This window comes from Sphingomonas sp. LY54 (assembly GCF_035594035.1).
Lineage (GTDB): Bacteria > Pseudomonadota > Alphaproteobacteria > Sphingomonadales > Sphingomonadaceae > Allosphingosinicella.
In genome coordinates, this window is record NZ_CP141588.1 from 1,447,501 (window position 1) to 1,669,054 (window position 221,554).

The 221,554-nt window shown below is 67.0% G+C and carries 222 protein-coding genes and 4 tRNA genes (2 of these 226 running past the window's edge); 101 read left to right on the forward strand and 125 right to left on the reverse strand.

The annotated features are described in order from the left end of the window. From coxB (SH591_RS07320) to SH591_RS07345, 6 genes are all read left to right on the forward strand, one after another. On the forward strand, positions 1 to 226 hold the final stretch of the coding sequence (coxB, locus tag SH591_RS07320; protein WP_324751155.1) for a cytochrome c oxidase subunit II. The gene continues 737 nt to the left of window position 1, outside the view; the window shows 226 of its 963 coding nt (coding positions 738-963); the start codon falls outside the window, past its left edge; it ends in the stop codon at positions 224 to 226. Beyond that, positions 226 to 2,775: a cbb3-type cytochrome c oxidase subunit I gene (locus SH591_RS07325; protein WP_416385216.1), complete on the forward strand. Its 2,550-nt coding sequence runs from the start codon at positions 226 to 228 to the stop codon at positions 2,773 to 2,775. Before coxB (SH591_RS07320) ends, SH591_RS07325 begins: the two co-directional genes overlap by 1 nt. After that, entirely contained in the window at positions 2,772 to 3,161 is a 390-nt protein-coding gene (locus SH591_RS07330) for a hypothetical protein (RefSeq protein ID WP_324751156.1), read from the forward strand. Before SH591_RS07325 ends, SH591_RS07330 begins: the two co-directional genes overlap by 4 nt. Continuing rightward, the gene (locus SH591_RS07335; protein ID WP_322830903.1) at positions 3,158 to 3,787 is read left to right on the forward strand and encodes a cytochrome c oxidase assembly protein; all 630 of its coding nucleotides are present in this window, start codon (positions 3,158 to 3,160) and stop codon (positions 3,785 to 3,787) included. Before SH591_RS07330 ends, SH591_RS07335 begins: the two co-directional genes overlap by 4 nt. Beyond that, positions 3,784 to 4,875 (forward strand): c-type cytochrome, encoded by a 1,092-nt coding sequence (locus tag SH591_RS07340; protein ID WP_324751157.1) that lies wholly within the window; start codon positions 3,784 to 3,786, stop codon positions 4,873 to 4,875. The genes SH591_RS07335 and SH591_RS07340 overlap by 4 nt, the downstream gene beginning before the upstream one ends. Before the next feature lie 112 nt (positions 4,876 to 4,987). Continuing rightward, positions 4,988 to 5,905 carry a hypothetical protein gene (locus SH591_RS07345; RefSeq protein ID WP_324751158.1) on the forward strand — a complete coding sequence of 306 codons (918 nt, stop codon included), beginning with the start codon at positions 4,988 to 4,990 and terminating at the stop codon, positions 5,903 to 5,905. Here the strand turns inward: SH591_RS07345 and SH591_RS07350 are convergent. Then, a complete protein-coding gene (locus SH591_RS07350) occupies positions 5,878 to 6,282 on the reverse strand; it encodes a response regulator (RefSeq protein WP_324751159.1) in 405 nt (134 codons plus the stop codon). The two genes, SH591_RS07345 and SH591_RS07350, sit on opposite strands and share 28 nt — an antisense overlap. A 166-nt stretch (positions 6,283 to 6,448) precedes the next feature. Between SH591_RS07350 and SH591_RS07355 the strand changes: the two genes are divergently transcribed. The 3 genes from SH591_RS07355 (at position 6,449) to SH591_RS07365 (ending at position 8,601) form a co-directional block, all read left to right on the forward strand. Beyond that, complete coding sequence (locus SH591_RS07355) at positions 6,449 to 6,916, forward strand: MgtC/SapB family protein (protein ID WP_324751160.1); 468 nt, start codon at positions 6,449 to 6,451, stop codon at positions 6,914 to 6,916. A gap of 270 nt (positions 6,917 to 7,186) precedes the next feature. Beyond that, positions 7,187 to 8,170: an acyl-CoA desaturase gene (locus SH591_RS07360; RefSeq protein WP_324751161.1), complete on the forward strand. Its 984-nt coding sequence runs from the start codon at positions 7,187 to 7,189 to the stop codon at positions 8,168 to 8,170. A gap of 23 nt (positions 8,171 to 8,193) precedes the next feature. Then, entirely contained in the window at positions 8,194 to 8,601 is a 408-nt protein-coding gene (locus SH591_RS07365) for a hypothetical protein (protein ID WP_324751162.1), read from the forward strand. 4 nt (positions 8,602 to 8,605) lie between these two features. Here the strand turns inward: SH591_RS07365 and SH591_RS07370 are convergent. Then, a tRNA-Ala gene (locus tag SH591_RS07370) sits at positions 8,606 to 8,681 on the reverse strand. A 230-nt stretch (positions 8,682 to 8,911) separates the two neighbouring features. On the opposite strand from SH591_RS07370, the gene SH591_RS07375 reads away from it, so the two are divergent. The 3 genes from SH591_RS07375 (at position 8,912) to SH591_RS07385 (ending at position 11,423) form a co-directional block, all read left to right on the forward strand. After that, positions 8,912 to 9,901, forward strand: a complete 990-nt coding sequence (locus SH591_RS07375; protein WP_324751163.1) for a DUF2171 domain-containing protein — start codon at positions 8,912 to 8,914, stop codon at positions 9,899 to 9,901. Positions 9,902 to 10,001: 100 nt separating this feature from the next. Continuing rightward, a complete protein-coding gene (locus SH591_RS07380; protein WP_324751164.1) occupies positions 10,002 to 10,994 on the forward strand; it encodes an NADP-dependent oxidoreductase in 993 nt (330 codons plus the stop codon). A gap of 15 nt (positions 10,995 to 11,009) precedes the next feature. Continuing rightward, on the forward strand, positions 11,010 to 11,423 hold the full coding sequence (locus tag SH591_RS07385; RefSeq protein ID WP_324751165.1) for a VOC family protein: 414 nt from the start codon (positions 11,010 to 11,012) through the stop codon (positions 11,421 to 11,423). Here the strand turns inward: SH591_RS07385 and SH591_RS07390 are convergent. From SH591_RS07390 to SH591_RS07435, 10 genes are all read right to left on the reverse strand, one after another. After that, the gene (locus tag SH591_RS07390; RefSeq protein ID WP_324751166.1) at positions 11,420 to 12,865 is read right to left on the reverse strand and encodes a UdgX family uracil-DNA binding protein; all 1,446 of its coding nucleotides are present in this window, start codon (positions 12,863 to 12,865) and stop codon (positions 11,420 to 11,422) included. The two genes, SH591_RS07385 and SH591_RS07390, sit on opposite strands and share 4 nt — an antisense overlap. A gap of 6 nt (positions 12,866 to 12,871) precedes the next feature. Continuing rightward, the gene (locus tag SH591_RS07395; RefSeq protein ID WP_324751167.1) at positions 12,872 to 14,116 is read right to left on the reverse strand and encodes a putative DNA modification/repair radical SAM protein; all 1,245 of its coding nucleotides are present in this window, start codon (positions 14,114 to 14,116) and stop codon (positions 12,872 to 12,874) included. An 88-nt stretch (positions 14,117 to 14,204) separates the two neighbouring features. Next, complete coding sequence (locus SH591_RS07400; RefSeq protein ID WP_324751168.1) at positions 14,205 to 14,675, reverse strand: outer membrane beta-barrel protein; 471 nt, start codon at positions 14,673 to 14,675, stop codon at positions 14,205 to 14,207. A 269-nt stretch (positions 14,676 to 14,944) separates the two neighbouring features. Next, positions 14,945 to 15,073 (reverse strand): hypothetical protein, encoded by a 129-nt coding sequence (locus tag SH591_RS07405; RefSeq protein WP_322830916.1) that lies wholly within the window; start codon positions 15,071 to 15,073, stop codon positions 14,945 to 14,947. A gap of 13 nt (positions 15,074 to 15,086) precedes the next feature. Further along, positions 15,087 to 15,257, reverse strand: coding sequence for a hypothetical protein (locus SH591_RS07410; protein ID WP_324751169.1), 171 nt, complete (start codon positions 15,255 to 15,257; stop codon positions 15,087 to 15,089). Between the two features lie 72 nt (positions 15,258 to 15,329). Next, the gene (locus SH591_RS07415; protein WP_324751170.1) at positions 15,330 to 15,539 is read right to left on the reverse strand and encodes a dodecin; all 210 of its coding nucleotides are present in this window, start codon (positions 15,537 to 15,539) and stop codon (positions 15,330 to 15,332) included. A gap of 67 nt (positions 15,540 to 15,606) precedes the next feature. Next, positions 15,607 to 16,071, reverse strand: coding sequence for a hypothetical protein (locus tag SH591_RS07420; protein ID WP_322830918.1), 465 nt, complete (start codon positions 16,069 to 16,071; stop codon positions 15,607 to 15,609). A 2-nt stretch (positions 16,072 to 16,073) separates the two neighbouring features. Beyond that, positions 16,074 to 16,661 (reverse strand): demethoxyubiquinone hydroxylase family protein, encoded by a 588-nt coding sequence (locus SH591_RS07425; RefSeq protein WP_416385217.1) that lies wholly within the window; start codon positions 16,659 to 16,661, stop codon positions 16,074 to 16,076. Then, on the reverse strand, positions 16,619 to 17,113 hold the full coding sequence (locus SH591_RS07430; protein WP_322830919.1) for a disulfide bond formation protein B: 495 nt from the start codon (positions 17,111 to 17,113) through the stop codon (positions 16,619 to 16,621). Before SH591_RS07430 ends, SH591_RS07425 begins: the two co-directional genes overlap by 43 nt. Positions 17,114 to 17,249: 136 nt before the next feature. Next, complete coding sequence (locus SH591_RS07435; RefSeq protein ID WP_324751171.1) at positions 17,250 to 17,684, reverse strand: hypothetical protein; 435 nt, start codon at positions 17,682 to 17,684, stop codon at positions 17,250 to 17,252. A gap of 317 nt (positions 17,685 to 18,001) precedes the next feature. Here SH591_RS07435 and SH591_RS07440 point away from each other — a divergent pair, with 317 nt between their 5' ends. From SH591_RS07440 to SH591_RS07470, 7 genes are all read left to right on the forward strand, one after another. Then, positions 18,002 to 18,622: a phosphatase PAP2 family protein gene (locus SH591_RS07440; protein ID WP_324751172.1), complete on the forward strand. Its 621-nt coding sequence runs from the start codon at positions 18,002 to 18,004 to the stop codon at positions 18,620 to 18,622. A 6-nt stretch (positions 18,623 to 18,628) separates the two neighbouring features. Further along, on the forward strand, positions 18,629 to 19,552 hold the full coding sequence (locus tag SH591_RS07445) for a DUF481 domain-containing protein (protein ID WP_324751173.1): 924 nt from the start codon (positions 18,629 to 18,631) through the stop codon (positions 19,550 to 19,552). A gap of 108 nt (positions 19,553 to 19,660) precedes the next feature. Then, positions 19,661 to 20,035: a hypothetical protein gene (locus SH591_RS07450; protein ID WP_324751174.1), complete on the forward strand. Its 375-nt coding sequence runs from the start codon at positions 19,661 to 19,663 to the stop codon at positions 20,033 to 20,035. A gap of 2 nt (positions 20,036 to 20,037) precedes the next feature. Beyond that, on the forward strand, positions 20,038 to 20,658 hold the full coding sequence (locus tag SH591_RS07455; RefSeq protein WP_324751175.1) for a YceI family protein: 621 nt from the start codon (positions 20,038 to 20,040) through the stop codon (positions 20,656 to 20,658). 216 nt (positions 20,659 to 20,874) lie between these two features. Further along, on the forward strand, positions 20,875 to 22,677 hold the full coding sequence (locus SH591_RS07460) for a M1 family metallopeptidase (protein ID WP_416385232.1): 1,803 nt from the start codon (positions 20,875 to 20,877) through the stop codon (positions 22,675 to 22,677). Between the two features lie 27 nt (positions 22,678 to 22,704). Then, positions 22,705 to 23,589: a hypothetical protein gene (locus tag SH591_RS07465; RefSeq protein ID WP_324751177.1), complete on the forward strand. Its 885-nt coding sequence runs from the start codon at positions 22,705 to 22,707 to the stop codon at positions 23,587 to 23,589. Positions 23,590 to 23,841: 252 nt separating this feature from the next. After that, positions 23,842 to 26,187 carry a putative bifunctional diguanylate cyclase/phosphodiesterase gene (locus SH591_RS07470; RefSeq protein ID WP_324751178.1) on the forward strand — a complete coding sequence of 782 codons (2,346 nt, stop codon included), beginning with the start codon at positions 23,842 to 23,844 and terminating at the stop codon, positions 26,185 to 26,187. Between the two features lie 68 nt (positions 26,188 to 26,255). On the opposite strand, the gene SH591_RS07475 is transcribed toward SH591_RS07470, so the two are convergent. Both SH591_RS07475 and SH591_RS07480 read right to left on the reverse strand, forming a co-directional pair. Then, positions 26,256 to 26,474: a hypothetical protein gene (locus SH591_RS07475; RefSeq protein WP_324751179.1), complete on the reverse strand. Its 219-nt coding sequence runs from the start codon at positions 26,472 to 26,474 to the stop codon at positions 26,256 to 26,258. Positions 26,475 to 26,565: 91 nt separating this feature from the next. Then, positions 26,566 to 26,826: a hypothetical protein gene (locus tag SH591_RS07480; protein ID WP_324751180.1), complete on the reverse strand. Its 261-nt coding sequence runs from the start codon at positions 26,824 to 26,826 to the stop codon at positions 26,566 to 26,568. Between the two features lie 226 nt (positions 26,827 to 27,052). On the opposite strand from SH591_RS07480, the gene SH591_RS07485 reads away from it, so the two are divergent. From SH591_RS07485 to SH591_RS07510, 6 genes are all read left to right on the forward strand, one after another. Next, positions 27,053 to 28,051, forward strand: coding sequence for a hypothetical protein (locus tag SH591_RS07485; RefSeq protein WP_324751181.1), 999 nt, complete (start codon positions 27,053 to 27,055; stop codon positions 28,049 to 28,051). 146 nt (positions 28,052 to 28,197) lie between these two features. After that, on the forward strand, positions 28,198 to 28,515 hold the full coding sequence (locus tag SH591_RS07490; protein WP_324751182.1) for a hypothetical protein: 318 nt from the start codon (positions 28,198 to 28,200) through the stop codon (positions 28,513 to 28,515). A gap of 412 nt (positions 28,516 to 28,927) precedes the next feature. Beyond that, a complete protein-coding gene (locus tag SH591_RS07495; protein ID WP_324751183.1) occupies positions 28,928 to 29,791 on the forward strand; it encodes a hypothetical protein in 864 nt (287 codons plus the stop codon). 34 nt (positions 29,792 to 29,825) lie between these two features. Then, positions 29,826 to 30,866 (forward strand): hypothetical protein, encoded by a 1,041-nt coding sequence (locus SH591_RS07500; RefSeq protein ID WP_324751184.1) that lies wholly within the window; start codon positions 29,826 to 29,828, stop codon positions 30,864 to 30,866. Between the two features lie 209 nt (positions 30,867 to 31,075). Then, positions 31,076 to 31,513 carry a DUF2442 domain-containing protein gene (locus tag SH591_RS07505; protein WP_324751185.1) on the forward strand — a complete coding sequence of 146 codons (438 nt, stop codon included), beginning with the start codon at positions 31,076 to 31,078 and terminating at the stop codon, positions 31,511 to 31,513. A gap of 96 nt (positions 31,514 to 31,609) precedes the next feature. Next, positions 31,610 to 32,047, forward strand: a complete 438-nt coding sequence (locus tag SH591_RS07510; protein WP_324751186.1) for a hypothetical protein — start codon at positions 31,610 to 31,612, stop codon at positions 32,045 to 32,047. 160 nt (positions 32,048 to 32,207) lie between these two features. On the opposite strand, the gene lepA is transcribed toward SH591_RS07510, so the two are convergent. The 5 genes from lepA to SH591_RS07535 form a co-directional block, all read right to left on the reverse strand. Beyond that, complete coding sequence (gene lepA / locus SH591_RS07515) at positions 32,208 to 34,025, reverse strand: translation elongation factor 4 (RefSeq protein WP_324751187.1); 1,818 nt, start codon at positions 34,023 to 34,025, stop codon at positions 32,208 to 32,210. Between the two features lie 103 nt (positions 34,026 to 34,128). Next, positions 34,129 to 34,743 (reverse strand): D-Ala-D-Ala carboxypeptidase family metallohydrolase, encoded by a 615-nt coding sequence (locus SH591_RS07520; RefSeq protein ID WP_324751188.1) that lies wholly within the window; start codon positions 34,741 to 34,743, stop codon positions 34,129 to 34,131. A 69-nt stretch (positions 34,744 to 34,812) separates the two neighbouring features. Next, positions 34,813 to 35,493, reverse strand: coding sequence for a TadE/TadG family type IV pilus assembly protein (locus SH591_RS07525; RefSeq protein WP_324751189.1), 681 nt, complete (start codon positions 35,491 to 35,493; stop codon positions 34,813 to 34,815). Next, positions 35,490 to 36,080 (reverse strand): TadE/TadG family type IV pilus assembly protein, encoded by a 591-nt coding sequence (locus SH591_RS07530; RefSeq protein ID WP_324751190.1) that lies wholly within the window; start codon positions 36,078 to 36,080, stop codon positions 35,490 to 35,492. Before SH591_RS07530 ends, SH591_RS07525 begins: the two co-directional genes overlap by 4 nt. Continuing rightward, the gene (locus SH591_RS07535) at positions 36,077 to 38,068 is read right to left on the reverse strand and encodes a pilus assembly protein (protein ID WP_324751191.1); all 1,992 of its coding nucleotides are present in this window, start codon (positions 38,066 to 38,068) and stop codon (positions 36,077 to 36,079) included. The genes SH591_RS07530 and SH591_RS07535 overlap by 4 nt, the downstream gene beginning before the upstream one ends. Positions 38,069 to 38,247: 179 nt before the next feature. Between SH591_RS07535 and SH591_RS07540 the strand changes: the two genes are divergently transcribed. From SH591_RS07540 to SH591_RS07575, 8 genes are all read left to right on the forward strand, one after another. After that, the gene (locus SH591_RS07540) at positions 38,248 to 38,571 is read left to right on the forward strand and encodes a polyhydroxyalkanoic acid system family protein (RefSeq protein WP_324751192.1); all 324 of its coding nucleotides are present in this window, start codon (positions 38,248 to 38,250) and stop codon (positions 38,569 to 38,571) included. Positions 38,572 to 38,638: 67 nt separating this feature from the next. Beyond that, positions 38,639 to 39,943, forward strand: coding sequence for an FAD-dependent oxidoreductase (locus SH591_RS07545; RefSeq protein WP_324751193.1), 1,305 nt, complete (start codon positions 38,639 to 38,641; stop codon positions 39,941 to 39,943). A 131-nt stretch (positions 39,944 to 40,074) separates the two neighbouring features. Then, positions 40,075 to 40,151: transfer RNA gene (locus SH591_RS07550), tRNA-Pro, on the forward strand. 107 nt (positions 40,152 to 40,258) lie between these two features. Beyond that, positions 40,259 to 42,298 carry a hypothetical protein gene (locus tag SH591_RS07555; RefSeq protein ID WP_324751194.1) on the forward strand — a complete coding sequence of 680 codons (2,040 nt, stop codon included), beginning with the start codon at positions 40,259 to 40,261 and terminating at the stop codon, positions 42,296 to 42,298. Positions 42,299 to 42,490: 192 nt separating this feature from the next. Continuing rightward, on the forward strand, positions 42,491 to 42,793 hold the full coding sequence (locus SH591_RS07560; RefSeq protein ID WP_324751195.1) for an antitoxin Xre/MbcA/ParS toxin-binding domain-containing protein: 303 nt from the start codon (positions 42,491 to 42,493) through the stop codon (positions 42,791 to 42,793). 1,127 nt (positions 42,794 to 43,920) lie between these two features. After that, on the forward strand, positions 43,921 to 44,673 hold the full coding sequence (locus tag SH591_RS07565) for a ribonuclease H-like domain-containing protein (protein ID WP_324751196.1): 753 nt from the start codon (positions 43,921 to 43,923) through the stop codon (positions 44,671 to 44,673). After that, on the forward strand, positions 44,670 to 45,257 hold the full coding sequence (locus SH591_RS07570) for a MobA/MobL family protein (RefSeq protein WP_324751197.1): 588 nt from the start codon (positions 44,670 to 44,672) through the stop codon (positions 45,255 to 45,257). Before SH591_RS07565 ends, SH591_RS07570 begins: the two co-directional genes overlap by 4 nt. After that, positions 45,254 to 45,568 carry a hypothetical protein gene (locus SH591_RS07575; RefSeq protein ID WP_324751198.1) on the forward strand — a complete coding sequence of 105 codons (315 nt, stop codon included), beginning with the start codon at positions 45,254 to 45,256 and terminating at the stop codon, positions 45,566 to 45,568. Before SH591_RS07570 ends, SH591_RS07575 begins: the two co-directional genes overlap by 4 nt. A 71-nt stretch (positions 45,569 to 45,639) precedes the next feature. On the opposite strand, the gene SH591_RS07580 is transcribed toward SH591_RS07575, so the two are convergent. From SH591_RS07580 to SH591_RS07600, 5 genes are all read right to left on the reverse strand, one after another. Beyond that, a complete protein-coding gene (locus SH591_RS07580) occupies positions 45,640 to 46,275 on the reverse strand; it encodes a M48 family metallopeptidase (RefSeq protein ID WP_324751199.1) in 636 nt (211 codons plus the stop codon). Between the two features lie 59 nt (positions 46,276 to 46,334). Next, positions 46,335 to 49,664 carry a type I restriction endonuclease subunit R gene (locus tag SH591_RS07585; protein WP_324751200.1) on the reverse strand — a complete coding sequence of 1,110 codons (3,330 nt, stop codon included), beginning with the start codon at positions 49,662 to 49,664 and terminating at the stop codon, positions 46,335 to 46,337. After that, a complete protein-coding gene (locus SH591_RS07590; RefSeq protein WP_324751201.1) occupies positions 49,664 to 50,782 on the reverse strand; it encodes a restriction endonuclease subunit S in 1,119 nt (372 codons plus the stop codon). Before SH591_RS07590 ends, SH591_RS07585 begins: the two co-directional genes overlap by 1 nt. A 172-nt stretch (positions 50,783 to 50,954) precedes the next feature. After that, positions 50,955 to 53,372, reverse strand: a complete 2,418-nt coding sequence (locus SH591_RS07595; protein ID WP_324751202.1) for a type I restriction-modification system subunit M — start codon at positions 53,370 to 53,372, stop codon at positions 50,955 to 50,957. A gap of 118 nt (positions 53,373 to 53,490) precedes the next feature. Beyond that, positions 53,491 to 54,426, reverse strand: coding sequence for a helix-turn-helix domain-containing protein (locus tag SH591_RS07600; RefSeq protein ID WP_324751203.1), 936 nt, complete (start codon positions 54,424 to 54,426; stop codon positions 53,491 to 53,493). A gap of 169 nt (positions 54,427 to 54,595) precedes the next feature. On the opposite strand from SH591_RS07600, the gene SH591_RS07605 reads away from it, so the two are divergent. From SH591_RS07605 to SH591_RS07645, 9 genes are all read left to right on the forward strand, one after another. Further along, positions 54,596 to 55,075, forward strand: a complete 480-nt coding sequence (locus SH591_RS07605; protein ID WP_324751204.1) for a hypothetical protein — start codon at positions 54,596 to 54,598, stop codon at positions 55,073 to 55,075. Between the two features lie 3 nt (positions 55,076 to 55,078). Next, positions 55,079 to 55,684: an Nmad2 family putative nucleotide modification protein gene (locus tag SH591_RS07610; RefSeq protein ID WP_324751205.1), complete on the forward strand. Its 606-nt coding sequence runs from the start codon at positions 55,079 to 55,081 to the stop codon at positions 55,682 to 55,684. A 71-nt stretch (positions 55,685 to 55,755) separates the two neighbouring features. Further along, complete coding sequence (locus SH591_RS07615; RefSeq protein ID WP_324751206.1) at positions 55,756 to 56,766, forward strand: nucleotide kinase domain-containing protein; 1,011 nt, start codon at positions 55,756 to 55,758, stop codon at positions 56,764 to 56,766. A gap of 12 nt (positions 56,767 to 56,778) precedes the next feature. After that, a complete protein-coding gene (locus SH591_RS07620) occupies positions 56,779 to 57,660 on the forward strand; it encodes a dCTP deaminase domain-containing protein (RefSeq protein WP_324751207.1) in 882 nt (293 codons plus the stop codon). Positions 57,661 to 58,119: 459 nt separating this feature from the next. Beyond that, entirely contained in the window at positions 58,120 to 59,346 is a 1,227-nt protein-coding gene (locus SH591_RS07625) for a nucleoside triphosphate pyrophosphohydrolase family protein (protein WP_324751208.1), read from the forward strand. Next, complete coding sequence (locus SH591_RS07630; RefSeq protein ID WP_324751209.1) at positions 59,343 to 59,981, forward strand: uracil-DNA glycosylase; 639 nt, start codon at positions 59,343 to 59,345, stop codon at positions 59,979 to 59,981. Before SH591_RS07625 ends, SH591_RS07630 begins: the two co-directional genes overlap by 4 nt. 377 nt (positions 59,982 to 60,358) lie before the next feature. Then, complete coding sequence (locus SH591_RS07635) at positions 60,359 to 60,838, forward strand: ATP-dependent zinc protease family protein (RefSeq protein ID WP_324751210.1); 480 nt, start codon at positions 60,359 to 60,361, stop codon at positions 60,836 to 60,838. Further along, entirely contained in the window at positions 60,835 to 61,740 is a 906-nt protein-coding gene (rimK, locus tag SH591_RS07640) for a 30S ribosomal protein S6--L-glutamate ligase (protein ID WP_322830944.1), read from the forward strand. Before SH591_RS07635 ends, rimK begins: the two co-directional genes overlap by 4 nt. A 1-nt stretch (position 61,741) precedes the next feature. After that, positions 61,742 to 62,776, forward strand: coding sequence for a succinylglutamate desuccinylase/aspartoacylase family protein (locus tag SH591_RS07645; protein ID WP_324751212.1), 1,035 nt, complete (start codon positions 61,742 to 61,744; stop codon positions 62,774 to 62,776). A gap of 31 nt (positions 62,777 to 62,807) precedes the next feature. On the opposite strand, the gene SH591_RS07650 is transcribed toward SH591_RS07645, so the two are convergent. Next, the gene (locus SH591_RS07650; RefSeq protein WP_324751347.1) at positions 62,808 to 63,593 is read right to left on the reverse strand and encodes a class II aldolase/adducin family protein; all 786 of its coding nucleotides are present in this window, start codon (positions 63,591 to 63,593) and stop codon (positions 62,808 to 62,810) included. Between the two features lie 55 nt (positions 63,594 to 63,648). Then, positions 63,649 to 64,299, reverse strand: a complete 651-nt coding sequence (maiA, locus tag SH591_RS07655; RefSeq protein ID WP_324751213.1) for a maleylacetoacetate isomerase — start codon at positions 64,297 to 64,299, stop codon at positions 63,649 to 63,651. Between the two features lie 101 nt (positions 64,300 to 64,400). Between maiA and SH591_RS07660 the strand changes: the two genes are divergently transcribed. After that, complete coding sequence (locus SH591_RS07660) at positions 64,401 to 64,988, forward strand: urate hydroxylase PuuD (protein ID WP_324751214.1); 588 nt, start codon at positions 64,401 to 64,403, stop codon at positions 64,986 to 64,988. A gap of 69 nt (positions 64,989 to 65,057) precedes the next feature. On the opposite strand, the gene SH591_RS07665 is transcribed toward SH591_RS07660, so the two are convergent. The 9 genes from SH591_RS07665 to SH591_RS07705 form a co-directional block, all read right to left on the reverse strand. Further along, positions 65,058 to 65,312, reverse strand: a complete 255-nt coding sequence (locus tag SH591_RS07665) for a hypothetical protein (RefSeq protein ID WP_322830948.1) — start codon at positions 65,310 to 65,312, stop codon at positions 65,058 to 65,060. 171 nt (positions 65,313 to 65,483) lie between these two features. After that, the gene (locus tag SH591_RS07670) at positions 65,484 to 67,181 is read right to left on the reverse strand and encodes a cation acetate symporter (protein ID WP_324751215.1); all 1,698 of its coding nucleotides are present in this window, start codon (positions 67,179 to 67,181) and stop codon (positions 65,484 to 65,486) included. Continuing rightward, a complete protein-coding gene (locus SH591_RS07675) occupies positions 67,178 to 67,483 on the reverse strand; it encodes a DUF485 domain-containing protein (RefSeq protein WP_322830950.1) in 306 nt (101 codons plus the stop codon). The genes SH591_RS07670 and SH591_RS07675 overlap by 4 nt, the downstream gene beginning before the upstream one ends. Positions 67,484 to 67,540: 57 nt before the next feature. Beyond that, complete coding sequence (locus SH591_RS07680) at positions 67,541 to 68,611, reverse strand: copper resistance protein B (protein WP_324751216.1); 1,071 nt, start codon at positions 68,609 to 68,611, stop codon at positions 67,541 to 67,543. After that, positions 68,608 to 70,362, reverse strand: a complete 1,755-nt coding sequence (locus SH591_RS07685) for a copper resistance system multicopper oxidase (RefSeq protein ID WP_324751217.1) — start codon at positions 70,360 to 70,362, stop codon at positions 68,608 to 68,610. Before SH591_RS07685 ends, SH591_RS07680 begins: the two co-directional genes overlap by 4 nt. Before the next feature lie 77 nt (positions 70,363 to 70,439). Continuing rightward, complete coding sequence (locus SH591_RS07690) at positions 70,440 to 70,691, reverse strand: hypothetical protein (protein WP_324751218.1); 252 nt, start codon at positions 70,689 to 70,691, stop codon at positions 70,440 to 70,442. A 30-nt stretch (positions 70,692 to 70,721) separates the two neighbouring features. Beyond that, the gene (locus tag SH591_RS07695; RefSeq protein ID WP_324751219.1) at positions 70,722 to 71,054 is read right to left on the reverse strand and encodes a hypothetical protein; all 333 of its coding nucleotides are present in this window, start codon (positions 71,052 to 71,054) and stop codon (positions 70,722 to 70,724) included. A 49-nt stretch (positions 71,055 to 71,103) separates the two neighbouring features. Then, complete coding sequence (gene cueR, locus SH591_RS07700) at positions 71,104 to 71,508, reverse strand: Cu(I)-responsive transcriptional regulator (protein ID WP_324751220.1); 405 nt, start codon at positions 71,506 to 71,508, stop codon at positions 71,104 to 71,106. Then, the gene (locus SH591_RS07705) at positions 71,505 to 73,961 is read right to left on the reverse strand and encodes a heavy metal translocating P-type ATPase (RefSeq protein ID WP_324751221.1); all 2,457 of its coding nucleotides are present in this window, start codon (positions 73,959 to 73,961) and stop codon (positions 71,505 to 71,507) included. The genes cueR and SH591_RS07705 overlap by 4 nt, the downstream gene beginning before the upstream one ends. A gap of 160 nt (positions 73,962 to 74,121) precedes the next feature. Here SH591_RS07705 and SH591_RS07710 point away from each other — a divergent pair, with 160 nt between their 5' ends. Next, on the forward strand, positions 74,122 to 74,508 hold the full coding sequence (locus SH591_RS07710; protein WP_324751222.1) for a hypothetical protein: 387 nt from the start codon (positions 74,122 to 74,124) through the stop codon (positions 74,506 to 74,508). Continuing rightward, the gene (locus tag SH591_RS07715) at positions 74,505 to 74,714 is read left to right on the forward strand and encodes a helix-turn-helix transcriptional regulator (RefSeq protein ID WP_324751223.1); all 210 of its coding nucleotides are present in this window, start codon (positions 74,505 to 74,507) and stop codon (positions 74,712 to 74,714) included. The genes SH591_RS07710 and SH591_RS07715 overlap by 4 nt, the downstream gene beginning before the upstream one ends. 4 nt (positions 74,715 to 74,718) lie before the next feature. Here SH591_RS07715 and SH591_RS07720 read toward each other — a convergent pair whose 3' ends face one another. The 4 genes from SH591_RS07720 to SH591_RS07735 all read right to left on the reverse strand — a co-directional run bounded on the left by SH591_RS07720 (position 74,719) and on the right by SH591_RS07735 (position 77,199). Beyond that, complete coding sequence (locus SH591_RS07720) at positions 74,719 to 74,865, reverse strand: YtxH domain-containing protein (protein ID WP_324751224.1); 147 nt, start codon at positions 74,863 to 74,865, stop codon at positions 74,719 to 74,721. Between the two features lie 72 nt (positions 74,866 to 74,937). Then, positions 74,938 to 76,545, reverse strand: a complete 1,608-nt coding sequence (locus SH591_RS07725) for a GNAT family N-acetyltransferase (protein WP_324751225.1) — start codon at positions 76,543 to 76,545, stop codon at positions 74,938 to 74,940. 28 nt (positions 76,546 to 76,573) lie between these two features. Beyond that, a complete protein-coding gene (locus SH591_RS07730) occupies positions 76,574 to 77,011 on the reverse strand; it encodes a DUF6481 family protein (RefSeq protein WP_324751226.1) in 438 nt (145 codons plus the stop codon). A gap of 112 nt (positions 77,012 to 77,123) precedes the next feature. Next, positions 77,124 to 77,199: transfer RNA gene (locus SH591_RS07735), tRNA-Thr, on the reverse strand. Positions 77,200 to 77,345: 146 nt separating this feature from the next. On the opposite strand from SH591_RS07735, the gene SH591_RS07740 reads away from it, so the two are divergent. Further along, entirely contained in the window at positions 77,346 to 78,620 is a 1,275-nt protein-coding gene (locus SH591_RS07740; protein WP_324751227.1) for a PAS domain-containing protein, read from the forward strand. A 120-nt stretch (positions 78,621 to 78,740) separates the two neighbouring features. Beyond that, positions 78,741 to 83,399, forward strand: coding sequence for an NAD-glutamate dehydrogenase (locus SH591_RS07745; RefSeq protein ID WP_324751228.1), 4,659 nt, complete (start codon positions 78,741 to 78,743; stop codon positions 83,397 to 83,399). A gap of 62 nt (positions 83,400 to 83,461) precedes the next feature. Here the strand turns inward: SH591_RS07745 and SH591_RS07750 are convergent, their stop codons facing one another. From SH591_RS07750 to SH591_RS07775, 6 genes are read right to left on the reverse strand one after another with little or no spacing between them, the layout of a single operon-like run. Beyond that, complete coding sequence (locus SH591_RS07750; RefSeq protein ID WP_324751229.1) at positions 83,462 to 84,586, reverse strand: PepSY-associated TM helix domain-containing protein; 1,125 nt, start codon at positions 84,584 to 84,586, stop codon at positions 83,462 to 83,464. A gap of 46 nt (positions 84,587 to 84,632) precedes the next feature. Then, positions 84,633 to 84,878, reverse strand: coding sequence for a ribbon-helix-helix domain-containing protein (locus tag SH591_RS07755; RefSeq protein ID WP_324751230.1), 246 nt, complete (start codon positions 84,876 to 84,878; stop codon positions 84,633 to 84,635). Further along, positions 84,878 to 85,600 (reverse strand): acetoacetyl-CoA reductase, encoded by a 723-nt coding sequence (phbB, locus tag SH591_RS07760; protein ID WP_324751348.1) that lies wholly within the window; start codon positions 85,598 to 85,600, stop codon positions 84,878 to 84,880. The genes SH591_RS07755 and phbB overlap by 1 nt, the downstream gene beginning before the upstream one ends. A gap of 35 nt (positions 85,601 to 85,635) precedes the next feature. Continuing rightward, positions 85,636 to 86,643, reverse strand: coding sequence for a ferrochelatase (hemH, locus tag SH591_RS07765; RefSeq protein WP_324751231.1), 1,008 nt, complete (start codon positions 86,641 to 86,643; stop codon positions 85,636 to 85,638). Beyond that, positions 86,640 to 88,880, reverse strand: coding sequence for a xanthine dehydrogenase family protein molybdopterin-binding subunit (locus tag SH591_RS07770; RefSeq protein ID WP_324751232.1), 2,241 nt, complete (start codon positions 88,878 to 88,880; stop codon positions 86,640 to 86,642). Before SH591_RS07770 ends, hemH begins: the two co-directional genes overlap by 4 nt. 58 nt (positions 88,881 to 88,938) lie before the next feature. Continuing rightward, positions 88,939 to 90,618, reverse strand: a complete 1,680-nt coding sequence (locus tag SH591_RS07775) for a class I adenylate-forming enzyme family protein (protein WP_324751233.1) — start codon at positions 90,616 to 90,618, stop codon at positions 88,939 to 88,941. A gap of 67 nt (positions 90,619 to 90,685) precedes the next feature. Between SH591_RS07775 and lgt the strand changes: the two genes are divergently transcribed. The 3 genes from lgt to pgeF are packed head-to-tail and all read left to right on the forward strand — an operon-like array spanning position 90,686 to position 93,367. Next, entirely contained in the window at positions 90,686 to 91,561 is an 876-nt protein-coding gene (gene lgt, locus SH591_RS07780; RefSeq protein WP_324751234.1) for a prolipoprotein diacylglyceryl transferase, read from the forward strand. Further along, positions 91,551 to 92,603 carry a class I SAM-dependent methyltransferase gene (locus SH591_RS07785; protein WP_324751235.1) on the forward strand — a complete coding sequence of 351 codons (1,053 nt, stop codon included), beginning with the start codon at positions 91,551 to 91,553 and terminating at the stop codon, positions 92,601 to 92,603. Before lgt ends, SH591_RS07785 begins: the two co-directional genes overlap by 11 nt. Continuing rightward, complete coding sequence (gene pgeF / locus SH591_RS07790; protein ID WP_324751236.1) at positions 92,603 to 93,367, forward strand: peptidoglycan editing factor PgeF; 765 nt, start codon at positions 92,603 to 92,605, stop codon at positions 93,365 to 93,367. The genes SH591_RS07785 and pgeF overlap by 1 nt, the downstream gene beginning before the upstream one ends. Here pgeF and SH591_RS07795 read toward each other — a convergent pair. Further along, a complete protein-coding gene (locus tag SH591_RS07795) occupies positions 93,364 to 94,200 on the reverse strand; it encodes a class I SAM-dependent methyltransferase (RefSeq protein WP_324751237.1) in 837 nt (278 codons plus the stop codon). The genes pgeF and SH591_RS07795 overlap by 4 nt on opposite strands. Before the next feature lie 74 nt (positions 94,201 to 94,274). Between SH591_RS07795 and SH591_RS07800 the strand changes: the two genes are divergently transcribed. The 3 genes from SH591_RS07800 to SH591_RS07810 all read left to right on the forward strand — a co-directional run bounded on the left by SH591_RS07800 (position 94,275) and on the right by SH591_RS07810 (position 98,456). Next, entirely contained in the window at positions 94,275 to 94,721 is a 447-nt protein-coding gene (locus SH591_RS07800; protein ID WP_324751238.1) for a helix-turn-helix domain-containing protein, read from the forward strand. Positions 94,722 to 94,865: 144 nt separating this feature from the next. Then, positions 94,866 to 96,179 (forward strand): cystathionine gamma-synthase family protein, encoded by a 1,314-nt coding sequence (locus SH591_RS07805; protein ID WP_322830984.1) that lies wholly within the window; start codon positions 94,866 to 94,868, stop codon positions 96,177 to 96,179. Positions 96,180 to 96,560: 381 nt separating this feature from the next. Further along, the gene (locus tag SH591_RS07810; RefSeq protein ID WP_416222330.1) at positions 96,561 to 98,456 is read left to right on the forward strand and encodes a ribonucleoside-diphosphate reductase subunit alpha; all 1,896 of its coding nucleotides are present in this window, start codon (positions 96,561 to 96,563) and stop codon (positions 98,454 to 98,456) included. Between the two features lie 102 nt (positions 98,457 to 98,558). Here the strand turns inward: SH591_RS07810 and SH591_RS07815 are convergent, their stop codons facing one another. The 8 genes from SH591_RS07815 to SH591_RS07850 form a co-directional block, all read right to left on the reverse strand. Continuing rightward, complete coding sequence (locus SH591_RS07815; RefSeq protein ID WP_324751239.1) at positions 98,559 to 99,686, reverse strand: helix-turn-helix domain-containing protein; 1,128 nt, start codon at positions 99,684 to 99,686, stop codon at positions 98,559 to 98,561. 114 nt (positions 99,687 to 99,800) lie between these two features. Further along, on the reverse strand, positions 99,801 to 100,247 hold the full coding sequence (locus SH591_RS07820) for a hypothetical protein (RefSeq protein ID WP_324751240.1): 447 nt from the start codon (positions 100,245 to 100,247) through the stop codon (positions 99,801 to 99,803). 164 nt (positions 100,248 to 100,411) lie between these two features. Next, complete coding sequence (locus tag SH591_RS07825; protein ID WP_324751241.1) at positions 100,412 to 101,503, reverse strand: sigma factor-like helix-turn-helix DNA-binding protein; 1,092 nt, start codon at positions 101,501 to 101,503, stop codon at positions 100,412 to 100,414. Positions 101,504 to 101,798: 295 nt separating this feature from the next. Continuing rightward, positions 101,799 to 101,945: a hypothetical protein gene (locus SH591_RS07830; RefSeq protein WP_324751242.1), complete on the reverse strand. Its 147-nt coding sequence runs from the start codon at positions 101,943 to 101,945 to the stop codon at positions 101,799 to 101,801. A 122-nt stretch (positions 101,946 to 102,067) separates the two neighbouring features. Further along, complete coding sequence (locus SH591_RS07835; protein WP_324751349.1) at positions 102,068 to 103,021, reverse strand: peptidoglycan-binding protein; 954 nt, start codon at positions 103,019 to 103,021, stop codon at positions 102,068 to 102,070. 2 nt (positions 103,022 to 103,023) lie between these two features. After that, on the reverse strand, positions 103,024 to 103,470 hold the full coding sequence (locus tag SH591_RS07840) for a hypothetical protein (RefSeq protein ID WP_322830991.1): 447 nt from the start codon (positions 103,468 to 103,470) through the stop codon (positions 103,024 to 103,026). Beyond that, the gene (gene fliI, locus SH591_RS07845; RefSeq protein ID WP_324751243.1) at positions 103,467 to 104,813 is read right to left on the reverse strand and encodes a flagellar protein export ATPase FliI; all 1,347 of its coding nucleotides are present in this window, start codon (positions 104,811 to 104,813) and stop codon (positions 103,467 to 103,469) included. Before fliI ends, SH591_RS07840 begins: the two co-directional genes overlap by 4 nt. 7 nt (positions 104,814 to 104,820) lie before the next feature. Further along, positions 104,821 to 105,258, reverse strand: a complete 438-nt coding sequence (locus SH591_RS07850; protein ID WP_322830993.1) for a flagellar biosynthesis repressor FlbT — start codon at positions 105,256 to 105,258, stop codon at positions 104,821 to 104,823. A gap of 171 nt (positions 105,259 to 105,429) precedes the next feature. Between SH591_RS07850 and flgE the strand changes: the two genes are divergently transcribed. From flgE to SH591_RS07865, 3 genes are all read left to right on the forward strand, one after another. Further along, positions 105,430 to 106,734 (forward strand): flagellar hook protein FlgE, encoded by a 1,305-nt coding sequence (gene flgE / locus SH591_RS07855; protein WP_322830994.1) that lies wholly within the window; start codon positions 105,430 to 105,432, stop codon positions 106,732 to 106,734. Positions 106,735 to 106,801: 67 nt separating this feature from the next. Beyond that, complete coding sequence (locus tag SH591_RS07860) at positions 106,802 to 108,901, forward strand: flagellar hook-associated protein FlgK (RefSeq protein ID WP_324751244.1); 2,100 nt, start codon at positions 106,802 to 106,804, stop codon at positions 108,899 to 108,901. Between the two features lie 11 nt (positions 108,902 to 108,912). Next, positions 108,913 to 109,821, forward strand: a complete 909-nt coding sequence (locus tag SH591_RS07865) for a flagellin (protein ID WP_324751245.1) — start codon at positions 108,913 to 108,915, stop codon at positions 109,819 to 109,821. Positions 109,822 to 109,896: 75 nt separating this feature from the next. Here SH591_RS07865 and SH591_RS07870 read toward each other — a convergent pair whose 3' ends face one another. After that, positions 109,897 to 111,714, reverse strand: a complete 1,818-nt coding sequence (locus SH591_RS07870) for a hypothetical protein (RefSeq protein WP_324751246.1) — start codon at positions 111,712 to 111,714, stop codon at positions 109,897 to 109,899. A gap of 10 nt (positions 111,715 to 111,724) precedes the next feature. Continuing rightward, positions 111,725 to 111,964: a hypothetical protein gene (locus tag SH591_RS07875; RefSeq protein WP_324751247.1), complete on the reverse strand. Its 240-nt coding sequence runs from the start codon at positions 111,962 to 111,964 to the stop codon at positions 111,725 to 111,727. Positions 111,965 to 112,062: 98 nt separating this feature from the next. Between SH591_RS07875 and SH591_RS07880 the strand changes: the two genes are divergently transcribed. Continuing rightward, on the forward strand, positions 112,063 to 112,476 hold the full coding sequence (locus SH591_RS07880; RefSeq protein WP_324751248.1) for a flagellar basal body-associated FliL family protein: 414 nt from the start codon (positions 112,063 to 112,065) through the stop codon (positions 112,474 to 112,476). 54 nt (positions 112,477 to 112,530) lie between these two features. On the opposite strand, the gene SH591_RS07885 is transcribed toward SH591_RS07880, so the two are convergent. The 4 genes from SH591_RS07885 to SH591_RS07900 all read right to left on the reverse strand — a co-directional run bounded on the left by SH591_RS07885 (position 112,531) and on the right by SH591_RS07900 (position 115,290). Further along, positions 112,531 to 113,061 (reverse strand): MotE family protein, encoded by a 531-nt coding sequence (locus tag SH591_RS07885; RefSeq protein ID WP_322831000.1) that lies wholly within the window; start codon positions 113,059 to 113,061, stop codon positions 112,531 to 112,533. Then, on the reverse strand, positions 113,058 to 113,576 hold the full coding sequence (locus tag SH591_RS07890; RefSeq protein ID WP_324751249.1) for a DUF6468 domain-containing protein: 519 nt from the start codon (positions 113,574 to 113,576) through the stop codon (positions 113,058 to 113,060). Before SH591_RS07890 ends, SH591_RS07885 begins: the two co-directional genes overlap by 4 nt. Beyond that, positions 113,573 to 114,616: a flagellar motor switch protein FliM gene (gene fliM, locus SH591_RS07895; protein WP_416222331.1), complete on the reverse strand. Its 1,044-nt coding sequence runs from the start codon at positions 114,614 to 114,616 to the stop codon at positions 113,573 to 113,575. The genes SH591_RS07890 and fliM overlap by 4 nt, the downstream gene beginning before the upstream one ends. A 173-nt stretch (positions 114,617 to 114,789) precedes the next feature. Next, the gene (locus SH591_RS07900; protein ID WP_416385218.1) at positions 114,790 to 115,290 is read right to left on the reverse strand and encodes a flagellar basal body-associated FliL family protein; all 501 of its coding nucleotides are present in this window, start codon (positions 115,288 to 115,290) and stop codon (positions 114,790 to 114,792) included. A 149-nt stretch (positions 115,291 to 115,439) separates the two neighbouring features. On the opposite strand from SH591_RS07900, the gene SH591_RS07905 reads away from it, so the two are divergent. From SH591_RS07905 to SH591_RS07935, 7 genes are all read left to right on the forward strand, one after another. Further along, complete coding sequence (locus tag SH591_RS07905; RefSeq protein WP_324751250.1) at positions 115,440 to 116,183, forward strand: flagellar hook-basal body complex protein; 744 nt, start codon at positions 115,440 to 115,442, stop codon at positions 116,181 to 116,183. 35 nt (positions 116,184 to 116,218) lie between these two features. Then, positions 116,219 to 117,004, forward strand: coding sequence for a flagellar basal-body rod protein FlgG (gene flgG, locus SH591_RS07910; protein ID WP_322831003.1), 786 nt, complete (start codon positions 116,219 to 116,221; stop codon positions 117,002 to 117,004). 4 nt (positions 117,005 to 117,008) lie between these two features. Continuing rightward, on the forward strand, positions 117,009 to 117,467 hold the full coding sequence (gene flgA / locus SH591_RS07915) for a flagellar basal body P-ring formation chaperone FlgA (protein WP_324751251.1): 459 nt from the start codon (positions 117,009 to 117,011) through the stop codon (positions 117,465 to 117,467). 16 nt (positions 117,468 to 117,483) lie between these two features. Then, positions 117,484 to 118,245: a flagellar basal body L-ring protein FlgH gene (gene flgH, locus SH591_RS07920; protein WP_324751252.1), complete on the forward strand. Its 762-nt coding sequence runs from the start codon at positions 117,484 to 117,486 to the stop codon at positions 118,243 to 118,245. 254 nt (positions 118,246 to 118,499) lie between these two features. Further along, positions 118,500 to 119,324 carry a flagellin gene (locus SH591_RS07925; RefSeq protein ID WP_324751253.1) on the forward strand — a complete coding sequence of 275 codons (825 nt, stop codon included), beginning with the start codon at positions 118,500 to 118,502 and terminating at the stop codon, positions 119,322 to 119,324. Positions 119,325 to 119,493: 169 nt separating this feature from the next. Then, positions 119,494 to 119,895 carry a hypothetical protein gene (locus SH591_RS07930; RefSeq protein WP_322831007.1) on the forward strand — a complete coding sequence of 134 codons (402 nt, stop codon included), beginning with the start codon at positions 119,494 to 119,496 and terminating at the stop codon, positions 119,893 to 119,895. A gap of 92 nt (positions 119,896 to 119,987) precedes the next feature. Beyond that, positions 119,988 to 120,320 carry a hypothetical protein gene (locus SH591_RS07935; RefSeq protein ID WP_324751254.1) on the forward strand — a complete coding sequence of 111 codons (333 nt, stop codon included), beginning with the start codon at positions 119,988 to 119,990 and terminating at the stop codon, positions 120,318 to 120,320. Between the two features lie 69 nt (positions 120,321 to 120,389). Here the strand turns inward: SH591_RS07935 and SH591_RS07940 are convergent, their stop codons facing one another. From SH591_RS07940 to SH591_RS07975, 8 genes are all read right to left on the reverse strand, one after another. Then, entirely contained in the window at positions 120,390 to 121,070 is a 681-nt protein-coding gene (locus SH591_RS07940; protein ID WP_324751255.1) for a flagellar hook assembly protein FlgD, read from the reverse strand. A 10-nt stretch (positions 121,071 to 121,080) separates the two neighbouring features. After that, positions 121,081 to 122,421 carry a flagellar hook-length control protein FliK gene (locus tag SH591_RS07945; protein ID WP_324751256.1) on the reverse strand — a complete coding sequence of 447 codons (1,341 nt, stop codon included), beginning with the start codon at positions 122,419 to 122,421 and terminating at the stop codon, positions 121,081 to 121,083. A gap of 70 nt (positions 122,422 to 122,491) precedes the next feature. Beyond that, positions 122,492 to 124,573 (reverse strand): flagellar biosynthesis protein FlhA, encoded by a 2,082-nt coding sequence (gene flhA, locus SH591_RS07950; RefSeq protein ID WP_324751257.1) that lies wholly within the window; start codon positions 124,571 to 124,573, stop codon positions 122,492 to 122,494. A gap of 20 nt (positions 124,574 to 124,593) precedes the next feature. After that, positions 124,594 to 125,160 carry a helix-turn-helix domain-containing protein gene (locus tag SH591_RS07955; RefSeq protein WP_324751258.1) on the reverse strand — a complete coding sequence of 189 codons (567 nt, stop codon included), beginning with the start codon at positions 125,158 to 125,160 and terminating at the stop codon, positions 124,594 to 124,596. Then, on the reverse strand, positions 125,160 to 125,531 hold the full coding sequence (fliN, locus tag SH591_RS07960; RefSeq protein ID WP_324751259.1) for a flagellar motor switch protein FliN: 372 nt from the start codon (positions 125,529 to 125,531) through the stop codon (positions 125,160 to 125,162). Before fliN ends, SH591_RS07955 begins: the two co-directional genes overlap by 1 nt. 11 nt (positions 125,532 to 125,542) lie before the next feature. Beyond that, the gene (fliF, locus tag SH591_RS07965; protein ID WP_324751352.1) at positions 125,543 to 127,102 is read right to left on the reverse strand and encodes a flagellar basal-body MS-ring/collar protein FliF; all 1,560 of its coding nucleotides are present in this window, start codon (positions 127,100 to 127,102) and stop codon (positions 125,543 to 125,545) included. A gap of 179 nt (positions 127,103 to 127,281) precedes the next feature. After that, positions 127,282 to 127,935: a FliH/SctL family protein gene (locus tag SH591_RS07970; protein WP_324751260.1), complete on the reverse strand. Its 654-nt coding sequence runs from the start codon at positions 127,933 to 127,935 to the stop codon at positions 127,282 to 127,284. 34 nt (positions 127,936 to 127,969) lie between these two features. Then, entirely contained in the window at positions 127,970 to 129,004 is a 1,035-nt protein-coding gene (locus SH591_RS07975) for a flagellar motor switch protein FliG (protein WP_324751261.1), read from the reverse strand. Between the two features lie 98 nt (positions 129,005 to 129,102). On the opposite strand from SH591_RS07975, the gene SH591_RS07980 reads away from it, so the two are divergent. Both SH591_RS07980 and SH591_RS07985 read left to right on the forward strand, forming a co-directional pair. After that, complete coding sequence (locus SH591_RS07980) at positions 129,103 to 131,829, forward strand: autotransporter outer membrane beta-barrel domain-containing protein (protein ID WP_324751262.1); 2,727 nt, start codon at positions 129,103 to 129,105, stop codon at positions 131,827 to 131,829. 10 nt (positions 131,830 to 131,839) lie between these two features. Further along, positions 131,840 to 132,262: a flagellar basal body protein gene (locus SH591_RS07985; protein ID WP_324751263.1), complete on the forward strand. Its 423-nt coding sequence runs from the start codon at positions 131,840 to 131,842 to the stop codon at positions 132,260 to 132,262. A gap of 67 nt (positions 132,263 to 132,329) precedes the next feature. Here SH591_RS07985 and SH591_RS07990 read toward each other — a convergent pair whose 3' ends face one another. Together SH591_RS07990 and mnmA are read right to left on the reverse strand one after the other, a co-directional pair. After that, positions 132,330 to 133,391, reverse strand: a complete 1,062-nt coding sequence (locus SH591_RS07990; RefSeq protein ID WP_324751264.1) for a hypothetical protein — start codon at positions 133,389 to 133,391, stop codon at positions 132,330 to 132,332. A 154-nt stretch (positions 133,392 to 133,545) separates the two neighbouring features. Next, positions 133,546 to 134,658 (reverse strand): tRNA 2-thiouridine(34) synthase MnmA, encoded by a 1,113-nt coding sequence (gene mnmA / locus SH591_RS07995; protein ID WP_324751265.1) that lies wholly within the window; start codon positions 134,656 to 134,658, stop codon positions 133,546 to 133,548. Positions 134,659 to 134,749: 91 nt separating this feature from the next. Here mnmA and SH591_RS08000 point away from each other — a divergent pair, with 91 nt between their 5' ends. Continuing rightward, entirely contained in the window at positions 134,750 to 135,034 is a 285-nt protein-coding gene (locus SH591_RS08000; protein WP_322831021.1) for a hypothetical protein, read from the forward strand. 107 nt (positions 135,035 to 135,141) lie between these two features. Further along, on the forward strand, positions 135,142 to 135,441 hold the full coding sequence (gene sciP / locus SH591_RS08005) for a CtrA inhibitor SciP (RefSeq protein WP_322831022.1): 300 nt from the start codon (positions 135,142 to 135,144) through the stop codon (positions 135,439 to 135,441). An 83-nt stretch (positions 135,442 to 135,524) separates the two neighbouring features. Here sciP and SH591_RS08010 read toward each other — a convergent pair whose 3' ends face one another. Both SH591_RS08010 and SH591_RS08015 read right to left on the reverse strand, forming a co-directional pair. Beyond that, on the reverse strand, positions 135,525 to 135,704 hold the full coding sequence (locus SH591_RS08010) for a hypothetical protein (protein WP_322831023.1): 180 nt from the start codon (positions 135,702 to 135,704) through the stop codon (positions 135,525 to 135,527). 96 nt (positions 135,705 to 135,800) lie between these two features. After that, positions 135,801 to 136,193, reverse strand: coding sequence for a response regulator (locus SH591_RS08015; RefSeq protein WP_324751266.1), 393 nt, complete (start codon positions 136,191 to 136,193; stop codon positions 135,801 to 135,803). A 194-nt stretch (positions 136,194 to 136,387) separates the two neighbouring features. On the opposite strand from SH591_RS08015, the gene SH591_RS08020 reads away from it, so the two are divergent. After that, positions 136,388 to 137,053, forward strand: a complete 666-nt coding sequence (locus SH591_RS08020; protein ID WP_324751267.1) for a Crp/Fnr family transcriptional regulator — start codon at positions 136,388 to 136,390, stop codon at positions 137,051 to 137,053. Continuing rightward, on the forward strand, positions 137,046 to 138,926 hold the full coding sequence (locus tag SH591_RS08025; protein WP_324751268.1) for a sensor histidine kinase: 1,881 nt from the start codon (positions 137,046 to 137,048) through the stop codon (positions 138,924 to 138,926). Before SH591_RS08020 ends, SH591_RS08025 begins: the two co-directional genes overlap by 8 nt. A 12-nt stretch (positions 138,927 to 138,938) precedes the next feature. Here SH591_RS08025 and SH591_RS08030 read toward each other — a convergent pair whose 3' ends face one another. Then, positions 138,939 to 139,118 (reverse strand): hypothetical protein, encoded by a 180-nt coding sequence (locus SH591_RS08030; protein ID WP_324751269.1) that lies wholly within the window; start codon positions 139,116 to 139,118, stop codon positions 138,939 to 138,941. Between the two features lie 142 nt (positions 139,119 to 139,260). On the opposite strand from SH591_RS08030, the gene SH591_RS08035 reads away from it, so the two are divergent. Together SH591_RS08035 and SH591_RS08040 are read left to right on the forward strand one after the other, a co-directional pair. After that, positions 139,261 to 139,527, forward strand: coding sequence for a hypothetical protein (locus SH591_RS08035; protein ID WP_324751270.1), 267 nt, complete (start codon positions 139,261 to 139,263; stop codon positions 139,525 to 139,527). Positions 139,528 to 139,739: 212 nt separating this feature from the next. Continuing rightward, the gene (locus SH591_RS08040) at positions 139,740 to 139,982 is read left to right on the forward strand and encodes a type II toxin-antitoxin system HicB family antitoxin (RefSeq protein WP_322831029.1); all 243 of its coding nucleotides are present in this window, start codon (positions 139,740 to 139,742) and stop codon (positions 139,980 to 139,982) included. Positions 139,983 to 140,046: 64 nt separating this feature from the next. On the opposite strand, the gene SH591_RS08045 is transcribed toward SH591_RS08040, so the two are convergent. From SH591_RS08045 to SH591_RS08060, 4 genes are all read right to left on the reverse strand, one after another. Next, on the reverse strand, positions 140,047 to 141,555 hold the full coding sequence (locus SH591_RS08045) for an aldehyde dehydrogenase family protein (RefSeq protein WP_324751271.1): 1,509 nt from the start codon (positions 141,553 to 141,555) through the stop codon (positions 140,047 to 140,049). A 69-nt stretch (positions 141,556 to 141,624) separates the two neighbouring features. Further along, positions 141,625 to 142,284 (reverse strand): glutathione S-transferase family protein, encoded by a 660-nt coding sequence (locus tag SH591_RS08050; protein WP_324751272.1) that lies wholly within the window; start codon positions 142,282 to 142,284, stop codon positions 141,625 to 141,627. A 13-nt stretch (positions 142,285 to 142,297) separates the two neighbouring features. Further along, positions 142,298 to 144,787, reverse strand: coding sequence for an ABC transporter permease (locus tag SH591_RS08055; protein ID WP_324751273.1), 2,490 nt, complete (start codon positions 144,785 to 144,787; stop codon positions 142,298 to 142,300). A gap of 133 nt (positions 144,788 to 144,920) precedes the next feature. Continuing rightward, positions 144,921 to 145,610, reverse strand: coding sequence for an ABC transporter ATP-binding protein (locus SH591_RS08060; RefSeq protein WP_322831033.1), 690 nt, complete (start codon positions 145,608 to 145,610; stop codon positions 144,921 to 144,923). Positions 145,611 to 145,628: 18 nt separating this feature from the next. On the opposite strand from SH591_RS08060, the gene SH591_RS08065 reads away from it, so the two are divergent. Then, positions 145,629 to 146,279, forward strand: coding sequence for an arylesterase (locus SH591_RS08065; protein WP_324751274.1), 651 nt, complete (start codon positions 145,629 to 145,631; stop codon positions 146,277 to 146,279). 110 nt (positions 146,280 to 146,389) lie between these two features. Here the strand turns inward: SH591_RS08065 and SH591_RS08070 are convergent, their stop codons facing one another. The 3 genes from SH591_RS08070 to SH591_RS08080 all read right to left on the reverse strand — a co-directional run bounded on the left by SH591_RS08070 (position 146,390) and on the right by SH591_RS08080 (position 150,358). Then, positions 146,390 to 146,716, reverse strand: a complete 327-nt coding sequence (locus SH591_RS08070) for a hypothetical protein (RefSeq protein ID WP_322831035.1) — start codon at positions 146,714 to 146,716, stop codon at positions 146,390 to 146,392. A gap of 21 nt (positions 146,717 to 146,737) precedes the next feature. Further along, positions 146,738 to 147,055: a PilZ domain-containing protein gene (locus tag SH591_RS08075; RefSeq protein ID WP_322831036.1), complete on the reverse strand. Its 318-nt coding sequence runs from the start codon at positions 147,053 to 147,055 to the stop codon at positions 146,738 to 146,740. Positions 147,056 to 147,160: 105 nt separating this feature from the next. Continuing rightward, positions 147,161 to 150,358, reverse strand: a complete 3,198-nt coding sequence (locus SH591_RS08080; RefSeq protein ID WP_324751275.1) for an amidohydrolase family protein — start codon at positions 150,356 to 150,358, stop codon at positions 147,161 to 147,163. Positions 150,359 to 150,700: 342 nt separating this feature from the next. Here SH591_RS08080 and SH591_RS08085 point away from each other — a divergent pair, with 342 nt between their 5' ends. Continuing rightward, positions 150,701 to 152,866, forward strand: a complete 2,166-nt coding sequence (locus tag SH591_RS08085; protein ID WP_324751276.1) for a family 1 glycosylhydrolase — start codon at positions 150,701 to 150,703, stop codon at positions 152,864 to 152,866. 21 nt (positions 152,867 to 152,887) lie between these two features. Here SH591_RS08085 and glf read toward each other — a convergent pair whose 3' ends face one another. The 3 genes from glf to SH591_RS08100 form a co-directional block, all read right to left on the reverse strand. Further along, positions 152,888 to 155,113, reverse strand: coding sequence for a UDP-galactopyranose mutase (glf, locus tag SH591_RS08090; RefSeq protein WP_324751277.1), 2,226 nt, complete (start codon positions 155,111 to 155,113; stop codon positions 152,888 to 152,890). Positions 155,114 to 155,384: 271 nt separating this feature from the next. After that, positions 155,385 to 157,445: an NAD(+) synthase gene (locus SH591_RS08095; protein WP_324751278.1), complete on the reverse strand. Its 2,061-nt coding sequence runs from the start codon at positions 157,443 to 157,445 to the stop codon at positions 155,385 to 155,387. Then, positions 157,445 to 157,945, reverse strand: a complete 501-nt coding sequence (locus SH591_RS08100; protein ID WP_324751280.1) for a CinA family protein — start codon at positions 157,943 to 157,945, stop codon at positions 157,445 to 157,447. Before SH591_RS08100 ends, SH591_RS08095 begins: the two co-directional genes overlap by 1 nt. Positions 157,946 to 158,022: 77 nt before the next feature. On the opposite strand from SH591_RS08100, the gene SH591_RS08105 reads away from it, so the two are divergent. Together SH591_RS08105 and SH591_RS08110 are read left to right on the forward strand one after the other, a co-directional pair. Then, the gene (locus tag SH591_RS08105; RefSeq protein ID WP_324751281.1) at positions 158,023 to 158,529 is read left to right on the forward strand and encodes a hemerythrin domain-containing protein; all 507 of its coding nucleotides are present in this window, start codon (positions 158,023 to 158,025) and stop codon (positions 158,527 to 158,529) included. A gap of 2 nt (positions 158,530 to 158,531) precedes the next feature. Further along, positions 158,532 to 158,837, forward strand: coding sequence for a hypothetical protein (locus SH591_RS08110; protein ID WP_324751282.1), 306 nt, complete (start codon positions 158,532 to 158,534; stop codon positions 158,835 to 158,837). Position 158,838: 1 nt separating this feature from the next. Here SH591_RS08110 and SH591_RS08115 read toward each other — a convergent pair whose 3' ends face one another. The 9 genes from SH591_RS08115 to SH591_RS08155 form a co-directional block, all read right to left on the reverse strand. Next, entirely contained in the window at positions 158,839 to 159,030 is a 192-nt protein-coding gene (locus SH591_RS08115) for a hypothetical protein (RefSeq protein WP_324751283.1), read from the reverse strand. Positions 159,031 to 159,101: 71 nt separating this feature from the next. Further along, complete coding sequence (locus SH591_RS08120) at positions 159,102 to 159,593, reverse strand: hypothetical protein (protein ID WP_324751284.1); 492 nt, start codon at positions 159,591 to 159,593, stop codon at positions 159,102 to 159,104. Positions 159,594 to 159,739: 146 nt separating this feature from the next. Then, complete coding sequence (locus SH591_RS08125) at positions 159,740 to 159,970, reverse strand: hypothetical protein (protein ID WP_322831047.1); 231 nt, start codon at positions 159,968 to 159,970, stop codon at positions 159,740 to 159,742. An 8-nt stretch (positions 159,971 to 159,978) separates the two neighbouring features. Then, complete coding sequence (locus SH591_RS08130; RefSeq protein WP_324751285.1) at positions 159,979 to 162,462, reverse strand: ABC transporter permease; 2,484 nt, start codon at positions 162,460 to 162,462, stop codon at positions 159,979 to 159,981. A 10-nt stretch (positions 162,463 to 162,472) separates the two neighbouring features. Beyond that, positions 162,473 to 164,971, reverse strand: coding sequence for an ABC transporter permease (locus SH591_RS08135; protein WP_324751286.1), 2,499 nt, complete (start codon positions 164,969 to 164,971; stop codon positions 162,473 to 162,475). Positions 164,972 to 165,018: 47 nt separating this feature from the next. Further along, positions 165,019 to 167,523, reverse strand: coding sequence for an ABC transporter permease (locus tag SH591_RS08140; RefSeq protein ID WP_324751287.1), 2,505 nt, complete (start codon positions 167,521 to 167,523; stop codon positions 165,019 to 165,021). A gap of 16 nt (positions 167,524 to 167,539) precedes the next feature. Then, on the reverse strand, positions 167,540 to 168,067 hold the full coding sequence (locus SH591_RS08145) for a Rid family hydrolase (protein ID WP_324751288.1): 528 nt from the start codon (positions 168,065 to 168,067) through the stop codon (positions 167,540 to 167,542). Between the two features lie 47 nt (positions 168,068 to 168,114). After that, entirely contained in the window at positions 168,115 to 168,795 is a 681-nt protein-coding gene (locus SH591_RS08150) for an ABC transporter ATP-binding protein (protein ID WP_322831052.1), read from the reverse strand. Positions 168,796 to 168,807: 12 nt separating this feature from the next. Then, positions 168,808 to 170,121, reverse strand: coding sequence for an efflux RND transporter periplasmic adaptor subunit (locus tag SH591_RS08155; protein WP_324751289.1), 1,314 nt, complete (start codon positions 170,119 to 170,121; stop codon positions 168,808 to 168,810). A 443-nt stretch (positions 170,122 to 170,564) separates the two neighbouring features. Between SH591_RS08155 and SH591_RS08160 the strand changes: the two genes are divergently transcribed. Beyond that, positions 170,565 to 171,956, forward strand: coding sequence for a sigma-54-dependent transcriptional regulator (locus SH591_RS08160; protein ID WP_324751290.1), 1,392 nt, complete (start codon positions 170,565 to 170,567; stop codon positions 171,954 to 171,956). Further along, positions 171,946 to 173,286 carry a sensor histidine kinase gene (locus tag SH591_RS08165; RefSeq protein WP_324751291.1) on the forward strand — a complete coding sequence of 447 codons (1,341 nt, stop codon included), beginning with the start codon at positions 171,946 to 171,948 and terminating at the stop codon, positions 173,284 to 173,286. Before SH591_RS08160 ends, SH591_RS08165 begins: the two co-directional genes overlap by 11 nt. On the opposite strand, the gene SH591_RS08170 is transcribed toward SH591_RS08165, so the two are convergent. From SH591_RS08170 to SH591_RS08185, 4 genes are all read right to left on the reverse strand, one after another. Next, the gene (locus SH591_RS08170; RefSeq protein ID WP_322831056.1) at positions 173,283 to 173,780 is read right to left on the reverse strand and encodes an RrF2 family transcriptional regulator; all 498 of its coding nucleotides are present in this window, start codon (positions 173,778 to 173,780) and stop codon (positions 173,283 to 173,285) included. The two genes, SH591_RS08165 and SH591_RS08170, sit on opposite strands and share 4 nt — an antisense overlap. A gap of 52 nt (positions 173,781 to 173,832) precedes the next feature. Further along, positions 173,833 to 175,164: a chromate efflux transporter gene (gene chrA, locus SH591_RS08175; RefSeq protein WP_324751353.1), complete on the reverse strand. Its 1,332-nt coding sequence runs from the start codon at positions 175,162 to 175,164 to the stop codon at positions 173,833 to 173,835. Next, entirely contained in the window at positions 175,161 to 176,228 is a 1,068-nt protein-coding gene (locus tag SH591_RS08180; RefSeq protein WP_324751354.1) for an NAD(P)-dependent alcohol dehydrogenase, read from the reverse strand. Before SH591_RS08180 ends, chrA begins: the two co-directional genes overlap by 4 nt. Before the next feature lie 71 nt (positions 176,229 to 176,299). Then, positions 176,300 to 176,566 (reverse strand): DUF6356 family protein, encoded by a 267-nt coding sequence (locus tag SH591_RS08185; protein ID WP_322831058.1) that lies wholly within the window; start codon positions 176,564 to 176,566, stop codon positions 176,300 to 176,302. 119 nt (positions 176,567 to 176,685) lie between these two features. Between SH591_RS08185 and SH591_RS08190 the strand changes: the two genes are divergently transcribed. Then, positions 176,686 to 178,062 (forward strand): FAD/NAD(P)-binding protein, encoded by a 1,377-nt coding sequence (locus tag SH591_RS08190; RefSeq protein ID WP_324751292.1) that lies wholly within the window; start codon positions 176,686 to 176,688, stop codon positions 178,060 to 178,062. On the opposite strand, the gene SH591_RS08195 is transcribed toward SH591_RS08190, so the two are convergent. The 3 genes from SH591_RS08195 to SH591_RS08205 all read right to left on the reverse strand — a co-directional run bounded on the left by SH591_RS08195 (position 178,059) and on the right by SH591_RS08205 (position 179,723). Further along, entirely contained in the window at positions 178,059 to 178,487 is a 429-nt protein-coding gene (locus tag SH591_RS08195) for a hypothetical protein (protein ID WP_324751293.1), read from the reverse strand. The two genes, SH591_RS08190 and SH591_RS08195, sit on opposite strands and share 4 nt — an antisense overlap. A 9-nt stretch (positions 178,488 to 178,496) precedes the next feature. Further along, the gene (locus tag SH591_RS08200) at positions 178,497 to 178,889 is read right to left on the reverse strand and encodes a division/cell wall cluster transcriptional repressor MraZ (protein ID WP_324751294.1); all 393 of its coding nucleotides are present in this window, start codon (positions 178,887 to 178,889) and stop codon (positions 178,497 to 178,499) included. A 210-nt stretch (positions 178,890 to 179,099) separates the two neighbouring features. Further along, positions 179,100 to 179,723 (reverse strand): response regulator transcription factor, encoded by a 624-nt coding sequence (locus SH591_RS08205; RefSeq protein ID WP_324751295.1) that lies wholly within the window; start codon positions 179,721 to 179,723, stop codon positions 179,100 to 179,102. A gap of 226 nt (positions 179,724 to 179,949) precedes the next feature. On the opposite strand from SH591_RS08205, the gene ftsZ reads away from it, so the two are divergent. Continuing rightward, the gene (gene ftsZ, locus SH591_RS08210) at positions 179,950 to 181,281 is read left to right on the forward strand and encodes a cell division protein FtsZ (RefSeq protein ID WP_324751355.1); all 1,332 of its coding nucleotides are present in this window, start codon (positions 179,950 to 179,952) and stop codon (positions 181,279 to 181,281) included. Positions 181,282 to 181,360: 79 nt separating this feature from the next. On the opposite strand, the gene SH591_RS08215 is transcribed toward ftsZ, so the two are convergent. Further along, a tRNA-Ser gene (locus SH591_RS08215) sits at positions 181,361 to 181,451 on the reverse strand. Between the two features lie 50 nt (positions 181,452 to 181,501). Then, positions 181,502 to 181,792 carry a 4a-hydroxytetrahydrobiopterin dehydratase gene (locus SH591_RS08220; protein ID WP_324751296.1) on the reverse strand — a complete coding sequence of 97 codons (291 nt, stop codon included), beginning with the start codon at positions 181,790 to 181,792 and terminating at the stop codon, positions 181,502 to 181,504. Between the two features lie 125 nt (positions 181,793 to 181,917). Between SH591_RS08220 and SH591_RS08225 the strand changes: the two genes are divergently transcribed. The 3 genes from SH591_RS08225 to SH591_RS08235 are packed head-to-tail and all read left to right on the forward strand — an operon-like array spanning position 181,918 to position 183,463. Next, entirely contained in the window at positions 181,918 to 182,259 is a 342-nt protein-coding gene (locus SH591_RS08225; protein ID WP_324751356.1) for a metallopeptidase family protein, read from the forward strand. Beyond that, positions 182,256 to 182,825 carry a heme ABC exporter ATP-binding protein CcmA gene (gene ccmA, locus SH591_RS08230; RefSeq protein WP_324751297.1) on the forward strand — a complete coding sequence of 190 codons (570 nt, stop codon included), beginning with the start codon at positions 182,256 to 182,258 and terminating at the stop codon, positions 182,823 to 182,825. Before SH591_RS08225 ends, ccmA begins: the two co-directional genes overlap by 4 nt. Next, on the forward strand, positions 182,822 to 183,463 hold the full coding sequence (locus SH591_RS08235; RefSeq protein ID WP_324751298.1) for a heme exporter protein CcmB: 642 nt from the start codon (positions 182,822 to 182,824) through the stop codon (positions 183,461 to 183,463). Before ccmA ends, SH591_RS08235 begins: the two co-directional genes overlap by 4 nt. A gap of 156 nt (positions 183,464 to 183,619) precedes the next feature. Here SH591_RS08235 and SH591_RS08240 read toward each other — a convergent pair whose 3' ends face one another. The 9 genes from SH591_RS08240 to coxB (SH591_RS08280) all read right to left on the reverse strand — a co-directional run bounded on the left by SH591_RS08240 (position 183,620) and on the right by coxB (SH591_RS08280) (position 191,910). Continuing rightward, positions 183,620 to 184,483 carry a class I SAM-dependent methyltransferase gene (locus SH591_RS08240; protein ID WP_324751299.1) on the reverse strand — a complete coding sequence of 288 codons (864 nt, stop codon included), beginning with the start codon at positions 184,481 to 184,483 and terminating at the stop codon, positions 183,620 to 183,622. Continuing rightward, complete coding sequence (locus SH591_RS08245) at positions 184,480 to 185,706, reverse strand: M16 family metallopeptidase (protein ID WP_324751300.1); 1,227 nt, start codon at positions 185,704 to 185,706, stop codon at positions 184,480 to 184,482. Before SH591_RS08245 ends, SH591_RS08240 begins: the two co-directional genes overlap by 4 nt. A 47-nt stretch (positions 185,707 to 185,753) precedes the next feature. Next, positions 185,754 to 186,350: an SURF1 family protein gene (locus SH591_RS08250; RefSeq protein ID WP_324751301.1), complete on the reverse strand. Its 597-nt coding sequence runs from the start codon at positions 186,348 to 186,350 to the stop codon at positions 185,754 to 185,756. A gap of 91 nt (positions 186,351 to 186,441) precedes the next feature. Beyond that, a complete protein-coding gene (locus SH591_RS08255; RefSeq protein ID WP_322831068.1) occupies positions 186,442 to 187,257 on the reverse strand; it encodes a cytochrome c oxidase subunit 3 in 816 nt (271 codons plus the stop codon). A gap of 95 nt (positions 187,258 to 187,352) precedes the next feature. Next, positions 187,353 to 187,913 (reverse strand): cytochrome c oxidase assembly protein, encoded by a 561-nt coding sequence (locus tag SH591_RS08260; protein WP_322831069.1) that lies wholly within the window; start codon positions 187,911 to 187,913, stop codon positions 187,353 to 187,355. Further along, entirely contained in the window at positions 187,910 to 188,059 is a 150-nt protein-coding gene (locus tag SH591_RS08265) for a hypothetical protein (protein WP_322831070.1), read from the reverse strand. Before SH591_RS08265 ends, SH591_RS08260 begins: the two co-directional genes overlap by 4 nt. Then, positions 188,056 to 188,967: a heme o synthase gene (locus tag SH591_RS08270; RefSeq protein ID WP_324751302.1), complete on the reverse strand. Its 912-nt coding sequence runs from the start codon at positions 188,965 to 188,967 to the stop codon at positions 188,056 to 188,058. The genes SH591_RS08265 and SH591_RS08270 overlap by 4 nt, the downstream gene beginning before the upstream one ends. Before the next feature lie 142 nt (positions 188,968 to 189,109). Next, positions 189,110 to 190,771 carry a cytochrome c oxidase subunit I gene (gene ctaD, locus SH591_RS08275; RefSeq protein ID WP_322831072.1) on the reverse strand — a complete coding sequence of 554 codons (1,662 nt, stop codon included), beginning with the start codon at positions 190,769 to 190,771 and terminating at the stop codon, positions 189,110 to 189,112. A gap of 20 nt (positions 190,772 to 190,791) precedes the next feature. Next, positions 190,792 to 191,910, reverse strand: a complete 1,119-nt coding sequence (gene coxB, locus SH591_RS08280) for a cytochrome c oxidase subunit II (protein WP_324751303.1) — start codon at positions 191,908 to 191,910, stop codon at positions 190,792 to 190,794. Positions 191,911 to 192,090: 180 nt separating this feature from the next. Between coxB (SH591_RS08280) and pyrE the strand changes: the two genes are divergently transcribed. From pyrE to SH591_RS08305, 5 genes are read left to right on the forward strand one after another with little or no spacing between them, the layout of a single operon-like run. Beyond that, entirely contained in the window at positions 192,091 to 192,675 is a 585-nt protein-coding gene (pyrE, locus tag SH591_RS08285; protein ID WP_322831622.1) for an orotate phosphoribosyltransferase, read from the forward strand. Further along, positions 192,672 to 193,403: a pyridoxine 5'-phosphate synthase gene (locus SH591_RS08290; protein WP_324751304.1), complete on the forward strand. Its 732-nt coding sequence runs from the start codon at positions 192,672 to 192,674 to the stop codon at positions 193,401 to 193,403. The genes pyrE and SH591_RS08290 overlap by 4 nt, the downstream gene beginning before the upstream one ends. Then, on the forward strand, positions 193,400 to 193,813 hold the full coding sequence (acpS, locus tag SH591_RS08295) for a holo-ACP synthase (protein WP_324751305.1): 414 nt from the start codon (positions 193,400 to 193,402) through the stop codon (positions 193,811 to 193,813). Before SH591_RS08290 ends, acpS begins: the two co-directional genes overlap by 4 nt. 41 nt (positions 193,814 to 193,854) lie before the next feature. After that, positions 193,855 to 194,682 (forward strand): signal peptidase I, encoded by an 828-nt coding sequence (gene lepB / locus SH591_RS08300; RefSeq protein ID WP_324751357.1) that lies wholly within the window; start codon positions 193,855 to 193,857, stop codon positions 194,680 to 194,682. Beyond that, entirely contained in the window at positions 194,679 to 195,749 is a 1,071-nt protein-coding gene (locus SH591_RS08305) for an AI-2E family transporter (protein ID WP_324748720.1), read from the forward strand. The genes lepB and SH591_RS08305 overlap by 4 nt, the downstream gene beginning before the upstream one ends. 55 nt (positions 195,750 to 195,804) lie before the next feature. Here SH591_RS08305 and SH591_RS08310 read toward each other — a convergent pair whose 3' ends face one another. Together SH591_RS08310 and rpsU are read right to left on the reverse strand one after the other, a co-directional pair. Continuing rightward, positions 195,805 to 196,365 carry an FKBP-type peptidyl-prolyl cis-trans isomerase gene (locus SH591_RS08310; protein WP_324748721.1) on the reverse strand — a complete coding sequence of 187 codons (561 nt, stop codon included), beginning with the start codon at positions 196,363 to 196,365 and terminating at the stop codon, positions 195,805 to 195,807. 72 nt (positions 196,366 to 196,437) lie between these two features. Next, positions 196,438 to 196,644: a 30S ribosomal protein S21 gene (gene rpsU / locus SH591_RS08315; protein WP_106640311.1), complete on the reverse strand. Its 207-nt coding sequence runs from the start codon at positions 196,642 to 196,644 to the stop codon at positions 196,438 to 196,440. Positions 196,645 to 196,854: 210 nt separating this feature from the next. On the opposite strand from rpsU, the gene SH591_RS08320 reads away from it, so the two are divergent. From SH591_RS08320 to SH591_RS08350, 7 genes are all read left to right on the forward strand, one after another. Next, positions 196,855 to 197,412, forward strand: a complete 558-nt coding sequence (locus SH591_RS08320; protein WP_324748722.1) for a (2Fe-2S)-binding protein — start codon at positions 196,855 to 196,857, stop codon at positions 197,410 to 197,412. A 143-nt stretch (positions 197,413 to 197,555) separates the two neighbouring features. Next, a complete protein-coding gene (locus SH591_RS08325; protein ID WP_324748723.1) occupies positions 197,556 to 198,407 on the forward strand; it encodes an RcnB family protein in 852 nt (283 codons plus the stop codon). A gap of 119 nt (positions 198,408 to 198,526) precedes the next feature. Beyond that, positions 198,527 to 199,798 carry a metal-dependent hydrolase family protein gene (locus SH591_RS08330; protein ID WP_324748724.1) on the forward strand — a complete coding sequence of 424 codons (1,272 nt, stop codon included), beginning with the start codon at positions 198,527 to 198,529 and terminating at the stop codon, positions 199,796 to 199,798. Between the two features lie 10 nt (positions 199,799 to 199,808). Next, complete coding sequence (locus SH591_RS08335; protein WP_324748725.1) at positions 199,809 to 200,447, forward strand: prolyl hydroxylase family protein; 639 nt, start codon at positions 199,809 to 199,811, stop codon at positions 200,445 to 200,447. Positions 200,448 to 200,574: 127 nt separating this feature from the next. After that, a complete protein-coding gene (locus SH591_RS08340; RefSeq protein WP_322831082.1) occupies positions 200,575 to 201,069 on the forward strand; it encodes a DUF1090 family protein in 495 nt (164 codons plus the stop codon). A gap of 128 nt (positions 201,070 to 201,197) precedes the next feature. After that, positions 201,198 to 203,042 (forward strand): DUF885 domain-containing protein, encoded by a 1,845-nt coding sequence (locus SH591_RS08345; RefSeq protein ID WP_324748726.1) that lies wholly within the window; start codon positions 201,198 to 201,200, stop codon positions 203,040 to 203,042. 59 nt (positions 203,043 to 203,101) lie between these two features. After that, positions 203,102 to 204,916, forward strand: coding sequence for a DUF885 domain-containing protein (locus SH591_RS08350; protein ID WP_324748727.1), 1,815 nt, complete (start codon positions 203,102 to 203,104; stop codon positions 204,914 to 204,916). 180 nt (positions 204,917 to 205,096) lie between these two features. Here SH591_RS08350 and SH591_RS08355 read toward each other — a convergent pair whose 3' ends face one another. Next, the gene (locus SH591_RS08355; protein WP_324748728.1) at positions 205,097 to 206,689 is read right to left on the reverse strand and encodes a lysine--tRNA ligase; all 1,593 of its coding nucleotides are present in this window, start codon (positions 206,687 to 206,689) and stop codon (positions 205,097 to 205,099) included. A 52-nt stretch (positions 206,690 to 206,741) separates the two neighbouring features. On the opposite strand from SH591_RS08355, the gene SH591_RS08360 reads away from it, so the two are divergent. The 3 genes from SH591_RS08360 to SH591_RS08370 are packed head-to-tail and all read left to right on the forward strand — an operon-like array spanning position 206,742 to position 210,629. Then, complete coding sequence (locus SH591_RS08360) at positions 206,742 to 207,314, forward strand: Uma2 family endonuclease (protein ID WP_324748729.1); 573 nt, start codon at positions 206,742 to 206,744, stop codon at positions 207,312 to 207,314. A 43-nt stretch (positions 207,315 to 207,357) separates the two neighbouring features. Beyond that, positions 207,358 to 210,087, forward strand: coding sequence for an ATP-dependent DNA helicase (locus tag SH591_RS08365; protein ID WP_324748730.1), 2,730 nt, complete (start codon positions 207,358 to 207,360; stop codon positions 210,085 to 210,087). After that, positions 210,084 to 210,629 carry a SixA phosphatase family protein gene (locus SH591_RS08370; RefSeq protein WP_324748731.1) on the forward strand — a complete coding sequence of 182 codons (546 nt, stop codon included), beginning with the start codon at positions 210,084 to 210,086 and terminating at the stop codon, positions 210,627 to 210,629. The genes SH591_RS08365 and SH591_RS08370 overlap by 4 nt, the downstream gene beginning before the upstream one ends. A gap of 12 nt (positions 210,630 to 210,641) precedes the next feature. Here SH591_RS08370 and SH591_RS08375 read toward each other — a convergent pair whose 3' ends face one another. From SH591_RS08375 to rpmF, 5 genes are all read right to left on the reverse strand, one after another. Beyond that, complete coding sequence (locus tag SH591_RS08375) at positions 210,642 to 211,007, reverse strand: MerR family transcriptional regulator (RefSeq protein ID WP_324748732.1); 366 nt, start codon at positions 211,005 to 211,007, stop codon at positions 210,642 to 210,644. Positions 211,008 to 211,011: 4 nt separating this feature from the next. Next, positions 211,012 to 211,335 carry an integration host factor subunit alpha gene (locus tag SH591_RS08380; protein WP_322831090.1) on the reverse strand — a complete coding sequence of 108 codons (324 nt, stop codon included), beginning with the start codon at positions 211,333 to 211,335 and terminating at the stop codon, positions 211,012 to 211,014. Positions 211,336 to 211,505: 170 nt separating this feature from the next. Next, complete coding sequence (locus SH591_RS08385) at positions 211,506 to 212,468, reverse strand: beta-ketoacyl-ACP synthase III (RefSeq protein WP_324748733.1); 963 nt, start codon at positions 212,466 to 212,468, stop codon at positions 211,506 to 211,508. Beyond that, a complete protein-coding gene (gene plsX, locus SH591_RS08390) occupies positions 212,465 to 213,514 on the reverse strand; it encodes a phosphate acyltransferase PlsX (RefSeq protein WP_324748734.1) in 1,050 nt (349 codons plus the stop codon). The genes SH591_RS08385 and plsX overlap by 4 nt, the downstream gene beginning before the upstream one ends. 20 nt (positions 213,515 to 213,534) lie before the next feature. After that, positions 213,535 to 213,714 (reverse strand): 50S ribosomal protein L32, encoded by a 180-nt coding sequence (rpmF, locus tag SH591_RS08395; RefSeq protein ID WP_322831093.1) that lies wholly within the window; start codon positions 213,712 to 213,714, stop codon positions 213,535 to 213,537. 190 nt (positions 213,715 to 213,904) lie between these two features. Between rpmF and SH591_RS08400 the strand changes: the two genes are divergently transcribed. After that, the gene (locus SH591_RS08400) at positions 213,905 to 214,366 is read left to right on the forward strand and encodes an MAPEG family protein (protein ID WP_324748735.1); all 462 of its coding nucleotides are present in this window, start codon (positions 213,905 to 213,907) and stop codon (positions 214,364 to 214,366) included. Here SH591_RS08400 and SH591_RS08405 read toward each other — a convergent pair. From SH591_RS08405 to SH591_RS08435, 7 genes are all read right to left on the reverse strand, one after another. Then, positions 214,285 to 215,247 (reverse strand): cation efflux transmembrane domain-containing protein, encoded by a 963-nt coding sequence (locus tag SH591_RS08405; protein ID WP_324748737.1) that lies wholly within the window; start codon positions 215,245 to 215,247, stop codon positions 214,285 to 214,287. The genes SH591_RS08400 and SH591_RS08405 overlap by 82 nt on opposite strands. Further along, positions 215,244 to 215,690, reverse strand: coding sequence for a hypothetical protein (locus tag SH591_RS08410; protein ID WP_324748738.1), 447 nt, complete (start codon positions 215,688 to 215,690; stop codon positions 215,244 to 215,246). The genes SH591_RS08405 and SH591_RS08410 overlap by 4 nt, the downstream gene beginning before the upstream one ends. A gap of 39 nt (positions 215,691 to 215,729) precedes the next feature. Then, positions 215,730 to 216,392 carry an MBL fold metallo-hydrolase gene (locus tag SH591_RS08415; protein WP_322831096.1) on the reverse strand — a complete coding sequence of 221 codons (663 nt, stop codon included), beginning with the start codon at positions 216,390 to 216,392 and terminating at the stop codon, positions 215,730 to 215,732. 101 nt (positions 216,393 to 216,493) lie between these two features. After that, positions 216,494 to 216,622, reverse strand: coding sequence for a hypothetical protein (locus SH591_RS08420; RefSeq protein ID WP_322831097.1), 129 nt, complete (start codon positions 216,620 to 216,622; stop codon positions 216,494 to 216,496). A 281-nt stretch (positions 216,623 to 216,903) separates the two neighbouring features. Continuing rightward, positions 216,904 to 217,281 carry a UrcA family protein gene (locus SH591_RS08425; protein WP_324748739.1) on the reverse strand — a complete coding sequence of 126 codons (378 nt, stop codon included), beginning with the start codon at positions 217,279 to 217,281 and terminating at the stop codon, positions 216,904 to 216,906. Positions 217,282 to 217,482: 201 nt separating this feature from the next. Continuing rightward, entirely contained in the window at positions 217,483 to 217,944 is a 462-nt protein-coding gene (gene trxC / locus SH591_RS08430; RefSeq protein WP_324748740.1) for a thioredoxin TrxC, read from the reverse strand. Positions 217,945 to 217,992: 48 nt separating this feature from the next. After that, positions 217,993 to 219,372, reverse strand: coding sequence for an L-serine ammonia-lyase (locus tag SH591_RS08435; RefSeq protein WP_324748741.1), 1,380 nt, complete (start codon positions 219,370 to 219,372; stop codon positions 217,993 to 217,995). A gap of 46 nt (positions 219,373 to 219,418) precedes the next feature. Between SH591_RS08435 and pabB the strand changes: the two genes are divergently transcribed. Together pabB and msrB are read left to right on the forward strand one after the other, a co-directional pair. Further along, entirely contained in the window at positions 219,419 to 221,251 is a 1,833-nt protein-coding gene (gene pabB, locus SH591_RS08440) for an aminodeoxychorismate synthase component I (RefSeq protein WP_324751358.1), read from the forward strand. Next, a protein-coding gene (msrB, locus tag SH591_RS08445) for a peptide-methionine (R)-S-oxide reductase MsrB (protein ID WP_324748742.1) crosses the window boundary here: on the forward strand, positions 221,248 to 221,554 show its 5' portion. 185 nt of this gene lie beyond the right edge of the window; the window shows 307 of its 492 coding nt (coding positions 1-307); its start codon is at positions 221,248 to 221,250; its stop codon lies beyond the right edge, outside the window. Before pabB ends, msrB begins: the two co-directional genes overlap by 4 nt.

Below are 221,554 nucleotides of genomic sequence, written 5' to 3' on the forward strand. Positions count from 1 at the left end.
CGTGATCCGCGGCCACGGGCCCGGCAGCCCGATCGGCCCGGACCTCACCCATTTCGGCGCGCGGCGTTCGCTCGGCGCCGGCACCCTGCCGATGCGGCGCGACGCGATCGCCGCCTTCATCCGCAATCCCGCCGCCGCCAAGCCGGGGGCCTTGATGCCGGCCTTCCCCGGAATGCCGCCGGCCGACGCGGCGGCGATCGCGGCCTATCTGGAGGCGCTGCGCTGATGGCCGATCCGGCAATCGCCATCCCCGACCAGGGCGATCCCGCCGTCCGCGCCGCCCAGGAGGATCGGCTGCGCGCGGTCTGGGCGGCGCCGCGCGGCCTGTTCTTCCGCTGGACCGACACCAACAACAATGCGGTCGGCATCTGGTACGTGCTCACCGCCTTCGGGATGATGCTGTTCGCCGGCGTGCTGGCGCTGATCATGCGCGCCCAGCTCGCGGTCCCCGACAACGACCTCGTCTCGGCGGGGACCTTCAACCAGCTGTTCACGCTGCACGGCTCGATGATGATGTTCCTGTTCGCGGTGCCGATGTTCGAGGCGGTGTCGGTGCTGATCCTGCCGCAATTGCTCGGCGCGCGCGACCTGCCGTTCCCGCGCCTCTCCGCCTTCGGCTATTGGAGCTTCCTGATCGGCGGCGTCTTCGTCGGCGGCTCGATCTTCTTCAACGCCGCGCCCGACGGCGGCTGGTTCATGTATCCGCCGCTGTCGACCGATCCGACGCTGAGCGGGATCGGCGCCGATATCTGGATGCTGGGCCTGTCGTTCATCGAGGTGTCGTCGATCGCCGCCGCGGTCGAATTGATCGTCGGGGTGCTCAAATGCCGGCCGCCCGGCATGGGCCTCAACCTGATGCCGCTCTACGCCTGGTACATATTGGTGGTGGCGGTGATGATCCTGTTCGCCTTCCCGCCGCTCATCGCCGGCGACATATTGTTCGAGATGCAGCGGCTGCTCGACTGGCCGTTCTTCGATCCCGCGCGCGGCGGCGATCCGATACTGTGGCAGCACCTGTTCTGGATCTTCGGCCACCCCGAAGTCTATATCGTCTTCCTGCCCTCGATCGCGATCTTCGCGATGGTGGTGCCGACCTTCGCGCAGCGCCATTTGCTCGGCTATCCGTGGATCGTGCTCGCCGCGGTCGGGACCGGCTTCCTGAGCTTCGGCCTGTGGGCGCACCACATGTTCACGATCGGGCTGCCCAATATCAGCATCGGCTTCTTCGCGGCCGCCTCGGAGGCGGTGGCGATCCCCACCGGCGTGCAGATCTTCGTGTTCATCGCCACGATCTGGGCGGGGCGGGTGATCTGGTCGACGCCGATGCTCTATGCCGCGGGCGCGCTCGCCATCTTCGTTGTCGGCGGCCTCACCGGGGTGATGGTCGCCAACGCCCCGTTCGACTGGCAGGCGCACGACACCTATTTCATCGTCGCCCACCTCCATTACGTCCTCGTCGGCGGCGTGCTCTTCCCGCTCTTCGCCGGCCTCTATTATTATTGGCCGCTGGTCACGGCCAAGAAGCTGTCGGACCGGCTCGGCCGAATCGCCTTCTGGTTCCTGTTCGTCGGCTTCAACATCGGCTTCTTCCCGATGCACTTCACCGGCCTGATGGGCATGCCGCGCCGGGTCTACACCTATCCGGCCGAGCTCGGCCTCGGCACGCTAAACCTCGTCTCGACGATCGGCGCCTTCCTGTTCGCCGCCGGGGTCGCGATCATCCTCGTCGACCTGTTCCTGTCGCCGCGGCGGCCGCGGGTGGCGCGCAACATCTGGAACGCCGGCACGCTCGAATGGCTCGCCGTCCCCAAGACGCCGGACGAGGATTGGGGGGTGCGCTCGATCCCGGTGATCGAGAGCCGCTATCCGCTCTGGGACCAGCCCGATTTCGTCCGCAAGGTCGACGAAGGCCGCTATTTCCTGCCCGACGCCGAGGAGGGCGAGCGCGAGCTCATCGTCACCACCGTGCTCGACGCCAAGCCCTTGCAGGTCGCGCGGATCGGCGGCCCGACCGTGGTGCCGATGCTGGCCGCGGCGACGCTCGGCGGCTTCTTCATCCTCACCACCTTCCACCTCTACTGGGCGGCCTTGGTCTCCGCGGCGGCGGCGCTCGGCGTGATCCTGTGGTGGCTGTGGACCGGGACCGGCATCATCCCCGAAAAGGCCGAGAAACATGCCGGGCTCGGCGTGGTGCTGCCGCTCTACGCGTCGGGGCCGGCCTCGCCGGGCTGGTGGGCGATGTTCATCACGATGGTCGGCGATGCGACCGCGTTCGGCAGCCTGATCTTCGGCTATTTCTTCTACTGGACGATCCACAGCGATTTCCCGCCCGCGCCCGCGCCGGGCCTCGACGGCCCCGGCCTGTTCTGGCCGATGGTTGCACTCGCGCTGATCCTGGCCGGCTGGGCGCTCACCATCGCGGCGCGCGAGAGCAACGCCCGTGGCCGGGTCGGCATCGCCCGTCTCGCGCTCCTGCTCGCCGCCGCCGCGACCGGCGCCGGCGCGCTCGCCAGCCTCGCCGGCCCGTGGACGACCGGGCTCGATCCCAGGCTGCACGTCTATCCGGCGATCGTCTGGATCCTCGTCCTGTGGATCGCCGCCCACGCCGCGGTCGGCGTGATCATGCAGCTCTACGCGCTCGGCCGCAGCCTCGCCGGGCGGATGACGCCCACTTATGACGGGGATGTGCGCAACATCGCCGTCTTCCACCATTTCCTGGCGCTGAGCGCGCTCATCACCTTCCTGACGATCGCCTTCTTCCCGAGGCTCGTATGAGGCGCAAACTGTTCGATCGCGCCCAGCAGCGCGCCGCCACCCTGTGGGCGCTGGTCGCCCCGCCGACCGTCTGGGCGCTGCATTTCCTGCTCTGCTATGTATATGCGGCGGTGCGCTGCGCCAAGGCAGGGCCGCTGCAGCCGCTCGACGATGTCCGGATCGTCGTCGCCGTCGCCACCCTGGTCGCGCTCGGGCTGGTCGCGGCCACCGGCTATATCGCCTGGGCGCAGGAGCGGCTGGAAGGCGGCACCGCGCCCCACGACGAGAGCACGCGCGAGGATCGCCATCGTTTCCTCGCCGCGGCGAAATTGCTGCTGGCGGCGCTGAGCTTCGTCGCGATCGTCTACACCGCGATTCCCGCCTTCATGTTCCCGGATTGCCGATGAAACGGGTCTCGCTCCTCTCCGGCATCCTCGTGCTGGTCGCGGCCTGGGCCGTGGCCGCGGCGCACCTCGGCATGACCGGCCACATGGCCGCCCATATGGCCGCGGTCGCGGTCGCCGCGCCGCTCGTCGCCTGGGGCATTGCCGGCACGCGGCTCGATCCGGCCGCGCGCTGGCCGGCCTTGGTCGGCCCGCTGCAGATGTCGGTGGTCGAACTGCTCGTCGTCTGGGGCTGGCACCTTCCCGCCCTGCGCCAGTTCGCGGCGACCAGCGCGCTTGGCCTTATCCTCGAGCAGGCGATGTTCTTCGCCGCCGGCCTTCTGCTGTGGAGCGCCTGCCTCGGCACCCGCGATTCCGCCAGCGGCGTGCGCCGCGCCGCCGGGGTCGGGGCCTTGCTGCTGACGACGATCCACATGACCTTGCTCGGCGTCCTCGTCGCGCTCGCGCCCCGCCTCCTGTTCGGCACCCACGGCTCGGATCTGTTCGGCATGGGCCTTTCGCCGATGCACGACCAGCAGATCGGCGGCGTGATCATGCTGCTGGTGGGCGCGGGCAGCTACCTGCTCGGCGGGCTCCTGCTGCTCGGCCGGCTGCTGCGCGACCAGAATATTCGCACGGTGCAGCCATGATTGTGAGGATCACCTGGCTGCGCGTCGTGCTGACGATCGTGGTGCTGGCGACGCTCGGCACGACGGTCGCCTGGCTCGGCATCATCAATATCGGTGCGTCGACCGGCCATTGGGCGATCACCGACAAGTTCCTGCACTGGTCGATGCGCAATGCCGTGCGCACGCAATCGGCGCTGACCATCGCCGAGCCGGCGCTCGACCCGAGCGGCATCACCTCGGCCGCCGGCCATTATGCGGCGACCTGCGCCTTTTGCCACGGCGCTCCGGGCGAGCCGCTGGCGCCGTCGATGCAGTCGGCGACGCCGCCCGCGCCGGACCTCCGCGACACCGCCGGCGAATGGAACGACCGCCAGCTCCACTGGATCGTCAAGCATGGCGTGAAGTTCACCGCGATGCCGGCTTGGCCCGCGCAGCAGCGCAGAGACGAGGTCCGCCGCATGGCCGCCTTCGTCCGCCTGCTGCCGGACATGAGTCCGGTCCGCTACCGCGAACTCGCTTATGGCGGGCCGGGCGGTCGCGTCGTCGGCGGACGGGCGCTGACGCTCGAGGGTGCCCTGCCCGATTGCGCGCGCTGCCACGGCGCCGACGGCCGCGGCCGCGGCCAGCCCGACATCCCGATCCTGGGCGGCCAGCACCCAGCTTATTTGTTCGCGTCGCTGGAGGGCTATGCCGACGGCCGTCGCCACAGCGCGGTGATGCAGACGGCCGCGGTCCGCGTCGGCCGCGAAGCGCGGGCCGCGCTGGCGCGCCATTATGCGGCGCTGCCCGGCCTCGCCGCGCCGCAATCCCCGCCGCCCCCGGCCCGGACGGAGGCCGAGCGCCTGGCCGAGCGCGTCGTCGCCTCGGGGCTGCGCGAAGCCAATCTCCCGGCCTGCGCAAGCTGCCATTCCGGCCGCGGCCGCCGTCTCTATCCCGTGCTGGCCGGCCAGAGAGCGCCCTATCTCGCCCAGCGCCTGCGCCTGTGGCGCGGCGAGCCGGGCATGGTCGAGGCGAAGCGCCCCAACGAGCCGATGGCGGTCATCGCCCGCCGCATCCCCGAAGAACTGATCGAGCCGCTCGCGCTATATTATTCCCGCCAGGCGCCCTGAGGTCCTCCTGCCTGGTTGCGTCCCGATCCGAGCCGTTGCGGAGGTGAGAGCGGGATGACAGGATGGCATTTCGCAGATTTTCACCTTCGCATTCTCGCGACCACCAGGGGGCATGACCGCTATGCAGAAGCTGCTCGACCGTCCGCGCCTGCTGGGGCTGGTTTGTGCGAGCGGCGCGGTAGGCCTCGGGCTCGCCTACATGGCCGCGGCCGGCGCGCCGGCGCGCTACATGATTGTCAATCTGGCGGCCTTGCTGCTGGGCGCGATGATGTGGCTCGGCCTCGGTCCTCGCGCGGGCGCATGGCTGGCGCGCAGCGGCTGGCCCGTCGTGGCGCTGGCCCTGTCCCTGCTCGCCACGGCGCTGTTCGGCGCCGCAGTCGATGGCGCTGCGCGCTGGGTGCGCATCGGGCCGATCAACGTGCAGATCAGCCTGGTGGTCCTGCCGGCGCTCATCATCCTGTACGCGCGGCGCCCGAACGCAATCGGAACCGTCGGGGTCGGGCTGGCGGCGCTTGCCCTGGCGGTCCAGCCCGATCGGGCAATGGCCGGCGTGTTGGCCGCGGGAATGGCCTCCGTCCTGTTCGCCGCGCGGGATCGGCGTTCCGCGCTCGTTCTCATCATGGCCGCGGCGGCGTTCGTCGCGACCTTGCTCCGGCCGGACGCGCTCCCCGCCGTCCCCTACGTCGATCGCATCCTCTACACGGCCTTCGACGTCGATGCGGCGGCCGGGGTGGCGGTGGTGGCGGGCTGCCTGATGCTCGTCCTGCCGGGCTTCAGTCGCGGCTTCGAAGGCGAAAATCAGCGCGCGGCCATCTTTGCCTTCGGCGCCTGTTGGGCGGCCGTGGCGATCGCCGCGGCGCTCGGCAATTATCCGACCCCGCTCGTGGGCTACGGCGGGAGCGCCGTGCTCGGCTATCTGCTCAGCGCGGCGCTGCTTCCGGCTGGACGGAGGCACGAAACGGCATCGACGTCGCGGTCATCGCCCGGCCGCACTGCAGCCGATCAGGATATGCGCGAGCCCGTCAGCTGAAAGAACAGGCCGTCGAGGCGGCGCCGCAGGTCGGCGATCGAAAACGGCTTGCGGATGAAGCTGTTGACGCCGAGCTCCGAGGCTCTCCGCACCACCTCCTCGTCGGCGACGCCGCTCAGCAGGATGAAGCCGACCTTGCGCAGCAGCGGGTCGGCGCGCAGCGCGGTGACGAGCGCGAGGCCGTCCATGCCGGGCATGTCGTAATCCGAAATGACGATATGGGGCCGCCGCGCCCGCGCCAGGGTCAGCGCCTCCGCGCCGTCGCGCGCCTCGGAAATCTGGGAGAAGCCCATATGCTTGAGCGAGCGCTGCATCAGCGAGCGCATCATCGCCTCGTCGTCGCAAACAAGCAGCCTGACGTCGGATGCCTGGATCATGAGCTTCCCTTTCCGGCCGCGCGTGCAGGCGGGTCGCCATTGCGGTGATCGTCACTGGAGATGACCGCCAGACTATTGCCGGAGCCTTACCGAAGGGCCAGTGGTTTCTGCAGGTCGGGCCGGCGCGCCCGGACCGTCGGTACGATCAGCGGCAAGAGGGATCAGGGTGAACGAGATATTCCAGGCCAACACTTTCAATATCCTGCCGCACGCCGTGGCCATGCTGTGCGCCTATCTGTTGGCTTTCCCGCTGGGCTGGAACCGCGAGCGCGAGGAGCGCAGCGCGGGTCTCCGCACCTTTCCCCTGGTCGCAATCGCGAGCTGCGGCTTCATCCAGGCGGCCGAGACGATCACCACCGGCAGTCCCGAAGCGATGGCGCGGATCGTCGAGGGGCTGATCACCGGCATGGGCTTCATCGGCGGCGGCGCGATCCTGCGTCTGAAGGACAGCGTGAAGGGCACCGCGACCGCGGCCAGCCTGTGGGTGACCGGCGCGATCGGCGTCGCCGTCGGCCTCGGCAGCTACGACGTCGCGATCATGCTCTCGCTCGCCGCCTTCGTGACTCTGTGGTTCCTCTCGCCCCTGAAACGCATCGCCGCCCCCGAAGAAGCCGGCACGGGCGACATCAGCTAAACAGATGTGTCGAAACCGGCCCTCCCGATCATAGCCGGCGCCACGAATTTCTGCGCGAGCAGCCGGATGAGTTCAGCCTGAGGTTGTGCAGACCCTCTTTTGCCGGATTGGCAATACACGGTCTTCCATTAGGAACGCTGCGCTGTTTGTAAGAATTCGACAAAGGATCTAATTAACTTTGCACGACTAAGTCGCGAAGGGACAGGCAGTCGCGCCGGCATTTCAGCGGGACGGGGACTGTAGAGCAGAGCGACTATTGAGGGGGACATCATGAGCGAAGCTGGCGGCGCCGCAACAGGTGCGTTCAAGGTCAATTCGCTGACGGGTCTCGACCGGGCGAGTCCGGTCGAGGGCAAGGTCGTTTGGGACCCGCCCCGCTCGCTCTGGAATGCCTTCATGCTGGCCGGCGCGCTGGTCCTCGCGCCGCTCACCTTCACCTGGAGCGCCTTCGGCATCTTCCTCGCCTGTTCGGCCGTCACATTGTGCGCGGGCCACTCGGTCGGGTTTCACCGGCGGCTCATCCATCGCAGCTTCGAATGCCCGAAATGGGTGGACTATGCGATGATGTGGCTCGGTACCGCTGTCGGCATCGGCGGTCCGATCTGGACGATCCGGCTCCACGACAGCCGCGACTGGGCGCAACGCCAGCCGGACTGCCACTGGTTCCTGCGCCATGCCAGGTCGCCGCTCGTCGACGGCTTCTTCTATCTCAACTTCAAGCTTGTGCTCGACCGGCCGCCGGGCTTCGACGCGGGCCCGGGAATCGCGGACGATCGCTTCTACCGGTTTCTCGACCGCACCTGGATGCTGCAGCAAGCGCCGATCGCGGGGCTGCTCTGGCTCGGCGGCGGCTGGGCGTGGGTCGTATGGGGCGTGTGCGTACGGGTGTCGGCCTGCACGATCATGCACTGGGGCATTTCCTATTTTGCCCATACGCGCGGGCCGAGCGACTGGACGGTCGACGGCGCGGTGATCCAGGCGCACAACGTGCCGATCATGGCCATTCCCACCATGGGCGAGAGCTGGCACGGCAACCACCACGCCTTTCCAAGCTCGGCCCGGCACGGCCTTTACCCGGGACAAATCGATATCGGCTATCGGTTCGTCCAGATGCTGGAGCTTCTGGGCCTCGCATGGAACGTCAAGCTGCCGTCGCGACTGCCTCCCCGTCCCGGGATCACGCCGACGACCGCGCGCGCCCTCGATATCGCCGCGCCCGGCCAGGCGGAACTCTGCGCACCTCCGTGCGACTAAGCCGCGAGGAGGCGCTAGCCCGATTGGAAGCGGCCGCGGGCGAAGAGGACAGGGCCGCCCACTGGAATTGCCCGGTCGGCCCGATCACCTTCACCTTTCCCAATTTCGCCTGGCGCCGCCGCGCGCTGCGCGCTCATGATCTGCATCACGAGATGACCGGATATCCGATGACGATGCGCGGCGAGTTTCAGATGGCTGCCTGGGAATTCGGCGCCGGCCGCTACCCGCACTGGGGCGCTACTCTTTTCTGCGGGCCGCTGATTCTGCTCGGCTTGTGCTCGTCTCCGACCGCTATTTGGCGGGCATGGCGGGCCGGGTGCAGCAGCCGCAGCCTCTACCCGAAACCTGGCGACACTGCGACACATCCGCTCCCGGATGCAGCACCTGACGGCGACTTGCTTATCAGCGATGATCCGGTTGGTTCACCCTAGGGGGTGGTGGAGCCGAGGGGAATCGAACCCCTGACCTCTGCAGTGCGATTGCAGCGCTCTCCCATCTGAGCTACGGCCCCGCGCCTTCGGCGAAGGCGCCCCCAATAACCGTGCAGCGCACGCGACGCAACGGGCCAATTGGCCTTGCCCGCACCCGGCGGCGATCGCGCCGGTCGTTCCGCCGCCGTGACGCCACGGGCCGCCTCCCCCGCCGGAACGCGCCGCGCCCATCCTTCGTTTTTGCTGAACGGATCTGGGGCGCAGGAAAATTGCGCCGCATCACCCTTTGGACCAGCAAGAGGAGGACAGGATGGCCCATCGCGACAGGACTTACGGCAGCAGCACCCACGGGGATCGCGGCCGCGACGACCGCTGGGGCGGCGGCAGCGGCCATCGCGCGCGCCGCGACGACGATCACCGCAGCCTGCTCGAACGGATCGAGGCCAAACTCAACCGCCTGTTCGGCGACGACGACGACCAACACCGCAGCCGCTATCAGGGCGGCGGCTACGAAGGCACCCGCTCCTATGGCGATCGCGGCGGCCGCTTCGAGAGCCGGCCCGGCTGGGGCGACGAGCGCACTGGCTACGCGATGAGCGAGGGCGAGCGCGACGAGGACCCGTTCACCCCCGCCCATCGCGTCGATGCGCCCGGCTATGATGCAAGCTTCGCCGGGCCGCGTTTCGACCGGGTCGACGTCGGCAGCACCGGCACCCACGGCGCCCATCCGGTGTCGTCCGTCTATGGCGCGGGCTATGGCATCGCCGCGATGGGCGGCGCCGGCGGCGGTGATTATGCGCGCGAACGGATGATGCGCCAGCGCAGCCGCGGCGACCGCGGCGGCGGCATCAGCGACCATTCCTATTCGGAGTGGCGCCGCCGCCAGATCGAGGCGCTCGACAGCGACTATGACGAATATCGCCGCGAGCATCAGTCGAAATTCGAGCAGGAATTCCATGGCTGGCGCGAGAAGAGGCAGGGCCAGCGCTCGTCGATGGGCCGCGTCACCGAGCATATGGAGGTGCTCGGATCGGACGGCAGCCATGTCGGCACGGTCGACGCGGTGAAGGGCGATCGCATCATCCTCACCAAGAGCGACGAGGCCGCCGGCGGCCGCCACCACTCGATCCCTTGTTCGTGGATCGAAAGCGTCGACGACAAGGTGACGATCAACAAGAGCGCCGACGAAGCGCACCGGGCCTGGCGCGACGAGGAGAATAACCGCGCTCTGTTCGAACGCGAGGACCAGGGCAGCGAGGGCCCGCACGTGCTCGACCGCAGCTTCCGCGGCACCTACTGATCGCTTCTCTCGCGAGGCGCGACGGGGCCCGGCCGGCAACGGCCGGGCCTTTTGTTGTCAGCCGCCGGGGACTAGCAAGGGGACAACAAAGGAGACGAAAATGACCGGCACGCGCGCATGGCATTTGAAGGCGAGGCCCACAGGCCTGCCGACGATGGACAATTTCGAGCTGAAGGAGCTGCCGGCCGAGCCGCTCGGCGACAATATGGTCCGCGTCGCCAATGGGTGGCTGTCGGTCGACCCCTATATGCGCGGCCGCATGAACGACGTGAAGAGCTACGTGCCCCCGTTCGAGGTCGGCGCTCCGCTCCAGGGCGGCGCGGTCGGGACCGTGGTCGAATCGCGCTCGCCCGATTTCCGGGAAGGCGACAAGGTCTTCCACATGCTCGGCTGGCGCGAGCAGGCGACCGGCCCCGCCGAGGCCTTCCACAAGGTGCCCGCAATGGGCGTCGCGGATTCGCAATGGCTCGGCAATCTCGGCCTGACCGGCGCGACCGCTTATTTCGGCCTCCTCCGCGTCGCCGAGGCGAAGGAAGGCGACATCGTCTTCGTCTCCGCCGCGGCCGGCGCGGTCGGATCGGCCGTGGTCCAGATCGCCAAGGCCAAGGGCATGACCGTCATCGGCTCGGCCGGCGGCGCCGACAAATGCGAATGGGTGAAGGCGCTCGGCGCCGACGCGGTGGTCGACTACAAGGCGCAGCCGATCGTGAAGGGCCTGATGGAAGCCGCGCCCAAGGGAATCGACGTCTATTTCGACAATGTCGGCGGCGATCATCTCGACGCCGCCTTCGCCGCCGCGCGCAACAATGCCCGCTTCGCCATCTGCGGCATGATCGAGGGCTACAATGCCGGGCCGCCGCCCGCCTTCCGCTACATCATGCGGGTGATCGCCGCGCGCATCCGCATGCAGGGCTTCATCTACACCGATTATCTGGCCGAAATGCCCGATTTCTATCGCGACATGGGCAGCTGGACCGCAGCGGGCAAGATGCAGTCGCGCGAGACGATCCGCGACGGCATCGATGCGACGCCCCAGGCTTTCCTCGATCTGTTCAGCGGCGGCAATACCGGCAAGATGCTGGTCCGGCTCTAGGCGCGGGAGGAGGCGATGCCGAGGATCGAAGGGCTGCTCGAGACCGCGCTCTACGTCGCCGACCTCGACCGCTCGGCCGCCTTCTTCCGCGACGTGATCGGCCTCGCGCCGATGTTCGAGAATGAGCGGCTGGTCGCCTTCGACGCCGGCCGGCAGGGCGTGCTGCTGCTGTTCCACGAGGGCGCGTCGCGCGACGACATGGAGAGCCGAAGCGGGGTCGTGCCCGGCCATGACGGGCGCGGCCCGCTCCACATGGCGTTCGCGATTGCCGAGGATTCCTATGACGAATGGCACCGCCACCTCGTCGCGCGCGACATCCCGATCCGCGGCGAGATGCGCTGGCCGCGCGGCGGCCGCAGCCTCTATTTCGAGGATCCCGACGGCCACGTCCTCGAAGTCGCCACCCCGGGCCTCTGGCCGAATTACTAATCCGTGCGGGCGAGCGCCCTGGCGCGCTCGCCGATGCCGCGCAGGTCGGCGACGAAGCGCGCATATTCCTCCTCGCGATTGTCGCGGACGCGCAGCAGGAAGCTCGGGTGGACGGTGATCCAAGCCTCGTCGCCGTTGGGCGCCTGGTGCGCGCGGCCGCGCATGGCGCCGATCGTCACCGTCTTGCCGAAGATCGATCGAGCGGCGGTGGCGCCGAGCGCGACCGTCAGTGGCGGCCGGATCAAGGCCCGCTCCTGCTCGATCCACCAGCGGCAGGCGTCGATCTCCCCGCCATTGGGCTTGGCGTGGATGCGGCGCTTGCCGCGCTGCTCGAACTTGAAATGCTTGACCGCATTGGTGACGTAGGCGGCGGATCGGTCCACGCCGGCCTCCGCCAGCGCGCGGTCGAACAATTGCCCGGCCGGGCCGACGAACGGACGGCCGGCCAGATCCTCCTGGTCGCCCGGCTGCTCGCCGACGAACAGGATCCTGGCGTCGAGCGGCCCTTCGCCGAACACGGTCTGGGTGCCGCACCGGTAGAGGTCGCAGCGGGTGCAGCCCCGCGCCTCGACCAGCAAAGCCTCCCAGGCGGCGCGGACGTTGCCGCCCGGCTCGATCCTCTTCTCGGCGGCCGCCGCGCGGGCGAGCCCGCCTTCCGCCGCCTTGCTGCGTGACCGCTCCACCATCTCCGCCTCGCGCGCCTGCGCTCCTGCCAGCAACTGCCCGACCAACGCGGTCTCGGGCATGTTTTTCCAATATTTGCGCGGCATCTCCTTGGTCATCGCCTTCACCTTCACCCGCGCCGGATTGAAGATCGAAGCGTAATAGGTCTTCCACGTCTCCTCGACAGGATCGCCGTCCGGCGCGTCGGCGCGCGTGGCGCCGGGCGAGAAGCTCAGCCCCGCCCCGTCCCAATGCGCACACAATTCCGGCGTCAGGATCGACCAGGCCATGTTGGCGAAGCGGCGGACGAAGAAGCCCGCGTTGGCGCGGACGATATGGTGGTCCGGCTCGAACCAGGCGACGTAGCGCGTGCCGCCCTCGCTCTCGACCTCGCGGAAGCGGACGAAGGCGTGCATCTTGTGCATGTCGCGGCGCACGTCCTTGGCCATCAGCTCGAGATTGCGCAGCAGCGGGTCGGCCTGGTCCTCCATCGCGTGCGGGTGGGCACGAACGCGCAGCAGCAAGGCATAGAGCAAGGCGAAGCGCACGGGATCCGAATGGCAGATCGCGGCGCGGGCGAGTTCGACGAACGGTCGCGGCACCGCGAAGGCCGGCGCGCCCGCCGCCGGCACGATGGCCTCATCGCCGAACAGGTCGCCCCCATCCGCACCAACCTGCCAGCTCACCTCGGCAGCCGGCACGCCCGCCAGCGCGAGCGCCCGCGCCGCGTCGCGCCAGCCGTCGAAATCTTCCTCATGGGCGAGCCGAACCGAGCGCATGGCCGATCAAGCCCTGAACAGCTCCAGCTGTTCCGTCTTCGGCCGCAGGCGCTGGCGCAGGTCGGCGCGGTCGGTGAGTGCCACCGGTTGCCAGCCCTCGGCGCAGATGAACGGCCGGATCTTCGCCACCGACACGGTCAGCCGGCCGACATCGTCGAGGGTGAGCCGCCGCCAGCGCCGCGACGCGACGATCTTGTCGACTGCCTTCACCCCCAGGCCGGGCACGCGCAGCAGCATCTCGCGCGGCGCGCGATTGACGTCGACCGGGAATTGCCCGCGATATTTCAGGGCCCAGGCGAGCTTGGGATCGATATCGAGCGGCAGCATGCCGTCCGCATCGGTCGCCGCCACCACTTCGGCCGGCTTGAAGCCGTAGAAGCGCATCAGCCAGTCCGACTGGTAGAGCCGGTGCTCGCGCATCAAAGGCGGCCGCTTCAGCGGCAGGATCGCGCTCGCGTCGGGGATCGGGCTGAACGCGGAATAATAGACGCGCCGCAGCGCGAAGCGGTCGTAGAGGCCGCTCGCGCGCTGCACGATCTCGCCGTCATTGGCGCTGTCCGCTCCCACGATCATCTGCGTCGATTGCCCCGCCGGAGCAAAGGCGGGCGCGGCCTTGAAGCGCTTCTTCTCGTCATGGCCGGCCTCGATCGACGCCTTCATTCCGTCCATCGCGCTTTCGATCCTCACCCCGTCCTTCTCGGGCGCCAGCCGCTTCAGGCCGCTTTCTGTCGGGAGCTCGACGTTGATCGACACGCGATCGGCATGGAGCCCGGCCTTGTGCACCAGCTCCGGATCGGCGTCCGGGATCGTCTTCAGATGGATGTAGCCGCGGAAATCATGGTCCTCGCGCAGGCTGCGCGCGACCTCGACGATTTGCTCCATCGTGTAGTTGGACGAGCGGATGATACCCGATGAGAGGAAGAGCCCCTCGATATAATTGCGCCGGTAGAAAGCGAGCGTGAGCTGGACCACTTCCGCGGCGGTGAAGCGCGCTCGCCGCACGTTCGAGCTCTTGCGGTTGATGCAATAATGGCAGTCGAAGATGCAGCTGTTGGTCAGCAATATCTTCAGCAGCGAGATGCAGCGGCCGTCGGGCGCATAAGCGTGGCAGATGCCCATCCCTTCGGTCGACCCGATCCCCTTGCCGCCGACGCTGTTGCGTTTCACCGACCCCGACGAGGCGCAGGACGCATCATATTTGGCCGCGTCGGCCAGGATGGCGAGTTTCTCGCGTGTATCGAGCCGGGACATGCGTTCTCTTTATGTTCCAGCAACTTGCAAGTCCAACAAAAAAGGGCGGCCCCGCAGGACCGCCCTTCCTTTTCGCTCGGCGCGCCGCTTAGAAGCGGAAGCCGACGCCGACCAGGTTCTGGTGGTACTTCACACCGGAATCGTAGTTCGCGTAGCGATGCTCGAACTTGACGAACGCCTGCTCGGTGACGGCAACTTCGACGCCGGCGCCGATCTTGAAGCCTTCGAAGTTGAAGCCGGCGGCGTTGAGGTTGGTGTAGCCGCCCAGGATGTAGACGAGGGCCGTGTTGTTAACGAGGCCGCCGACGCGGGCGGTCAGGGCCAGCTCGCGGCCGGTGTCGTCCGTGTCCTGGATCTCGGCGGTGATGCCGACGATCGCATTTTCGGCGAGCGCGTGGTCGTAACCGACCTCGGCGCCGTAGGTGAAAGCGCCGTCACCGACGAGCTTCTCGTCGGCCAGGCCGACATTGCCGCCGACGCGCGGGCCGGTGAAATCGGCCGCGAAAGACGGCGTAGCGAAAGCGAGCGCCGCAACGGACGCGAGAACAATCTTCTTCATGGATCCCCCTCAGGAACTCTGGAATGTACAAAACGGGCCGAGGACCGGCCAGTCGGGCGCCCCTCTAGCCACAATTCGTGTGTTCACAAGCCTTTGGAGGCCTGTACCATGCAAATGACACACCATTGTCACCAAACGGCAACAGTCTGCCTTACGGCGCTACCGCCACCGCGATGCCGAGGCACAGGGCCGCGATCAGGGCCGCCGCCCGAGATGTGGGCGGGATCGCCCCCCGCCGGGCGGCGCGTATGATCAGCATGGCGCTTCCGTTACGCCGGCAGCGGCGCCGGCTCCGCCTGGATCAGGTGCTTGGCGAGGAACAGTTTGAACAGCAGGAACACCGCGCCGGCGGTCGCGGCGAAGCCGGCATGCATCAGCCAGAAGCTGGTCGTCGGCATCTGCTCGAACCAGCTACCGACCCAGCCGACCAGCGCATTGGCCGCGAAGCATGCCGTAATAGGAGAAACGCTCCCAGGTCTCGCTGGAGGCGAGATAGCCGAGGCCCTTGGGATGGCCGAGGAAGGCGCGGTCATTGCGCCCGGCGACGGCGTCGAGCTCCGGAGTGGCTTCGGCAACGGTCATCTGCAGGCTCCCTCCCAGGTCGCCCGCACCCTATCGGCAAACAGGTGCCGTGCCAGACCCTTTTTGAGCCGCTTAATCGGCGAGCGTGAAGCCGATCCGCAGCGTCACCTGGTAATGCGCGACCTTGCCGCCCTCGACATGGCCGCGCGTCTCCTTGACCTCGAACCAGCGTATGTCGCGGATCGTGGTGGCCGCGCGGCTCACCGCGCCCGAGATCGCGTCCTCGATGCTCGTCGCCGAGCTGCCGACGATCTCGATGATCTTGTAAACATTGTCGCTCATGGTCCCGCTCTCCTCCGCGCTTGGCGAAGGGGTAACAAGCGGGGCGGGCGTTCGTTTCCGCGCAGCCTTACTGGTTGCGCTCGACCGCCTCGGCCTCGGCGTCGATCCGGCTCAGCCGCTCCTGGCGCGCTTCCTCGATCAGCCGGTTCCAGTTGACCGAGTCGCTGCTGGCGCGCTCGGCGCGGGCGGCGCGGACGACGTCCTCGAAGCAGCCGATCATGCCGCCCGGGCCGACCGGCGAGCAGCTGCCGATGCCGGAGCGGCCGACATATTGCAGTTCGGTCGCCTTCTCGGTCCAGGTCTGGTTGCGCGGATCGTTGGGATCGCTGCGCAGCGGCTCGGGGATGCGGTAGCGCTCGCTCTCGGGCTTGCGCGCGCAGACCGTGATCGTGTCCTCGGTCGAGGCGGGGCACGGATCGTCGCCATAGACGACCAGCGCCTGGACCTTGCTGTCGTCGGGGGTCGATTGGGCCGCGGCGGGGGCGGCGAGGGCTGCAGCGGTCGCGGTCGCGGCGAGGAGAAGAAGCTTCATGGTCAGATCCTCTTGGAAAGTGCGATGGCGGCGCGGCAGCCGGCGCGGATGAAGGCGGAAAGAACGGGATAGCCCAGCGCCTGCTCGGCGCCGGCGGCGATCGCGGTCTCGCGATGTTCCAGTTCCTCGGCCTGGAATTCGGCGATCGTCGCCGACAGGTCGGGATCGTCGTTGCCAAGCGCCTCGAGCTGGTCGGCATAATGTTTGTCGATCTCGGTCTCGACCGCGGCGGTGCAGGCCATGGCCGCGTTCGGGCTCAGAAAGGCGGTCACCGCGCCGAGCGCGTGGCCGGCGACGTTCCAGACCGGCTGGAGCAATGTCGGTCGGACGCCGCGATCGTGGATCATCGCGTCGAAATGGCGCAGGTGGCGTTCCTCCTGCGCCGCCATGCGGGCGATCGAGCGCGCCGCCGGGTGGCGGTTGCCGAGCACGGCGAGATGGCCGGCATAGATGCGGGTCGCGCCATATTCGCCGGCCTGGTCGACGCGGATCATAGAGCCGATGTCGGCGCGCGCGTCGCCGGGGCGCCAGCCGGGCGGGCGCGGGTTCATATTGTTGCCGCCGGGCGCGGCCGCCTGAGGCTCAGCCATAGGATCACCATTGCCGCACCGATCGACAGGATGGCGTTCCACCCTGCCATCGAGATGCCGAGAAACGAAAACTGCACCTGATCGCAACGAACGAGCGGCGTCGCCATAATATCCGCGAGGATGTCCTGCGCCGATCCAGCCGCGCCGATCGAACTGCACTGGGTCAGGCCTTCGAAGATGCCCGCCTCGACGCCGGCATGATAGACGCCGACCAGACCGCTGACGAGGATCGCCAGGCCGGCCAGCCAGACGAAGCTGCGGCCCTTGTCGGCGCTGCCGCGCAGCGCGAACGACGCCAGCGCCAGCGCGACCGCGGCATAATGGGGCCAGCGCTGCCAGTGGCACATCTCGCACGGGTGGAGGCCGCCAATATATTGCGAGCCGAGCGCGCCGGCGAGCAAGGCCGCCGGCACGAACAAGGCGAGCGCCCTGGCTTTGTCGAGACTGGTCACGGGCTGCTCGTACTCCTCGCGCTGCGTCGCATCGCCCTAGACCATCGCGCCCCGAAGCTGCAAATGGCCTGAACGAGCGCGTGCCGTGCGGGAGCGTAAGCGGAGACCGGGCGCCGTGCCCGGTCCCCGCCGTCCCTCATTTCAGCTTGAGCTCGCGCAGCAGCATCGCGCCCATGATCTTGCGCATCGTCCCGCGCTGCCCGGTCTCGACGTCGAGTTGACGGGCATTCTTCTTCGCCCACGCTTCATATTCGCGTTGGCGCTTGAGGTCCTCGGCCGCGTCGGGAAGCTTGTCGAACACGGTGATCAGGTAGAGATCGGGCTCGCCGTGACGCGGATAGGCATTGGCCAGCACGAAATAGTCGCGGATCCACTTTTGCGACTTGGCATATTCCTGGTTCCGTTTCCACTCGGAGGCGACAAAGTCGATGTAGGATTCCGCCTTGCCGTCCTCGACGTCGATCATGCCGACGTCCCAATAGGTGCCGGGCGTATAGCTGCTTTCCTGGGCGGCGGCGGGCGCGGCCCAGATGGCAGCGGCGCAGGCGGCTGCGATCAATATGTTCTTCATGCTCATTCCCCTGTTGGAGCGGCCGGCACAGGCGCCGCCGCACGCGAAGCAAAGCTACGGGGACAGGGAGCCCGCCGAACGCGCGGCGGCTCCGGAACGCAGATGAACATAGATCAAGTTTCGGGGCAAGCGGCTCCGCCCCGATGAACCGCGGCTAACGGCTTCATACGGTCCCCATTCACCGCGAGTGCTCGAAAGGAGCGGCGCTGCCCGCCCCCGAGGGTGGTTTGCCCCCGCCGCCGGTTGCTTGTGTCGCGGCGGGGGCCAGTTGCGTCGCGACCGCGGCACCAAAGCCGCCGTCGCGCTTTATCCCCGCCATGACCGCAAAGAAGAAGTCCGCCCGCGCCGGCCAGGCGCTGCTCGATGCCGATGCCGCCGCCGTCGACGCGGTCGAGCCCTATCGCCACGCGCCCCCGGTGAAGGCGCTCGCCTGGTATAGCGAGCTTGGCGACCAGCCCCAGATGCTCAGCCTTTCCGGAGCCGTGCTCGCCGCCGGCCTCGTCCGCCGCGACGCCCGCATGGCACGCGCCGGCGGGCGGATGATCGCCGCCCACCTGCTCGCCACCGCGGCCAAGAATTTCGTCAAGCACAGGATCGACCGGACGCGGCCACGCGGCGCCGTCGTCGCGCGCGGCGACCACAAGCCCAAGACCGGGCGCAACCGCGCCAAGGAGGAAACCAGTTTCCCCTCCGGCCACAGCGCCGGCGCGATCGCGGTCGCCCGCGCCTTTTCCCGCGAATATCCCGAGTACCAGGGCGCGGCGCTTGCGGCCGCCGGCCTGATCGCGCTCGCCCAGATCCCGCGCTGCGCCCATTATCCCACCGACGTCGCGGCCGGCCTTGCCCTCGGCGCCGCCGCGGAAAGCGCCGTCGACCGCCTGTGGCCGGCCGACCCCGGGTCCGCCGCATCTTCCAAAGCCGCGCCCGTCCCCGCATAAGGGGACATGGTTCTCGCGTCTTTGTCCGCGCTCTCGCTCGTCGCCGCCGCGCCGGCGCCCGCCGCGTCCCCGGAAGCACTGCCGCCGCCGGTGCGCGCGATGATCGACGCCGCCATCGCCGCCGGCGACGCCCCGAGCGTGGCGGCCGTGATCCGCTTCGCCCGCGAAACCAATCCGGCGGCCGTCGCCGAGATCGACGCGATCGACGCCGCCTGGCAGGCCGACGTCGCCGCGCGCGAAGCCGAAGCCGCCGAGGCGCGCAAGCAGAGCCTCGCTGCGGCCGGCCCGCTCGAACATTGGAAGGGGCAACTGGAACTGGGCGCCTCGCGCTCGACCGGTAACAGCAACAGCCTCGGCCTCTACGGCGCGCTCTCGGCCGAGCGATCCGGCCTCGAATGGCGCCACAAGCTCACCGGCCGGGCCGACGTGCAGGAGACCAACGGCAACACCACCACGCAGCGCGTCCTCGCCTCGTGGCAGCCCAATTACCGCTTCGACGACCGGTTCTACGCGTTCGGCCTCGCCCAGTACGAGCATGACAAGTTCCTGGGCTATTCGGACCGCTACACCGCCTCTGGCGGCGTCGGCGTCGGCCTGGTCGCCTCGCCGCGGCTCAAGCTCGACTTCGAGGGCGGTCCCGCCTTCCGCCGCACCGCCTTCACCGACGGCAGCGCGGCCTCGACGCTGGCCGGCCGCGCCTCGCTCGATTTCAACTGGAAGATCGCGCCGACCCTCCAGCTCACCCAGAACAGCGCGCTCTACGTCGAATCGGGCGACACCAGCGCCAGCGCTTTGACCGCACTCGACACCACCCTGCTCGGCGCGCTCAAGGCGCGCTTCTCCTACAATATTCAATATGAGCGCAACGCCCCGCCGGGCGTGAAGCCGGTCGACACTCTGAGCCGCGCGACCCTGATCTACAGCTTCTGACGGCGCGGCGAGCGTTGCTGAAACAGCAACGCTGCAATGACGGCGACGCGACTTCCGGCCCCTCCCTTTTTGCTCCAGATAGCCATCAAGGGCGATCGAGACAGGGGAATGAAGGTGAACGCACCGGCGCATAAACAATGGCAGGACGCCGACGGCATCTTCACGCCGCTCGAACTCCGGGTGATCGCATTGGCTGCCGCCACCCCCGGCGACTGCACCATCGCCGGCCCGCCGGAAAGCTGGGTCGGCCGCGTCGCCCGCCGGATCGGCCGCGCCTTCGCGCTGCATGAGCCCGGTCCGCTCGCCAACCCGCGGCTCGAGGCGCTGCGCCGCGTCGCCTGCAGCAGTTTCGCCCGCAACGGCCGCCTCGAAGAAGGCGAGACCGAAGCGGCCCTTGCCGCCGGCCTCAGCCGGCTGCAGATTGACAATCTTGCGTTGATGGCGGCCACCTGGCGGCCCGCGCACAACAGAAGGAAATTTTGAACGTGCGCAAATCCATGATCATCGCCGCGGCCGCTTTGGCCGCCGTCACCGGCCATGCCGTGGCCCAGCAGGCGCCCGCGCCGGCCAGCCAGGCGGTCGCCGCCGCCTCGGTCCAGTCGGGCGACTATGCGCTCGACAAGGGCCACGCCAAGATCCTGTGGTCGGTCTCGCATTTCGGCTTCTCGACTTACTATGGCGAGTTCACCGATTTCGACGCGAAGCTGACGCTCGACGGCGCCAATCCGGCGGCGAGCAAGCTCTCGGTCACCGTCCAGACGGCTTCGGCCAACGGCCACAATCCGGCGCTCGAAAAGCATCTGCAGAGCCCCGATTTCTTCAACACGGCCAAGTATCCGACCGCGACCTTCGTCTCGACCGCGGTCAAGCCGACCAGCGCGACCACCGCGGACGTGACCGGCGACTTCACCCTGCTCGGCGTCACCAAGCCGCTGACGCTGAAGGTCACCTTCAACAAGGCCGCCGAGAATATGGCGAAGAAGTACACGACCGGCTTCTCGGCCGAAGGCGTCGTCAAGCGCAGCGAGTTCGGCATGGGCTATGCCGCGCCGGCCCTCGGCGACGACGTCAAGCTCGTCATCAGCGGCGAGTTCAACAAGATCTGATCGGCCGGCCGGGCGGCTCCTCCCCGCCCGGCTTCGCTTGCGGCACGCCGAGCCTCCCATTAGCGTGCGCGGCTCCCCGCCCGCATCCGATGGAATTGCCCCGTGTCCTTTGCTCCCGTCCGTACGTCCGTCCTGGCGCTCGCCGCCGCCTTTCTCGCCGCCGGTTGCACCACGATTGGCACCAACGCCGCGCCCGCCGCCGACTCCGCCGCGCGCATGGTCGCTCCGGTCCTCACCACCGCCGACGCGCGCGACGCCAAGAGCTATGCCCGCCCCGAAGTCGCCCGCGTCACCCATGTCGCGCTCGATCTCGTCGCCGATTTCGCGGCCAAGCGCATGATCGGCACGGCGACGCTCGACGTCCAGGCCCGGGCCGGCGCCCCCGAAATCATTCTCGACAGCAAGGGGCTCGAGATCGAGTCGGTGACCGACCAGTCCGGCCGCGCGCTTCCCTTCACGCTCGGCGCGAATAACGCCGCCATGGGCCAGCCGCTCGCCATCCAGCTCAACGGCGCCCGCCAGATCCGCATCGCCTATCGCAGCGCGCCCGGCGCAGAGGCCCTGCAATGGCTCGCGCCTGAGCAGACCGCGGGCAAGCAGCATCCGTTCCTGTTCAGCCAGGGCCAGGCGATCCTCAACCGCACCTGGATCCCGACCCAGGACAGCCCCGGCATCCGCCAGACCTGGGAAGCGCGCATCGTCGCGCCCGAGCCGCTCACCGTGGTGATGAGCGGCGAGCGCCTGACGCCCGAGGGCGAGGCCGCCGGCGAGCGCCGCCGCGCCTTCCGCTTCCGCATGGACAAGCCGGTCGCACCCTATCTGATCGCGATCGCCGCCGGCGACCTCGCCTTCCAGCCGCTCGGCCCCCGCACCGGCGTCTATGCCGAGCCGGCGACGCTCCCCGCGGCCGCGGCCGAACTGGCCGACACCGAGAAGATGGTCGCCGCCGCCGAGGCGCTCTACGGCCCCTATCGCTGGGGCCGCTACGACATGATCGTCCTCCCGCCGGCCTTCCCTTATGGCGGCATGGAGAATCCGACCCTCACCTTCCTCACCCCCACCTTCATCGCCGGCGACCGCAGCCTCAACGGCCTCGTCGCGCACGAGCTGGCGCACAGCTGGTCGGGCAATCTCGTCACCAACGCGGTCTGGCCGGACGGCTGGCTCAACGAGGGTTTCACCTCCTATTTCGAGAACAGGATCATGGAGGCGCTCTACGGCAAGACGCGCGCCAGTCAGGAAGAGGCCCTGTCCTTCGCCGAGATCGAGACCGCGCTGAAGGAACTCGGCGCCGCCGCGCCCGGCACCCGCCTCCACGACGACAGCGAGGCCGATTCCAGCGGCATCGTCTACGACAAGGGCTCGGCCTTCCTGCGCACGATCGAGCGCACCGTCGGCCGCGAGCGCTTCGACGCCTATCTCCGCTCCTATTTCGACCGCCACGCCTTCCAGCCGATGACCTCGGCCCTCTTCCTCGCCGATCTGCGCGCCAATCTGATCCGCGGCGACCAGGCGCTCGAGCAAGAATTGCGGCTCGACGAATGGGTCTATCAGCCCGGCCTTCCCGCCAATGTCGCGCGTCCCGATCCGAAGGCCCTCGCCCCGATCGACGCCGCGCTGGCCGCGTTCAATGCCGGCGGCGCGGCGGCCGCCGTGCCCTATGGCGGCTGGACCACGGCCGAGCGGCTGCGCTTCCTCAACGGCCTCCAGCGCGATCTCAGCCAGGCCCGCCTCGCCGAGCTCGACCGCGCCTTCGGCCTGTCGAAGAGCGGCAATTCGGAAACCCTGTTCGCCTGGCTGCAGCTCGCGCTCGCCAACCGCTACGAGCCGGCCGTGCCCGCCGCCGAGCGCTTCCTGCTCGGCATGGGCCGCCGCAAGTTCGTCTCGCCTCTGTTCGAGACCTTGATGAAGCAGGGCGAATGGGGCCGCCCCATCGCGCAGCGCATCTACGCCAAGGCGCGCCCCACCTACCACGCCGTCACCACCAGCGCCGTCGACAAGGTGATGAAGGGGAGCTGAGATGGTACGGCCTAAGCGGAGGGGACCATGGCTGTCAGCGGTTTAAGTAAGGATCGCATCGAGATCCATTTCGATGTTCACGAACCCGTCGAATTGACGGAGATGACACTCGCCTTCCAAGGATTGAGCCGGGACTATAAGCGTTTTCTTAAAGAAAAGGTTCAGAACGAAGGCGGCAAAATTGGCGACGAGGACATTAAGCTCTACATCACCAAGATAGAGTCGAACTGCATTCTCGCCGAATTTGCCGGAGCCTCTAGCATCGTTGGGGCATATTTCAGTCTTCTTGATTACCAGAACATTTTTATCGAGTATGTGAAGCATTTCGACGTCGTCACGAGCTATTTTAAAACCTTAGCCGGACGGAAAGATCTTCGTTCAGCCGACATCGAGTGCACAAAGGCTGGTGCGCAGGCGATTGAAAGCGTCATGGCATTGGTTGCTAAGACTAAAAAGGGCAGGTTTGCCCTGAGGGCCCGGGCGGGCTCGGAAACGGGAAGCGGCCACAAGGTCTACGCCGAGGTAGAGCTGAGTAGCAACGACGCGGCCGAAGTTCAGCGAGGGGCATTAATCGCCCAAAAGGTCTTAGATTATCGCGGCGATGCCGATCACAAGAACGTCCTGATGTATTTTCAACGGACCAGCACCGACGACGCAAAAGCTCAAGGCAGGACAGACGACAAGGCGATTATACGCTCGATTTCGGAGAAACCGCTGCCCGTGCACTTTGCCTCCCAACTAGACCAAGAGCGGATCAATGATCTCAAAAGTGATCCGAAGGCCAACCCGTTCAAAGCGGCATATCGTGTGGACGTCAATGTGGAGACTGATCGTAAGGGGATTGCGCGATTTTACCGTGTCGTACACCTTCATGAAATCTTGCCAGAAGAAGAGGACGATGACGCGGCGTAATCGGGGCTGACGGCCATCTGGGTACGGAGCGCTCGACCACATCCACAGGATCATCGCCTTGCCGAGCGCGACGTGGCAGCGGCGGAACTCGCGATCGAGACAGGGGTGGGCGCCTCGTCCCTCCCCCATTTCCGCCGCGTGTTCAAGCGCTTCGCCTGTTACGGGCACGCACCAACGCCCGCCGGTCTTAACACTCCATCAAACAGTCTGCGGCTAGTACGGAGGGAACCGAGCTGCCGGCATTGGATGTCCATGTATCACACCCCCGTTCCCGCAGATTCCGATCCAGAAGAGAACGGGCCGGCGGACTATCCGGACGCCGTCGAGCTGCCGTCGGATGCCGGCAACCACCGCCTGCGCGAGGCGCATCTCCACAATGCCCAGGCCCGCACCACGGCCCTGTTCGCCTCCTATTTCGCGGGCGCCGGCGCCGGCGCGGCCGCGCTCGTCGCCTGGACGATGTTCGGCCATGTCGCCTTCAGCCTGCTCGGTCCCTGGGCCGGGATGGTCGCCATCGCTTTCTGGCTGACGTGGCGGCGCGCGATCGAGCAGGGCAATGTCGCCGGCAGCCGCAGCGCGCGCATCCAGCCGCACTGGCGGCCGGTAGTCGAGGCGGTCGGCCTCGCCGCGCTCTGGGCCTCGCTGCCCACTTACGCTTTCCCCGGCCTGCCGCTCGCCGATCAGGTCGTGATCGCCGGCGCGATGGGCGCCCTGATCATCGCCGCGATCGGCCTCGCCGCCGTGCCCGCCGCCGCGACCGCCTGGATCAGCACGATGACGCTAGGCCTGTGCGTCGCTTATTGGCACGGCAGCCCGGAGATCGATCCCAAGCTCGCCGTCACCATCATCGGCGTCGCCGCGATCGCGATCCTCGGCGTCGGCCGCCTGACGCGCTGGACCTTCGACCAGTTGCAGGAAATGGCGCGCGTCCGCACCCAGGCGGAATCCGTGCGGCTCTTGCTGCGCGAATATGAGCATCGCGGCGTCGGCTGGCTGTGGCAGGTCGATAGCGAGAATCGCGTCGTCTACATCTCGTCGCGGATGACCGGCCTGCTCGGCCGCTCGACCAGCCAGTTGGTCGGCCATTCGCTGCCCGCCTCGCTGGGCGGCAACAGCGCGCTCGGCCGCACCCTGCTCGCCCGCCAGCCTTTCTCGAACCTCGAGATGGAGCTTCGCACCCGCCGCGGCGCGCGCTGGATCAGCCTTGCCGGCGATCCGATCATCGACATGGGCGGCCAGTTCCAGGGCTTCCGCGGCGTCGGCTCGGACATCACCGAGGTGAGGAAGACGCAGGAGCGCCTGACCAACCTCGCCAATATGGACGTGCTCTCCGGCCTGCCCAATCGCGGCCGCGTCCGCCAGCTGCTGGGCGAAGCCTTGTCGAACGCGCAGGCGACCAATGTGCCCTGCGCGATCATGTTCCTCGATCTCGACGGCTTCAAGCCGGTCAACGACACGTTCGGCCACCCCAAGGGCGATGCGGTGCTGAAGAGCGTCGCCCAGCGCCTCGTCAAGGAGGTCGGCGCGGCCGGCCATGTCGGCCGCATGGGCGGCGACGAGTTCGCGATCGTGATCAAGGACGCGCAGGGCCGCAAGAGCGTCGAGAATATCGCCCAGCGCCTGATCGATTCGGTCGCCGAGCCCTATGTCATCGACCAGGTCGAGATCCGCATCGGCGTCTCGATCGGCTGCGCCTACGGCCCGATCGACGGCCAGAGCGTCGACGACCTCATCCAGAAGGCGGACCTCGCGCTCTATCAGGCCAAGAATGAGGGCCGCGGCACCTGCTGCTATTTCAACTCCGACATGCAGAGCGTCGCCGAGCACAAGATGCGGCTCGAGCAGGACCTCGCCGCCGCGATCGGATCGGGCCAGCTGCGCCTGCTCTACCAGCCGCTCATCTCGGCCGCGGACCAGTCGCTGGTCGGCTTCGAGGCCCTGATCCGCTGGCACCACCCGACCCGCGGCATCGTCTCGCCCAACGATTTCATCCCGCTCGCCGAGGAGACGGGGCTGATCATGCAGCTCGGCGACTGGGTGATCCAGGAGGCGTGCCGCGCCGCCGCCACCTGGCCCGAGAACATTACCGTCGCCGTCAACCTCTCGGCCCGCCAGCTCGTGATGCGCGCGCTCCCCGCGACCGTGAGCGCAGCGCTCGGCAAATACCGCCTGCCCGCCAACCGGCTCGAGCTCGAGGTCACCGAGACCGTCTTCCTCGAGGATTCGGAAGGCTCGCTGGACGTGCTGAAGCGGCTGCGGGCGCTCGGCGTCGGCATCGCGCTCGACGATTTCGGCACCGGCTACTCCTCGCTCGGCTATCTCAACAAGGCGGTCTTCCACAAACTGAAGATCGACGGCTCGTTCGTGCGCGAGGCGGCCAACAACAAGGAGACGGTCGCGATCATCCAGTCGATCGTCCAGCTCGCCAAGAGCTTCCGCATGACGGTCACCGCCGAAGGGGTCGAGACCGCCGACGACTTCACGCGCATGCGCGATCTCGGCTGCCACCAGATCCAGGGCTATCTGTTCGGCCGGCCGATGGATTACGAGCGCGCCAGCGAGCTCGTCCACGGCGCCCAGAGCCGCCTCACCGCGTAACGCGGGAGTCACCCCTCCCCTCGCGGGAGGTTAAGGGGGAGGGGCAATCCGCCCACTCCCCGCACCCGCTATTTCTTGAACATGCCCGTGGCGTATTTGCGCTCGGTGCGGATCTTGGCCGGGGCGCGCGCGCCCTCGCGTTCGGCGCGTTCGCCGACATTGGCGGCGAGCCGGCGGTAGACGCCCGAGGCGCGGCGCAGCCGCATGCGCTCGGCTTCGGTGGTGGCTTCGGCGAGCTGCGCGGTGGCGGCGTCTGCCTGGGCCATGAAATCTTCGGCCGTGCTCATCGGCAATGTCCTTATCGGAGGGTCGCCGGCGCGCAGGCCGACATGGTTCGGGCCTGCGCGCTTATCCGCCGCCGCGCAAGCGCATTCGCCCCTAGGCGTCGCTCCCGTCCCCCGAGCCGTGCACCCAGGCCGCCGGGTCGTCGCCCGCGTCGGGGATGACGTCGCCCTCCTCGTCGGGTCCCATCGCCGGCTCGGGCGGTGGGCCTTCCGCCGGCGCGAGCCCGACCAGCCGCAGCCGCTCGGCCACCTCGTCCTCGCCCTTGCCGAGCGCGCAGGCGATGTCCCTGACGCTCACGCCCTCTCCGTGCAGCCCCTTCATCCGCTGCAGGTCTTCGGCATTCCATGCGTCCATCAAAGCCTCTCCTAGCCGAGCCCAAGGCCGCCGACGCGCAGCGGCGCCGAGCCTTGGGCGAAGAGCCGGGGAGAGGCCGGCCAGCCGGCGGCAAAGCCGTCCGGTCTGACGTCACGGGATTCACTCCCGTGACGGCCTCCACTCCGCACCATTCTCCCCCAACGCTTCACCCGCCCCGCATTTTCCATTTTCCTACACATAACCATATCGGTTATACACTCTCCCCATGCAGTACCAAATCCCCGTCGTCTGCGACCGCTGCCGCGCCTCCGGCCGGCCCGGCGCCGATCCGTTCGCCGGCTTCGGCGCCCTGCTCGATTTTACCCCCGTCCCGCGCCGCAACGCCCGCGCCGACGGCTGGGACGCGCAATGCCAGCGCGCCTTCATCGCCGCTCTGTCGCTGACCGGCTCGCCCCGCGCCGCCGCCCGCGCGGTCGGCAAGGCCCAATATGGCGTCACCCAATTGCTGGCCGCGCCCGGCAATGAGGGCTTTTGCGCGGCCTATCGGGAGGCGATGGCGATCGCCGCCGACGAGCGCAGCCGCCGCCTCGTCGAGGGTCTCGGCGCGGTCGCCGCCGAGCAGGCCGGCTGGCGCCCGCCCGACGCCCCCTGGTCCAACGCCAGGACCAGAAATCCTCCCCTTCCTTTCCAGGGGAGGGGGACCGCGCGCAGCGTGGTGGAAAGTCCCGCGGTGGAGGGGCCATCCGACCCCCGCACCCCCGACGACGAGCGCTGGCTCTGGCTCGATCGCCTCGTCCGCACATATCGGATCAAGCTCGAGCAGGAGCGCACCGCGCGCCTCGCCGGCCAGATCGTCGCCGCCGATTTCTATTTGCGCCAGCTCACCTATGTCGAGGTGCTGATCGACCTGGCGGGCACGGACGGATTCCGCATCCTCACCGAGCATCGCGAGCGCGGCACCCCGCTCATCGCCATGGCCGAGACGCCGATGTCGCGCCTGCTCGACGAGGCGCGGCGCGCCAAATGGGCCGAGCTCGGCGAGCCGCCCCGCCCCGCCCCGATCCCGCGCGACCTCCTCGCCGACCACGGCCGCTTCAGCATCGAGCCGCCGGAAGCCACAAGGGGCGGCCTGGATCGCAGCCACGTGGAGCAGCGGGCCGCCTTTGAGAAGCGGCACCGGCAGGCCGCTGCCGACCAGGTCGCCTGGGAGGAGGCGGCGCGCCAAGAGCATGACCGCCGGCGCGACAGCGCCGCCGGATCATGATCGAGAGTCGCGGCACCTGCCCGGACGGCCTGCGCCGCAGGCGACAGGTCCGACGTCACGAGGCCGCCCTCGTGACGCAGCACCAGCCCCACCGAACCTGCGCCACCTTCTGCCGAACCCTATTAGGACACTGAAAGGCCCCGCCAATGCCCCCCGACCAGACCATAAGCGCCCTGCTCGCCGCCGCCGGCCGCTCCGCCGAGGAGGACATCCAGGCGCTCGCCCGCCGCGCCGCCCGCGCCGCCTGGGTCGAGCGCCGCATCGAGGATCTGCGCCGCGCCCAGCGCGAAGCCGACGCCGCCTGGTTCCGCCTGCTCGACGGCCTCCCCGAAGACCTCGACGAGGACGAACTCGACGCCCTCCCCGAGCCCCCCAAACAAGCCGCCCTCGCCGCCATCCACGCCGAGCTGGATGCGGTCAGGTATCATGATCGGTGGCCCGAGGAGCTGTATTGGAGCCTTTAGCGCCGCGCCTAAGGCCGCCGACGCGCAGCGACGCCGGACTTAGGCAAGAGCCGCGACAGGCCGGACGGCCTGCGCCGCAGGCGACAGGACCGACGGCGCAGGCCGCCCTGCGCCCTTACTTCACCTGTAGCGCCCGCGCCGAGCGACGCCCACGCGGCACGCGACGCCGAAGCTCGGCAAGAGAGCGCAAAAGCCAGCCAGCCTGCGCCGCAGGGACTGCGCCGACGGCGATGGACGCCACGCGGCTGCGGACTAGGCTTGCCGCGATTGAAGCGGAGTCTCCAGCGCCGCGCAAAAAACACGACATGGTCCGACTCCGTACTCCACCGATGACCATTTCGACTGTCAAATCTCTTGGATAGAATCATCGAAGGTGGTTTATGATGGGATATTGATGGCGTGAGGCTAGTCGATGAATTCTGCCACCTACACACAAAATCGGCTCCGACAGCTTAAAGGCCTAGTCACCATCGACCCGTGGCACGAGGGCAAACCTCTTCAAGGAAGCGTGGCTCTTCACGCCTACGTTCATTTCGACGAAGCGCGTCTTGGAGGAGAAGCTGGTGACGAAATTTCATTTCGACTGTTCCTACGCAGAGCCGAAATCAAGCTTCTTCAAACGGAGCCGAAATCATTTGAAATTGACCCTCGAGAAATCTGGCGGGGCGATGATGACATCACAGGTAAGATTGTGCACTCGGCGGAAGAAAGGTCCGGCTCCCAAACATTAAAGGCGGCATCGACTGGAATCGGAGCAAGGACACTTCTAAGCGGCGCTGTATCAAAGGCTGCCGATAGCGCGCAGGTTCGTAAAACCGAAATTTCTGCCGAGGGCCCGGTCAAACGCATCGCCATCTCTTTTCAAAGAACGAGCCCAGATCAACCCACGTGGATATTAAGGCCGACCACCAACGCTCCCCACGTCGAAGGTTATCAGATTCTCTCTGGGCGAGCGTGGGATGAGGGCCTCCAACGCCTCCTTACAATGAGAGTTAACCGGCGTCATGCCGCCACGGAGATGCTGGCAGCCATCAAGCTACTCATTCAGTGTCGGCGGGAAGATATAATTTTTAGCGACATTAAAGTCAGGCATTCCGATGGTAGTTACAACGCTCTGTCCGACTCGTCTACTAAACGCCTCGTAGTTCAAGAGTATTTGAAGGACCAGCTTATACGTGAGGGCTTACACGCTGGAGATATGAACGCGCCCTTTTCTGTAGTAGTTCTCGGGGAAGCTACGTCTGAATTTAGGCAAGAACACGATGTGGCAGAATGAACGATTCTGGGACACGAGAATAATCTGTGACATAGTGCACTGCGATAGCGACCAGATAGCTGACCTTATTGCTGCGGCCGAAATTGAACCGACCCATTTTTTCCGGCATGTCGACTTCACGGGAGTTGATCTGAGGGGTCAGGATTTGTCGCCCTTTGACGTTTCTCGTGTATCTTTTGATGGGGCCATTTGCGACAGTACTACCTTAATTGGTGGCAACAAGCGCCCCATAACAGATAGATTGGCGTTCGAGCTGGGCGCGTTACGCGCGATCGACGAAGCTGGCCCAATGTTTGATTTGACTCGGCTACAAAGAGACATATTGGCTTTGTTTTCGAGTTCAGTCCCATTCGGACTGTTCATTGCCAGCTTCGAAGACATGAGATCATTCGTGGCCGATATCTTCCAGAGCAGTGATGATGTCGGGACTTTAGCTGTAAATAGAGGATATATTCGTCGTCAGGTACTTTTCTGGGCGTTGCCAGAAAATACGCGAAATCTACGTGTAGCTCTTAAGCATATGTTGGCCAAGGAATTTCCTGGCATCTTTCCGTCTTCTGCTAGACCGCTCGCCCAGCTCGAGCTGAAGCTTGACAGGACGTCAGATAAGTTGGCGCGTCCTAAGGTTGACACGTTACGAGAATATTTGCAGCTCACCAGGCGGATTGCTGGCGTCACCGACATATGGATACTCGTAAGAGGAAACGACATCGCAAAGCATTTGGGTGATATTAGGAGCATTATATCGGAGCATAGCCGGGTTCATTTTTTTGTTGCGGTAGATAAGGATGAAAGAATTCCGTCACTTGGTATACTCGATGTGTCTCCGCGTTTGTCCTTCAAAAGAATAAGCCTATCAGAATACTCAAGGAGGGGAGTCCGAGGCCACCTTGATGACGTGGAGGATAAAACTGGGCGCTGCGTCCGCTTTACGCCCGCCTTTCGGAAAGGCGCGGAAAGATTTGAGAATTGGGATAGTGTAAAAGGACGAATTCGCTCCATTGTTGCAGAGGAGCTAGAGTCACTGACTGTTAGCCCCTTAGTTGTGGGAAAGCGGCTCTTGGGACGTCTATAAAATGCGCGCATCCGACCCTCGGCGCAACTGAACTCCAGCATGGCAAGGGTTCGACCGACGTGGCCAATTGCGCGCAGCCGGGGCACTCGGCAAACAGGCGTCGAAAGCACGATGCTGCTCAACCACCTTCTTAGTAGTCCTCACCTTCGCCCGTGCAACTATTGCACTATCTGCACTTCATGGTCGATGGAACTGAGCGGAGACGGCCAATGAGCATCGGCAGGATCGAAACCGCGGCGCCGTGCGGGCCCGCCCGGCTCGCCCTCGCCTGGGACGACGACCGCCGCGCCGAACTGGATCTCGCGCCGCTGATCGCGGCCCGGCCGGTGCTGGCCCCGCTCGCCGATCCCGAGACGTTCCGGAACCTCCGTCTCACCGAGGACGGCTGGTCAATCGAATGGCCGGGCTGCGGCATCGATCTCGGCGCCGGCCAGCTTCGCCGCTGGGCCGACGAGCAAGCCGGGGAGGCGATGCCGGCTCCGGCCTTTCGTGCCTGGATGGAGCGCCACGGCCTCACCCTCGACCGCGCCGCCGAAGCGCTCGGCCTCTCGCGCCGCACGGTGGCTTATTATCTGAGCGGCGAGCAGCCGGTGCCCAAGACGGTGATGCTGGCGACCGAAGGCTATGACCGGCGTCAGGCGGCCTAGCGGGGAAAGTCCAGCGGGAGTCGAGCCCGGCCGCTGCCGCCTTTAAACATTTCATCATCCAACCGTTGTCAGACTCGGGCTGACAAAGGGCAAGCCATGATGACCAAGACCCGGCTGGCGATACTCGCCGTGCTTTCCATCGCAACCACGGCCTGCGCCACGCGCTGGGAACCCGAAGATTCGGACCCGCGAACCCTGCCCAGCGCTTGCGCGTCGCACCGCGCGCCCGAAGTAGATACGTTTCCCGCGGGCGGCCTCCGTGCGGCCTACCAGTTCGTGACGCAGGACGCCCCCGAGCGGGAACGGACGGCCTTCATACGCGCTACGGGCATCAACGGCTTCGGTCTTGTCCCGCTGACCATCAACCTCAACGGCAAGGACACGCTGATCGCGTACGGCCCCGCCGTGCTGCAGAATCAAGCAGAGGTCGATGCCGAATTCGCGAAGGCGTGTTCCATGGACCAGGGCCGCGTCTACCTGACGCATGTGAGGCACAATCCAGTGGACGAGGAAGGCCCCGTCCGGGTGCGCTAGGGCCAGTCAGATACGCATGAACTCAAAGCCTAGCCGCGAACTGAATTCGCGGCGTCGAACGGGCTCGGCTGGCCAGGCCAGCCGCCACGCCGGCCGGGCGTTCGGCTGATCCGCGGCCAAGTCGGCGATTGCTGCGCAATCCCCTCCTTAGCCTGGGGCCTTACTCCTCCCCCATCCGCAAGGCAGCAATAAACGCCTCCTGCGGAATGCTCACCGACCCATATTCGCGCATCCGCGCCTTGCCGGCCTTCTGCTTCTCGAGCAGCTTCTTCTTGCGGCTGATGTCGCCGCCATAGCATTTGGCGGTGACGTCCTTGCGCAGCGCCGCGATCGTCTCGCGGGCGATGACCTTGCCGCCGATCGCGGCCTGGATCGGGATCTTGAACAGGTGGCGCGGGATCAGATCCTTCAGCCGCTCGCACATGCCGCGGCCGCGGGTCTCGGCGACTGCGCGGTGGACGATCATCGACAGAGCGTCGACCGGCTCATTGTTGACGAGGATGCTCATCTTGACCAGATCCCCCTCGCGGTGGCCGATCTGGTGATAGTCGAAGCTCGCATAGCCGCGCGAAATCGACTTCAGGCGGTCGTAGAAGTCGAACACCACTTCATTGAGCGGCAGCTCGTAGGTGAGCTGGGCGCGGCCGGCGACATAGGTCAGGTTCTTCTGGATGCCGCGGCGGTCCTGGCAGAGCTTGAGGATCGAGCCGAGATGCTCGTCGGGCACGTAGATGGTCGCCTCGATCCACGGCTCCTCGATGCTCTCGATCCGGTTGGGATCGGGCATGTCGGCCGGGTTGTGGAGCTCGATCGTCTTGGCCGGCTCCTCCTTCGAGTGCGACAAAGCGATATGGTAGACCACGCTCGGCGCGGTCGTGATGAGGTCGAGATCGTACTCGCGGGTGAGCCGCTCCTGGATGATCTCGAGGTGGAGGAGCCCGAGGAAGCCGCAGCGGAAGCCGAAGCCGAGCGCGGCGCTGGTCTCCATCTCGAAGCTGAATGACGCGTCGTTGAGGCGCAGCTTGGAAATGCTCTCGCGCAGTTTCTCGAAGTCGTTGGCGTCGACCGGAAAGAGCCCGCAGAAGACGACCGGCTGGACTTCCTTGAAGCCCGGAAGCGGCGCGGCGGCGGGCTTCTTGGCGTCGGTGATCGTGTCGCCGACGCGGGTCTCGCTGATGTCCTTGATCTGTGCGGTGATGAAGCCGATCTCGCCCGGGCCCAAATCGGGCAATTGCTCGATCTTGGGGCGGAAGGCGCCGACGCGGTCGACCAGGTGGACGGTGCCGGCCTGCATGAACTTGATCTGCTGGCCCTTCTTGATCGCGCCGTCGATGACGCGGATCAGGATGACGACGCCGAGATAGGGGTCGTACCAGGAGTCGACCAGCATCGCTTTCAGCGGCGCGTCCCTATCCCCCTTCGGAGGGGGTATCCTCGTGACGATCGCTTCCAGTATCTCGTCGATGCCGATGCCGCTCTTGGCCGACGCGAGCACGGCGTCGTCGGCGGGGAGGCCGATAATGTCCTCGATCTCCTTCTTGACCTGCTCGGGCTCGGCGGCGGGGAGGTCGATCTTGTTGATCACCGGCACGATCTCGTGATTGTGCTCGATCGACTGGTAGACGTTGGCGAGCGTCTGCGCCTCCACCCCCTGCGCGGCGTCGACCACCAGCAGCGCGCCTTCGCAGGCGGCGAGCGAGCGGCTGACTTCATAGGCGAAATCGACGTGGCCGGGCGTGTCCATGAGGTTCAGGACATAGTCCTTGCCGTCCTTGGCCTTGTAGTCGAGGCGCACGGTCTGCGCCTTGATGGTGATGCCGCGCTCCTTCTCGATGTCCATATTGTCGAGCACCTGCGCCGACATTTCGCGCTCGGTGAGCCCGCCGGTGCGCTGGATCAGCCGGTCGGCGAGCGTCGACTTGCCGTGGTCGATATGGGCGATGATCGAGAAATTGCGTATCCGCTCAAGTTCAGTCACAAAATCAGCCAATTTTCAGGAAGCCGCGAAGGCGTTGCGGCCCGATAGCAAAGAAGCTGGCAAATCCAAAGCGTCGTGGCGCGGCTGGCCGCTAAGGGCGGTCTCAGGCGTTGCAGGGCGAGGTCGCGCCCTTGCCATCCGGGCCCCATTTGCGGAAGCCCTTCGAATCGACGTGGAAGCGGCGGCCGCTGTAGAAGCCGAGGCCGACATCGTAGCCGGCGCCGCGGAAGCCGTGGATTGCGCACAGGCTGCGGATCATGCCGTCGCGGCTCACGGCCCGGAGCGGGGCGAGATCGAGCGCGTAGAAATGGCGGTGGGCGCTTTCGGGCGCGCCGCGGGCGCAGCGGTTCAGTTCGGCATTGCGGTAGCCCGACAGCGCCTCGACCTCGCCCAACACCGGCTGAACGTGGTTCTTCACGAAGCGCAACGTCTTCGCGACATGCTGCCATTCGCCGAAGGGCGCGACCTCGAACCGGGGTCCGTCGCATTCGCGCCACATGCTGGCGGTGCGGACCAGCTGCCAGGTCGGCAGCACGTCCTCGACCTTCTCCATGCCGAGAAACTGCTTGAACGCGATCACCTGCGCCCGCGCCGCCGGGCTCTTGGCGAGCCAGGCATGGTAATCGGCCTCGGCCTGGCCCTCGGCCACCTCCTGCGCGCGCGCAGGCGCGGCGAGCGCCGTCAGGCCGGCGAGAAACAGAAGAAAAGGGCGCAGCATCAAGACGATATAGGCGCAAGGCGCGGTCATTCCAGACCACGCTCGCCGTCATTGCCGCCGAACCGCCGGTCAGGCGGTGAAGAGATTGCAGGTGGAAGGAGTCACTGCCGGCGAGGGATTGGACGGGTTGTTGGCCGGCCTGAGATCGCGCCGGTTGCGCACCAGGAAGGCGTATTTCACGCGAATGGTGGGATCGCCGAACTGGGTCGTGATGAGGTGCCGGTAATTGTAGGTGATCTCGACGAACATCACCGCCGAATTGGCGGGCGCCCTGATCTGTTTGCCAACAGGGCCCATGCCGGTGATGACCGGCCGCCCGAGCGCACCGTCGCCCGCGACCCCATAGGTGGAAGGGTAGTTGGCGAGCCCGACGCAACGCTGCCAGTGGATCCACTGGTTGCCCGCCGAATTCTGCTCGAGGCTCGACAGGATCACGCGTCCTCGCTGGGTAATATCGTAATTGCCGGACTGGAGCCGCACGGCTTCGAACGCATCGTTGATATCGGATTCCCGAATAATGGTCATGCCGAGCGGGCTGGCTTCACCCAGCCGCGACACGGTGTCGGCCAGGTTGGCCGCGACCTGGCTGACCCGCATGTGCGCCAACATCAGATTCGCGGCTTCGAGCCCGAGGACGCCCATCGTCAGCACCAATGGTGCCGCCATCGCGAATTCGGTGAGCGCGAACCCGCCGCGGTCCGCCCAGAGAGCACGCCGGCGCAACGCGCCAAAGATACGGGAAGCAATCATGGGCACACCGCAAAAACAGGACGGGTTTGGTTGCCGTAAGGCTGGTTGCGAAGGACCGTGGACGCCTTCACCTCCTGCGTGGGGGGCAAGCCCACCATCTGCGCCATCGGGAACATCCGCGGATAGGAGATCGTAACGCGGTAGAGCACGGCGTCATGCGCCCCGCCCTGGCCGGTGCGGCCGAGATCGGCATCCCACTGACCGTTGCCATTGACGTCCTCGAAGCATTCGCCCGCATTCCACTGGCCGTTGCCGTTGGTGTCGTTAAACCGCTCCGGATCCCCGACCGAACTGAAGTCGCTGTAGCTCCGTCGCACCGGGACAAAGGTGGCGCCCGACCCCACAATCGTCCGCATCTGGGTCTCGACGTACGTGTCGATCTGGGCGCTGGCGGTCGTTCCCGTTTCGAGCGTGGCCTGACGCGCAACGGTCTGCATCACGCCCTGGAGGACGCTACTCGCATACATCGAATGCGCGACGTCAAAGAAGAACATCAGCATCAGGAAAAAGGTCGGGGCGACCAGCCCGAACTCCATCAGCGCCGCGCCGCGCGCGTCCCTGCGCAAAGTGAGTTTGCGGCGGCTCATCGCGTCAGCCTCAGTTCGGCGATCTGGGAGGCGATCGCGTTGAACTGCTCCATGAGTTGGGCGTCGCTCGATGCGTAGAAGGCCCTTCCGGGGCTAGCGCAATTTTGCAGCCTCGTGGTCATCGTCTGCGCATAGGCCACGACCCACAGAGTGATGTTCTTGCCCTTGATCGTCTCGCACACGGCGCTGAACCGTTCGTTGTGGCGACCCGTCAGGTTTGCGTTGTTGATCGACCCGCCGCTGACTCGCCGGTCAAGTTTCTCGTAGCCGTAAAGCCCATAGACACCGGTGCTTGCGCTCATGTCGCCGTCGGTCATGAAGATGATGTGGCGATTGATCGGACGAGCGTTCGGGGCCGTGGCGTTGCGCGCGGCAAAGATGCCGGTCGGCGAGATGAGACGCCCGCCCCAGATCAAGCCGAAATCGTGATAGGTGCTGCCGTCGGCCCGGAAGTCCGCCGCATTGACGTAGTTCGAAACCTCGGTCTGGGTCATGACGTCAAGATTGAGCGCGGCTTTCGGACATACGGCGGCCAGAGAGTTGCGATTGCTGGTAGACGTTTCATCAGCGAGGCCCGCACGATCATAGGCGACGGTTGGCCATGAAGGCCGCCAGCGCGTAGCGATCGAGTTGGGCGTGCGGTCGATATCGAGGTCGATCGCCCCGCTGGGGATCGAGCTGAACGTGGCTTGGGCAACCGTGTCACGCTCTTCGAGGCAGCCGTTCCAGGTCGAACTGACGTTGGTATAGTTGTTGCCGGTTAGGGTCGTGACCGCATTGCCCAGCTTGAACTGGCTGGTCGGATATTCGACTGCTTTATACCGCCATCTATAATTCGGGGTCCTCGTCACCGTGGTGGTGCGCTGCTCCTGCCGCGTGACAGTCCGGCGCTGGATCGTGCAGCGGGTCGCCGAAGTGTCTCGCCGATATTCCGTGTCGGTCGCCGTCCGCTGGTCGACGGTAACTTCCGTGATCACCCCCGACGAGTTGGTCGTCGTCGTCGTGTTGCTTGTGATCGTGCCGTTGCTGGTGGTCCTGGACGGCACCGAATTGTTACAGCCTGTGTTGGTCAGCCCACTGGTGAACGAATGGAAGACCCAGCTGCCGTTGTTCGTGGACGTCGTCGACCAGCCCGTCGGACCGCTGGTCGACGAACTGTAGCCGGCGATTTCACGCTCGCGTGACTGATAGGTCCAGTTGTCGACGATATAGTCGCTGGGCAGAAGCCTCCCGACATTCACGTTCGAGGAGTAAGGCACGAAGCCGATCCGGAGGCGCGAGCCGACTGCGGTCGCCGTGTTGATCGTGTCATAGAAGTTGACGACCGCCGTGCGGAGCGCCTTGATACGGGCGTTGCTCTTCTCGACGCCGCCATTGTTGCTGCAAGTGGCGGTCGTATCGGCAGCGGCACAGTTCATGGAGCCGGTCACGTCGAGCACGAACATGATGTCGTTGTTCGAGATCTGCAGCTGCGCCTCACAGGTGGCGTTGAGGGTGAATTCATCCCAGTTGAATATGCGGAGCAACGTCGTCGGGACGTGAGTCTGGGCCGTGCCCACGACCGTGCCGTTGGGCGCCCCGTCCACGATCACGTCCTCGATGGCGAAGGTGGTGAGGGTCGAACCGTAATCGCCGGTTTCGCGCGCGCTCGTCGTCGGATCGTCGAGGCCGCGCAGGTTGATATCGAAGAAGTTGCGCGCTTCGGTCCGCGGGTTCGGGCTCCCGGTCGGGTTGCCGTCGAGCGAATTGTTGACCATGACGCGGCGGGCCGCCAGCACGCCGGCATCGCAGGCCTGCTGGAGGCGCGTCTTCACGAGGTAGGCGCGGCCGAAATCCACCGCCCCGCCGACCATGCCCGCCATGGGCACCATCGCCGCGGCGGCGATCACCAAAGTGTTGCCGCGCGTGTCGCGCAACAGGCTCTGGAGGAAGCCGCGCTCGTACCGCTTCGGCGTTTTCCGCCTCTTGCGCATCTTGAGAACGGGCATCGCAACAGTCCCTTTCGATCGGCTAGGTCGGACGTCCAGCCGCCTAGGCCTACGCACGCCGCATTGATGGCGGGTAAGAGACATTGGCTAATGGGCTATTACCCACGTTTTGCGCATATTACGGATATTGGGCCCGGCCACCGTTGCCGTAGCCGGCCCACCGAGGCTAAACCCGGCCCATGGCCAGCAAACCGATGATCGTCGATCTTCCCCACCGCCTCGGCGCCGAAGAGGCGAAAAGGCGCATGCAGGGGGGCATCGGCAAGCTCAAGGACCATGTTCCCGGCGGCGCGGCCGAGGTCGATTCGCGCTGGGACGGCGACCGCATGTATCTGAACGTCCGCGCCATGGGCCAGGAGGTGAGCGGCCATATCGACGTGTTCGAGACAAAGGTTACGCTCGAACTGATGCTGCCGCCGCTCCTCGCCATGCTTGCCGGCAAGATCGAGGGCGTGCTGCGCCGCCGCGGCGCCGACCTGCTCGAGGACAAGTCCAAGGCCTGAGCCGCCGCCACTTGCCTCTCCCTGCCGCCACGCTAGCATCCGCCCCCAAGATGTAAGGGAGGCGGGGATGCGGCATGTCGCGATTATCGGCTCGGGCCCCGCCGGCTATTACAGCGCCGAAGCCTTGCAGAAGGACTATGGCGAGGCCGTCCGGATCGACGTGATCGACCGCCTGCCCGTCCCCTACGGCCTGATCCGCTTCGGCGTCGCCCCCGACCACCAGTCGATCAAGGCGGTCGCCAAGCGCTACGAGAAGGTGGCGCTGACCGACAATGTCCGCTTCGTCGGCAACGTCGCGGTCGGCCACGACATCGGCGTCGACGAGCTCGCCGCGCTCTACGACGCCGTCATCCTTGCCACCGGCGCGCCGACCGACCGGCCGCTCGCCATTCCCGGCGCGGAGCTGCCGGGCGTGATCGGCTCGGCCGCCTTCGTCGGCTGGTATAATGGCCACCCCGATTTCGTCGGCCTCGCGCCCCCGCTCGAGGCCGACACCGCTTTGGTGATCGGCAACGGCAATGTCGCGCTGGACGTCGCCCGCATCCTCGCCAAGACGCCCGCGGAATTCGCCGGATCCGACATTGTCGGCCACGCGCTGGACGCGCTCGCCGCGAGCCGCATCCGCACCATCCGCATCCTCGGCCGGCGCGGCCCTCACCAGATCGCGATGACGCCCAAGGAACTGGGCGAGCTCGGCCATCTCGAGGCCGCCGCGCCGGTGGTCGACGCGGCCGACTTCCCGCCCGAGGCGGAGGATCAGGCGCTAGAGCCGGGCATGCGCAAGTCGGTCGGGCACCTGCGCGCCTTCGCGGCGACGCCCCCGGACAAGGCCAAGACGATCGTCTTCGACTTCTTCGCCCGGCCGGTCGCGATCGAGGGGGACGGACGCGTCGAGCGCGTCGTCGTCGAGCGGACGCGCCTCACCGCCGACGGCCGCGCCGAAGGCACCGGCGAGACGAGCGCCATATCCTGCGGGCTGGTGGTGAGCTGCATCGGCTATCACACGCCGGCGATGGACGGCGTGCCCTTCGATGCCGCGCTCGGCCGCTTCGCCAATCATGACGGCCGCATCGCCCCCGGACTCTATTGCGTCGGCTGGGCCCGGCGCGGCCCGACCGGAACGATCGGCACCAACCGTCCCGACGGCTTCGCGGTCGCCGAGCAGATCCTTGCCAACTTCCCCCCGGGGGAGAGCGACAAGCCCGGCCGGGTGGGTCTCGACGCCCTGCTCGCGGGCCGCGGGGTCGACGTCGTCACCTTCCGCGACTGGCAGAAGATCGAGGCCGCCGAGGCCGCCCGCGCCCGCTCCGGCAGCCCTCGCGAGAAGTTCACCAGCATCGAGGACATGCTGCGCTCGGCCCATCCCGACTGAGCCGGCGCGCCGCTCCGTCAGCGGCGGAACAGAATCGTGCGCGCCCCTGCAAAGCCGGCTTGCGCTCCCCCGATCCGCTGCCTATAGGCCCCTCCACTGTCTCCCGGTTGGCTTCGGCCAGACACACCGGTCGGGGAGTAGCTCAGCCTGGTAGAGCACTGTCTTCGGGAGGCAGGGGCCGGAGGTTCGAATCCTCTCTCCCCGACCATTTTATCGCAGTAGCGACGGATTTCCGCCTTTTAGCATGGTCGCCCTGGCGTGCCGGTCACATGACCGGCCCACATAGGAGCGACACATGCGGGAAGGTGAGACTTCATGTGCCGCATCCCCTATGTCCGCCGTCGCGAGGGCCGCTATGTCTTCCGCCGACGCGTTCATTTCCGAAATCTTATCTCCAAGCCGGTAGCGGTCGCGTTGCAGACGGCCGACCCGGGGCTCGCGCGGCAGCGTGCGGCGCTCCTGTCGGCCCGCTTTGCGATTGTGAAATCGAGCGTGGACAAGATGGTGGAACGTGGACGCGCCCTGACCGGGGCGGAGATCGAGGCCTTATTCCGGGGGGAGCTGGAACGCGAACTCAGGGTCCAGGTCCAGAGCGCTTATGAGAATGGCCAGTGGTCGTCCTCGGCTCTTGAGATCGCGGCGCTCGACGGCGAAGCCTATCGCATCCTCCGCAAGCCCGATCAACTAAACGGCATGCAGGAGGCTGACAGGGCCTCCCTCCGCGCCAAGGGACTCGATGCCGGGATGTGGATGATCGAAGACCTAATCGATCAAATTCACGAGGTTTTCTCCGATGGTTCCGTCGAACAGAAGCTGAAAGACATCGGCGCTCCCGCACATTCCCAGAATGTTGCCGCGGCAAGAACGCACCTCATTCGTGCCCGCGCTGCCGCATGCGCGCGTGTCCAGCGCCTATTCGACGAGAACATCCTAGACGCGGCCGACCCGATCCGCGCGCTCATGGCGGACCTTGGAGAGCCATCTGAGGAGGTTGTCAGGCTTCTTCGCGGAGATGGCGAGAACTCGCCCTCGCCCCGGGCCCCAGCGGCCGCACTTGAAAGCCAATTCCTCATCTACGACGATAGGCGCTTTGGGGACGTCATTGAGCGCGTGATTACGGCGCTAAAAGCTGAGGACGTATGGAAAGAAGGGTACGACCAGAAGCGGCGCATCATGCAGACCTTCGCCTGGATCACCGGCAACCGGGAGCTGGGCTCATACGATCACCGTGACGTCGCGGCCTTCAAAACCGGGCTTATGCAGCTGCCGACGACCTTTCGATTTGGAACGCTCACGAAGGGGGCGATGGCGCGGCCGTTCCATGAAGTCGTGTTGGAGCTTCCCCCGCTCTCACCGGATCAGCGGCGAAACAATAAAACGATCAACCGCGACCTCAGCACCATGAGCACGGTCGCGAAGCATCTGGAGCAGACGGCCTGGAAGCCAAAGGTGTCCGGCGCGAAGGTGATGGATTTCAGCGGCGCGACCATCGCCATCAAGGAAAGCGACAGCACCGACCTGCGGCCGCCGTGGACCACCGCGCACCTGACGTGCCTGTTCAGCTCGCCGCTCTATACCGGCGGCGGCGCCGGGAAGCGGCGGCTCAAGGAGGGGCAGCTCCAGCCACAGGTCTGGCATGACGCCGCCTATTTCGCGCCTCTCATCTGGTACTATACCCACGCTTGCCGGGAGGAAATCTGCGGATTGGAAGTTGCAGACGTCACGAGCGACCATCTGGTCCCGCATATCGACATCCGCGATAACCTGACCCGTGGGCGCGATGGCGAAAAGGCAGGCGAGAAGCGTGCCGCCCGCCGGCGGAAGCTTCCGATCCATCCAGAGCTCATTCGACTCGGATTCCTCGACTATGTGAAGGCGATCGCCGCGGAAGGTCATGTAGCCCTGTTCCCTGAACTCTATCTGTTCGAGGCGAAGCGCGGTGGCGCGCAGTTCTATGACCGCGCTTGGCGCTTCATGGTCGAATGGATCGCTGACCGGCTGACGCTCCCGGTGAACGATCAGGGCAAAATCCCGGATATCCACTCGATCCGGTCGCTCGGCTCCTCATTTTACGAGGTCGACGGCGTCAACGAGATCATGCGCGCCGACATCATGGGACACGCCCGCCAGGGTACGAACGCCAAGCACTACTCCAAGCGTGCCAAGACGGAGGGCCTAGACGTGGTGCTCGTCGAGCGATTCGAGTTTCTGAAGCGCTACGTGCCTGTGATCACGAGCGAACTCCGCGCCGCGCCGATTCAGCTCTTGCATATCGACCAGCGATCGCGGGTCGGCAGTGGCCGCCATCGGCGCATCCGAAACGACGCTGGAACAGGGAGGCATGCTGACAAATGAGGACACCGCGCCGAAACTGCGCGCGCTCCACATGCTGCAAGGGCGACGCTGCGAAAGCCAAGGTAGACGACTAACGGCGGCGGGAGGAAACAAGTGAAAAAAGCTGGAGCTGTCATGTGGGGTAGGGTGGAACGGGCGCGGCTTTCCGGCCCCGCACTGAGGGCGTTCTTTAAGATTGCCGCGGTCTGGCAATTGACGACGATCGAGCAGGCTTCGCTGCTTGGCCTCTCCAGCCCCGCTACGCTCAAGCGGTGGCGGCGGGTTGAGGCGGTTGTGCTTACCCGGAATGCATTGGAACGGATAAGTTACGTGCTTGGGATCTTCAGGGCGATCAACATCCTTATCCCCCGTGCGATGCAGGCGGATAGCTGGATCCGGCGCGCTAATGCCGCTCCCCTCTTCGGCGGCCGCAGCGCTCTCGATCGGATGCTGGGCGGAAACGTTGGCGACTTGTACGCGGTCCGCCACTATCTCGACGCACAGCTCGCAAGCTGAATCCGCCTGCGCCTCCTCCAGGTTTTCTTCAAGCCGCCCGATCTTTGCCGCGGCATTGGCCACGGCTTGCCCTGCCGCGTCATGAAGTCTGAGGGAGCTTGCTGCCTCTTGTCGTGGACCATTCCATAATAGTTGCCCCTTCGGGCGGGTTCCGCACCTTCGGGTCGCCGTTCGCGGCCGTTTCCCACGGGACCGGCGATCCGCGTCTGGCGGTCGTTTCGCGTGGTGCCGAAGGGCAGGCCTCCCACCGGACAAAAACCACACAAATCGCACCGGAGAAACGCGTTTTAGCCAAGGTGCGCCACACAGTTCGGGAATTCTGTTGGGCGTTAGGTGGCAGGCGCAATACCGCTAAGCTGCCGCAGGCACCTTAGCATGCACATTATGTCGCTGGGCAGCGATGATCGCCGTTCGCTGCCGTTTCCCACGGGACCGGCGATCCGCATCTGGCGGTCGTTTCGTGTGGTGCCGGGGTTCATACCCCGACCGGCAAAAACCACACAAATCGCACCCGAGAATCGCGATTTAGCCAAGGCGGGCCACACAAAACGGGGATTCTGTTAGGCGTTAGGTGGCAGGCGCAATACCGCTAAAGTGTGGGACCCCACTTTAACATGCGCATTTCCCGCTAGTCGGCGATGATCCGTCCTCAGCGTGTCCTCGGAAGCTGCCGCTCACTCGCTTCTGGCGGTCGTTTTGTGTGGTGCCGAAGGGCCGTTCTCCACCGGGCAAGAACCACACAAATCCTAACCGGAAATCGCGATTTCCGCCAGGACACGCCACACAAAGCCGGAATTCTGTTGGGTGCCTGGTCTCAGGCGCAATACCGTAAATCTGGGGAACCCAGATTTACACGGGGTCATCTCTACCTGCAGCGAGATAGATCCCTTCTTGCGCTCTCCGAGGATTACCCGCCCCACACCTCGTCGGGGCGAATTGTGACGGGTACGCCGCTCTCGCGTCGGGGCCTCCAGCGCTGCTTCGACAGCGCCACCGGCAGGCGATGCCCCGCCGCTACGCGGCGGCGGCTGGGACCAGAAGTGAAAGGATCGGGAAGGGGCCAGGTGGCCCGCTGGGCCAGATGAAAGGAGGCCGGCTGCCGGCCTCCAGAAACTGGAGAACCCGAAGTGAAACATGTTGTCCTCGATATCGAGACCATCCCCAACGCCGAGGCGATGACGCGCGCCGGCATGGACCCCGACGGCGGCCTTCCGCCGTGGCCGCTCCACCAGATCGCGTGCGCGTCGGTGCTGACGGTCGACCGCGATCATCTGGGCAAGCTGTCCTTCGACGTCCGGACCTTCAGCCGCCGCGCGCTGGGCGAACGCGGCATCGTCGCATCGATCGAGCGCGCAATTGAGGACGCCTTCGAGGTCCAGACCTTCAACGGTGCTGGCTTCGACATCCCGGTCCTGCTCAACCGCGCCGCCGTCACCGGCGAGCCGGCGCCGATCGTTGCCAAGCTTCACGCGCAGCCGCGCTTCAAGCGCAGCGTCCATGTCGATTTTCTGCAAGAAGTCACCGCCTCCGGCGCGGCGCCGCGTGTCCGCCTCGCTGACCTCTGCGCGGCCTACAACATCCCGGTAAAGTTGGATGCTGCGGGCAATCAGGTCGGCGATCTTGTCGCGCAGGGCGCATGGGATCGCGTCGCCAACTATTGCGAGACGGACGTGGTCGCGACCTGGCTGATGGGCCTCTTCTGGCGCTCGGCCGAGCGGTCGTCGCCAGAGCTCATCGTCGAAGGATGGACCGCGCTTGCGCAGTGGATCTGGTCCGACCAGCGTAGGTTGGCCCACCTTATGCCCTACGCCACGGTGCCGCCGCTTTACGAAGGCGACGGGACATTAGCCGACATCGACTTCGCAGAGTACGGCCTGTGATCCACCCCGTCATTAGGCTCCCGTTCGTCTGCGAGCCAGTCGCCCTCCACCAGTTCGGCCGTCCAGATTGCCCCGACGAGCGCCGCACCGCGCTCAGGGAGGCAACCTATATTCGCCGCACGCAATTCACCAAGGAAGGGCGCACGCTCCATGATTTCACGATGCGGGGCGAAGACCTTTTCACGCTCATCCCGATCCTGCCAGACGACGCGCCGGATTGGGTGAACAGGCCGTATCTACGCTGGCAGCTCGCAGACGAAGCGGCAGAGTTGACCGACCGCCCGAACGAGGTCCGCGCTTGGCATGTCTGCGGCGACCTGAAGCCCAGCCTCACGCGGGGCGAGTGGGTCGACCAGGTTGAGGCAATGACGCGGGCGGCGCTGCCGAAAGGCACCGTCGCAGAGATCGCGATCCACGTTCCTCGAGACAAGCCGCCGCATGCTCACGTCCTTGTCGCGGCGCGCTACCCTGCGCGACGCTGTTATGGTCGGCTCTGTCCTGTGCTCGGCACGCAGCTCGGCGATCGTCTTGGAGGTGCCTGGCTGAAGTGGTTGGAGGCGGCTGAGGCCAGGGTCGCACAATGAACAGGAAAATGGAAATGCAGGACGGAGAAGACCGGTTCGGGATTTCGGAAAAGCTGATTAGGAGTGTGATTGCCAAACACGCGGGCCTGATCAGGTTCGGTTGCTATGTTCCAACTCGCAAAGAGGTCGCGACGCAGCCGCCCGAGTGGCTTCACTCGATCGTCAACGATTGGTTCTGGGAAAGTCCAGAGGAACTGGCGCCCGATAGGCAGCAGGTACAGGACGCTATAGCCATTTTGAGGGCTCGCACCGATGCGGATCATGAGCTGATCAGGGCCATCATAGCGGATGCTCCTGATCCTGGCGTCTAAAAGGCTTCATCCGTTCATAACATATACTCGGGGCAGCCTCGCACGGAGCTAATCAATTTGATCGCCCGAACTTACTGTAGCCCCTCGACGGCCATGCCATTCTCCGCGAGCCATGCCTTTCTGCGGGCGAAATCCGGCATGGCTCGCTCCACTCTCAGCCAAAAGTCCGGGGTGTGAAGTCGCTCATGAAGGTGAGCCACTTCATGCACCACGACGTACTCTGCGATCTGGGGCGGAAGGAGGATCGTTTTCCAGTGAAAGGAGATGCGATTCCCCCTGCCGCATGAGCCCCATCGATAGCCGAGATCCTGCACCCGCACTTCGGCGACCTCGGCCTCCATCCGCGACTGATAATCGAGGACCTTGGCGCTGAGCCATTGTCGAGCCCGCCCCGAATACCAGCGGACAAAATGGCGTCGCGCCGATCCCACCGCGTCTCTGCGCAAGTGGAAGCGACCGCCGCTCAGCTTCAGGCAGCGGGGTTGGTCATCCACCAGTCTGAGGCGGTAGCTGCGGCCGAGGTAGAGAAAGCCTTCGCCGTCGACGAATTCCTTCACCGGCAGCGTGTGGCGCAGACGCTCCTTCTCGGCCAGCTGTGTGTAAATCCAGAAACGTTTCTCGGACACGAACGAACTGAGCTGGGCGCGGCTTGCCTTAGGAGGCACCGTCAGCACAAGCGCGCCATCCCGCTCCACTGTGATCTGCATTGTCCGGCGCCGCGGACTCGTCCGCACTGTAAACTCGAGATCGTCAAGAAGTAGCGCGCTCATAGCTGGACCAGGCGATCGTGGTTCGCCCGTGCCTGCTCGATGAGCTTGTCGGTCAAAATTCCGGCCTGATCGGCGCTGCACAGTGCCGGACGCAGGCGCATGACATGATCGAACAGGCGGGCGTTCAGACCTTCCTGGGCCGCGCGCTTCTGAACACTCCAGATGTTCCGATTGCTCTGCAGTTCATCCACGATGAGGTCGACCAGGTCGACGGTGACATCTTGGTAGCGGGCCATCTCCAACGCATTCGGAGTGCCGTCACGCGCCACAGTGCTCACGACCGTCCGCAGGAACGGTCCCACATGCGCGGGCACAGCGGCGGACGCCTCGTCATTCGCGCTTGCGCCGCTTCGGATCTCATTCGCCAGCCTGCCGAGTTCAGCGAGCAGGGCGTCCCACTGGTGCCCCAGGTCCTGAAGGATCTTGTTCAGGCGTTCCGACAGCTTCTTGTAAAGCACCGGATCCTCGTCGAGGTGCTTCCGGATGTGCGAGCGAATTGCATGCTCCATCTCCGAAGCCTTGGCGCGGTCGCCTCCGGTGCTGCCGACATGACCGTCGAAGTTGGCGTCCGTTAGCTGGGTCGGCGCGATCTTCGGGTCGATCCCTAGCGAGATGACGTGCTCATCGATCAGCCGCCGCACCTTGCCGCCGACATCCCGGCCGAGCTGGGGCATGTCCTTGTAGCGGTTGCGCGCCCGCGCATGGATGTAGGCCAGCGTCTTCGCGTCCCTGGAATAGGGCAGCCCCTCCGGCCGCGGCAGGATGGCGTCGAGTGACGTCAGAAACGCCTTCAGCTTCACCGCAAACTCGGCGCGCAGCCGCTCGCTGCAAAGCGCGTTCACCGCCGCTTCGACATCGTCGATCCCGTCGAGGCCGCCCCGGCGGAACAGGTCGATTACGCGCAGATGGCGGTCCCGCAGCACCGGAACCTGATCCTTGATGCTGGTGAGAGCGCCCTCGACGTCCTCATCGGAATAGGCGGCGAGTGCCTCCTTTAGGTGCTTCGCGACTCCGTAATAGTCGACGACGATGCCGAACTGCTTGCCGTGGCCCGTGCGGTTGACGCGGGCGACCGCCTGCAGGAGCTCCGCCTCCCGGATCGGCCGGTCGAGGTAGAGCACGCCTTCGATCGGGGCATCGAAGCCGGTGAGGAGCATCGATTTCACGACCAGAAAGGCCAGGGGGTCCGCCTTGCCAGGCTCGTCGTGCACCAGCGGCTTCTTGAAGCACTTGATGAGCTGCTCCTGGGCGGATCCGTCGGTCCATAGCGTCCAGGCCGGATCGTCGTTGTTGCTGCCCGAGATGATCGGCGCGAACTCGATTCGGCCAAGCAACTCACGACAGCGCCAGGCCCGGATCACCGCCTGCACCGCGATGGCCCGGCGGCAGACGCCCTCCTCGTCAAGAACCTTGTCTTCCGGGCTCAGCCGCTCGGACTCAGCCAGCAGATCGTCGCGAGCGGCGCGGAGGGCCTCGCAGTAGCGGATGGCGGCTAGGCGGCTGCTGGCGACCAACTGCGCCTTCAACCCTTGGGGCAGGATGTTGATAACGTAGTGGCGCAGGATGTCCCGCGCCTTCTCCGCGATCAGCGCCGGGGCTTCGAAGATGTGACTCTTGGTCGCGTACTTATGCTTGATCGCCTCGATCTCGTCCGGCGTTCGCTCGCGGAAGAGGTCCTCGAACAGCTCGTCCATGCTAGCGCCGTCCCTCACGGCTCCTCGCGCGGTGCGGCCTTCATAGAGGATCGGCACCGTGGCCCCGTCCGCTTCCGCGTCAGCGATCGTGTAGCGATCGATGAATTCCCCGAAAATCTCGTGGGTGCGCTTCTTCTGTCCCATGATGATCGGAGTTCCGGTGAACCCGATCCGGGCGCAATTCGGGAGCAATGCGAGCAGAGAAGCGTGGAGATCGCCGGCCTGAGTGCGATGGGCCTCGTCGACGAGGACGAGCACGGCTTCGTCCTCGTTGATCGCGGCCACCCCTTCCGCTGTCTCGTACGGAGCAGCCGCCTCGGCCACACGTGATGGCGTAGGCGGCAGATCCTTCTTCTCCAGCGGCGCTTCGCCGGCAACGTCCGGATTCCGGTACTTCTGAATCGTCGCGAAGATCAGGCCCGGGCCGCGCCGGCCGGCGAGCGCGGCCGCACCGCTGGCGGTGGCGGCCACCTCCACCGCCTCGCCGGTCAGGCTGGCCGTGGCCGAGAGCTGGTATTGCAGGTCCTTGCGGTCCGTGATGACGATGATCTTGAAGCGCCTAAGCTGCGGGTCAGCGCGCATCTTGCGGACGAGGAACACCATTGTCAGGCTCTTGCCCGATCCCTGAGTGTGCCAGATGATGCCGCCGCGCTCGTCATGCTCCCCGTGCTGGCGGCGGGTCTTCCCGGTCTTCAGGCGGACGACCGCCCGGTTTACTGCGCGATATTGCTGGTACCGGCATACCGCCTTCACCATCTGTCCGCCCGCGTCCATGAACAGCATGAAGCTCTTGATGATGTCGAGCAGGTTCGCCTTCTCGAGCATGCCGAGGATCAGCCGCTCCTGTTCCGAGAGGCGCGGCTTGCCGAGGAAGGCTTCCGCGTCGGCCTGGCTGCCGCGGCCGTCAGGGCCAACGACCGTCTTCCAGGGCGCGTAATGGTCCAGCGAGGCGCCGATCGTGCCGACCCGCGCCTCGTCGAAGCTGGTCGCGATCAGCAGCTGGGCGGTCGCAAACAGCGCTTCACTGCCTTCGTTCTCGTCGATCTCGCCCGCCGCGCGTCGCTGGTTAGAGTAGCGGCGCAGCTGGTCGACGGCTTCCGCCAGCGGCTCGGGGCATGACGGGCTCTTGCACTCGACGACCGCGATGGGGATGCCGTTCACCAGCAGCACGAGGTCCGGCACGACGAATACCTTGGCGCTGTTGAAGCCGGGGAGGCAGTCGACGCGATATTGGCTCGCGACTGTGAAGAGATTCTTCTCGGGCCGTTCCCAGTCGATTAAGCGGATCGTTTGTCCGCGCCCGCCGTCCCAGCCAGGCAGCCCTTCGACCACAATGCCGCTGAGGAGAAGCTCAGTGACGCGCTGGTTTCGCTCGATCAGCCCACCGCTGCCGAGCCGACCGAGCGCGGCGACCCCTTGAGAGAGGCGGCCGTCGTCGAGCCATTCGCCGCCGTCCGGGCCTGGGTTGATCTCCCGCAGCTTGCGCCGGAGCGTCTCCTCCTGGAGCACCTCGCCAAAGCCAGCGCGGCCAGTCGCCGAAGGATCGTCAAGATCACCGGCCTCATGGTTCCAGCCGAGGCGCTGGAGCAGTGCTACGAAGGGCGCCTCAACGTCCTCGGCCTCCCACCCCATCAGCCGGCGCCTTGCAGTTCGGGCTCGGGCTCGTCGGCGAGCAGCTGCGTAACTCGGACACGGCCGGTGAGGAGGTCATCGGCGAGAGCTGCCTTGAGGAGTTTCAGCTTCCGCAGCTGATCCTGTTCCGCCGCGATGAGCTGCCGGACCGCCGCCATGCGTTCCAGAATCCGTTGCTGCTCGGGCAGCGGAATGCGCGGTATCTGCAGCGCCCGAACAGTCGCTCCGCTGATCTTCACCATGCTTCCGGAAGTGCCGGAGGCGGCCGCTTGGATCTGACGACGTGCGCTAGAGGCTTGTAGCACAAGCTCCAGAAATTCTGGCGTAGTCTCGTTTGAGACGCGAAGCTTCATCATCAAGTCTGGATAGATGCAGGGATGCCCCACGGAACGGTAGACGCCAGCGAGCCCAACCAGCTGACGCGTGTTAGCCCGACTGATAAGCAAATCTCCGTCGTCGAGCAGGGCAGTCGAAACCCGCGCATCCCCGGTCGGAGCAAACTTAAGCTGGCAGGGGTGGAAGCCGTCAAGGCGCAGACATCCGAGCCCCAACATGTAGGTACCCGCAAACGCCGGTGCCTCCACAGGGGAATAGCCGTTTCGCGGCTTGTCAATCAACCAGCGGTCAAGCGGGCCTACTTTCCAGCTCGTGGGAACGGTGCCCAACGGAGATCGCTGATAGAGATGAGCTGCCACCGACGCTGGTGAGCGCAACTCTCCGTTTGCATCCAAGCCCCTCGTGAGCAGATCGTCCACAAGGCCCTCACGCGCGACGCTCAGCTTGCGAACGTTCGTGGCTGTCGCTGCTATAGCCCGCTGAAGCGAGATCAGCCGGTGAGCGATAGCCGTCTGCTCATCTTCCGATGGGCAGAAGACCTCGGTGTTTCTGAGTTCCTTCCAAGACGTACGCGGCATTTTTGTCCCAGCCGCAGTGCGCTCCGCTACGGCACCGACAGCTTCGCTGCTCAGCATCGCAGCCGCAAACTCCCGATCAACTCCATCGTAAGAGCGTAGCACGATAATGTCAGTTGAGCAGTAGCCGTCGAACGGCGCGAGAACGCATTTCCGCAGGTTCGGCCGAAGCTTACCGAGCAGCACATCACCCTTGCGGAACCGCAAGTTTGTACTAACCGACTTCTCGGCTTGGTCCCAGTCAAGAAGCTCTGTGCCGCGGGATGGAATATGCTCCAAACCGATATAAGGCAGTTCTGGGTCTTTGCCGCTGTCAATTGGTTCGACGACGGGCGTGACCAGGTCAGATAGTTTTCGAAAAGGAATCTTGTCCGTTGATTTAGGAATAACCTAGCTCCTTCAGACATCTAGCGAGCGTGTTCGTAGCGCCGTCCTGCTGGTCCTTGATCTCCCGCAGCGTCACCTTGTACTTGTCCCACCAATTCTCAAACGCAGCGATCACTTGCTTGCGCTGGGCGGCGACGTAGCGGTCGAGGATGGCGCTCATGTCGTGGTGGAGTATGGTCAACATCAGCTCCGCCGCAGTCGGCTCGTCGAGCGCGTCGACGTCGGCGCCAAGGCGGGCGGCGAAGCTCTCGCGCTTCGCCTTGAGCCGCTTCTTCGCGCCGGTCAGCTCCTTCTTCCAAGCCCTGATCTGCGCCTCGTCGACCGGCTCCTCTTCGTCTATTTCTTCGTCGGTCTCCTCGTCCGCGTCCTTCTGCGGCACCGCGGCCTTGACCTTCGCCTCCAGCTCGGCTTTTTTCGCCTCCAGCTCGGCGAACTCATCGACGAAGCCGCTCATCAGGAAGCGGATCAGCTTGTGCTCAAGCGGACTTTGCTTGCTCGCCTTGTCCTCGAGCGCGGTGACAATGCCGGTGCGCCAGGCGTCGACCACGCCTCGGCTGCCACGCGCCATTAGCGTTAGGAAATCGTAGCGGGCGCCGTACCAGAAGCCGGCGACGATTCCTCGCACTTCGAACGGGTCAAGCAGGCCGACCGCTTCGAGCGAGCGACTGAAGCTATCGAGCAGGTCGGCACGCAGCGCGACCAGCGAGCCCGGTTGCCCGAGCTTGCCGGCGAGCTGGGTTACTCGGTCCCGGTGCTGCGCCCACCAGATTTCGAACGCGGCCTTGATCTTGGCTTCCCTGGCGAGCAGCCCCCCATTGCCCTCCACCGCCGTGCGCACATGCGCCCGATTTTCCAGTTCGGGGCGAAAATCGAGATATTCCTCGTCCCGCTCCACGAACAGGGCGCCCGGATCGAGACCGTGCGCGGCGAACAGCTTCGCCTTCGCCTCGACCTCCGTCTTCGGAACACCGCCGACCAGATGGGCGCGCACGTCCTGCGGCTCGGGCGTCGGCGCATTGTCGGCATAGCGGCGGATGTTGAGGTTCCAGCCATTCTGTTTCAGCGTCTCATTATCGACGATCGCCGAGAAGCCAGGCACGGCGCGATAATCGTCGAAGGTCGCGAGGATCTTCTCGATATGCTCGGGCAACAGGTGATTCTGCGCGCGGCCCTCGAAGCATTCGCGGTCCGCATTGATGAAGAGGACCTTCCCGCGCCGCGCCTCCGGCTTGCCGCTGACGCGTTTCGCTCCCTCCTGCATCCGCTGACGCAGCACTAGAATGCAGGCTGGAATCTGCGTGCCATAGAAGAGGTTAGGCGCGAGGCCGATGACGGCCTCGAGCAGATCCTCCTCAATGACCCTGCCGCGGATCGCCTTCTCCTCGCCGGCGCGAAACAGCACGCCATGCGGCATCACGGTGGCGACCATGCCGCCGTCCCGGGTCACCGCCAGCATGTGCTGGAGAAACATGAGGTCCGCTTTCTTGGCGCCGAGCGACACCTCGCCGTAGCGGAACCGTTCGGCCCGGAACTTTGGCGCCCAGACCGGATCGCCGTCGGCGTTCTTTTCCGTGTTGCCCCAGTTGATCGAGAAGGGCGGATTCGTGAGGATCCGGTCGAACCGCATCAGCTCGCCGTCCGCAACGTGCTGCGGTTCGGCGAGGGTGTCCTCGTTGCGGAGGTCGGCCGTGCTGATGCCGTGCAGCAGCATGTTCATCTTAGCGATTGACCAAACGGTGCCGTTATATTCCTGGCCGTAGAGGTTCGCCTTGGTGCCGTCCTCGCCATGCTCGTCCATATATTCCTTGGCGAGGATGAGCATGCCGCCCGAGCCGGCGCAGGGGTCGTAGACATCGTGCCCGACCTCCGGCTTCAACAGCCGCACCATCATCCGAACGACGGGGCGCGGCGTGTAGAACTCGCCGCCTTTCTTGCCCGCGGAATCGGCGAATTCGCCGATCAGATATTCGTAGGCGGCCCCAAGCAGGTCCGGGAATTCGAAGTCCTCATCGCGGAGACGATACTGGCCGAAATGCGTGATCAGCTGGCGGAGCTTGACATTCGGGATCTGGCTCTGGCCCACACGGCGGGTGAAATCTATGTGCGTCAGCACGTCCTCAAGCTTGGTGTTGCCAGACTCGATGCCGCCCAGGGCCTTGTTGAGCTTGTTGGCGATGCCCTCATGGGCCTCGTTGAGCAGCCAGTCGTAGCGGGAGTGCGGCGGAACCCAGAAGGAGCCTTCGACTCGGTACCACCGCTCCATCTCCCCCGATGCTTCGGCCTCGGCTTGGCTCTTCCCGTTATCGCGCTCGAGCCGGATCACCTCCTCACGACGCTGCTCGAATACGTCGGAGCAACGCTTCAGGAAGAGCATCCCGAAAATGTATTCCTTGAACTCAGACGCATCCATCTTCCCGCGCAGGATATCGGCGGCTTTGAAGAGGTGCCTCTCGAGCTGAGAGAGGGTCAGGGGCAACGTACAACTCCGATCATCGTTTAAGCGGCTTGAGGCTTGCGCCAGTGCAATATCAATTCTGGACCAGAGCCACTCTCTTGCCGACGTGGTCGCGCCAGAGGCCCAACCTCTTTATCCGGTAGTCCACCAACTCAGGCGACGTCCCGTATTGGTGAGCGATGTCTATCGAGCTACGGCGCTCTGAAACGGCCTCTATCACTGCCTTCCGTGGTAGCAGCGCTGCTGAAGCGAGGTAGTATGCATCGTGCTCTTCAACGCTGTCATAGGTGCGTCCGTAGGCTTCCGCGACCTTAGAGATCTTCGTAAGTTTATGGCCAAGAAGGATGTGCCAAACCTCTTCAAGAAGAGTGACGCGCTGCCGCTCTATGCTATGGCAATCGTTCAATAAGACTGACCATTGCTCATGAGACTGATCAAGCGGAACGCTCATCGCAGACCACTCGTCACATGCATCTTTGCTAAGTTTAACGCGGGTAGCATGATCTATACATCCACTGTCACGCAAAGGTATTATTTCAACACCCTCGATCTCTAGCAGAAGCGAGTCTAAAGGCTGATTGTCGTGGAGACCCAGGTCTTCCCGAAACTTTTCAGCGGTTCGCTCAAGCTCCTCCTTCGATAGAGAAACAGCTCCGTTTTCGCCGGCGCCAGCAGGCGCCTGCTCTGAGTGCGAAGGAGCAGCGTTTCGCTTCAGGCATTCGGCCGCTCGTAGAAGCGCCTGGACGGTACCTGATCGAACATTCTTGCCCGCTCGGAAGTGTACTAAAGCCACGTTTTCAAAGCTGAGGCCCTCCTCATCGGCGGCAGGGCCGAGCCATTCGAGCAGGCGTATTTTCGAGTTGTTGTCCGGGAGACCCTCGCCGCGTTCGATCCTAGCAAGGGTGGAAAAGCTTATGCCGACGACGGTCGACAAGGCGCGGAGGCTGAGGCCCTCTGCCTCCCGCTTGCGCTTAACGGCTTCGACAAGCCGGGCTTCAAATTGCTTCATGCTGTTCCGTGCTAATCACACATGTTGACACGTATCGTGCTTGCCCGATACTGTGCAGGTCACACAGAGTCGCACAGTACTTGGAGGAAAGCAATCTTGCTGAGCGGGCGCTGTGTCGCAGACGGCAGACACGCGCCAGAGGGGCGCCTACATTTAGGAGGCTGTAATCGTGAAAGTGTATATTCATCCCAGCGTGACCGGGCAATCCCGGGACGAACTTGAAGATCTGCTTGACGAGGCCGAATGCGAGATCGTCGAGGCGCTCGAAGATCTGGAAACCGAAGATGACGCCGGTGAAGAGGCTCCTGTCCACGCCGAGGCCGAGGAGGAAGACGTCGCCGACGACGATGAGGGTGCCGAGGCGCCGCAGGTTGCACCGGCCTGCGTTGTGGTGCTGACGCCGGGGCTCGCCGAGGGTGATCTCGAGCCAGAGCTAACCGAGGCGGTGAAGCGCGGCTGCCGGGTCATCGGCATCTGGGGTTCGGGCGCTGACGGCGAGGGCGACGCTTCGCCCCTCGCTGATTATGGCGCCGACACCGTGCCTTGGGACAGGGCTCGAGTGCGGGATGCCATTTGCGGCGTCCCGCAGCACCAAGGTCCATCCGGTACAAGGATGCCGAAGCCGAAGGGCACGCACGGTGGGTGCTAAGGCATGACCGTCTACAGCTATGTCATAGAGCATGATTACGGGTTTGCTCCGAACCCGTTTCATGGCCCGTGCACGTTGGCCGGATGCAAGCCAGATATCCGCAAAGCGGCAAAGCTGGGTGATCTTATAATCGGCACCGGCGCCGTCTCGACTGGGCTCGAGCGGCACATGGTTTATTGGATGCGAGTCGACGAGATTATCGATTTCGCCCGATATTGGAGGGATCGGCGGTTCCGCGCCAAGCGCCCGGACATGGAGGCGCCAGGGAAAATCGATCGCTTTGGAGACAATATCTACCGGCATGACCCCGAAACGGGCCTTTTCGTCCAAGCTTACTCGTTCCACAGCCACGGGGACGGCAGCTGCAATGAGAAGAATTTGAAGCGGGATACCGGCAAGACGGATCGCGTGCTGATTGGGCGGGACTTCGCCTATTTCGGGGTGAAGGCGCCGGAAATTCCCGAGGAACTGCGCGACCTTATCAAGAAGGGTCCCAGCCACAAGTGCCGGTTCAGTCCGGCGCGCGCCAAAGCCTTCGAGGCTTGGGCGACGGGCCACCCGGAGCGCGGCTATGTCGCTAAGCCAACGCACTGGGCCTCACTGAAGTAGACAGGCCGGTATCAATCCTGCGATAGCGGCGACCCGATTTCCCGCTGTTGAGCCGTCAATCCCAGGACACAATGACCCCCACCGCCGTCTACGACAGCTACTGGCGCTTTGCGGCCGAGCGCCACGCGATCTACGAGCGCCGCCTCACCAATCCGCAAGGGCCTTGGACGGACGATCCGATCCTCGCCGCCCACCGCTTCACCAACACCTATCGCGCCGCCGACCGGGTCAGCCAGTATCTCATCGGCGACGTCCAGTACCGTCCGGACCGGTCACAGGCGCCGGCGGAGCTCTTCTTCCGAACCCTGCTGTTCAAGATCTTCAACAAGATCGAGACGTGGGAGCTGATCGAAAGGCAGCTGGGGCCTGTCTCCTGGCAGAGCATCGATCTCGCCGCCGTCGATGCGCTGCTCGGCGAAGCGATGGGCCGCCGCGCGCGCATTTACTCGGCCGCCTACATCATGCCATCGCCGCAACTCGGCCACGCGCGCAAGCATGCCAACCACCTGGCGCTGCTCGCACGGATGATGGACGATGGGTTGCCGGCGCGCGTGGAACGCGCGCGTAGCCTCGCGGAGGTGTACGAGCTGCTCAGTCCCTATCCTGGGCTCGGGCCGTTCCTCACCTACCAATATGCGATCGACCTCAATTACTCGAACCTGCTCGATTTCTCGGAGGCGGATTTCGTCGTGGCCGGCCCGGGCGCGCTCGACGGCATCGCCAAATGCTTCGAGGACACCGGTGGCCGCTCCGCGCGAGAAGTGATCGAATACATGGCCGACGTGCAGGACCGAGAGTTCGCCGCACGCGGGATTGACTTCAAGGGGCTGTTCGGACGCAAGCTGCAGCTGATCGACTGCCAGAACATCTTCTGTGAAATTTCGAAATATGCGCGGGTCGCGCATCCCGAGGTTCGCGGCGTCAGTGGCCGCACCCGTATCAAGCAGTCGTATCGGCCGTCACCCCGAGCGGAGCCCGCTCCGTTCTTCCCGCCGCGTTGGAAATTAAATGTTCCGCTGAGAGACGCCAGGCTCTTGATGGCAGCGGAGCCGGCCCAAGGGCAGTTGTTCGCGCGCTTCTGATCACTTGACCAAATGAGGGGTCAAAGGCCAGCAAGGGTCATAGGGGAGATGAATTTGGCCTTGTGGGAAATGCTTCGAGGGGAAAAGGGTGATCGGGGACCGAAAGGCGACCCGGGGCCGGCAGGCGGCTTTTGGTCGGCTGAGCGGATCAAGGAACGTCACGAGGCAGACAAGATCTTCTTCATACCAGACCCGGCGAACCTGAACGAAAAGCCGAAGTACGATCTAGACGGGGATTGGTTGCGCGGGGCTTCATACAACCTAAAGATGGGCGGTCAGGCATACGTCACGCCTGTTGAAGAACATGATCCAAAGAGCATTCGGACGCTAGGCTCGGAGGAGGCGTTCGTTATACCAGCAGGACAATTTGCGTTCCTTCTCACACATGAGGCTGTGCACGTTCCTGACAATGCCTTCGCCCTCCTCGCCTTGCGAGCTCGCGAACTACAGTTCAAAGGATTGATTAACGTCTCGGGGTTCCACATCGACCCGGGCTACTGTGGGCGCTTGGTGCTGGCGGTTTACAATGCGGGTCCCGGCGAGGTGCACCTCCGCGAGGGCCAGGTTCTGTTCGAAGTCTTTTTTGCGGATCTCGATCGTACCACCGAGAAGGCCTACGCTAAAAGCAGTAAGAAGAAGCCGCTCTTTAGGATTGAGCCGGAAATCATCTCTTCGATCGCTGGGAGGTTCGAAACGCTACCCGGCTTGAAGAAAAAGATCGAAGAGGTTGAAGCCGACCTTGAGGAACGCATCCACTCCTTGGAGCGTGAGCAGAGCGTCACACGCTGGGCCGCCGCTATTATCCTCGCCTTCCTTATAGCCTTTGGAGTTCGACAGTGCGCTACGAGCGTAGCGTCCGCGCAAACGAGCATCGAGGACGCTGCCTATGGGTGAGAAAGGATCAGGTAAGGGCCTAAAGCCCACGGACAGAGCACGCTGGTTTTTTCGATCGTGGTGGCTGCTCACCGCAACAGCTCCGGTGATAGTGATCATCCTCGTAGCTCACGCCGAGCCGCACCGACTGGCGGAGTTCGCGAAACAGGGGCTGGTGCAGCCCACTATCGCCGCTCTCGTTGCGACGAGCGTCGTTTTGAGTATGCGGATGACGTGGGGTCGATACTCGAATGATAGGCGGAAAGGCAGCATCTCGGCCTCTAGCGCGACAATCGCGGTGAGGCTCTGGGCGATCTGCTTCGCTTTGCTAATGGGGTCGATGCTCCTGACGGCCGTTGTCGCCCGCCTGCCAGACGATCTGTTTGCCCGAACCGACGCGCACGCCAAATCTGTCGAGACCCAGCTGGAAGTGAGCGCCAACCAATCTGCTCCCGCCGTAGCCAGGGCTAAGGTCACCCAGTGACTGCGTTTCTAGCCCTTGAGCAGGTGCGGCGGCAGTTGGCGCCGCGCCGGAACTTCACCGGCGACCTGATGCTCGACGAATATCAGCGATACGCCGGGGCGCTCAACCGGACGGGCCTGAGGGAGGACGCTGCGCGTGATTTCCTCATGATGGGGCTGTTCGGCGAAACCGGAAGCTTGCTCAGCGAGGTGAAGAAGAAGCAGCGGGACAAGCGCGCCTATCTCTCCTACCGCGCCTCCTCCGTGGAGGAGCTGGGCGATGTGCTCTGGTATTTCGCTAATGTGGCGCGGCTGGTTCCGGTCCAGCTGTCGGAACTCGCTGCGCGTGCCGTCCAGAGCCGCGGCTGGGGGTTTAAAGGAACGCAGCATCGCCCCCGCACTTTCGCCGCGCTCCAGCAGGCCGGACGCAATTTCGGCGAGCCGGCAAGCGGGCGGCAGGTCGAGCGTCGCCTGCTCATACTGGCTAGTCGCGTCGGCGCCCTCGTCGAGATCGGCCGCAGCTCGAACGCTGAGCGGGAGACTATCATCCAGTCGATGGTCGAAATTTTACGTGGGCTCATCGCCGCGGCGGATATCGCTCACCTCAGCCTCGACGAAGCCGCTCAGTTCAGCCTTGCCAAGTCTCTCGACCGGTTCCCGGTGGTTCGCGATTGGGGCACATCGTTCGATGACGAATTCGATGCCGACGAGCAGCTCCCGAGGCGGATGGAGATCACTTTTCGGGAGAAGCTGACCTCAAAGGGTGCACCTTATGTCATCCAGCAATGGCACGGCATCAACGTGGGTGACCGGCTGACCGACAATGCGCAGATTCCGGACGATTACCGCTACCACGACGTCTTTCACCTCTCCTACATCGCCTTCCTTGGCTGGTCGCCAGTCATGCGTTCGCTCCTCCGCCTCAAGCGAAAGAGTCGGCCCGAAATCGACGAGCAACAGGATGGGGCGCGCGCGATCATCACCGAGGAAGGCATTTCGAACTGGATATTCGCGCACGGGCTGCGTCATCATGCCTTCGAGGGAGTGACCCGACTGGATTACGGGCTGCTGAAGATGATCCGGCAGATGGTGAAGGGCTACGAAGTCGAGTGCCGGCCGCTGTGGATGTGGGAGGAAGCGGTAATCCGCGGGTTCGAGGTGTTTCGCGAGCTTCGAAAGAACAAGGGCGGCGTCGTCGTCGCCGACATGATCCGCCATCGCCTCATCTACCGGCCGCTGAAGTGAGTGTCGCACCGGCGCTGGAGGAATTCATCCGAGGTGTCGCCGCGCTCCGGATGGACGGCTGCTTCAATCCCTATGCGGACCGTTACGATCCTTTCGACGTCGAAGACGCGCCGATGCTTCGCCGGTCCAATCTGCGGCACGTCCTGGGCGTCGCGGCCAAGACGGGTGTCGCCGATCTTTGGGTCGGCCTTGAACTTGGCCACAACGGAGGACGCCGCACCGGGCTTGCCATGACCGATGACATGCACCTTCACGCGCATGGTGACCGTTTCGGAGTGGCAAACCGGTTGCGTTCTCCGACGAAGGCGGGCCCGGCGAAAGAGATGACCGCCGGCATTGTTTGGGAAGCGCTGAGTAGGATAGAGCGGCCAGTGTTTCTCTGGAACGTTGTTCCAGTTCACCCGCATCGCCCCTCGGAGCCCCTGTCTAACCGCCGGCACACCGCAACCGAGCGGGAAGTCTGCTTGCCTCACCTGCATTTTCTCGTGGAATTGCTGCAGCCGATGCGGATCGTCACAGTGGGCAACGACGCGTCCGCGGCATTGAAGCGGTGCGGCTATCCTCACGTGCCGGTGCGGCATCCCGCCTTCGGGGGAAAGCGCCAGTTTCTCGAGCAAGTTGCCGCTCTCGACTAGTTGCCCGCGGCTTCGAACGAGGGGCTGACTCATCGCTAGACAGGCACACACAACTGCTCCACAAGGGTTCGGCAATTTTGCGAAAACCGCGGAAATCCGTGGCTTTGGGCGAGAGCTATTCTGGTCTGGAATCCTCTCTCCCCGACCATTTTCTTATCCAGCGGCATCATACCGTAACAGCCACAGGCCCGGGTTGAACCGGATGGTAAATGGCCGTGCGCTATCGACGGTCTGCAGCCGGGCTGGTCTGGTCCTATCCGGCGGCGGCGGACCCGAACCCCACTTTGCGGTCCGCCGCCAGCCGCTGCCCTCCCCACCGAAACGCTTCCCAAGCGCGCCGCGGCGCTGATAGAAGCGGCCCACCAGGAAACGGGGAAGTGCACCGCGTGAAGCGCGAACGGCCGGTCATCGGATGGCGCGAATGGGTGCAGCTCCCGGAGCTGCTCGACGTGCCGATCAAAGCCAAGATCGACACTGGCGCGCGCACCTCCTCGATCCACAGTTTCGGCACGCGCCGCTTCACCGAGCGGGGCGCGCCTTGGGTCGAATTCCTGCTCCACCCGTTCCAGCGCCAGGCACGCCCGGAATTCGCGGTTCGGGCCGCGATCAAGGACGAACGGCTGGTGCGCAGCTCCAACGGCGCCGCCGAGGCCCGCATCGTCGTCGAGACGGTCGCTCGGCTCGGCGCAACCGACTGGCCGATCGAGTTGACCCTCGCCGACCGCGACGTCATGGGCTTCCGCATGCTGCTCGGCCGCGAGGCGATCCGACGGCGATTCCTCATCGATCCAGGGCGCAGTTACCGGCAATCCGACCGGCATCTCGCCCCGCACTGTCCGGACCAGCCCATTTCATGAAGATCGCCCTGCTCTGCCGCAGCCCGCAGCTCTATTCCCACCAGAGGATCATGGAGGCGGCGCGGCAGCGCGGTCACGAGATCGATCCAATCAACCATCTGCGCTGCACGATCGACATCGCCTCGCACCGGCCCAAGGTCCATTATCAGGGCCGCACCCTCACCGATTACGATGCGGTGATCCCGCGCATCGGGGCCTCGGTCACGTTCTTCGGAACGGCGGTGGTCCGCCAGTTCGAGATGATGCGCGTTTATTCGGTCAATGAATCGGTCGCGATCTCACGCTCGCGCGACAAGTTGCGCAGTCTGCAATTGCTGTCGCGCAAGGGCATCGGCCTGCCGGTTACCGTCTTCGCCCACAAGACGTCCAACGCCGAGGACATCATCAAGCTCGCGGGCGGCGCGCCGGTGGTGATCAAATTGCTCGAAGGCACGCAGGGGATCGGGGTGGTGCTGGGCGAGACGCCCAAAGCGGCGGAGAGCATCATCCAGGCGTTCGGCGGCGTGAACACGAACATCCTCGTCCAGGAATATATCGAGGAAGCAAAGGGCGAGGACATACGCTGCCTGGTGATCGGAGACCGCGTCGTCGCGTCGATGAAGCGCAGCGGCCGCGAGGGCGAATTCCGCTCCAACCTCCATCGCGGCGGATCGGCCAAGCCGATCAAGATCACCGCGCAGGAACGCACCACCGCGATCGGCGCGGCCAAGGCGATGGGCCTCAACGTGTGCGGCGTCGACATGCTGCGCTCCAACCACGGACCGGTGGTGATGGAGGTCAATAGCTCGCCGGGCCTCGAAGGGGTCGAACAGGCGACCGGCGTCGATGTCGCCGGCAAGATCATCGAATTCATCGAGAAGAATGCCATGCCCGGAAAGACCCGCACGCGCGGGAAGGGCTGAGATGGCGCGGGGGGCGTTCACGATCGGCGAGGAGCAGGTCGCGGCGGGCGAGCAGAGGCTGGTCAGCCTGAAGCTGAGCGCGCTCTCCAACCGCACGCCGATGAACCTGCCGGTTTCGGTGATCCACGGCACCCGCGAGGGCCCGACCCTGTTCGTCAGCGCCGCCGTCCATGGCGACGAGCTTACCGGGGTGGCGATCTGCCGGCGCCTGCTGGCGTCGAAGGCGCTGGCGGTGACCCGCGGCACCCTCCTGATCGTGCCGATCGTCAACGCCTTCGGCTTCATCGGCCACAGCCGCTATCTGCCCGACCGGCGCGATCTCAACCGCAGCTTCCCCGGCAGCCCGCGCGGCTCGCTCGCCGCCCAGCTCGCCCACCTTTTCCTCAACGAGGTGGTGGCGCGGTGCGACTATGGCATCGACCTCCACAGCGCGGCGATCCACCGCGCCAACCTGCCGCAGATCAGGGTCGACAGCCACGACGCGGCCTCGCTCGCCTTCGCTGAAGCCTTCGCCGCGCCGATCATCGTTCACAGCGCATTGCGCGAGGGCTCGCTGCGCCAGGCGGCGCGGGCGCGCGGCGTGCCGGTGATCGTCTATGAAGCCGGCGAAGGGCTGCGCGTGGACGCGCTCTCGGTCAGCGTCGGCCTGCAGGGCGTGCTGCGCGCCATGGCCTTTCTCGGCATGATCCCGAAGCGGAAGGGTCGGCAGAGACCGGCGGTGCTCTCGACCAGCAGCCGCTGGGTCCGCGCCGAGGAAAGCGGCCTCTTCCGCCCGTTCAAGACGACTGGCGCGCATGTCCGCGAGGGTGAGCGCATCGGCGTGGTCGCCGATCCCTATGGCGGCAAGGAAAGCGACCTGTTCGCAAGCCTCACCGGCATCCTCATCGGCCGCGCCAACAACCCCGCGGTCAACCAGGGCGACGCCCTGTTCCACATCGCGATGGTCGAGAATGCCTCGCGGCTCGGCGCGCATTACGAGCGGCTCGAGAAAGAGCTCGATACCGAGCGGCTGCTCGACGAAGACGAGATCCTTTAGGAGGCTACGCCCGGCTTGCGCTGGAGAGCGATCAGGTCGCGAAGTCGGGATCGAGGCGGTAGGCCTTGCGCAGCAGAGCCGGCCAGGCGAGCGCGCCGGCGGCAAGCTTCAGGCCCATCTTGCCCTGCTGGGCGGTAACCTCGGGCGATCCCTGCGGCGGATTATTGATATTCCCCTCGCCGGCCGAGAGCGCCATGATCTGCGCCTGACAGGCGCGTTCGAGGAAATAGAGTTTCAGGAAGGCCTCGCCGACGGTGTCGCCGACTGCGAGCGTGCCGTGGTTGCGCAGCAGCATCGCGCCCTTGTCGCCCAGGTCCGCGACCAGCCGCTCGCGCTCGTCGAGATCGACCGCCACGCCCTCATAATCGTGGAAGGCGACGTCGTCGCGGATCAGCATCGCGGTCTGGGTGAGCGGTAGCAGCCCCTCGGCATGGGCCGACACGGCCTGGCCCTGCGGCGTGTGGAGATGCATCACCGCCTGCGCGTCCTCGCGCGCCATGTGGATCGCCGAATGGATCGTGAAGCCGGCCGGATTGGTGATGAAGGGCGACGGCTCGACCGGCAGCCCGTTCATCTCGACCTTGACCAGGCTGGACGCGGTCACCTCCTCGAACATCAAATTGTACGGGTTGAGCAGGAAATGGTGCTCGGGGCCCGGGATGCGCGCCGATAGGTGGGTGAAGATGAGGTCGTCCCAGCCATAATGAGCGACCAGACGGTAGGCGGCAGCGAGATCGACGCGGATCTTCCACTCCTCGGCGCCGACCTTGCCCTCAAGGCTCGGAATCTCGACCGAGCTGAGCGGCGTCGCCGTCATTCTGGTCATCGCGTCGACGCGGCCCATGCGTTCTCTCCTGTCCTTTTGCCTCGTTCTAGGCCGACGGCGCGGCCGTTGCCACCCGGTCCGGATGGGCGGCGGCGAAGGCTTCGAGCCGGCTCGCCGCGGCATCGGCGGCGACGAGGGTCGGATAATCGTCCAAAGGCACATCGAAACGGCGGGCATTGTAGAGCTGCGGCACCAGGCAGATGTCGGCCAGGCTGGGCTGATCGCCGAACAGGAAGCGGCCGGCGCGCGGCGCGGCCAGCCGCTCGAGCGGGGCGAGCCCTTCGCGCAACCAATGGCGATACCATTCGTCGCGCTCGGCCTGGTCGTGGCCGAGGGGGTTCTTCAAATAGTGGAGGATGCGCAGGTTGTTGACCGGGTGGATGTCGGCGGCGACCGCGAGCGCCAGCGCGAGCACGTGCGCACGGTCGGCCGAAGCGTGGGGGGTCAGCCGGGGCTCGGGCACCGCCGCGTCGAGATAGTCGATGATCGCAAGGCTCTGCGTCAGGCGCAGGCCGTCCATCTCCAGCATCGGCACGAAGCCCTGCGGGTTGCGCCCGACATAGGCCGGATCCTTTTGCGCGCCTTCGAGCAGGTTGACCGGCACGGTCTCGTAATCGACGCCCTTGAGGTTGAGCGCGATACGCACCCGGTAACTGGCCGAGGAGCGCCAATAATCGAACAGAACGGGCTTGGTCATGGGCCTGGAATAGCGCTTCCCATTGGGCCGCGCCATCGGGGCTTATCAGTCCGGCCCAAGCGGGCTAGTGTTACGCCACCAAAACGAAATGGGGGATGGAAATGGGCAAGTTACTCGGCAATCTGAACATGGCGCTGGCGCTCGGCATCATCCTGCTGCTCGCTATGATGTTCGGCTTCCACGCCGACGCGATGGGCGAGGCCGGTTACGCCAATTTCTGGCTGCGCTTCTTCCACGTCATCTCGGGCGTGCTGTGGATCGGGCTGCTTTATTATTTCAACTTCGTCCAGATCCCGACCATGCCCAAGGTCCCGGCCGAACTGAAGGGCGGCGTCAGCAAATATATCGCGCCCGAGGCCCTGTTCTGGTTCCGCTGGTCGGCGCTGGCGACGGTGGTGACCGGCCTGCTGGTCGCCGAGACCACGACCGGCGGCTACATCCCGCGCGCGCTCGGCTTCGCCGAAGGGTTCCGCGTGATCGGCCTCGGCATGTGGCTCGCGCTGATCATGGCCGCCAATGTGTGGTTTGTGATCTGGCCGAACCAGCAGAAGGCGCTGGGCCTGAAGCCGGCCGACGACGAGACCAAGGCCAAGGCCGCGCGCACGGCGATGCTCGCCTCGCGCACCAATTTCGTCCTGTCGATCCCGATGCTCTACGCGATGGTGACGCAGACCTACCTAGCGCGCTGAGCCCACAAAGAAAAAGGGGCGCCCGGCCACGGCCGGTGCGCCCTTTTTTGCGACTTAAGAGGAGCGAGGTCAGGCCGCGTCGGCCCAGTTCGACTTCCTGGCGCGCAGACGGATGCCGGCGCCGCGCATCGTCGCCTCGGCGAGCGGCAGCGCGGTTTCACAGAAGCTACATTCGGCGAGCACGCGGCCGACATACCACTGCGTCCGCCCGCAGCCCGGGCAATGGTTGATCTCATGCTCGCGATAGACGGCGTGATACCCGCGCACCGCGGGGTCATGCGCGAAATGCTCGTCGGGCGTGTGGATGATACCGGTGCTCAGCATGTCGAACCCTTCCTGCCCTCCCTTATATCACTGCAGGGAGCGCACGACGAACTGTTAGATTCTGTCGATGAACCGAATGTGACTGGACGTCACTCCGGAGCAACAGTTTGGGTTAGTCGGATCGCCGCTAAGAAGTGGTTATCAATGCGTTGAGGATAGCCCCACGGGGATTCAGTGGCCGCTCGATTGATAGGCGCCGATGCCGGTTTCCGAGCGGACCTGCTGCTCGTCGAACCCGGCCCGGTCGATCGCGGCGCGCGGGCTGCGGTCGAGCAGCGACACGATCCAGATCGTCGCGAAGGCGAGCGGGACCGAGAAGACGGCAGGCGAGGAATAAGGGAAGATCGCCTCGGCATGACCGAGCACGGTGACCCACACGGCCGGAGACAGGATCGTCAGGACCAAGGCCACGGTGACGCCGAGGAAGCCGCCGACGACGGCCCCGCGGGTCGTCGTTCCCTTCCAGAGAAGCGACAGGAGCAGGACGGGGAAGTTGCCCGACGCCGCCAGCGCGAAGGCGAGCGAGACCATGAAGGCGACATTCTGTTTTTCGAAGGCGATGCCGAGGAGGATCGCGACCAGGCCGAGGACGACCGTCGTGATCCGCGACACGAGCAGTTCCTTGTCCGAACTCACGCCCTTGCGGAACACGGTCGCATAGAGATCGTGCGAGACGGCCGACGCACCGGACAAAGTGAGCCCTGCAACCACCGCCACGATCGTCGCGAAGGCAACCGCGGAGATGAAGCCCAGGAAGACGTCGCCGCCGACCGCGTCGGCGAGGTGGATCGCGGCCATGTTGGCGCCGCCGCGCAGGCCGCCGCCGGCGTCGAGGAACTCGGGGTTGGTGGCGACCATCACGATCGCGCCGAAGCCGATGATGAATGTGAGGAGATAGAAATAGCCGATCCATGTGGTCGCCCACAGCACCGACTTGCGCGCTTCCTTGGCATTGGGAACGGTGAAGAAGCGCATCAATATGTGGGGCAGGCCGGCCGTGCCGAAGATCAGGGCCATGCCGAGCGAGATGGCCGAGATCGGATCCTTGATGAAGCCGCCCGGCCCCATGATCGCGCGCCCGGCCGCGGCGGCGTCTGCGGGCGCGGCGCCCTCGGCCGCGGCGAGGCCCGTCTTCACTTCCACAGCCCGGGCGAACAGGGCCTCCATCGAGAAGTCGAACTGGGCGAGGACCATCACCGACATGAAGGTGGCGCCGCTCAGCAGCATCACCGCCTTGATGATCTGGACCCATGTGGTCGCGGTCATCCCGCCGAACACCACGTAGAGGATCATCAGGGCGCCGACGATCATGACCGCATATTCGTAGGGCAAGCCGAACAGCAATTTGATGAGCTGACCGGCGCCGACCATCTGCGCGATCAGGTAGAACGCGACGACGATCAGCGTCGAAACCGCGGAGAAGGTGCGGATCGGCGGCTGCGCCATCCGGAACGAGGCGACGTCGGCGAAGGTGAAGCGGCCGAGGTTGCGCAGCTTCTCCGCCATCAGGAACAGGATGATCGGCCAGCCGACGAGGAAGCCGGTCGAGTAGATCAGCCCGTCATAGCCGTCGAAGAAGATCTGCGCCGAGATGCCGAGGAAGGACGCCGCCGACATATAGTCCCCGGCAATGGCGAGCCCGTTCTGGAAGCCGGTGATGCCGCCGCCCGCGGTGTAGAAGGAAGCAGCGGTGCGGGTGCGCTTGGCCGCCCAGCGCGTGATCCACAGGGTCAGGATCACGAAGGCGGCGAACATGGCGATCGCCGTCCAGTTCATCGGCTGGCGCTCGGCCTCGCCGGTGAGAGCTTCGGCCCAAGCAGCCGAGGGGAGCGAAGCGAGGCCGAGGGCGGCGAAACCGCGCGCCCTCATTCGCCTTCCTCCGCCAGCAGCGCTTCGAGCAGCGCGTCGAATTCCCGGTTGGCGCGGCGGACGTAGATGGCGGTGAGGAGCACGCCGAGGACGATGATGCCGAAGCCGAGCGGGATGCCGACCGAGGTGACGCCGTCGCCGATCGGACGGGCGAGCAATTCCTTGTCGAACGCGATCAGCAGGACATAGCCGAAATAGGCGAGCAGCATGATAGCGGTCAGCGTCCAGGCGAAGCGGCTGCGGCGCCGCACCAGTGCCTGGTATTTGGGATTGGCCTGCACGCGGGCGATACGATCGGTCATGCGTCCCCCTTCAGTCCGCCCATGACTGAAGGGGGACGGACTCCGCGTCAACGGGGATCAGAACCAGGTGCGAAGGCCGACCAGCAGAGACCAGCCGCCGGCTTCCTCGCCCGCGGCGCGGCGGAAGCGGGCGGTGTCGCCAAACGCGCGCTCGTATTTCACGCCGACATAAGGCGCGAATTCCGGCACGAATTCGTAGCGCAGGCGCAAGCCGAGCTCGGCGGAGCTGAGGCCCGAGCCGACGTCGATCTCCGGCACGTCCTGCGCGGCGAGATCGAACTCGATGTTCGGCTGCAGGATCAGTTTCTGCGTGAGACGCTGGTCATATTCCGCCTCGAAGCGCGCCGAGAGATCGCCCTTGTCCGAGAGGAACAATGCGCCCTCCACCTCGAACCAGTAAGGGGCGAGGCCCTGGAGGCCGAGGACGGCGTAGGTCCGCTCCGGATCGGGCCGGAAATCGTGCCGAACGCCGGCCTGGAGGTTGAACCAGGGGTCGAGCGCGCGGCTGTAGAGCGCCTGCACCTCGACATGCTCCGGACTCTCGCCGAAGCTCCCCTCGCCTTCGCTCTTGAGCCAGATCTTGTGGATGTCGCCGCCATACCAGCCCTGGGCGTCCCACGCGTAGCCGTCGCGGCCGTCGCGGATCAGCGTTTCGAGCTGGTCGACCAGGATTTTCGAGGTGACGATCGCGCCATGCTCCTTGCGCAGCACCTCGCGCGCGTCCGCCATCGGGGCGGCGCCGAACACCGCGTCGGCGGCGTGGCGCGGACCGCTCCGGGCAGCGGCGGACGGCGCCGCCACCGGCGGATCGGGGATGCCCGGCGCGTGGCCGGGCATGGCGTGGCCGGCATGGGGGTCCGCCGGCATGGAGTGACCGGCATGCGGATCGGCAGCCGGCGGGTCCGGCATCTGGTGCGCCGCATGCGGATCGGCAGCCGGCGCCTCAGGCATCTGGTGCCCTGCATGCGGATCGGCAGGAGGAGCCTCGGGCATGTGATGCCCTGCATGCGGGTCGGCCGCGGGCTTCTGGGCAGGCGGCTGGGGCGCCGGCATGGCATGGCCTTCATGCTGGGCCCAGGCCGGCGCGGCGGCGGCGGCGAGGAGACTCGCGATCATCAGGCGCTTCATGCCGCCTCTCCTTCCAGCGGACGCACGGTCACGACGCGGAACATGCCGGCGTGCATGTGGAGCAGCAGGTGGCAGTGGAACGCCCAGTCGCCGGGCGCATCGGCGGTGAGATCGAAGCTGACCTTGCCGCCGGGCAGCACCATCACCGTATGCTTCACCGGATGGCTGCCGGTGTGGCCGTTCACGACCTCGAAGAAATGGCCGTGGAGGTGGATCGGGTGGGTCATCATGCTGTCGTTGATCAGCACGACCCGGGCCCGTTCGTTGCGTTCGAAGCGGATCGGCTCGACCCCGTCGCTATATTTCTCGCCGTCGAACGACCACATGAACCGCTCCATATTGCCGGTCAGGTGGACCTCGACCGTGCGCGTCGGCGGCCGCGTGTCGGGATTGGGCGTGAGCGCCATCAGGTCGCGATAGGTGAGCACCTTGTGGCCGACATTTTCGAGGCCGAGACCGGGTTCGCCGGTGCGGTCGATCGGCGCCATCGCGATCGAATCGACACCGACGCCCACCTTGACGCTCGGCGGGACTTTCGACTTGTCGCGCATGTTCATGGCGCCATGATCCATCGGTGCAGCCGCGCCGTGGCCCATCGCGCCATGGTCCATCGAGCCATGATCCATGCCGCCCATGCCCATGTCCTTCATGGTGAGCGTGGGGCGCTCGCGCAGCGGCGGCACCGGCGCGCTCATGCCGAGCCGCGGCGCCAGCGTCGCGCGGCCCATGCCGGAGCGATCGATCGACTCGGCGACGAAGGTGAAGGCCTTGTCCTCGGCCGGCTGGACGATCACGTCATAGGTCTCGGCATTGCCGATCTGGAACTCGTCGACCGTGACCGGACGGACATTCTGGCCGTCGGCGCTGACCACCGTCATGGCCAGGCCGGGGATGCGGACGTTGAAGATCGTCATCGCCGCGGCGTTGACGATCCGCAGCCGGACGCGTTCGCCGGGCCGGAACAGGCCGGTCCAATTCTCGAGCGGGCCGTGGCCGTTGACGAGATAGGTGTAGGTGGAGGCGGTGACATCCGCGATGTCGGTCGGCTCCATCCGCATCCTGCCCCACATCGCCCGCTCGGAGGCGGTCATGTGTTCCTCGGAACCGCCGCGCAGCTGGCCGAGCAGGGTCTGCTTCTGGCGGTTGAAATAGCCGCCTTCTTGCTTGAGCCGGGTGATGAGCAAATGCGGGTGGAGGAAGCTCCAGTCGCTGAGCACGATGACGTGCTCGCGATCGTAAGCGACCGGATCGGCCCCGGCGGGATCGATGACGAGCGGGCCGTAATGGCCCTGCTGCTCCTGGTGGCCGGAATGGCTGTGATACCAGTAAGTGCCGCTCTGCCGGACCGGGAATTCGTAGGTGAAGGTGGTGCGCGGCTTGATGCCCGGGAAGCTGACGCCGGGCACGCCGTCCATCTGGAAGGGCAGGAGAAGCCCATGCCAGTGGATCGACGTATCCTCGTCCAGCGTGTTTTCCACGTGCAGGCGGACATTCTGGCCCTCGCGCAGCCGGATCAGAGGCGCAGGCAGGACGCCGTTCAGCGTGACGGCATGGCCGGTACGGCCGCCGACCGTGAACGGGCTGTGGCCGACGCGTAGGCGGATATCCTCGCCCGACAGGACGGGCATGGCGGGGACGAGGCCCGGCGTTCCGCTCTGCGCCCAGGCGGGCAGCAGGCCGGCGACGCCGAAGCCAGCTGCGCCGAGCGCGCCGGCGCGGAGCAGCGTGCGCCGCTCGATCAATGGGTTCATCGTCAGATCCTCAGGCGCGTCGGACGCGCGGGACAGTGCGGGAGGCGACGCAGGCCGCCTCCCGATCAACTACGAGCTCAATGCTTGCCGTGGCCCGCGTGAGCATCGGCTTCGCCGGCCTTCTTCTCGCAGCAGTCCATCTTCTTGCCGTCGGCCTTCATCTTCTGGCAGCAGGCCTTGTCCTTGCAGCAATCCTGCTTGTGGCCTTCATGGCCCTTCTGATGCTGGCCATGGTGGCCTGCATGGGCGTCGGCGGGGGCGGCCGGAGCCGTCTGGGCGAAAGCGGGCAGGGCGAAGGTCAGCGCGAGCGCGGTCAGAATCGTCTTCATGTCGAAATCTCCAGAGAAAGAATGGGTCGTTCAGATCTCTGGCAGGATTCGTGGAGGAGGCGTCTCGCTTTCCGGGTGGATGCCGGCGAGCGTGCCAGCCCGGGCCGCCAGCGCGGCGGTGGGCTGCAGCGTTTCCGCGGCGGCGATATAAGGGGCGGCGGCGGGAAGCGCAGTGCAGGCGATCGCGCAGGCGATGTCCATGCCGGGCATGCTTTTGTCCGATTGCGGCGCCTCGCCCATGTCGGCGCAATGATCGCCCGCCATCTCCATGCTCGGCGCGGCCGCGTGCGCCGTACCGGCCATCACGACCGGCGACACGAGCAGGGCCAAGGCGACCCAGAAAGCGGAGATGAGACGGAGCATGCGGCGTCTATAATAGTATTGCTCGCTAGTCCGCGCAACGGAGCCCGCCTCAGCCATCGGCCGGTTCGGCACTGGCGAGGTCGTCGAGGATCGGGCAATCGGGCCGCGCGTCGCCGTGGCAGTGACGGGCGAGCTCCTCGAGCGAGCGGCGCATGGCGCGGATCTCCCTCTCCTTGCGCTTCAGCTCCTCGGCCCGCGCATTGGCCAGCGCCTTGACGTCGGCGCTCGCGCGGCTGCGGTCCTGCCACAAGGCCAGCAGCTGGCCGATCTCCTCGATCGGAAAGCCGAGATCGCGCGCGCGCCGGATGAAGCGCAGAGTGTGGACGTCGCGATCGTCATAGTCGCGATAGCCCGACTCGCGCCGCTTCGCCTTCGGGATCAGGCCGATCGCCTCGTAATGGCGGATCATGCGCTGGCTGACGCCGGACTGCCCGGAAGCCTGGCCGATATTCATGCCACCTTCTCCTGCGACTGCGGGCGCCAGCGGCGCAGCGTGAGCGCGTTGGCGACCACGCTGACGCTCGACAGCGCCATCGCCGCGCCCGCGACGACCGGGCTCAGATAACCAAGCGCGGCGAGCGGCAGGCCGACGACATTGTAGACGAACGCCCAGAACAGGCCTTGCCGGATCTTGGCATAAGTCCGGTCCGAAATCGCCATGGCGTCGGCGACGAGGCGGGGGTCGCCGCGCATCAGGGTGATGTCGGCGCTGTGCATGGCGACGTCGGTGCCGGTCGACATGGCGATGCCGACATCGGCGGCGGCCAGCGCCGGCGCGTCGTTGACGCCGTCGCCGACCATCGCGACGGTGCGGCCCTCCGCCTTCAGCGCCGCGATCCGGGCGACCTTGTCCTCGGGCAGCAGCTCGGCGAAGACCTGGTCGATGCCGAGCCGTGCCGCGACGGCAGCAGCGGCGCCGGCATTGTCGCCGCTCAGCATCGCGGTGCGGATGCCGCGGCGGTGGAGCGTTGCGATCGCGGCGGCGGCGGCCGGCTTGGGCTCGTCGCCGAATGCGAGCAAGCCGATCAGCCGCTTGCCCGGGGCGAGCTCGGCCAGCCACGACACGGTGCGCCCTTCCCCGGCCATCCGCTCCGCGGCCTCGGCCAGATCGGCCCGGGCAATCCCTTCCTCGTCGATCAGCCGGGTGCTGCCGAGGATGAGGCGCCTTTCCCCGACGGTGGCGGAAAGGCCGCGCCCCGGCAACGCCTGGAGGTCGACGGGCGCGGCCGCCGCGATGCCGCGATCGGCCGCGCGCGCCAGCACGGCACGCGCCAACGGATGCTCGCTGCCGGTTTGGAGCGACGCGGCGAGCGACAGCAATCGCTCTTCGTCGAAGCCTGCAGCCGGTACCGCCGCGACCAGCACCGGCCTGCCTTCGGTCAGCGTGCCGGTCTTGTCGAACACCACGGTGTCGACGCGGTGCGCGGTCTCCAGCGCCTCGACGTCCTTGATCAGTACCCCGGCCCGGGCGGCGACACCCGTGCCGGCCATGATCGCGGTCGGCGTGGCGAGGCCGAGCGCGCAAGGGCAGGCGATGACGAGTACCGCGACGGCATTCAGCAATGCGGCCTCGAGGCCGGCGCCGGCGACCAGCCAGCCCGCGAGCGTGACGAGAGCGATGCCGATCACGACCGGCACGAACACGCCGCTCACCTTGTCGACCAGCCGCTGGATCGGGGCCTTGGCGCCCTGCGCGCTTTCGACGAGCCGGACGATGCGGGCGAGCGCCGTCCCCGCGCCGATCGCGGTGGTGCGGACGAGGACGAGCCCTTCGCCGTTGATCGCGCCCCCAGTGACCTTGTCGCCGGCCGCCTTGGCGACCGGCAGGCTCTCGCCTGTCAGCATCGATTCGTCGGCGCTGGTCGCGCCTTCCACGATCACGCCGTCGACGGGGATGCGCTCGCCCGGGCGGATTCGGACGAGATCGCCGACCTTCACGCTCTCGAGCGGGACTTCCGATTCCGATCCGTCTGCGGCCAGCAGCCGCGCCCGGTCCGGACGCAGCGCCGCCAAAGCGCGGATCGCGGCCCCGGTCTGGCGCTTGGCACGGCCCTCGAGCCACTTGCCGAGCAGCACCAGGGTGATCACGACCGCCGACGCTTCGAAATAATAATGGCCGTCCATGCCGCCGCCGCCCGGATGGGCGAGCAGTTGATAGAGGCTGAGGCCGAACGCGGCGGAGGTGCCGAGCGCGACCAGCAGGTCCATATTGCCGGTCCGCGCGCGCAGGGCGCTCCAGGCGCCGCGATAGAAGCGGGCGCCGAGCCAGAATTGCACCGGCGTCGCCAGCAGCAACTGCACCCAGCCGGGCACCTCCATCGCGATGCCGAAGGGCGCGAGAAGCATCGGCAACACCAGCGGCAGGGACAAGACGGCCGCGATCAGGACGTGGCTTTTCTCCCGCGCGGCGGCCGCCTCGCGACGGGTTTCCTGGGCGTCGTCTTTCGGATCGGTCGCGTCCGCCGCCGGCGCGGCCGCATAGCCGGCCTTCTCAACGGCGGCGATCAGGGGCTCGACTGCGGCGGAGATGCTCTCGACATGCGCCCTTTCGGTGGCGAGGTTCACGTCCGCCTTGGTCACGCCCGGGACGGCGCGCAGCGCCTTTTCGACGCGGCCGGCGCAGGAGGCGCAGGTCATCCCCGAAAGGGCGAGCGTGAATGCGTGCCCGACCGGGCGGTAGCCGGCCTTGGCAATCGCTTCCGTGACGGCCGCGGCGTCGCCGCCGCCCGGGCCGAAGCGGACCTCCGCGCGCTCGGTGGCGAGATTGACGGCAACCTCGGCGACTCCCGGCACCTCGCCGATCGCGCGCTCGACCCGGCCGACGCAGGACGCGCAGCTCATTCCCTCGATAGCGACCGCAAGCGTGTCATCATTGGCCGATCCGCCGATCGTCTGCACCGCATCCATTCGTCCGTCTCCTTACGCGAGTCGGCACCTATATGGTGCTTGACACAATGTCAGGGTCAAGGCGGAGAAAGGAGTGTAAAGGACGCTTGACGTAAAGCAGGCTTTCCAGTAAAGCTCCCTTTACACAGCAAGGGGAGTTCCTGTGACACAACGGACTGCAATGAGGCGCTACAACCGGGCGGCGATCGTCCTCTGCCTCGCTTATGTCGTGCTGCTGTTCGCGGCCGAGATCGCGATCGGGAAATCGGGCCTGTCCGGACCGGCAGCCTACGGCGTCGCGATCCTGCCCGCGCTGCCGATCATCGGAATGTTCGGCGCGATCGGTCGCTATCTGATCGAGGAGAGCGACGAATATGTTCGCCTGCTCACCGTGCGGCAGACATTGGTTGCGTCGGGCCTGGCGCTGAGCGTGGCGACCGGATGGGGCTTCCTGGAAAGCTTCGACCTTGCGCCGCATTTCGACGCTTACTGGATCGCGGTGATCTGGTTCGCGGGGCTCGGTGTGGGGTCCTGCGTCAACAAGTTGCTGTGCAGGCGCGGGCTGTGAAGAACCGTCTGAAGGATCTGCGCGCGGAGCACGGATGGAGCCAGCAGGATCTGGGCGAGCGGCTCGCAATCTCGCGGCAGAGCGTCAACGCGATCGAGAATGGCCGCTACGACCCCTCGCTCCCGCTCGCTTTCCGCATTGCCGACCTGTTCGGGCTCGCGATCGAAGACGTGTTCGCGCGCCCGTCCGGCGAGGCAGATGCCTAAGGCTTCAGCCCCGCCGCTTCGCCGAGAAATAGCCGTAGCCGGCGCCGACGACGGCCCCGACCAGCGGCCCCACGAACGGGACGGGAATGGCGATCACAGCGCCGACGGCAGCCGCAATGGCAGTGCGCTTCGCAACAGGGTCCTCAAACATGGCCTCTACCTCCTGATGATGGTGTATTATAGATATAATACAGAGAATGCCATCGAAAAGGGATGCGGGGTCCTACCCGCCTCCCGGAGCCTTGGTGCCCATCGGACGGCTCTCCGGCGCAGCGGTTTCGCTCCGCGTGCCGCGCTTCCAGTCGATCCGGTAGAGGTCGAAACGGCGATCCGAGAGATTGCGCACCGTCCCTTCCGCGCGCGCCCAGGTGAGGTCGGCGAGATTCACGTCGGCGATGGTCAGCGTCTCGATATTCTCGCTCGCTTCGGCAGCGACCCCGTCCCGCGCGAACGGGAAGTCGCACGGCGTGAGGATGCAGGACTGCGCATATTGCACGTCCATATTGTCGACGCCCGGGAGATTGCCGACATTGCCCGAAAGCACGACGAAGCACTGATTCTCGATCGCACGCGCCTGGGCGCAATAGCGCACCCGCATATAGCCCTGGCGGTTGTCGGTGCAGAACGGCACGAAGATGATCCGCGCGCCCTCGTCGACCAAGCGGCGCGCCAGCTCAGGAAACTCGCTGTCGTAACAGATCAGCACGCCGATCGGGCCGACGTCGGTCTGGATCACGTCGACCGAGCTGCCGCCCTTGATCTTCCACCAATAGGCCTCGTTCGGCGTCGGGTGGATCTTCTCCTGGGCGTGGACCGAGCCGTCGCGCAGGCAGACATAGGCGACGTTCTGGACGCTGCCGTCGTCGGTGCGCGTCGGATGCGACCCGCCGACGATGTTGATGTTGTAGCGCAGCGCCATACGCGAAAGCTCGGCGACGATCGGCGCGCGGTGCTCGGTCATCCGATCGATCGCCGCCATTGGCGACAGCGTCTCGGTCTCGAAGGACAGCAACGACATCGTGAACAATTCGGGGAACACGACGAAGTCCGCACGATAGTCCGCGGCGACGTCGACGAAATATTCCACATTCTGCACGAATTCGTCGAAATTCTTCACGGCGCGCGCTTGCAGCTGGACCGTGGCCAGCCGCACGCTCTCGACGCCGCGCGGAACGCGGAAGGCCGGCGGTTCGCTCGGGTCCACATAGGGGTTGCGCCACACCATGTGCGCGGCGAACCCGCCCGACGCGCGATCGAGCGGCAGATAGTCCTTCAGGACGCCGATCGGGGAGAAGCCGTTGGCGAGCTGGAAACCGATCACGGGATCGCGAAGCTTTCCCTCGCCGACCTGAGCGAGATAGTCCTCCGGATCGCCGACCTTCGACCTGGCACGGGCAAAGCCGGGCATGCGGCCGCCGAATACGATGCCGCGCAGTTCCAGCCGTTCGGCGAGCGCGCGGCGCGCCTCGTACAGGCGCTTGCCGATCCGCAGGCCCCGCCGGCGCTCGTCGACCGCCATTTCGATGCCGTAGAGCCAGTCGCCGGTGGCGTCGTGGCGGCTCCCGAAGCCGTTGCCGGTGATCGTCGCCCAGTCGTGCGACCCGAGCGCGACCGCCTCGTCGATGCGAGACGACGCGCAATAGCCGACGATCGTGCCTTCCAGGACGGCGACGAACTGCCCCTCGGGGAAATTGTTGATCTGCCCGAGAATCTGTCCCGTGCTGTAATTCTCGATGCCGGGATAGGCGCGGCTGATCAGCGCCAGGATGCCCGGCGCATCCGTAGGAAGGGCATTGCGCACCTCCAGCCTGGCGGGGCTCTTGCGGGACATCACGCGCTCCTCTTCACCTGGAACCGGCTTATTTGCGGCTCTTTCGCGCCGCATAACGGGCGTCGCGGGCCAGCTTCTTGTCGGCTTCGCTGAGAGGCGCGGGCGCAGAAGCGGCCTTCGACTGGACCTCGGCCTTGGCCGCGGCTTTGGCTTGCTTCGCGGCCTCGGCCGCCGCCTTCCTAGCAGCACGCTTTTCGGCCTCGGCTGCTTCCCGCTTCAGGCGCGCGGCCTGGCGTTCGGCAACGATCTCCTCGTCGACCGCCGGCTTCGCGCGCAGATTATCGAGCGCCTTCTGCTTGGCTTCCGCGGCCCGGCCGACCCTGTCTTGAAAAGACGGCCCACTATATGGCTTCATTGTTCCTGAGCTCCGGTTCAGTAACGTGTGGCGCACCGCGAGGGCAGATCGGTCCGCAGCGCCGGCGCGCTCTTGGACCGATCTCCGCACAAAGTCGATGTCGGCCGCCAAAGGTTCCCTTTAAGCGGGACGCATCCGGCAAGACGGCGCTCTCAGATGCAGGAGAGGCTGGACCCGGGGTCCGCCCTGACACGACAATAGCGCCTGCAGGGAGTTCGGGGAATGGTGCCGCTTAGGTGACTCGAACACCTGACCCCATCATTACGAATGATGTGCTCTACCAGCTGAGCTAAAGCGGCTTATCCCGGCGGGCGGCGCAATATCAGCGGGCTTGCGGAAAGACAAGCGCCGCTTTTCGCGCTTTCCACGAACAGGCTTAACCGATTTGCAACCATGATGGGAGCAGGGTCCGGGCGGCACAGACTGGATGCGAGGACGGCGACTCATGGACGAATTCCGGGCATTCGACGACGATGCCGACGCCGCCGGCGGTGACGTGGCCGCGATCGAGGCGCCGCCCGAGATCGGCACCGACGAGCGCCGCATGCATGTCCGCGCCTACAATTATTGGGTGTCGCTGCTCGACGGGCGCCCCTATCCGTCGATCGCCGACCTCGAGCCCGCCAATCTCGACGATTTCGGGCCGCACAGCGTCCTGCTCGATTTCACGCGCAGCACCGACAATCCCGTGGTCTCCTTCCTCGGCCGCGAACTGCGCGAGGCGTGCGGGCTGGCCGGCGACGTGCGCACCGTGGCCGACGTGCCGAGCCGTTCTCTGCTGTCGCGGCTCACCGACCATTATCTCCAGATCATCGCCAATTGCGCGCCGATCGGCTTCGAGGCCGAGTTCGACGGCCAGAACGGCGCCAACACCATGTATCGCGGCATTTTGATGCCGCTCTCGTCGGACGGTGATTCGATCGACTTCATCTACGGCGTCATCAACTGGAAGGAAGTCGCCGACGGCGACACCGCCGCATCGATCGTCCGCCAGGCCGACCGGTTGCTGAAGGCGCCGGTCCTCGCCAGCCCGGTCTGGGCCGACGGACCGCGCGCCGAGCCGCTCGACGCGCCGCCAGCGGCTGCGGTCGCCGAGGAAGACGAGGACCAGCTCAATTTCGAGCTTGGCCCCGATGCCGGCCTTGCCGACCGGCTCTGCCTCGCCCGCGATTGCGCCGGAGCCCTGCAGGGGATCGAGGCGCGCAGCCGCGCCGCGCTCTACCGCACGCTCGGCCTCGCCTACGATTTCGCCCTCGCGGCCGACGACAATGAAGAAGATTATGCCGAGCTGCTCGACGATGCCGGGCTGAAGGCCCAGGCGCGCGCGCCGATGACGCCGGTCGTCAAGCTCGTCTTCGGCGCCGAGTATGACAAGGGTCGCCTCACCGAATATGCCGCGGCCTTGAGCCACGGCCGGCGCCTCGGCATCGACGCCGGCGGGTTCGCCGCCTTGCTCGAAAGCTTCGAAGGCGGCCTCAAGGGCGTCGTCGCGGCCGAGCGCGCCGCCAAGCGGCCCGCGCCCAAGCCCGACCGCCGCGAGGCCGGCCGCGCCGCGCTGCGCCAGGCGCCGGCGCTGGCCGTGGTCGACGTCGAAGCGAAGGGCGGCGAGTTCGTCCTGTTGCTCGCCCGACGCCAGGCCGACGGGCGGCTCGCGATCGTCGCCCCGGTCGCGGAAGACGACAAGCTGATCGACCAGGCGATCCGTAGGAGCGACGCCTGACTCGTTAAGAGGCGCGTACGGGTCGTCCGGCCTTGCCCCCCTTGATCTCCCGGAGCATATAGCCCGGCATTCCAGCCGGCGCGCGCTAATGACCGGCGGTACGCCTTGGGAGCCTTCTATATGGACGCCGAACGCACGGGCGCGGATCACGCCGCTGACCTGCCCTATCTCAACGCCCTCGCTCATGCTTTGGTCGACCACGCGCTTCCCGACGAGTTAGAAGGCTTCGGCGAAACCAGCCGCCTCGACGCCACCCGCTTCGTCGCCGCCGCTGCCGCGCAGCGCGCCCCCGGCATCCCCGTCATCTGCCTCGAATCCGTCGGTGGAGAGATCGGCCGGCGCCGCATGCGCCTTGCCATCATCAACGACGACATGCCGTTCCTGGTCGATTCGGTGGCCGCGGCGATCGCCGCCAAGGGGTTGATCATCCACCGCCTGCTCCACCCGGTCGTCTGCGTCGAGCGCGACGCCGGCGGGCGCCTGCAATCGGTCCGACCGCTCTGCGACGACGTGAGTAAGCGCGAATCGATCATGTATATCGAGATCGACCGCGCCGACGCGCGCGGTCGCCAGCAGGTCGTGACCGACCTGCACCGCGTGCTCGCCGACGTGCGCGTCGCGGTCAGCGACTGGCAAGCACTCCAGGCGAAGATGCACGCCGACGCCGACACGCTCGACGATCCGGAAGGCGCCGCGCTGCTCCACTGGTTCGCCGACGGCGCGATGACCCTGCTCGGCTATCATGTCGAGCGGCTGGACGGCCAATCCGCCGAAGCGCTCGGACTGTTCCGTCTGCCGGGCGACCCGACCGACGAAGGCGGCGCAGCGGGCGCGATCGCCTGGTTCGAGAAAGGCGGCGCGGCGCCGCTCATCGCTAAGGCCGACCGCATCTCGACCGTGCACCGGCGCGTACCGCTCGACCTCGTAGTCGTGCCGATCCGCGAGAACGGGAAGATCACCGCGATCGGTGTTCATGCCGGCCTGTGGACGAGCCAGGCGCTGATCGTGCCGGCCGAGGACGTGCCTGTGCTGCGCCATCGTCTCGCCGACCTCGACCGCGATTTCGGCTTCGATCCCAAGGGCCATGCCGGGAAGGCGCTGCGCCATGCGATCGCATCGCTGCCGCGCGACCTGCTGATCAACCTCGAGCCGGAATCGGTGCGACAGCTGGTGATCACCGCCATGTCGCTCGCCGACCGGCCGCGGCCGACCCTGGTGCTGGTGCGCAGCAGCCTCAAGGGCCATCTGTTCGCGTTCGTCTGGCTGCCGCGCGACGAGCTCACCACGCGCCGCCGCCTCGCGATCGGCGAGATGATCCGCGAGGCCGCCGACGGCGGCATCTCGAGCTGGTCGGTGGAACTGGGCGACGGCGATCTTTCGCTGATCCGCTACACGCTCAATATCGATCCGACGCGCCCGCTCCCAAACGTGCAGGAGCTCGACCGCCGCCTGGACGAAATGGTCCGCGGCTGGGAGCCCGGCGTCGAGGAAGCGCTCGGCGCGATCGTCGGCCCGGCCCGGGCGACCCGCCTCGCTCTGTCGATCGTCGACGATTTTCCGGAAAGCTACCGGTCTCAGACCGATGCCGAACAGGCGGCGCAGGACGTGCTGCGCATCTCGGGCCTCGACGGCCCCGATGCCCGCGACGCCCGGCTGTTCCACAAGGAAGCCGAAGGCCCGAACCGGCTGCGGCTCAAGACCTATCGCCGTGAGGGCGTGATCCCGCTGTCCGACGCAGTGCCGGTGTTGGAGAATTTCGGCTTCCGCGTGCTCGAGGAGCAGCCGACCCCGATCGAAGGCGGTAAGGTTGGCTACATTCACGATTTCGGCCTCGAACTCCCCGTCGGCGACGCCGCCGAGGTGCTGAAGCGCGGCCCGCTCGTCGAGAAGGCGATCGCGGCCGTGCTCGAAGGCGGCTCGGAGAATGACGTCTTCAACCAGCTTCTGGTCGCGGCCGGGCTCGGGCCGCGCGACGTCGTCCTGTTCCGCGCCTGGTTCCGCTATCTGCGCCAGACCGGCCTGTCCTACTCGATGGTGACGGTCGTCGAGGCGCTGCGGCGCGCGCCCGGCGTGGCCCGCGGCCTCATTTCCCTGTTCGACGCGCAGCACGACCCGGCCCTGGAAGGCGCGCGCGAAAACGCGATCAAGGCGGCCGAGCGCTCGATCAACGATGGGCTCGGCCAAGTCGCGGCGATCGACGAGGACCGCATCCTTCGCCTGATCCGCAGCGTCATCGACGCAACCTTGCGCACCAACGCCTTTGCCGACTCCGGTCGCGAAGCGCTGGCGTTCAAGTTCGATTCCGCGCGCATGGGACACCTGCCTGCGCCCGTCCCCTATCGCGAGATCTGGGTGTACAGCCCCCGCATCGAGGGCATCCACCTGCGCGGCGGTCCGGTCGCCCGCGGCGGCCTGCGCTGGTCCGACCGGCGCGACGATTTCCGCACCGAGATACTCGGCCTGCTGAAGGCCCAGGTGGTGAAGAACGCCGTGATCGTTCCGACCGGTGCCAAGGGCGGCTTCTATCCCAAACAGCTCCCGCCTCCGGGCGACCGCGACGCATGGCTGAAGGAAGGCACCGAGAGCTACCGCATCTTCATCCGCTCGCTGCTGTCGGTCACCGACAATATCGTCGGCGACAAGGTCGTGCATCCCAAGGACGTCACCATCCGCGACACCGCCGACCCCTATTTCGTGGTCGCCGCGGACAAGGGCACGGCCAAGTTCTCCGACGTCGCCAACGCGATCGCGCTGGAGCGCGGCTTTTGGCTCGGCGACGCGTTCGCCTCGGGGGGCAGCGCCGGCTACGACCACAAGGCGATGGGCATTACCGCCCGCGGCGCCTGGGTCTCGGTCCAGCGCCACTTCCGCGAAATGGGCGTCGACGTGCAGACCGATCCGATCCGCGTGGTCGGCTGCGGCGACATGTCGGGCGACGTGTTCGGAAACGGCATGCTGCTGTCCAAGGCGATCAAGCTGGTCGCGGCATTCGACCACCGCCACATCTTCATCGATCCGAACCCGGACCCCGCCCGCAGCTGGGAGGAGCGCAACCGCCTGTTCCAGCTGCCGCGCTCGAGCTGGGACGATTACGACAAGTCGCTCATCTCGGCCGGCGGCGGCGTCTTCCCGCGCACGCAGAAGTCGATCCCGCTTACGCCCGAGATCCAGGAAGCGCTCGACCTGCGCGTGGATGCGATCGACCCGGCCGGACTGATCAGCGCGATCCTGCGTTCGCCGGTGGACCTCATCTGGTTCGGCGGCATCGGCACCTACATCAAGGCCAAGAGCGAGAATAATGCCGAGGTCGGCGATCCGGGCAACGACGTTCTTCGCGTCAATGCCGCCGAGCTTCGCGCCAAGGCGATCGGCGAGGGCGCCAACCTCGCCGTCACCCAGGCCGCGCGCATCGAGTTCGCGGCCCATGGCGGCCGCAGCAACACCGACTTCATCGACAACAGCGCCGGCGTCGATTGCTCGGACAATGAGGTCAACATCAAGATCCCGCTCAATTCGGAGATGCTCGAGGGCCGGCTCGCGCTGGAGGACCGCAACGTCCTCCTCGCCGACATGACCGAGGAGGTCGCGCAGATCGTGCTGGAGGACAACCGCCTCCAGACGCTGGCCTTGTCGATCGCCGAGCGCGGCGGCGCCGGATCGCTGTCGCCGCTGGTCCGCGTGATCGAGATCCTCGAGGAAAGCGGCCGCCTCAACCGAGCGGTCGAAGGGCTCGAGAGCAACGAGGACCTAATGCGCCGCGCGCAGGAGAATCGCGGCCTCACCCGGCCCGAGCTCGCAATCCTGCTCTCGACCTCGAAAATGGCGCTTCAGGCCGCGATCGAGACCGGCAAGCTTACCGAGGATCCGACCCTCACGCCCGAATTGTGCGCTGCTTTCCCGAAGCTGATGCAGGAGAAGCATGGCGACGCCATCCTCCGCCACCGGCTGCGCAAGGAGATCATCGCCACCAAGATCGCCAACCGCTTCGTCAACCGGCTGGGCATCACCGCGCCCTTCTCGCTGACCGAGGAGGAAGGCGCGTCGTTCGGCCAGGCCGCGGCCGCGTTCGTCGCCGCCGAGCGCCTGTTCGGCATGGAAGAATTGTGGAACGAGCTCGACACGATCGAGGTGCCCGAACAGGTCCGCCTCGAATTGTTCGACCAGGCCTCGAAGGCGCTGCAGCTCCACATTGCCGACATCCTGCGCAACACGTCGCCGAACACCAATCTCGCCGAGATGGTCGACAGCCTCGCGCCGGGCCTCGCCAAGCTGAGCGGAGCGGTCGACGACCTGCTGCGGACGGAGGTCGCCAACGAAGCCGCCGCCCGCCGCCAGCGCCTGATCCAACTCGGCGCGCCGCCGGAGATGGCGCATCGCATCGTCCGCCTGTTCGAGCTGAACGGCGCGGTCGGCATCGCGGTGCTCGGCCGCAAGCGCGGCATCGACGAGATCACGCTGACCCACGCTTATACCGGGCTCGGCGAGGCGCTCGGTCTAGATTGGGCCCAGCAGGCCGCCAACCGCTTCGACGCGCGCGACCAGTGGGAGCGCTTGCTCACCGCCGGCCTCGCCCGCGACTTCGAGCAGCTCCGCCTCGACTTCCTCGATCGCCGCAAGGGCGACGATCCCAAGACTGCGGTCGACCAATGGGTGGCGCAACAGGCGGCGCGCATCGACCAGTTCCGCCGGATCGTCGACCGGGCAAGGACGGCACCGGCGACGACCGCGCCGATGCTGGCCCAGATCGCCACCCAGGCACGGGTTCTGCTCGGGCGCTAAGGCGCGAACACCAAAGGCCGAAAAAGGAGGCCTCCCTTCCACGCCGGAAGGGAGGCCTTTTCTTATTCGGCCGGGGCCGGCTCAGCCCGGGCGCGGCGGCGCGCGACATCGGCCCGCCACACCCGCGATTTCAGCCACATCATGATGCCGGTGACCGCGAGTAGCGCCGGCAGGATGCCGCCGATGAAGATCAGGACTTGCCACACGACGCCCATGCCGGTGCCGTCGTGCCAGCGCCGCATCGTGCGGGCGGTGGTCTCGGGCCTGGGGGGCTTGGCCGGCGTCACCGTCCCCTTCTCGTCTGCGACCTTGACCTCGGCGGGCCCGCCGCTGCGGGCGAAGCTCAGCTTCCATTCGGGCGCCTGGTCGGTCGGCCAAGTGACGGAGAGGAGCGGGCCGGTCGCAGCGCCCTGGGCCGCGGCCAGCGCCTGGTCGGCGGTCCTCTCGGTCTCGAGCAATGGCTGCGCGCCCATGCGCCGGATGCGCTCGGCCGGGCTGTCGGGCGCCGGCGCGCCGGACACGGACGCGAAGAAGGCCGGGAAGGAAATCCAGACGCCGGTGAAGGACAGCATCGCCAGCGGCACGCAAACCCAGAAGCCGGTCTGGTGATGGAGGTTCGCGCTGGTCGTCGCCTGGCGCTTCCAGCGCAGCCCGCGCGTCCAGCGACCGCGCAGCGGCCACCACAGCCACAGGCCGGTGAGCGAGGAGATCAGCATCGCCACGCCGATCCAGCCGACGATCTGGCGGCCGAGTCCCGGCACCATCAGGCTGCCGTGGAGGACGTGCATGACGTGAACTGCGCCCTCGTTGCTGGCGCTGCGGTCGAGCACGGCGCCGGTCTCCGGGTGGAGCCAGAGCTGGGTGCGCACGGGACGTCCACCGCCCGGAGCCGGCGGCCGCGCCGCCGCGACCAGGACGGCGCCTTGGCCGTCCGGGTAGGTAATGCTCGCGATCCGCTCTTCGGGCCCAAGCGCGCGCAACGCCGATGCGGCGTAAGCGGCAGGCGGCAGCGCAGGAGCGGCCTCCACCTTCCGCTCGGGATTGAGCGCCTCGTCGAGCCAGTCGTGCCAGACCAAAGCCGACCCCGTCAGCGAGATCGGGATGATCAGGACGGCGAGACAGATGCCGATCCATTTGTGCAGCTGGAACCAGGCGCCGCGGAGGCGCAGAATCGTCGAACCGGCCATGATGTCTCCCGCTTTGCGCGAGGAATGTCACGGCCGCTATTGCAAGTCAATCGCAACAAGCCCTGCGCCGGGCGAACAGCCACACCCGGATGGCACTGGCCAGATTGGGCGGACGGGCGGCCTGGATACGCTCGGCGTCGATGCGGGCGACGAGCGCGTTGAGCGGCAGCGCCTCGTCCTCCGCCGCCGCACGCAACGCCTCCCAGAAAACGGGCTCGAGGCTGATCGACGTCGCATGACCCGCGATCATCATCGAGCGTTTGACCGGTCCTTCGAAAATCCCGGACGACATCAATACATGTGCTGGCCGCCGTTGATCGACAGCGTGGAGCCGGTGACGAAGCCGCCTTCGTCGGCGCAGAGGAAGGCGACACCCCGCGCGATCTCCTCCGCCTTGCCGAGCCGGCCGACGGGGATCTTGGCGACGATCTTCTGCAGCACTTCCTCGGGCACCGCCGCCACCATCTCGGTGTCGATATAGCCGGGCGCGATCGCGTTCACGGTGACGCCGGCGCGCGCACCTTCCTGGGCGAGCGCCTTGGTGAAGCCGTGGATACCGCTCTTGGCCGCGGCATAATTGACCTGGCCGTACTGGCCGGCCTGGCCGTTGATCGACCCGATGTTGACGATGCGCCCGAACTTGCGAGCGGTCATTCCGTCGAACACCGCCTTGGCCATGTTGAAGCAGCCGCCGAGATTGACGTCGATCACGTCGTCCCAGAACTGGCGCGTCATCCGCTTCATCGTGCCGTCGCGGGTGATGCCGGCATTGTTGACGAGCACATCGACCGGGCCAAGTTCGGCCTCGACCTGCTGGACCCCCGCGACGCACGCGTCGAAATCGGCCACGTTCCATTTGTAGGACTTGATGCCCGTGCGTTCCGTGAACTCGCGGGCCTTTTCTTCGTTGCCCGCGTAATTGGCGGCAACGCTCATCCCCGCATCGCGCAGCGCTAGGCTGATCGCTTCGCCGATTCCCCGAGTACCGCCAGTAACGATCGCCACACGCGCCATGGTCATCTCCTCCATTATTATTTTGTAATGCGAAGCTATGCTTGCGCGTTCCAACCTTCAAGTTCGCGGGAAACGATGCGCTCCAGCATGTTCATTCCCGGAACGCTGTCGTTGAGGCACGGCAGGTAGGCGAAATGCGTGCCGCCGGCATCGAGGAAGGTCTGGCGCCCACGGATGGCCAGCTCCTCGAGCGTCTCCAGGCAATCGGCCGAGAAGCCCGGCGCCAGGATCGCGACGCGGCTGATCCCCTGCCCCGGCAGCGCCGCGAGCATCGTATCGGTCGCGGGCTCGAGCCACTTGGCGCGGCCGAAGCGGGACTGGAAGGCGACGAGCAGGTCGCGCCCGAGCGCTTCGCCCAGCAATCGGGCCGTCTTCTGGCAATGGCAATGATAGGGATCGCCGAGCCGGAGCGTCCGCTCGGGCATGCCGTGGAAGGAAGCGATCAGCGCCTGCGGCTGGAAGTCCAGCTCGGCCAGGTTGGTCCGGACGCTCTCCCGCAGCGCGTCGATATAGGCCGGATCGTCATGATAAGGCGGCAGCGTGCGGACGGCCGGCTGCCAGCGCAGCTTCTGGAGATGGCGAAAGGCGTGGTCGTTCGCGGTCGCGGTCGTCGCCGCGCTATATTGCGGGTAGAGCGGCGCGAGCAGGATGCGCTCGCAGCCCTGCGCTTTCAGCGCATCGATCTTCTCCGAGATGGCCGGGCGGCCGTAGCGCATCGCATAGTCGACCAGCACGGTCTCCCCGAACCGCGCCTGCAGCGCGCGGGCCTGCCGGGCCGTGATCGCGGCGAGCGGCGAGCCCTCCTCGGTCCACACCTGCTTGTAGGCGTGCGCGCTCTGCTTGGGGCGGCGGGTGAGGATCAGTCCGCGCAGGATCGGCTGCCAGACGAGCTGCGGGATTTCGATCACGCGCGGGTCCGACAGGAATTCGCGCAGATAGATCTTCACCGCCCCGGGCTCGGGACTGTTGGGCGTGCCGAGATTGATCAGCAGCACCCCGATTTTCGGGGTGGGCACCGGCGGGTGATCGGCGGGCGGCTTCATGCGCCGCTCCCCACGACCAGAGGCAAAGAGCGCAGCCGCTGGCCGGTCGAGGCGAACAAGGCGTTGGCGATGGCCGGCGCGACCGGCGGCACGCCGAGCTCGGTGACGCCGCCGCACGGCTCGTCGCTCTCCAATATCTCCACCGTCACTTCGGGGCTGTCGGCGAGGCGCGGCAGCACTAGGCGGTCGAAATTGTTCATGTCAGGAAGCCCGCCTTCGAAACCGATCGGATCGCCGGTGGCGCCCGAAATGCCGTGGATGATGCCGCCCTCGATCTGCTGGCGGACGATATCAGGATTGATCACGCGACCGCAATCGACCGCCGCCACCGCGCGCGTGACGCGGATGCGCTGGTTCTTGTCGACCTCGGCCTCGACCAGCAAGGCGATATGCGAACCGAAGGCGCTGTGCGCGGCGATGCCCATCGCGCTGCCCGACGCGCCGCCGTCCCATCCGCCCAAGGTGGTCGCAGTCGACAGGCAACGGGCCAAGCGCGGATTGCCGCCCAGCATCTGCATGCGGAAGGAGAAGGGCTCGACCTGCGCGTGGCGCGCGAGCTCGTCGATGAAGCTCTCGGTGAAGAAGGCGGTGTAGCTGTGCGCCGCCGACCGCCAGATCCCGGTGCGCAGGCCGGGATCGACCGGCAGATGGTCGATCGCGATCGCCGGGATGCCGTAAGGCGGGATCGCCCCATCGACGGCCGGCGCATGGGCGCGAGCCGCACCGTTGACGCCGCCGGTGCGAAGCCGCTCGACCAATGCATTCTGGGTGGCAGGGGCGGCGATCCGGGCCTGCCAGCCGGTGATCGCGCCGCCCTGCGGCAGGCTGGCGCTCAGCACCGCCAGCGCCGGCGGGCGGAACGTGTCCTGCACGGTCTCCTCGATCCGCGACCAGACCAGCTGGACCGGGCGCTTCAATGTGCGCACCATGATCGCCGCCTGCTCGATCGCGTCCGTTTCGAGTTTGCGGCCGTAGCCGCCCCCCACCAAAGTGCGGTGGATCGTGATCTGACGCTCGCTCAATCCGCAGGCGCGCGCCGCGGCGGCGCGGGCGAAGGCCGGCGCCTGGGTCGGCGCCCAGATTTCGAGCCGACCGGCCGTCAGCCGCGCCGTGGCGGTCAGCGTCTCGATCGGCGCGTTGGGGGCGACGCCGGCGAGATAGCGGGCGCGGAAGACCGGGGCGCCTTTGTACGCCGCGGCAAGATCGCCCTGGCTAAAGATGCGACTGCCGTCGCCGCCGTCGAGCGCGCCCCATAAGGCCGCATCGATGCTGTCGCTGCTGACGAGGACATGGTCGGTCTGGAAGGCGGGCTTCATCACTTCGATGGCGCGATTGGCCGCCCACCAGTTGGTCGCCGCAGCGCCGACCCAGCCCGGATTTTCGAATACAGCGAGCACGCCCGGCACCGCGTCGGCCGCATCCTTGTCGATCCGCACCAGCCGGCCGCCACCGATCGGGCCCGAGCGGACCGCGGCATAGACCATGTCGGGAAGGCGGATGTCGGCGGCGAACTGCGCCGTGCCGTCGACCTTGGACGGAAGATCAATCCGCGGCAGCGACTGGCCGACGAGGCGGTTATCTAGGCCGCCGCGCATAGGCAGCGAGTCGGGCACTTTCTCTTTGGCCGCCGCCTCGGCCAGCTCGCCGAAGGGAAGCCGCTGGTTGCCCGAGACGACGAAGCCGCCATGCGTGTCGAGCGTTTCCCAATCGGCGTTCCAGCGCTTCGCCGCCGCCTTGCAGAGCAGGGCCTTCGCCGCCGCACCGGCCTCCCGCAGCGCCGGCTCGAACGCACGGACCGAGGTCGATCCGCCTGTAATCATGACGGCGTTGCGCGTGGCATATTCCCGTGCCGCCCACCCGCCGGCGTCGCGCAGCATTTCCGGAAAGCCCGCGTCCGCCCATTGCTCGGCGATCAGCTGGTTGGCGTAGAGCGGGCTGATCGGCGCCGGCTCGACCGCCACCGTCCGCCAGTCGGCGCCAAGCTCGTCGGCCAGGATCTGCGGCAGGCTGGTGTAGACGCCCTGGCCGAGCTCGGCCTGCGGCACCGCGACGATCACCCGCCCGTCGCGGCCGATCTTGAGGTAAGCGTTGAAGAGGGTCTCGCCCGGCGCGGCGCGCAGATTGGGCTCATATTCGCGCGGCCACAGGCCCCAGGCGAGCAGCAGTCCCGCGCCGGTGCCGCCGCCGACGAGCAGGGTGCGCCGGCTGATCCCCTGTCTTGTTCCTGCCGAACCCATGGGCGCGCAATAGACGAGGCGGGCGCGGTCGGGCTAGCGAACTTTGCCGGACACAGGGTCAGGCATGGTCGGCAAGCTCGGAGCGATAGCGGTCGCGCAGGATCACCTTGTCGATCTTGCCGGTGCCGAGCTTTGGCAGCGGCTCGTCGTGGATCCATACATATTCGGGCAGCTTGAACCTGGCGATGCGGCTTTCGAGGAAGGTGCGCAATTGCGCTTCGGTGACGCCCTCCTCGCTGTAGACGACCGCCGCCGGCACCTCGCCCAGTCGCTCGCACGGGACTCCGAATACGCAGGCTTCGGAGACGCGCTCGCAGCCATAGAGCGCGGCCTCGACCTCCTGCGTACTGATATTCTCGCCGCCGCGGATGATGATGTCCTTCTTGCGGTCGACGATGAACAGATAATCATCCTCGTCGAGATAGCCGATGTCGCCGGTGCGGAAGAAGCCGTCGGCGGTGAATGCGGCGCGGGTCGCCTCCGGATCGTTCCAATAGCCGCGCATGTTGCAGACCGATCGGATCGCGATCTCGCCGCGCTCGCCGCGGGGGAGATGGGCGTCGCCCGATCCGAGGATCGCCATCTCGACGAGCGGCTTGTGCGGCCGGCCGGTCGAGGCCGGCTTGTCGGCATAATTGGACCAGAAATTGCTGCAGCCGACGGCGTTGGTCTCGGTCAGGCCGTAGCCCAAAGCCGGCTGGGCCGCGCCGAAGCTCTCCTTGAGCCGGGTCACGTGCGAGACCGGGCGGGCGGCGCCGCCGGCTGCGATGTCGGTCAGCGACGAGAGATCGTATTTGTCGCGGTCGGGATGCTGCATGAGCTCGAGGCTCATCGTCGGCACGCCGACGAAATAGGTGACGTTCTCGGCTTCGATCAGCCGCAGCGCCTCGCCCGCATCCCATTTGGCCATCAGCACCATGCCGCGGCCGATGACGAAGCTGTTCAGGAGCACCGGCACCTCGCCGGTGACGTGGAACAAGGGCACGTTGAGCAGGGTCTTGGGCGGGTTCACCGGCGGCCGGCCTTCGCTCTCCATGATGCCGAGCAGAGTCACGATCCCGATCGCATAGGTATAGACCGCGTTCGTAACGGCACGATGCGTGGAGACGGCGCCCTTGGCCGCACCGGTCGAGCCGGAGGTGAAGAGGATCGTCGCATCGTCGTCGGGAAGTACTTCCGGCAGCTGCCCCTCCGGCCCCTCACGCTCCAGGATGGGAGCTAGCGCTCCGGCCAGATGCTGCTCGATCGGCAGCGTCAGGAGCGTGCAGCCGAGGTCGGCGATCTTCGCGGCGCGCGGGGCATCGGCGAGCACCAGCTTGGGGGATGTCAGCTCCAGCCCGTATCTGAGCTCGTCCGGCTGCCACCAGCCATTGACCAGCACCGCGATGCCGCCCGCCTTCAGCACGGCCATGTAGGTGACAATCCAGCTCGGGCAGTTGCGCATGGCGATGGCGACCCGGTCGCCCTTGGCGATGCCGAAGCCGTGCGCGAGCGCTCGGGCGGTGCGCGTCGCCCATTCGTTCAATTCGGCGAAGGTGAGGCGCTCGTCGCCGGCGACGACGGCCGTGGTTTGGGCATGGAGCGCGCAGAAAGCATCGAACAGGCCCGGCAGCGTCGGCGGCAGGTTGGTCACTACCGCCCGGCCCTGCTCGTCCCGCCCGACCCGGATCCGGCCGGTCTCGGGCGAGGTCACCGCCGCCTGAACAGCATCATATTTCCCGTCGAGCGCGCTCGGCATCGAATCTCCTGCTCTTTCGATTTCTTTTGCGGGCCACTATGAGGGCGGAAATCCTTGGGGGAAAGCCTTGATCCTGCCGCAAATCGCCTCGCTCGCCGCTGACGCTACGGCCGCCATACGTTGGGATCAGCTCGGGCTGGATCCGATCGCTTTGGACCTCGGCTTCTTCCAACTGCGCTGGTATTCGCTGGCCTATCTGGCCGGCATTGTCGTCGGCTGGTGGTATCTGCTGAAATTGCTGAAGCAGCCGGGCGCCCCGATGGCGCGGCGCCATGCCGACGATCTCGTCTTCTACGCCACGCTCGGCATCCTGCTCGGCGGCCGGCTCGGCTACGTCCTGTTCTACCGTCCCGAATTCTACCTCGAGAATCCGGGCGACATCATCCGCCTGTGGGACGGCGGGATGTCGTTCCACGGCGGCGTGATCGGCGTCAGCCTCGGCCTCTTCTACGCCGCCCGGAAGAACGGCCTCGATTGGCTGCGCCTCCATGATTACGTCGCCTGCTGCGTGCCGTTCGGTCTGTTCTTCGGCCGCCTGGCAAACTTCGTGAACGGCGAGCTCTGGGGCCGCCCAACCGACGTTCCCTGGGCGATGATCTTCCCGACCGGCGGGGAGGTCGCGCGGCATCCGAGCCAGCTCTACGAGGCCGGCCTTGAGGGCATCGCCTTGTTCCTCGTCCTCTGGTTCCTGTTCTGGAAGACCGACGCCCGCTACCAGCCGGGCAAGCTCGTCGGCACCTTCCTGTTGGGCTACGGCGTCAGCCGCTTCCTGGTCGAGATGGTGCGCCAGCCCGACGCCGGCCTCGAGAACCTGTCCTGGGGCCTGTCGATGGGCCAGACGCTGACCGTGCCGATGATCCTTGGCGGCTTCTACCTGATCGCCACCGCGAAGGCACGGCGCCAGCGCGTCGAGCCGATCGCCGGCAGCGAAAGTGTCGCCTGAGGCTCCAAAGGTCGCGGATCGCCTCGCCCGGCTGATCGCCGCCAGCGGGCCGATCCCGATCGGCCAATATATGGCCGAGGCCAATGCGCATTATTATGCGACGCGCGACCCGCTCGGCGCGGCTGGCGACTTCGTCACCTCGCCCGAAATCAGCCAGATGTTCGGCGAGCTGATCGGCCTCTGGCTGGCCGATCTCTGGCTGCGCGCGGGCCGGCCGGCGGCGACGCGCTATGTCGAGCTGGGGCCTGGCCGGGGCACGCTCGCCGCCGACGCGCTGCGCGCGATGCGCGCGGCCGGGCTCGAGCCGCCGGTCGATCTGGTCGAAACCAGCCCGGCGCTGCGCTCCGCCCAGGCCGAGCGGATCGCCAGCCCCAGATGGCACGACGACACCACCAGCCTGCCCGACACCGGCCCGCTGCTGATCGTCGCCAACGAATTTTTCGACGCGCTTCCGATCCGCCAACTGGTGCGCATGGAGGGGGGTTGGTGCGAGCGGCTGGTCGGACATGACGGGGCCCGCTTCGTTCCCGGCGCCGGGCCGCGCGTGCCGGGCGAAGCGATCCCGGCGCCGCTGCGCGACGCGCCGGCGGGCAGCGTGATCGAGACCTCCCCGGCGTCGGTGGCGATCGTGCGCGATCTTTCCGGCCGGGTGGCTGCGCAGGGCGGCGCAGCCTTGATCGTCGATTACGGCCATGCACGGGCCTCCGTCGGCGACACGTTCCAGGCGGTGGCCGGCCACGCTTATGCCGATCCGTGGCAGGCACCAGGCGACCGCGATCTCACCGCCCATGTCGATTTCGAGGCGCTGGCCATGGCCGCGCGGGCCGAGGGGGTGCGGGTCTGCGGCCCCCTCACCCAGGGCGAATGGCTGCGCGCGATGGGCATCGAGCTGCGCACCGCTTCGCTCGCCAAGGCGTCGCCCGAGCGCAAGGACGAGATCGTCGCCGCGCGCGACCGCCTGGTCGACGCCGCGCAAATGGGCAGCCTGTTCAAGGCGATGGCATTGGTCGCGCCGGACTGGCCGGCACCGGAGGGATTTTGATGGACGTCGAAGTGAATCGGGCCGCCGCGTTGGGCGACATCCCCCACGGCTTTCTCGGCCGGCGCGGCGGCGTCTCGGAAGGGGTGTGCGCAGGCCTGAATGTGGGGCTGGGCTCGGGCGACGACCGTACGGCGATCCAAGCCAATCGCGACCGGGCCGTCGAGGCGGTGGCGCCCGGCGCGCGGCTCGTCACCGTCCACCAGATCCATTCGGCGATCGCCTTGCCGACGACCGGCCCGTGGCCGGACGACGCCCGCCCGCAGGCCGACGCCCTCGTCACCGACCGTCCCGGCCTCGTCCTCGGCATCCTCACCGCCGATTGCACGCCCGTCCTGTTCGCCGATGCCGCCGCCGGCCTGGTCGGCGCGGCCCATGCCGGATGGAAGGGTGCGTTCGGCGGGGTGGTCGAAGCCACGATCGCGGAGATGGAGAAGCTCGGCGCCGCGCGGGATCGCATCGTCGCTGCGGTCGGGCCGACGATCGCGCGCAGATCCTATGAGGTGGACGAGGGCTTCCTGCGCCGCTTCGCCGAACAGGATCCGGCCAACGAGCGCTTCTTTAGCCAAGGGCGCGAGGGCCATCACCAGTTCGACCTTGAAGGCTATGTCGTCGCGCGGCTCGCGGACGCTGGCCTCGCCCGCATCGAGGCGCTCGGCGAGGACACTTATTCCCAGCCCGACCGCTTCTACAGCTATCGCCGCGCGACCCATCGCGGCGAGCCCGATTACGGCCGCCAGATCTCGCTGATCGCGTTGCCGGGCTAGGCGCGCGCGGTCAGCATCCAGCAGGCGGCCGTGAAGCCGACGGCGTCGCCCTCCACGAAGGGTTGGAAGGCTGCGTCGACACGCCCCAAGACTTCGGCCCGGGCAGCGGCGTCGAGGGTCGGGAGGAGATCGCCAAGCGGGCCCATGCGCTGCGCATAAGTCCGCAGATCCTGCCGCTTCATCGTGCAGGTCACGTCGAGCGGCCGGATCGCGATCTCCTGCCAGCCACTGTCTTCCAGGATCCGGCGCACGCGCGCGTCGTCTGCGAAGGCGAACTGGCCGGGGCCGTCCGCGGTGCGGCGGGGCCAATCCGGCAGGAGAGCGGCGGCAGCACGCTCGGCCGCCGTCATGAACGGATTTTCCTCGGCGCTGCGCCACGCGACGCAGGCCAGCTTCGCCCGCGGCCGCGCCGCGCGCTTCAGGTTGCGGAACGCCGCGACCGGATCGGCGAAGAACATCACGCCGAAGCGCGAGACGATCGCGTCGAAGCTCGCCGGAGCGAACGGGTAGGCCTGGGCGTCCGCCTGTACGAATTCCACGTCGGACAGGGCCGCTTGCGCCGCGCGAGCCTTCGCCGCGCCGATCAAAGGAGCGGAAATATCGACTCCGAGACAGCGTCGGCCCCGGCTGCTTTGTCGAGCCGCCGCCAGCGTGACCGCCCCGGCGCCGCAGCCAATATCGAGAAGCGGCCCTCCCCGTCCCGCTCCAGTCAGCAGGGGGACGAACGGCGCGAACAGATTGTCGAGCACGTCGCTCAACTCTGCCCAGGTCCGTCCGGCGCGGGCATTCCAGTGCGCGGCCTGCGCATTATTGTCGCCTTCGGTCTCGATCATTCCTGTTTCCTTTGCGGTTGTTTCGTTCAGCGATTCGGGCAAAGGTACCAGTTCAAGTGAACTTGAGGTCAAGCATGCTGATCGACATTGCGGAAGTGGCGCGGCGTTCGGGCGTGCCGGCGTCGACATTGCGCTTCTACGAGGAAAAGGGGTTGATCGCCTCGGCCGGCCGGCGCGGCCAGCGCCGTCTTTTCGAGCCGGCGGTGGTCGAGCGGCTGGCCTTGGTCGCGTTGGGCCGGGCGGCGGGCTTCTCGCTCGAGGAGATCGGCGAGACTTTCCTCGCCGGCGGCCGCGCGAACGTCGATCGTGACCGCCTAACTGCCAAGGCCGACGAGCTCGAGCGGATGATCACCCGGCTGACCGCGGTCAGCGGCAGCCTCCGCCATGCCGCCGTGTGCCCCGAGCCGAGCCATCTCCACTGTCCGAGCTTCCGCCGCATGCTCGCCCTCGCCCAGTCGGGCGCGCTGCCGCCGCTCGCGCCTTCGCCCGCCGATCGGCGCCGGTCGCCGCATCGGGACTAGCGACGCGCCCTCGTCCTGGGTTAGGGAGCGCGCGGGCAACGGACCTCACCCCCCGGGGCTGCGCGACGCGCGGCCGGTGGGCCTGACCTTCGGCAGGCTCGGTCTCCACGCAGCAAATGCGACTGGCTGAAAGGAGACTTTGTTATGCAAGACGAGAATGACCTCACCGGCGCCACCCCGCGCCGCCGCCCCAAGGCCGACGTGCTCGAGATCGGCGGGCGCAAGCTGAAGCCGTCGACCCTGATGATGGGCCACGGCTTCGATCCGGCATTGTCGGAAGGCTCGCTGAAGCCGCCCATCTTCCTCACGTCGACCTTCGTCTTCGAGAGCGCGGCCGCGGGCAAGCGCCACTTCGAGGGCGTGACCGGCAAGCGCCCGGGCGGGGCCGACGGCCTTGTTTATTCGCGCTTCAACGGCCCCAACCAGGAGATACTCGAGGACCGCCTCAGCCTGTGGGAAGACGCCGAAGACGCGCTGAGCTTCTCGTCCGGCATGTCCGCGATCGCCACCCTGCTGCTGACGTTCGTCCAGCCGGGCGACGTGATCGTCCATTCCGGCCCGCTTTATGCGGCGACCGAGACCTTGATCGGCCGCATCCTCGGCCGCTTCGGTGTGACCTGGCTCGACTTCCCGGCCGGCGCCACCCGCGACGAGATCGAATCGGTCGTCGCCCGCGCCAAGACGCAGGGCCGCGTCTCGCTCATCTATCTTGAAAGCCCGGCCAACCCGACCAACGCCCTGGTCGACGTCCAGGCCGTGGCATCCGTCCGCGACGCCTTGTTCGGCGAGGATGAGCGCCCGCCGATCGCGATCGACAACACCTTCCTCGGCCCGCTCTGGTCGCGTCCGCTCGATCACGGCGCCGACCTGTCGGTCTACTCGCTGACCAAATATGCCGGCGGCCATTCCGACCTTGTCGCCGGGGGCGTCGTCGGCTCGAAGGCGTTGATCAACCCGATCCGCATGATGCGCAACACGATCGGCACGATCACCGACCCGAACAGCGCCTGGATGCTGCTGCGCAGCCTCGAGACGCTGGAGCTGCGCATGAGCCGGGCCGGCGAGAATGCGGCCAAGGTCTGCGCCTTCCTTCGCGGCCATGCCAAGGTCGAGACGGTCGGCTATCTCGGCTTCCTCGAGGATGGCGGCGACGCCCGCCAGGCCGACATCTACCGCCGCCACTGCACCGGCGCGGGCTCGACCTTCTCGCTCTACCTGAAGGGCGGCGAGCGCGAGGCCTTCGCCTTCCTCGATTCGCTCAAGATCGCGAAGCTGGCGGTATCGTTGGGCGGCACCGAGACGCTGGCAAGCGCCCCGGCGGCGATGACCCACCTGTCGGTCCCTGACGAGCGCAAGGCGGCACTCGGCATCAGCGACAACCTCGTCCGCATCTCGATCGGCGTCGAGGATGCCGACGATCTGATCGCCGATTTCGACCAGGCTCTGGCCGCAATCTAAGCGCTTCGTCTCAACCGTAACAATCCTGCAGCGGGCAGTCCCTAGGGACTGTCCGCTCGGGGCGTTTGCGCCCGCCATAGGTAAGCCGCGGAAATCCGCCAATGCGACGAAATTTGGTTTGCCGGACATTTACGGTCTTGCATCCGATTCCGGATCAGGCACAATCAGTGGTGGCGCTACCAAGGGGGTGACGCAACAGATAGTAGGCATTGGCCGTGCCGCCCCGAGCGGGCACGCACCACCCGCCGCTGCCTGTGGATATCGGGGACAACCCGAAATCAATGCCCCGCTCCCTTGAAAAAAGGCCTAGACTCGGATGTAGCCCGGGTTGAACGGAACAAGAACAAGGATAGAGCGATGGACCTTCTGGGCAGCAACGAAATGGGATCGACCGACGTGAGCAACGCCACCGTCGAGACGACGCCTAAGCCCGTCGCCGAGAAGGCCGCCAAGCCGGCCAAGCCCGATTCGAAGAGCGTCGCCGTCCGCCGCTTCACGGTGAAGACCGACGACAGCCGCGATTCGCTGCTCACCGAATTCGGCAAGGACACTCTGCGCGACCGCTACCTCCTTCCCGACGAAAGCTACCAGGACCTGTTCGCGCGCGTCGCCTCGGCTTATGCCGACGATGCCGACCATGCGCAGCGCGTCTACGACTATATCTCGAAATTGTGGTTCATGCCGGCCACCCCGGTCCTTTCGAACGGCGGCACCGGCCGCGGCCTGCCCATCTCCTGCTATCTCAACAGCGTCACCGACAGCCTCAACGGCATTCTCGAGACCTGGAACGAGAATGTCTGGCTCGCCTCGCGCGGCGGCGGCATCGGCACCTATTGGGGCAATGTTCGCGGCATCGGTGAGCCGGTCGGCCTCAACGGCAAGACCAGCGGAATCATCCCGTTCGTCCGCGTCATGGACTCGCTGACGCTCGCGATCAGCCAGGGCTCGCTGCGCCGCGGCTCGGCCGCCTGCTATCTCGACATCTCGCACCCCGAGATCGAGGAGTTCCTCGAGATCCGGAAGCCCTCGGGTGACTTCAACCGCAAGGCGCTGAACCTCCACCACGGCGTGCTCGTCACCGACGAGTTCATGGAGTGCGTCCGCGCCGGCAGCGAGTGGGTCCTGCGCTCGCCCAAGGACGGCTCGGAGCGCGGCACTGTCGATGCCCGCAGCCTGTTCCAGAAGCTGGTCGAGACCCGCCTCCAGACCGGCGAGCCCTACATCATCTTCATCGATCAGGTGAACCGGTCGATGCCCAAGCATCACCGCGATCTCGGCCTCAAGGTCTCGACTTCGAACCTGTGCTCCGAGATCACGCTGCCGACCGGCATCGACCATCTCGGCAACGCCCGCACCGCGGTCTGCTGCCTGTCGTCGCTGAACCTCGAAACCTGGGACCAGTGGAACGGCGACAAGATGTTCATCGAGGACGTCATGCGCTTCCTCGACAACGTCCTCAGCGACTATATCGAGCGCGCGCCCGACGAAATGGCGCGGGCCAAGTACAGCGCCGAGCGTGAGCGCTCGGTCGGCCTCGGCGTGATGGGCTTCCATTCCTTCCTCCAGGCGCGCGGCCTAGCGTTCGAAGGGGCCATGGCGAAGAGCTGGAACCTCAAGATCTTCAAGCACATCGCCCAGCAGGCGCAGGAAGCCTCGATGATGCTCGCCCACGAGCGCGGCCCCTGCCCGGACGCGGCCGACATGGGCGTGATGGAACGCTTTTCGTGCAAGATGGCGATCGCGCCGACCGCCTCGATCTCGATCATCTGCGGCGGCACCTCGGCCTGCATCGAGCCGATCCCGGGCAACATCTACACCCACAAGACGCTGTCGGGCAGCTTCTCGATCCGCAATCCGCATCTCGAGAAGCTGCTGATCGAGAAATCGAAGAACTCGGAAGCAGTGTGGAACTCGATCCTCGAGCAGGGCGGCTCGGTCCAGCATCTCGATTTCCTGACCCAGGAAGAGAAGGACACGTTCAAGACGAGCTTCGAGATCGACCAGCGCTGGCTGCTCGAGCTCGCCGCCGACCGGACGCCCTATATCGACCAGGCGACCTCGCTCAATCTGTTCATCCCGGCCGACGTCGAGAAGTGGGACCTGCTAATGCTCCACTTCCGCGCCTGGGAGCTCGGTGTGAAGTCGCTTTACTATCTGCGCTCCAAGTCGGTGCAGCGCGCCGGCTTCGCGGGCGGCGTCGAGGCCGACAACACGCCCGATCTCAAGCAGATCGAGCTGCAGACCACCGATTATGACGAATGTCTCGCTTGCCAGTGACCCGCTTTCTCCCGGGCGGGAAGCTCGCCGGTTTGTAAGCGTGGGGGTAGCGTAAGCGTATCGGGGCCGGGAAACCGGCCCCGACCTTTTTGGGGCGTCCGCTTATTCGAAGTAAGCGGCGATCACCGCGGCGACATCGGCCGGGTCGAGCGCGTCCAGCGCCACCTCGCGGTCGGGCACCTGGCTGTAGCCCTTCATCGCGCCGTTGCGGTCGAACGTGACCGAGAGCAGCCGCAGCCCGTCCACTTCGCGCACCACAGCCAGCCCGCCCGACGAGGGAAAGCGCTCGGGATCGACGACGATCGTGGCGCTCCCCGGCAGCCCGCCGCCCAAGCTGGGCCTGCAGACCCGCAGCCCATAAGCGCGCGGGCCGGCCGTGCGGGGCGCTTCCACCGACGCGCCGGTCGCCGCCTTGGCGATCAGCCCGTCGGCGAGCGGCGCCCCGAACACCGGCAGCAGCCGAGCCGTTCCCGCTACATCCACAGCGGGAACCGCAGGCTCGGCAATGGCTGCGGGCGCCGCCGGTGCCTCGGCCGGCGCCGCGCCGGCAAGCTGGGCGCGCAATTCCGCCACGCGCGCGCGCGTCTTGGCGATGCGCAGTTCGGGATTGGAAATGCCGTCGAGCAGCGCGTTGAGCGCGCCGGCGGCATGGAGCGCGCGCACCCGATCCCGCAGCCCTGCGACGTTGGCGACATCAAAGATTCGACACAAAGCGGCGACCGTCGCGTCGTTCCAGCGGTCGAGCGTCTTGTGGGCATTCTCGATGCGGGAGAGGATGACGGGCGGAATGCCATAATCCTTGTCGAGCGCGGCGATCGTCAGCGCGGCGTCCGAAGTCCGGCGGTGGCGAAGGGCCGCGCCGAGCAACGCGGCGAAGGTTTCGGCGTCGCGGTCGAAGCTGCGGTCGTCGTGGATCTCCGCGGCCCACGCCGGGAGATCGAAGGCGGGATCGCCGATGTCGACCAGGAGGTCGCTGGGCGCCACGCGAAGTGCTGCGGCGATGCGCACCAGTTCCTCGGCCTTGGCGAAGACCTCGCCGCGCTCGATCTTGGACAATCTTATATAGGGGATGTCCGGCAGCGCCTCGGCCAAGGCGAGCAGCTTGGGATAACCGGCGCGCTTGCGCAGCGCCCGCAGATTATTGGGAAAGACGATCGTCTTGTAGCGATCGATCCGGACGTCGCGCCCTCCGGCGGGCGGCGGCCGCCGCCTCGCACCGGTTATCTTCACGGTGCCCGCCCGTTTTCCGCCCATGACCCGTCCCCCAAGCCCATCCCGAAACGCCCCTATAGGATACCGTAATAACCGATGGTTGGGAGGCTGTCGAGCAGGCCTTCCAGTGGCTTAGTGGAGGGCGAGATCGGGCTCCGGCTCGGCGAGCGCCCAGGGGCCGCTGGCACGGAATGGGAGCAATGCGTCGGCGGGCGCCCGGCGCGCCGCATGGTCGCTGAGCCAGGCGGACGTGAGCGCAGCAGGATGGCCGGGCGAGACGGCAAGCCCCGTGCCGTCGGTCACCACGCCTATGCGTGACGGCACGGCATTGGCCGGCCAGCGTCGCGCGAGATGCAGCGCGACGAGCGGCGCCCGGGCCTTGAGCTCGAGCGCAGCGGCCGCGGCCAGCGGCCGTTCGAACGCTTGGTGCTGAATGGGCGCCCCGACCTGGAAGCTCTGGTCCCATGGCAGGAGTTCGACTTCGCCGGTCCGGCGGTCGGTGACGATGCTGAGCAGCGGCGCGCCGAGATCGGCCATGAGCGCCTGCGCAGGCGCAAGCAGCCGCCGCGCCGCGGTCATCAATGCGGGCTCCGCGCCGCTTTCGGCGCAAGTCCGGTCAAAGGCGGGCGATTCTGCGCCCTCTGTCTTAGGCTTCACTTGGTCGAACCCCTTGTGCTTGCCTCCATTATAGGAGGCCCGCAGGGCTTGGACCGGTTTCCTCCGCGTTCGCGGAGCAGCATTCCTTAATGGATGAGCGAGTTGCCTTCGCCGGATCCCGCCGCCCGCGCGACCGCGCTATCCGTCGCGCTGTCGAGCGCATTGTCGCCCTCAGCGCGGATCGGCCCGGTCGGCGCGATGGCGACGACGCGCGTCAGACGATTATGGGGCTGGTCCATCTCGGGAAGGATGTTGGCCTCGACCGTCTCTACCGGCTTGGCTGCCTTCTTGCGCGGCTTGGCGGCGACCGCGGTCGGCTTGCGGTCCTCGGCCATCATCGCGAACTTGGGATGGCTGGCGGTGAGCTCGCCGATCGTCTTGGCGGCGCGCTTGGTGATCTGGCGGACGCGTTCCTTGGTGAGGCCTGTGTCGGCACCGAGCTCGTCCAGGGTGGCGACGTCGAACACGCGGCGCTCGACAATGGCGCGGTTGCGGGCGAGCTTGGCTTCCAGTTTCTCGAGCTCCTCCGGCTCGATGCCGCGGAAGCGGGCCGGGACGCGGCTCGGGACATTGTCGCGGAGCGCGCCGGGCTGGGTTGCGATGACGCGCTTGGCCCGCGGCCGCTTGCGGAGTTGCTCGAGCCCGACGGTGCGCAGGTGCTCGATATATTCTTCGACCAGGGCGGCGGTCGCGGCCTGGGCCAGATAGGCGGAGGCGCCCGCCTCGACCCGCTCCAGCGCGTCCTCGTCCTCAATGATTGCCTCGATCGTCCCTTCGTCGCCGTCGGCGCCATAAGCAATATTGTGGATGGAGACCGTGGTCGCCTCGACCTTCTTGGCCGACGAACGCTGGTCGGTCATCAGGCGGAAGCGCAGGCTCTGCATCTCACCGCGGATCTGCCAGTTTACGAAAGTGGTGAACTGCGCCTTTTCCGGCTCGTACGCCTCAATCGCGCGGTGCACCGCGATGGCGGCGGCCTGCTCGGCATCTTCCCAGTAAGCGGCGAGGCCGTATTGGCGGATGAAGTGGCGGATGCGAGGCGCGATCAGCTTCAGGATCGAAGCGAAGGCCTTGTCGACATTGTGGCGCTGGCGGACGCTCGGCTTCACGCCCTCGGCCGGCCGGTTGGCGATGACGCTGGCGACCAGGGCTTCCAGCGCGACAGTGGTCTTCGACATGTTCAGTCCCCCCCATCAGGGAGAGCAGCGACCCCCGCGCTCTCCTGTGGTGAGGTCCTTTTGACGGCGAAGGTTTAACGGCCGCGTTATCCTATGCTCCGGACATGTACGTATCTTATAGGATGGCGAACGGCCCACAGTGCTGGGAAAGCCCAGGTTTTCTGCGATTCAGAGGTTAATTTCGCAGCAACGAATAGGATCGGTGGTCGTTGCCGGGCCTCTTAATCCTTATAGGATTGTTGCGGAGCGATTTCCGTTTTCGACCAAAAAAAGCGATTCGGCCGTTCGATTCGAATCACGCCGCCCGAACGCTGGCGACGAAGGCGCTCACTTGCCGGGTCAGCGCGTCGAGGACCGGGCGGAATTCGTCGAGCAAGGCGCGGTCGGCGGGGGTAAAGCCAACGAAGGCGAGGCGGTCGACGAGTTCGGCGCTGACGGTCATTGCATATCCATGGCGGCGGGGGCGGGCCGACTTTGTGTTCGAAGGTGAAACCGCGGGGACAGCTCTACCCTTTATAGGAGGGGGTGCGGCGGGTGGTCCGCCGCCGCGCCAAATATGCCGGTTCAGGCGTCGAAGCGTGCCGGCCGGACGTTGCGCCCGACATAGTTCAGCAGCCAGCCGCGGTGGGCATCGGTCGCGTCGCCGGCGGCGGCGATACGCTGGCCGGCTGCGGCCGCGCCGACCTGGGCGGAGAGCAAGAGGCGCGCGCGCGCCGAATCCAGGCCGCCCTTCATGAACTTGATCGCGTCGCCGACGCCGAGATGGTGGCCGAGATAGGCGGCATGGGCGACGCCCTCCATGCTGTCGCCGACCGCCACCCCCGCCCGGCGCAGCCGATCGAGATTGCCGCGGGCATAATCGGCCGTGGCCTGGATCGAGGCCGCCGGGTCGTAGCGCAAAGCCAGCAGTTCGGAGCGGGCGCCGCGCGCCACTTTGCCGTTTTCGGTCAGCCAGCCGCGCGCCTTCGCCTCTCCATTGAGCCAAGTGCCCGGCCGTTCGGCCTCGCTCTGCCAGGTACCGCTCAAGAACTGGCCGAGCCCCGCCGCGCTGGAGCGCGGGTTGCGGGAATAGGCTTTCCAGCCGCCGTCGCGGTCCTTGGCCGCCTCGGCATCGACGATCGCGGCCAGCGCCGCCGCCGGTATGCCGGTGCGGGCCGCGGCCGCGTTCAGGCTGGCCTCGTGGCGGGCATTGACGCCGAGCCCGCCGGCGCGGCCGACCGCCACCGCGGCTTCCGGCACGCGCGTGTCCTCGACCGCGGGCTGCGCCGCGGGCGCGGCGACCGGCGCCGTCGGCGTACTGGCCGCGGGGCGCGGTGCGCCCAAGGCCGCCAGCAATGAATCGAAATCGGTCATCGCACCGGCGGCTTCGGTCGGCGCCGCTTCGGGACTGCCGAAGTCGCCGCCGTCGCCAAGCGCGGCCCGCCACAGGCGGCTCGTCAGCTCGGAGCGCGCCTGGGTATAGATGAGTTCGGCCTTCTGCTCGGGCCGCATCTGGGCGAGATCGAGACGCGCGATCATCGTCACCGGCCCCCGCTGCCCGCGCGGTTCGCCTTCATCTGGCGCGCGCGCAGGAATGCGGCGCCGGAGAAATCGTCGGCGCGCGCCTGCTCGGCATTGGCGGCGGCCCTTTCCTCCTCGGCGCGGTATCGACCGGCGGCGCCGTCGATCGCCTTGAACGAGCCGTAGGCGGCGAGCGCCTCGGCACGCAGCCGGTCGAGCCGGCCGGCAATGACCTTGCCCTCCTGGTCGAGCCGTACGCGCTCGGCGCGCATTCGCGAGACATAAGCGAAGCTCGACATCATCGGATCGTCGGCAGCGGCGTGGCTTTCGCGGACGACCGCCGCCTCGACCGCGCGCGCCGAATTCTCGACCTGGACGAGCTGGGTGACCTCGATGTTGATCGCGACGCGGACGTCGTCGATCGCGCGCTGCTGGACGCGCAGGGCGCCGTCATAGGGAGTCTTCATTGTTCGGTCTCCGGAGCCGGCTCGGGCTCGGCCAGGATCGTCTGCAGCGATGCGAAGGTTTCGCCCGCATAGCCGCGGTCGCCCTTGCCCTGCTTGAGCAGTTCCTCGATCTGGGGCGCGAGGCGGATGGCCTCATCGACCTCGGCGCGGCTGCCTTCCTTATAGGCGCCGAGCCGGATCATCTCCTCCATGTCGCCATAGGTGGAGAGGGTGCGGCGCGCATCGAGCCGCAGCGCATTCTCCTCCGGCGTGTGACAGTTGGGCAGAGTCCGCGAGATCGATTTCAGCACGTCGATCGCCGGGTAGCGGCCGCGCTCGGCGATACGGCGGGTGATCACCACGTGGCCGTCGAGAATGCCGCGCACGGCGTCGGCGACCGGCTCATTATGATCGTCGCCGTCGACGAGGACGGTGAACAGGCCGGTGATCGACCCCTGGCCGGGCAGGCCGGGGCCGGCGCGCTCGAGCAGCCGCGGCAGCTCGGCGAACACGGTCGGCGTATAGCCCTTGGTAGCGGGTGGCTCGCCGCTGGCGAGGCCGATCTCGCGCTGCGCCATCGCGAAGCGCGTGACCGAATCCATCAGGCACAGGACGTTGAGGCCCTGGTCACGGAAATGCTCGGCGATGGCGAGCGTGGTCCATGCCGCCTGGCGCCGCATCAGCGCGGGCTCGTCCGAAGTCGCGACGACGACGACGCTGCGCGCCATGCCTTCGGGGCCGAGATCGTCCTCTACGAATTCCTGCACCTCGCGGCCGCGTTCGCCGATCAGGCCGATCACGGCGACATCGCATTCGGTCCAGCGCGCGAGCATCGAGAGCAGGACCGACTTGCCGACGCCGGAGCCGGCGAACAGGCCGAGCCGCTGGCCGCGGCACAAAGGCGCAAAGATGTCGAGCGCGCGGACACCGGTCTCGATCTTGGCGCCGACCCGGGCGCGCGCGGCAGCCGGAGGCGGCATGCCCTTGATCAAGCGCGGCAGCTCGCCCGGCTCGAGCGGACCCTTGCCGTCGACCGCACGGCCGAGGCCGTCGACCATGCGGCCAAGCCAGGCTTCGGACGGGCGCAGCACCATCTGGCCGGCGCGCAAATCGGCCCGCGAGCCGGAGGTGACCCCGGTCGGGTCGCTGAACGGCAGGCAGTGGGCGATATTTCGATCGAGCCCGGTCACTTCGGCTTCGACGGCGCCGTTGGTGGCGACGACGCTGATCCTGGAGCCGATCTGGGCGGCGCCGACCAGGCCCTCGACCTCGATCAGCGCGCCGCGCACCGCGACGACGCGGCCGAAGCGCTGGTCGGGCGATAGGCCGCGCAGCGCCGCGGCCGCCGAGGCGAGCGTCGCCATCGAACGATCAGGCGGCGGCGGGCTTCAGGTCGGCACCGAGCGGCGCGTCGGCCGGCGCGGTGCGCGCCAGCGCTTCGGCTTCGTAATCGATCAGCCAGCGGCAATCGACCAGAGCCTTGTAGAATTGGCCGCAGGCGACCTTCTGGGCAAAGGCGATGCAGACCGCCTTCGCTTCGGGCGAGACCAACGCGTCCATCAGTTCGCGGACGAGGCGGATGATGTCGTTCTGGTGCGCGACGAGGTCGCTCTCGTCGATATAGGCCATCATGCAGGCGAAATAGAGCCGGCGGGCTGGCGTGTTCGCCTCCTCGGGCGTCATCACGTCGCGGCCGCGCATGATCGAAGCGCCATTCTCCACGCGCAGGTCGGTACGCCCGACCGAGCGCAGCACGGCGCCGTTCACAATCACTTTCTCGCCGTCGCGCAGGGAAATTCGAAGCGTCATCGCAGTCACCTCATGCCTTTCCCGAATTATAGAAGGGGCTGCGGAGGCCGACCACAAACTAGGCAAAATTTGCCCATTGTTGGAGCGACGCGTGGCTCTTCCTACAATGACTACGAACCTCTCGGCGCGTGCGCAGAACGCAGGCCGAATTCACGTGGCAGGAGAATATCGTTGAGCCTCTATTCCGCTCTTTATGCCGGCGTGTCGGGTCTGTCTGCGCAGTCCAGCGCGATGGCCGGCGTCGCCGACAACATCACCAACATCAACACCGTCGGCTATAAAGGCGTGCAGACCGAGTTCCGCACGCTCGTCACCGACGGCCGCTCCACGACCAGCTATTCGGCCGGCGGCGTCAGCGCCGCTCCGCAGCAGCTGATCTCGAAGCAGGGCATGCTCCAGGCTTCGGCGAGCCAGACCGACATCGCCATCGACGGTGCCGGCTTCTTCGTCACCCGCACCGGTTCGGGCCCGAACAGCGAAGTCGCCTTCACCCGCGCCGGCTCGTTCAAGCCGGACTCCGAGGGCTTCCTGCGCAACACGAGCGGTCTCTACCTCCAGGGCTGGCGCCTCGACGCGCAGGGCAATTTCCTCGACACCGGCAATCTCGACGTGCTCGAGCCGGTCCGCCTCAGCGAGCTGACCGGCACCGCCCAGCCGACGACCAAGATCGAGATCCGCGCCAACCTTCAGTCGACCGCCGCCGCTTATGCCGGGGCGCCGGCTTATACGGTCGGCAGCCTGGCCGACGGCACGGTCACGCCGTCCTTCGAGCGCACGCTCGACATCTATGATGCGCAGGGCGGCGCCCACCGCGTCACCATGGGGTATCTCAAGACCGGCCCGAACACCTGGGAGACCGAGGTCTATGCGGTCCCCGCGAGCGACGTCACCGGCAGCAACCTGTTCGTCAGCGGCACCGTAAAGTTCAACGGCGACGGCAGCCTCGATCGCGCCAACTCGACCCCGGCACTGTTCGGCACGATCACCCCGTCCTGGTCCAACCAGGCCGGATCGCAGCCGATCCAGCTCCGCCTTGGCGACGACGGCGGCCTCAACGGCCTCACCCAGTCGAACGACGCGTCCGCGCTGATCACATCCAACGTCGACGGCGGCATGCTCGGCAATCTCGCCTCGGTCGAGATATCGAAGACCGGTGTGGTCAGCGCCGTGTTCGACGACGGCACGTCGAAGAAGGTGTTCCAGCTGCCGATCGCGACCTTCGCCAATCCGGATGGCCTCGCCCGCCTGTCGGGCAACAGCTACCAGATGTCGGCCGCCTCGGGGAACGTCGCGATCAACAAGCCTGGGGCCCTCGGCGCCGGCGCGATCGCGGGCAGCTCGCTCGAAGCGTCCAACGTCGATCTGGCGCAGGAATTCACCAACATGATCCGCTTCCAGCGGGCCTACAGCGCCTCGTCGAAAATCATCACGACCGTCGACGACATGCTGCAGGAAGTCAGCAACCTGAAGCGCTAACCCGCTTAGGCGGTCCGGCCTTTCGGGTCGGACCGCCACTTTTCTGCCTATCTGAAGGAAGTCCGGCGTGTCCCTGAACGAAATCCTCGGCTCTGCAATGTCCGGCCTGGCGGCTTCGCAGGCGGGCCTGCGCTCGGTTTCGAACAATATCGCCAACGTCGGCACGCCCGGCTACGCCCGCGAGCGCGTCTCGCTCTCGACCGGAGTCACCGCCGGCCGAGTCAGCGGCGTCGTCGTCGGCGAGCCGGAGCGGGTCGCCGATCGCTTCCTCGAACAAAGCGTCTATCGCCGCGCCGGCGACATGGGCCGCAACGAGGCCGTCGCTTCCTATCTCGATCGCGTCCAGGCGCTGCTCGGGGAGCCCGGCTCGGAGGCAGGTTTGCCCGCGCGGCTCGATGCGATCTCCGCATCGGCGGTGCGCCTGACCAGCGGACAGGCCGCGACCCAGAATATCGCCGCCTTCACCGAGGACGTGCAGGACGCGATCGCGTCGCTGAACCAACTCGACGGCGACATCACCAATTTGCGCGCCGACGTCGAATCCGAAGTCGGCTACACGGTCGAGCGGATCAATGGCCTGCTCGTCCGGATTCACGAACTCAACGACACGGTGGCCCGGCTTGATGGCCTGGGCAAAAGCTCGGCCGGCGCGATCGACCAGCGTATGGTCGCACTCGAAGAGTTGAGCGGCTTGGTGAAGGTCACGATCCGCGACCAGATCGACGGCCGCGTCACGATCGAGTCGGCGCAGGGCGCCGTCCTTCTCGACAAACGCCTGCGCCAGCTCAACTATCCCGCACCGGGCATGGGCGTCGCCCAGGATCTCTATCCCACTATCGACATCCGCTTCTCCGACGGCCCGGGTCAGCTCGGCGCCGCCACCGGCGAGAAGCTCGATTCCGCTGCGATCGGGGGCAAGCTCGGCGGTCTCATCGACCTGCGCGATCGGGCGCTTCCGCAATTTTCCGAAAAGCTCGGCGTCCTCTTCGGCGGCCTTGCCGAGACGCTCAACGCTGTCGCCAACGAAGGCACGTCGCTGCCGCCGCCGAGCCGCCTCGACGGGCGCCCGACCGGCCTTGCCGGCAGCGATCGCCTCGGCTTCACCGGCGCCACCGTCTTCGCGGTCACCGGCTACGACGGAACGCTCGTCGCCAAGACGACGGTCGACTTCGCGGCGCTCGGACCGGCGGCGACTGTCGACGACGCGGTCGCAGCGATAAATGCCGGTATCGGGCCCCACGCGACCGCTACCTTCGCCGACGGCCGCCTTACCATCCAGGCGACCGCGGCCGGCAACGGCGTCGCCACCGCCCAGGATCCGACATCGCCTAGCGCGCGCGCCGGCATCGGCTTCTCGCAATATTTCGGGCTGAACGACATGGTGCGGAGCGCCGACAGCATGCTGGTGCCGTCGGGCTTCGTCGCGACCGACCCGCACGGCTTCGCCGCCGGCCAGACGTCGGAGCTGGTGCTGCGCGACGCAACCGGGCGGGCACTCACCCGCTTCACCTTGAACCCCACCCCCGGCGGTACGTTCGGCGACCTCGTCGGCCAGCTCAACGCCAGTCCGCTCGCGTCGTTCGGCAAGTTTGCGCTCGATCCGCGCGGCCGCATCCAGTTCCAGAGCGACCCCGGCATTTCGGGTGCCGCCATCTCCATCACGTCGGATTCGACCGACCGCAACGGCACCGGCCTCTCTTTCTCGGCGCTCTCGGGCCTCACCGGCAAGGCCGCCGGCCTGGCGCGCGCCGAGGTTCGTTCCGAAATTCTCGGCGACACGACCCGGCTGCCGCTCGCCCGGCTCCAACTCGACGTGGCGGTCGGCGACAAGGCGATCGGCCCCGGCGACATTCGCGGCGCCAATGCCTTCGTGCAGCAGCTCGGAAAGGCGATCGACCTCGGCAAGGACGGGGTTTCGACGCTCGAGCGCTTCTCCGGCCTGCTGCTCGGCCGCGCCGGCACCGAGGCGGCGCAGGCTGCCGAAGCCTATCAGGACGCCAGCGCGCGCCGCACGGACGCGATCAACCGCCGCGACAGCTTCGCCGGCGTCAATATCGACGAGGAGCTCGCCCAGATGGTCGTGCTTCAGAACAGCTATTCGGCCGCCGCGCGCGTGATGACGACCGCAAGCCAGATGTACGACACCCTGATCGATATGATCCGCTGAGAGGACAGACTATGAACCGCGTCGCCACCATTCCCATGCAGCGCAACCTCTCGGAAGCGATCCAGCGCAGCCAGCAGAAGCTTTCCGCCACGCAGTTGCAGCTCGCCAACGGCAAGAAGGCGCTCGATTATGCGTCGCTCGGCACCGAGACCGTGCGTCATTTGTCGGCGCGGACGATGGTCGCGCGCCACGAGGCGCACAGCACCGTCTCGAAGCGGCTCACCACCACGCTCGCCATCTACGACGCGCATCTGACCGGGGTCGACACGGCCGTCGGCAGCCTCCGCACCGAGATCCTGACCGCCGTCGGCACGCGCCAGTCGGCGGGCCTTCAGGATGCGATCGAGCAGGCCTTTCACCAGTTCCGCTCCGCCATGAACGGGGATGAGGCGGGCCTGCCGCTGTTCGCCGGCTCGCGCACCGACGAGCTGCCGTTCAAGCCGGCCACGCTTGCCGACACGATCGGCCTCGCCCCGGCTGACGCTTTCTCGAACGACAAGATCAAGGCGTCGGGCCGCGTTTCGGACGGGATCGACGTCGATTATGGGCTTCTCGCCGACGAGGTCGGCACCGATTTGTTCATGGCGTTTCGCAAGCTCGCCGAGGCCGGCCCGATCGGCGACGTCCTGACCGACGCCCAGGTGACCGCACTGGAAGACGCGATCGGCGCGATCGACGTCGGCCTGCGGCAGATGCGGGCGGTCAGCGCCGACAATGGCCGTAAACAGGCGCAGGTCGAGACGCTCGGCATCCGCGCGACCGATCGCACGATCCTGCTGAAGGGTTTGATCTCCGAGAATGAGGATGCCGATCTCGGCCAGGTCGCGGTCGATCTCGCCCAGCAGCAGACGACGCTGCGCGCCTCCTTCTCGGTCTTCTCGCAGCTTTCGACGATGACCCTGTCCGAATATCTGCGCTGATCCCGACCCCGACACAGAAAAGGCGGCGCCCGCACCCGCGGACGCCGCCTTTTTCATGTCCTCGATCCGTCGCGATCAGCCGGCGCGGCTGGCCGGTCGCACGTCGAACAGATCGGCTATCTGCCCGGCCGGGCTCGCCGATGGGATCGCGCCCATCGCCGCGCTCACCTTCTCCGGATCGACCGTTCCCACCGGACTGGTCAAAGCATCGAAGGCGCCCGCCGTGGGCAAAGGCGCGAACGCGCCGGCATAACGGGCGCGGAGCGCGGCCAGATCGTCCTCGCGCCCGGTCATCGCCAGCGCGATCGCGTAGCGCAGCACGATCGCCTGGTTGACCTCGCTCATCCGGTTCGCCGCCGGCAGCGCCGGCCGCGTCGCCTCGGCGAGTGCCGACCAATCGCGCTTCTTCCACAAAATCTCGGCGCGCAGTGCGCCGCCATTGGGCACGCCCTGCAGCACCGCCAGCGCCTCCTCGGTCTTGCCGAGCTGGGCGAGCGCCACCGCTTCCACCCGCTGACGGTCCCACCGCATTTCGGACGGGAAGGCGACGCCGCCGGTCTTGCGCAAGGCGATCAGCGCCCGCTGCGGATGCCCGGCCAGGATGTGCAACGTGGCGACCCGGGCCGAAAGCGGTCCCTGCGCCAGATCGCGCGCGCGGGCGAACAATTGATGCTCGAGCAGATCGGCGGCGCGATCGTACAGGCCCTCGGCCTGGAGCCGGCCGGCGAGCTGGCTGACGAGCAGGTCGCCCTCCGCGCCAAGCGGCGCGAGTTCGCGGAAATCCCAGTAGAGACCGAGCGCCTGATCGAGCGGCAGCCCGTTTTCCGGGTCCAGCGCCGCTGCGAGCTTCTGCTGCAGGCCGGCCGCGAAGGCGGGTCCTTCGGCGCCCATGTCGAAATAATGGAACAGGGTCGCACCGGTGGACAGCATGCCGCGCAGGTCGCGCGCGGCTACGCTGAGCTCGTAGCTCAGCCGCAGCGCCCGCTCTTCGATTTCGCCGCCGCGCCAGACATAGCGAATCTGCTCGAGTTGCTTGATGGCGGCCTCGACCGGCATCTCGCGGCGGCGGACGGCTGCCTCGATGCCCGCGAGCCGCGCGTCCAATTTCTGCTCGTAGCTGCCGTCTTTCTCGACGCGGGCCAGATGCGCCCGTGCGTCCTGGTCCTTGCCGAGTGCGGCCAGGGCGCGGCCGCGCAGCAGGTCGGCCGCGACATCGCCCTTGGGCACCTGCCCCAGCCAAGCGACGGCCTTGCCCGGCTGACCGACGGCAAGCGCCGACCGGGCCGCGGCGCGGACGAACCGCGCCCGCTCCGGCCGCTGCCGCCCCGACAGCGCCGCCTGGGCACAGGCAAGCTGGCCCAGCGCCTGCTCGGCGAGTCCCGCCTCGGCGAGCGTCAGCATGCGCCAGGCGCAGGCCTCGGAATTGCCGACGAGCCCGGGCCCGATCAGTTCTTCCATCGCCTCCACGGACCGGCCCATCTGTGCAAGCGCGGCACCGCGGGCGAGCCGAAAGGAATCGACCAAGGCGAGGTCGGTCTCGTCCTGGCGCATGACCTCCAGAACCCCGAAGGCGTCGGCGCCGCGTCCCCGACCGATCAGGCTGAGCGCAAAGCGCCAGCGCGCTTCCTGGCGGGTGTCGGGGTTGGCGCGGGCGAGCGCGGCCCAGGACTGCGCCTGGGGGACGACGGTCCAGCCGCGCGGCCCGTCGATCACAGGCTGCTGCGACAGGCGCGGTGCGAAGCCGGCGACGTGGGCCTGGCGCCGCGACGTATCGGCGGCCGGCACACCGTTGACGAGGCTTTGCGACTGGGGTGCCGGCACGGCCGGCGGCGGCGCGACCGGCGCGGCGGCTGCGGCCGCGGCGGCGGTGGCCGCCAGCAGGGAGGTCTTCATCGCCACGGCCTCAGAACAGGCCGAGGCTGGCGAAGGCGACGCCGCCGATCGCGCAGCCCAGCACGAACAGCAGCGAGGGAAGCAGCATGCCGCTCGCGCGCGCCGCATCCGGTGCAGCTTCAGTCGGAGGGGCCGTAATCGACCCTTCCAGCGCGCCAAGACCGGCGCGATCGGTGGCGCGGCGCATCGGCGTGGCGGGCAGGCTCCCTGAAACGACTCTGACTTTGCCCGGCTTCTGATCGCGGCTCATGCGCACCCCAATGTAACGATTTGTTTCTATTATAGGAGGAAAGGAGGGTGAGGCGGGCGAATGACCCATCCTTGATTGCTGCTTTTTTGGAGTTCACGATGCGCAAACGTCTGCCGATCGCTGGAGCCGCGCTGGTCGCTGCCGCTGGCGGCAGCCTCGCGCTCGCGTCCGGCAGCAGCGCCCAGGCTGTCCCTGCCGCTGTACCCCACTTCATCACGCTCGATCAGATCACCGTGCCGATCGTCGGCCCCAACCGGGTCGACGGCACGCTGCGGGTCGGGCTGGTGCTGAACGCGACCGACGCTGCAGCAGCAGCGGACCTGACGGAGCAGATGCCGCGCCTGCGCGCCGACATGCTCGCCGCGGCGGTCGAATTCTCGCGTCTCTATGCGTCCGGCTTCTCCGCCGTCGACGTCCGGCAGCTCAGCGCCGACATGACGGCCGCGCTGAAGCGCGAATATCCCGGCATCGGTCAGGTCCTGATCGTCGAGGTCGCCGCGCTCCAGGCCTGACTCGAACGAGGCCGCGCCTCGCGGCACGGCCCTTCTCCATCTCTGTCTAAGCGTTTAGCGGGCGCCGGTCTTGCGCCCGCCCCGAACGTCCTGCCGCGCCAGCGCCATGCTCAACTTGGCCGCCCCTTGCGGGCTCATGCTCGCCAGGATCAGAGCGGTGGAGCGGTCGCGCATGCGTTGCGCGACGCTGACCTGAACGTCCATATCGAGTTGTTCGAACACTTTGGCGGCCTTGGCCGGCTTCATCGTCTGGTAGATGCGCGCCAGCGATTCGAACTGGTCCTCTTCCTCTTCGGCTGGCTTGCCGGCCGATTTCTGCGGCTCGCTTTGCCGCGCCTCGAGGTCGGCCTTGATCCGCGCCTCGGTGGCGCGGGCCGCCTGCTCGCGCAGGTCGAGCGCGCGGTCGCGGCGCGCGGCCGCACTGTCGCGGTCGCTGGCGGCCTGCTTGATCGAGACGCCCATGCGGGTCGACGGGGCGGGTTCAGCCGGGCCGGCGGCGACGGTGGCGCCATGGGCGAGCACGGACAGGCCGGCGGCGCCCGCCATCAGCAGCAGCAAAGACGGCTTGAAGCGAGGCTTGGTCATCCGCGCACCTCGATCGCCGCCGGACCAGGCACCGCCTCGGCGGGTCCATTTTGGGCCGTGGTCATTTTGGTCGTTTTGGTCGATTTGGACGCGGGCTTGGCAGCCTTGGCCTTGGGCGCCGGTACCGTCTCCGCGGTCTTGGCGGCAGCCGGCTTACGCGCCGCCGCGGCCTTCTTCGGCAGCGCCGGGACCTCCGCCTTGTTGTTGGCTTCGACCGTTTCCAGAATCCGCTCGGCCACCGCATTGGCGATGCCGACCATCACGGTCAGTTCCTCGCGCATCGCCTCGCCCTGCGCAACCGTCCTGGCGTGGGCCGTGCCGTCGGTGCGCAGCGTCTCCTTCATCTCGGAGAGGACGGCGCGCGCCTGCCCCGTTGCGGTGTCGAGCGCGGCGACCATATCCTTCAAGCCCCCGTCCTTCACGGCCTGGAAGCTCTTCATCATGCGCACGCTCTGCACGAGCACCGCTCCGCACAGCAGGATGACGATGACGTTGGTGAAAGTGGCGAAGGTCATTTCGGGAGCCCCCTCGAAATATCGTTCAGGATGCGGACGGCGATCGAATTGTTGCGCTGTCCGATATGGGCGCGGCCGAGCGGCACGCCGCCGCAATGGACTTCGAGCGGATCGTCCGGCCCGAGGTTGAGCTGGAGCGTCTGGCCGACTTCGAGGTCCATGACCTCCTTGAGGCGCAGCACCTTCTCGCCGAGCACGACATCGAGCGAGATCTCGGTCTGGCGGATCATCTCCTCGAGGTGCGCTTCCCACATCCGGTCGCGGCCGAGCTTCTCGCCCATGAAGCGCTGCAGCAGCTTGTCGCGCACCGGCTCCATCGTCGCATAGGGGAGGAGCACGCTGAACTTGCCGCCGCGGCCCTCCATGTCGACCCGGAAGGTGGCGACCGCGCAGATGTTGCTGGGCCCCGCGATCGCGGCGAAGCGCGGGCTGGTCTCGATCCGCTCGAGGTCCATCGTGATCGGCGCGATTGGCTCGAACGCGGTGGCGAGATCGGAGAGCACCAGCGCCACCATCTTCGACACCAAAGTGGTCTCGATCGTGGTGAAGCCGCGGCCCTCGATGCGAAGCGTCTCATTGCCCTTGCGGCCGCCGAGCAGCGCATCGACGACGGCGTAGATCAGGCCGGAATCGACGGTCACGACGCCGTAATTCTCCCACTCGCGCACGTTGAACACGCCGATCATCGCGGGCAGCGCCACGTGGTTCATGAAATCGCCGAAGCGGATCGAGGTCACCTCCTCGAGGCTGACGTCGATCGCGTCCGAGGTGAGGTTGCGCATGCTGGTCGCGAACATGCGCACCAGACGGTCGCACACCACCTCGAGCATCGGCAGGCGCTCGTGGTTGATGACGTTGGATTCGATGACGGCGCGAAGGCCGCTCTTCTGGGTCGCACCGAGCGAGGCGTCGAAACCGAACAGCGCGTCGATGTCGGCCTGGTCGAACGCGCCGCCGCTCTCGCCGAGCGCCATTGCCGGCTGATCGGGCAGCGCGAAATCGTCGAAACCGTCGACGGGCGCGGCTCCGGCCTCGGGCATGTCGATGGGCTGGAAGTCGTCGAGCGGCTGGGCCGTCTCGCCCTCGGGCGCCGGTCCGACGCCGTCTTCGCCGCCCATGGAGCGGGCAAAATCGAGCGCCTCCGCGACCGTCGCCGCATCGTCCTCCGGCGCCGCCGGCTGGTCGGACACTTTGAAGCCTTCGAGATCGTCGCTCATTGCTGGACCAGATCCTGGATAAGAACGTCGCTGACCGCGCCCGGGCCGAGCACGCCGGCGGCGCGGACGACCATTTCCTCCTTGAGCCGGAAGACGGCGGCGGAACCGGCCAGATCCTCGGGGCGGAGCTCGCGCAGGAACGGCTGGTAGGCGTCGAGGAGCAACGGAAGCTTCTCCTTCAATGCCTCTTCCTTGCCGGCCTCGCCGGGGACGAGGATGAAGCGCAGTTTGAGGAAACGCTGCTGGCCGTCGGGGCTGCGCAGATTGACCGTCATCGGCGGCACCTCGACATAGGTCGGCGCCGGCTTGGCCTTGGCCTCCTCGGTCACCGCGCTATCGCCAGCGAGGAAATAATAGCCGGCGCCGCCGGCGCCCGCGAGCAGCAAGGCAGCGGCCGCGCCGATGGCCAGGCCGCGCCGGCTCTTGCCCTTCGGCTGCGTCTCGGTTTCCGCGGCCGCGACCGGGGTCTCGGCGATCTCAGTCAACTCGTCTGCCACATGCTGTCCTTTGGGCCGGGACGGCCACCTCCCCTGAAATATGGCCGGGAAGGCGCCGCTCTCGCTCATTCCCCTCTATTATAGGAGGAGCGTGCGGCAATTTCTGCCTAGTGGCACCGGACGCGACATTTTTTGAAGGGTGCCGAAAAATGGACGTCTCCGCTTATGTGTTGCTGAGCCACGAGCAGGCGCTGCGCCGCCGCCTCGACGTCGCGGCCAACAATATGGCCAATACGAGCACGGTCGGCTTCAAGCGCGAGCAGCCGCTTTTCCACGAATATGTCGAGAAGGCGGACGAGGCGCAGGTCAAGGACGCCAAGACCACGTCCTTTGTGCTCGATTACGGCGCGATCCACGACACGAGCCAGGGCGCCTTCCAGCCGACCGGCAACCCGCTCGATGTGATGATCGAAGGGCCGGGCTATCTCACCGTCGAGGCACCGGGCGGGGGCGTCGCCTACACCCGCGCCGGCTTCATCAAGGTGCTCGAGAATGGCGAACTCGCCACCGCCGGCGGCCATCGCATCCTCGGCGAGGGCGAGCGCCCGATCCGCGTTCCGCCCGACCAGGCCGGGCGCCTGGCGGTCACGGCCGACGGCACCGTGGTCGGCGGCCAGGGCGCGGTCGGCCGCCTTGTCGTCACCGTGTTCGACGACGAGCGCACCGTCTCGCCGCGCGGCGATGGCCTGATCACTGGACAGAACGGCCGCGTCCTCGCCGCCGCGGAAACAAGGCTCAAGACCGGGGGTGTCGAAGGTTCGAACGTCCAGCCGATCGTCGAAACAACGGCGATGGTGGAGATCCTCCGCTCCTACCAGACCAGCCAGCGCATGTCGGAAAGCATCAACGAGATGCGCAAAAATGCGATCAGCCGCCTCGGGCGCGTCAACTGATCCTATAATTAGCTGATAGCAAAGAAAGGCCTCTTATGCGCTCTCTCTCGATCGCCGGCACGGGCATGCTCGCGCAGCAGACCAACGTCGATGTCATCTCGAACAACATCGCGAATATGAATACGACCGCGTTCAAGCGGCAGCGCGCCGAATTCCAGGACCTGCTCTACCAGCAGGTTTCGCGTCCCGGCGCGGCCGCGGGCGGCCCCGACAACCGCGCCCCGACCGGCATCCAGATCGGCGCCGGCGTCAAGACCGGCGGCGTCTATCGTATCGCCGAGCAGGGCGCGCTCACCCAGACCTCCAACCGCTACGACATGGCGATCGACGGCCAGGGCTATTTCCAGGTGAACATGCCCAACGGCGACATCGCCTACACCCGCGCCGGTTCGTTCCAGCTGTCCGACCAGGGCGAGCTCGTCACCACCGACGGCTATCCGGTCCAGCCGGGCATCATCGTCCCACAGGGCGCGCTCGACGTCGTGGTCTCGAAGACCGGCCAGGTCCAGGTCAAGGTTGCCGGCGACCCCGAGCTCCAGGTCGTCGGCCAGCTCGAACTCGCCACCTTCGTCAACGAGGCCGGGCTCGAGGCGATCGGATCGAACATGTTCCTGCAGACCGCGGCGTCGGGCCAGCCGACGGTGGCGGCGGCAGGCGAGCCCGGCTTCGGCCTGCTCCAGCAGGGCTTCGTCGAAGCTTCCAACGTCAACCCGGTGTCCGAGATCACGGCGCTCATCACCGCGCAGCGCGCCTACGAGATGAACAGCCGCGTCGTGAAAACCGCCGACGAGATGCTCGCCACCTCGGCCCAGCTGAGGTAAATCCATGCGCCTGCTCCTCGCCGCCGCCCTCGCCTGCACTGCGCTCGCTCCCGCCGCCGCTTCCGCCCAGTCGGCGGGCGCGACGGTGGACACGCCGGTCCTCGCCCGAGCCGTCGATAAGGGACAGTTGCTGTCGGAAGGCGATTTCACCTTCGCCCCGCTCGGCGCGAGCACTGCGCGCGGCGCGCTCGCCGTCGCCGACGCCAGCGGCATGGAAGCAGCACGGCGCCTGCAGGCAGGCGCGCCGGTGCGCGCCACCGACATCATCCGTCCCCAGCTCGTCCGCCGCGGCGAGCCGGTGACGATCATGGTCGTCGATGGCGGCCTCCGCATCTCGGCCCAGGGCCGGGCGCTCTCGAACGGCGCCGCCGGCGACCTCGTCCGCGTCGTCAACCTTTCGAGCAGCCGTACACTCGACGGCATCGTCGAGAAGGCCGGCGTCGTCCGCATTTCCGGCCGCTAGGGCCACGGAGTCACCCATGAAGAAAATCACGTCGCTGCTGCTCGTCTGCACCCTGCTTTCCGGCTGCGGCTCGGTCGGCCGCCTCCAGCAGGTCGGCAAGGCGCCCAAGCTGACGCCGATGGGCGATTCCAGCGCGCCCGACATCGAGCCGTCGCTCGGCGACCGCGGCGCCGCCGGCCGCAACGGCGCGCCGGCGCGCGCCGCCGAAGCGCCCGCAGCCAGCGCCTCCTTGTTCCGCACCGGGGCCGGCGCATTCTTCCGCGACCAGCGCGCCTCGCAGCTCGGCGACATCCTGACGATCCGCATCAACATCACCGACAAGGCGAGCGTCGCCAATTCGACCTCGCGCTCACGCTCGGGCGGCGAGAGCGCCGGCATCGGCGCGCTGCTCGGCCTCGAAAACCCGCTCGGCAAGGTGCTTCCCGGCAATCCCGACACCAGCAAGCTGGTCAACACCAATTCGACCTCGCAATCGAACGGCACGGGCAACACGACGCGCAGCGAGCAGATCAACATGACGATGGCCGCGATCGTCACCGAGGTGTTGCCCAACGGCAATCTCGTCATCCGCGGCAAGCAGGAAGTGCGCGTTAATTTCGAACTTCGCGAACTTGTCGTGACCGGCATCGTCCGGCCGATGGACATCGCCCGCGACAATTCGGTCCGCCACAGCCAGATCGCCGAAGCGCGCGTCATCTACGGCGGCCGCGGCCAGCTCACCGACGTCCAGCAGGCGCGCTGGGGCCAGCAGATTTACGACGCGCTCTTCCCCTTCTGATCCTTCTGCCACGCGCAAACGAAGCGCCCGGCCGGTCCTATCCGGTTCGGGCACTTCTTCGTTATGCGAAGCATAGATGCGGCTCCTCTTAGTTAACGCGATCGCAAGGACGAATAAAATTACGGATCGTTTGGGTCCGTCAAAATTCCTTTCCACAATGGATATGTGGACAGGGAGAAATCCCTGTCCGTCGAGGGCCGGCGCTTCCGGTTCAGACCGCAGAATTCGGTCTTCATCCTAGAAAGGAATTGATCATGGGTTTTTCCGTTAACACGAACACCGGCGCGATGGCCGCTCTCCAGAGCCTCACCGCGACCAACAAGGGCCTGGGCACCGTTCAGAACCGCATCAACACCGGTCTGTCGGTTGCTTCGACCAAGGACGACTCCGCTTCCTTCACGATCGCTCAGACGCTTCGTGGCGAAGTGGGCGGCCTGAAGGCGGTCTCCTCCTCGCTCAACCGCGCCAAGAGCACGGTCGACGTGGCGGTTGCCGGTGCCGAGCAGATCTCCGACATCGTCAACCAGATGAAGTCGAAGGCTCTGGAAGCTTCGGACGATGGCCTCGACGCGAAGAGCCGCGCCGCGATCAACGCCGACTTCACGGCTCTGAAGGAGCAGATCACCACGATCATCAAGTCTTCGGAGTTCAACGGCTCGAACCTGCTCGACTCGGCGTCGACCGCGACTGTCGCTGCTCTGCAGTCGACCGATCCGACCGATACCCTGACGGTCGCCAACCAGGGCCTCGACACGATGCTGACGGCTGATGTCACCACGGCTGACATCAACTCGCAGGCCAATGCCGAGGCGATGGTTGGTGAGCTCGAGACGTTTGCGGGCAACCTCAACACGTCGCTCAGCACCCTGGGTTCGGCGTCGCGCAAGATCGACGGTCAGATCAGCTTCACCAGCAAGCTTTCGGACGTCATCGAGAGCGGCATCGGCAACCTTGTCGACGCCGACCTCGCCAAGGAGTCGGCGAAGCTGCAGGCTCTGCAGGTCAAGCAGCAGCTTGGTCTCCAGGCTCTGTCGATCGCCAACCAGGCGCCGCAGTCGATCATGTCGCTCTTCCGTTAATCGGACGAGTGATGGTTCCCACTTCCCGTGGGAGCGATCGCAAAGGGAGGCCGGGACGGGAAACCGCCCCGGCCTCTTCTTTTCGGGCCTTGCCGGCCGCCAAAATGCGCGGCGGACGCGGCCCCGGCCCGCTCGCCTCTATAATGGCAAGAGAAGCCTGGAGCAGAATGTGTTTCCGAGAATCAGGGAAATTACCGATCCGTTCGGCCTGCGCCTCAGGGTCAGCGTCGAGCCGCATCCGGGCGGCGCCCTCGTCGCGCTCGAACGGCCCGACATTACCCGGCAGCCGCGCATCCTGCTCGACGGCTATGGCGCCGAATTGCTGGCCGGTTTCATCATGGCCGCGCGCCTGGCCCTGCCCCATGCTCTGCCCGAAGAGCAGCTCGACGGCCCGTTCGCAGCGCGCTTCGCGCTCCGCCAGGCGCCCGAGACGTGCATTGCCGTCGCCCAGCCCGGGGCTGCGCCATTCGATATTCCGGCGCCGTTCTGGGACAAGCTCTATGCCGAGCTCTGCCTGGTCGTCGCCCATGCCCGCGAGCTCGGACGGCGCCGCGAGGCGCAGGTCCATTGAGCGCAAGGTAGTGGAAGCCCGGAGTTGCCCGGATCCGAAGAAATGCGCAGTGGCGGCGACGATCGGCCGCGCGTCGAACAGGGGAACTGCCCGTGAATTATGATGCCCAGTTTCGTGTGAGCCTGACCCTCTCGGTGGCCGATGCGGACGCGCTCTGGGTCGCAGCGGTCGACAAGGGCCTTGCCGCCGGCCTCGCCCATGAGGATGTCGAGGAGCTGATCGGCCCGCGCGAAGACCCGGCCCTGGCCGACTGCATCGCGATGCTGACCGCGCCCGCCCCGCTCGCCGGCTGCCGGCTCGGCGACTTCCTTGTCGAGGATCTGGCCGAACGGGCCGCCCCGGCCGCCTCCCGTCCTGCTTCGACCAAGCCGACGCTGGCCGCGGTCAACGACTGCACAGCGCCGCACCGCATGTCGGTCAGCTAAAACCGCACGCATCAAACGCAAAAAGGGGCCGTCGAGACGGCCCCTTTTTCGTGTGCGGAGGGAAAGGCCTCAGCTCGCGGCGGAAAGCGCGATCAGCGCGCTCAGCGGCATGCGCACGCCGTTGAGGCCGAGGCTCACCCGGCTTCCGTCGGTGACCACATCGCGAACGATGCCGACCCCATTGACCGTCACCGGCAGCTGGGCGCCGGCCGCGTCGACCGCTTTCACCGAGAGCAGGTAGGGACCCTCGGGCGCGCGCGTCCCGGCGGCGGTCATACCGTCCCAGGAGAAGCGGCCGTTATTCGCCGCAGGATCGATCGCGACTTCGCGCACGACTTTGCCCGAGCCATCGGTGACGGTCGCGGTCATCGTCACCGCTTTGCCCTCGGGCTGGAAGGTCCAGGTCGCCGGTGTCGAGGCGCCGAGGCCCGAGACCGAAGTGTCGAAGCGGGCTTCGCGGCCGATGAAGTTCGAGGCCTGGGCCATGTCCTGCGCGTTGAGGCGGGCGAGGATGTCCTTCAGCGTGCCGGTCTGCTGCACCGACTGCTCGACCTGCGAATATTGGACGAGCTGCTGCGTATATTGCGACGTGTCCATCGGATCGAGCGGGTCCTGGTGCTGCATCTGGGTGGTGAGCAGCTTCAGGAACATGTTGAAATCGGCACCGATCGTGCTGGTCGCCTTGGCGGCGGCGCCGGAGGCGAGCGCGGCCTGGGTCGCGGCGGCGTCGGTCGAGGTTATGGAAGCCATCTGAAATTCCTTAGGCCATCAAATCGATCTGGCCGCTCGAACGGAGCGGACGGTATTGGGGTTCGTCGCCTTCCGGCGTGTCGGCAGCGGCGGAACGGCCGTCGCCGGAGCGCTGCTCGCCGCCATTCTGCTGGCGCTGCCAGCCCTGGGCGTCGCCACCGCTGCGGCTGTCGAAGCGTAAAGACTGCGCGTCGGAGCGGATGCCGGCGTCCGTGAGCGCGCGGGTGAGATCGGCGGCGTCGCGGCGCAGCATGTCGAGCGCGGCCGGGCTTTCGGCCGCAACGACGGCGCGCAGGCTGCCGGCATCGTCGAACGCCATGCGCACCTCGATCCGGCCCATCTCGATCGGGTTGAGCCGGATCGTCACTTCGTCGCGACCCGCGGACACGCGGCGTGCAATCTCGACGCCCATTTCGTGCCCGATCTGGCCTGGGCGGGCGTTGACGACGGCCGGGGCCTGCGCCTGGGCGGGATAAGGATGGGCAGCGGCCGGCCGCGCGGCCTGCGCCGGCAGCGACTGGCTGAGCAGGGATGAGGGCAGACCATCGGCCTTCGTAACCGCATGGTCGCCACCGTCGACGGCCGCAGAGACGGAAGCCGCGAAGGTCGAGCCGTTGTCGGCGGACGTTGCAGGGGCGGCATCGCTCGGGGTCGAGGAAGTCGGCGCGCTTGCGGCGGACTTCACGCCGGTCGTTACGGGAGCATTCGGCGCGTTCGTCGGGCTATTCCGGGTGGACAGCGCGTGCGGCGTCGGTGCCGGCGCAGCCGTCAGGACAGCGGCCGGCGCTTCGGCCGGCGCGTCCGTGCCGGGCTCCGCCTGGGGCTGAACCGCCGGCTCGATCTCTGCCGTCTCCGCTGGGACCACTGCGGCTGCGACGACGGCTGCCTGCTGCTCGATGGTTGGGAGCGGCGAGGCAACGATGGACGACATCGGATCGGACGGAGCCGCGTTGGCCGCCTTGCTCTCGATCGGCTTGGAGGCGTCGCCAGGCTGCGGCGGTGCGATCGGGTCGGGCTTCATGCCGTCGTTGGCAGCCTGGATCTTCAAATTTGGCTGAGGCACGACGGCGTCCGGAGACAGCGCCGGCATATCGTCGGCCGGCGCGGCTTCCACCGCGGCAGCAATCGGGATTTCGGGCCCGGTGGCCAACATGACGGCCTGGCCATCGGTTGCCGCAACCGGCGTGGTCGCGACCGCTTTGCCCGAAGCCGTCGCAGGGATGAACGCGCTCGCTGCGGCCGGCTGCAGCGTCGCGTCGAGGACCTGGCCGAAGGCGCCGAGCAATGCGGCGCCGGCTGCAGCGTCCGGCGCGGCGGACGGCGTCGCAAATGTGATCGAAGCGATGTTCACGTTCTTATTATCCTCGCCTTCGGGCCCAAGCCCCGGATCATTATAGAGGCAAAGTCGCGGTGCGACGCGGTCAGGCGATCGCGCCCAGCGTGCGGATTCGCGAGCGCACGTGGATCTCGTTCTGCGACAGCACCACCGTCGCCGGCCGCACCCGTTCGATGATCGAGCGCACGAACGGGCGGATCGCGGGGTTGGTCAGCATGCACGGTATCTCGCCTTCCTGGGCAAGCCGGTCATAGGTGTCGCGCACCGAGCCGATGAACGCCTGCAGGCTAGACGGCGCCATGGCGAGATGGCGCTCGTCGCCGATGCCGACGATGCTCTCGGCAAATTCCTGGTCCCAGCGCGGCGACAAAGTGATGATCGGGATCGCGCCGTCGCGGGCCTGCTGCGACGAGATCTGGCGGGCGAGGCGCCCGCGCACATGCTCGGTCATTTGCATCAGATTCTGGGTGAAGACGCTCGCCTCCGCGATGCCTTCGAGAATGGTCGGCACGTCGCGGATCGAGATGCCTTCGGCGAGCAGATTCTGGAGGATGCGCTGCACGCCCGAGATCGAGATTTTCGCCGGCACGATGTCCGCCACCAGTTTCTCGGACTCCTTGTGAATCTCGTTCAGCAGCTTCTGCGTCTCGGTGTAGGAGAGCAGGTCGGCAATATTGTCCTTGATGAGCTCGGTGAGGTGGGTCGTGACGACGGTGCCGCTGTCGACCACGGTGAGGCCGCGGAAGCCGGCTTCGTCGCGCAAATCCTTGTCGATCCACAGAGCAGGCAGATTGAACACCGGCTCCAGCGTCTCGACGCCCGGAATGCCGACATTCTCCCCGCCCGGATTGATGACCAGCAATTTGTCGAGGCGGATCTCGCCGCGCCCGGCCACCGTCTCCTTGATGTAGACGATATATTCGTGGGCCTGCAGCGCCATATTATCGAGGATGCGCACCGCCGGCAGCACGAAGCCGTAATCGATGGCGAACTGGCGCCGAAGCGCGCGCACCTGATCGTCGAGCCGCGGGTCGCTGCTGGAATCGTTGATCAAGGGGAGCAGCCCGTAGCCGAGCTCGATCCGCACTGCGTCGATCGCGAGCGTGCTGGAGATCGGCTCCTCGACCTGCGACGCCTCCAGCTCGCGGCTGGCGTCGGCCATGCGCTCCTGCGCCTCGATCAGCTCGTTGCGCTGGCTCGCCTTCCAGGCAATCCATCCGCACAGGCCGCCCAGCACCGCGAACGGGAGGAAGGGCAGGCCCGGGATCAGCGCCAGCGCGATCATCAGGGCCGCGGCCATGCCGAACGCCTTGGGATAGCGGCCGAGCTGGTCGCCGAGCGCCGCCCCGGCCTTGCCCGCCATGCCGCCCTTGGACACGAGCAGGCCGGCCGCGGTCGAGACGATCAGCGCCGGGATCTGGCTGACGAGGCCGTCGCCGACGGTGAGGATCGTGTAAGTGTGGAAAGCCTCGCTGAACGCGACTCCGTGGATGCCGACGCCGACGATCAGGCCGACGACGATGTTGATCACGGTGATGAGCAGGCCGGCGACGGCGTCGCCCTTCACGAACTTGGAGGCACCGTCCATCGCGCCGAAGAAGCCGCTCTCGGCCTCGATCTCCTCGCGGCGGGCGCGCGCCTGCGCCTCGCTGATCATGCCGGCCGACAGATCGGCGTCGATCGCCATCTGCTTGCCGGGCATCGCATCGAGGCTGAAGCGCGCCGCGACCTCGGCGATGCGGCCGGCGCCCTTGGTGATCACGACGAAATTGATGACGATCAGGATGATGAAGATGGTGAGGCCGATCACGGTCTCGCCGCCCATCAGGAACTCGCCGAACGCCGCAATCACGCCGCCGGCGGCATGGACGCCTTCATGGCCGTGCGACAGGATCAGGCGGGTCGAGGCGATGTTGAGGCCGAGGCGCAGCATCGTCACGATCAGCAGGATCGTCGGGAAGGCGGAGAGCTGGAGCGGCTTTTCGATGAACAACGCCGTCATCAGGATCAGCACCGAGGCGGTGATCGACAGCGACAGGCCGAAATCGAGCAGCCAGCCCGGCACCGGCAGGATCAGCATGGCGATAATCGCCACCACCGTGCCGGCGAGCGCGAGGTCCCGGCTCATGCCGAAACGCTGCATCAAATTGGTCCATTGCGCGGGCATTCAGCTCTCCGGAAGTACGCTCAGAGCGCCGGCGAGACGGGGATCCCCGCCTCGATGAAGGTGCGCAATTTGTTGCGCATCGTGCGCACCGAGATGCCGAGGATGGTCGAGGCCGAAGTGCGGTTGCCGTGGCAGCGCTCGAGCGTGTGCAGGATGAGCTCGCGCTCGACGTCCGCGACGGTGTGGCCGACCAGGGCCTCGACCTCGATCGCGCCGGCGTCCCCGGTGGCGAGCAGGGCGATCGCCGCCGCGATCAGCTCGCGCTCGGGCGGCAGCGGCACATAGTCGCGCGCGCCCGCCCGCACCGCTGCGACCGCGGCCGAGGCCGGCGCGTCGATTCCGCAGGCGAGGACCGGCACCGCGATCTTCTCGGCGCGGAGCTGCTCGAGAAAGGCCGGCACGTCGAAGCAAACGTCGATCATGACGCTGTTGCTGCGGCGCTGGCGCAGATGGGCGACCGCCGCATCGAGGCTGTCGACGGCGACGACTTCCGCGCCGCTCTCGCGCGCCATGGCGGCGGCGAGCTGGAACTCGCTGCCGGCAGCGCCGACGAGCAGCATCCGGACCAAGGGCGAGCCGAACTCCATCACCGGTCCTGGCGAACGATTTCGGTCAGCGTCACGCCCAGTGCGTTGTCGATCAGCACGACTTCGCCGCGGGCGATCAGCCTGTTGTTGACGAAGATGTCGACTGGTTCGCCCACGCGCCGGTCGAGCTCGACGACGTCGCCGGGCCGCAGCCGCATCAGCTCGCCAATATCCATCCGCGACCGGCCGAGCACCGCCTGGACCTTGACCGGCACGTCGAACACGGCCTCGAGGCCGCTCGCGCCGGCATCGACCGGGCCTTCGATGCCCATGGTCGACCAACCCTCTTCGGCTTGGCTGGCTTCCGCGCCGCCGCTTTGTTCGTCGAGCTCGGCCGGCACCAATTGGCGCGGCGCAATGTCGTCGCTCATCACCTTCTCCATCATGAATTCATCCACTGCCGGACGACCGAAGCCGACTCACCGGGGCTGCCCTTGACCGCCTCGCCGATGCGCTTCAGCGCCGACATCTTGATCCGCCCGTCGACCTGCGCGAGCGCGATTTCCTGATCGATCGAGACCGCATCGTTGCGAGCCTCGAGCTGGCGCATCGCATCTTCGTCGCCATCGGCCGCGCGCGATGCCAAAGCGAGCATCTCCGGATCCTGCGCCGGCGGCAGCGCCGGCTGGGCCTCGGGCACCTCCGCCATGTCGGTGGCGCGGCGCCGCTCGCGATCGCGCAACATCCGCAGCGCCATCAGGCCCACGCCGGCGATGACCAGGATCTTCAACAGGTCGAAGACGTGATCCATCGTCAGACCGCCCAAGAAGCCGGCGTCGGCGCCCGGATCCTCGGGAGTTGCGAAGGTCATGCTTTCGACAACCACGCTGTCGCCGCGCTCGGCGTCGAAGCCGACCGCATTCTCGACCAGGCGATTGAGCCGCTTCAGCTGCGAATCCGGCACGCCCTTGGCTCCGCCGTCGACCAGCACGGCGACGGTCAGGCGGTTGATCTTGCCGGGCGTGCGCACGGTGACGCTCTGCCGGCTGCTATTCTCGTAGGTGATGTCCTCGGACGATTCCGCCTTGGTGGACTGACGCGTGTCGCCACCGCCACCGACGGGCTGGCCCTGGTTCTCCGGGAGCTGGGCAGCGACCGTCACGGCATCGTCGGCGGCATCCTGCTCCTGGTTCTGATCGTTGGATTCGACCGATACCTGATGCTTGATCACCTGCGTGTCAGGATCGAACACATTGGCTTCCTCGCGCGTCTGCTCGCGGTCGATCACCGCCGAGACTTCGGCGCGAACCTTGCCGACGCCGACGATCGGTTCGATCATCGCCTCGATCTGCGAGCGCAGCCGCGCTTCGACCGCCGCCTGGCGCTGCTCGATCTCGCTGGAGCTGGCGCCGCCGCCCTCGCCCGCCCGAGCCAGCAGCGCGCCCGTCTGATCGACGACCGACACGCTTTCCGGCGACAGTTCCGGCACCGAGGAGGCGACGAGATAGCGGATCGCCTGGACCGATTCCCCGGGCAGCGAGCCGCGGGTCTTGACGGTCACGGCGGCGGTCGCCTTGCGCGCTTCGGCGGCGAACATCGCCCGCTCCGGCATCACGATGTGGACGCGCGCCTTGGTGACGCTTTGAAGGCTTTCGATCGACCGGGAGAGCTCGCCTTCGATAGCGCGCGTCTCGTTCATCTTGGCGCGCGACGAGGAGACGCCGAACGGCTCCTCCTGGTCGAGCACGTCGTAGCCGATCTTACCGCCAAGCTGCTCGGAGGCCATGCCCATGCGCAGCTCGGCGAGCTTGTCCTGCGGCGCCAGCACGCCGGTGCCGTCGGCCGAAATCTGGAAGGGGACGTTCTGGGCCTTGAGCTTCTCGGTGATCGACTGCGCCGCAGCCGGATCGAGATCGGTGTAGAGATAGCCCATCTGGCTGCTCGGGCCGCGCAGCGACACCGCCGCCAGCACGGCGAGCAGCGTCACCGCGACGCCGCCCATGATCAGCAGCCGCTTGGTCCCGAGCTGGGCGGCAAAATTACGCAATCCGTTCAAGGGGAGCCCCACAATGACGGCAGGGCGAACATGTCCCTGCCGGGTTCATTATAGGAGGAGCGCTCTAGGCAAGTTCTGCCGGGTAGGAATTTTTTGCCGCCATCGCGCCGACGGCGCTGCGGGCGTCAGCCGAGGAAGGGCGCGAACTCTTCCAGAACGGCGGCACGGCGCGCCTCGGCGTCGAGGCGGAGCCCGCCTTCGTCCCAGCCGATCAGGGCATCTCCGAGCGCGAGGGTGGCGTCGCCGAACACGATCAGCGTCATCCGCCGCCGCTCCTGGCCGATGCGGAAGGCGACCAGCTCCTCCATCCGCTCGACGAGGTCGGGGTGGACGCGGATCTGCAGCTTCGGCCCGCGGCCGACCTGTTCGAGCACCCGCCCCAGCGCCTCGTTGATCGCCTGTTCGGGCGCGCGTTCGAGCGCGCGGCCGGCGAGCATGTCGGCCGCCTCCAGGGCCACGGTCGCGGCGTCGTTGCGCACCGCGGTCTGGACCTCGGTAAAATCCTTTTCGATCTGCTCGACCGCGGCGTGGAGTGCATCGACCGCAGAGAGCAGAGCCGTCTCGCGCTCCGAGCGCGCCTGGGCGAGCCCCGCCTCGAAGCCGTCGGCGCGGGCGCGCGCGAGCGCGTCGTCGCGCTCCAGGTTCAATCGCTCGACCTCGGCGCGCAGGCCGTCGATCTCCATCTCGAGGTCGAGCGCATCGGCGGCCTCGCGCTTGGCCGAAGCGGCGGTGAAAATCCGGTCGAAGGCGAACGGCCTGATCTTGGTCGCTGCATCCATCTCTAGTCTCCTCGAAGCCATCTCTTTCGCCTCGTCAGTAGATCAGGCCGTCGTCGCTCTTGGGATCGACGAGCATGATGTCGCCGCGATCGGCGAGCGACTTGGCGAGACGCACCAGGGCGGTCTGCGCCTCCTCGCAGTCGCGCGACCGGACCGGGCCCATCGCCGTCATCTCCTCGCGCATGAGCTTGGCGGCGCGCTCGGTCATGCTGGCGAAGAAGATCTGCTTCATGCTCTCCGGCGCGCCCTTCAGCGCCAGCGCCATCTCGCGCTTGTCGGCATTGCGGACGATCGTCGCGATCGCGGCCGGCAGCAAATTGGCGAGATCGTCGAACGTGAACATCAGGGCGCGGATGCGTTCGGCCGATTCCGGCGCACGCTCGTCGAGCGCGCCCAGCATCGCTTCCTCAGTCGATCGGTCGAGCGCGTTGAAGATCTCGGCCATGCTCTCGTGCGGATCGCGCCGCTGCGAGCGCGACAAATTGGTCATGAACTCGCTGCGCAGCGTCTGCTCGACCTCGGCGATCACTTCCTTCTGCACCGTGTCCATCCGCAGCATACGCATGATGACGTCGGTGGAGAGATCCTTCGGCAGCTCGGCGAGCACGCGCGCGGCATGGTCGGCGCTCAGCTTGCTGAGGATCACGGCCACCGTCTGCGGATATTCGTTCTTGAGGTAAGCGGCGAGGACGGACTCGTTCACGTTGGAGAGCTTGTCCCACATCGTCCGGCCGGAAGGACCGCGAATGTCCTCCATGATCTCCTTGACCTTCTCGCCGGGAAGCACGCCTTCCAGCAGCCGCTCGGTGGTCTCGTAGGAGCCGTGCAGCGACGACATGGACGAAACCTCGCCCGAAAACTGGACCATCAGATATTCGACCACCGGCGCCGGCACCCGTCCGAGCTGGGCAATGCAGGACGACAGTTCCTTGATCTCGTCGACCGAAAGCTGCTCCCAGATGGCGGCGCCATGCTCCTTGCCGAGCGCCAGCATCAGCATCGATGCGCGCTCCAGGCCGGAATATCTCTTGAGTTCGGGCGGTTCGCCGATCGGCGCCATCACGCTCATGCACTACTCCAAAAAATACGCGGCAAGCGGGTCGGAGCCGTGCCGTTCGTCTATCTTATAGGATGAATGTGCGCGCAGGGAGGCTTGGTTAATCGGCCATGTCGATAAATTTTTCGAACAGCCTCGTGGGGCTCAGCATGCTGACGGGCGACAACAGCCTGTTCGGCCTCGCCTCCTCCATGCGCTTCGAAACGCGCGCCGTGCGGATCGCCAAGGCGCAGTTCACGACGCCGCGGGTAACCGCTCCCTGGCAGCAGCCGGGGCCGAACACGCCGCTTTCCGCGCAGCTGGCAGCGATCAAGCGGCTGTCGACGATCATCGACAAGACCCCGATGCGCAATGCCTCGCTGCCGGCCGACGTCCAGACCAGCTTCGTCGCCTACAAGGCGCTCGAGCAATTGCGCGTCCTGGCCGAAAGCGCCGCGGCCAAGACCACTTCGTCGTCGGCACGGCTGTCGCTCGACGCGATCTTCGCCAAGGGCTTGGGCGACCTCCAGGCTTTCCTCGCGGCCGCCCCGACCGACAAGGTCAAGCTCGCCTTCGACAAGCCGGCGCGGCGCGCCGAGAGCGTCCCGATGACGCCGACGATCGCGCCGACCAAGACGCTTGCCGCCGGCATCCTCGACACGCGCAATGCCGCCATCCCCGGCATCGCCGGCAACGAGCTGCTGAGCGTCAGCCTCTCCAAATATGGCGTGACCGAGAGCGTCACGGTCGACCTGTCGACGGTGACGCAGCCGCCCACGCTCGACGGCATCGCCGCAGCCCTCAATGCCGCCATCGCGTCCGTCCCGATGCGCGACACCAACGGCGCGATCGTGTTCGACGGCGATGGCAACCCGCTCGCCAAATATGCGTCGCGCTTCTCGGTCGAGAAGAATGACGGCAAATGGGGTCTGGCCCTGAACGCGCTGGGGGTCGAGCAGGTCGGCATCGACCAGGTCGGCGCCAAGGACAGTTTGATCGTCGCCAGCGGCCAGACTGCGCTCGACGCGCCCACCACCACCAAGATCCTGCGCTTCGACGACCCGGCCGGCGCGGTCACGCAAAAGACGCTCGGCACGATCGCGGCGGTCGACCGCGACGCCACCGCGGCAGCGGCCCTCACCCCGCCGCCTCCGCCGATCAAGGGCACCACGGCGCCGCAGCCGAAGACGATCTGGGCCGCCACGACGGCACGCGCGATCACCAGCGACGCGCAGGGCAACAGCTATGTCGTCGGCACCACCGGCGGCGACCTCGGCAGCAACCGCGTCGACGGCGCCGAGGACCTGTTCCTCACCAAGCTCGACAGCGAGGGCCGCGTGCTCTGGCAGCGCACGCTCGGCGCGTCCGGCGGCGCCCAGGGCGCAGCGGTCAGCGTCGCCGCCAATGGCGACATCGTCGTTGCCGGCACGGTTTCCGGTCCCTTCAACGGCTCGCTCGGCGCCGACAGCGACATGCTGGTCGTGAAGTTCGACGCCAATGGCGACGAGAAATTCGCCACCGCCGTCCGCGCGCTCGGCAACGAGGAAGCGAGCGCGGTCACGGTCGGCGCCGACGGCACCATCTATGTCGGCGGCCGCAGCGGCACCGGCGGGGGCGATGCCTTCCTCGCCCGGATCAGCACCACCGGCGCGCTCCAGGAACGCCGCACGATCAACAGCGGCGGCAGCGACACGGTGACGGCGCTGGCCATCGACGGCAGCGGCGAATTGCTGGCCCTCACCAAGGAAAACGGCACCGCGACCTTGCGCCGGATCGACGCGCAATCGCTCGCCGGGGACCTCGGATCGCTGGCCCTCGGATCGGCCGACGCGCGCGCGATCGCGGTATCGGAGACCGGCGAGATCGCGGTCGTCGGCGCCACGCTGAGCGCGCTGATCGGAACCCAGGTCAACGCCACGTCGGGCGGCCGCGACGGCTTCGTCGCCCGCATCGACGCCGGGCTCAGCGGTGCAAGCGTCTCCTATCTCGGCAGCGCTGCCGACGACCAGGCCGACAGCGTCACGTTCATGAACGGTTCGCTCTATGTCGGCGGCCGCACCACCGGCGCGATGGACGGTGCGCGCCGCGGCGCCGTCGACGGCTTCATCAGCCGCATCGACACCGCCACCGGCGCGATCCAGAGCACGACCCAGTTCGGCCAGACCGCGCTCCGCACCGAGCCTGTGCGCATCGCCGCCACCACGGGCGGGGCCGGCATCATGGGGGCGCTCGGCCTGCAGCGCGGCACCGTCAACGACAGCGAGTCCACCAAGCTCGTCGCCCAGACCAGCCTGCGGCCCGGCGACGAATTCACGCTCAAGGTCGACGGCAAGACCGCCAAGAAGATCACAGTCACGGCCGACGACACGCTGGCGACGCTCGCCGACCGGATCCGCAAGGCGACCGGCGCCGACATCACGATCACGACCCCGAAGGTCGGCGAGAAGAGCGTGCTGCGCATCGACGCCAAGCCCGGCCACGCGATCGAGCTGGTCGCCGGCGTCGACGGCAAGGACGCGCTCGGCAAGCTCGGCATCGAGCCGCAGCGCCTGTCGGCTCCGCCGGTCGCGCCCAAGAACGCACCCCGAGTCCAGCCCGGCGGCACGTTCGGCCTCGCGCTGAGCGACGCCTACAGCCTCGTCACCATGGAGAGCGCGGCGCTGGCGCTGAAGACGATCGAGTCGGCCATCTCGATGACGCAGACCGCCTATCGCTCGCTCTACTGGGACGACGGCAAAGCCGCGCTCGCCAACGGCACCAGCAACATTTCGGGCGGCGCCTCTGCCTACCAGCAGAAGCAGCTCGCCATGTACCAGGACGCGTTGAGCCGCCTCGGCGGCTCCAACCCCTATTTCTAAGGACGCCCTCATGCCCAACCTTCCGCCCCTGCTGGCCGGCCTCGGCCAGGCCATGCGGCACCTGAGCGAGCGCCAGAAGGTGATCGCGCAGAATGTCGCCAACAGCGAGACGCCCGGATTCAAGGCGCGCGAGCTTGAGAAGCTGGACTTCGGCGCCCTGCTCGCGCCGCACGGCGAGCGCGGCCAGGTCCGCATCGGCAAGCCGCGCGTCACCATCACCAGCGGCATGGCCGCGCTCGGCGCCAGCCAGCCGCGCGGCGGCCACATCATCGCCGACAAGGACGTCACCGAGACCAAGCCCGACGGCAACAACGTGACGCTCGAGGAGCAATTGCTGAAGATGGGCCAGGTGCAGGCGGACTACGCCACCATGACCAATCTCTACCGCAAGCAGATGTCGCTGATGAAGACGGCTACCGGCCGCGGCGGCTAAGCCGGACCGGCCACCTGCGCAGAAAGAAAGGCGCCGCCGGGTTTATCGCCCGGCGGCGCTGCGCGTTTCAGGCGACGAACTCGTAGGTCGTCGGCCCGATCTGGAGATTGTCGACATACATGTCGGCGGCGCCGTTGCCGGAGCCCAAGGCGACCGACCAGCCGATGATCAGGCTGTCCTCGTCGAAACGGATGCCGCCGACCGGGGTGAAGCCGTCCGCGTCGGCCCAGTCGCTGAGCTCGGTCATGTTGACGATCTGATCCCAGTTCATGCCGTTCGAGCGTTGCCACGCCACCCAGTCGTCGCCGGCGAGATCGGCATGCTGCCAGGCATCGGTCGTGGTCGGGCCAAAGCCCTGATAGGCCCATTCGAACACGAGCTCGCCGCGATCAGTGGTGGTCGCGAGATTGCCGTCGGCGTCGATGATCAGGCGGATGACCGGGATCACGTCGGTGCGCTCGGCGCTGTCGATATAATAATCGAATTCGAGCATATCGAGCTCGCCGAGCGTGACCTGCTGGTCGGCGTCCCACAGATTGTTGAGCCGCAGCCGGCCGTTATTGCTGTCGGTGACGAGGTGGAGCGCCTCGTCCGATCCGCCGCCGGGCACGGCGTCGATCGTCACCGATCCGAACCGGGCTTCGCTGTTCATTGCCGATCCGTCGGCCAGCAGGCTGAAGCGGGTCGCCTGGTCGCCGGGGCCGTGATTGACGTTGTTGATGCCCGACAGGAACAATGTCGACCCGTCATGATCGTGATGGTCGTGGCCCTTGCCCTTGCCGTTGCCGTGCTCCTGGTGACCACGGCCGTGACCGCGATGGCCGGACGAGGACGAGTCGATGGCGCCGTCCACGTCGATCTCGAGCGCGCCGAAGCGCAGCACCTCGATGTCTCTCAGGCGATCACTGCCGTCGGGGCCGTTCACGTTCAGCTTGCCCGACGGATGGTCGTGGCCGGTGATCGACGAGCGGAAGAATTCCTGGCTGAACGCCGCCGTGTCTCGGCCCCTGCCGCCGTCGATATCGTCGTTGCCGCCGCCGCCGGTGATGAAGTCGTCGCCGTTGCCGCCGGTGATATGATCGTCCTGGGGCGTGCCCACGATGACGCCGTTGCCGCGAATTCTTGCCATGTTCTGATCCTCCCTGATGGTCCCGGAAGCGGCCGCCATCCCACCGTCACGCCCGATACTGGAGGAAACCTCGGCGTGCTTTCAGGAAGGATGTAAGCGCGGACGACTCGCCCCTGATGCGGGGGACCATAGCATATTAAAGGCAAAGCGTTGGTCAGGCCGCGGCAAGGGCCTCCCGGGCCGGGACCGTCGCTTCGATCCAGCCGCCGCCGAGGACGCGGTCGCCGTCATAGAGCACCGCCGCCTGGCCCGGCGCGACGCCATATTCGGGCTGCAGGAAGTGGATCGCTTCGCCGTCGAAGCGGACCGGCGCCGGCTTGGCGAGCGACCGCACCTTGGCGGTGAGGCCCTCGCGCTGGCCCTCGCCGATCCAGTTGATGTCGGCGAGGCAGGCGGCGCTGACCGCAAGCGCGCGCTTGGGCCCGACGACGACGCGGCGGCTCTCCGGCTCGATGCGGACTACGTAGAGCGGCTCCTTCTGGCCGCCGATCTCGAGCCCGCGGCGCTGGCCGACGGTGAAGTGGATGAGGCCCTTGTGGCGGCCGAGCACGCGGCCCTCGCCGTCGACGATCTCGCCTTCGGCCGCCGCTTCGGGCCGGACCCTCTTCACCACCGAGGCATAATCGCCGTTGGGGACGAAGCAGATATCCTGGCTGTCGGGCTTGTCGGCGACGAGCAGCTGCAGCTCCTTGGCGATCTCGCGCACCACGGGCTTGGGCAAATCGCCGAGCGGGAAGCGCAGATAATCGAGCTGGTCCTGGGTCGTCGCGAAAAGGAAATAGCTCTGGTCGCGGGCCGCGTCGGCCGGGCGATGGAGCTGCGCGCCGCGCGGCCCCATCACGCGGCGCACATAATGGCCGGTAGCGAGGCAGTCGGCGCCAAGATCCCTGGCCAGCGCCAGCAGATCGGTGAATTTCACCCCCTGGTTGCAGCTGATGCAGGGGATCGGCGTCCGCCCCTTCATATATTCGTCGGCGAAGCGGTCGATCACGCTGTCGCGGAAGCGGCTTTCGTAATCGAACACATAATGGGCGATGCCGAGCCGGTCGGCGACGGTGCGCGCGTCGTAAATGTCCTGCCCCGCGCAGCAGCTGCCGGTGCGCTGCACGGCGGCACCATAATCATAGAGCTGCAGCGTCACGCCGATCACTTCCGCGCCGGTGCGGGCGGCGAGCGCAGCCACGACCGAGCTGTCGACGCCGCCCGACATGGCGACGACGATCCGGGCCTCGCTGAGCGGCTTGGCGAGCTGGAAATCCACGTTCATCGCCGCGGCCCATAGCGCAGAGCCCTGCAAAATCACACCCTTGGGTCGACCTTTACGATGGATTCAGCCTGTTCCGGTACGACTCGGACTCATGGAGATGGCTTTCTTCCGCCGCGCGGAGCGAATGCTCGCCGACCGCTCCGCGGCCCGCCTCGATTATGAGGTGCTGGTCGCGAGCCTCGACGCGCTCCAGGCGTCAAGTCCCTGCGCGCGCGCAGCCCGCGCTCGGCAGGGCGATGCCGTGCCCGGGAACTCCGAGCGCGAGCCGCTGGTCGTCCTCCTTCTCGGCGCCCCGGGCTGGGAGCAGGCGGTGCCGCTCCAGGGCGGCTGCTTCCATCGCGAGCCGGTGCCGCTTCCGTACGATCCGAACCGGTGACCGTGAAATTTACCACCCGACTTTAGGCTTCCTTCAACGCATCGGCGGTAAGGCTGAGGCGTGACAAGAGTTGAGCCCCGAAAAGGGGCCTGTTTTTTGAGGTTTGAATGATCGAGAACCAGAAGATCCGCCCCGCCCAGGTGATCGGCCCGCTCGGCGAGCCGCTTACGCTGGACACGCTTCCGCCGCAGTCGACGTCCCGCTGGGTCGTGCGTCGCAAGGCCGAAGTCGTGGCGGCCGTGAATGGCGGGCTTCTGTCGGTCGACGAGGCGTGCGAGCGCTATCGCCTGACGCTCGAGGAATTTGCCAGCTGGCAGCGCGCGGTCGACCGCTCGGGCATGCCCGGCCTGCGCGTCACCCGCATCCAGCATTACAAGTCGCTCTACGAGCGCCAGCAGAAGTTCTGACGAAAAAAGAGGCGTGCCCATACGGGCACGCCTCCAATGTGCGCAGCCTAGGAGGAGTGGGCTGAGGCTGCGTCGCTACCCGCTCACGAAAGCTTGTCCGATGGCTTGGCCGCGAGGTCGGCCAGATCGCGCATCCGATCGAGATGAAGCGCGGTCAGGCTGAAATGCGCGCGCGCCGCCTGAATAGATTGGGCGCTGAGCGCCATGTCGAGTTCTGCGGAGGCCCGGTCGGAGTGGAGCCTGATCTCATCCTCTCTGGTCATGCCCGATCCCCATCTCATGTCCAAAGATGATCAGTCGCGGATCAAAACGATTCGGGCATTCACCTTTGTTATGATTCAGTATTTCTTCGCGAAAGCTTAGGCATCGCCGGTTCCGTCCTTTCCTGCCGCCACCAGCACCCCCATGCATTCCAGCACCTGAGCGACACTGAAGGGTTTCTCGATCTGCGGCACTTCGCGAAACCGGTCGGGCAGGGAGTCGCGCGTATATCCGGATGCGATCAGGAACGGGATGCCGGCCTCGCGGAGCCTGTCCCCAAGCGTGAAGGCCATGCTCCCGCGCAGGTTGAGGTCGATCACGGCATAATCGATCCCGCCCGCGGCGATCAGTTTATCGGCTGCGGCGGCGGTAGCGACCGGTCCCGCTATCTCCGCTCCGCGTCGTTCGAAGGCGCAGGCAAGATCGTCGGCGAGATAATATTCGTCCTCGACGACGAGAATGCGTGCGCCGCTAAAGCCCATATTGTCCATCTGCGCCCTCCGTTCTGGTCCTGGGGACGGCTCGCGTGTAAACAGTCGCTTACCTAACATAGGTGAACAACAGTCCGCGAGGGGCCGCGCTAATGACGGGGACAGTTGACCGCTATGAAATGGTAAATGTCCTGACCCGCCGCATCGAAGCATTCACCAGGCTGTCGCAAGACGATCGCGCAATCCTCGAACGCATGGCGCGTCGCACCATCCGCGAAGTCGGAGCCCGGCGCGATCTCATTCGCGAAGGCGATGCGCCCCGCTCCGTCTTTCTGGTGCTGGACGGATGGGCGTGCCGCTACAAGACGTTGCCGGACGGCCGGCGCCAGATCGTCTCCTTCTTCGTGCCCGGCGACCTTTGCGATCTGCACATCTACATCCTCCGGGAAATGGACCATTCGATCGCTTCCATCACGCCGGTGCGCGTAGCGGAGATTGCGCGCGACGACTTCGAGAAGCTGCTCGCCGATCACCCCCGCCTCGTCCAGGCATTGTGGTGGGATGAACTGGTGACGATGGCGATCCAGCGCGAATGGACGCTCAACCTGGGTCAGCGCACCGCGTTCGAGCGGATCGCCCACCTCCTGTGCGAATTGTACATTCGCATGCAGTCGGTCGGCCAGACCAACGGCAACAGCATCAATTTCCCGCTGACCCAGGTCGACCTGGCGGACGCGACCGGGCTGACCGCCGTGCACGTCAACCGGACGCTGCAGGAACTCCGCAAGGGCGGACTGGTCGAGCTGCAGAGCAAGACCTTGACCATCCCCAACATGGACGCTCTCAAGGATGTCGCCATGTTCAACGACAATTACCTGCACCTCGACCGGGAGGGCAGGCACCTCGACGCCAATGACTGATCGGGGAAACTGGCTGGCCGGCGACGGCGAAATGGCCGAGCGGGTGCGCAGCCACGACTGGACGGCGACTCCCATCGGCCCGATCGCCCAATGGCCGCGCGACCTCAGGACCGCCGTCGGCCTGACGCTTTCCCATCCGCTGCCCATGCTGCTCTGCTGGGGCGAGGACCTGATCCAGATCTACAACGACGCCTACCTGCCGGTGCTGAACGGCAAGCACCCGCGCGCCCTCGGCCAGTCGGCGAGATTGCAAGAAGCCGAAGGCTGGGAGAATGCCGGCGCGCTCTGCGAACGCGTATGGGCAGGGCAGGCGATCTCATCGGACCGGCAACGACGGTCGGTCCTGCGCGACGGGGCGCCGAGCGAGGCCTGGTTCGTCGGCCATCTCGCCCCGCTTCGCGACGCCCACGGCGCCATCGCCGGCGTGCATCTCATTGCACAGGATTTGACCGGGCAGGTCGCCGCCGAAGCCGCCCGCGACCGGGCCGAGGCGGAGGCGCGTGACCGCGAGACCAGGTTCGAGACCGTCGCCGAATTGCTCGGCCTCGGCTGGTCGAGCTGGGAGCCCGGCACGGGCGAGCTCAACTGGGATGCCCGCACCAAGGCCCTGTGGGGCCTCGCGCCTACGTCGACGATCGATCCGAAGCAGGCGGTCGCAGCCATCCATCCCGATGACCGCCATCGCGTGGAGGCCGCCGTTTCGGCCGGATTGATTCCGGGCAACGAACCCGTCACGCTGGAATATCGCGTGATCGGGATCGAAGACGGGGTCGAACGCTGGATCCAGGGCCACGGCCGGGCGTCGTTCGACGGCAGCAGGCCGACCGGGTTCGTGGGCGCCGTGCTCGACATCACCGAGCGCAAGGCGACGGAGCTCGCGCTCCGCGACAGCCAGGCCTGGCTCCAGGAAGGAGTCGAGCTGGCCGGCCTCACCACCTATCGCTGGGATCTGCGTACCGGAAAGCTCGACTGGGACGAGCGCCTGCAAGCCTTGTGGGGCTTGTCCGCCGATCTCGAGCCTAGCTACGAGCGGTGGAAGGAGGGCGTCCATCCTGCCGATCGGGACCGCGTCGTGGCGACCGTCCAGTGCGCGCTCGATCCCGCGGGGACGGGGGTATACGAAGCCGAATATCGCATGCGGAATCGCCAGACCGGCGACATTCGCTGGATCTCCACCCGCGCGCGCAGCCGGTTCCTGGACGGAGAGGCGGTTGCCGTCACCGGGACGGCGCGCGATATCACCGAAAGCAAGCTGGCCGAGGAGCACCAGCGCACGCTCCTCGCCGAGCTGCAGCATCGGGTGCGCAACACGCTCGGCGTCGTCCGGTCGATCGCGCAGCGCACTGCCGCCACCAGCGACAGCGTGGAAGACATGGACATGCACTTGCAGGGCCGGCTCGACGCCTTCTCGCGCGTCCAGTCCGCCGTCACCCGCAACCCCGACGCCGGCGTCGACCTCAAAGGGCTGATCGAGGACGAGCTGCTCGCCCATGCGGCGCGCGAGGGCGACACGTTGGTCGTCCGCGGCCCCGACACGCAGCTCCCGCCCAGGGCCGCCGAGTCGGTCAGCCTGGCGATGCACGAGCTCGCGACCAACGCCGTCAAATATGGCGTGCTGAGCGGCGTCGCGGGCCGGCTGTCGATCGTCTGGGAGACATTGGCCGCGGACGGCGGTGGCAAGGCCCTGCGGCTGGTGTGGAGCGAGACTCTTGGCGAGGCCGGGCTGACCGAGCCGCAGCGCCAGGGGTTCGGCATGGAACTGCTCCAGCGCCGGCTGCCCTACGAGCTCGACGCGCGCACGAGAATCGAATTCCGGCCCGAAGGTCTCCGCTTTACGCTCGAGATGCCGCTGCCGGAGGCTAGCGCCGCCTGAGCCACGCTCCCATCAGTCGACCGCGGACGTAGATTCCTTGTGGACGCCAAAGCCGTTGGCGATGATCAAAGCGGCATATTCATCGGCGAGCTGGCGGTGCACCGCGGCGACGACGGGATTGGACGCGGACTCGGCGCTGCGCCGCTCTGCCTCGAGACGGGCACGGTAGTAAGCGAGATCGTTCCTGGTCATGGCGTTCGATCCCCCCCGGGACTCGGCTTGGTCCGCCAGAATACAGTATCGCAACGAGCCGGTCGAATCCTGCAACCGGCCGCAAGACGGTTCACATCCGGATCAGCTGCCCTATGACAAAGACAGCGACCCGGAGGAAGTGATGACGCGTTTGATGATCCTGGCCATCGTGCCGCTCGCGCTTTCGGGCTGCGTCGTCGGCACCATCGCGAGCACGGCGGTCGACGTCGTCACGCTTCCGGTCAAGGCCGCCTCGAAGGGCGTGGACCTCGCCACCACCAGCCAGTCCGAAGCCGATGAGAAGCGCGGGCGCGCGATCCGCAAGCAGGAGGAATGCGTCGGCAAGGCGCAAAGGCGCGCCGAGCGCCGCGGCGAGGAGCCCGATACGCGCCACTGCTACGACGACTGAACCTTCTCTACGCCCCCGGGTTGGAATTGCGCCAGAATGCAACGGCCCCGCGCCGGAGCGTCGACAATAGACTCGCCTTGAAGCGCGATCTGCATCATCTATGCGGATGAACGGACTGCGCTTTCAGCAGTCCTTTCCAGACATAGCGTGCCGCGCCTGTAGCTAACCTCGGTTGGCCGCGTGGAGGTAATGGAACCCGTTGGAGGCCCGGCATGCTCACTTACGCGCTGCGACTCGCTTATCGATATGACGGCATGGTGCTGGCGACGGTGCCCGACGTCCCGGAAGCGATGGCCGTCGGGCGCGACGACGAGGAAGCGTGCGAGCAGGCGCTGCGCGCGCTGGAATCGGCGCTGGACGATTATGTCGCCCAGGGCCGTCCGTTCCCGCCCGCCCGCACCGCCGGGACGGTGACGGTGACGACCGTCAAGTTCGAGATGCTCACCCCGGCCTGATGAATCCGCAGCGAAGGGCGACCGAACCCCGTCTCATCGAGACGGGGCTCTCGTCCTTGCGCGCTCAGAGCGCGATCGCGACCGTCTTCAGCTCGGTATAGGCCTCGATTCCGTAGCGGCCGGATTCGCGTCCGAAGCCCGATTGCTTGAAGCCGCCGAACGGGATCGAGGTGTCGGCCGCGCTGTTGGTGTTGCCCCACACCATGCCCGCCTTGATGCGCGCGGCGAGCCTGTGCATCGCCGAGACGTCGCGGGTCCAGACCGAGGCGGCGAGGCCATAGGGCGTGTCGTTGGCGGCCGCCGCGACCGCATCGAGATCGTCGAAGCGCTGGGCGGTGAGGACCGGGCCGAAAATCTCCTCGCGTACCACCGACATGTCGGGATTCACGTCGACGAGGATGGTCGGGTTGACGAAATAACCGTCGCCGCCCGGCGTGTCGCCGCCAGCGAGCACGGTGGCGCCGGCCTTGCGGCCCTGGTCGATATAGCCGAGCACGCGCTCATGCTGCTCGGTCGAGACGAGCGGGCCCATCATCGTGTCGGGGGCGAGGCTGGGCCCGACCTTCCACTTGCCGGCATTGTCGGCGACCGCCTCCAGCAATTTGTCGAAAATCGAGCGGTGCGCGAACAGGCGCGAGCCGGCGATGCAGACCTGCCCGGCATTGGCGAAGATCGAGCGGGCGGCGCCGGCGGCGGTCTTCTCGATGTCGACGTCGGGGAGCACGATCACCGGCGACTTGCCGCCAAGCTCCAGCGTCACGCGCTTCAGCGTGTCGGTGGCGGCGCGGTTGATGATCTTGCCGACTTCGGTCGAGCCGGTGAAGGCGACCTTGTCGACCAGCGGGCTGCGCACCAGGCGGTCGCCGCAGGTCTCGCCGAGGCCGGTGACGATGTTGACGACGCCGGCCGGGATGCCGGCTTCGGCGATCAGGTCGGCGAGGCGCAGCACCGAGAGCGAGGTCTGCTCGGCGGGCTTCAGGATCACGGTGCAGCCGGCCGCCAGCGCCGGCGCGATCTTCTGCACGGCCATCATCAGCGGGAAGTTCCACGGCACGATCTGCACGGCGACGCCGATCGGCTCGCGGCGGACATAAGCGTGCATCGTCCCGGTCGGGAAGCCCGACGGCTCGATATGCTCGCCCGAAAGCTTGGTCGCCCAGCCGGCCATGTAGCGCAGGGTCTGGACGCAGCGGGGCAGGTCGTAGCCGGCCGAGGCCGAGCGCGGCTTGCCGTTGTCGATCGATTCGAGCTCGGCGATCTCGGGAATGTTGGCTTCGATGAGGTCGGCGAGGCGCATGATCGCGCGCTCGCGGGCGTAGGGCGAAAGGCCCGACCAGCGGCCATCGTCGAAGGCGGTGCGCGCGGCCTGGGCGGCGCGGTCGGCATCGGCCTCGGACGCGTCGACGATCGTCGCGATCTGGCGGCCGGTGGAGGGATCGTAGACCGGCAGCGTCTTGTCGTGGGTCGACTGCACCCACTCGCCGTTGATGAACAGGGCCGGCGCGCGCTGGAGGAGTTTCTGCACCGCTTCGGAATAAGCGGGCTGGGCGGCGATCGGGGTCATCTCATTCATCGTGGCAATCCTGACTGAGGGCGTTCCACCCCTATAGTCCCTGGAGCGGGGCGGTTGGAAGGGGAGCGGCTAGGCCAGCATCTTGCGGGCATTTTCGGCGAGCTTGTCGGGATCGTCCTCGCGCGGCGGAATCTGGCGACCGCGCTGCACCGCGGGGCGGGCAACGACCTGGTCCAGCCAGCGCTGCAGATGGTCGAGGCCGGCGACGTCGATGCCGGGCCATTCGTGGGTGTGCACCCACGACCAGTTGGCGATGTCGGCGATCGAATAATCGCCGGCGAGCCATTCATGGTCGGCGAGATGGCGGTCGAGCACTTCGAACAGGCGGCGGCCTTCGCGGCGATAGCGGTCGATCACGCTCGGAAGCTGCTCGGGGAAGTAGCGGGTGAAGACGTTGGCCTGGCCCATCATCGGGCCGACGCCGCCCATCTGGAACATCAGCCACTGCATGACCCTGGATCGCCCTTTCGCGTCGGCCGGCATCAGCCGCCCGGTCTTCTCGGCCAGATAGGTCATGATCGCGCCGGATTCGAACACCGCGAAGTCGCCTTCGTCCCGGTCGACGATCGCCGGGATGCGGCCGTTGGGGTTGATCGCGGTGAACCACGCTTCCTTTTGCGCGCCCGAGGCGAGATCGAGCACATGGACCTCGTAAGGCAACTCCAGTTCCTCGAGCGTGATCGAGGCCTTCCATCCGTTGGGCGTGGCGGCGGTGTAGAGATCGATCATGCGGATCCTCCGATCACAATGCCCGCAGCGCGCGTGCCGGCCGGGCCGTCAATGCAGGTAGGGACCCGAGCAGGCCGAGCGCAAGGGTGACGAAAGCGCCGAGGGCGAGGGTGGCCGCAACAACGCCCCAGTCGGGCGCCCATTCGAGCTCCAGCACCTTCACCACGACATACCAGCCGGCGCCGGCGCCAAGCGCGAAGGCGATCGCCGCGACGATCGCGGCGAGCGCGGCGAATTCGAGCGCCTGGGCCATGAGGATGCGCGCGCGGGTGGCGCCGAGCAGCTTCAGCATGACGCTGTCATAGGTCCGCGCCCGGCGGCTCGCGGCGAGCGCGCCGACCAGCACGGCGATGCCGGCGAGGATCGCGACCGAGGCGGCCGACCGGACCGCGACCGTAAGCTGCTCGAGCATCCCGGCGACGGCCTGCACCACTTCCTTGACGCGGATCACGCTGACGGTGGGAAAGGCGTTCGAGACCGAGCGCGAGAAGGCGCGCTCCTCCGCCTCCGGCATCGACATGGTGGCCATGAAGCTGTGCGGGGCACTTTCGAGCGCGCCGGGCGCGAACACGATCACGAAGTTGAAGCCCAGCGTGTCCCAGTTGATCTCGCGCAGCGAGGCGATCCGGGCCTCGATCTCGCGGCCGAGGATCGCGATGGTGATCGAATCGCCGACCTTCAGCCCGACCGCGCGCGCCGCCTCGACGTCCAGCGAGACCAAGGGCGGGCCGTCATAATCGGCCGGCCACCATTGGCCATCGACGATGCGGCTGCCTTCGGGAAGCGTGGCGGCGTAGGTGAGTCCGCGATCGCCGCGCAGGAACCAGGCCCCGTCCGGAAGCTCCTTCATCTCCGAGACGCGCCGATCGCCGACCGCAACCACCGATCCGCGCAGCGACGGGATGGTGACGAGGTCGCCCTGCGGCGCGGCGCGCAGCGCGAGCGCGCGGAAGCGGCCGACCTCCTCGACCGGTATGTCGAGCATGAAGAAGCTCGGCGCCTTGGCCGGAACGGTGGTGCGGATCTGGCCGGAAAGGTTGGTCTCTATCACCGCCAAAGTCGTGAACAAGGTGAGGCCGAGGCCGAGCGCGACCACCAGCCGTCCGGTCTGCGCCGCCGGCCGGTGGAGATTGGCCAAAGCAAGGCGGAAGAGCGGATTGCGCGGCCGGGGCAGCGCGGCCGCGCCGCGCCGGATCAGCCAGCCGAGCAAGGTGAGCAGCAGCAAGAGGCCCAGCGCCGAGGCGATGAACACAGCGGCGAAGCCGGGCTCGCGCGCCGTCCCGATCGCAAGCGCGGCGATCAGTCCGGCCGCCAGGGCCACCGCCAGGACCAGGCGCCAGCCGGGCCGGCGCAACCGCTCGAGGCTGCCGCGGAACAGGCTGGCGGCCGGGACGGTGCGCGCCTGGGCGAGCGGGATGATGGCAAATTCGAAGGCAATCAGCAGGCCGTAGCCGGCGCTGACCAGCAACGGCACCGGATAAAGCGACAGGCTCGGCGGCACCGGCAGCGCGCTGCCGGCGATCTGCACCACGATCCAGGGCACGAGCGCGCCGACCGCTAGGCCGACCAGGATCGCAGCCAAGGCGACGAGCCCGATCTGGACGAGATAGGAGAGGAAGATGGTGCGGCTGGTTGCGCCGAGCAGCTTCAGCGTGGCGATCGTGCCGCGCTTGGCGTCGAGATAGGAGGTCACCCCGTTGCCGACGCCGATGCCGGCCACGATCAAGGCGGTGAGGCCGACTAAAGTCAGGAACTGGCCGAGCCTCTCGATGAAGCGCCGCGTGCCCGGCGCGCCGTTAGACCGGTCCTGGATGTCGAAGCCGGCATCCTTGAACCGCTCGGTGAGTCTCTCCGAAAGCGCCGCGACGTCCGTCCCCGGGGAGACTTTGAGGCGATAGGCGCTGGTGTAGAGGCTGCCCGGCTGGACGAGACCGGTGGCGGCGAGCCCGGCCGGATCGACCAAGGCGGTCGAACCCAAAGTGAAGCCCTGCCCTACCCGGTCCGGTTCCTCGGCGATCAGGCCGATGATGCGCAGGTCCGCCGCGCCGATGCGGATCGAATCCCCGACGCTCACCCGAAGGCGATCGGCCAATTCCGGCCCAACCGCGACCTGCTTGCCGCGCGGGCGCGGCGCGATCGCGCCCGGCTCCAGGCGAAAGTCCCCGTAAAGCGGCCAGGCGGCGTCGACGCCCTTCAACTCGACGAGCACGCTCTCGGCTCCGTCGAGGCGCCCGGCCATGGCCCGCATCCGAGTGATGTGGCTGACCTGCCCTTCGCGAGCGAAGGCGGCGCGCTCCTCGGGAGTCGCCGCGCGCTGCATCACGTCGAGCTGGACGTCGCCGCCGAGGATCGACTGGCCGCGCTCGGCGAGGCCCGACACAATCGCCGAGGACAGCGAACCCACTCCGGCCAGCGCAGCGACGCCCAGGAACAGGCAGATGGCGAGCAGACGCAGCCCGGTCAGGCCGCCGCGCAGGTCGCGCATGGCCAGGCTGAGGATCATCGATCCTCCCCCGCAGTGGGAGGGGGACCAGCCGAAGGCCGGTGGAGGGGCTGCCCCAAGCTTCGGCCCAACCCCTCCACCGCGCTGCGCGCGGTCCCCCTCCCCGTTCCGGGGAGGATTAGGTCCGTCGCGCTCATCCGGTGCGCCGGTCGGACACGATGCGCCCGTCCTGCATCTCGAGGACACGGTGGCAGCGCGTGGCGAGTTCGGGATCGTGCGTGATGACGAGCAGGGTCGCGCCGGTATCGGCCTGCCGCGCGAACAGCAGGTCGAGGATGGCGTGGCCCGTCTTGCCGTCGAGATTGCCGGTCGGCTCGTCGGCGAAGATCAGTTCCGGCCGGGGCGCCATGGCGCGGGCAATGGCGACGCGCTGCTGCTCGCCGCCGGAAAGCTGGGCCGGATAATGGGTGAGGCGATGGCCGAGGCCGACCGATTCCAGCTCGGCAGCGGCGATCGGGAACGCATCCTCGGCGCCGGCGAGCTCGAGCGGAACCGCGACATTCTCGTGCGCGGTCATCGTCGGCAGCAGATGGAAGGCCTGGAGAACGATGCCGATCCGGCCGCGCCGGGCGCGGGCGAGGCCGTCCTCGTCAAGCGCCCCGAAGTCGGCGCCGGCGATTCGGATACTGCCGCTGGTGGCGCGTTCGAGGCCGGAGAGGACCGCCATCAGCGACGATTTGCCGCTGCCCGAGGGGCCGAGCAAAGCGACGCTTTCCCCCTTGGCGACCTGGAGATCGATGCCGCGAAGGATCTCCACGCGGCCGGCGCCGTTTCCCAGCGCCAGAGTGACATTCGACGCGTCGATAACGTAGGAGCTGGTCATGAAGGGAGAGATGGTCCGATGGCGTTACGGCTTGCATATGGGGTTCGCCGCCTCTTTGTCCATCTGGCGCTGCTCGTGACCCTGGGGGTTGCTGCACCGGCCGCGGCCAAGGACGTTCACATCCTGGCGTTCGGCGACAGCCTGACCGCCGGCTACGGCCTGCCCCGCGGCCAGGGATTCGCCCCGCAGCTCGAGGATGCGCTCCGCCGCAACGGCATCCGCGCGTTCGTCACCGACGCCGGGGTGTCGGGCAACACGGCGGCGCAGGGCCGGGCCCGGCTGCAATGGACTTTGGACGGTCTCAAGACCAAGCCGGACCTCGCGATCGTGGCCTTGGGCGCAAACGACATGCTGCGCGGCCTGGCGCCGGCCCAGACCCGCAAGGATTTGGACGCGATCGTCGCCGAGCTCGACCGGCGCGGGATCAAGGTGCTGATCGCCGGCATGGTCGCGGCGCCGAATCTCGGCCCGCAATATGCCAAGGACTATAACGGCATCTTCCCCGATCTCGCACGGACCTACGGGGCGGGCCTCTATCCCTTCTTCCTGGACGGCGTGGCGGGCGATCGCAGCCTCAACCTGCCGGACGGGGTCCATCCGAACTTCCAGGGGATCAAGCGGATGGTGACCGGCATCCTGCCCAAGGTAACCGAAGCGCTCGCCGACTGACGGACCTGCTCGTCATTGCGAGGAGCACAAGCGACGAAGCAATCCAGCGGCGCGGAAGCCTGGATTGCCGCGCTGCGCTCGCAATGACGGTTATGGTGCGGGTGAGGGGCTCACCAGGGCTGCAGGCGGCCGGCGGCTTCGATCACCTGGAGCGGGTCGATCGGCTCGGCGAAGGTGCCCCCGACGCGGCCGTTGCGCGACCACAGGATCTCGGCATTGACGCGATTGCCGCCGGGGAGGGTCAGCCAGACGCGGCTTCCGGCCGTGAAATAGGCGTCGCTTTCCGCCATGAAGCCGCGGCTGGAGAGATTGAGCAGGCGGGCTTCCACCGCGGTCGAGCCCAGCGCGCGCATGGCGACCTCGGCCTCCAGTGTCGCACGCGGCTCGGATCGGCGCGGCTCTGACGAGGGGTCGGCGGTGATCTTGGTCTGAAACATGTTTCTCTTCTAGGACGAAAGTCAGAGGCCGAGGACGATCTCGTGCCCGAAATTAAGGCCGATCCGCCCCTCGCGGATCCAGCGCACGAAGGCCTGGATGCGGGTGCAATTCTCGAATTGGATCGAGATCGTCTCGCCGATGCGCGGATCGATGCCACTTTCGATCATCGTGCCGCGTGAGGAGATGTTGACGACCGGCACCAGATATTCCTGGCCGCGGAAGGTGATGATGGCGCGCTCGACGACCTCGTCGTGGCGCTCTTCGCTGCGCTGGTCGACCGTGCGCTCCTGGGACCGCGTCACCAGCGTGGCGGCAAGCCCCAGCTTCCTGTCGTACATGCCCATGGTCGCCTCACCCCCAGTCGGATGAGGCGACCATGCCTAAAAGGGTTTACCGAAGTCCTACTGCCACCCCCGCAATCGTGCTGAGCCGAACGGTTTCAGTCACTTCTCCCAATAATAAGGCTGCCGCTGGCGCGTGCCGGTGACTTCCTCGTTGAGCGTAGCGGCATCGTAGAGGCGGCCGTTCAGCATCACCTTGGCGATCTTCTCGGTGTTGCGGATATTCTCGGTCGGATCGGCATCGAGGATGACGAGATCGGCGAGCTTGCCCGGCTCGAGCGAGCCGATGTCGGCAAAGCCGAGGGCGCGGGCCGGCGTGCGCGTCGCCGCCTTCAGCGCCTCGATCGGGGTCATGCCGCCGCGCACGAACGACCACATCTCCCAATGGGAGGCGAGGCCCTGCTGCTGGCCGTGGCCGCCGATCGAGACCGGCACGCCGCGGTCCGACAGCATGTCGGCGGTGCGGGCGCTGACCTGGTCGGCATAATCCTCGGCCGGCGCCTTCACGACGCGGACCATCTCCGGATTGAGGATATGGGCCGGGACGTAGCGGGTCAGCAAAGGATGCTTCCACACCTCGCTCTCCTGCAGCCAGTATGGCTCGCCGCCGGGGCCGCCATAGGTGACGCCCAGCGTCGGCGTGTAGCCGACCTTGGTCGCGCTGAAATAATCGAGCACGTCCTTGTAGAGCATCGCCTGTGGGATATTGTGCTCGAGCGTGGTGTTGCCGTCGCCGATCAGGGTGATGTCCTGGCTGAACAGCGAGCCGCCCTCGGCGACGACCGCGATATTCTCCTTGAGCGCGGCGGCGACGACCTGCTGGCGCTGGTCGCGGCGCGGCTGGTTGTAGTTCTTGATGCTGTGCGCGCCCTGGATCTTCAGGCGGCGGACGTGGGCGAGCGCATCGTCCATCCCGTCGATGACGGCATAGACGCCCGGTGCCTTCGCCCCATAGACGATCTCGCCGGTCGAGAAGGTGCGCGGCGCGACGAGAATGCCGGCGCGCTGCATTTCGGCCGCGGGGAAGATCTCGGACGAGCTGCTCGAGGGATCGTGGACGGTGGTGACGCCGAACGCGAGATGGCCGTGCGCGTCCCAATTCTGCTGCGGGATCACGTCGTCCTCGCCCTGCGCGCCGTGGGCGTGGGCATCGATGAAGCCCGGCACGATCGTCTTGCCGGCAAGGTCCACCGTCTTGGCGCCGGCCGGGATCGCGATCTCGCCGCGGCGGCCGACCGCCTTGATGCGGTTGTCCTCGACGATGACCACGCCGTCCTCGATGATGCCGCCGGCCGCGTTGGCCATCGTCACCACCTTGGCGCCGGTCAACGCGACCACGCCCTCGGGCTTGTCGGCACGGACCGGCAGCGCGAGCGAGACGCCGGTCTTGGGCGGCGCGTAGCTGCCGCCCGGCGCGGTGCGGACGATCGCGGAGACGGGCGCCTGGTAGAAGGTCGGGCCCAGCGACCAGACGAGGTTGCGGCCGTCGGCGCTCCAGTGGAGATACTGGCCGCCGTCGCCGCTCGCCTTGGTGATCGGCAAGGCGGTCGCCTTGGCGCCGATCTCGAGCGTCTTGGCGCCCTGGAAGAAGGGCATGACGAACGCGCTGTAATTTTCGCGGAAGGCGAGGTGGTCGCCGGTCGGCGCGACCTCGTAGCCGATCGCCATCTCGCCCTGGGCGTGGGTGCGTTCGTCCTTGCCGTTCCAGTCGACGCTGACCAGCTTCAGCTTCTGGTCGGCGCGCTTTTCGAAGAAGATGCGGTCGGACCCGGCGCCGAAATGCGGGTTGCCGCCGTCATTGACGAGCCGAACTGCCTCGCCGCCGGCCACCGCGACGCGGAAGATGCCGGGATTTTCGGACCAGGCGTCCGATGTCAGATAGCCGCCGCCGCCGCGCTCGAACACGATCGTCTGGCCGTCCGGCGAGAAGCGAGGCCGGCGGTAATGGCCCGGGATGTTGGTCACGGTCTTCATGCCGCTGCCGTCGGCGGCGACGGTGCGGATCTCGCCCAGGCGCTGGTCGTTCCAGCTGACGAAGACGATGCGGCTGCCGTCGCGCGACCAGCTCGGGAAGAGCTGGAAGTCGCTGTCGGAGGCGGTGAGCAGGCGGGGCGCGCCGCCGCCCTGGGCTGGCTTCACGTAGAGGCGGCCGAGGCTCTCGAACAGGACATTGCGGCCGTCCGGCGACAGCGTCGCGAAGCGCGGCATCCGGGTCGTGAAGCTGTCGGCATAGGCGTTGACGACGGGGCGCGGCGGATCGACCACATCGCGGCTGTCGGCGACCTGGAACGGGATTTCGGCGGCGCCGGAGCCGTCCAGGTTGACGCGGCGGATCTTGCCGCCGGCCCAGAAGACGACCGATTTCGAATCCGGGGTCCAGTCCATGTTCGGATAGACGCCGGTCACCGCCCAGGTCTCCTGCACGTCCTGATCGAGCGCGTCGTAGATCTTGCGCTCCTCGCCCGAGCGCAGGTCCTTCACATAGAGCTTGGACTTGGCGCGCTCGCGGTGGACGTAGGCGAGATAGCGGCCGTCGGGCGAGGGCTGCGGACGCACCGCGCCGCCCGGGCCGCCGGCGACCGTGGTGCGCTCGCCGGTCTTGAGGTCGTAGCGCTCGATCGCGAACAATTGCTGGTTCGAATTCTGGGCATATTCGAAGATCGGGCCCGAGGTGGTGTTGCGGCTGAAATAGATGCCGTCGCCCGACGGCGTGAACATCGGCTCGCCCAGTTCCTTCTGGTGCTGCGGATTGGGCCGCTCCACCAAAGCGACGCCGCCGCCGCCGCCGACATGGTACATCCAGATCTCGCCGGTGCCGAGCGAGCGGCCGGTCGTGAAATGCTTGCGCGCCGCGATATATTTGCCGTCCGGGCTCCAGGTCGGGTTGTTGAGGAGCGTGAACGTCTCCTTGGTCATCTGGCGCTTGCCCGAGCCGTCGACGTTCATGATCCAGATATTGTCGCCGCCGCCGCGGTCCGAAGTGAAGGCGATCTGCGTGCCGTCGGGCGAGAAACGCGGCTGCACCTCATAGGGCATGCCCGAGGCGATGCGGGTCGCGCGGCCGCCGGCGATCGGCAGCGTGTAGATGTCGCCCAAGATGTCGAAGGCGATGGTGCGGCCATCTGGCGAGACGTCGACGTTCATCCACGTGCCCTCGGTCGTGTTGATCGCGACCTGACGGGTCTTCATCGGCGGCGCGGCGACGTCCCATTTCTTCGCGTCCTTGGCCTTGTCCCTGTCCTGCGCGAGCGCAGTCGTGGACAGCAGGAGGAGGGAAAGCGCGGCGATGCCTTTGACCATGGATCAACTCCCGGGTGCGCCAGGACGGCGGACCTGTATTGGTGACGTAGAATGGCAAGACGCTGCAACATCGGCGGCGGCCGTGCAAGCTGCGGATTCGCGAAGACTTTCGCATGCCGTTCGTCGGAGCCGCCCGTACCATCATATGCGCATCGGCAAAAGCGGCCCGGAAGGGTGGCGCCTGATCGTCGACCTGCTCGTTCCGGAGCGCGGCGAGCCCCCCGTCGCGCCGGCTCCTGCCGAGGGAATCGCTGATCCACATTAGACGGCATCGCATTTTTCGGAACCATCCCAGCAACATGCCCGTTCGTTTCCGTACCGTCAGGAATTCGAATTGGGCCTATGACAGATCTGCAGACGACCGCTTCAAGGCTGGAGCTTTGGGGAGGAGTCGAATGTACGATCGCCCGCGTGGGCGACGTCTTTCGCGACCAGTGCCTCGAGACGGGGCACAGTCTTCGCAAGGGCGATATCGATCGCATCGCCGACCTCGGCGTCACCACCGTCCGCTATCCGATCCTCTGGGAATCGATCGCGCCGGACGCGCCGGACGATTGCGACTGGGCGTGGACCGACGAGCGGCTGCACCTGCTGCGCAAGCGCGGCGTGCGCGTAATCGGCGGCCTACTCCATCACGGCTCCGGCCCGAAATATACGAGTCTCCTCGATCCCGATTTCCCGGCCAAGTTGGCCGCGTTCGCCGCGCGCGTGGCCGAGCGTTATCCCTGGATCGAGACGTGGACCCCGATCAACGAGCCGCTGACCACCGCCCGCTTTTCCGGGCTCTACGGCCACTGGTTCCCGCACCGCCGGTCCTACCCCGCCTTCCTCAAGGCGCTGGTCAACCAGTGCCTTGGCACGAAAGCGGCGATGGCGGCGATCCGTGCCGTCATTCCCGGCGCGCAGCTGCTGCAGACCGAAGATCTCGGCAAGACCTTTTCGACCGCTCCGCTCCGTCACCAGGCGCAGCACGAGAATAGCCGTCGCTGGCTCAGCTTCGACCTGCTCTGCGGCCGCGTGCAGGGGCGCCACCCCTGGGTGCGGCTGCTGCGCGATGCCGGCATCGGCGCGGACGCGCTCGAAGCGCTCGCCACCGGGGAGGCCATGCCCGACATTCTCGGCATCAACCACTATCTCACCAGCGAACGTTTTCTCGACCACCGGCTCGCCCTCTATCCGGGCCAGCCCGTCGGCGGAAACGGGCGCCAGCGCTATATCGATGCGGAAGCGGTGCGGGTGAAGCGCCTCCATCTCGATACCGGGATCGGCCCGCGCCTGCGCGAGGCCTGGGAGCGTTACGGCATCCCGATCGCCGTCACCGAAGTCCATCACGGCTGCACCCGCGACGAGCAATTGCGCTGGTTCGCCGAAGTCTGGAAGACCGCCGGCGCGCTCCGCGACGAAGGCATGGACCTGCGCGCCGTCACGCTCTGGTCCCTGTTCGGCAATGTCGACTGGCGCTCGCTGCTGACGCGCGAGGACGGCGTCTACGACGTCGGGGCGTTCGACGCGCGCTCGCCCGAGCCGCGCCCGACCGTGATCGCGGCCGCAGCCAAGGCCTATGCGAAGGGCGAGGATTTCGACCATCCGGTGCTCGACAAGCCCGGCTGGTGGCGGAGGCCCGAGCGACTCTATCCGTGGCATGGCCCCTGCAAGGAATTGGGCGGGCACGGCCGCAAGCTGCTGATCACCGGCGCGACCGGGACGCTCGGACAGGCCTTCGCGCGCATCGCGGAACATCGTGGCCTGCCCTTCTGCCTCACCAGCCGCGCCGAGCTCGACATCACCGACGAGGCGTCGATCCGCGCCGCCATCGCGCGCTTCGAGCCCTGGGCGATCGTCAACGCGGCCGGCTTCGTCCGGGTCGCCGATGCGGAAAATGAGCGCGAAGCGTGCCTTGCCGCCAATGCGGCCGGGCCGCAGAAGCTGGCGCGCGCCTGCACGGACGCAGGCCTGCGGCTCGTCACATTCTCGTCGGATCTCGTGTTCGACGGCAAGCTGGGCCGCGCCTATACTGAAACCGATCCGGTGGCGCCGGCCAATGTCTATGGCCTCAGCAAGGCCGAAGCCGAACAGCATGTCCTCGGCATCGCCGAGCAGGCGCTCGTGATCCGCACCAGCGCCTTCTTCGGCCCGTGGGACAAATATAATTTCGCCTGGCACACGCTGAGCGCCCTCGCGCGCGGCGAGCAGGTGCGGGCCAGCCGCAACGTCGACGTTTCGCCGACCTACGTGCCGGATCTCTGCCACGCCGCGCTCGACCTGCTGATCGACGGCGAGACCGGGCTCTGGCACCTCGCCAACCAGGGCAAGCTAAGCTGGTACGAATTTGCCCACGGCGTCGCCGAGCGCGTCGGCTACGATCCCGCGCTGATCGTGCCGACGGAAAGCGATCCGGCGATCACCGCACTATCGAGCGGCCGCGGCCTGCTGCTGCGCCCGGTGAATCACGCGATCGACGAATATTGCGAAGGCATACGCAGCGCCTTCAGGGAAGCGGCCGAATAGAAGCCGCTTCCCGAGGCGTCTTCACTCGGCCGCTTCGGTCCAGACCCGTTGCGTCGGCTGCTTGGCTTGGCGCTTGGCGTCGAGTTTGCGGAACGCGGCGAGCGCCTGCCCGACCACCTGGTCCATATTGTAGTAGCGGTAGGTCGCGAGCCGGCCCACGAAGGTGACGTTCGGCGTCGCGTCGGCCAGCGCTTCATATTGCTTGAACAGAGCCTGGTTCTCCGGCCGCGGGATCGGGTAATAGGGATCGCCCTCCGCCGACGGGTATTCGTAGGTGATGCTGGTCGTCGGATGCTGCTGCCCGGTCAGATGCTTGTATTCGGTGATGCGGGTATAGGTCACCTTCGGGTCCGGATAGTTCACCACCGCCACCGGCTGCATCCATTCCTCGTCGCGCACTTCATGCTCGAAGCGCAGGCTGCGGTAAGGCAGCTTGCCGAAGCGGAAGCCGAAATATTCGTCGATCGGACCGGTGAAGATCGTGTGGCCGGCATCGATCTCGGCCATCACGTCCTGATAGTCGGTCGAAAGCAGCACATCGATGTTCGGATGGTCGAGCATCGCGTTGAACATGGCAGTGTAGCCGTCCGCCGGCATGATCTGGTGCTTGTCGCCGAAATAACGGTCGTCGGTGTTGGTCCGTGTCGGGACGCGCGAGGTCACCGACTTGTCGAGCTGGCTCGGGTCGAGGCCCCATTGCTTGCGCGTATAGCCCTGGAAGAAGAGCTCGTAGAGCTCGCGGCCGACCGCGGAGATAACCACATCCTCGGACGTGACGATCTCGTCGACCGGCTCGGCGCGCGACGCGAGATAGGCCGCGGCCTCCTCGTCGGTCTGGAGATCGAGCCCGAACAATGCGTTCAGCGTCGTCCGGTTGATCGGGATCGGCACGAGCTGGCCGCGAACCTGCGCCAGAACGCGATGCTCGTACGGGCGCCATGCCGTGAACTGCGACAGGTAATCGACGATCTCGTCGCTGTTGGTGTGGAAGATGTGGGGTCCGTACTGATGGATCAGCACGCCCGCTTCGTCCTTATGATCGTACGCGTTGCCGGCGACGTGCGGGCGCTTGTCGATGACGAGGACGCGGGCATCGTGCTGGCTGGCAAGCCGCTCGGCGAGCACCGAGCCGGCGAAGCCTGCGCCCACGACGAGATAGTCATATTGCTTCCTGGCGCCGCTCGTGACGACGCGCGGGCCGGCCGCGGGGATGGTGACTGCCTCGCGGACGAGGCCGGACATGCGGGCGAAGGTGATGTCCCAGCTCAGATTGGCGAGCTTGGCATCGACGCCGTCGAGCCACTCATTCTCGCCCTGCGCCAGTTCGAGCGCGTCCTCGCAGGCTGCGATGAATGCCTCAGGGCCGTCGGCGATGAAGACGGCGTCGAGATCACTATAGTGGCGTATCACGTCGGTGATCGGGGTCGAGACCACCGGCCGACCGCCCGCCAGATATTCGGGCGTCTTGGTCGGCGAGATGAACTTGGTCGAATCGTTGATCGCAAACGGCATCAACGCGACGTCCCAGCCGCCGAGATAGGCGGGCAGTTCGTCATATTGCTTGCCGCCGAGATAATGAATGTTGGCGCGCTGCGGCAGGTCGGCGGGATCGATCTTCACGACCGGACCGACCATGACGATCGACCATTCGGGATGCGCGTCGGCAAGCGCCGCAACCAGCTCCAAATCCATGCGCTCGTCGACAACGCCGTAGAAGCCGAGCCGCGGCCCCGCGATTTCCGCTTGGTCGGCCGGCTGCTTGCCGCCGGCGCGTGCCTGGGCGAAATGGGCGCGATCGACGCTCGAGGGGAAAGGATGGACGTTGGGATGACGGTCCTTCTTGGCCTCGTAGAGGCTGTAGCCCCCGGTGAAGACAACGTCGGCGGCCGCGAACAGCTCGCGCTCAAGCTCAAGCAATTGCGGCGGTGCAAAACGGAAATTGGCGAGCTCGTCCATGCAGTCATAGACCGTCGCCGCCGCCGCGATATGCCGCGAGAAGGGCAGCATCATCGGTGTGTAATACCAGCGCACCAGCGGCCCCTGCTCGCCGGCGAGAAATGCGTCGAGCAGGGTCTTCACGGTCGCGATCCGTTCCGCGTCGCTCAGATTTTCGGGCAATGTCGGGGTCGCGACGACGACGCCGGTCTCGGCGCAGGTCCGTACGCTCAGCGCCGCTTCGCAGTCCGGCAAGGCATTCTCAGGTTCTTCCCAATAGATCACGCGCCGGTCGAGAGCGAAGCGGCTCATCAGATGCTGCGGGCGCTGAAAGACGAAATTCCACCGCAGGTGCGAAAAGCAGATGATGCCGTGGTCGGACGAGCGGAGGGCGGAAGATTTGTCGAGCCCATTGGATGGGGCGCCTGAGAAGCTGATCAATGTAAACCCCTGATGAACGAAGGACATTTCGGACAACGTCATGGGGGAGGGCAGGTTCCCGCGGACCGCGCTAATCTGGGTTAGATTCGCGACCGTTCTAATGGGAACTCGGACAAAGCGATCTTCTTCGCACGTGCAGCATTCACTCCTTGCCGTCGAATGCGGACCGGAGTTCGTCCAGCCACGGCGCCGCCGTCCCGTCGGACGGGGCCCGCCAGTCGCCGCGCGGGCTCAAGGATCCGCCCATCGAGACCTTGGGCGAATTGGGCAGGGCGCTGCGCTTGAATTGGCTGGTCTTGAAGAACCGCCAAAGAAACTCCTCCAGCCATTTCCGGATGGTAGGTAGATCGTAAGCGCGCTTCAGATGATCCGGATAGGCGATCGGCCACAGCCCCTGCGAAGCGTCGTGCCAGGCCTGCCAGGCGAGGAACGCCACCTTCGAGGGCGGCTGGCCCGAGCGCAGGATATGGAACAGGAAGAAATCGTGCAGCTCGTAGGGGCCGATCTTGTCCTCGGTCGACTGGATCTCCCCGGCCTCGTCGGCGGGCACCAGTTCGGGCGAGATCTTGGTCTCCAGGATGGCGGTGAGGATGCGGTTGGTCTCGGCGTCGAACTGGCCGGAGCGGACCGCCCAGCGCACCAGATATTGAATCAACGTCTTGGGCACGCCGGCATTGACGCCATAATGGCTCATATGGTCACCGACGCCGTAGGTGCACCAGCCGAGCGCGAGTTCGGAGAGGTCGCCGGTGCCGACCACGAAGCCGCTGCGCTGGTTGGCGAGGCGGAACAGATAGTCGGTGCGCAGTCCGGCCTGCACATTCTCGAACGTGATGTCGTAGACCGCTTCGCCCTTCGCGAACGGGTGGCCCATGTCGGCCAGCATCTGGCGCGCGGCGGGGGTGATGTCGATCTCCTCACCCACGATGCCGAGCGCGTTCATCAGCGCCCAGGCATTGCTCTTGGTGGCCTCGCCGGTGGCGAAGCCCGGCATGGTGAAGCCGAGGATGGTCGATCGCGGCAGGCCGAGCAGGTCGCAGGCCTTGGCGGCGACGATCAAAGCATGCGTTGAATCGAGGCCGCCCGAGACGCCGATGACGAGGTGCTTGCCGCTGGTCGCTGTGAAGCGCTTGGCGAGACCCTGGACCTGGATGTTGAACGCCTCGTAGCAATCCTGGTCGAGTTGCTCGGGCCGGTTGGGGACATAGGGGAAACGGCGCAGCTTGCGCTCGAAGCCAATATCGGCGGGCGTGACGCCATGGTCGAAGTGGATGCGCCGCGCGGTCTTTTCGGGGTGGCCGGCGGCGACGGCATTGTCGTTGAAGGTCGGCATCCGCATCCGCTCGAGCCGCAGCCGCTGCGCGTCGATGTCGGCGACGCACAGCTCCGGTTCCCAGTCGAAACGTCCGGATTCGGCGAGCAGCTCGCCCATCTCGTAGATCGAGCCCTGCCCGTCCCATGCCAGATCTGTCGTGCTCTCGCCCGGGCCTGAGGCAGCGTAGACGTAAGCCGCGCAGCAGCGGTTCGACTGCGAGGCGCATAGCAATTTGCGCTCGTCCGCCTTGCCGATCGTGATGTTCGATGCGGAGAGGTTGCAGAGGATGAGTGCGCCGGACAGTGCGCCGACCGTCGAAGGCGGCTGCGGCGCCCAATAATCCTCGCAAATCTCGACGTGGAAGATGAAGTCGGCAAGATCCTCGGCAGCGAAGATGAGGTCGGTGCCGAACGGCACGGTCTGACCGGCAAGGGCGACGTCGATGCCGTTGAGGCCGATACCCGACACGAACCAGCGCTTCTCGTAATATTCGCGGTAATTGGGGAGGAAGCTCTTGGGCACGACGCCGAGGATGCGGCCGCGCGAGAGGACGAGCGCGCAATTGTAGAGCCGGCCGTTGCGGCGGATCGGGGCGCCGACCGCCAGCACCGGCGCCAGGTCCGCCGTGCGCCGGCAGATTTCGGCGATCCCCTCTTCGACAGCATCGAGGAAGGCCTCCTGCAGGAACAAATCGTCGACCGCGTAGGAGGAGACGTTGAGCTCCGGAAAGACGACGAGGTCGACGCCGCGGTCATGGGCCTGCTGGGCCATCAGCACGCTCTGCTCGACGTTCATGGCCACATCGCCGGCCGAAGCGGCCGGCGTGGCCGCGGCGACGCGGACGAAGCCGTGGCGGTGGATCGCCTCGAAAGGTGCCTTCGCCGCCATCACAGCATCTCCATCATCATCTCGACCGCCACCTTCATGCATTTGATCCGCGTAGCACCCCGCCCGCCCGGACCAAAATGCTCCTCGCGATGCGCCGTCTTCCGCCCGGCCCGCGCGCAGCCGAAATGGACCAGGCCCGGCTCCTCCCCTTTGTCGGCGAAGCCGGTGACGGAGAGGGCGATGTTCGCGCGCGAGCGCTCCAGCGCGCCCTCGGCCATCGCGATCGCGACCTCGCGGGAGACTGCCCCCTTTTGCTCGATGAGGTCGAGCGGGACGCCGAGCATCTCGGCCTTGGCATCGTTGGTGTAGGTGACGAAGCCGCGATCGAACGCATGCGCGACACCCTGCACGTCGGTCAGCAAGGATGCCAGCATGCCGCCGGTGCAGCTCTCGGCGGTGACGAAGCTGATGCCGCGCTCGCACGCCTTCTCGAGTAGGCGCCGGGTCGCCTCCTCGGTCTCGTTCGGAATGACGGGGGAAAGTGTCTCGGTGTCGTTCACGCTTCATCCTCGGCTGCTCGGCGGCGGAACCGGCGCGTCATTCCGAATGTTCCCCCAGCGCAATCAGGAGGCATTAAATGGTCACCCCCACCAAACAAGATGCGCTGCAGCTTCTCGCCGAGGATCACCGCCGCGTCGAAGGACTGTTCGAACAATTCGAGAAAGCGTCGGCCGACGGCCGCAAGGAGAAGATCGCCCGCGAAATCTGCACCGAGCTCAAGGTTCACGCCATGATCGAGGAGGAGATTTTCTATCCCGCCCTGCGCGGCAAGATCGACGACGACGACCTCGACGAGGCCATGGTCGAGCATGACGGCGCTAAGGTGCTGATCAACGAGATCGAGGCCGGCGGACCCGACGACGATTATTACGACGCCAAGGTGAAGGTCCTCCAGGAGCAGATCGAGCACCATGTGAAGGAGGAAGAGAAGCAGCACGGCAACATCTTCACCCAGGCACGCCATGTCGACGTCGACCTGGAGACGCTCGGCGAGCAGATGGCCGCGCGCAAGGCGGAATTGATGGAGATCGCGCAAACCAAGGGGCTTCCGCCCGCACGGCCCGCGACGATGGAGGCGCTCTGACCATGGCCGAATGGAACAGGAATGCCGCGCTCGTCACCGGCATCGGCGCAGCCTGCGCGGCGGGGCTCGGCTTCGTCGCGACCCGTCTGTGGCGCAGCCGTGGCGGGACTGGCGAGGAAGGCGGCCGACCCGCGCCGGCGTTGCGTCACGAGCGCCCGCCCGGCCCGGTCGGCAATAGCGGCAACGTACGGCCGGCCGGCCGCTCGACCATGCGCGACCCCCCAAGGACGTGGGACGAAGTCGACGAGGCGTCGGACGAAAGCTTCCCGGCGAGCGATCCGCCCAACCTCAGCCCGCGCGTCGATTAGGTCAGCTGGTTTCCGAGAAAGGCCAATTGGCCGGCGGGGCATTGTCCTCGCTGGTCATTGGCCGCCACTGACCATGCTCGATCCGCAGCATGGGCACGCCGCACCAGCGGCACGAACTCTTGTACCCCAGATAATGGTGCCGAACCTTCTTGAGCGACCTGTGGTGGCCGAACAGTTGGCAGAAAATATGCATAGCCTCACCCTCCGCCCCCTGCGAATACCGTAATTTTACTAGCATAGGTTGGGACGGCGGTAAACGGGCCGCTAACGACGTCGCGAGACGGGGATGTCCTTATCTGGGCCAGCTTCCAGGATGGTCTCGCGCGCTTTTACCAGTTCGCGCATCGCTTTGGCGGTGGCCACGCCCCAGACGACGTGCGCGGCGAGCATCAGCAGGTTCCGCCGCGGTGGGTGATCGTCCGCGGGCTTGAGCAGACCCACGGCGGGGATCCAGCCCATATAGGAGCCGAGCCACACGCCGACTCCCGCCGCGCCGCCCGCGACCGGCCCGAGCGAGGCATTCGCTACCCCAAGCACCGCCCCCGATGCGGCGCCGTAAAGAAAGTGGGCCGCGGTCGTCACGTCCTTCGCCGCTTCGTTGCCCAGGGGCACATCCACCGCATCGGCCATTGAATCGATGATCTCTCGGGGCGTGAGCGGGTAACGCTCGGCGCGTGGCAGTTGCTCGTGCATGCGCCGCATCGCTGCGGTCATGGCGAGCGTCCCGGCGAAGCCCGCAATCGCACCAATCAGCATTCGGCTGCCGACCCCGAGGTCCCTGTCCCTGTTCAATCCCTGTCTCCGGCCGTGCAATCGTGGGCCGAAAACCTACCACAGAAGCGAGCGCAAGGAAGCCGAAGGCTGGGAGGCCGCGCAGCGCGCGATCCTCCGCTGGTCGCACCTTAGAGGTCGACGCCCTGGGCGATCGCCTCGAGCTTGCGCAGGCGCTCCTTCAAATTGGCCATGTCGATGCGGATGCCGGGCGCGAGGTCGGGCGTCTCGCGCTCGCTCTCCTGCCGCGCCGCGATCTCGAAACGCTTGAGATCGAGCCAGCCGCGCCAGGCGCGGAGGGAGGCGAAGGCGACGGTACCGGTGATGGCGAGGGCGGCTGCGGCCCAGATGATGGCGCTCATGAATGGTCCTATTCGTAGCGAAGAGCGTGGATGGGATTGGTGCGGGCGACACGGAGAGCGTGGCCGGCGATGGTCGCCAGCGCGATCAGCAAAGCGAGCAGGCCGGCGAGGACGAATGGCCCGGGCGTGAGCGCGATGCGGGCGTCGAAGCCGTTGAGCCAGTCGCGCATCACCCACCATGCGACCGGCCAGGCGACGAGGTTCGCCAGCACGACCGGCTTGGAGAATTGCCAGGCGAGCAGCTGCACGATGTCGCGCGCGGTCGCGCCGAACACCTTGCGGATGCCGATCTCCCGCGTGCGCCGCTCGGCGGTGAAGGCGGCGAGCCCGTAGAGGCCGAGGCAGGCGATCAGGATGGCGAGCATGGCGAAGCTGCCGAACGTCTGGCCGCGCGCCACGTCGGCGCCGTAGAGGCCGGCGAGCTTGTCGTCCGCAAAGAAGGCCTCGAACGGCACCTCGGGCAGCAGGCGGCGCCAGATCTGCTCGACCTTCGCGCGCAGCGCGCCGGGGTCCGTCGCCTCGAACCGGGCGACCAGCCAGCGATAATAGCCGTCGTCGTAGAAGATCGTGGGCTCGACCGCCTCGCGGACCGAGCGGAAGCGGCTGTCGCGGGCCACGCCGACGATGGTGGCCGGGACGGGACCTATCTCCTCACCGAAGACCGGGATAGCGATCTGCCGCCCGACGGCGGCGGCCGGCTTATCGAAGCCGAGCAGCTTCACGGCGCTTTCGTTGACGACGATGTTGAGACCGCGCGCGGCGATGGCCCGCTCCGCGGCCTCGGCCGCCGCCTCGTCCTCATAATCGACATAAGCCTTGTCGTTGGCATAAGCCGCCGAGAGCTTGCGGCCCGCGGCCATGCCGATCCGCATCGTGTCGAAGAAGCCCGGCTCGACGCTGTACCAGCCGAGCTTGACCGGTTCCGGCCGCCCCGGGACCGACGCCACGGTGAAGAAGGTCGGTCCTTCGGCCGGGATGATCCGGGTGGCGGAGACGCTCGTCACGCCGTCCAGGGCCGCGATCTCGCGCGCCAAGGTCTCGCGGACCTGGCGCACTTGCGGGTCACGCAGCCCGCCGACCGTCAGCAGGCCCTCGCGCTCGTAGCCCGGATCGACCGTGCGGGCGAAGATGGTCTGGTGATAGACGACCGCGGTGCACGCGATCAGGCCGATCGACACGGCGAACTGCGCGACCACCAGCAGGTTGCGGATGCGGCCGCTGCCCTGGGCGTCGGTCGAGGCGCAATTGGCCTTGAGCACGGCGGCGGGCTGGAAGCGCGACAGGTGGAAGGCCGGGTAGAAACCGCCGGCGAGCCCGACCAGCAACGTGAGCGCCGCCACCGGCAGGAGCAGACCGTCGCGGCCAAGATAATGGATGTCGAGATCGGCATCGAGGAAGCGGGAGAAGGCCGGCAGCGCCAGCTCGAGCAAGGCCAGTGCGATCAGCATCGCGGCAGCCACCAGCGCCATCGATTCGCCGAGGAACTGTGCGATCAGCTGGCGCCGCCGCGCGCCAAGCACCTTGCGGACCGCCACTTCGCGGGCGCGCTGGCTGGCGCGCGCGGTGGCGAGATTGACGAAATTGACGATCGCCATGCCGAGGATGAGCAGGGCCACGATCGTGAAGGTGGCGAGGGTGGCGCGATCGTTGCCGGGTCGGTCGCCGTCCTGGGCCGGACCGAGATGGATGTCGCGGACGTTGACGAGCCGCCAGTCGGTCGACGCCCCGATGTCCGATCCGCCGATGTCGCGCGGCGGCACGTTGCGCTTTTCCCAGGCCTGCATCTGGCCGTTGACCGTCGCGACGTCGGCGCCGGCACGGAGCCTGGCATAGGCAAAGCCGTTGACACAGCCCCAGGCGCAATCGTCTTCCTCGGCCGAGTTGAAGCGGCGGACCATCCGCAGGTCCATGTGGCTGTTCTTCGGCAGGTCCTCGAACACGCCGGTCACGCGCAGATCATATTTCTCGCCGCCCCGCGTCGTCGTCAGCGTGCGGCCCAGCGCGTCCGCCGTGCCGAACAGGCGCATTGCTTCGGCGCGGCTCAAAGTGACGCTGTCGGTCGCCGCGAGCGCGGTGGCCGCGCTGCCATGCAGGAAGGGGAGTTGGATGATCCGGAATAAGCCGGGATCGGCCGCGGCGGCTTTCTTGACGGTCAGCGCACCGCCGTCGCGCAGCACGACGATGTCGTCGGTCTCCAGCTTCGCGATCGTCTCGATCTGCGGAAAATCCTTGGCCAGCGCCGCCGCCACGGGACGCGTCACCGCCTGCATGTCGAGCTTCTCGCCGGTGCTCGGATCGGTGCCGAACGTCTGGACCTGGAACACGCGATCGGCGTCCGGCAGCCATCGGTCGTAGCTCATCTCGTAGCGGACGTAGAGCAGGAGAAGCAGGCAGGCGGCGAGGCCGGTGGCGAGCCCGAACAGATTGATGAAGGCGTAGGTCCGGCTCCGCGTCAGCGACCGGTATCCGGCGGCCAGGTAATTTCTCCACATCGCCCGCCTCCTATTCGTAGCGCAGAGCGTGGATCGGATTGGCGCGTGCCACCCGGAAGGCGTGGCCGGCGATCGTGCCGATCGCAATCACGAGCGCGAGGCCGCCGGCGAGCAGGAACGGGGTCGGCGACAGGCCGATACGGGCGTCGAAGCTGTTCAGCCAGTCGCGCATCACCCACCAGGCGACCGGCCAGGCGATGATGTTGGCGATGATCACCGGCTTGGAAAATTGCCAGGCGAGCAGGCGCACGATGTCGCGGCTGCGCGCGCCGAGAACCTTGCGGATGCCGATCTCCTTGGTGCGGCGCTCGGCGGTGAAGGCGGCGAGGCCGAACAGGCCGAGGCAGGCAACGATCACGGCGAGTACCGCAAAGCCGGCGAAGGTCTTCGCCCGCGCTTCCTCGGCGTCGTAGAGCTCGCCCATGATGTCTTCGCTGAACTTGGCGTCGAACGGAACGTCGGTGGTGATGCCCTTCCAGACGCGCTCGACACCGCTGCGGACGGGCCGCGGATCGCCGCTGTAGCGGACAATCATGTGGGTGTGGCCGCTGTTCCAGTTGGAGAACATGATCGGGTCGAGCGGCAGCTTGACCGAGCGGAAGCGTGAATCCCGGACCACGCCGATGATCGTCACCGGCACCAGCCCGATCTCGTTGTCGACGACCGCCGCCTTCAGCGTCTTGCCGACCGCCTCCTGCGGGCTCTTGAAGCCGAGCCGCTGGGTCGCGAGTTCGTTGATCACGATGTTGCCGCCGCGCTGTGCCATCGCCCGCTGCGCGCCATCGTCCGGCGGATAAGGGAGGGTCATGTCGTCCATCGGCCGCCCTTCCTCGAACCAGCGGCCGGCGGCGAGCGTGAGACCCATCGCGTCGCGGAAGCCCTCGTCGACCTGATAGGTGCCGATCGTGATCGGGTCGGTGCGCCCGGGCACCATGAAGCCGGTATTGTTGTTATTGTCGGTGGCGACGCCGATCGTGGTGCGGCCGACGGCCTGCACGCCCGGCACGCGCCGCGTGCGCTCGGCGATCATCTCGCCCTTGTCGATCAACTGATAGCGGCTGAGCTCGTCGACCTGGAGGATATGGTCGCGCTTGTAGCCGGGATCGACGGTGCGGGCGTAGACGGTCTGGCCGTAGACGATGGCGGTGCAGATGATGAGCCCGATCGACACTGCGAACTGCGCGACCACGAGCGCGTTGCGCAACCGGCCGGTTCCAGGAGTCTCGGCCGAGGACTGGTTGGCCTTCAGCACCGAGGCCGGCTGGAAGCGCGAGAGGAAGAAGGCCGGGTAGAGTCCGCCCAGCACGCCCACCACCAGCACGAGCAGCAGCACCGGCAGCAGGATGCCTTCCGCGCCGAAATAGCTCACGTTGATGTCGGCCTCGAGGAAGGCCGAGAATGGCGGCACCAGCAATTCGACAAGGGTCAGCGCGATCAGCATCGAGACGATCGCGATCATCACCGATTCCGCGGTAAACTGGACGATCAGCTGCCGCCGGGTCGCGCCGAGCACCTTGCGCAGCGCCACCTCGCGGGCGCGCTGGCTGGCACGGGCCGTGGCGAGGTTGGTGAAGTTGACCACCGCCATGCCCAGGATCAGGACGGCGATCACCGCGAAGGTGGTGATCGTGGTGCGGTCGTTGCCCGGCGCCATCGCGCCCGCCTGGGCCTTGCCGAGATGGACGTCCTTGACGTTGACGATGTGCCAGTCCTGGTCGTCGCCGGCGTTGAACCGCGCCTCGCCCGCACTCTCGTCGGGGATGTTGCGCTTCTCCCACGCCGGGAAGCCGGACTGGATCGCGGACGCGTCGGCCCCAGGCCGCAATTTCACATAGACATGGCCGTTCTGGCAGCCCCAGCAGGTCAGCACGTCGGGCGTGTCGTAATTGTAGCCGGCGAAGTCGAGCCGGGCGAGGCCGGTCAGCTTGAGGTGGGAGTTCTTGGGCAGGTCCTGGAGCACGCCGGTGATGCGGAACTCGCGGGTTATGCCGCGGGTGATGAAGCTCAATGTCTTCCCCACCACGTCGTCGGTGCCGTAGCGCTTCACCGCCTCGGAGCGGGTCAGCACGGCGGTGTTGACCTGGCCGAGCGCGTCGCGGCTGCCGCGCACCAGCGGCAGCGGCACCACGCTCAGGAAATCATTGTCGACGAAGAGGAAGTCTTCGGTCGACGAAGCCTGCCCGTCCTTGGTGAAGACGGGATTGTTGTTCCAGACGTAGACTTGCTGCTCGACCTCGGGGAAATCCTTCTTGATCGCCGTGCCGGAGGCGTACGGAGTCATCTGGAGCTGGGCTTCCTCGCCCGTCTCGCTCGATTTGTACCAGCTCTGGATCTGGTAGATCCGGTCGGAATCCGGGATCCACTTGTCGTAGCTCATCTCGTAGCGGACATAGAGCAGGATCATCAGGCAGGCGGCCATGCCGATGGCGAGCCCGAGGATGTTGATGAAGGCGTAGGTCCGGCTCTTAGCGAGGGCGCGGACGCCCACCGTCAGATAATTCCGCCACATCGTTCGGTCCCCTTCCTGTCTGGTCCCGGCTACGGCCGCTCAAGTCCTCATTCGTATCGCAATGCGTGGATCGGGTTGGCGCGGGCGACGCGGATCGCATGGCCGGCGATCGTGCCGATCGCGATAGCGAGGGCGAGCAGCCCGGCCAGCACGAACGGCGTCGGGCCGAGCGCAATCCGCGTGTCGAAAGTGTTGAGCCAGTCGCGCATCACCCACCAGGCGACCGGCCAGGCGATGATGTTGGCGATGATCACCGGCTTGGAGAATTGCCAGGCGAGCAGGCGCACGATGTCGCGGCTGCGCGCGCCGAGCACCTTGCGGATGCCGATCTCCTTGGTGCGGCGCTCGGCGGTGAAGGCGGCGAGGCCGAACAGGCCCAGGCACGCGACCACGACGGCGAGCAGAGCGAAGCCGGCGAAGGTCTTGGCGCGGGCGTCCTCGGCCGCATAAAGCTCGCCGATAATCTCGTCGCTGAATTGCGCGTCGAACGGGATTTCCGGCGCGATCCGCTTCCACACCGCCTCGACGTCGCGGCGGACGCGGGCGGGGTCGCTGGCATTGTAGCGGACCAGCATCCAGCCCTGGCCGAAGCGGCTCGACTGGAAGATGATCGGATCGATCGTCTCGCGGATCGAGCGGAACCGGCTGTCCTGGACGACGCCGATGATGTTGGCGTTGATGACGCCGCCATATTCGGGGTTGGTGATCATCTTGATCGTCTTGCCGACCGCCTGCTGCGGCGTGCCCAGCCCGAGCCGGCGCACGGCAAGCTCGTTCAGCACGACGTTGAGACCGCGGGCGACGAGCGCGCGCTCCGCCGCGGGATCCTCGGGGAACGGCGTGGTCGCGTCGTCCATCGGACGGCTCTCGTCGAACGTGCGGCCGGCGAGCAGCTTGATCCCCATCGTATCGAAGAAGCCGTTGTCGATCGCGTAATTGCCGATGTTGATCGGCTCGCTGCGGCCGGGCATCTGCACGCCGGTATTCTGGTTGTTGCGGGTGGCGATACCGATATTGGTACGGCCGACGTCCGTGACGCCGTCGATCTGCTTCAGCTCGCGGATCAAGGTGTCGGCGAGCGGGAACATCTCGCGCCGCCCGACGCCTTCGAGCTGCAGCAGGCCGTCGCGCTTGTAGCCGGGATCGGCGGTGCGGGCGTGAGCGGTCTGGCCGTAGACGATGGCGGTGCAGATGATGAGGCCGATCGAGACGGCGAACTGCGCGACCACCAGGATGTTGCGGAGCGAGCCCGAGCCCTGCGCCTCGGCCGACGACTTGTTGGCCTTCAGGACCGTCGCGGGCTGGAAGCGCGACAGATAGAAAGCCGGATAGATGCCGCCGGCGGCGCCGACGAGCAACACCAGGCCGATGATCGGCAGGATGAGGCCGCCTTCACCCAAATAGCGCATCTTGAGGTCGGCATCGAGGAAACCGGCGAATGCCGGCAACACCAGCTCCACAAACGCCAGGGCGAGCAGCATCGCAATGGCCGCGACGAGCACGGATTCGCCCAGGAATTGCGTCATGAGCTGCTTACGGTTGGCGCCGAGCACCTTGCGCAGCGCCACTTCACGCGCCCGCTGGCTGGCGCGGGCGGTGGCGAGGTTGGTGAAGTTGACGCAGGCCATCGCGAGGATGAGCGCCGCGATCACGCCGAAGGTGATGATCGAGCGACGGTCGTTGCCCGGCGTCATCGCCGCTTCCTGAGCGTCGCCCAGATGGACGTCGGCGATGTTGACGAGCTTGAACTCGGAGAAGTCGCCCTGGTTGGTGCGCTGGCCGCCGAACACCTGGTCGGGGATGTTGCGCTTCTCGAACGCTTCCATCTGCGCGTTGATCGCGTCCGCGTCGGCGCCGGGGCGCAGCTTCACGTAGACCCAACCGGACTGCCAGCCCCATTGGGTCATGAACTCGGTCTGGTCGGCCCAATAGCTCTGCGGATCGTAGCGGGCGATCATCGTCGCTCGGAAATGCGTGTTTTTCGGCAGGTCGTTGAGGACACCGGTGACTCGGAAATCGGTCTGCTTGCCGCGCGACGACAGGGTCAGCGTCTGGCCCATCGGGTCGTCATTGCCGAAATATTTGCGCGCCTCGGTCTCGGTGATGACCAGGGACCCGACCTGGTTGAGCGCGGTCTCGCGATTGCCCTTCGCAAGCGGGAACTGGAGGATGTCGAGCAGATTGCCGTCGACGAAGCGGAAATCCTCGGTGGCATAGGCCTGGCCGCCCTTCAGCACGATGGGCCCGGACGACAGAGCGTGCACGCTGTTCTCGACCTGCGGGAAGTCCTTCTTGAGCAGGTCGCGCGCCACATAGGGCGCCATCTGGATCTTCTGCACCTCGCCCGCATCGGGATCGGTGAAATAGGACTGGAACTGAAAGGCCTGGTCCGCGCCCGGAAGCTGCTTGTCGAAGCTCAGCTCGTAGCGGACGAACAAAAGGATCATCAGGCAGGCGGCAAGCCCGAGCGCCAGGCCGAAGATGTTGATGAAGGCATAGGTCTTGTTCTTGGCCAAGGCCCGGATGCCGACGGTGAGATAGTTGCGCCACATGGCTGATGATCCTCGATTATTTCGCGATGGCGGCGCCGCGCCGGTGGGCGACGACCTTGACCTCGGTGAGGCCGCCATCGGGCAGGAGGCGATCGACGTCGATCGCCGTCCAGGCATGCGGGAGGCCGGTGAGATGCCGCTTCTTCACCTCGGAGAAGGGCTCGATCTGGGTGGTGATGTCGGTGTGGTAGGTGGTCATGTCGACCACGTCGTCGAGCGTGGCGCCGGCGCGCTTCAATGCCGCGCCGATCTGGCGGAACACGCGGTCATAGGCGGGGACGAGGTCCGCCTCGCCCGGCGCCTGCCCGGCGACTATGCCCGAAAGATAGATCGTGTCGCCGGCGATGACCGCGGTGGCATAGCCGTAGCGCTCCTGGTCCGCGCGCTGCTCCTTATGGGTGGACATCAGCACCGTCGCTTCGGTCCGCGTCTGGGCGAAGACCGGCCCCGGAAAGAAGGCGGCGAGCAACGCGACCGGCACTGCCAGCCGTGTCGAGCGAAGCCGGGGGCGGTGTACCCCGGCTTCGCCCGGGACGGGCGCCATGAGAGGGCGACGCCCGTTTCGCAGGATGGCGGGGCCGGTCATGCGCGTCACGCGGCGCGGCGGCGCTGCTGGAGGACGCGGCCGTCGAGCATGTTGACGACGCGGCCCGCATAATCGGCGTGACCCGGCGAGTGCGTGACCATGACGATCGTCGAGCCCTCGGCATTCAGCGCCTGGAGCATCTTCATGACCTCCTCGCCATGCTGGGTGTCGAGGTTGCCGGTCGGCTCGTCGGCCAGGATCAGCTTGGGATTGCCGACCAAAGCGCGGGCGACGGCGACGCGCTGCTGCTGACCGCCCGAAAGCTGGCTCGGCCGGTGCTTGGCGCGATGGCCGATGCCGACCTTGTCCATCACTTCGTCGGTGCGGCGCTTGCGCTCCGAGGCCGGCACGTCGTGATAGAGGAGCGCCAGCTCCACATTTTCGCGCACCGACAGCTCGTCGACCAGATTGAAGCTCTGGAAGATGAAGCCGATATTGTGCTTGCGCACGTCGGCGAGCTTGGCCTCCGGAAGGCCGGCCACTTCCTGGCCGTTGAACACGTAGGAGCCCGAGGTCGGGCTATCGAGCATGCCGATGACGTTGAGCAGGGTCGATTTGCCGCAGCCCGACGGGCCCATGATCGCGACGAACTCGCCGTCCTCGATTTCGAGGTGGACGCCGTCCAGCGCGGTCGTCTCGACGGTGTCGGTGCGGTAGACCCGCGATAAGTCTCGCATGCTCAGCATTGCCCAGCTCCTTCAGTTGGTCTCGAGGTCCAGCCGATCCTTGTCGGCGAAACCGGTATAGGGGGAGGTGAGGACCTTCTCGCCGGGCTCCAGCCCTTCGAGCACCTCGATGAAATCGGCGTTGCGGCGGCCGAGGCGGACCTGGCGCTTGATCGCCTCGCCGCCGTCCGGCGTCACCACGAACACCCAGGCGCCGCCGGTCTCGTTGTAGAAGGCGCCGTTCGGCAGCAGCAGAGCCGCGGTCGGATCGCCGAGCGTCAGCTTGGTCTGGATGGTCTGGCCGCGCTGGATGTCCGCGGGCTCGCCGCCGACGAAGTGGAAGTCGACTTCGAAGGTCCCGTTCCGCACCTGCGGATAGATCTTCGCGACCTTCATCTTGTAGGTCTTGCCGCCCCATTCGGCCGTGGCGGTCTGGCCGGGCTCGACCCGGCCGAGATAGAATTCGTCGACCTGCGCGACCAGCTTGTTGCGCCCCGCGCTGTCGATCTGGCCGAGCCGTTCGCCGCGGTTCATCGACTGGCCGACCTGGATGGAGAAGGCCGTGAGCTGCCCGGTCACCGGCGCGCGCAGGTTGAGCGCGTCGAGCGTGGCGCGGGCGATGTCGAGGCTGCCGGAGAGGGAGGCGTTGGATGCGCGCAACTGGGCGAGCTGGCTCGTCTGCAGCCGCTGGTTGACTGCGCGGGCGCGGCGCAACACGTCGGCGCGCTTCTGCATCGACAGATATTCGTCGCGGCTGTCGCGGAAGACCTTGGCTGGAACGAAGCCCTTGTCGGCGAGCGGCCGCTGCACCTCATATTGGCGCTTGGCCTTCTCGGCGGCGAGTTCGGCCTCGATCACCGACCGCTCGTCCTGCATCTGGGTCTGGGCGAGCGCGAGCTCCTGGCTGCGCATCGAGTTGACCTCGCGCGACACTTCGGTCTGGCGGCCGAGCAGGTTGAGCTGAAGATCGGAGTTGGACAGGACGGCGAGAAGCTGGCCCTTCTGGACCATGGCGCCGTCCTCGACGAGCACCTGCTCGACCCGGCCGCCCTCGACGGCGTCGAGATAGACGCTGACCAGCGGCGTCACGCGGGCGCGCAGCGGCAGGAAGTCGTCGAAACGGCCTTTCTCGACGGTGGAGATGGTGACCCGGTCGGCTGCGATCGTCTGGCTGCTCGCGTCGGGCGCCATCGTGTAGAAACTCGCCGCGGCGACCAGAGCGATCGCGCCGCCAATGGCAAGCTTCAGATCGCGCGACAGCCCCTTATTCTCGACGACACGGTCCATGCCGCCGCCGCTGTGCGCCCTCGCCTCCCCCTCGGATGCCTTCATCTTAATCACACTCATTCAAGAGACCTCCCGGGCTCACTAGGCAAAAGGCGTGCCAGGAGCGGTGCGGCGCAAAGGCGAGGCGGCAAGAAGCGTCGCGAACGAACAAGTGTCCGATTCCGGACAGACCCGTGTTCGTTCGCGGACACCGAAAAACGATCAGACGATCGCGACCGGACGCAGCGCCTCGAAAGCGAGCGACAGCGCGATCATCATCCAGACGGTAGCGCCCATCATCGATTGAATATTGGTCATTTTCAGTCTCCCCACGAGAATGGTCCTGATGCTGATCCTGACTGAGCATGGGCCGTGCCAAACCCTGGAGTGGCCGGAAATCCGCCATTCCTGCGCAAAGGCACGGCGCGGCAAGTGTCCGCTTCCGGACAAGAGTGTTCGGCGCCGGACAGCAACTGGCACGGAAATTGTTTGTTGGCGGACGGGCAGGCTTTAAGGATCGGGCCGTGGGACGGGGCAAATATTCACGCTGCATCGTCGTCGACGACGATCCCGACATTCTTTTGTCGGCGCGGCTTCTGTTACGCGACCTGTTCGCCGAGGTCGCGACCTTCACTGCGCCCGACGAAGCGATGGCGGCGATGGACCAGGCCCTGCCGGATGTCATCCTGCTCGACGCCAATTTCGGCCGCGGCGCGACCAATGCGGCCGAGGGCTTTCATTGGCTCGCCGAATTCCTGAAGCACGATCCCCATGCGGTGGTGGTGATGATCACCGCCCATGGCGGCATCCAGATCGCCGTCGAGGCGATGAAGCGCGGCGCCACCGACTTCGTCTCGAAACCCTGGTCGAACGAGCGGCTACTGGCGACGGTCCGCACTGCCGCCGCGCTGCGCAATAGCCGCGAGGAGGTGGTGACCGAGCGTCGCCGCGCCGCTGCCGTCACCGCGCCTCCGCCCGGCGGCGAGACATTGCTGGGCAATTCGCCGCTGATCGCCCGCGTCTTCTCGCTGATCGAGCGTGCCGCGCCGACCGAGGCCAATGTCCTCATCCTCGGCGAGAACGGGACCGGCAAGGAACTGGTCGCGCGCGAACTGCACCGCCGTTCGCGCCGCGCCGACGAGGTCCTCGTCTCGGTCGATCTCGGCGCCGTGACCGAGAATTTGTTCGAGTCCGAATTGTTCGGCCATGTGAAGGGCGCTTTCACCGACGCCCGCGGCGACCGGATCGGCCGGCTCCAGGCGGCCGACGGAGGAACCCTGTTCCTCGACGAGGTCGGGAATCTGCCGCTCCATCTCCAGCCCAAATTGCTCACCGCGCTCGAACAAAGGCAGGTGATCCCGGTCGGCTCGAACAAGCCGGTGCCGATCGACGTGCGCGTGATCGCCGCCACCAACCTGCCGCCCGAGCAGCTCGCCGACGAGAGCCGCTTTCGCCAGGACCTGCTGTTCCGCCTCAACACCGTCGAGATCGAGTTGCCGCCGCTGCGCGAGCGGCGCGAGGACATCCTCCTGCTGATCGACCATTATGTCGCGCTCTATTCGAAGAAATACGGCAAGCCGGTGCGCGAAATCCCGCCCGAGGTCGTGACCGCGCTTGAGGCCTATGACTGGCCCGGCAACGTGCGCGCGCTGCGCCACGCCGCCGAGCGCGCCGTGATCCTCGCCGGCGAGGGCGCCTTCACGCTCGAGGATTTCTCTCTGTCGCGCACCGCCGTCCCGCGCGCGATCGCGCCGCCGCCGCCCGTCGCCGGGACCGACCTCAATCTCGACCGTGCGGAGCGCCACATGGTCGAGGCGGCGCTGAAGAAGCACGCGTACAACATCTCGCTGGCCGCGGCCGAGCTCGGCCTCACCCGCGCTTCGCTCTATCGCCGCATGGACAAGCATGGGCTTTAAACGCCGCTTCATCATCGGCCTGGTGTGGCGGGTCGGGCTGCTGATGCTGACGGCATTCGCCTTCCTCTACACGCTCAATACGGCGGGACTCGCCGCGGCGCGCCTGCTCGCCGCCTTGCTCTGCGTCGGCGCGGTGATGGGCCTGTGGCGCTACATCCAGCGCACCAATGTCGAGCTCGCCCGCTTCGTCGACGCGGTCCGTTTCGGCGACCTCCAGCAGAGCTTCACCCACCGCCACGAGGGTAGCGGCTTCAGCGAGTTCGGCGAGGCGCTCGAACAGGGCATCCGCCGCCTGCGCGACGAGCGCCACCGATTGAGCGACGACAGCCGCTTCTACGAGGCGGTGCTCGACGACGCCCCGACCGCCCTCCTCACTGTCGCCGCCGACGGCAAGGTCGATCTCGCCAACAAGGCGGCGCGCCGGTTGCTGGTCCGGCACAAGGGCGTGCGGATCGAGGATTTCGAGATTTACGGCGCCGCCTTCGCCAAGAGCCTGACCGACGCCGCGGTGTCGCGCCCGCGCCTCGTCCCCCTCACCACCGATTCCGTCCCTCAGACGGCGATGGTCAGCGCCGCCATGGTCCACCGCCTCGGCAGCCAGGTGCGGGTGGTGGCGGTGCAGCCGATCCAGGGCGAGCTCAACGCGGTCGAGATCGCGGCGCAGAGCGATCTGGTGCGCGTCCTTACCCACGAGATCATGAACTCGATGACGCCGGTAACCTCGCTCGCCCACACGGCGGCGCAGCTGATCGGCGCGGCCGACAAGGGCGACGACCCCGACATCGCCGATGCTCGCGCCGCGATCGAGACGCTGTCGCGCCGCGCCGACGGCGTGATGCACTTCGTCGAGAGCTACCGGCAGATCAGCCGCACGCCGGAGGTTCGCCGTCGCGAGTTCGAGGTCCTCCCCTGGGCGCAGGAGCTGGAATCCCTGTTCCGCGCCAGCGACGCGGGCGCCGGGGTCACATTGTCGCTCGACGTCGAGCCCGAGACGATGACGATCGACGCCGATCCGGACCTGCTCTGCCAGGTGCTCATCAACCTGTTGCGCAACGGCGCCGAAGCGGCCCGCGCCCATGCGCCCGAGCCCCGCGTCGCATTGTCCTTCGCCCAGACTCGCAACGGCCGCACCCAGATCGAGGTCGGCGACAATGGTGCGGGTGTGCCACAGAGCCTGCGCCACGACGTCTTCCTCCCCTTCTTCACCACCAAGGCCAAGGGGACGGGGGTCGGGCTGAGCCTCGCCCGCCAGCTCGTGCTGGCGCACCGCGGTTCGATCGATCTCGCGGCCGGCAAGGAGGGCGGCGCGCTGTTCAGGATCGTGATCTAGAGCGAGGCCGGATCGGCGCTGGCCGGATCCACCGGTCCCGATTCGCGCGCGTCGAGCGCCAGCGTTTCCAGCGCTCCATCGTCCAGCGGGATCGGATCGGCGAGGCTGAGGCCGTCGAGGATGCGCGCGGTCTCGTCGCGCACCATCAGCATCACGCGGTGAAGCCGGCACTGCTCCTCGGTCACGCAATTCTCGCACGGCTCGTAGGCCAGCCGGCTCGCGCAGGGCACCAGACCCAGCGAGCCGCGCGTCAGGCGGACGATTTCGCCGTAGCTGACGTCCTGCGGCGGACGGGCCAGCCAATAGCCGCCGTCGCGCCCGCGCCGGCTGACGATCATGCCCTCGCGGCTCATCTGCGACAGCATCACGGTGAGGAATTTGGGCGGGATCTTCTGCGCCTCGGCGATCTCGCTCAACTGCACCGGGCCCTGGCCATAGCGGTCCGCCAGGTGGAGCAACGCTCGGATTGTATACCGGGTTCGTTGAGAAAGCATGGCGGGCTAATGAACCCAATGCGTTAGCTTGGCAACTGCGACGTGCGCGCCGCTACAGGCCTTTGAAAAGAAAGCCCAGAAGCGCCGATCCGGCGAGCACCGGGATCATCCCGATCCGGAAGCGAAACACCGCTACCAGTGCCGCTGCCGAGAGCAAGGCGGCGAGCGGATCGAGGCTGGCCCAGTCGGGAATGTCGGGCCCGAACCGGCGCTCCGTCACCCGCGCGAACAGGAAGTGGATCGCGAACCACACAGCAAGGTTCAGGATCACGCCGACGACCGCGGCCGTGATCGCGGCGAGCGCGCCGGCCAGCGCGCGATTCTCGCGCAGCCTTTCGATCCAGGGCGCGCCGGCGAAGATCCACAGGAAGCAGGGCAGGAAGGTGACCCAGGTGGTGAGCAGGCCGCCGAGCGTGCCGGCGAGCAAAGGCGGAAGTCCGCCGGGATCGCGATAGGCGCCGAGGAAGCCGACGAACTGCGTGACCATGATCAGCGGCCCCGGCGTCGTCTCGGCAAGGCCGAGCCCGTCGAGCATCTCGCCCGGCTGGAGCCAGTGATAAGTGTCGACCGCCGCCTGCGCGACATAAGCGAGCACCGCATAGGCGCCGCCGAAAGTGACCACCGCCATTTGCGAGAAGAAGAGCGCGATGTCGGCGAACGCGCCGGCACCGGTGGCGACCAGCAGTCCGACCGGGACCAGCCAGAGCAGGAGCAGCAGCAACGAGACCGGGAGCAGGCGCCGTCCATCCCGGGCATGGTCGGGCAGGCCGGTGCCGAGCGCGGTCTCGGCGTCGGGGGTGGCCGTGCCGCCCGGGCCGTGTCCGCCGCCGGCTGCGAAAGCCTTGCTGCCCGCCCGCGCCGCGGCGAAGCCAACCAGCCCGGCGCCCAACACGATCAGCGGGAAGGGAATGTCGAGCAGGAAGATGCCGAGGAAGGCCACGGCGGCCACGAGGCGGCGCGCACTGTTGCCAATCGCACGGGCGCCGATCCGCACCACGGCCTGGACGACGATCGCCAGCACCGCCGCCTTCAGTCCGAAGAACAAGGCGGCGACCGGCGTCGCACGGCCGTAGAGGACGTAGAGCCAGCTCAGCGCCATCATCGCGACGAGGCCGGGCAGGATGAACAACAGGCCGGCGACGAGCCCGCCCTTCACGCGGTGCAGGAGCCAGCCGATATAGGTGGCGAGTTGCTGCGCTTCCGGCCCCGGCAGCAGCATGCAGAAATTGAGGGCGTGGAGAAAACGATCCTCGCCGATCCACTTCTTCTCCTCGACGAGGATGCGGTGCATGACCGCGATCTGCCCGGCCGGGCCGCCGAAGCTGAGCAAGGCGACCCGCGCCCAGACGCGGACCGCCTCGCCGAAAGTCGGGTAGGCGCTCAGACGGTGGCGTCCTTCAGCGACTGCATGTCGATCACGAAGCGATACTTCACGTCGCTCCGCAGCATCCGCTCATAGGCGTCGTTGATCGCCTGCATCGGGATCATCTCGATGTCGGAGACGATGCCGTGCGTGGCGCAGAAATCGAGCATTTCCTGCGTCTCGGCGATGCCGCCGATCAGCGAACCGGCGAGCCGGCGCCGCTTGGAGATCAGGTTGAACACGCCCGGCGAAGGGTGCGGCGTCGCCGGCGCACCCACCAGGGTCATCGTGCCGTCGCGCTTCAGCAGGTTCAGGAATGGATCGAGGTCGTGGGGCGCGGCGACGGTGTTGAGGATGAAGTCGAAGCTGTTCCTGTGCGCCGCCATCTCGTCGGGATTGCGCGACACCACGACCTCGTGCGCGCCGAGCCGAAGCGCGTCCTCGCGCTTGTTGGGCGAGGTCGTGAACAAGACGACCCGCGCGCCCATCGCGGCGGCGAGCTTCACGCCCATATGGCCGAGCCCGCCGAGCCCGACGATGCCCACCTTGTGGCCCTCGCCGACGTTCCATTCGCGCAGCGGCGACCAGGTCGTGATGCCCGCGCAGAGCAGGGGCGCGACCGCGGCAAGCTGGTCCTCGCCATGCTTGATGCGGAGCACGAACTCCTCGCGCACCACGATCTTGTCCGAATAGCCGCCATAGGTAATCGGGCCGCCGCCCTGCTCGCGGCTGTCATAGGTGCCGGTGAAGCCGTTCTCGCAATATTGCTCGAGCCCTTCGGCGCAGGCGTCGCAATGCTGGCAGGAATCGACCATGCAGCCGACGCCGACGAGGTCGCCGAGCGCGAACTTGGCGACATGCTCGCCCGTAGCGGTCACCCGGCCGACGATCTCGTGCCCCGGCACGCATGGATAGGTGGCTCCGCCCCATTCGTTGCGGGCGGTGTGCAGGTCGGAATGGCAGACGCCGCAGAACAGGATCTCGATCTGGACGTCGTGATGGCCGGGCAGCCGGCGCTCCAGGGTGAAGGGCGCGAGCGCGCTTTCGGCGTCATAGGCGGCATAGGCTTTGGTGGCGGTCACGATGTGTCCTTCCTCATTGCGGGCGGGGTCTCTCTCCCGCGAGGGGAACGCCTTTTCAAGCGATCGGGTACCGCTCAGATCTCATATTCGAGCTGGTGCAGCGCATCGGCCAGGGCGGCCTGGTGCTGGCGCGCCGCGATGCGGTCGTTCAGGCGCCGGATCGTCTTGCTGGCGCGATCAGTGAACACGCCCGGGATCAGCCCGTGGATCATGCAGGCGCCGCCGGCGAGGACCATCGCGCTGCCGATGCCGGAGGCCACGGCGAGGTGCTGGCGATAGCCTTCGCCCGCCTCGTCGAGATGGGCGCGGCTGCGTGCAACGAATCCTGACTTGCGCTGCATCGTTCCTGTCCTGCTGCAATGGAGCCGGGCCGCGTCTACCACGAAAGCGGACGGCGCCAGAAGCCCCGTCCGGATCAGCAGTCTAGCAGCCCTCGCGGAAATCGGGCAGTGCGTCCCGCATGCACACGCCTCACCGCTCCGCCCCGACCCACCATGTCGCCATCGTCGGCGGCGGCTTTTCCGGGACGCTGCAGGCGGTCAACATCCTGCGCCACGCCGGTCCGCGCGTCACCCTGATCGAACGGCGGCCGGTTGTGGGGCGCGGCACCGCATATTCGGCGGCGCACGAAGACCATCTGCTCAACGTCCGGGCCGGCAACATGAGCGCCTTCCCCGACGATCCCCGCCATTTCGTCCGCTGGCTGGAACGCCGCGAGCTCGGCGGGGCCGCCGACTTCATCTCGCGCCGGACCTACGGCACCTACCTCGGCGACATATTGGACGACGCCCTGGCCACATGCGGCGGCCGGCTGACGGTCGTCCGCGACGAGGTGACCGACGTGACGTTCGCGGCGGACGGCGCCACGGTGACGCTGGCCGAGGGCGCCCCGCTCCGCGCCGACAAGGTCGTCCTGTCGGTCGGCAACCTTCCGCCGCACGAGCCGCCGCCGCTGCGCGCGGCCGGCCTCGGCCCGGACGTCTACGCCGCCGATCCCTGGTCGGACCGGGTGGTCGAAGGTCTCGATGACGCCGACGAGGTGCTGGTGCTCGGCACCGGCCTCACCATGATCGACGTGGCCTTGCTGCTCGATTCGCACGGCTTCCGCGGCCGCACCCTTGCTTTGTCGCGCCGCGGACTGCTGCCGCGCTCTCACGTCGCGCCGGCCGGCCCAGCCAGTTCGCTCGCGGAACGGCCGGCGGTTTCGGGCTCGGACCTGGTCCATTGCGTTCGAGCCCGCGCCGATCAGGTGGGATGGCGGGCCGCCGTCGATGAGCTGCGCCCTTACACGCAGGGCATGTGGCTCAACGCCAGCGAAGCCGAGCGCGCCCGCTTCCTGCGTCACTTGCGGCCCTGGTGGGACGTGCATCGCCACCGCATCGCGCCGCGCGTCGCCGAACGGATCGAAACCATGCGCGCGGACGGACGGCTGCGCGACGTGGCCGGCAAGATCCTGCGCGTCGAGGCCGTGGACGGCGGCGCCGAGGTGGTGTGGCGCCCACGGGGACAGGAGCAGGCGGAGACGCTGCGCGTCCGCCGTATCGTCAATTGCACCGGTCCGCAGGGCGATCTGCTGCGCACAGACGAGCCCTTGCTGCGCAGCCTGCTCGAGCGCGGCCTGATCCGCCCCGACGCCCAGCATCTCGGCATCGAGGTCAACCAGCAGGCCGAGGCGGTCGCGGCGGACGGCACTGCACAGAAGCGTCTGCTCGCCATCGGGCCGATGACCCGCGGCGCCTTCTGGGAGATCGTCGCCGTGCCGGACATCCGCGTGCAGAGCTGGGCGCTGGCCCGCCGCCTGTCCAACGCCCACTGGGTGGAGGGCGAAGGCCTCTAGAGCGCCGAGGGCAGGTTCATCACTTCTTGCTGTTCGAAGCGGCGGGCGGCGTGGTCGCGGCGCCATTGCTGCAGCCGATCGGCGCCGTACCAGACGAGCAGCTTGACGCCCGCCGATACGATTTCCCCGAAGCTGAACTGCTGGCGGACCCGATATTCCTCGGCCAGGGCGGCTTCGGCCTGGGTCTGCGGCACGGCGTAGAGGACGGGCAGGTTGGTGCGGATCTCGACCGGCGCCGGCCTCTCGGTCGGCGGCGTCTCCGCGAATTTCCAGACGACGCGGAACCCCTTCGGGACCGGCGTCCACAGCTCGCCCGAGCGGACCATGTCGCGGCCGCAGCGGCGGCACGAGCTGAAATGGAAGCCCTGGTTGCGGACCGTGCTGGGATAAGGCGAATGTTTGGCGATGCGGCAGAAAAGGGACATCGGGGTTCCTCAGGCTGAATGGGTGTCGAGATGGAAGGCCGCGAGGTCGCGTAGCGCCGCATCTTCGCTCGCGAGGGCGGCCTCGGGGCTCCAGACCTCGAAGCTGCCGCCGGCGCCGACGAACAGGGCCTGCGACGTGATGCCGCTCCGCCGCCGCGCCATCGGCGGCAGCATCAGTCGCCCGCGTCCGTCGAATTCCGCCTCCTCACCGAGCCCGAAGAGCCGGCGGGTACGGGCATGATGCGCGGCCGCCGCGACGCCCGCCTGCTCGTCGGCAATCCGGCGGCGCTCGGTGTCGGCATGGAGCAGGCTGGCATGAAGCCGGTCGAAGGCGGAAACGCAGGGGTCGGTCTCGTGCGGCGCGAACAGCACCGCCCGTCCGTCGGACCGGCGCTCGAGCATGGAGCGCACGAACGGCGGCAGCGCGACGCGGCCATGCCGATCGACAGCGCATAATGCGCTTCCGCTGAACAGATGCTCCACGCTGAACCCGACCCCCGTTGAACAGGGCAAAGACGGCGTTAACCATGTCTCTGCCGGGTCGGCCATTAGCGGTCGGGCGCGCGCTGGCGCCACGGTATTGGTCCTAAGTATATGCGCTTAAGGGTTGGCTCAGCCGGCCTTGGCGTCGATCGGCTCCAGCTCGCCGTCGAGGGCGATGCGCAGCGCCTGCGACAGGCTGGTGACGCCGAGCTTGGCCATCATCTTGGCGCGATAGACCTCGACGGTGCGCGGGCTGAGATCGAGCCAGCGGGCGATCATCTTGTTGGCCATGCCGGCGCGCAGGCCCTGCAATATCTCGCGCTCGCGCGGGGTCAACGCGTTGAGCTTGGTCGTCGCCTCGGTGCGCGCCGCCTGGCTCTCGCGGGTCTGCTCGGCCCGCTCGAACGCACGCTCGACCGCCTCGGTCAGCTCCTCCGCCTTATAGGGCTTTTCGAGGAAATCGACCGCCCCCGCCTTCATCGCCCTCACCGCGAGCTCGACGTCGCCATGGCCGGTGAGGACGATGACCGGGAGCTGCACGCCGCGGCGGGTGAGCTCCGCCTGGACCTCGAGCCCGTCCATGCCGGGCATGCGGATGTCGAGCAGGACCGAGCCGGAATCCATCCGCCGCGATTGGAGGAATTCGTCGCCGCTGCTGTAAATCTCGGTAGCGTAGCCCAGCTGGCGGAGCATGAAGCTGGTGGAGGCGCGCACTTCACTGTCGTCGTCAACAATGTGGACCAGGCGAGTCATGCGATTCTCCCCGCTAACCGGACGGAAACTTGTCAGGACAGCAAAAGCTCCGTGGCAAATATGTTACGAGCCCCCCTCTATTCCTCCATTTTGGACGTGAGTTGGGGAAAGCCGCATAAGGGCATTTACCCAATAGCTTAGCGCAATCGAAATCTGGCACTTGGTTAACAGAAGGTTGCCGCGGATCCGAAGCGGGGAAGCTCGGACGTCGGCAATGGGGAGACCAATAGTGATCCAGATCGTGCCCACTGCCGTGGAACAGCTCCGTCCGCGCATCTCCGTTATCGGCGTCGGCGGCGCCGGCGGCAATGCCGTCGCCAACATGATCGCGAGCGGCGTCCACGGCGTCGAGTTCATCGTCGCCAACACCGACGCCCAGGCGCTCAACGCGTCGAAGGCCGACCAGCGCATCCAGCTTGGCCGGACGACGACGCAGGGGCTCGGCGCCGGCGCTGCGGCGGCGGTCGGCAAGGCCGCGGCCGAGGAATCGCTCTCCGACATCCAGATCGCGATCGAGGGCTCGCACATGTGCTTCATCGCCGCCGGCATGGGCGGCGGCACCGGCACCGGCGCCGCCCCGGTCATCGCCAGAGCGGCGCGCGACAAGGGCATCCTCACGGTCGGCGTCGTCACCAAGCCGTTCGGTTTCGAGGGCAACCGCCGCGCCCGCTCCGCCGAGGAGGGCATTGCCGAGCTCGCCCGCCACGTCGACACGCTGATCGTCATTCCCAACCAGAACCTGTTCCGCGTCGCCAGCCCCGACACGACCTTCAAGCAGGCGTTCGACATGGCCGACGAAGTGCTCCAGCACGGCGTGCGCGGCATCACCGACCTGATGGTCATGCCCGGCCTCGTCAATCTCGACTTCGCCGACATACGCTCGGTCATGGCCGGCATGGGCAAGGCGATGATGGGCACCGGCGAGGCTTCGGGCGACCGCCGCGCGGTCGAGGCGGCCGAACTGGCCATCTCCAATCCGCTGCTAGACGGCGCGATGAAGGGCGCCCGCGGCCTGATCATCTCGATCAGCGGCGGCGAGGACATGCGGCTGATGGAGATCGACGAGGCCGCCCATTATATCAAGGACCTGGTCGACCCCGAGGCCGACATCATCTGGGGCTCGTCCTTCGATCCCAATCTCGACGGGCGGGTGCGCGTCTCGATCGTCGCCACCGGTCTCGACGACGACGCCGACGCGCCGCGGACCCAGACGGTGCCGGCGATCGCCGCCGCGACCAGGCCGCTGCCCTTCCTGTTCGCCAAGACGCTCGAGGCCGAGCAGCCCCCCGTCGCGCTCGAACCGATCGTCCTGCCCGAGCCGGTGCCGGTTCGTGCGCCGGCCGCGCCCGCGCCTTTGGTTGCCGCGCCCGCGCCGATCATCGAGGCCGAGGAGGACTTGTTGCTGACGCCGGACGAGATGCTGGCGATGGTCCTGCCCCCGGCCGCCGCGCCGGCCCCGACGCGCGGCGCCAGCCTGTTCCAGCGCATGGCCAGCATGGCCCGCCACACCGTCCAGGCCCCGCCAAGCCCCCGCTTCCACCGCCGCCAGGCGGCCTGACATTCTTCACGGGACAGCGAAAGCCGGTCGCCACGTGCGGCCGGCTTTTTCGTGTCAGTTTCGGTCGGGATCGGCAAAATGGCGGAGCGGGAGGGATTCGAACCCTCGATACGGTTTTGCCGTATACTCACTTTCCAGGCGAGCGCCTTCGACCACTCGGCCACCGCTCCGCATGCTCTGGAACGCAAGGCCTCTAATCGGCGCGGCGGCGGAGGGCAAGCTATGCCGCGAGCCCGTCGATCCTTTTTGCCAGCGCGACGTCCCGCCCGGTCAGCCCGCCGGCATCGTGGGTGGTGAGCAAGATATCGACCCGGTTCCAGACGTTGGACCATTCGGGATGGTGGTCGGCCTTCTCCGCGGCCAGCGCGACCGCGGTCATGAAGGCGAACGCCTCGGTGAAATCGGCAAAGCGGAAGCTGCGCGTGATCGCGTCGCGCGCCTCGTCCCACGCCCAATCGGGCAGGTCGGCCAGCGCCTTTGCGCGCTCGTCCCCGTTGAGCTTCTGAACCATTTGACCTCTCCCTTGCTGGCGCGGCGGCCGCTTCCCCTCTATGTCGCTTGACCGTGAGCGAGCGTCAAACCTTTGCGCCCGATGCGGCGGCGATCGAGCGGCTGGCCGATGCGGCGATCGCGCGCATGCCCGAGCTGTTCCGCCGCCATCTCGAGGGCGTCGTCGTGCGCGTCGAGGATTTCGCGGAGGAAGACGTGCTGCGCGAGCTCGGCATCGAGGAACCGTTCGACCTCACCGGCCTCTACACCGGCCGTCCGGTCGGCGAGCAATCGTCGATGCTGTCGGGCGAGCTTCCGGCGATGATCCATCTCTACCGCCGCCCCCTGCTCGACGAATGGGCCGAGACCGGCGTCAGCCTCGAGGATCTCATCACCCACGTCATCGTCCACGAGGCGGGCCATCATTTCGGCTTCTCCGACGCCGACATGCACGCGATCGAGGACGCCGCGGGGGACGAGGCGGAGTGACGGCGGCGGCGTTGCTCGCGCTCGAGGACGTCGCCTGCCTGCGCGGCGGCCGGCTGCTGTTCGAAGGGCTGAACCTGCGCCTCGCGCCGGGCGAAGCGGCGGTGGTGACCGGGCCCAACGGGATCGGCAAATCGAGCCTGATGCGGATCGCGGCCGGCCTGCTCCCCGCCGCCGCCGGACGGGTAGCGCGCGCGCCGGCCGCGCTCGCCGACGAGAAGCTCGCCCTCGACGAAAGGCTGACGCTCGGCCGGGCGCTGCATTTCTGGTCGCGGCTGGACGGCGGCGCGGCCGGCGCGGGCCTCGCCGAAATGGGCCTCGCCCATCTCGCCGATGTCCCGGTGCGGATGCTCTCGACCGGTCAGCGGAAGCGCGCGGTGCTGGCGCGGGTGGTGGCGAGCGGCGCGTCGCTGTGGCTGCTCGACGAGCCCGCCAATGGCCTCGACGCGGAAGGGCAGGAACGGCTGACCCGCGTCATGGCCGCACACCGCGCCGGCGGCGGCGCCGTGCTGGCCGCCTCGCACCAGCCGCTCGCTTTGCCCGGCGCGCAGACGGTGGCGCTGGCATGACCGCCCTGATCCTGCGCGAGCTGCGGCTGGCGGCGACCGGCGGCAATGCCGTGCTGCCGCTCGTCTTCTTCCTGCTGGTCGCGACCCTGTTTCCGTTCGCGGTCGGCCCGGACGGCCCCTTGCTCGCGCGCACCGGCGGCGGCGCCTTGTGGATGGCCGCCCTGCTCGCCGCTCTGCTCCCGGTCGATCGCCTCGTCGAACCCGATCGCGCCGCCGGGATGCTCGACCAGTTCGCCATGCGCGGGATCAGCGACGAATCCGTCGCCATGGCCAAGCTCGCCGGCCACTGGCTGAGCTTCGGCCCGCCCTTGATGCTGGCCGCGATCCCCGCCGCTGCGCTGATGAAGCTTCCGCAGGACGTTTTGCTGAGGCTGGAACTCGGCCTTCTGGTCGGCACGCCGGGACTCGCGGCGCTGACCCTGATCGTCAGCGCTTTGATCGCCGGCCTCCGAAGCACCGGCGCGCTCGCCGGCCTGCTGATGCTGCCGCTGGCGGTGCCGGTCCTGATCTTCGGCGCCGGCCTCGTCGAGCGCGGCGGCGATGCGGGCGCGCTGAAGCTGCTCGGCGCGGTGTCGCTGCTGCTCGTCGCCGCCGCGCCCTTCGCCGCCGGCGCCGCGCTCCGGGCGGGACGCGACTAACGCCTCACAAAGCCCTCCCCTTCAGGGGAGGGGTTGGGGTTGGGGAGTCAGGCGAAAAGAAACGTCCTCGCCGGCATCGAGCCGGCTCTGCCGTCGACCCACCCCTCGATCCCCTCCCTTGAAAGGGAGGGGAGAATTAGGCGGGATTGACGCCGCTCAGCGTGACCAGCGCGCGAAAATCGCGGTCGGCAGAAGCAGGCCCCGCGTTTCCTCGCGCACTGCCATGTCGCCGCACTCGACGCGGCCGCCGAGATGCGCAGTCGCCTGGGCGAGCAATTCGCCGATCGCCAGCGCCGACATCCGCACCGCGTAGACGGTGAGCACCAGGAAGCGGCTGTCGGCGTCGAGCAGCTGCACGCAGTCGGCGATCAGGCCGGGCAGCCCCTCCTCCAGCTTCCACACCTCCCCGGTCGGGCCGCGCCCATATTTGGGCGGGTCAAGGATGATGCCGTCATAGCGGCGGCCGCGCCGCACCTCGCGCGCGGTGAATTTGGCGGCGTCGTCGACCATCCAGCGGATCGGGCGATCGGCCATTCCGGAGAGGCGCGCATTGTCCTTGCCGGCCTCGACCGATTTTTTCGAAGCGTCGACATGGACGAGGTTCGCGCCGGTGGCCGAAAGCGCGAGCGTGCCGACGCCGGTATAGCCGAACAGGTTGAGCGCCTCGCTGCCCGAGCCGAGCCGCTCCCGCATCCACGCCCATTGCGCCGCCATGTCCGGGAAGAAAGCGAGGTGGCGGAACGGCGTGCACTGGCTGCGGAAGCGCACGTCCTCCCACGCCAAGTCCCAGCCTTCCTTCGGCACCGGCCGGGCGAACTGCCAGCGGCCGCCGCCTTCCTCGTCCGATCCCGGGATGAACTCGCCGTCGGCGTCCCACGCGTCGAGCGCGGGCGCCCACATCGCCTGCGGTTCGGGCCGGACGAAGCTGTAGCGGCCGTAGCGCTCGAGCTTGCGGCCATGTCCGGAATCGACGAGGCCGTAATCGCTCCACGGCTCCGTCACCAACGTCGACAGGTTCATGCGGCGCGCACCGCCGGGAACCCGATCGTGGCGCGGGCACGCGGGCCGGCGAGCATGCGTCCGCCGGCGGCGCGGACATCGTCGACGGTGACGGCAGCGAGGTCGGCGATGATCTGGGCGGGATCGACCAGCCGGTTGTAGAGCGCGAGCTGGCGGGCGACGTAATTGGCCTGCCCCCAGCTGCTCTCCATCGACATCAGCAGGCCCGCCTTGGCCTGCGTGCGGACCCGGTCCACCTCGCGCTGGTCGATGTGGGTTACGGCCTCGGCCAGCACCTCCTCGATCAGCTGCGCGGCGGCGGCCGACTGGCGTCGGGCGGTAGCGGCGTAGACCGCAAAGACGCCGACGTCGCGATAGGGCGAGAGGCTGGCATAGACGCTGTAGGCGAGGCCGCGGTCCTCGCGCAGTTGCTGGAACAGGCGCGACGACATGCCGCCCCCGACCGCGTCGGCGAACAGGCGCGCGGCATAATAATCGGCGCCGAGCTGGGGCGGGCCGGGGAAGGCAAGCGCAAGATGGGCCTGGTCGCTGCTTGCCCGGCCGACGCGGTTGCCGCCGGTGAACTGGGCCGGCTCGTGCGATACGATCTCGCCCTCGGGCAGGCCGCCGAAATGCTGTTCGGCGAGCGCGACGAAACGTTCGTGATCGACCTTGCCGGCAGCGACCAGCGCCAGGCTGCCGGCGCGATACTGGCTCATCCGCCAGTCGTGCAGGTCGTCGATCGTGATCGCGGCGATGCTGGACTCGTCGCCCAATACCGAACGGCCGAGCGGCTGATCGGTGAACGCGGCCGACCAGAGATCGTCGAAGATGATGTCATTGGGCGTGTCGCGCGCCTCGCCCAGCTCCTGCAGCACGACGTCCTTCTCGCGCTCCAGCTCGGCGGTCGAGAAATGCGGGCGCAGGATCATGTCGGCGATCAGCTCGATGCCGAGCGGCACATGCTCGGCCATCACCGAAGCCATGAAGCTTGTCGAATCGCGGTCGGTGGCCGCGTTGAGGTCGCCGCCGACATCCTCGATCGCCTCGCTGATCTCGCGCGCGGAGCGGCCGCCGGCGCCCTTGAACACCATATGCTCGTAGAGATGGGCGAGGCCGTTCAGGCGGGCGCTCTCGTAGCGAGAGCCGGTGTCGGCATAGAGCCCGACCGCGGCGGTCTCGACGCCTGGCATTTCGCGGCTGGCGACGCGCAGCCCGTTGGCCAATGTGGTGAGGTGCATCATGAACGGCCGGATGTAGGGGCTCGGCCGGAGGCGGGCAAGCTTGGCCCTCAGTCGCCGTCGGGTCGCGCCTGGCGCTTGCGCAAGGCGAGCAGGTAGATGATCAAAGCTGCGAGCGCGAAAAAGAACCACTGGATCGCGTAGAAACGGTGGTTGTTGGGCACGTTGGCCGGCGACGGCGCTGCGCTCGGCACCAGCCCGGGCGCCGCGGCCGCCGATACGAGACGGATGCGATAGTCCTTGTCGGGCGCGATCACGCCGCGCACGGCGCCGCCGTTCCAGCCCGTGGGCGGGTCGGACGATTTGGACCAGCCCATGTCGACCTGCATGCCCGGCCCCTCCATCCCGCTGGTGCGGCAGGCGGCGATATGGCTCCAACCCGATTCGGCGGCGGCGTTGCGGCCGGCCACCGTCCGCCAGTCGGCGACGGAGAGGCAGAAGCCGGAGGCGCGACGGAAAAGCAGGGAATCATCCGCGGGCGGCGTCGTCGGCCAGGCGATCTCGGGGAGCTGCGCCGCCGTCTCGAAGCGGGCAATCATCCCCTCCTTCCATTCGGCGCGCTGCAACTGCCAGATTCCGAGGCCGATCATCACCGCGACCGCCGCCGCGACGATCAGGGTCGGCAGTAGCGGCAGGCGCAGCCTCATGACCGGACCTGGCGGTCGCGTGTGGCGTGGAGGGAAGGGAGCTGATGGGTCATCAAAAAGAAGGGGCGCCTCGCGGCGCCCCTTTTTTTTCTTAGTGGAACTCGGCGCCCCAGCCGCCCCACACGTAGATCGCCAGGAACAGGAACAGCCACACCACGTCGACGAAGTGCCAGTACCAGGCCGCCGCTTCGAAGCCGAAATGCTGCTTCGGCGTGAAGTCGCCACGATAGGAGCGGACCAGGCAGACGATCAGGAAGATCGTTCCGATCAGCACGTGGAAGCCGTGGAAGCCGGTCGCCATGTAGAAGGCCGAGGTGTAGATGTTGTCGCCGAAGCCGAACGGCGCCACCGAATATTCATAGGCCTGGATCGCGCTGAACAGGACGCCGAGGCCGATCGTCGCCCACAGGCCCTTGATCAGGCCGTCGCGGTCGCCGTTGATCAGCGAGTGGTGCGCCCACGTCACCGTCGTGCCCGAGCAGAGCAGGATCAGGGTGTTGAGCAAAGGATAGCCGAACGGATTGAGGACGACCATGTCCTTGGGCGGCCACACGCCGCCGATCGATTCGACCGGCGAGGGGAACAGCGCCGCGTTGAAATAGGCCCAGAACCAGGCGACGAAGAACATCACTTCCGAGGCGATGAACAGGATCATGCCGTAGCGCAGGTGAAGCTGGACGATCGGGGTGTGATCGCCGGAATTGGCTTCACGGACGACGTCGGCCCACCAGCTGAACATCGTGAACAGGACCGCGATCACGCCGGCGAAGAAGACCGCGCCGCCAAATTCCTGATCGTGCATCCACATGACGCCGCCGACGGCCATTGCCAGCGCCGAGAAGCTGCCCACCAGGGGCCACGGGCTCGGCGGCAGAATGTGATAGTCGTGATTTTTCGCTCCGGCCATCGATCGTGTCCTCTAATCCCTGTTCGTAAGGCCGGGCTGGGACCGGCCGGAAGGTCAATGTCGTTCCGTCCGCGGACGGGTGATTGCTAGCCCCTCTAGCTTTGCTCGCCGGAGGAATCCACCTCGTAAAAAGTGTAGCTCAGCGTGATCTCTTCGATCTTGGCGTCGACTGGATTCTCGAGAATCTTGGGATCGACGAAAAAGACCACCGGCATCCGCATTTCCTCACCCGGCTTCAGCACCTGCTCGGTGAAGCAGAAGCACTGGATCTTGGTGAAATACTGGCCGGCCTGGGTCGGCGTCACGTTGAAGCTCGCCGTGCCCTTGACCGGCTTATCGGAGAGGTTCCTGGCCGTGTAGAAAGCCATGTTGCGCGCGCCGACGGCAACGCGCTGGACGTGCTTCTCGGGCTTGAACTCCCAGGGAAGGCCGGGGGTCACGTTGGCGTCGAAGCGGACGTTAACGAGCTTGCCGACGACCGCGCCCGGCGCTTCGGCGCCGACATTCTTCATCGTCGTGCCGCCGAAGCCGGTGACCTGGCAGAAGATGCGGTAGAGCGGCACCGCCGCGAAGGCGAGGCCGACCATGGCAAGGGCGACCAGGGCGAAGATCACGCCGGTGCGGCCATTCTTGCGGGCGAGAGTGGTGGTGGTCATTGGTTCACGCTCATCTTGGCGATCGTGATGGCGAACATCAGCACGACGAAGATGCCGAGCAGCACCGCCATCACTGTGGCGCGGCTCCGTTGCCGCGCGCGAATTTCGTCATCGCTCGGCGGCGTCGGATCGTTCTGGGGGATCATGCGAGCAGCCACCGATCGAGTACGAGGGCGCCGAAAACGGCGAAAAGATAGACGATGGAGTAAGCGAACAGCCGCTTCTCCGGCTTCATCCCCGCCGGCTCCGTGGCGCGGTTGGCGAGGACCTGCAGCGACATTACCACGAAGGCCAGGCTGAGACAGACAGCGGAAACCCCGTAGATGCCGCCGGTGAGACCGAGAGGCCAGGGCGCGACCGCCGCCGCGGCCATCGGCAGTGTGTAGAGCGCGATCTGCTGGCGCGTCACCGTCGGCCCGGAAACGACCGGCAGCATCGGCACGCCGGCATTGGCGTAGTCGGTGCGCACGAACAGCGACAGCGCCCAGAAATGCGGCGGCGTCCACAGGAAGATCAGGGTGAACAGGAGCAGCGGGAGCAGAGTTACGTCGCCGGTCACCGCCGCCCAGCCGATCACCGGCGGGAAGGCGCCCGCGGCGCCGCCGATCACGATGTTCTGCGGGGTGCGGCGCTTCAGCCAGACGGTGTAGACGAGCACGTAGAACAGGATCGAGACCGCCAGCACCGTCGCGGCGAGCCAGTTGGTGGCGACGCCCATCAGCAGCACCGAGAAGACGCCGAGGCCGACGCCGAAATGGAGCGCCGACTGGCGGTCCATGCGCCCGGCGGGCAGCGGACGGTTGGCGGTGCGCCGCATCAACGCGTCGATATCGGCTTCATACCATTGGTTCAAAGCGGCGGCGGCGCCGGCGCCGAGCGCGATGCAGAGGATCGCGGTGAAAGCCAGGACGGGGTGGATCGCGGCCGGCGCGGCCAGCAGCCCGCACAGGCCGGTGAACACGACGAGGGTCATCACGCGCGGCTTGGTGAGCGCAACGAAATCGCGCCAGTCGGCGGTCAGGCTTTGGCTCTGGGGCATTACGTTCGTCGTCATAGCATCTGTTCCGGCAACCCGCCCGCTTAAAAGGATGCCCACCAAAGCCGGGCTTTGATGGGAACGCTCCGGCCGGGAAAGGCCATCATTCTGGATCGTGAGGGCCGGGATCTGCGTGCAGCTCCCGGCCCTTACGAAAGGGTCAGTCGATCCGCGGCAGCGTCTCGAACTGGTGGTATGGCGGCGGGCTGGACAGCGTCCATTCCAGCGTTGTCGCGCCTTCGCCCCAGGGATTGTCCGGCGCTTTCTTGCCGAACATCAGCGACCAGATGACGTTCACGAAGAAGAACACCATGCCGATGCCCATGATCGCGTAGCCGAACGAGGCGACCTCGTTCCACTTGCTGAACGCATCCGGATAGTCCGGATAGCGACGCGGCATGCCGTCGAGGCCGAGGAAGTGCATCGGGAAGAACATGATGTTCACGCCGATGAAGAACACCCAGAAGTGCAGCTGGCCGAGCAGCTCGCTGTACATCTTGCCGAACATCTTCGGGAACCAATAGTACCAGCCGGCGAACAGCGCGAACACCGCACCCAGCGACAGCACGTAGTGGAAGTGCGCCACGACGTAATAGGTGTCGTGCATGTAGTTGTCGACGCCGCCATTGGCGAGCACGACGCCGGTTACGCCGCCCACGGTGAACATGAAGATGAAGCCGAGCGACCACACCATCGGGGTCTTGAAGCTCATCGAGCCGCCCCACATGGTCGCGATCCACGAGAAGATCTTGATGCCGGTCGGCACCGCGATCACCATCGTCGCCGCGGTGAAGTACATCTTCGTGTTCACGTCCATGCCGACCGTGAACATGTGGTGGGCCCAGACGATGAAGCCGACCACGCCGATCGCGACCATGGCGTAGGCCATGCCGAGATAGCCGAAGACGGGCTTGCGGCTGAACGTGGAGACGATCTGGCTGACGATGCCGAAGCCCGGCAGGATCATAATGTACACTTCGGGGTGGCCGAAGAACCAGAACAGGTGCTGGTAGAGCACCGGATCGCCGCCGCCCGACGCGTCGAAGAACGTCGTGCCGAAGTTGCGGTCGGTGAGCAGCATCGTGATCGCGCCGGCGAGAACCGGGAGCGCGAGCAGAAGCAGGAAGGCGGTGACCAGCACCGACCAGGCGAACAGCGGCATTTTGTGCAGGGTCATGCCCGGCGCGCGCATGTTGAAGATGGTGGTGATGAAGTTGATCGCACCGAGGATCGAACTCGCGCCCGCAAGGTGGAGCGAGAGGATGGCGAGATCGACCGCAGCCCCGGGCGAGCCGCTCGTCGACAGCGGCGCGTAGACCGTCCAGCCGGTGCCGGCGCCGGGGCCGGTGCCGCCCGAGACGAACGTCGAGCCGAGCGTCAGCAGGAAGGCCGGCGGCAGCAGCCAGAAGCTGATGTTGTTCATGCGCGGGAACGCCATGTCGGGCGCGCCGATCATGAGCGGCACGAACCAGTTGCCGAAGCCGCCGATCATGGCAGGCATGACCATGAAGAAGACCATGATCATGCCGTGGGCGGTGATCAGCACGTTCCACAAATGGAGCGCCTCGTCGAACGACTCCGCGCCCGACCAGGCCTGCAGATACTGGACGCCCGGCTGGGCGAGCTCGAGGCGCATCATGCCCGAGACCGCGCCGCCGATGATGCCCGCCACGATGGCGAAGATCAGGTACAGCGTACCGATGTCCTTGTGGTTGGTGGACATGAACCAGCGGGCGAAGAACCCGGGTTTGTGATCCGCGTCATGATGATCATGCGCGTGGGCCGCTTCGAAATGAGCAGCGTTAGCGGTGGTATCGGTCATTGCTGGCTATCGCCTCTTTCTCAATTCTCGGTAGCGGCCTGGGCGACGATCGGCGCCTTGGCAGCGGCGTCGACGACATTGGCCGGTTCCGGGCTCGCCGCACCGGCCGTGTCAGCGCCCGGGTTCGTGATCGGCGAATTCTGCGTCGCGTCCGAAGAGGTCGGTGCGACCGCACCCGGCATCGTGCCACCCTTCGAGCTGACCCAGGCGGCGAACTGCGCCGGCGAGACGACCTCGACTGCGATCGGCATGTAGGCATGGCGGGCGCCGCAAAGCTCGTAGCACTGGCCGTAATAGACGCCCGGCTTGTCGACCTTGAACCAGGTCTCGTTGAGGCGACCCGGCACGGCGTCCATCTTCACCCAGAAAGCGGGAACGCCGAACGAGTGAATGACGTCGTTGGAAGTGACGATCACCTTCACGGTCGCGCCGGCCGGAACGACCATGCGCTCGTCGACCGCGAGCAGGCGGGGCTCGCCGCGCGCGGCGGCGTCCTCGTCCGACAGGCCGTTCGAGACGATCTCGAAGTCGCCGTTATCCGGATACTGGTAGGTCCAATACCACTGGTTGCCGATCACCTTGACGGTGAGGTCGGCCTTGGGCGGCGAATATTGGTTGGCGAGCAGCCGGATCGACGGCACCGCGATGATGACGAGGATGATGACCGGAACGAGCGTCCAGATCACCTCGATCAAAGTGTTGTGCGTGGTCCGCGACGGAACCGGATTGGCCGCCCGGCGGTAGCGAATGATCACGTAGATCATCAGCAGCAGGACGAAGATCGTGATCACCGTGATCGTCGGCAGCAGCACCATATCGTGGAACCAGGCCGCTTCCTCGCCGATCGGCGTGAACTGGTCCTGGAGGCCCATGCGACCGTCGGGCTGGCCGACGCCCGGGATCGGGGCGGCGCGGCTGGCAAGCTCGGCGGACTGGGCGACGGTGGCATCGCTCGGGGCTTCGCCGCCGCTCGCGAGCTGGGGCGGCGACATTTCCTGCGGCTGCGCCGGCAGCTCGGCCTGGGGCTGAGCCGGAAGCTCCGCCTTCGGCTGCGCGGTTACGGTGTCCTGCGCGAACGCCGCGGCAGGCGAAAGGCCGAGCGCAACGGCGACGGCAAGTGTCTTTATCAGAGTCTTCATCTAAACCCCTTGGGCCCGTCCGGGAGGATCGGGATGGATTCGGTCGCGAGTAGGTAAATCGCGGCGCTTATAGGTGGGGTATGCGCGCGCCTCAACCCCGACGAAGTTTTTACGGTAGCTTGATGCGCGGTGAACGGCAGCCTATCTGGCGACAAGCCCTATCAAGGACCGGACAAGAGCATGAGTGAAGACGAGATTCTGGCGGAATTCCGCGCCGCGGACGCGTTGCTGGAGGGGCATTTCATCCTCTCCTCCGGTCTTCACAGCCCTCGCTATCTGCAGTGCGCGCGCGTTCTCGCCGATCCGATGCGTGCCGCCCGGCTCGCCTCCGCGCTCGCCGCAACGATGCCGCGCGACATCCGCTCGGCCATCGAGATCGTCGTCTCCCCGGCCATGGGCGGCGTCATCGCCGGCCACGAAATGGGCCGGGCGCTGGGCGTCGAGGCGATCTTCGTCGAACGCCCGACCGGCACGTTCGAGCTGCGCCGCGGCTTCCGGCTGAAGCCGGGCCAGAAGGTGCTGCTGATGGAGGATGTGGTGACAACCGGCCTCAGTTCGCGCGAAGCGATGAAGGCGGTCGAGGAAGCCGGCGGCGAAGTCATCGCCGCGGCGGCTTTGGTCGATCGCTCGAGCGGCACGGCCGATTTCGGCGTGCCCTTCTTCCCGCTGGTCAGCATCGCGGTGCCGACCTTCGAGCCCGACCAACTGCCGCCCGAGCTCGCCGGCATTCCGGCCGAGAAGCCCGGGAGCCGGAAGGCGGCGTGACCGGCGCGATCCGCCTCGGCGTCAATATCGACCATGTGGCGACGATCAGGAACGCGCGTGGCGGAGAGCATCCCGATCCCGTCCGCGCAGCCTTCGCCGCCGCCGCCGCCGGAGCCGACGGCATCACCGCGCACCTCCGCGAGGACAGGCGCCACATCACCGACGCCGACATCGACCGACTGATGGCGCGGCTGGAGATTCCGCTGAACCTCGAAATGGCGGCGACGCCCGAAATGCTCGAGATCGCGCTCCGCCACCGCCCGCACGCGGCCTGTATCGTCCCCGAGAAGCGCGAGGAGCGCACCACCGAGGGCGGGCTCGACGCCGCCGGCCACCTCGACACGCTCGCGCCGATGGTGACGCAACTGGGCGAGGCCGGCATCCGCGTCAGCCTCTTCATCGAGCCCGACCCGGCCCAGGTCGAGGCGGCGATCCGGTTGAAGGCGCCGGTGGTCGAGTTCCACACCGGCCGCTACGCCCACCGCCAGGGGGCCGCGCGCGCCGAGGAATTGCGCCGCATCGCCGACGCCGCGGCGCTGGCCGTCAAGAACGGCATCGAGCCCCACGCCGGCCACGGCCTCACCTTCGACAATGTCGCCCCGGTCGCCGCCATCCCGCAGATCGTCGAGCTCAACATCGGCCATTTCCTGATCGGCGAGGCGATCTTCACCGGGCTTGAGGAAAGCGTGACGCGCATGCGCGCGCTGATGAACGAGGCGCGCGGGTGATCGTCGGCATCGGCTCCGACCTCTGCAACATCGAACGGATCCAGAATTCGCTCGACCGCTTCGGCGAGCGTTTCATCGCCCGCGTCTTCACCGACATCGAGCGCGCCAAGGCCGAGGGGCGGCCGTTCACCCGCGCCGGCACCTACGCCAAGCGCTTCGCCGCCAAGGAGGCTTTCTCCAAGGCGGTCGGCACCGGCTTCAAGCGCGGCGTGTTCATGAAGGATATAGGCGTCGTGAACCAAGCTTCCGGCGCACCTACGCTCGCCCTCACCGGCGGCGCCAAAGAGAGACTTGACGCAATCATGCCGGAAGGCCACGCCGCTGTTGTTCATTTGACGATGACCGACGATCATCCCTGGGCCCAGGCGTTCGTCATCATCACCGCCGTTCGGAAGGAATCCCTGAGGTGAACGCCACCGATCCGGCAATCGCGAAAGAAACCGAAGAGACCATGGCGACGAAAAAGGGCGGCACCGACTGGTGGGGCGAGGTGAAGGCCATCTTCTGGCTGGTACTGGCCGTGCTCGCGTTCCACAGCTTCATCGCCAAGCCCTTCTACATTCCGTCGGAATCGATGATGCCGGTGCTGCTGAAGGGCGACCGGCTGGTGGTGACCAAATATCCCTATGGCTGGTCGTGGGTGAGCCCCAGCTTCCACATCATGCCGCCGACCGAGGGGCGCCTGTTCGGCTCGCTGCCCGAGCGCGGCGACATCGTCATCGTCACCCCGCCGGGCCAGAAGGCCGATTATATCAAGCGCGTCATCGGCCTCCCCGGCGACACGCTCGAGATGATCGACGGCCAGCTCATTATCAACGGCAAACCGGTGAAGCGCGAGGCGCGGCCGGCGACGGTGATCCCGATCGACGAGAACGTCCCCTGCTTCCCCGACGAGTTCGCGGACGCCCGCGTCACCGCCGCGAACGGCGAGGCTTTCTGCCGGCTTCCGGTCTTCCGCGAGACGCTGCCCAACGGCGTCTATTACGACACGATCGACCTCGGCTATTCGCCGGTCGACGATTTCGCCAAGATCACCATTCCCGCCGATCACGTCTTCCTGATGGGCGACAATCGCGACAAATCGGCCGACAGCCGCGTCGACCTCGCCCAGCAGGGCCTCGGCGGCCCCGTGCCGGTCGAGAATATCGGCGGCCGCGCCGAGTTCATCACCTTCTCGCTCGACGGCTCGTCGGAATATCTCAACCCGATCAGCTGGTTCACCGCCCTGCGCGGCGGCCGAGCGGGCACCTCGCTCCAGCCCGAGAAGGTCGCCCAGTGAGCGAGGCGGCCGAGCCCCACGTCGAGAAAAGGGGCCCGACCGAATTCCGCGATCCGCTCGTCCGCGACGAGCTCAAGAAGGCGAGCGTGTGGCTGGGCCTCGCGGTCGGCATCTACCTCGTCGCCTTGCTCGCCCAGCCGCTGCTGCTGATCTTCGCCGGCATCGTCTTCGCCTCGATGCTCGACGGCGGCACCCGTCTGCTCGGCCGGGTCCTGCCGATCCCACGCGGCTGGCGCCTGTTGATGGTGACGCTGGCGGGCGTCGGCTTCATCGTCTGGACCTTCGTGTTCGCCGGCTGGGAGCTGGTCGCGCAGGCCGAGGAGCTGCGCGAGACCGTCACGCGCCAGGCCAACCGCGTCCTTGCTTGGGCTAATCGGCTCGGCCTCGTCCAGGGCGGCGTGCAGATCGACCAGCTCAGCCAGCAGATCATGGGAACGCTCGGCCGTCTCACCTCGGCGGTCGGCAGCGCCGTCGGCGCGGTCACTTCGATGATCATGATCTTCGTGATCGGCATCTTCCTCGCCGCCGAGCCGCGCATCTACGAGCGCGGCGTCGCCTGGATGCTGCCGATGCGCAACCGCGACGGCTTTTACCGCACCGCCGCCCAGATGGGCTTCACGCTGCGCCGCCTGATGGCCGGTCGCCTGATCGGAATGGCCGTCGAAGGCGTCGGCACATGGCTCCTGCTCTGGGTCGGCGGCGTGCCGATGGCCGCCTTGCTCGGCATCCTCACCGGCCTGCTCGCCTTCATCCCCAATATCGGCGCGATCATTTCGGGCGTGCTGATCATCCTCGCTGGCTTCAGCCAGGGCGTCGACGCCGGCCTGTGGGCGATCGGCGTCTATCTGGTGGTGCAGACCGTCGACGGCTACCTGATTGTCCCCTACGTCGCCCGCAAGACGGTCGACCTCGCCCCGGCCCTGGTGCTCGGCGCGCAGCTCCTGCTCGGCGCCCTGTTCGGCCTGGTCGGCCTTGCGCTTGCCGATCCGATCGTGGCGATGATCAAGGCCGCGCTCGAGCAGCGCTCCAGCGACGACGCCGATCGGGCGGCCGTGGCCGAACCATAAGAAAAGGCCCCGGCTTTGGACCGGGGCCTGCTGTAATTTTCCGATTGTCTCGGCGTTACTGCTGCGGCGGAGCGCCCATGCCGCCCATCTGCGCGGCGGCGCCCGGGGCAACGTCCACCAGCGTGACGTCGAAGTCGAGCACGGCGTCGGGCGGGATCACCCCGCCGCCGGCGCCGGCCGGGCCATAGGCCAGGTCCGAGGGGATCCAGAGGCGGTACTTCGCCCCCTTCTTCATCAGCATCAGCGCCTCGGTCCAGCCCGGGATTACGCCCGAGACGGGGAGCGGCACCGGCCCGCCCTGCTTGGCACTGGCATCGAAGACGGTCCCGTCCAGCAGGCGGCCTTCATATTCGACCAGCACCATGTCCTGGGGCCCGGGGACGATGCCCGAGCCCGGCTCGATCACCTGATATTGCAGGCCCGAGGGAGTCGTGACGACGCCGCTGCGCTTGGCGTTCGAGGCGAGGAAGGCGGCGGGGTTGCCCATCGCGACCTGGTCCTTGGTGCCCGCCCAGGCGGTGACGCCTGCGACCAGCGCCAGTCCGCCGAGCCCGATCCACAGCTTCGTGACGGAGCCCTTCTTGATCGAGCGAATCGGAACGGCGGTGACGGACATGGGAGGACCCTCGGCAGATGAAGAAACGGCGGCGATGCTATCGCCGCCGCATCGTTCGGAAGCAAGCGCCGCTTAGCGGACGCCGTCGCGCTCCATCCGCTTGCGCTCCAGCTTGCGGGCGCGGCGCACGGCGGCAGCACGCTCACGCGCGCGCTTTTCCGAGGGCTTCTCGTAATGACGACGGAGCTTCATCTCGCGATAGACGCCTTCACGCTGCAGCTTCTTCTTGAGCGCTCGCAGCGCCTGGTCGACATTATTGTCGCGAACGATGATTTGCATAAGCGGTCGTCACTCTCCGAATCAAAAAGGTTGCACGCGGTCTCATACAGCGACCGCTAAAAAGCGATAAATACCATAAAATTAGGTTCGTCGCGAGAACTCTACCCGCGCCGTCGACGGGGCCCGATACCAGCGGCGATAACGACTTTCAAGCCGTAAAGGGCCGTTCGGGGCTTCCCTTGCCGCGCGCTGCGCCGGTAAAGCAAGGCCATGTCGCGCTTCACCGTCAACGGCCAGCCCGTATCCTACCGGATGGATCCGGATACGCCCCTGCTCTGGGCCCTGCGCGACGCTTCCAACCTCACCGGCACCAAATATGGCTGCGGCACCGGCCATTGCGGCGCCTGCATCGTCCATATCGACGGCGCCGCCCGGCCGAGCTGCGTGGTCCGGATCGGCGACATCGAAGGCAGCTTCGTGACGACGATCGAGGGCCTCTCGCGCGATCGGTCCCACCCGATCCAGCAGGCGTTCGTCGCCGAATCAGTGCCGCAATGCGGCTATTGCATTCCCGGCATGATCATGGCGGCCGCCGCCCTGATCGCCAAGAATGCGAATCCGACCGATGCCGACATGGACGCCGCGATCACGAATCTGTGCCGCTGCGGCGTCTATCCCCGAATCCGCGGCGCGATTCGCCGCGCCGCCCGCGCCAAGGCCGGGCAGGAGCAGATCTCGGCCGCCCCGCCGCCCGGAATCGATCCCGCCGACGCCGCTCGCCAGGTGCCCTCGCTTCAAGCCCCCGCCGTTCGCCCCAGATCGGACTAGCCTTTCCTTTCCAAAGGCTTGCAATCGAGTTCAGCAACGGCTCATCCTGCAGGGTGCACATGTCGCGGCATAGACCGGAGGCGGCTTTTCGCCTGACCGGGGAGTTGGAGACTTCGATGCGTAGAGCGTTGATTGGACTTTTGATGGCAGCCACGATGGCGACCCCGGTCGCCGCGCAGACTGCCGAACAGCCGCGTACTGCCAAGCAGCAGCGTGCGGTCGAACATTATCAGCGGCTCGAGCAGCGCAACCAGCAGCGTTACGGCAATGCCGAGCAGCGGGCCGCGGTGCGCCAGCAGCGCGACTCTGCTAGCCAGCAGCGCACGCAGCAGGCCGTGCCGGCGCCGCAGCGCCAGCGCAGCGCAGAAGCGCAGCAGCAGCAGCGCCAGCGTGGCGCCGAAGCGCAGCAGCAGCGCCGCGGTGAACGCCAGCAGCAGGCCCAGCGCGGCCAGCGTGACGGCAACCGCATCACCACCGGCTGGACCGGGCCGCGCAACGACCCGAACCTGCGCGAGCACCAGCGCCGCTACGACCGGACGGCACGCGAGAATGCGCTGCGCTACGGTACCGCGGAGCAGCGCCGCGAGGTGAGGCAGGATCGCCGCGAAGACCGGCGCGACTGGGGCAACGATCGTCGGGGCGACCGCCGCGGCGACTGGCGCAACGGCCGCAACGATTCGGGCCGGAACTGGAACCGGAACTGGCGCAACGACAATCGCTACGACTGGCAGGGCTATCGTTATACGAACCGGAACATCTTCCGTCCCGGCCGCTATTACGCGCCCTACCGCAACTACAATTACAGCCGCTTCTCGATCGGCCTGACGCTGGGCTCGGCTTTCTATGCCGACCGCTACTGGATCAGCGATCCGTGGCAGTATCGCCTGCCGCCGGCTTATGACGGCACCCGCTGGGTCCGTTATTACGACGACGTGCTACTGGTCGATCTCTACACCGGCGAAGTGGTCGACGTGATCTACGACTTCTTCTGGTAAGAAGCCGGCACGAAGCCTGACAGCGAAGCCCGGGGCGTCCGAACGACGTCCCGGGCTTTTCGCTTGTCAACGGGCGCAGACATGAAGCAGCATCGCGCCTCCAGAACAGGGGTGTGTGCATGTTGTCTCGCTTGGCCGTCGTCCTTTCGCTCGCAATTTCAGCCACTCCCGCCGCCGCCGAGACCGTGGTCGTCCACGCCGGGCGGCTGATCGCAGACCCCGCGAAGCCGGCTTCGGGGCCTTCGACCATCACCATCGTCGACGGTCGCATCACCGCGGTCGCTTCCGGCCTGACGCCCGCCCCGGCCGGCGCGCGCCTCGTCGACCTTTCCGGCAAGACCGTCCTCCCAGGCCTGATCGACACCCACGTCCACCTCTCCGGCGATCCAGGCGGCGATTTCTGGCGGGAGGCCGTCGACACGGACGAATATGCAACCCTGGTGGGCGCCAAGAACGCCCGCATTACGGCGCTCGCCGGTTTCACGACCGTGCGCGACTGCGGCTCGGCGCCCGAGGTCGGGTTCGCCCTGCGCCGCGCGATCGCCGAGGACAAGATTGTCGGTCCCCGCGTCGTCGCGGCCGGCGCCGGCGTCTCCATCATCGGCGGCCATGGCGATATCACCGGCTTCCGGCCCGAAGTCGTCAACGCGCTCGCGGCTGGCAATACGTGCACCGGGGCCGCCGAATGCGCCGCCCGCGTCCGCGAGGCCTCGCGCGCCGGCGCCGATTTCGTCAAGATCACCGCCACCGGCGGCGTGCTATCGCAGCAGGCCCGCGGCCTGGGCCAGCATTTCACCGACGACGAGATGAAGGCGATCGTCGACACCGCCCATTCGCTCGGCCTCAAGGTCGCGGCGCACGCCCACAGCGCGCGCGGCGTCGAGGCTGCGGCGCGCGCGGGCGTCGATTCGATCGAGCACGGCACTTTCGCCGATGCCAAGGCGATCCAGGCGATGAAGGCCTCGGGGACCGTGCTGGTCCCGACCCTGATGGCCTATACGGGCATCCGCGAGACGCTGGAGAAGGGCGGCTTCACCCCGGCGGTGGCGGCCAAGGTCCGGATGACGCTGAACGAGGTCGGCAAGGCGGCCCGCGCCGCCCGTGCGGCGGGGATTCCGGTGGTGTTCGGAACCGACTCGGCGGTGTCCGAGCACGGCCGCAATGCCGAGGAGTTTGCCCAGCTCATCGAGAAGACGGGCATGACGCCACGCGAGGCGCTCGTTTCCGCGACCACTTCCGCGGCGAAGCTGGTCGGCCTCGACGATCAGGTCGGCCGCATCGCGCCGGGCTATTCGGCCGACATCATCGCCGTCACCGGCGACCCGCTCGAGAATGTTCGCATCCTCGAAAAGGTCGATTATGTCATGGTGCGCGGCCGCACCGTCGATTGAGCCGAAAAACATGTACAAGGCCGAGATCGGATCATGGGTTCGGGACCGGCTCGGCCGCACCCCGGGTGCGCTCAAGCTCCCTGCCACCGGCCTCGACATCTTCGTCGTGCCCGGCTTCCTCGATGCGGCGGAATGCGAAGCCCTGATCGCGTTGATCGACGTCGGCCGCCAGCCCTCGCAATTGCTCGCCGATCATCCCGATCCCGAATTTCGGACCAGCGAGAGCTGCAACCTCGATCCGCGCAACCCCGCGGTGCAGGCGGTCGAAGCCAAGATCGCGGGCCTGATGGGCATCCAGCCCGCCCATGGCGAGACCATCCAGGGGCAGCGCTACGCCGTCGGGCAGCAGTTCAAGCCGCACCACGATTTCTTCTTCACCAGCGAGCCCTATTGGCCGGCACAGGAGAAGAATGGGGGCCAGCGCACCTGGACCGCGATGGTGTTCCTCAACAAGCCCGAGGCGGGCGGCCAGACCTTCTTTCCCAAGGCCGGCATCAAGGTGGCGCCGCGCCGCGGCAACCTCCTCGCCTGGAACAACCTCGATCCCGCAGGCGAGCCCAACGACCTTTCGGTCCACCAGGGCATGCCGGTCGAGGCCGGCGTGAAATATATCATCACGAAATGGTATCGCGAGCGCCCCTGGACGTGACCGCCCGCCTTTCTGGTTGCTGACCGACGCATTCGAGCACGGTTCAGTTCGTCCCTGTCACAAGCGGCTCATGTCGGCAGGGCCCCGGATGGTTCGAGGCTATGACCGACGCGTGAGAGTCCGTGTCATGCGTAAACTGATCATCATGGGCCTGATGGCCGCCACCGTCCTTCCCGCCGCTGCCCCGGCAGCGGCCCAGTCCCGCGCCGAGATCCAGCGCGACCGCCGCGACGTGCGCGAGGAGCAGCGCGATCTGCGCCAGGCGCAGCGCAGTGGCGATCGCCACGACATCCGCAGGGAGCGTCGCGACGTGCGCGAGGCGCGCCGCGAACTGCGCGAGGACCGGCAGGATCGCCGCGACTGGCGCCAGTATCGCCAGGGCAATCGCCAGCTCTATGCGCGCGGCCACTTTCGCTCGCCCTTCGCCTACCGGACCTTCCGTCCGGGGCTGGCGATCGGGAACGGCTATTACGGCTCGCGCTACGTGATCGCCGACCCCTATCGCTACCGCCTGCCGGCCGCGCGCCCGGGCCTGCGCTGGGTGCGGCATTATGACGACGTCCTGCTGGTCGACGTCCGCCGCGGCCGGGTCGTCGAGGTGATCCGCAACTTCTTCTGGTAACGGCTCATCTCGCCCAGCGAGTGAAGGCGGCCCAGGGCGATGCTCCGGGCCGTTTTTCGTTGCGGCGCTCGCTTGCCCGGCCCCGGCGCGCGTATTAGAAGGACAACACACAATCGGGAAGGATATCAATGACCTCGAAAGCGCCCCTGCTCGCGGCGACCGCGTGCATCTTGCTGCTCGCCGCCTGCGCCACCACCGATACGGCGCCCGCGCGGGACGCCGCTCCGGCACCCGCTGCCACATCCGCGGCCAGCCAGGCGAGCGCTTCCGAGCAATTGCACGCTCTGTTCAAGCAGAGCGACGAGGACAATCTCCGCCGCAATCCGATCAATGCCCTGTTCCGCGGCGACATGCGCTACGCCGACCAGCTCGGCGACGGCATCACCGACGCTTATTACAATGCCGAACGCGCGGCCGGCGAGAAGGAGCTGGCGCAGCTCGCGGCCATCGATCGCAGCGCACTCAACCCCACCGACCAGATCGCCTACGACGTCTTCCGCTCGCAGACCGAGATGGGCCTGCGCGCGCTCGCTCCGGACATGCTGGCGCTGACCGCGGTGCGGCCGATCGACCATTTCTTCGGCTTCCACACCTTCTATCCCGATCTCGCCTCGGGCCAGGGCGCGGCGCCCTTCAAGACGGTCAAGGACTATGAGGACAACCTCAAGCGCCACCACCAATATCCGGTGCTGATCGACCGCGCGATCGGCCGCTTCCGCGAGGGCATGCAGTCCGGCGTGGTCCAGCCCAAGCTGGTCGTCCAGAACATGGTCGACCAGCTCAACCTGCAGCTCAACCAGGGCGTCGAGGGCTCGACCTTCTACGGCCCGGTCAAGAAATTCCCCGACGGGATGTCCGCCGCCGATCAGGCGCGGCTGCGCGCGGCCCATGCCGCCGTCATCCGCGACGAGATCCGGCCGGCGCTGACGCGCCTGCGCGACTTTCTGAAGAACGAATATCTGCCGGTGTCGCGCGACGGCGTGGGTCTCGTCCACATGAAGGGCGGCCCGGCGCTCTACAATTTCCTGATCGAGCAGAATACGACGCTGCCGCTCACCGCCGACTATGTCCACAATCTCGGCCTCAGCGAGGTCGCCCGCATCCGCGGCGAAATGGAGACGATCAAGAACAAGGTCGGCTTCAAGGGGACGCTGGCGCAATTCTTCGAGCACATCCGCACCGACCCGAAGTTCAAGCCCGCGTCCAAGGAGTGGATGACCGCCCGCTATTACGAGATCGGCAAGACCGTCGATTCGCGGATCGGCAAGCTCTTCTCGACCCTGCCCAAGACCGCGCTCGAGATCCGGCCGGTGCCGGATTATCGCGAGAAGACCGATGCCGGCGGCTCGTACCAGTCGGGCACGCCGGACGGATCGCGCCCGGGCGTCTTCTACTACAACACCTACGATCTGCCGTCGCGGACGACGCCGGGGATGGAAACGCTCTACCTGCACGAGGGCGCGCCGGGGCACCATTTCCAGATCAGCCTCGCCCAGGAGAATGAGGCGCTGCCCAATTTCATGCGGTTCGGCGGCAACACCGCCTTCTCCGAGGGCTGGGGCCTCTACGCCGAGACCCTGTGGGACGAGCTCGGCATGGAAACCGACCCCTACCAGCGTTTCGGCGGCCTCGACGACGAGATGCTGCGCGCGATGCGGCTGGTGGTCGACAGCGGCATCCACGCCAAGGGCTGGACCCGCGATCAGGCGATCAAATACATGCTCGACAACAGTTCGATGGGCAAAACCGACGCCACCGCCGAGGTGGAGCGCTACATCGCGATTCCGGGCCAGGCGCTCGCCTACAAGATGGGCCAGCTCAAGATCCTCGAGCTGCGCGCCCGCGCCGAGAAGGCGCTCGGGCCCAAGTTCGATATCCGCGAGTTCCACGAGCGGGTGCTGATGACCGGCGCGCTGCCGCTCACCGCGCTGGAAAAGAAGATCGACGACTGGATCGCGACCAAGCAGGCCTGATCCCTTGAAGCGCCGCTCCCGCCCGGGAGCGGCGCCCTCCCTTCGAAAGGTTCGCAGACATGAAGACCCTCGGCTTGCTCCTGTGCGGTGCCGCCACTTTGCTCGCCGGTTGCGCGCAGACCCCCGCAACCGTCGCACCCGCCACGGCCGCCGCCGCGGAGAGCCCGTCGCAGGCGCTCGCCGCTTTGTTCGCCGCGAGCGACCAGGGCAATCTCGAGCGCAACCCGGTCGCCGGCCTCTACCGCGGCGACATGCGCTATGCCGACCGCTACGGCGACTATGTCAGCGACGCTTATTATGACGCCGAGCGCAAGGCGGCGCGCAGCGAGCTTGCCGCGCTCGCCCGCATCGATCGCGAGGCGCTCTCGCCCAGCGAGCGGGTCTCCTACGACGTGTTCAAATGGCAGCGCGAGATCGACCTGCGCGGGCTCGAAGGCGAGATCTTCCTCGCCAGCGCGGTCCGGCCGATCGATCATTTCCGCGGCTTCCACGCCAATTTCGCAGAATTGAGCTCGGGCGAGGGCGTCGCGCCCTACAAGACGGTCGCCGATTATGAGAACGGCCTGAAGCGCGTGCCCGATTTCGTGCGCATGGTCGACGGATCGATCGCGCGGATGAAACAGGGCATCGCCGCCGGCATCGTCCAGCCGAAGCTGGTGATGGACAATGTCGTCGAACAACTCGACGCGATGCTCGTCGAGGGCGTCGAGGGCAGCAGCTTCTACCGCCCCGCCGCCAACTTCCCGGCCGAGATCCCTGCCGCCGGCCAGGCCCGGCTCAAGGCCGCTTATGCCGCGACGATCCGCGACGACATCCGGCCGGCGCTGACCCGGCTGCGCGACTTCATCAAGACGGACTATCTGCCGCAGGCCCGCACGAGCGTCGGCCTCGGCGACATGAAAAGCGGGCCCGCGCTCTATTCCTATCTGGTCGAGACCAGCACCACGACCAAGATGACACCCGACCAGATCCACAGGATCGGGCTCGACAACGTCGCCTTGATCCATGCCGAAATGGAGGAGGTGAAGGCGCAGGTCGGCTTCAAAGGCACCCTCAAGGAATTCTTCGAGCACATCCGCACCGATCCGAAATTCAAGCCGGCCTCGCGCGAGGCGCTGCAGCAGGGCTATGTCGCGATCGGCAAGCGCCTCGACGCTACTCTGCCCAGGCTCTTCTCGACTTTGCCCAGGGCGCCGCTCGAGATCCGCCCCGTGCCCGCCCTCACCGAGAAGGGCGCCGCCCGCGGCTCCTACAATCCCGGTACGCCGGACGGATCGCGGCCCGGCGTCTTCTATTTCAACGCCTACGATCTGCCGTCGCGCACCACGCCCGGCATGGAGACGCTCTATCTCCACGAAGGCGCGCCCGGACACCATTTCCAGATCAGCCTCGCGCAGGAGAATGAAGCGCTGCCCAACTTCCAGCGTTTCGGCGGCAACACCGCCTATGTCGAAGGCTGGGGCCTCTATGCCGAGACTTTAGGCAAGGAACTCGGCGTCTACACCGATCCCTACCAATATTTCGGCTATCTCGATTCGCAGCTGTTCCGCGCGATACGGCTGGTCGTCGACACCGGCATCCATTCCAAGGGCTGGAGCCGCGACCAGACGATCCGGTATATCCTCGACAACAGCTCGCGCGGCCGCAGCAACGCTACCGCCGAGACCGAGCGCTACATCGCGATGCCAGGCCAGGCGCTGGCCTACAAGATCGGCCAGCTCAAGATCAGCGAGCTGCGCGCCCGCGCGGAGCAGGCGCTTGGGCCTCGTTTCGATATTCGCGAATTCCACGAGCAGGTGCTTGGCACCGGCGCGCTGCCGCTGGCGGTGCTGGAGACCAAGATCGACGACTGGATCGCCAGCAAGCGCGGCTAACCACCCTTGGCCGCGCCGCGCCAGAGGCGGCGACGCGGCCGATGCGGTGCAGAGCGCCGATCATCAGTCCGAAAGGGGTGGACCGCAGCGGGAAACGCGCGACCGCGCCCGCGGTTGCCATACGAACCGGCCCCGGTTCGATCCCCGGAAGACTGTGGCTTTTCGGCCGCTACCGGCCGGTCAGGCCAAAGCTTCGGCGATCAGCTTGCGGCTGTTGTCGATGCCGTAGAGCGCGATGAAGCTGCCCATGCGCGGCCCTTGGCTGGTGCCGAGCAGGGTCTCGTAGAGCGCCTTGAACCAGTCGCGCAGGCTTTCGAACGGGTGGGACTTGCCGACCTCGTAGACCTCGTCCTGGATCGCCTCGGCGGTGGCGTCGGCCGGTAGAGCCGCGAGACGCGCGTCGAGGTCGCGCAACGCCGCCGCTTCGGTCGCGTCGGGCGCGCGGCGCTTCAGCGAATCCTTCACGAAGTCGCGGAAATAGGTCGCCGCGAAGCCGATCAATGCGTCCAGCTCGGGATGGGTGTCGCGCGCGACGTCGGGCGCGTAACGCTTCACGAAGGCCCAGAGCAGGTCCTTGTCGTCGGTCGATGCGACGCCGACCAGATTGAGCAATAGCGCGAAGGTCAGCGGCATCCGCGCCGGCGGCACCTTGCCGGCATGGACATGGTGGACCGGGTTGCCGAGGCGCTTGTCCCAGGGCTGGTCGGGATAGGCGGCGAGAAACTGCTGATATTCGTCGACGGCCTTCGGGATGATCCCGAACGAAAGCTGCTTGGCCTTCTTGGGCTCGCGGTAGAGGTAGAAAGCCAGGCTTTCCTCCGGCGCATAGGTCAGCCATTCGTCGAGCGTGACGCCGTTGCCCCTGGTCTTGGAGATCTTCTCGCCATTCTCGTCGAGGAAGAGCTCGTAATTGAACCCCTCCGGCGGTCGCGCGCCGAGCACGCGCGCGATCTTGGAGCTTTGCGTGACCGAGTCGATCAGGTCCTTGCCGGACATCTCGTAATCGACGCCGAGCGCGACCCAGCGCATCGCCCAGTCGACCTTCCACTGCAGCTTGGCGCCGCCGCCCAGCACCGACTGCTCGACGCTCTCGCCGCTCTCGCCGCTGGCGGGATCGGTGTAGCGGACCATGCCGGCCTCCGCATCGACCACCTCGACCGGCACCTGCAGCACCCTGGAGTTGATCGGGCTGATCGGGAGGATCGGCGAATAGGTCTGGCGGCGTTCCTCGCGCAAAGTCGGCAGCATGACGCCCATGATGTCGTCATATTTGCGCAGCACCTGCCGCAGCGCCTCGTCGAACCGGCCTCCATTGTAGCAGTCGGACGAAGCCATGAACTCGTAATCGAAACCGAACCGGTCGAGGAATTGCCGGAGCAGATTGTTGTTATGATCGGCGTAGCTCTTGTGACCGCAGCCGAACGGGTCCGGCACGCGCGACAGCGGCTGGTCGAGATGCTCGTGCATCATGTCCTGGTGCGGCACGCCCGGCGGCACCTTGCGCATGCCGTCCATGTCGTCGGAGAAGGCGATCAGCCGGGTCGGCCAGTCGACCATCTCGGTCAGCGCATGGCGGACCATCAAGGTGCGCGCCACTTCCTGGAAGGTGCCGAGATGCGGCAGCCCCGACGGACCGTAGCCGGTCTCGAAGACGATCGGCTTGTCCGGGCCGTTCGGATAGCGTTTCAGCAGCTTGCGCGCTTCTTCATAGGGCCAGGCCTTGGACACCAGAGCGGCGTCGCGGAGTTCTTGCGGGACGGTGGGCGTGGACATGCCCGCCTCTTCGCGACTTCGCCCGCCGCGCGCAAGGTGATATGGAAACGATATGACCGTCGTCGAGCCGATCAACGTGCCGCAGCCGGTGAAGCTCACGATCGAGCAGTTCGAACTGCTCGACCGCTCCGGCGCGTTCGACGGCTACGCCAAGACGGAGCTGATCGAGGGGGCGATCTACGCCATGCAGGGGCAGTTTCGGCCGCATTCCTTCGCCAAGAACGAACTCACCTACAGATTGCGTCGGGCGCTGGAGGAGCTTGGCTCGCGCTACCTGCCGCAATCGGAGCCTACGGTCGCCATGCCGCCGTTCAGCGCTCCTGAGCCCGACATCATTGTCACGGACGCCGCCAGAGGCAGCGGCTATACCCCTCTCGAGTCGGTCGCGCTTATCGCGGAGGTTTCCGATTCCTCCGCGGCATTCGACCTCAAGGACAAGCTCGCGCTCTACGCCAAGCATCGCGTTCCCGAGTATTGGGTGGTCGAGATTCCGGCGGTAACGCTCCATCAGTTCTGGGCGCCGTCGGAGGCGGGTTACGGCAACCACCGTTCCGTTCAGATCGGCGAGCGCGCGGAGAGCCTGACGATCCCCGGTCTTTTCGTGGAGACGGACGGACTGGTCTGACTCCGGCGTTGCCGATCTGTTCCGATCGCGGCTAAGGTCCGGCGTGGCTACTCCGCTCCTCTATCCCGCGCTCTACGCAACCCATGGCGGCATCTGGATCGCGACTCCGGACGGCGAGACCCGCGCGCTCGGCCGCGGCGAGGCGATCGGCCGCGCCGCCGAGACGCCGCTGATCATGCTCAACGCGCCGCTGGTCGGGCAGCGGCTCGGCTACCCCGATCTCTCCGGTCTCGACCTGCTCGAACTGTTCGCCTTCGTCTTTCCGGCGCGCTTCGCGGTGCCGACGCCCAAGGGGTTCGCCCACGCGCTCGGCCTCGCCCCGCCGAGAGATGACGGCGAGGCCGCTTCCTTCCTGCTCAAGGCCGCCGCCGTCTTGCTCGATCGCATGGCGGTCGCCGACTGGCCGGAGCGCGAGGGCGCCTGGGCTTCGGCCCAATCGCTCTATCGGCTGCGCTGGGCCTGGGCCCCGGCCGTGGCCGAGCGGCTGAAGCGCCCCGAGCGCGACGAACGCTGGCTGTTCTCGCGACTCCCCGAATGGGAGGAGAAGCCGCCGCGGCCGCAGCCCAAGGCGGTGCGCATCGCTCCCGAGGAAGCCGTCGAGCGGCTCGCCGGACTCACCGGGCGCGGCGCCGAGGCGCGCGAGGGCCAGCGCGATTATGCCGCCACCGCCGCATCCGCCTTCGCGCCGCGCAAGCTGGACGGGCAGCCCAACCTCCTCCTTGCCGAAGCGGGGACCGGCATCGGCAAGACTTTGGGCTATCTCGCCCCCGCATCCTTGTGGGCGGAGAAGGCCGACGGCGCGGTGTGGGTCTCGACCTACACCAAGGCGCTGCAGCGCCAGCTCGACCGCGAGGGCGCGCGCATCTTCCCCGACGCGCAGGAGCGCAAGCGCCGCATCGTCGTGCGCAAGGGCCGTGAGAACTATCTCTGCCTGCTCAATCTCGAGGACGCGCTGCAGGGCGGCTTTGCGGGCCGCGCCGCGATCCTCGCCCAATTGGTGGCGCGCTGGGCCGCCTACAGCAAGGACGGCGACATGGTCGGCGGCGACATGCCGGGCTGGCTGCCGACCCTGTTCCGTCGCGCCGGCGCGACCGCGCTCACCGACCGGCGCGGCGAATGCGTGTATGCCGGCTGCCCGCATTACCGGAAATGCTTCATCGAGCGCTCGACCCGCGCCAGCCAGGACGCGGACCTCGTCATCGCCAACCACGCGCTCGTCATGGTCAACGCCGCGCGCGGCCGCGACGCCGGAAATGCGCCGACCCGGATCGTGTTCGACGAAGGCCACCATCTGTTCGACGCCGCCGATTCGACGTTCGCGACGGCGCTGACCGGGCAGGAGACGATCGAGCTGCGCCGCTGGCTGATCGGCCCGGAAGGCAAGTCGCGCGGCCGCCGCCGCGGTCTTGCCGCGCGCCTCACCGACGTGGCGTCCTATGACGAGGCCGGCGCCGCGGCGCTCGAAGCGGCGGTGCAGGCGGCGGGGCTTTTGACTGGCGACGGCTGGCTGCAGCGCATCGCCGAAGGGATGCCGTTCGGCCCGCTCGAGAAGCTGCTCGCCGCCGTGCGCGGCACCGTTTACGCCCGCGCCTCGGCGCAGGACGCCGGCTACGGCCTCGAAACCGAGATGGCCGAGCTCGACGGCGCGATCGTCGAGGCGGCCGCGCCCGCGGTCGAGGCGATGGAGGCGCTGCTGCGTCCGCTGGTCGCGCTCGGCAAAAGGCTCGAGGCGGTGCTGGAGGACGCACCCGACTGGCTCGACGCCCAGGCCCGCGCGCGGATCGAAGGCGCGATCGGCGGCCTCACCTGGCGCGTCCAGTCGCTCAACGCCTGGATCGCGCTCGGCGCGCGCATCGGCGGCCCGGCCGATCCCGATTTCGTCGACTGGCTCGCGGTCGAGCGGGTCGACGGGCGCGAATTCGATATCGGCCTCCACCGCCGCTGGCTCGATCCCACCCGCCCGCTCGCCGACGCCGTCCTGAAGCCCGCCCATGGCGTGGTCGTCACTTCGGCGACTTTGCGGAATTCGGAAGGCTGGGACGCCGCCGACGCCCGCACCGGCGCCGTCCACCTCGATCATGCGGTGGAGCATTTCAGCGCAGAGAGCCCGTTCGATTACGCCGCCAACAGCGAGGTGCTGATCGTCACCGACCTGAAGCGCGGCGACGTCGCCCAGCTGGCCGGCGCCTATGCGCGGCTGATCGAGGCGGCGGAGGGCGGGACGCTCGGCCTGTTCACGGCGATACAGCGGCTGAAGGCGGTCCATGCCCGCATCGCCGACCGCCTTGCCCGCGCCGGCCTGCCGCTCTTCGCCCAGCATGTCGATCCGATCGACACTGGCACCCTCGTCGACATCTTCCGCGACGATCCCCGCGCCTCCTTGCTCGGCACCGACGCGCTCAGGGACGGCGTCGACGTGCCCGGCCATTCTCTGCGCCTGGTGGTGATGGAGGGCGTGCCCTGGCCGCGCCCGACCGTGCTGCATGCCGCCCGCCGCGCGGTCGGCGGTGGATCGGCCTATGACGACCGCGTCGTCCGCGCCCGGCTCGCCCAGGCGTTCGGCCGCTTGATCCGGCGCAGCGAGGACAAGGGCGTGTTCGTCCTGCTTTCCGCGGCGACGCCGTCGCGGCTGCTCACCGCCTTCCCGCCCGGAGTCGCGATCCGGCGCGTCGGGCTGGCCGAAGCGATCGAGCGGGTGCGCTCGGGCCTTTCAACGGCTCCCGCTTTGGGGCATCAGGCGGCAGAAGAGGAAGCCCGCGAAGGGACGCAATGAAGACGCTGACGCTGCTGCGCCACGCCAAGTCGAGCTGGCACGATGATGTTCCCCGCGACTTCGACCGACCGCTCAACAAGCGCGGCCGCAAGGCTGCGCGGACGATCGGCCGCGAGATGAAGGCCCAGGGCCTGGCGTTCGACGCGATCGTCGCCTCGCCCGCCGTGCGCGTGATCGAGACGCTGGACGACGTGTCCGATGGCTATGGGCAGAAGATCGCGCCCGATTACGACCAGCGGGTCTATCTCGCCTCCACGGGCACCCTGCTCGACGTGATCCACGAGGTGGACGACAGCGCCGAGCGGCTGCTCATCGTCGGCCACAATCCCGGCCTCGAGCAGCTCGCCCTGCTGCTCACCGGCGCCGGCGACGACCGCCTGCGCGCGGAGATCCTGATCAAATATCCGACCGCGACCCTGGCCGAGATCAGCCTGCCGGTCGAACATTGGTGGGACGTCGCCGAAGGCATCGGCCGGGTCGCGCGCTTCATCCGCCCGCGCGACCTCGATCCCGATCTCGGCCCGGACGAAGACACGCATTGAGGCCAGGGCCGCTCAGCCTTCGAGCGCGTCCTTGAGGCTCTTGCGCAGCGCGCGCAGTTCGTCGGCCGGAAAGGCCCGGCCAGTAGGAGCAGCTGGGGCGAGAGCGGCGGCCGTAGCCGGCTCGCCGTCGCCAGCGGCGAGCAATTGCTGGACGCCGCGGATCGTATAGCCGTCGCGGTTCAGCAGGCTGTGGATGCGGTGGGCCAAAGCGACGTCGCCCGGGCGATAATAACGCCGATTGCCGGCGCGCTGCAGCGGCTTGAGCTGCGGGAAGCGCGTTTCCCAATAGCGCAGGATGTGCTGCGGAACCCCGAGTTCGTCCGCCAGCTCGCCGATCGTGCGGAAGGCCTGCTCGCTCTTGCGGGGCGCGTCCGCCACCGCCTCAGTCGCCGTCTACGATCCGCTCGCGCATGATCTGACTGGCACGGAAGGTCAGTACGCGGCGGGGCGCGATCGGGACTTCGACGCCGGTCTTCGGGTTGCGCCCGACGCGCTCGCCCTTGTCGCGGAGGATGAAGCTGCCGAAGCCGGAGATCTTGACGTTCTCGCCCTGCGACAGGGCATGGCACATATGATGGAGGATGCGTTCGACGATGCCGGCCGAATCGGCGCGCGAGAGACCGATTTCCTGATGGACAACGTCCGCTAGGTCGGCCCGCGTCAACGTTCCGGCTTGCGGCTTCCGGATCGTACCTGCGTCCGCCATGGCATTCCCCTCCCAGGAATAAGTTGAAAACAATAATATAGCTTAGGGTCGGGCGCAATCAGCATTGCGGCGGGCGGCCGTCAATAGCGGTAAACCGCATGTCGATGCCCCCCGACCTCTGCTGGCCGCATCCGACTCGCAGCGCAGAAGATCGTTTCGCAATCGAATCGTCAATAGCGGATTACGGCAGCACCCCAAGTAAAGCCGCCGCCCATAGCCTCGAGGACGAGGAGGTCGTCCTTCTTGATGCGCCCGTCGCGGACGGCGGTATCCAGCGCCAGCGGCACCGAAGCGGCCGAAGTGTTGGCATGCTGGTCGACCGTCACGACCACTTTCTCGGGCGGAAGGCCGAGCTTCTTGGCGGTGGCGTCGAGGATGCGCTTGTTGGCCTGGTGCGGCACGACCCAGTCGACCTCTTCGGGCGTGTGGCCGGCGGCCTCCAGCGTTTCCTTGAGTACGTCGGCGAGGTTTACCACCGCGTGGCGGAACACTTCCTTGCCCTTCATGCGCAGCTTGCCGACCGTCCCCGTGGTCGAGACGCCGCCGTCGACGAACAGCAGGTCGTTGTGACGGCCGTCGGCGTGCAGGCGGGTGGCGAGGATGCCGCGATCCCCGGTCTCCTCGGCCTTCAGGACGAGCGCGCCGGCGCCGTCGCCGAACAGGACGCAGGTCGTGCGGTCTTCCCAGTCGAGGATGCGGCTGAACGTCTCGGACCCGATCACGAGCGCGTAATCGGCCATGCCGCCCTTGATCATGTTGTCGGCGACCGACAGCGCGTAGAGGAAGCCGGTGCAGACGGCCGCGACGTCGAAGGCGATACAGTCGTTGATGCCGAGCGCGGTCTGGACGCGGGTGGCGCTGGCCGGGAAGGTCTGGTCGGGCGTGGCCGTTGCGAGCACGATCAGGCCGATCTGGCCGGCCTCGATCCCGGCGGCGTCGAGGGCCTTGCGGGCGGCTTCGGTCGCCAGCGTCGCGGTCGTCTCGCCGTCGGCGGCGATGTGGCGGGCCTGGATGCCGGTCCGCTCGACGATCCATTCGTGGGTGGTGTCGACGCGCTCGGCGAGCTCGGCATTGGTCACGCGGCGCCGCGGCAGCGCGGAACCGGTGCCGATGATGATCGAACGGCGGCTCATTTCGCTGCCTCGCGCGCGGCGCGGTGCTGGGCGATGTTGTCGAGATCCTCGATAATCTTGCGGGTCAGGTCCTCGCGGACCATGCGGGCGGCGACGCGGATCGCGTTGGCAATGCCCTTTTCGTCGGCGCCGCCATGGCTCTTCACGACCAGACCGTTGAGGCCGAGGAAGACCGCGCCATTGTGGTTATTGGGGTCGAGATGGACCTTGAGCATGTGGAGCGCCGGTTTGGAGAGCATGAAGCCCGCTTTCGAGCGCAGGCTGCTGGTGAACGCGCGGCGCAGCAGGTCGGTGACGAAGCGGGCGGTGCCCTCCGCCGTCTTGAGCGCGATATTTCCCGAGAAGCCGTCGGTCACGACGACGTCGACATCGCCGCGGGACAATTTGTCGCCTTCGGTGAAGCCGTCGAAGCGCATGCGCAGGTAATCGGCCTCGCGCAGGGCGGCCGCAGCCTCCTTGAGCTGCTCGGTGCCCTTCAGTTCCTCGGTGCCGATGTTGAGCAGGCGCACGCGCGGCTTCTCGATATCGAGGACGACGCGCGAATAAGCGGCGCCCATCACCGCGAACTGGATCAGATTCTGGGTGTCGCACTCGGTGTTCGCGCCGAGATCGAGCATGACGAGATCGTTCTCGCCAAGCGAGGGCAGCAAGGCCGCCAGCGCCGGGCGGTCGATGCCCTTCATCGTGCGCAGCGCCACCTTGGCCATCGCCATCATCGCGCCGGTATTGCCGGCCGACAAGGCGGCGTTGGCGTCGCCGCTCTTGACGGCGTTGATCGCGCGGCCGAGCGAGCTGGTCTTGGCGCGGCGCAGCGCCAGGCTCGGCTTCTCTTCGGAGCCGATCACGTCGTCGCAATGGACGATCTCGACCGCCGGAGCGAGCTGCGGATGCTTGCCGAGCTCGGCGCGAATCAGCGGCTCGTCACCGAAGACGAGGAATTGGAGATCGGCACGGCGACGAAAGGCACGCGCGGCTCCGGCCAACATGACGGCCGGGCCGGTATCGCCACCCATCGCGTCGATTGCGATCCGTGGCGTGCTGCCCAACGTCTCGCTCCCGGAATGTGTTAGGCTTCGACCGGCAGGACTTCGCGGCCGTTATAGTGACCGCAGCCGCTGCACAGATTGTGCGGAAGGCGCAGTTCGCCACAATTCGGGCATTCCTGATAGTTCACCGGGGTCAGCGCGTCGTGGCTGCGGCGCATGTTGCGCTTCGAGGGCGAAGTTTTTCTCTTAGGGACGGCCATCCTGGCACCTATTCCAATCGATAGTCTAAGGGTCGCGAACTGCGGCGCCAATCGGTCAACGACCGCATTGGCCGCGGGCCATGGCGGCCGGGTGCTCGCTCTGAGCGTTGCCGCCTATAGCGAATTTCCCCGCTGTTGCAAGCACCGCCTGCCCGTGTCAGCTGGGGAGGGGAACAGGGAGATGCAAGTCATGGTCACGTTGCCGATCACGCTCACCATCGCCGGGGCCGCCGCCCTGCTGAACGTCTGGCTCGGCTTCCGCGTGAGCCTGCTGCGGAGGCGCCACAAGGTCTCGATCGGCGACGGCGGCGACACGGCGATCGCCACCCGCATGCGCGCGCACGCGAACTTCGTCGAATATACGCCCTTCTTCCTGATCCTGCTGGGTCTGGTCGAATATGCCCGCGGCACCCACACCTGGCTCTGGATCGTCGCGATTCTCTATATTCTGGCGCGGCTCGCGCATCCGTTCGGGCTCGATCGTGGCGGCACCAACCTGCTCCGAATCGTCGGCATTTCGGTCACCTGGCTGGTGCTGATCGGGCTCGCCGCCTATGCGCTCGCCATTCCCTATCTGGATCGCGGACGGCCGGCGCCGGTGACATATGCCGGCGTGGCGACATCCTCGTCGGGCGGCACGAAGCTGAGCTGAGCCAGCCGCCAGCTGCGCTCCGGATCGCCCGGCCAGAGCGCCTTCAGATCCTGGATCCGATCGGGCTCGACGCCGCTCACCTCGGCATGGATATAGCGGCCGGTCTCCCGCAGTCGGACCCTCGCCCCCGGATATTGGCGGGCGAGCTTCTCCTCCAGCAGCTCGGCTTCCGGATCCGGCCCGGTGCTGCCGAGCTCGCGCGGGGCGCCGTCGACCAACTCGGCCGTGGCGATCCGCAGCGCCGTAACGCCGTCCTGGAGGATGCTGAAGGAGATGATGCCGGCCGCCAGCGCGTCGGCCCACCAATAGCCAAGGCCGAGGCCGAGGATCCCGCCGACGCCGGCGAGGCCGGTCATCCAGTCGGCTTTCTGCATCAGCGCGTCGGTGTGGAGCACTTCGTCCTGGAGACGGCGCGCGAGCGGCAATTTCATACGGCCGAGAATGACCGGCGGCACGACCGAATAAAGCAGCGCCCCGATCATCAGCCAGCCCATCCAGATATCCTCGCCGAACAATCGCACCGGCGGGATCGTGACATGTTCCTGGCGGACCAGGGTCATCGCCGATTCGAACAGCAGGACCGTGCCCATGATGGTGAGCGCGACCGCCGAGATCAGGAAGGCGAGGCTGTGGACCCGCTGGTAGCCGAACGGAAAGGGATCGGTCGGCTCCTTCTTCTCGAAATGGACGGCTATCAGGAACACGATCGCAGGGATGAGGCTCAACACATCCTCGATCCAGGCGGTCTGCATCGCCTGGCTCGATCCCATCACAAGGCCCATCACAAGGATGATCGACAGCATCCAGCCGATCGTCCAATATTCGAGCCGGATAGCGCGTTTCAGATCGTCGGCTATCTCTGGCGGGAAGGGACGCGTCATGGCATCGCCGCCACGGCGCGGACCTCGCGGTCGACGAGGCCGATCCACGCATTCTCGCCGTTGCGCAGCGCGACCACGAGGTGGACGTGGCCGTCCTGGCTGACCTGCTCGCCGAGCGGGGTAAGCAAGGTGACCGCCTTGGCCCACGGGCTGGCCGGCGCGAGCTCGCCGATCACCATGTCGAGCTTCCCCTCCTCCAGCTTCGCGAGCAGCGGTTCGGATGCTCCCTTTTCGAACTGCGGCTCTGCCTCAGCCTGCTGGCCGACGCGTTCCACCAGCAGCCGGCTGCGATCGGCGCCAACGGGCGGCTGCTCCGAAGCGATTAAGCCGACCTTGAAGACCCCTTCGACCCGAACGCGGTCGAGCGTTCCTTCGGGATCTTTGGGAATCTCGCTGCAGCCCAGGGCGAACATGGTCGCGAGGATCAGGATGGGTGATTTCATTTCGGAGGCACAACGCCCCCGCAGCGACGCCGTTCCGTTTCAGGCGCGGGCCAGCACCTGGTCGGCGACGAACGGATTGCTGCGCCGCTCGTGGGCAAAGCTGCTCATCGGGCCGTGGCCGGGGATGAAGGCGGTGTCGTCACCCATCGGCCAGAGCTTGGCGACGATCGCGTCGAGCAGATCCTGATGGTTGCCGAGCGGGAAATCGGTGCGGCCGATCGAGCCCTGGAAGAGGACGTCGCCGACGATGGCGAGCTTCGACTCGGGATGATGGAAGACGACGTGTCCGGGCGTGTGGCCGGGGCAGTGGTAGACCGCGAAGCTGAGCTCGCCGACCGTCACGCTCTCGCCTTCCTCCAGCCAGCGGTCGGGCGTGAACGGCACGCCCGGTATGCCGTAACGGGCGCCGTCCTCGTCGAGCCGGTCGAGCCAGAATGCGTCGGCGCGGTGCGGCCCCTCGATCTTCACGCCGAGGTCGTCGGCGAGCGGCTTGGCCATTCCGGCGTGGTCGATATGGCCGTGAGTCAGCAAAATCTTCTCGATCGTCACGCTTTGGGCCTGCGCCGCGGCCTTCAGCCGGTCGATGTCGCCGCCGGGATCGACGAAGGCGCCGCGCATCGTCTTGGTGCACCAGAGCAAGGTGCAATTCTGCTGGAGCGGCGTCACCGGGATGATCGCGGCCTTCATCGGGGGCGTGGTCATGGCCGGGACATGGCGGGCGCCGCCGCCGGATGCAAGCGATGCCATCGGACTGGGCGGCCTGGTCCGGTGCCAGCAGCCGCCTTTGCCGTCCGTCACCCGGGTCAGGCGATAAGGGCGGCGCTCCGCACCGTATCGACGACCGGGCGGTCGCCGTTGCCGACCGTGGCCGGGATGATCAGGGTGCACATGGCGAGGGCCAGGAATGCGGCTGCGAATTTGCTGCGGTCCATTTCGATCTTCCTTTCCGCGTTGGTGCCGACGGCAGGCTCGAAAGTCCGGCAGATCGGATGGGATCGTGGATCGAAGCCGTCGCCCGTCTGCCGAATCACGGTCTAGGCGCGATGCCCGGAGGCTGCGCCTTCTGCTCGACCGGGACCATGGCTGGAGCGATCAGTGCGCGCGCGGCGCGACCAATACGACACTGGCGGAGATGACGGCGACCGCAGCGGCACAAAAAAAAGGGGCGGCGATCCTTTCGGATGCCGCCCCGATGGCCCGCCAAAGGGGGTGGTCAGCGGGCGCTAACGGAGATCTGCGAAAGCGCGGCGAGCTGGGTGTTGCCGAATTTGGCGACCGCCATCTCGATCTGGTCCTGCGCGCTGGCCACCGCGTCGTCACGGCAGTCATTCTCGGCGAAGGTGATGTTCAGGGGCTTGGTGCCAGTGTTGACGCTGCAGAGCTGGGCGGCGGCGCGGCGCACACGGGCGTGGAGGCGATCGACGCCGTCCGCGTTGGCGAGGTTGAGGTCGCGATAGCTGACCACGGCGGTCGGGCGATCGACGATGCCTTCGACGATGGTGGGCCGTTCGGCGGCCTGCAGCATGGCGGGAACGCCCAGCGTCGCGATGGCGGCGGCGAGGGCGGCTGCTCCGATCTTGTACTGGTTCATCTCGAAACTCCTTCCTGAAATGTCGCTCGCGGCGAGCGGTCCTTGGTGCGGGCCGGGGGGTGTCCGATCCGTCTCCTTCCAGCTAGCGCAGGCTTGGGAGAAGCGCCGCTCCGCTTCGATCGGGGCGCACGCGCTTTCGGCAAAAGGCGCTTCGGTCCGACCAAGCGCATGCCCGCTTCGACCAGCGGCACGCGCCTCGTTTCAGGTGGCGGGAATCGCCTGTTCGACCCACTTTACGAGCGCCGAGACGGGCATGGCGCCGGCCGTGCGCGCGATTTCCCGGCCATGGCGGACGAGCACGAGGCTCGGGATGCTGCGGATCGCGAAGCGCGCGGCGATTGCCGGTTCGGCCTCGGTGTCGAGCTTGCCGAGGCGGACGCGCGGCTCGAGCGACTTCGCGGCGCTTTCGAACTGCGGCGCCATCTGGCGGCAGGGACCGCACCAATCGGCCCAGAAGTCGATCAGCAGAGGCAGGTCGCTCTTCGTCGCATGCTTGTCGAAATTGGCGGCGGTGAGGGTGACGGGGCGATACTGGAACAGCGGCTTGTGGCATGTGCCGCAGCGCGGCATGTCGCCGAGCTTGATCCGTGGCACGCGGTTGAGCGCGCCGTCGACGGGGCAGGCGACGATGATGCTGTCGGTGCGGGTCCCGGTGTCGGTCATGGCCGCCTCCTCGGCGTTACAACCGGCGGGCGGCCCTCCGGTTTCCGGTCAGCACTCGACGACATTCACGGCGAGGCCCCCAAGCGAAGTCTCCTTGTACCGCTCGTTCATGTCGAGGCCGGTCTTGCGCATCGTCTCGATCACCTGGTCGAGGCTGACCCGGTGCGTGCCGTCGCCGACCAGTGCAAGCCGCGAAGCCTCCAGCGCCTTGATCGCGCCCACCGCATTGCGTTCGATGCACGGCACCTGAACCAGCCCGCCGACCGGATCGCAGGTGAGGCCGAGATTATGCTCCATGCCGATCTCCGCGGCATTCTCGATCTGCTCGGGCGTCCCGCCCATTACGGCGGTCAGGCCCGCGGCCGCCATCGAACAGGCGACTCCGACTTCACCCTGGCAGCCGACTTCGGCGCCCGAGATCGAGGCATTCTCCTTGAACAGCGAGCCGATCGCGGCGGCCGTCAGGAGAAATATCTGGACGCCCTCGTCCGACGCGCGCGGCGTGAAGCGCTGATAGTAACGCAGCACCGCCGGAACGATGCCGGCGGCGCCGTTGGTCGGGGCGGTGACGACGCGGCCGCCCGCGGCATTTTCCTCGTTCACCGCCAGCGCCCAGAGGTTCACCCAGTCGATCACCGTCAGCGGATCGGAAAGCGCCCGCTCGGCGCGCTCGGTGAGCAATTTGTGCAAGGCCGGGGCGCGGCGCTTCACCTTGAGGCCGCCGGGCAGGATGCCTTCGGCGCCGATGCCGCGATCGATGCAGGCCGACATCGCCTGCGCGATTGCGTGCAGCCGGCCGCTGATCTCCGCGTCGGAATATTGGCCGCGCTCGTTGGCCAGCGCGATGTCGGCGATCGTCAGGCCCTCGCGTGCGGCGATGGCGAGCAGCTCATCGGCGCTGTGATAGTTGAAGGCGATGTCCCAGCCGCCCTCGGGCGGCGCGTTGCGCGCGATCGCCGCGTCGTCGACGATCGCTCCGCCGCCCACCGAATAATAGATCTTGCTCTCGATCGCCCCCCCGTCGGCGTCAAAGGCCGTGAAGCGCATGCCGTTCGAATGGTGCGGCAGCCGCTCGCGCTGGAGAAACCGGAGGTCGCGCGGCTCGTCGAAGGCGATGTCGCGGCGGCCGCCCAGCGTCATCCGCCCAGTGGCGCGGACCGCCTCCACGATCACGTCGGCGTCGTCGGGATTCATCGACGCCGGGCGCAGGCCGGAAAGGCCGAGCAGAATGGCGCGGTCGGTGGCGTGGCCCTTGCCGGTGAGCGCGAGCGACCCGTAGAGATCGGCCTCGACCCGTTCGACGCCGTCCAGCAGCGCCTTTCCCGACAGCATCTCGACAAAGTCGCAAGCCGCGCTCATCGGGCCCATAGTGTGCGAACTGGAAGGACCGACCCCGATCTTGAACAGCTCGAAGACACTGGAAACCACCGAAATTCTCCTGGCATCGGGCGCGCCCGGCGCGCATGCGCCCGAGATGGGCCGGGCATCCCTGCTTGGCAACCGCAATAGCACGATGCCGTTCGTCCTGCTCGACGATGCGCGAAGCGGGGCTGACAGGGCCCGGCTGCTCGCCAACCCCGTCGAGATCGTCGCGACCCGCGACCCGGCCGACATCCCGGACTGCCTCGGCAAGGTCCGCGCGGCGCAGGCGCGCGGCCTCCATGCCGCCGGCTTCCTCGCTTACGAGGCGGGCCACGCGCTGGAGGGGCGCCTGACCCCACTCTGTTCCGCGCCGCCCGCCGATCAGCCCCCCTTGCTATGGTTCGGCCTGTTCGAACGCTCCGAGGCGATCGACTCCCCCGACACGTTGCTACCCGATCCGGCCGGCGCCTGGTCGGGCCCGGCCCGGCCCCGGATCGAGCGCGCGGGCTATGAGGCCGCGGTCGCCCGCGTGAAGGCGCATATCGAGGCGGGCAATGTCTACCAGGCCAATCTCACCTTCGCCGCCGAGGTCCGCACGGCCGGCCACCCGCTCGCGCTCTATGCCGCGCTTCGCGATCAGGCCCGCGCCGGCCATGGCGGAATCGTCTTCACCGGCGAGCATTGGCTGCTCTCCTTCTCGCCGGAGCTTTTCTTCGCGCTCGAAGGCGGCCGCCTGACGACCCGCCCGATGAAGGGCACCGCCACCCGTCGCCCGGACCCCGCCGAAGACAAAGCCGCGGCCGCGGCCTTGCGCGAGGACCCCAAGCAGCGCGCTGAGAATCTGATGATCGTCGACCTCCTCCGCAACGATCTCTCGCGCGTGTCGAAAGCCGGCAGCGTCAAGGTCCCGGCCCTGTTCGAGGTCGAGACCTACCCGACCGTGCACCAGATGACCTCGACGGTGGTCGCCGAGCTCGAGGAAGGGCGCGACGCCGTCGACGTGCTCGAGACGATCTTCCCGTGCGGCTCGATCACCGGCGCGCCCAAGATCCGCGCGATGGAGCTCATCGCCAACATCGAGGCCGGCCCCCGCCACGCCTACACCGGCTCGATCGGCCATATCGCGCCCGGCGGAGAAGCGACTTTCAATGTCGCGATCCGCACCTTAACCATCAAGGCGGGCGAGGATCGGGCGATCATCGGCCTTGGTTCGGGGATTGTTGCGGACAGCCGCGCCGGCGACGAATGGCGCGAATGTCTGGCGAAGGGAAAGTTTGTGGCGACGCGCAGGAGCTTCGACCTGATCGAGACGATGCGGTTCGACCCGCGCGACGGCATCATGGACCTCGAGCGGCACCTGCTCCGCCTCAAGCACAGCGCCCAGGCCTTCGACTTCCGCTTCGACCGGCACGATGTCCGCAACGAAATCCAGGCGGCCACCTTCCGCCACCGCGATCCGAAGAAGGTGCGGCTCCTGCTCTCCCGTGCCGGAACGGTGGCGATCGAGAGCGCGCCGGCGCCCCAGCCGATCCACCGGGCGGTGACGGTCGCGCTGGCGCAGCGCCCGGTCGCGGCCGACGATTTCCGCCTCCGCCACAAGACCAGCGACCGCACCTTCTACGACGAGGCCCGGCGCGCGAGCGATGCGTTCGAGGTCGTCTTCGTCGACGACGACGGCTTCCTCACCGAGGGCAGCTTCACCAATATCTTCGTCCAGCGCGGCGGCACGCTCGTCACCCCGCCGCTGGCGCGCGGCCTCCTCCCCGGCATCCTCCGCCAGCGCCTGATCGAGCAGGGGGACGCCGAGGAAGGCGACCTCGCCCCGGCCGATCTCGCCGGCGGCTTCCTGATCGGCAACGCGGTCCGCGGCCTCCTCCGCGCCCGGCTCGCGCAAGCCCCCGTTCAGGACGCGCGTGGCAAGGAGGCGGCGGAGACGGAGCAATGAAGATCGATCGGCGTGCCCTTTTCGGCCTCGGCGGCGTCGGCCTGCTCGGCGGCGGCGCATTGCTGTTCGGCGAGCGGACCTCCTACGCCCGCGAGGGCAAGTTCGAGATCGACCTCAGCGACGCCGAGTGGAAGAAGCGCCTCACCCCGCAGCAATATGCGGTGCTGCGCGGCGAGAAGACCGAGCGCGCTCGCTCCAGCCCGCTCGACAAGGAGAAGCGGCGCGGGCTCTACGTCTGCGCCGGCTGCGGCCTGCCTTTGTTCAGCTCGGCCGCCAAGTTCGACAGCGGCACCGGCTGGCCGA

What these genes read in the sequence shown, in the direction of transcription:
- pyrE (WP_322831622.1), top strand. Translation starts at nt 192,091, where the DNA reads ATGAGTGAAGACGAGATTCTGGCGGAATTCCGCGCCGCGGACGCGTTG.
- SH591_RS08140 (WP_324751287.1), bottom strand. Translation starts at nt 167,523, where the DNA reads ATGTGGCGCAACTATCTCACCGTCGGCATCCGGGCCTTGGCCAAGAAC.
- SH591_RS08190 (WP_324751292.1), top strand. Translation starts at nt 176,686, where the DNA reads ATGCACACGCCTCACCGCTCCGCCCCGACCCACCATGTCGCCATCGTC.
- SH591_RS08415 (WP_322831096.1), bottom strand. Translation starts at nt 216,392, where the DNA reads ATGACCACGCCCCCGATGAAGGCCGCGATCATCCCGGTGACGCCGCTC.
- SH591_RS07745 (WP_324751228.1), top strand. Translation starts at nt 78,741, where the DNA reads ATGGACGCCGAACGCACGGGCGCGGATCACGCCGCTGACCTGCCCTAT.
- SH591_RS07615 (WP_324751206.1), top strand. Translation starts at nt 55,756, where the DNA reads ATGACCCCCACCGCCGTCTACGACAGCTACTGGCGCTTTGCGGCCGAG.
- SH591_RS07530 (WP_324751190.1), bottom strand. Translation starts at nt 36,080, where the DNA reads ATGAGCCGCCGCAAACTCACTTTGCGCAGGGACGCGCGCGGCGCGGCG.
- SH591_RS07325 (WP_416385216.1), top strand. Translation starts at nt 226, where the DNA reads ATGGCCGATCCGGCAATCGCCATCCCCGACCAGGGCGATCCCGCCGTC.
- SH591_RS07800 (WP_324751238.1), top strand. Translation starts at nt 94,275, where the DNA reads ATGCTGATCGACATTGCGGAAGTGGCGCGGCGTTCGGGCGTGCCGGCG.
- SH591_RS08370 (WP_324748731.1), top strand. Translation starts at nt 210,084, where the DNA reads ATGAAGACGCTGACGCTGCTGCGCCACGCCAAGTCGAGCTGGCACGAT.
- SH591_RS08080 (WP_324751275.1), bottom strand. Translation starts at nt 150,358, where the DNA reads ATGGTCAAAGGCATCGCCGCGCTTTCCCTCCTCCTGCTGTCCACGACT.
- sciP (WP_322831022.1), top strand. Translation starts at nt 135,142, where the DNA reads ATGATCGAGAACCAGAAGATCCGCCCCGCCCAGGTGATCGGCCCGCTC.
- cueR (WP_324751220.1), bottom strand. Translation starts at nt 71,508, where the DNA reads ATGAATATCGGCCAGGCTTCCGGGCAGTCCGGCGTCAGCCAGCGCATG.
- SH591_RS08195 (WP_324751293.1), bottom strand. Translation starts at nt 178,487, where the DNA reads ATGTCCCTTTTCTGCCGCATCGCCAAACATTCGCCTTATCCCAGCACG.
- SH591_RS08040 (WP_322831029.1), top strand. Translation starts at nt 139,740, where the DNA reads ATGCTCACTTACGCGCTGCGACTCGCTTATCGATATGACGGCATGGTG.
- SH591_RS07980 (WP_324751262.1), top strand. Translation starts at nt 129,103, where the DNA reads ATGTCGATAAATTTTTCGAACAGCCTCGTGGGGCTCAGCATGCTGACG.
- SH591_RS08015 (WP_324751266.1), bottom strand. Translation starts at nt 136,193, where the DNA reads ATGGACAATATGGGCTTTAGCGGCGCACGCATTCTCGTCGTCGAGGAC.
- SH591_RS07425 (WP_416385217.1), bottom strand. Translation starts at nt 16,661, where the DNA reads ATGGCTGAGCCTCAGGCGGCCGCGCCCGGCGGCAACAATATGAACCCG.
- SH591_RS07480 (WP_324751180.1), bottom strand. Translation starts at nt 26,826, where the DNA reads ATGGACGCATGGAATGCCGAAGACCTGCAGCGGATGAAGGGGCTGCAC.
- SH591_RS08165 (WP_324751291.1), top strand. Translation starts at nt 171,946, where the DNA reads ATGGGCTTTAAACGCCGCTTCATCATCGGCCTGGTGTGGCGGGTCGGG.
- SH591_RS07400 (WP_324751168.1), bottom strand. Translation starts at nt 14,675, where the DNA reads ATGAAGAAGATTGTTCTCGCGTCCGTTGCGGCGCTCGCTTTCGCTACG.
- SH591_RS07670 (WP_324751215.1), bottom strand. Translation starts at nt 67,181, where the DNA reads ATGAGGGCGCGCGGTTTCGCCGCCCTCGGCCTCGCTTCGCTCCCCTCG.
- hemH (WP_324751231.1), bottom strand. Translation starts at nt 86,643, where the DNA reads ATGAAGCCGCCCGCCGATCACCCGCCGGTGCCCACCCCGAAAATCGGG.
- SH591_RS07645 (WP_324751212.1), top strand. Translation starts at nt 61,742, where the DNA reads ATGGCGCGGGGGGCGTTCACGATCGGCGAGGAGCAGGTCGCGGCGGGC.
- SH591_RS07460 (WP_416385232.1), top strand. Translation starts at nt 20,875, where the DNA reads ATGGTCGCTCCGGTCCTCACCACCGCCGACGCGCGCGACGCCAAGAGC.
- SH591_RS08240 (WP_324751299.1), bottom strand. Translation starts at nt 184,483, where the DNA reads ATGAACCTGTCGACGTTGGTGACGGAGCCGTGGAGCGATTACGGCCTC.
- SH591_RS08385 (WP_324748733.1), bottom strand. Translation starts at nt 212,468, where the DNA reads ATGAGCCGCCGTTCGATCATCATCGGCACCGGTTCCGCGCTGCCGCGG.
- SH591_RS08320 (WP_324748722.1), top strand. Translation starts at nt 196,855, where the DNA reads ATGTCGCGCTTCACCGTCAACGGCCAGCCCGTATCCTACCGGATGGAT.
- SH591_RS07840 (WP_322830991.1), bottom strand. Translation starts at nt 103,470, where the DNA reads ATGAAGACTCCCTATGACGGCGCCCTGCGCGTCCAGCAGCGCGCGATC.
- SH591_RS08360 (WP_324748729.1), top strand. Translation starts at nt 206,742, where the DNA reads ATGACCGTCGTCGAGCCGATCAACGTGCCGCAGCCGGTGAAGCTCACG.
- SH591_RS07770 (WP_324751232.1), bottom strand. Translation starts at nt 88,880, where the DNA reads ATGGGTTCGGCAGGAACAAGACAGGGGATCAGCCGGCGCACCCTGCTC.
- SH591_RS08145 (WP_324751288.1), bottom strand. Translation starts at nt 168,067, where the DNA reads ATGGCGCCCGTCCCGGGCGAAGCCGGGGTACACCGCCCCCGGCTTCGC.
- pgeF (WP_324751236.1), top strand. Translation starts at nt 92,603, where the DNA reads ATGGACGTCGAAGTGAATCGGGCCGCCGCGTTGGGCGACATCCCCCAC.
- SH591_RS08120 (WP_324751284.1), bottom strand. Translation starts at nt 159,593, where the DNA reads ATGCTGATTGGTGCGATTGCGGGCTTCGCCGGGACGCTCGCCATGACC.
- SH591_RS07725 (WP_324751225.1), bottom strand. Translation starts at nt 76,545, where the DNA reads ATGTCCCGCAAGAGCCCCGCCAGGCTGGAGGTGCGCAATGCCCTTCCT.
- SH591_RS07450 (WP_324751174.1), top strand. Translation starts at nt 19,661, where the DNA reads ATGAAGGTGAACGCACCGGCGCATAAACAATGGCAGGACGCCGACGGC.
- SH591_RS07990 (WP_324751264.1), bottom strand. Translation starts at nt 133,391, where the DNA reads ATGGCAAGAATTCGCGGCAACGGCGTCATCGTGGGCACGCCCCAGGAC.
- fliI (WP_324751243.1), bottom strand. Translation starts at nt 104,813, where the DNA reads ATGGCGACGCTCGCCTCGGCGGCCGCGGCGCTGCGCGGCCTATCGCCC.
- trxC (WP_324748740.1), bottom strand. Translation starts at nt 217,944, where the DNA reads ATGACCGACACCGGGACCCGCACCGACAGCATCATCGTCGCCTGCCCC.
- SH591_RS07890 (WP_324751249.1), bottom strand. Translation starts at nt 113,576, where the DNA reads ATGACCTTCGCCACTTTCACCAACGTCATCGTCATCCTGCTGTGCGGA.
- SH591_RS07595 (WP_324751202.1), bottom strand. Translation starts at nt 53,372, where the DNA reads ATGGATGCGTCTGAGTTCAAGGAATACATTTTCGGGATGCTCTTCCTG.
- SH591_RS08225 (WP_324751356.1), top strand. Translation starts at nt 181,918, where the DNA reads ATGCCCGAGCTGTTCCGCCGCCATCTCGAGGGCGTCGTCGTGCGCGTC.
- SH591_RS08075 (WP_322831036.1), bottom strand. Translation starts at nt 147,055, where the DNA reads ATGTACGACAGGAAGCTGGGGCTTGCCGCCACGCTGGTGACGCGGTCC.
- SH591_RS07600 (WP_324751203.1), bottom strand. Translation starts at nt 54,426, where the DNA reads ATGAAGCAATTTGAAGCCCGGCTTGTCGAAGCCGTTAAGCGCAAGCGG.
- SH591_RS07585 (WP_324751200.1), bottom strand. Translation starts at nt 49,664, where the DNA reads ATGGGGTGGGAGGCCGAGGACGTTGAGGCGCCCTTCGTAGCACTGCTC.
- SH591_RS07350 (WP_324751159.1), bottom strand. Translation starts at nt 6,282, where the DNA reads ATGATCCAGGCATCCGACGTCAGGCTGCTTGTTTGCGACGACGAGGCG.
- SH591_RS07975 (WP_324751261.1), bottom strand. Translation starts at nt 129,004, where the DNA reads ATGAGCGTGATGGCGCCGATCGGCGAACCGCCCGAACTCAAGAGATAT.
- SH591_RS07575 (WP_324751198.1), top strand. Translation starts at nt 45,254, where the DNA reads ATGAACAGGAAAATGGAAATGCAGGACGGAGAAGACCGGTTCGGGATT.
- SH591_RS08135 (WP_324751286.1), bottom strand. Translation starts at nt 164,971, where the DNA reads ATGTGGCGGAATTATCTGACGGTGGGCGTCCGCGCCCTCGCTAAGAGC.
- SH591_RS07970 (WP_324751260.1), bottom strand. Translation starts at nt 127,935, where the DNA reads ATGGATGCAGCGACCAAGATCAGGCCGTTCGCCTTCGACCGGATTTTC.
- SH591_RS07810 (WP_416222330.1), top strand. Translation starts at nt 96,561, where the DNA reads ATGGGATCGACCGACGTGAGCAACGCCACCGTCGAGACGACGCCTAAG.
- SH591_RS07870 (WP_324751246.1), bottom strand. Translation starts at nt 111,714, where the DNA reads ATGAAGACCTCCCTGCTGGCGGCCACCGCCGCCGCGGCCGCAGCCGCC.
- SH591_RS07445 (WP_324751173.1), top strand. Translation starts at nt 18,629, where the DNA reads ATGGTTCTCGCGTCTTTGTCCGCGCTCTCGCTCGTCGCCGCCGCGCCG.
- fliF (WP_324751352.1), bottom strand. Translation starts at nt 127,102, where the DNA reads ATGGGCGGCGTCGCGGTGACGCTGCTCGCCGTGCTGGCGGCGGTGTCG.
- mnmA (WP_324751265.1), bottom strand. Translation starts at nt 134,658, where the DNA reads ATGAACGTGGATTTCCAGCTCGCCAAGCCGCTCAGCGAGGCCCGGATC.
- SH591_RS07795 (WP_324751237.1), bottom strand. Translation starts at nt 94,200, where the DNA reads ATGATCGAGACCGAAGGCGACAATAATGCGCAGGCCGCGCACTGGAAT.
- SH591_RS08355 (WP_324748728.1), bottom strand. Translation starts at nt 206,689, where the DNA reads ATGTCCACGCCCACCGTCCCGCAAGAACTCCGCGACGCCGCTCTGGTG.
- SH591_RS08055 (WP_324751273.1), bottom strand. Translation starts at nt 144,787, where the DNA reads ATGATCCTCAGCCTGGCCATGCGCGACCTGCGCGGCGGCCTGACCGGG.
- glf (WP_324751277.1), bottom strand. Translation starts at nt 155,113, where the DNA reads ATGAGCCGCTTCGCTCTCGACCGGCGCGTGATCTATTGGGAAGAACCT.
- SH591_RS07520 (WP_324751188.1), bottom strand. Translation starts at nt 34,743, where the DNA reads ATGCTGCGCCCTTTTCTTCTGTTTCTCGCCGGCCTGACGGCGCTCGCC.
- SH591_RS07830 (WP_324751242.1), bottom strand. Translation starts at nt 101,945, where the DNA reads ATGACCGTCAGCGCCGAACTCGTCGACCGCCTCGCCTTCGTTGGCTTT.
- SH591_RS07650 (WP_324751347.1), bottom strand. Translation starts at nt 63,593, where the DNA reads ATGACGGCGACGCCGCTCAGCTCGGTCGAGATTCCGAGCCTTGAGGGC.
- SH591_RS07720 (WP_324751224.1), bottom strand. Translation starts at nt 74,865, where the DNA reads ATGTTTGAGGACCCTGTTGCGAAGCGCACTGCCATTGCGGCTGCCGTC.
- flgG (WP_322831003.1), top strand. Translation starts at nt 116,219, where the DNA reads ATGCGCTCTCTCTCGATCGCCGGCACGGGCATGCTCGCGCAGCAGACC.
- SH591_RS08340 (WP_322831082.1), top strand. Translation starts at nt 200,575, where the DNA reads ATGCGTAAACTGATCATCATGGGCCTGATGGCCGCCACCGTCCTTCCC.
- SH591_RS07690 (WP_324751218.1), bottom strand. Translation starts at nt 70,691, where the DNA reads ATGAAGACGATTCTGACCGCGCTCGCGCTGACCTTCGCCCTGCCCGCT.
- SH591_RS08065 (WP_324751274.1), top strand. Translation starts at nt 145,629, where the DNA reads ATGGCGTTACGGCTTGCATATGGGGTTCGCCGCCTCTTTGTCCATCTG.
- SH591_RS08125 (WP_322831047.1), bottom strand. Translation starts at nt 159,970, where the DNA reads ATGAGCGCCATCATCTGGGCCGCAGCCGCCCTCGCCATCACCGGTACC.
- SH591_RS07875 (WP_324751247.1), bottom strand. Translation starts at nt 111,964, where the DNA reads ATGAGCCGCGATCAGAAGCCGGGCAAAGTCAGAGTCGTTTCAGGGAGC.
- SH591_RS08335 (WP_324748725.1), top strand. Translation starts at nt 199,809, where the DNA reads ATGTACAAGGCCGAGATCGGATCATGGGTTCGGGACCGGCTCGGCCGC.
- SH591_RS08270 (WP_324751302.1), bottom strand. Translation starts at nt 188,967, where the DNA reads ATGACGACGAACGTAATGCCCCAGAGCCAAAGCCTGACCGCCGACTGG.
- SH591_RS07405 (WP_322830916.1), bottom strand. Translation starts at nt 15,073, where the DNA reads ATGCCGACGACCAGCTTCTGGCTGATGCATGCCGGCTTCGCCGCGACC.
- SH591_RS07420 (WP_322830918.1), bottom strand. Translation starts at nt 16,071, where the DNA reads ATGAAGCTTCTTCTCCTCGCCGCGACCGCGACCGCTGCAGCCCTCGCC.
- SH591_RS08345 (WP_324748726.1), top strand. Translation starts at nt 201,198, where the DNA reads ATGACCTCGAAAGCGCCCCTGCTCGCGGCGACCGCGTGCATCTTGCTG.
- SH591_RS07660 (WP_324751214.1), top strand. Translation starts at nt 64,401, where the DNA reads ATGGGCAAGTTACTCGGCAATCTGAACATGGCGCTGGCGCTCGGCATC.
- SH591_RS08020 (WP_324751267.1), top strand. Translation starts at nt 136,388, where the DNA reads ATGGCGCGTCGCACCATCCGCGAAGTCGGAGCCCGGCGCGATCTCATT.
- SH591_RS07545 (WP_324751193.1), top strand. Translation starts at nt 38,639, where the DNA reads ATGCGGCATGTCGCGATTATCGGCTCGGGCCCCGCCGGCTATTACAGC.
- SH591_RS07535 (WP_324751191.1), bottom strand. Translation starts at nt 38,068, where the DNA reads ATGCCCGTTCTCAAGATGCGCAAGAGGCGGAAAACGCCGAAGCGGTAC.
- SH591_RS08235 (WP_324751298.1), top strand. Translation starts at nt 182,822, where the DNA reads ATGACCGCCCTGATCCTGCGCGAGCTGCGGCTGGCGGCGACCGGCGGC.
- SH591_RS07705 (WP_324751221.1), bottom strand. Translation starts at nt 73,961, where the DNA reads ATGGATGCGGTGCAGACGATCGGCGGATCGGCCAATGATGACACGCTT.
- SH591_RS08010 (WP_322831023.1), bottom strand. Translation starts at nt 135,704, where the DNA reads ATGACCAGAGAGGATGAGATCAGGCTCCACTCCGACCGGGCCTCCGCA.
- SH591_RS07415 (WP_324751170.1), bottom strand. Translation starts at nt 15,539, where the DNA reads ATGAGCGACAATGTTTACAAGATCATCGAGATCGTCGGCAGCTCGGCG.
- SH591_RS07775 (WP_324751233.1), bottom strand. Translation starts at nt 90,618, where the DNA reads ATGCCGAGCGCGCTCGACGGGAAATATGATGCTGTTCAGGCGGCGGTG.
- SH591_RS08095 (WP_324751278.1), bottom strand. Translation starts at nt 157,445, where the DNA reads ATGGCGGCGAAGGCACCTTTCGAGGCGATCCACCGCCACGGCTTCGTC.
- SH591_RS08105 (WP_324751281.1), top strand. Translation starts at nt 158,023, where the DNA reads ATGGTCACCCCCACCAAACAAGATGCGCTGCAGCTTCTCGCCGAGGAT.
- SH591_RS07475 (WP_324751179.1), bottom strand. Translation starts at nt 26,474, where the DNA reads ATGAGCACGGCCGAAGATTTCATGGCCCAGGCAGACGCCGCCACCGCG.
- SH591_RS07385 (WP_324751165.1), top strand. Translation starts at nt 11,010, where the DNA reads ATGCCGAGGATCGAAGGGCTGCTCGAGACCGCGCTCTACGTCGCCGAC.
- SH591_RS08410 (WP_324748738.1), bottom strand. Translation starts at nt 215,690, where the DNA reads ATGAAATCACCCATCCTGATCCTCGCGACCATGTTCGCCCTGGGCTGC.
- SH591_RS08220 (WP_324751296.1), bottom strand. Translation starts at nt 181,792, where the DNA reads ATGGTTCAGAAGCTCAACGGGGACGAGCGCGCAAAGGCGCTGGCCGAC.
- SH591_RS07865 (WP_324751245.1), top strand. Translation starts at nt 108,913, where the DNA reads ATGAACCGCGTCGCCACCATTCCCATGCAGCGCAACCTCTCGGAAGCG.
- SH591_RS08245 (WP_324751300.1), bottom strand. Translation starts at nt 185,706, where the DNA reads ATGATGCACCTCACCACATTGGCCAACGGGCTGCGCGTCGCCAGCCGC.
- SH591_RS07555 (WP_324751194.1), top strand. Translation starts at nt 40,259, where the DNA reads ATGTGCCGCATCCCCTATGTCCGCCGTCGCGAGGGCCGCTATGTCTTC.
- coxB (WP_324751303.1), bottom strand. Translation starts at nt 191,910, where the DNA reads ATGAAGACTCTGATAAAGACACTTGCCGTCGCCGTTGCGCTCGGCCTT.
- SH591_RS08050 (WP_324751272.1), bottom strand. Translation starts at nt 142,284, where the DNA reads ATGATCGATCTCTACACCGCCGCCACGCCCAACGGATGGAAGGCCTCG.
- SH591_RS08185 (WP_322831058.1), bottom strand. Translation starts at nt 176,566, where the DNA reads ATGCAGCGCAAGTCAGGATTCGTTGCACGCAGCCGCGCCCATCTCGAC.
- SH591_RS08035 (WP_324751270.1), top strand. Translation starts at nt 139,261, where the DNA reads ATGACGCGTTTGATGATCCTGGCCATCGTGCCGCTCGCGCTTTCGGGC.
- SH591_RS07665 (WP_322830948.1), bottom strand. Translation starts at nt 65,312, where the DNA reads ATGCTGAGCACCGGTATCATCCACACGCCCGACGAGCATTTCGCGCAT.
- SH591_RS07335 (WP_322830903.1), top strand. Translation starts at nt 3,158, where the DNA reads ATGAAACGGGTCTCGCTCCTCTCCGGCATCCTCGTGCTGGTCGCGGCC.
- SH591_RS07740 (WP_324751227.1), top strand. Translation starts at nt 77,346, where the DNA reads ATGGACGAATTCCGGGCATTCGACGACGATGCCGACGCCGCCGGCGGT.
- SH591_RS08025 (WP_324751268.1), top strand. Translation starts at nt 137,046, where the DNA reads ATGACTGATCGGGGAAACTGGCTGGCCGGCGACGGCGAAATGGCCGAG.
- SH591_RS07675 (WP_322830950.1), bottom strand. Translation starts at nt 67,483, where the DNA reads ATGACCGATCGTATCGCCCGCGTGCAGGCCAATCCCAAATACCAGGCA.
- fliN (WP_324751259.1), bottom strand. Translation starts at nt 125,531, where the DNA reads ATGAGCGACGACATTGCGCCGCGCCAATTGGTGCCGGCCGAGCTCGAC.
- SH591_RS07685 (WP_324751217.1), bottom strand. Translation starts at nt 70,362, where the DNA reads ATGAACCCATTGATCGAGCGGCGCACGCTGCTCCGCGCCGGCGCGCTC.
- SH591_RS08350 (WP_324748727.1), top strand. Translation starts at nt 203,102, where the DNA reads ATGAAGACCCTCGGCTTGCTCCTGTGCGGTGCCGCCACTTTGCTCGCC.
- SH591_RS07540 (WP_324751192.1), top strand. Translation starts at nt 38,248, where the DNA reads ATGGCCAGCAAACCGATGATCGTCGATCTTCCCCACCGCCTCGGCGCC.
- SH591_RS08150 (WP_322831052.1), bottom strand. Translation starts at nt 168,795, where the DNA reads ATGCTGAGCATGCGAGACTTATCGCGGGTCTACCGCACCGACACCGTC.
- SH591_RS08200 (WP_324751294.1), bottom strand. Translation starts at nt 178,889, where the DNA reads ATGCTCGAGCGCCGGTCCGACGGACGGGCGGTGCTGTTCGCGCCGCAC.
- SH591_RS07925 (WP_324751253.1), top strand. Translation starts at nt 118,500, where the DNA reads ATGGGTTTTTCCGTTAACACGAACACCGGCGCGATGGCCGCTCTCCAG.
- rpmF (WP_322831093.1), bottom strand. Translation starts at nt 213,714, where the DNA reads ATGGCCGTCCCTAAGAGAAAAACTTCGCCCTCGAAGCGCAACATGCGC.
- SH591_RS07835 (WP_324751349.1), bottom strand. Translation starts at nt 103,021, where the DNA reads ATGATCGCGCGTCTCGATCTCGCCCAGATGCGGCCCGAGCAGAAGGCC.
- SH591_RS07525 (WP_324751189.1), bottom strand. Translation starts at nt 35,493, where the DNA reads ATGATTGCTTCCCGTATCTTTGGCGCGTTGCGCCGGCGTGCTCTCTGG.
- maiA (WP_324751213.1), bottom strand. Translation starts at nt 64,299, where the DNA reads ATGACCAAGCCCGTTCTGTTCGATTATTGGCGCTCCTCGGCCAGTTAC.
- SH591_RS07985 (WP_324751263.1), top strand. Translation starts at nt 131,840, where the DNA reads ATGCCCAACCTTCCGCCCCTGCTGGCCGGCCTCGGCCAGGCCATGCGG.
- pabB (WP_324751358.1), top strand. Translation starts at nt 219,419, where the DNA reads ATGGGCCGGGCATCCCTGCTTGGCAACCGCAATAGCACGATGCCGTTC.
- SH591_RS07750 (WP_324751229.1), bottom strand. Translation starts at nt 84,586, where the DNA reads ATGGCCGGTTCGACGATTCTGCGCCTCCGCGGCGCCTGGTTCCAGCTG.
- SH591_RS07805 (WP_322830984.1), top strand. Translation starts at nt 94,866, where the DNA reads ATGCAAGACGAGAATGACCTCACCGGCGCCACCCCGCGCCGCCGCCCC.
- flgA (WP_324751251.1), top strand. Translation starts at nt 117,009, where the DNA reads ATGCGCCTGCTCCTCGCCGCCGCCCTCGCCTGCACTGCGCTCGCTCCC.
- SH591_RS08115 (WP_324751283.1), bottom strand. Translation starts at nt 159,030, where the DNA reads ATGCATATTTTCTGCCAACTGTTCGGCCACCACAGGTCGCTCAAGAAG.
- rimK (WP_322830944.1), top strand. Translation starts at nt 60,835, where the DNA reads ATGAAGATCGCCCTGCTCTGCCGCAGCCCGCAGCTCTATTCCCACCAG.
- SH591_RS08425 (WP_324748739.1), bottom strand. Translation starts at nt 217,281, where the DNA reads ATGAACCAGTACAAGATCGGAGCAGCCGCCCTCGCCGCCGCCATCGCG.
- SH591_RS07510 (WP_324751186.1), top strand. Translation starts at nt 31,610, where the DNA reads ATGATGACCAAGACCCGGCTGGCGATACTCGCCGTGCTTTCCATCGCA.
- flhA (WP_324751257.1), bottom strand. Translation starts at nt 124,573, where the DNA reads ATGCCCGCGCAATGGACCAATTTGATGCAGCGTTTCGGCATGAGCCGG.
- SH591_RS07410 (WP_324751169.1), bottom strand. Translation starts at nt 15,257, where the DNA reads ATGACCGTTGCCGAAGCCACTCCGGAGCTCGACGCCGTCGCCGGGCGC.
- rpsU (WP_106640311.1), bottom strand. Translation starts at nt 196,644, where the DNA reads ATGCAAATCATCGTTCGCGACAATAATGTCGACCAGGCGCTGCGAGCG.
- SH591_RS08310 (WP_324748721.1), bottom strand. Translation starts at nt 196,365, where the DNA reads ATGTCCGTCACCGCCGTTCCGATTCGCTCGATCAAGAAGGGCTCCGTC.
- SH591_RS08330 (WP_324748724.1), top strand. Translation starts at nt 198,527, where the DNA reads ATGTTGTCTCGCTTGGCCGTCGTCCTTTCGCTCGCAATTTCAGCCACT.
- lepB (WP_324751357.1), top strand. Translation starts at nt 193,855, where the DNA reads ATGGCGACGAAAAAGGGCGGCACCGACTGGTGGGGCGAGGTGAAGGCC.
- SH591_RS07330 (WP_324751156.1), top strand. Translation starts at nt 2,772, where the DNA reads ATGAGGCGCAAACTGTTCGATCGCGCCCAGCAGCGCGCCGCCACCCTG.
- SH591_RS07340 (WP_324751157.1), top strand. Translation starts at nt 3,784, where the DNA reads ATGATTGTGAGGATCACCTGGCTGCGCGTCGTGCTGACGATCGTGGTG.
- SH591_RS07485 (WP_324751181.1), top strand. Translation starts at nt 27,053, where the DNA reads ATGCAGTACCAAATCCCCGTCGTCTGCGACCGCTGCCGCGCCTCCGGC.
- SH591_RS07885 (WP_322831000.1), bottom strand. Translation starts at nt 113,061, where the DNA reads ATGACCAAGCCTCGCTTCAAGCCGTCTTTGCTGCTGCTGATGGCGGGC.
- SH591_RS07940 (WP_324751255.1), bottom strand. Translation starts at nt 121,070, where the DNA reads ATGGCTTCCATAACCTCGACCGACGCCGCCGCGACCCAGGCCGCGCTC.
- SH591_RS07820 (WP_324751240.1), bottom strand. Translation starts at nt 100,247, where the DNA reads ATGACCGCGGCGCGGCGGCTGCTTGCGCCTGCGCAGGCGCTCATGGCC.
- fliM (WP_416222331.1), bottom strand. Translation starts at nt 114,616, where the DNA reads ATGCCCGAGGCCGGAGCCGCGCCCGTCGACGGTTTCGACGATTTCGCG.
- ctaD (WP_322831072.1), bottom strand. Translation starts at nt 190,771, where the DNA reads ATGACCGATACCACCGCTAACGCTGCTCATTTCGAAGCGGCCCACGCG.
- SH591_RS07345 (WP_324751158.1), top strand. Translation starts at nt 4,988, where the DNA reads ATGACCGCTATGCAGAAGCTGCTCGACCGTCCGCGCCTGCTGGGGCTG.
- SH591_RS08045 (WP_324751271.1), bottom strand. Translation starts at nt 141,555, where the DNA reads ATGAATGAGATGACCCCGATCGCCGCCCAGCCCGCTTATTCCGAAGCG.
- SH591_RS07905 (WP_324751250.1), top strand. Translation starts at nt 115,440, where the DNA reads ATGGACGTCTCCGCTTATGTGTTGCTGAGCCACGAGCAGGCGCTGCGC.
- SH591_RS08400 (WP_324748735.1), top strand. Translation starts at nt 213,905, where the DNA reads ATGGTCACGTTGCCGATCACGCTCACCATCGCCGGGGCCGCCGCCCTG.
- SH591_RS08205 (WP_324751295.1), bottom strand. Translation starts at nt 179,723, where the DNA reads ATGACTCGCCTGGTCCACATTGTTGACGACGACAGTGAAGTGCGCGCC.
- SH591_RS07495 (WP_324751183.1), top strand. Translation starts at nt 28,928, where the DNA reads ATGAATTCTGCCACCTACACACAAAATCGGCTCCGACAGCTTAAAGGC.
- SH591_RS08110 (WP_324751282.1), top strand. Translation starts at nt 158,532, where the DNA reads ATGGCCGAATGGAACAGGAATGCCGCGCTCGTCACCGGCATCGGCGCA.
- SH591_RS07395 (WP_324751167.1), bottom strand. Translation starts at nt 14,116, where the DNA reads ATGTCCCGGCTCGATACACGCGAGAAACTCGCCATCCTGGCCGACGCG.
- SH591_RS07610 (WP_324751205.1), top strand. Translation starts at nt 55,079, where the DNA reads ATGACCGTCTACAGCTATGTCATAGAGCATGATTACGGGTTTGCTCCG.
- SH591_RS08255 (WP_322831068.1), bottom strand. Translation starts at nt 187,257, where the DNA reads ATGGCCGGAGCGAAAAATCACGACTATCACATTCTGCCGCCGAGCCCG.
- SH591_RS08325 (WP_324748723.1), top strand. Translation starts at nt 197,556, where the DNA reads ATGGCAGCCACGATGGCGACCCCGGTCGCCGCGCAGACTGCCGAACAG.
- SH591_RS08085 (WP_324751276.1), top strand. Translation starts at nt 150,701, where the DNA reads ATGACAGATCTGCAGACGACCGCTTCAAGGCTGGAGCTTTGGGGAGGA.
- SH591_RS07955 (WP_324751258.1), bottom strand. Translation starts at nt 125,160, where the DNA reads ATGGAGTTCGGCTCGCCCTTGGTCCGGATGCTGCTCGTCGGCGCTGCC.
- SH591_RS08250 (WP_324751301.1), bottom strand. Translation starts at nt 186,350, where the DNA reads ATGAGGCTGCGCCTGCCGCTACTGCCGACCCTGATCGTCGCGGCGGCG.
- SH591_RS08030 (WP_324751269.1), bottom strand. Translation starts at nt 139,118, where the DNA reads ATGACCAGGAACGATCTCGCTTACTACCGTGCCCGTCTCGAGGCAGAG.
- SH591_RS07435 (WP_324751171.1), bottom strand. Translation starts at nt 17,684, where the DNA reads ATGAAGAACATATTGATCGCAGCCGCCTGCGCCGCTGCCATCTGGGCC.
- SH591_RS07360 (WP_324751161.1), top strand. Translation starts at nt 7,187, where the DNA reads ATGAGCGAAGCTGGCGGCGCCGCAACAGGTGCGTTCAAGGTCAATTCG.
- SH591_RS07440 (WP_324751172.1), top strand. Translation starts at nt 18,002, where the DNA reads ATGACCGCAAAGAAGAAGTCCGCCCGCGCCGGCCAGGCGCTGCTCGAT.
- SH591_RS07695 (WP_324751219.1), bottom strand. Translation starts at nt 71,054, where the DNA reads ATGCTCCGTCTCATCTCCGCTTTCTGGGTCGCCTTGGCCCTGCTCGTG.
- SH591_RS08405 (WP_324748737.1), bottom strand. Translation starts at nt 215,247, where the DNA reads ATGACGCGTCCCTTCCCGCCAGAGATAGCCGACGATCTGAAACGCGCT.
- SH591_RS08155 (WP_324751289.1), bottom strand. Translation starts at nt 170,121, where the DNA reads ATGAGTGTGATTAAGATGAAGGCATCCGAGGGGGAGGCGAGGGCGCAC.
- SH591_RS07390 (WP_324751166.1), bottom strand. Translation starts at nt 12,865, where the DNA reads ATGCGCTCGGTTCGGCTCGCCCATGAGGAAGATTTCGACGGCTGGCGC.
- SH591_RS07620 (WP_324751207.1), top strand. Translation starts at nt 56,779, where the DNA reads ATGAGGGGTCAAAGGCCAGCAAGGGTCATAGGGGAGATGAATTTGGCC.
- SH591_RS07755 (WP_324751230.1), bottom strand. Translation starts at nt 84,878, where the DNA reads ATGTCGTCCGGGATTTTCGAAGGACCGGTCAAACGCTCGATGATGATC.
- SH591_RS08170 (WP_322831056.1), bottom strand. Translation starts at nt 173,780, where the DNA reads ATGCTTTCTCAACGAACCCGGTATACAATCCGAGCGTTGCTCCACCTG.
- SH591_RS08000 (WP_322831021.1), top strand. Translation starts at nt 134,750, where the DNA reads ATGGAGATGGCTTTCTTCCGCCGCGCGGAGCGAATGCTCGCCGACCGC.
- SH591_RS07465 (WP_324751177.1), top strand. Translation starts at nt 22,705, where the DNA reads ATGGCTGTCAGCGGTTTAAGTAAGGATCGCATCGAGATCCATTTCGAT.
- SH591_RS08070 (WP_322831035.1), bottom strand. Translation starts at nt 146,716, where the DNA reads ATGTTTCAGACCAAGATCACCGCCGACCCCTCGTCAGAGCCGCGCCGA.
- SH591_RS08060 (WP_322831033.1), bottom strand. Translation starts at nt 145,610, where the DNA reads ATGACCAGCTCCTACGTTATCGACGCGTCGAATGTCACTCTGGCGCTG.
- SH591_RS07375 (WP_324751163.1), top strand. Translation starts at nt 8,912, where the DNA reads ATGGCCCATCGCGACAGGACTTACGGCAGCAGCACCCACGGGGATCGC.
- SH591_RS08130 (WP_324751285.1), bottom strand. Translation starts at nt 162,462, where the DNA reads ATGTGGAGAAATTACCTGGCCGCCGGATACCGGTCGCTGACGCGGAGC.
- SH591_RS07490 (WP_324751182.1), top strand. Translation starts at nt 28,198, where the DNA reads ATGCCCCCCGACCAGACCATAAGCGCCCTGCTCGCCGCCGCCGGCCGC.
- SH591_RS07680 (WP_324751216.1), bottom strand. Translation starts at nt 68,611, where the DNA reads ATGAAGCGCCTGATGATCGCGAGTCTCCTCGCCGCCGCCGCCGCGCCG.
- phbB (WP_324751348.1), bottom strand. Translation starts at nt 85,600, where the DNA reads ATGGCGCGTGTGGCGATCGTTACTGGCGGTACTCGGGGAATCGGCGAA.
- SH591_RS07505 (WP_324751185.1), top strand. Translation starts at nt 31,076, where the DNA reads ATGAGCATCGGCAGGATCGAAACCGCGGCGCCGTGCGGGCCCGCCCGG.
- SH591_RS07710 (WP_324751222.1), top strand. Translation starts at nt 74,122, where the DNA reads ATGAGGCGCTACAACCGGGCGGCGATCGTCCTCTGCCTCGCTTATGTC.
- SH591_RS07880 (WP_324751248.1), top strand. Translation starts at nt 112,063, where the DNA reads ATGCGCAAACGTCTGCCGATCGCTGGAGCCGCGCTGGTCGCTGCCGCT.
- SH591_RS07850 (WP_322830993.1), bottom strand. Translation starts at nt 105,258, where the DNA reads ATGACGCTTCGAATTTCCCTGCGCGACGGCGAGAAAGTGATTGTGAAC.
- SH591_RS08265 (WP_322831070.1), bottom strand. Translation starts at nt 188,059, where the DNA reads ATGATCCCCCAGAACGATCCGACGCCGCCGAGCGATGACGAAATTCGC.
- SH591_RS07825 (WP_324751241.1), bottom strand. Translation starts at nt 101,503, where the DNA reads ATGTCGAAGACCACTGTCGCGCTGGAAGCCCTGGTCGCCAGCGTCATC.
- flgH (WP_324751252.1), top strand. Translation starts at nt 117,484, where the DNA reads ATGAAGAAAATCACGTCGCTGCTGCTCGTCTGCACCCTGCTTTCCGGC.
- SH591_RS08380 (WP_322831090.1), bottom strand. Translation starts at nt 211,335, where the DNA reads ATGGCGGACGCAGGTACGATCCGGAAGCCGCAAGCCGGAACGTTGACG.
- SH591_RS08420 (WP_322831097.1), bottom strand. Translation starts at nt 216,622, where the DNA reads ATGGACCGCAGCAAATTCGCAGCCGCATTCCTGGCCCTCGCCATGTGC.
- SH591_RS07470 (WP_324751178.1), top strand. Translation starts at nt 23,842, where the DNA reads ATGTATCACACCCCCGTTCCCGCAGATTCCGATCCAGAAGAGAACGGG.
- SH591_RS07380 (WP_324751164.1), top strand. Translation starts at nt 10,002, where the DNA reads ATGACCGGCACGCGCGCATGGCATTTGAAGGCGAGGCCCACAGGCCTG.
- SH591_RS07580 (WP_324751199.1), bottom strand. Translation starts at nt 46,275, where the DNA reads ATGCAGATCACAGTGGAGCGGGATGGCGCGCTTGTGCTGACGGTGCCT.
- SH591_RS08260 (WP_322831069.1), bottom strand. Translation starts at nt 187,913, where the DNA reads ATGACCACCACCACTCTCGCCCGCAAGAATGGCCGCACCGGCGTGATC.